This is a genomic window from Pyrodictium delaneyi (assembly GCF_001412615.1).
GTDB lineage: Archaea > Thermoproteota > Thermoprotei_A > Sulfolobales > Pyrodictiaceae > Pyrodictium > Pyrodictium delaneyi.
This window is the reverse complement of the sequence record NZ_CP013011.1, coordinates 1782065-2003405: the sequence shown is the minus strand read 5'-3', so window position 1 is coordinate 2003405 and position 221341 is coordinate 1782065. Positions and strand designations below refer to the sequence as shown.

At 56.3% G+C, this 221341-nt stretch carries 261 protein-coding genes, 5 tRNA genes and 1 pseudogene (1 of these 267 only partly in view); 124 read left to right on the top strand and 143 right to left on the bottom strand.

Translation table 11 applies throughout. The annotated features are described in order from the left end of the window. A protein-coding gene (locus tag Pyrde_RS10190) for a glutamate--tRNA ligase (RefSeq protein ID WP_231656747.1) crosses the window boundary here: on the top strand, window positions 1-149 show its 3' portion. Its footprint begins 1627 nt before the window's first position; 149 of the gene's 1776 nt are visible here — the last part of the coding sequence; its start codon lies beyond the left edge, outside the window; it ends in the stop codon at window positions 147-149. Window positions 150-254: 105 nt separating this feature from the next. Further along, complete coding sequence (rpl7ae, locus tag Pyrde_RS10185) at window positions 255-635, top strand: 50S ribosomal protein L7Ae (protein ID WP_055410485.1); 381 nt, start codon at window positions 255-257, stop codon at window positions 633-635. A 94-nt stretch (window positions 636-729) separates the two neighbouring features. Here rpl7ae and Pyrde_RS10180 read toward each other — a convergent pair whose 3' ends face one another. Then, window positions 730-1473: a hypothetical protein gene (locus Pyrde_RS10180; protein WP_055410483.1), complete on the bottom strand. Its 744-nt coding sequence runs from the start codon at window positions 1471-1473 to the stop codon at window positions 730-732. Between the two features lie 87 nt (window positions 1474-1560). On the opposite strand from Pyrde_RS10180, the gene Pyrde_RS10175 reads away from it, so the two are divergent. Further along, window positions 1561-1806 carry a 30S ribosomal protein S28e gene (locus Pyrde_RS10175; protein WP_055410481.1) on the top strand — a complete coding sequence of 82 codons (246 nt, stop codon included), beginning with the start codon at window positions 1561-1563 and terminating at the stop codon, window positions 1804-1806. A 6-nt stretch (window positions 1807-1812) separates the two neighbouring features. Beyond that, on the top strand, window positions 1813-1998 hold the full coding sequence (locus Pyrde_RS10170; RefSeq protein ID WP_055410479.1) for a 50S ribosomal protein L24e: 186 nt from the start codon (window positions 1813-1815) through the stop codon (window positions 1996-1998). 134 nt (window positions 1999-2132) lie between these two features. Here the strand turns inward: Pyrde_RS10170 and Pyrde_RS10165 are convergent, their stop codons facing one another. The 3 genes from Pyrde_RS10165 to Pyrde_RS10155 are packed head-to-tail and all read right to left on the bottom strand — an operon-like array spanning window position 2133 to window position 4779. After that, on the bottom strand, window positions 2133-3014 hold the full coding sequence (locus tag Pyrde_RS10165) for a DMT family transporter (protein WP_055410477.1): 882 nt from the start codon (window positions 3012-3014) through the stop codon (window positions 2133-2135). 5 nt (window positions 3015-3019) lie between these two features. Beyond that, window positions 3020-3916 (bottom strand): NAD(P)-dependent oxidoreductase, encoded by an 897-nt coding sequence (locus Pyrde_RS10160; protein ID WP_180385449.1) that lies wholly within the window; start codon window positions 3914-3916, stop codon window positions 3020-3022. A 41-nt stretch (window positions 3917-3957) separates the two neighbouring features. Beyond that, window positions 3958-4779 (bottom strand): SagB/ThcOx family dehydrogenase, encoded by an 822-nt coding sequence (locus Pyrde_RS10155; RefSeq protein ID WP_231656746.1) that lies wholly within the window; start codon window positions 4777-4779, stop codon window positions 3958-3960. A 143-nt stretch (window positions 4780-4922) separates the two neighbouring features. Between Pyrde_RS10155 and ndk the strand changes: the two genes are divergently transcribed. From ndk to Pyrde_RS10095, 12 genes are all read left to right on the top strand, one after another. Beyond that, on the top strand, window positions 4923-5351 hold the full coding sequence (gene ndk / locus Pyrde_RS10150; protein WP_055410473.1) for a nucleoside-diphosphate kinase: 429 nt from the start codon (window positions 4923-4925) through the stop codon (window positions 5349-5351). A gap of 215 nt (window positions 5352-5566) precedes the next feature. After that, window positions 5567-6796 (top strand): redox-regulated ATPase YchF, encoded by a 1230-nt coding sequence (locus Pyrde_RS10145; RefSeq protein WP_055410960.1) that lies wholly within the window; start codon window positions 5567-5569, stop codon window positions 6794-6796. Between the two features lie 237 nt (window positions 6797-7033). Continuing rightward, window positions 7034-7714 (top strand): 50S ribosomal protein L15e, encoded by a 681-nt coding sequence (locus tag Pyrde_RS10140; RefSeq protein WP_055410471.1) that lies wholly within the window; start codon window positions 7034-7036, stop codon window positions 7712-7714. 331 nt (window positions 7715-8045) lie between these two features. After that, window positions 8046-8501 carry an RNA-binding domain-containing protein gene (locus tag Pyrde_RS10135; RefSeq protein WP_055410469.1) on the top strand — a complete coding sequence of 152 codons (456 nt, stop codon included), beginning with the start codon at window positions 8046-8048 and terminating at the stop codon, window positions 8499-8501. Between the two features lie 5 nt (window positions 8502-8506). Further along, window positions 8507-9166: an RNase P subunit p30 family protein gene (locus tag Pyrde_RS10130; RefSeq protein WP_231656846.1), complete on the top strand. Its 660-nt coding sequence runs from the start codon at window positions 8507-8509 to the stop codon at window positions 9164-9166. A 2-nt stretch (window positions 9167-9168) separates the two neighbouring features. Then, window positions 9169-9720: an Rpp14/Pop5 family protein gene (locus tag Pyrde_RS10125; RefSeq protein ID WP_055410465.1), complete on the top strand. Its 552-nt coding sequence runs from the start codon at window positions 9169-9171 to the stop codon at window positions 9718-9720. Next, a complete protein-coding gene (locus tag Pyrde_RS10120) occupies window positions 9717-10487 on the top strand; it encodes a dihydrofolate reductase family protein (protein ID WP_082419626.1) in 771 nt (256 codons plus the stop codon). Before Pyrde_RS10125 ends, Pyrde_RS10120 begins: the two co-directional genes overlap by 4 nt. Before the next feature lie 28 nt (window positions 10488-10515). Then, window positions 10516-11232: a GTP cyclohydrolase IIa gene (locus tag Pyrde_RS10115; RefSeq protein WP_055410461.1), complete on the top strand. Its 717-nt coding sequence runs from the start codon at window positions 10516-10518 to the stop codon at window positions 11230-11232. A gap of 133 nt (window positions 11233-11365) precedes the next feature. Beyond that, window positions 11366-12073 (top strand): 3,4-dihydroxy-2-butanone-4-phosphate synthase, encoded by a 708-nt coding sequence (locus Pyrde_RS10110; RefSeq protein ID WP_055410459.1) that lies wholly within the window; start codon window positions 11366-11368, stop codon window positions 12071-12073. Then, window positions 12036-12503: a riboflavin synthase gene (ribC, locus tag Pyrde_RS10105; protein ID WP_055410457.1), complete on the top strand. Its 468-nt coding sequence runs from the start codon at window positions 12036-12038 to the stop codon at window positions 12501-12503. The genes Pyrde_RS10110 and ribC overlap by 38 nt, the downstream gene beginning before the upstream one ends. Window positions 12504-12580: 77 nt before the next feature. Beyond that, on the top strand, window positions 12581-13048 hold the full coding sequence (gene ribH, locus Pyrde_RS10100) for a 6,7-dimethyl-8-ribityllumazine synthase (RefSeq protein ID WP_197272685.1): 468 nt from the start codon (window positions 12581-12583) through the stop codon (window positions 13046-13048). Continuing rightward, window positions 13005-14177, top strand: a complete 1173-nt coding sequence (locus Pyrde_RS10095) for an amidohydrolase family protein (RefSeq protein ID WP_156328060.1) — start codon at window positions 13005-13007, stop codon at window positions 14175-14177. The genes ribH and Pyrde_RS10095 overlap by 44 nt, the downstream gene beginning before the upstream one ends. Here the strand turns inward: Pyrde_RS10095 and Pyrde_RS10510 are convergent. Then, a complete protein-coding gene (locus Pyrde_RS10510; protein WP_197272684.1) occupies window positions 14113-14808 on the bottom strand; it encodes a creatininase family protein in 696 nt (231 codons plus the stop codon). The two genes, Pyrde_RS10095 and Pyrde_RS10510, sit on opposite strands and share 65 nt — an antisense overlap. A gap of 367 nt (window positions 14809-15175) precedes the next feature. Between Pyrde_RS10510 and Pyrde_RS10090 the strand changes: the two genes are divergently transcribed. Both Pyrde_RS10090 and Pyrde_RS10085 read left to right on the top strand, forming a co-directional pair. Next, window positions 15176-15925, top strand: coding sequence for a HesA/MoeB/ThiF family protein (locus Pyrde_RS10090; RefSeq protein WP_055410454.1), 750 nt, complete (start codon window positions 15176-15178; stop codon window positions 15923-15925). 52 nt (window positions 15926-15977) lie between these two features. Continuing rightward, window positions 15978-17144, top strand: a complete 1167-nt coding sequence (locus tag Pyrde_RS10085) for a tRNA sulfurtransferase (RefSeq protein WP_055410451.1) — start codon at window positions 15978-15980, stop codon at window positions 17142-17144. Here Pyrde_RS10085 and Pyrde_RS10080 read toward each other — a convergent pair. Then, window positions 17113-17775 carry a helix-turn-helix domain-containing protein gene (locus Pyrde_RS10080; RefSeq protein ID WP_055410449.1) on the bottom strand — a complete coding sequence of 221 codons (663 nt, stop codon included), beginning with the start codon at window positions 17773-17775 and terminating at the stop codon, window positions 17113-17115. The genes Pyrde_RS10085 and Pyrde_RS10080 overlap by 32 nt on opposite strands. A 489-nt stretch (window positions 17776-18264) precedes the next feature. On the opposite strand from Pyrde_RS10080, the gene psmA reads away from it, so the two are divergent. From psmA to Pyrde_RS10030, 12 genes are all read left to right on the top strand, one after another. After that, window positions 18265-18996: an archaeal proteasome endopeptidase complex subunit alpha gene (gene psmA / locus Pyrde_RS10075; RefSeq protein ID WP_180385451.1), complete on the top strand. Its 732-nt coding sequence runs from the start codon at window positions 18265-18267 to the stop codon at window positions 18994-18996. Window positions 18997-19001: 5 nt separating this feature from the next. After that, entirely contained in the window at window positions 19002-19715 is a 714-nt protein-coding gene (locus Pyrde_RS10070) for a ribosome assembly factor SBDS (protein ID WP_055410445.1), read from the top strand. A gap of 6 nt (window positions 19716-19721) precedes the next feature. Beyond that, window positions 19722-20444, top strand: a complete 723-nt coding sequence (gene rrp4 / locus Pyrde_RS10065; RefSeq protein WP_055410443.1) for an exosome complex RNA-binding protein Rrp4 — start codon at window positions 19722-19724, stop codon at window positions 20442-20444. 3 nt (window positions 20445-20447) lie between these two features. Beyond that, the gene (gene rrp41, locus Pyrde_RS10060) at window positions 20448-21215 is read left to right on the top strand and encodes an exosome complex exonuclease Rrp41 (protein ID WP_055410441.1); all 768 of its coding nucleotides are present in this window, start codon (window positions 20448-20450) and stop codon (window positions 21213-21215) included. Further along, window positions 21215-22195, top strand: a complete 981-nt coding sequence (rrp42, locus tag Pyrde_RS10055; RefSeq protein ID WP_055410440.1) for an exosome complex protein Rrp42 — start codon at window positions 21215-21217, stop codon at window positions 22193-22195. Before rrp41 ends, rrp42 begins: the two co-directional genes overlap by 1 nt. A gap of 74 nt (window positions 22196-22269) precedes the next feature. Continuing rightward, the gene (locus Pyrde_RS10050; RefSeq protein ID WP_055410438.1) at window positions 22270-22536 is read left to right on the top strand and encodes a 50S ribosomal protein L37ae; all 267 of its coding nucleotides are present in this window, start codon (window positions 22270-22272) and stop codon (window positions 22534-22536) included. 245 nt (window positions 22537-22781) lie between these two features. After that, on the top strand, window positions 22782-23435 hold the full coding sequence (locus Pyrde_RS10045) for a Brix domain-containing protein (RefSeq protein ID WP_055410435.1): 654 nt from the start codon (window positions 22782-22784) through the stop codon (window positions 23433-23435). Next, window positions 23344-23598, top strand: a complete 255-nt coding sequence (locus Pyrde_RS10785) for a KEOPS complex subunit Pcc1 (protein ID WP_143522100.1) — start codon at window positions 23344-23346, stop codon at window positions 23596-23598. The genes Pyrde_RS10045 and Pyrde_RS10785 overlap by 92 nt, the downstream gene beginning before the upstream one ends. Before the next feature lie 2 nt (window positions 23599-23600). Then, the gene (locus tag Pyrde_RS10040; RefSeq protein ID WP_055410433.1) at window positions 23601-23978 is read left to right on the top strand and encodes a prefoldin subunit beta; all 378 of its coding nucleotides are present in this window, start codon (window positions 23601-23603) and stop codon (window positions 23976-23978) included. Window positions 23979-24166: 188 nt separating this feature from the next. Further along, window positions 24167-24547 carry a hypothetical protein gene (locus Pyrde_RS10780; protein ID WP_088171828.1) on the top strand — a complete coding sequence of 127 codons (381 nt, stop codon included), beginning with the start codon at window positions 24167-24169 and terminating at the stop codon, window positions 24545-24547. Then, on the top strand, window positions 24444-25490 hold the full coding sequence (locus Pyrde_RS10035) for a DHH family phosphoesterase (protein WP_055410431.1): 1047 nt from the start codon (window positions 24444-24446) through the stop codon (window positions 25488-25490). Before Pyrde_RS10780 ends, Pyrde_RS10035 begins: the two co-directional genes overlap by 104 nt. 97 nt (window positions 25491-25587) lie before the next feature. Then, window positions 25588-26010, top strand: a complete 423-nt coding sequence (locus Pyrde_RS10030; protein WP_055410429.1) for a hypothetical protein — start codon at window positions 25588-25590, stop codon at window positions 26008-26010. Window positions 26011-26012: 2 nt separating this feature from the next. Here Pyrde_RS10030 and Pyrde_RS10025 read toward each other — a convergent pair whose 3' ends face one another. Then, window positions 26013-26186 (bottom strand): 50S ribosomal protein L40e, encoded by a 174-nt coding sequence (locus tag Pyrde_RS10025; protein ID WP_055410427.1) that lies wholly within the window; start codon window positions 26184-26186, stop codon window positions 26013-26015. A gap of 1 nt (window position 26187) precedes the next feature. Continuing rightward, window positions 26188-27330 carry an MFS transporter gene (locus Pyrde_RS10020; protein WP_055410426.1) on the bottom strand — a complete coding sequence of 381 codons (1143 nt, stop codon included), beginning with the start codon at window positions 27328-27330 and terminating at the stop codon, window positions 26188-26190. Between the two features lie 177 nt (window positions 27331-27507). Between Pyrde_RS10020 and Pyrde_RS10015 the strand changes: the two genes are divergently transcribed. Further along, complete coding sequence (locus Pyrde_RS10015) at window positions 27508-28689, top strand: DNA double-strand break repair nuclease NurA (RefSeq protein ID WP_231656745.1); 1182 nt, start codon at window positions 27508-27510, stop codon at window positions 28687-28689. On the opposite strand, the gene Pyrde_RS10010 is transcribed toward Pyrde_RS10015, so the two are convergent. Beyond that, window positions 28686-30236, bottom strand: coding sequence for an ATP-binding protein (locus tag Pyrde_RS10010; RefSeq protein WP_055410421.1), 1551 nt, complete (start codon window positions 30234-30236; stop codon window positions 28686-28688). The two genes, Pyrde_RS10015 and Pyrde_RS10010, sit on opposite strands and share 4 nt — an antisense overlap. Before the next feature lie 117 nt (window positions 30237-30353). Between Pyrde_RS10010 and Pyrde_RS10985 the strand changes: the two genes are divergently transcribed. Then, on the top strand, window positions 30354-30488 hold the full coding sequence (locus Pyrde_RS10985; RefSeq protein ID WP_257640396.1) for a hypothetical protein: 135 nt from the start codon (window positions 30354-30356) through the stop codon (window positions 30486-30488). Between the two features lie 19 nt (window positions 30489-30507). On the opposite strand, the gene Pyrde_RS10005 is transcribed toward Pyrde_RS10985, so the two are convergent. Both Pyrde_RS10005 and Pyrde_RS10000 read right to left on the bottom strand, forming a co-directional pair. Next, window positions 30508-31704 carry a class I SAM-dependent rRNA methyltransferase gene (locus Pyrde_RS10005; protein ID WP_231656845.1) on the bottom strand — a complete coding sequence of 399 codons (1197 nt, stop codon included), beginning with the start codon at window positions 31702-31704 and terminating at the stop codon, window positions 30508-30510. Window positions 31705-31725: 21 nt separating this feature from the next. Then, window positions 31726-32196: a COG2426 family protein gene (locus Pyrde_RS10000; RefSeq protein ID WP_143522101.1), complete on the bottom strand. Its 471-nt coding sequence runs from the start codon at window positions 32194-32196 to the stop codon at window positions 31726-31728. Window positions 32197-32388: 192 nt separating this feature from the next. Between Pyrde_RS10000 and Pyrde_RS09995 the strand changes: the two genes are divergently transcribed. Continuing rightward, a complete protein-coding gene (locus Pyrde_RS09995) occupies window positions 32389-33327 on the top strand; it encodes a DNA glycosylase family protein (RefSeq protein WP_231656744.1) in 939 nt (312 codons plus the stop codon). Here Pyrde_RS09995 and Pyrde_RS09990 read toward each other — a convergent pair. Beyond that, entirely contained in the window at window positions 33324-33992 is a 669-nt protein-coding gene (locus Pyrde_RS09990; protein ID WP_055410417.1) for a TIGR00266 family protein, read from the bottom strand. The genes Pyrde_RS09995 and Pyrde_RS09990 overlap by 4 nt on opposite strands. Window positions 33993-34101: 109 nt before the next feature. Between Pyrde_RS09990 and Pyrde_RS09985 the strand changes: the two genes are divergently transcribed. Next, window positions 34102-34860 carry an RAD55 family ATPase gene (locus Pyrde_RS09985; protein WP_055410415.1) on the top strand — a complete coding sequence of 253 codons (759 nt, stop codon included), beginning with the start codon at window positions 34102-34104 and terminating at the stop codon, window positions 34858-34860. Here the strand turns inward: Pyrde_RS09985 and Pyrde_RS09980 are convergent. Next, window positions 34857-37523 (bottom strand): cation-translocating P-type ATPase, encoded by a 2667-nt coding sequence (locus Pyrde_RS09980; RefSeq protein WP_055410413.1) that lies wholly within the window; start codon window positions 37521-37523, stop codon window positions 34857-34859. The two genes, Pyrde_RS09985 and Pyrde_RS09980, sit on opposite strands and share 4 nt — an antisense overlap. 356 nt (window positions 37524-37879) lie before the next feature. Here Pyrde_RS09980 and Pyrde_RS10925 point away from each other — a divergent pair. Beyond that, window positions 37880-38530, top strand: a pseudogene (locus tag Pyrde_RS10925) (cation efflux transmembrane domain-containing protein); the annotation flags it as partial. A 307-nt stretch (window positions 38531-38837) separates the two neighbouring features. On the opposite strand, the gene Pyrde_RS10920 reads toward Pyrde_RS10925, so the two are convergent. From Pyrde_RS10920 to Pyrde_RS09965, 3 genes are read right to left on the bottom strand one after another with little or no spacing between them, the layout of a single operon-like run. Further along, entirely contained in the window at window positions 38838-39311 is a 474-nt protein-coding gene (locus Pyrde_RS10920; protein ID WP_231656743.1) for a 4Fe-4S ferredoxin, read from the bottom strand. 28 nt (window positions 39312-39339) lie between these two features. Beyond that, on the bottom strand, window positions 39340-40377 hold the full coding sequence (locus Pyrde_RS09970) for a TIGR00269 family protein (RefSeq protein ID WP_055410411.1): 1038 nt from the start codon (window positions 40375-40377) through the stop codon (window positions 39340-39342). After that, window positions 40370-40576 carry a MoaD/ThiS family protein gene (locus Pyrde_RS09965; RefSeq protein ID WP_055410409.1) on the bottom strand — a complete coding sequence of 69 codons (207 nt, stop codon included), beginning with the start codon at window positions 40574-40576 and terminating at the stop codon, window positions 40370-40372. The genes Pyrde_RS09970 and Pyrde_RS09965 overlap by 8 nt, the downstream gene beginning before the upstream one ends. 271 nt (window positions 40577-40847) lie before the next feature. On the opposite strand from Pyrde_RS09965, the gene Pyrde_RS09960 reads away from it, so the two are divergent. Continuing rightward, entirely contained in the window at window positions 40848-41987 is a 1140-nt protein-coding gene (locus Pyrde_RS09960; protein WP_082419622.1) for a DUF1646 family protein, read from the top strand. A gap of 106 nt (window positions 41988-42093) precedes the next feature. Further along, window positions 42094-43101: a hypothetical protein gene (locus tag Pyrde_RS09955; protein WP_055410408.1), complete on the top strand. Its 1008-nt coding sequence runs from the start codon at window positions 42094-42096 to the stop codon at window positions 43099-43101. A gap of 178 nt (window positions 43102-43279) precedes the next feature. Here Pyrde_RS09955 and Pyrde_RS09950 read toward each other — a convergent pair whose 3' ends face one another. Next, complete coding sequence (locus Pyrde_RS09950) at window positions 43280-43669, bottom strand: hypothetical protein (RefSeq protein WP_055410406.1); 390 nt, start codon at window positions 43667-43669, stop codon at window positions 43280-43282. Window positions 43670-43821: 152 nt separating this feature from the next. Next, a complete protein-coding gene (gatA, locus tag Pyrde_RS09945) occupies window positions 43822-45315 on the bottom strand; it encodes an Asp-tRNA(Asn)/Glu-tRNA(Gln) amidotransferase subunit GatA (protein WP_055410405.1) in 1494 nt (497 codons plus the stop codon). Between the two features lie 404 nt (window positions 45316-45719). Here gatA and Pyrde_RS09940 point away from each other — a divergent pair, with 404 nt between their 5' ends. Further along, window positions 45720-46142: a hypothetical protein gene (locus Pyrde_RS09940; protein ID WP_143522102.1), complete on the top strand. Its 423-nt coding sequence runs from the start codon at window positions 45720-45722 to the stop codon at window positions 46140-46142. Window positions 46143-46163: 21 nt separating this feature from the next. After that, window positions 46164-46742 carry an archaemetzincin family Zn-dependent metalloprotease gene (locus tag Pyrde_RS09935; protein ID WP_055410400.1) on the top strand — a complete coding sequence of 193 codons (579 nt, stop codon included), beginning with the start codon at window positions 46164-46166 and terminating at the stop codon, window positions 46740-46742. Here the strand turns inward: Pyrde_RS09935 and Pyrde_RS09930 are convergent. The 4 genes from Pyrde_RS09930 to Pyrde_RS09915 all read right to left on the bottom strand — a co-directional run bounded on the left by Pyrde_RS09930 (window position 46728) and on the right by Pyrde_RS09915 (window position 51822). Next, a complete protein-coding gene (locus Pyrde_RS09930) occupies window positions 46728-47603 on the bottom strand; it encodes a universal stress protein (protein WP_055410398.1) in 876 nt (291 codons plus the stop codon). The genes Pyrde_RS09935 and Pyrde_RS09930 overlap by 15 nt on opposite strands. 251 nt (window positions 47604-47854) lie before the next feature. Next, on the bottom strand, window positions 47855-48709 hold the full coding sequence (locus Pyrde_RS09925) for an ATP-binding protein (RefSeq protein WP_143522103.1): 855 nt from the start codon (window positions 48707-48709) through the stop codon (window positions 47855-47857). A gap of 232 nt (window positions 48710-48941) precedes the next feature. Beyond that, entirely contained in the window at window positions 48942-51089 is a 2148-nt protein-coding gene (locus Pyrde_RS09920) for a GNAT family N-acetyltransferase (RefSeq protein WP_082419621.1), read from the bottom strand. Window positions 51090-51522: 433 nt separating this feature from the next. Next, window positions 51523-51822 (bottom strand): hypothetical protein, encoded by a 300-nt coding sequence (locus tag Pyrde_RS09915; protein ID WP_055410392.1) that lies wholly within the window; start codon window positions 51820-51822, stop codon window positions 51523-51525. A gap of 144 nt (window positions 51823-51966) precedes the next feature. Here Pyrde_RS09915 and Pyrde_RS09910 point away from each other — a divergent pair, with 144 nt between their 5' ends. The 3 genes from Pyrde_RS09910 (at window position 51967) to cysC (ending at window position 54548) form a co-directional block, all read left to right on the top strand. Then, window positions 51967-52362: a hypothetical protein gene (locus Pyrde_RS09910; protein WP_231656742.1), complete on the top strand. Its 396-nt coding sequence runs from the start codon at window positions 51967-51969 to the stop codon at window positions 52360-52362. A 320-nt stretch (window positions 52363-52682) separates the two neighbouring features. Then, on the top strand, window positions 52683-53786 hold the full coding sequence (locus Pyrde_RS09905; RefSeq protein WP_055410953.1) for a DegT/DnrJ/EryC1/StrS family aminotransferase: 1104 nt from the start codon (window positions 52683-52685) through the stop codon (window positions 53784-53786). 201 nt (window positions 53787-53987) lie between these two features. Beyond that, window positions 53988-54548, top strand: coding sequence for an adenylyl-sulfate kinase (cysC, locus tag Pyrde_RS09900; RefSeq protein ID WP_055410390.1), 561 nt, complete (start codon window positions 53988-53990; stop codon window positions 54546-54548). A 35-nt stretch (window positions 54549-54583) separates the two neighbouring features. Here the strand turns inward: cysC and Pyrde_RS09895 are convergent, their stop codons facing one another. The 10 genes from Pyrde_RS09895 to Pyrde_RS09850 form a co-directional block, all read right to left on the bottom strand. After that, on the bottom strand, window positions 54584-54796 hold the full coding sequence (locus tag Pyrde_RS09895; RefSeq protein WP_055410388.1) for a hypothetical protein: 213 nt from the start codon (window positions 54794-54796) through the stop codon (window positions 54584-54586). Window positions 54797-54822: 26 nt separating this feature from the next. After that, the gene (locus tag Pyrde_RS09890) at window positions 54823-56181 is read right to left on the bottom strand and encodes an alkaline phosphatase family protein (RefSeq protein ID WP_082419620.1); all 1359 of its coding nucleotides are present in this window, start codon (window positions 56179-56181) and stop codon (window positions 54823-54825) included. A 20-nt stretch (window positions 56182-56201) separates the two neighbouring features. Beyond that, a complete protein-coding gene (gene sat / locus Pyrde_RS09885; RefSeq protein ID WP_055410381.1) occupies window positions 56202-57359 on the bottom strand; it encodes a sulfate adenylyltransferase in 1158 nt (385 codons plus the stop codon). Window positions 57360-57405: 46 nt separating this feature from the next. After that, window positions 57406-57642, bottom strand: a complete 237-nt coding sequence (locus Pyrde_RS09880; protein ID WP_055410379.1) for a ribbon-helix-helix domain-containing protein — start codon at window positions 57640-57642, stop codon at window positions 57406-57408. Window positions 57643-57943: 301 nt separating this feature from the next. After that, on the bottom strand, window positions 57944-58285 hold the full coding sequence (locus Pyrde_RS09875) for a type II toxin-antitoxin system VapC family toxin (protein WP_088171832.1): 342 nt from the start codon (window positions 58283-58285) through the stop codon (window positions 57944-57946). Further along, window positions 58249-58539, bottom strand: coding sequence for a hypothetical protein (locus tag Pyrde_RS09870; RefSeq protein WP_082419690.1), 291 nt, complete (start codon window positions 58537-58539; stop codon window positions 58249-58251). The genes Pyrde_RS09875 and Pyrde_RS09870 overlap by 37 nt, the downstream gene beginning before the upstream one ends. Before the next feature lie 329 nt (window positions 58540-58868). Beyond that, entirely contained in the window at window positions 58869-59060 is a 192-nt protein-coding gene (locus tag Pyrde_RS09865; RefSeq protein WP_082419619.1) for a hypothetical protein, read from the bottom strand. A gap of 221 nt (window positions 59061-59281) precedes the next feature. Continuing rightward, a complete protein-coding gene (locus Pyrde_RS09860; protein ID WP_055410371.1) occupies window positions 59282-59488 on the bottom strand; it encodes a hypothetical protein in 207 nt (68 codons plus the stop codon). A 502-nt stretch (window positions 59489-59990) separates the two neighbouring features. Further along, window positions 59991-60407, bottom strand: a complete 417-nt coding sequence (locus Pyrde_RS09855; protein ID WP_055410369.1) for a hypothetical protein — start codon at window positions 60405-60407, stop codon at window positions 59991-59993. Continuing rightward, complete coding sequence (locus Pyrde_RS09850; RefSeq protein ID WP_055410366.1) at window positions 60377-60763, bottom strand: aldehyde dehydrogenase family protein; 387 nt, start codon at window positions 60761-60763, stop codon at window positions 60377-60379. The genes Pyrde_RS09855 and Pyrde_RS09850 overlap by 31 nt, the downstream gene beginning before the upstream one ends. Window positions 60764-61353: 590 nt before the next feature. On the opposite strand from Pyrde_RS09850, the gene Pyrde_RS09845 reads away from it, so the two are divergent. The 5 genes from Pyrde_RS09845 (at window position 61354) to Pyrde_RS10505 (ending at window position 66983) form a co-directional block, all read left to right on the top strand. Beyond that, window positions 61354-62145 (top strand): TSUP family transporter, encoded by a 792-nt coding sequence (locus Pyrde_RS09845; protein WP_055410365.1) that lies wholly within the window; start codon window positions 61354-61356, stop codon window positions 62143-62145. Between the two features lie 370 nt (window positions 62146-62515). Further along, complete coding sequence (locus Pyrde_RS09840) at window positions 62516-63298, top strand: class I SAM-dependent methyltransferase (protein WP_143522104.1); 783 nt, start codon at window positions 62516-62518, stop codon at window positions 63296-63298. Window positions 63299-63317: 19 nt separating this feature from the next. Further along, window positions 63318-64334 carry a glycosyltransferase family 4 protein gene (locus tag Pyrde_RS09835; protein ID WP_055410360.1) on the top strand — a complete coding sequence of 339 codons (1017 nt, stop codon included), beginning with the start codon at window positions 63318-63320 and terminating at the stop codon, window positions 64332-64334. An 84-nt stretch (window positions 64335-64418) separates the two neighbouring features. Then, the gene (locus Pyrde_RS09830; protein WP_143522105.1) at window positions 64419-65939 is read left to right on the top strand and encodes an alkaline phosphatase family protein; all 1521 of its coding nucleotides are present in this window, start codon (window positions 64419-64421) and stop codon (window positions 65937-65939) included. A gap of 66 nt (window positions 65940-66005) precedes the next feature. Continuing rightward, window positions 66006-66983 (top strand): GDP-mannose 4,6-dehydratase, encoded by a 978-nt coding sequence (locus Pyrde_RS10505; RefSeq protein WP_082419617.1) that lies wholly within the window; start codon window positions 66006-66008, stop codon window positions 66981-66983. A gap of 44 nt (window positions 66984-67027) precedes the next feature. Here the strand turns inward: Pyrde_RS10505 and Pyrde_RS09820 are convergent, their stop codons facing one another. Next, window positions 67028-67879: a glycosyltransferase family 2 protein gene (locus tag Pyrde_RS09820; RefSeq protein WP_055410354.1), complete on the bottom strand. Its 852-nt coding sequence runs from the start codon at window positions 67877-67879 to the stop codon at window positions 67028-67030. 382 nt (window positions 67880-68261) lie between these two features. On the opposite strand from Pyrde_RS09820, the gene Pyrde_RS09815 reads away from it, so the two are divergent. From Pyrde_RS09815 to Pyrde_RS09785, 7 genes are all read left to right on the top strand, one after another. Continuing rightward, entirely contained in the window at window positions 68262-69755 is a 1494-nt protein-coding gene (locus Pyrde_RS09815; protein ID WP_082419616.1) for an alkaline phosphatase family protein, read from the top strand. 108 nt (window positions 69756-69863) lie between these two features. Next, window positions 69864-70748, top strand: coding sequence for a glycosyltransferase family 28 protein (locus Pyrde_RS09810; RefSeq protein ID WP_055410350.1), 885 nt, complete (start codon window positions 69864-69866; stop codon window positions 70746-70748). Window positions 70749-70817: 69 nt separating this feature from the next. After that, window positions 70818-71882, top strand: a complete 1065-nt coding sequence (locus Pyrde_RS09805; protein ID WP_055410348.1) for a Gfo/Idh/MocA family protein — start codon at window positions 70818-70820, stop codon at window positions 71880-71882. A gap of 31 nt (window positions 71883-71913) precedes the next feature. After that, window positions 71914-73371 (top strand): hypothetical protein, encoded by a 1458-nt coding sequence (locus tag Pyrde_RS09800; protein WP_055410346.1) that lies wholly within the window; start codon window positions 71914-71916, stop codon window positions 73369-73371. Between the two features lie 62 nt (window positions 73372-73433). Beyond that, window positions 73434-74147, top strand: coding sequence for an acyltransferase (locus Pyrde_RS10980; protein ID WP_269465025.1), 714 nt, complete (start codon window positions 73434-73436; stop codon window positions 74145-74147). A gap of 467 nt (window positions 74148-74614) precedes the next feature. Further along, the gene (locus Pyrde_RS09790; protein ID WP_055410344.1) at window positions 74615-74842 is read left to right on the top strand and encodes a hypothetical protein; all 228 of its coding nucleotides are present in this window, start codon (window positions 74615-74617) and stop codon (window positions 74840-74842) included. A 6-nt stretch (window positions 74843-74848) separates the two neighbouring features. Then, complete coding sequence (locus Pyrde_RS09785; RefSeq protein WP_055410339.1) at window positions 74849-75250, top strand: type II toxin-antitoxin system VapC family toxin; 402 nt, start codon at window positions 74849-74851, stop codon at window positions 75248-75250. A 476-nt stretch (window positions 75251-75726) separates the two neighbouring features. On the opposite strand, the gene Pyrde_RS09780 is transcribed toward Pyrde_RS09785, so the two are convergent. Both Pyrde_RS09780 and Pyrde_RS09775 read right to left on the bottom strand, forming a co-directional pair. Then, window positions 75727-76752, bottom strand: coding sequence for an MraY family glycosyltransferase (locus tag Pyrde_RS09780; RefSeq protein WP_055410337.1), 1026 nt, complete (start codon window positions 76750-76752; stop codon window positions 75727-75729). Window positions 76753-77022: 270 nt separating this feature from the next. Beyond that, a complete protein-coding gene (locus Pyrde_RS09775) occupies window positions 77023-77361 on the bottom strand; it encodes a hypothetical protein (protein WP_143522106.1) in 339 nt (112 codons plus the stop codon). 176 nt (window positions 77362-77537) lie between these two features. Between Pyrde_RS09775 and Pyrde_RS09770 the strand changes: the two genes are divergently transcribed. Continuing rightward, complete coding sequence (locus Pyrde_RS09770; protein WP_055410333.1) at window positions 77538-78299, top strand: ATP/GTP-binding protein; 762 nt, start codon at window positions 77538-77540, stop codon at window positions 78297-78299. Here the strand turns inward: Pyrde_RS09770 and Pyrde_RS09765 are convergent. The 3 genes from Pyrde_RS09765 to Pyrde_RS09755 all read right to left on the bottom strand — a co-directional run bounded on the left by Pyrde_RS09765 (window position 78292) and on the right by Pyrde_RS09755 (window position 81922). Further along, the gene (locus Pyrde_RS09765) at window positions 78292-79569 is read right to left on the bottom strand and encodes an aconitase/3-isopropylmalate dehydratase large subunit family protein (RefSeq protein ID WP_082419615.1); all 1278 of its coding nucleotides are present in this window, start codon (window positions 79567-79569) and stop codon (window positions 78292-78294) included. The two genes, Pyrde_RS09770 and Pyrde_RS09765, sit on opposite strands and share 8 nt — an antisense overlap. A gap of 9 nt (window positions 79570-79578) precedes the next feature. Beyond that, the gene (locus Pyrde_RS09760) at window positions 79579-80586 is read right to left on the bottom strand and encodes an isocitrate/isopropylmalate dehydrogenase family protein (RefSeq protein ID WP_055410331.1); all 1008 of its coding nucleotides are present in this window, start codon (window positions 80584-80586) and stop codon (window positions 79579-79581) included. A gap of 196 nt (window positions 80587-80782) precedes the next feature. Continuing rightward, entirely contained in the window at window positions 80783-81922 is a 1140-nt protein-coding gene (locus tag Pyrde_RS09755; protein ID WP_082419614.1) for a LeuA family protein, read from the bottom strand. 272 nt (window positions 81923-82194) lie between these two features. On the opposite strand from Pyrde_RS09755, the gene ilvB reads away from it, so the two are divergent. The 5 genes from ilvB to Pyrde_RS09730 all read left to right on the top strand — a co-directional run bounded on the left by ilvB (window position 82195) and on the right by Pyrde_RS09730 (window position 87640). Further along, on the top strand, window positions 82195-83973 hold the full coding sequence (gene ilvB / locus Pyrde_RS09750; protein ID WP_231656741.1) for a biosynthetic-type acetolactate synthase large subunit: 1779 nt from the start codon (window positions 82195-82197) through the stop codon (window positions 83971-83973). Window positions 83974-83979: 6 nt separating this feature from the next. Next, a complete protein-coding gene (locus tag Pyrde_RS09745) occupies window positions 83980-84231 on the top strand; it encodes an ACT domain-containing protein (RefSeq protein WP_055410328.1) in 252 nt (83 codons plus the stop codon). Window positions 84232-84407: 176 nt separating this feature from the next. Next, entirely contained in the window at window positions 84408-85391 is a 984-nt protein-coding gene (gene ilvC, locus Pyrde_RS09740; RefSeq protein ID WP_055410948.1) for a ketol-acid reductoisomerase, read from the top strand. A gap of 3 nt (window positions 85392-85394) precedes the next feature. Further along, the gene (gene ilvD / locus Pyrde_RS09735) at window positions 85395-87116 is read left to right on the top strand and encodes a dihydroxy-acid dehydratase (protein WP_055410326.1); all 1722 of its coding nucleotides are present in this window, start codon (window positions 85395-85397) and stop codon (window positions 87114-87116) included. Continuing rightward, window positions 87098-87640, top strand: coding sequence for a LeuD/DmdB family oxidoreductase small subunit (locus tag Pyrde_RS09730; protein WP_055410324.1), 543 nt, complete (start codon window positions 87098-87100; stop codon window positions 87638-87640). Before ilvD ends, Pyrde_RS09730 begins: the two co-directional genes overlap by 19 nt. On the opposite strand, the gene Pyrde_RS09725 is transcribed toward Pyrde_RS09730, so the two are convergent. Together Pyrde_RS09725 and Pyrde_RS09720 are read right to left on the bottom strand one after the other, a co-directional pair. After that, window positions 87603-88985: an NAD(P)-dependent malic enzyme gene (locus tag Pyrde_RS09725; RefSeq protein ID WP_055410322.1), complete on the bottom strand. Its 1383-nt coding sequence runs from the start codon at window positions 88983-88985 to the stop codon at window positions 87603-87605. The two genes, Pyrde_RS09730 and Pyrde_RS09725, sit on opposite strands and share 38 nt — an antisense overlap. A 113-nt stretch (window positions 88986-89098) precedes the next feature. Then, complete coding sequence (locus tag Pyrde_RS09720; protein ID WP_055410320.1) at window positions 89099-90136, bottom strand: substrate-binding domain-containing protein; 1038 nt, start codon at window positions 90134-90136, stop codon at window positions 89099-89101. A 175-nt stretch (window positions 90137-90311) separates the two neighbouring features. Here Pyrde_RS09720 and Pyrde_RS09715 point away from each other — a divergent pair, with 175 nt between their 5' ends. Genes Pyrde_RS09715 through Pyrde_RS09705 form a run of 3 tightly spaced genes read left to right on the top strand, consistent with a single transcriptional unit; the run spans window position 90312 to window position 92569 of the window. After that, on the top strand, window positions 90312-91202 hold the full coding sequence (locus Pyrde_RS09715) for an ABC transporter substrate-binding protein (RefSeq protein WP_055410318.1): 891 nt from the start codon (window positions 90312-90314) through the stop codon (window positions 91200-91202). 33 nt (window positions 91203-91235) lie between these two features. After that, window positions 91236-91898, top strand: coding sequence for an ABC transporter permease (locus tag Pyrde_RS09710; protein WP_231656740.1), 663 nt, complete (start codon window positions 91236-91238; stop codon window positions 91896-91898). Continuing rightward, entirely contained in the window at window positions 91895-92569 is a 675-nt protein-coding gene (locus tag Pyrde_RS09705) for an energy-coupling factor ABC transporter ATP-binding protein (RefSeq protein WP_055410316.1), read from the top strand. Before Pyrde_RS09710 ends, Pyrde_RS09705 begins: the two co-directional genes overlap by 4 nt. Window positions 92570-92623: 54 nt before the next feature. On the opposite strand, the gene sdhB is transcribed toward Pyrde_RS09705, so the two are convergent. From sdhB to Pyrde_RS09670, 7 genes are all read right to left on the bottom strand, one after another. After that, on the bottom strand, window positions 92624-93514 hold the full coding sequence (gene sdhB / locus Pyrde_RS09700; protein ID WP_055410314.1) for a succinate dehydrogenase iron-sulfur subunit: 891 nt from the start codon (window positions 93512-93514) through the stop codon (window positions 92624-92626). A 6-nt stretch (window positions 93515-93520) separates the two neighbouring features. After that, on the bottom strand, window positions 93521-93841 hold the full coding sequence (locus Pyrde_RS09695) for a succinate dehydrogenase/fumarate reductase transmembrane subunit (protein ID WP_055410313.1): 321 nt from the start codon (window positions 93839-93841) through the stop codon (window positions 93521-93523). Window positions 93842-93847: 6 nt separating this feature from the next. Next, on the bottom strand, window positions 93848-94243 hold the full coding sequence (locus Pyrde_RS09690) for a succinate dehydrogenase/fumarate reductase transmembrane subunit (RefSeq protein ID WP_055410311.1): 396 nt from the start codon (window positions 94241-94243) through the stop codon (window positions 93848-93850). Window positions 94244-94266: 23 nt separating this feature from the next. Then, a complete protein-coding gene (locus tag Pyrde_RS09685) occupies window positions 94267-96015 on the bottom strand; it encodes a succinate dehydrogenase/fumarate reductase flavoprotein subunit (protein WP_055410309.1) in 1749 nt (582 codons plus the stop codon). After that, a complete protein-coding gene (locus Pyrde_RS09680) occupies window positions 95999-96622 on the bottom strand; it encodes a FumA C-terminus/TtdB family hydratase beta subunit (protein WP_055410946.1) in 624 nt (207 codons plus the stop codon). Before Pyrde_RS09680 ends, Pyrde_RS09685 begins: the two co-directional genes overlap by 17 nt. A 23-nt stretch (window positions 96623-96645) precedes the next feature. Further along, window positions 96646-97530 (bottom strand): fumarate hydratase, encoded by an 885-nt coding sequence (locus Pyrde_RS09675; protein WP_055410307.1) that lies wholly within the window; start codon window positions 97528-97530, stop codon window positions 96646-96648. 187 nt (window positions 97531-97717) lie between these two features. Beyond that, on the bottom strand, window positions 97718-98500 hold the full coding sequence (locus Pyrde_RS09670; RefSeq protein ID WP_055410305.1) for a hypothetical protein: 783 nt from the start codon (window positions 98498-98500) through the stop codon (window positions 97718-97720). Between the two features lie 282 nt (window positions 98501-98782). Here Pyrde_RS09670 and Pyrde_RS09665 point away from each other — a divergent pair, with 282 nt between their 5' ends. Continuing rightward, window positions 98783-99196 (top strand): hypothetical protein, encoded by a 414-nt coding sequence (locus Pyrde_RS09665; protein WP_055410304.1) that lies wholly within the window; start codon window positions 98783-98785, stop codon window positions 99194-99196. A gap of 88 nt (window positions 99197-99284) precedes the next feature. On the opposite strand, the gene Pyrde_RS09660 is transcribed toward Pyrde_RS09665, so the two are convergent. Then, entirely contained in the window at window positions 99285-99812 is a 528-nt protein-coding gene (locus Pyrde_RS09660; protein WP_055410301.1) for a DUF996 domain-containing protein, read from the bottom strand. Window positions 99813-99951: 139 nt separating this feature from the next. On the opposite strand from Pyrde_RS09660, the gene Pyrde_RS09655 reads away from it, so the two are divergent. Continuing rightward, the gene (locus tag Pyrde_RS09655; RefSeq protein WP_156328058.1) at window positions 99952-100971 is read left to right on the top strand and encodes an integrase; all 1020 of its coding nucleotides are present in this window, start codon (window positions 99952-99954) and stop codon (window positions 100969-100971) included. 12 nt (window positions 100972-100983) lie between these two features. Here the strand turns inward: Pyrde_RS09655 and Pyrde_RS09650 are convergent, their stop codons facing one another. The 24 genes from Pyrde_RS09650 to Pyrde_RS09545 form a co-directional block, all read right to left on the bottom strand. After that, window positions 100984-101781 carry a hypothetical protein gene (locus Pyrde_RS09650; protein WP_055410298.1) on the bottom strand — a complete coding sequence of 266 codons (798 nt, stop codon included), beginning with the start codon at window positions 101779-101781 and terminating at the stop codon, window positions 100984-100986. Between the two features lie 12 nt (window positions 101782-101793). Then, window positions 101794-102456, bottom strand: coding sequence for a hypothetical protein (locus tag Pyrde_RS09645; RefSeq protein ID WP_055410296.1), 663 nt, complete (start codon window positions 102454-102456; stop codon window positions 101794-101796). Window positions 102457-102484: 28 nt separating this feature from the next. After that, window positions 102485-103480: a hypothetical protein gene (locus Pyrde_RS09640; protein ID WP_156328057.1), complete on the bottom strand. Its 996-nt coding sequence runs from the start codon at window positions 103478-103480 to the stop codon at window positions 102485-102487. A 27-nt stretch (window positions 103481-103507) separates the two neighbouring features. Beyond that, window positions 103508-103912 (bottom strand): hypothetical protein, encoded by a 405-nt coding sequence (locus tag Pyrde_RS09635; protein ID WP_055410292.1) that lies wholly within the window; start codon window positions 103910-103912, stop codon window positions 103508-103510. A 149-nt stretch (window positions 103913-104061) separates the two neighbouring features. Beyond that, a complete protein-coding gene (locus tag Pyrde_RS09630) occupies window positions 104062-104577 on the bottom strand; it encodes a hypothetical protein (protein ID WP_055410290.1) in 516 nt (171 codons plus the stop codon). Then, window positions 104543-104872, bottom strand: coding sequence for a hypothetical protein (locus Pyrde_RS09625; protein WP_055410288.1), 330 nt, complete (start codon window positions 104870-104872; stop codon window positions 104543-104545). The genes Pyrde_RS09630 and Pyrde_RS09625 overlap by 35 nt, the downstream gene beginning before the upstream one ends. Further along, window positions 104847-105821: a hypothetical protein gene (locus tag Pyrde_RS09620; protein ID WP_055410286.1), complete on the bottom strand. Its 975-nt coding sequence runs from the start codon at window positions 105819-105821 to the stop codon at window positions 104847-104849. Before Pyrde_RS09620 ends, Pyrde_RS09625 begins: the two co-directional genes overlap by 26 nt. 37 nt (window positions 105822-105858) lie before the next feature. After that, on the bottom strand, window positions 105859-106161 hold the full coding sequence (locus tag Pyrde_RS09615) for a hypothetical protein (protein ID WP_055410283.1): 303 nt from the start codon (window positions 106159-106161) through the stop codon (window positions 105859-105861). A gap of 28 nt (window positions 106162-106189) precedes the next feature. Then, window positions 106190-106720, bottom strand: a complete 531-nt coding sequence (locus Pyrde_RS09610) for a hypothetical protein (RefSeq protein ID WP_156328056.1) — start codon at window positions 106718-106720, stop codon at window positions 106190-106192. Further along, window positions 106713-106964 carry a hypothetical protein gene (locus Pyrde_RS09605; RefSeq protein ID WP_055410279.1) on the bottom strand — a complete coding sequence of 84 codons (252 nt, stop codon included), beginning with the start codon at window positions 106962-106964 and terminating at the stop codon, window positions 106713-106715. Before Pyrde_RS09605 ends, Pyrde_RS09610 begins: the two co-directional genes overlap by 8 nt. A gap of 16 nt (window positions 106965-106980) precedes the next feature. After that, window positions 106981-107283, bottom strand: a complete 303-nt coding sequence (locus Pyrde_RS09600; RefSeq protein WP_055410277.1) for a hypothetical protein — start codon at window positions 107281-107283, stop codon at window positions 106981-106983. Then, window positions 107280-108299 (bottom strand): hypothetical protein, encoded by a 1020-nt coding sequence (locus Pyrde_RS09595; RefSeq protein WP_055410275.1) that lies wholly within the window; start codon window positions 108297-108299, stop codon window positions 107280-107282. Before Pyrde_RS09595 ends, Pyrde_RS09600 begins: the two co-directional genes overlap by 4 nt. 35 nt (window positions 108300-108334) lie before the next feature. After that, window positions 108335-108919 carry a hypothetical protein gene (locus Pyrde_RS09590; protein ID WP_156328055.1) on the bottom strand — a complete coding sequence of 195 codons (585 nt, stop codon included), beginning with the start codon at window positions 108917-108919 and terminating at the stop codon, window positions 108335-108337. Between the two features lie 23 nt (window positions 108920-108942). Further along, window positions 108943-109725 (bottom strand): hypothetical protein, encoded by a 783-nt coding sequence (locus Pyrde_RS09585; protein WP_055410271.1) that lies wholly within the window; start codon window positions 109723-109725, stop codon window positions 108943-108945. Window positions 109726-109731: 6 nt separating this feature from the next. Further along, on the bottom strand, window positions 109732-110220 hold the full coding sequence (locus Pyrde_RS09580) for an MG2 domain-containing protein (protein ID WP_055410269.1): 489 nt from the start codon (window positions 110218-110220) through the stop codon (window positions 109732-109734). Window positions 110221-110261: 41 nt separating this feature from the next. After that, complete coding sequence (locus Pyrde_RS09575; protein WP_055410267.1) at window positions 110262-110570, bottom strand: DUF5658 family protein; 309 nt, start codon at window positions 110568-110570, stop codon at window positions 110262-110264. Between the two features lie 15 nt (window positions 110571-110585). Then, a complete protein-coding gene (locus tag Pyrde_RS09570) occupies window positions 110586-111299 on the bottom strand; it encodes a hypothetical protein (protein WP_055410265.1) in 714 nt (237 codons plus the stop codon). 145 nt (window positions 111300-111444) lie between these two features. Then, window positions 111445-112017, bottom strand: coding sequence for a nuclease (locus Pyrde_RS09565; RefSeq protein ID WP_082419610.1), 573 nt, complete (start codon window positions 112015-112017; stop codon window positions 111445-111447). Next, a complete protein-coding gene (locus tag Pyrde_RS10775) occupies window positions 112004-112186 on the bottom strand; it encodes a hypothetical protein (RefSeq protein WP_156328054.1) in 183 nt (60 codons plus the stop codon). Before Pyrde_RS10775 ends, Pyrde_RS09565 begins: the two co-directional genes overlap by 14 nt. 11 nt (window positions 112187-112197) lie before the next feature. Continuing rightward, window positions 112198-112371 carry an aCcr1 family cell cycle regulator gene (locus Pyrde_RS10500; protein ID WP_082419609.1) on the bottom strand — a complete coding sequence of 58 codons (174 nt, stop codon included), beginning with the start codon at window positions 112369-112371 and terminating at the stop codon, window positions 112198-112200. Between the two features lie 7 nt (window positions 112372-112378). Next, entirely contained in the window at window positions 112379-112615 is a 237-nt protein-coding gene (locus tag Pyrde_RS09560) for a hypothetical protein (RefSeq protein ID WP_156328053.1), read from the bottom strand. A gap of 7 nt (window positions 112616-112622) precedes the next feature. Continuing rightward, window positions 112623-113198, bottom strand: coding sequence for a hypothetical protein (locus Pyrde_RS09555; RefSeq protein ID WP_156328052.1), 576 nt, complete (start codon window positions 113196-113198; stop codon window positions 112623-112625). A 19-nt stretch (window positions 113199-113217) separates the two neighbouring features. Next, entirely contained in the window at window positions 113218-113451 is a 234-nt protein-coding gene (locus tag Pyrde_RS09550; protein WP_156328051.1) for a hypothetical protein, read from the bottom strand. A gap of 62 nt (window positions 113452-113513) precedes the next feature. After that, window positions 113514-113999 (bottom strand): hypothetical protein, encoded by a 486-nt coding sequence (locus tag Pyrde_RS09545; protein ID WP_055410255.1) that lies wholly within the window; start codon window positions 113997-113999, stop codon window positions 113514-113516. A 190-nt stretch (window positions 114000-114189) separates the two neighbouring features. Between Pyrde_RS09545 and Pyrde_RS09540 the strand changes: the two genes are divergently transcribed. After that, window positions 114190-114435: an HTH domain-containing protein gene (locus Pyrde_RS09540; protein WP_055410253.1), complete on the top strand. Its 246-nt coding sequence runs from the start codon at window positions 114190-114192 to the stop codon at window positions 114433-114435. Here Pyrde_RS09540 and Pyrde_RS10770 read toward each other — a convergent pair. Both Pyrde_RS10770 and Pyrde_RS09535 read right to left on the bottom strand, forming a co-directional pair. Beyond that, window positions 114427-114594, bottom strand: coding sequence for a hypothetical protein (locus tag Pyrde_RS10770; RefSeq protein WP_156328050.1), 168 nt, complete (start codon window positions 114592-114594; stop codon window positions 114427-114429). The genes Pyrde_RS09540 and Pyrde_RS10770 overlap by 9 nt on opposite strands. Window positions 114595-115021: 427 nt before the next feature. Beyond that, a tRNA-Arg gene (locus Pyrde_RS09535) sits at window positions 115022-115099 on the bottom strand. 120 nt (window positions 115100-115219) lie between these two features. On the opposite strand from Pyrde_RS09535, the gene Pyrde_RS10765 reads away from it, so the two are divergent. Together Pyrde_RS10765 and Pyrde_RS09530 are read left to right on the top strand one after the other, a co-directional pair. Continuing rightward, a complete protein-coding gene (locus Pyrde_RS10765; RefSeq protein ID WP_156328049.1) occupies window positions 115220-115357 on the top strand; it encodes a hypothetical protein in 138 nt (45 codons plus the stop codon). Between the two features lie 5 nt (window positions 115358-115362). Beyond that, on the top strand, window positions 115363-115938 hold the full coding sequence (locus Pyrde_RS09530) for a hypothetical protein (RefSeq protein ID WP_055410252.1): 576 nt from the start codon (window positions 115363-115365) through the stop codon (window positions 115936-115938). Here the strand turns inward: Pyrde_RS09530 and feoB are convergent. The 3 genes from feoB to Pyrde_RS09515 form a co-directional block, all read right to left on the bottom strand. Then, a complete protein-coding gene (gene feoB / locus Pyrde_RS09525) occupies window positions 115913-118117 on the bottom strand; it encodes a ferrous iron transport protein B (protein ID WP_055410250.1) in 2205 nt (734 codons plus the stop codon). The genes Pyrde_RS09530 and feoB overlap by 26 nt on opposite strands. Before the next feature lie 166 nt (window positions 118118-118283). Next, on the bottom strand, window positions 118284-118949 hold the full coding sequence (locus Pyrde_RS09520) for a hypothetical protein (protein WP_055410248.1): 666 nt from the start codon (window positions 118947-118949) through the stop codon (window positions 118284-118286). Next, a complete protein-coding gene (locus tag Pyrde_RS09515; RefSeq protein ID WP_055410246.1) occupies window positions 118927-119184 on the bottom strand; it encodes a hypothetical protein in 258 nt (85 codons plus the stop codon). Before Pyrde_RS09515 ends, Pyrde_RS09520 begins: the two co-directional genes overlap by 23 nt. 390 nt (window positions 119185-119574) lie before the next feature. Between Pyrde_RS09515 and Pyrde_RS09510 the strand changes: the two genes are divergently transcribed. Continuing rightward, window positions 119575-120738, top strand: coding sequence for a PUA domain-containing protein (locus Pyrde_RS09510; RefSeq protein ID WP_055410244.1), 1164 nt, complete (start codon window positions 119575-119577; stop codon window positions 120736-120738). A gap of 11 nt (window positions 120739-120749) precedes the next feature. Here Pyrde_RS09510 and Pyrde_RS09505 read toward each other — a convergent pair whose 3' ends face one another. Continuing rightward, window positions 120750-121055 carry a hypothetical protein gene (locus Pyrde_RS09505; RefSeq protein WP_055410242.1) on the bottom strand — a complete coding sequence of 102 codons (306 nt, stop codon included), beginning with the start codon at window positions 121053-121055 and terminating at the stop codon, window positions 120750-120752. 140 nt (window positions 121056-121195) lie between these two features. Here Pyrde_RS09505 and Pyrde_RS10975 point away from each other — a divergent pair, with 140 nt between their 5' ends. Beyond that, a complete protein-coding gene (locus Pyrde_RS10975) occupies window positions 121196-121327 on the top strand; it encodes a PIN domain-containing protein (protein ID WP_143522107.1) in 132 nt (43 codons plus the stop codon). A 148-nt stretch (window positions 121328-121475) separates the two neighbouring features. Here Pyrde_RS10975 and Pyrde_RS09500 read toward each other — a convergent pair whose 3' ends face one another. The 3 genes from Pyrde_RS09500 to Pyrde_RS10495 all read right to left on the bottom strand — a co-directional run bounded on the left by Pyrde_RS09500 (window position 121476) and on the right by Pyrde_RS10495 (window position 123991). After that, window positions 121476-122438 (bottom strand): zinc-binding dehydrogenase, encoded by a 963-nt coding sequence (locus Pyrde_RS09500; RefSeq protein WP_055410239.1) that lies wholly within the window; start codon window positions 122436-122438, stop codon window positions 121476-121478. Between the two features lie 225 nt (window positions 122439-122663). Beyond that, complete coding sequence (locus Pyrde_RS09495; RefSeq protein ID WP_082419608.1) at window positions 122664-123185, bottom strand: NOB1 family endonuclease; 522 nt, start codon at window positions 123183-123185, stop codon at window positions 122664-122666. After that, window positions 123164-123991 carry an NAD(+)/NADH kinase gene (locus Pyrde_RS10495; RefSeq protein WP_082419607.1) on the bottom strand — a complete coding sequence of 276 codons (828 nt, stop codon included), beginning with the start codon at window positions 123989-123991 and terminating at the stop codon, window positions 123164-123166. The genes Pyrde_RS09495 and Pyrde_RS10495 overlap by 22 nt, the downstream gene beginning before the upstream one ends. Here Pyrde_RS10495 and Pyrde_RS09490 point away from each other — a divergent pair. Continuing rightward, window positions 123972-125015: a class I SAM-dependent methyltransferase gene (locus Pyrde_RS09490; RefSeq protein WP_055410235.1), complete on the top strand. Its 1044-nt coding sequence runs from the start codon at window positions 123972-123974 to the stop codon at window positions 125013-125015. The two genes, Pyrde_RS10495 and Pyrde_RS09490, sit on opposite strands and share 20 nt — an antisense overlap. Here the strand turns inward: Pyrde_RS09490 and Pyrde_RS10490 are convergent. Next, entirely contained in the window at window positions 124902-125405 is a 504-nt protein-coding gene (locus Pyrde_RS10490) for a DUF371 domain-containing protein (protein ID WP_143522108.1), read from the bottom strand. The two genes, Pyrde_RS09490 and Pyrde_RS10490, sit on opposite strands and share 114 nt — an antisense overlap. An 83-nt stretch (window positions 125406-125488) precedes the next feature. Between Pyrde_RS10490 and Pyrde_RS09485 the strand changes: the two genes are divergently transcribed. Beyond that, on the top strand, window positions 125489-126187 hold the full coding sequence (locus tag Pyrde_RS09485; protein ID WP_055410233.1) for a protein-L-isoaspartate O-methyltransferase: 699 nt from the start codon (window positions 125489-125491) through the stop codon (window positions 126185-126187). Window positions 126188-126196: 9 nt separating this feature from the next. Here Pyrde_RS09485 and fen read toward each other — a convergent pair whose 3' ends face one another. The 5 genes from fen to Pyrde_RS09460 all read right to left on the bottom strand — a co-directional run bounded on the left by fen (window position 126197) and on the right by Pyrde_RS09460 (window position 130739). Then, on the bottom strand, window positions 126197-127249 hold the full coding sequence (fen, locus tag Pyrde_RS09480) for a flap endonuclease-1 (protein ID WP_055410231.1): 1053 nt from the start codon (window positions 127247-127249) through the stop codon (window positions 126197-126199). Between the two features lie 44 nt (window positions 127250-127293). Then, a complete protein-coding gene (locus Pyrde_RS09475; RefSeq protein WP_055410229.1) occupies window positions 127294-127530 on the bottom strand; it encodes a hypothetical protein in 237 nt (78 codons plus the stop codon). Between the two features lie 120 nt (window positions 127531-127650). Continuing rightward, window positions 127651-129861 (bottom strand): CDC48 family AAA ATPase, encoded by a 2211-nt coding sequence (locus Pyrde_RS09470; RefSeq protein ID WP_055410227.1) that lies wholly within the window; start codon window positions 129859-129861, stop codon window positions 127651-127653. A gap of 300 nt (window positions 129862-130161) precedes the next feature. After that, window positions 130162-130440, bottom strand: a complete 279-nt coding sequence (locus Pyrde_RS09465; RefSeq protein WP_055410945.1) for an elongation factor 1-beta — start codon at window positions 130438-130440, stop codon at window positions 130162-130164. A gap of 83 nt (window positions 130441-130523) precedes the next feature. After that, on the bottom strand, window positions 130524-130739 hold the full coding sequence (locus tag Pyrde_RS09460) for a zinc finger domain-containing protein (protein ID WP_082419687.1): 216 nt from the start codon (window positions 130737-130739) through the stop codon (window positions 130524-130526). A 103-nt stretch (window positions 130740-130842) separates the two neighbouring features. Here Pyrde_RS09460 and pth2 point away from each other — a divergent pair, with 103 nt between their 5' ends. Together pth2 and truD are read left to right on the top strand one after the other, a co-directional pair. Continuing rightward, window positions 130843-131211 (top strand): peptidyl-tRNA hydrolase Pth2, encoded by a 369-nt coding sequence (gene pth2, locus Pyrde_RS09455; protein WP_055410943.1) that lies wholly within the window; start codon window positions 130843-130845, stop codon window positions 131209-131211. Between the two features lie 56 nt (window positions 131212-131267). Then, window positions 131268-132437, top strand: coding sequence for a tRNA pseudouridine(13) synthase TruD (truD, locus tag Pyrde_RS09450; protein WP_055410225.1), 1170 nt, complete (start codon window positions 131268-131270; stop codon window positions 132435-132437). A gap of 15 nt (window positions 132438-132452) precedes the next feature. On the opposite strand, the gene Pyrde_RS09445 is transcribed toward truD, so the two are convergent. Further along, window positions 132453-132875 (bottom strand): transcription elongation factor, encoded by a 423-nt coding sequence (locus tag Pyrde_RS09445; protein ID WP_231656739.1) that lies wholly within the window; start codon window positions 132873-132875, stop codon window positions 132453-132455. Window positions 132876-133264: 389 nt separating this feature from the next. On the opposite strand from Pyrde_RS09445, the gene Pyrde_RS09440 reads away from it, so the two are divergent. From Pyrde_RS09440 to Pyrde_RS09430, 3 genes are all read left to right on the top strand, one after another. Then, window positions 133265-133341: transfer RNA gene (locus Pyrde_RS09440), tRNA-Ala, on the top strand. Between the two features lie 296 nt (window positions 133342-133637). Next, complete coding sequence (locus tag Pyrde_RS09435) at window positions 133638-134888, top strand: Cdc6/Cdc18 family protein (protein WP_082419686.1); 1251 nt, start codon at window positions 133638-133640, stop codon at window positions 134886-134888. Window positions 134889-134942: 54 nt separating this feature from the next. Beyond that, a tRNA-Lys gene (locus Pyrde_RS09430) sits at window positions 134943-135016 on the top strand. Between the two features lie 63 nt (window positions 135017-135079). Here the strand turns inward: Pyrde_RS09430 and Pyrde_RS09425 are convergent. The 4 genes from Pyrde_RS09425 to Pyrde_RS09410 form a co-directional block, all read right to left on the bottom strand. Then, entirely contained in the window at window positions 135080-135973 is an 894-nt protein-coding gene (locus tag Pyrde_RS09425) for an MBL fold metallo-hydrolase (protein ID WP_055410219.1), read from the bottom strand. A gap of 78 nt (window positions 135974-136051) precedes the next feature. Further along, window positions 136052-136495, bottom strand: a complete 444-nt coding sequence (locus tag Pyrde_RS09420) for a helical membrane plugin domain-containing protein (protein WP_055410217.1) — start codon at window positions 136493-136495, stop codon at window positions 136052-136054. Window positions 136496-136533: 38 nt separating this feature from the next. After that, window positions 136534-137703 carry an NAD(P)/FAD-dependent oxidoreductase gene (locus Pyrde_RS09415; RefSeq protein ID WP_143522109.1) on the bottom strand — a complete coding sequence of 390 codons (1170 nt, stop codon included), beginning with the start codon at window positions 137701-137703 and terminating at the stop codon, window positions 136534-136536. Between the two features lie 137 nt (window positions 137704-137840). After that, entirely contained in the window at window positions 137841-138503 is a 663-nt protein-coding gene (locus tag Pyrde_RS09410) for an endonuclease dU (RefSeq protein WP_082419606.1), read from the bottom strand. Between the two features lie 328 nt (window positions 138504-138831). On the opposite strand from Pyrde_RS09410, the gene Pyrde_RS09405 reads away from it, so the two are divergent. Then, window positions 138832-139551, top strand: coding sequence for a nitroreductase family protein (locus Pyrde_RS09405; RefSeq protein ID WP_055410211.1), 720 nt, complete (start codon window positions 138832-138834; stop codon window positions 139549-139551). Window positions 139552-139625: 74 nt separating this feature from the next. Further along, the gene (gene modA, locus Pyrde_RS09400; RefSeq protein ID WP_082419605.1) at window positions 139626-140519 is read left to right on the top strand and encodes a molybdate ABC transporter substrate-binding protein; all 894 of its coding nucleotides are present in this window, start codon (window positions 139626-139628) and stop codon (window positions 140517-140519) included. Here modA and Pyrde_RS09395 read toward each other — a convergent pair. After that, window positions 140516-140998 carry a hypothetical protein gene (locus Pyrde_RS09395; RefSeq protein WP_055410208.1) on the bottom strand — a complete coding sequence of 161 codons (483 nt, stop codon included), beginning with the start codon at window positions 140996-140998 and terminating at the stop codon, window positions 140516-140518. The two genes, modA and Pyrde_RS09395, sit on opposite strands and share 4 nt — an antisense overlap. Window positions 140999-141108: 110 nt before the next feature. On the opposite strand from Pyrde_RS09395, the gene Pyrde_RS09390 reads away from it, so the two are divergent. The 4 genes from Pyrde_RS09390 (at window position 141109) to Pyrde_RS09375 (ending at window position 144752) form a co-directional block, all read left to right on the top strand. Then, entirely contained in the window at window positions 141109-141879 is a 771-nt protein-coding gene (locus tag Pyrde_RS09390; RefSeq protein ID WP_180385455.1) for an ABC transporter permease, read from the top strand. A gap of 22 nt (window positions 141880-141901) precedes the next feature. Continuing rightward, the gene (locus tag Pyrde_RS09385; RefSeq protein WP_055410204.1) at window positions 141902-143017 is read left to right on the top strand and encodes an ABC transporter ATP-binding protein; all 1116 of its coding nucleotides are present in this window, start codon (window positions 141902-141904) and stop codon (window positions 143015-143017) included. Between the two features lie 77 nt (window positions 143018-143094). Further along, on the top strand, window positions 143095-143703 hold the full coding sequence (locus tag Pyrde_RS09380) for a class I SAM-dependent methyltransferase (protein ID WP_082419604.1): 609 nt from the start codon (window positions 143095-143097) through the stop codon (window positions 143701-143703). Then, a complete protein-coding gene (locus Pyrde_RS09375) occupies window positions 143700-144752 on the top strand; it encodes a radical SAM protein (protein WP_231656738.1) in 1053 nt (350 codons plus the stop codon). The genes Pyrde_RS09380 and Pyrde_RS09375 overlap by 4 nt, the downstream gene beginning before the upstream one ends. On the opposite strand, the gene Pyrde_RS09370 is transcribed toward Pyrde_RS09375, so the two are convergent. Next, complete coding sequence (locus tag Pyrde_RS09370; protein ID WP_180385456.1) at window positions 144733-145371, bottom strand: O-methyltransferase; 639 nt, start codon at window positions 145369-145371, stop codon at window positions 144733-144735. The two genes, Pyrde_RS09375 and Pyrde_RS09370, sit on opposite strands and share 20 nt — an antisense overlap. A 340-nt stretch (window positions 145372-145711) precedes the next feature. On the opposite strand from Pyrde_RS09370, the gene Pyrde_RS09365 reads away from it, so the two are divergent. After that, window positions 145712-146485: a metallophosphoesterase gene (locus Pyrde_RS09365; protein ID WP_231656737.1), complete on the top strand. Its 774-nt coding sequence runs from the start codon at window positions 145712-145714 to the stop codon at window positions 146483-146485. Window positions 146486-146603: 118 nt separating this feature from the next. Here Pyrde_RS09365 and Pyrde_RS09360 read toward each other — a convergent pair whose 3' ends face one another. Continuing rightward, window positions 146604-146798, bottom strand: coding sequence for a hypothetical protein (locus tag Pyrde_RS09360; protein ID WP_055410198.1), 195 nt, complete (start codon window positions 146796-146798; stop codon window positions 146604-146606). A gap of 337 nt (window positions 146799-147135) precedes the next feature. On the opposite strand from Pyrde_RS09360, the gene Pyrde_RS09355 reads away from it, so the two are divergent. Further along, complete coding sequence (locus Pyrde_RS09355) at window positions 147136-148602, top strand: leucyl aminopeptidase family protein (protein ID WP_055410196.1); 1467 nt, start codon at window positions 147136-147138, stop codon at window positions 148600-148602. 25 nt (window positions 148603-148627) lie between these two features. Here the strand turns inward: Pyrde_RS09355 and Pyrde_RS09350 are convergent, their stop codons facing one another. Beyond that, a complete protein-coding gene (locus tag Pyrde_RS09350; protein ID WP_055410194.1) occupies window positions 148628-149056 on the bottom strand; it encodes a type II toxin-antitoxin system VapC family toxin in 429 nt (142 codons plus the stop codon). Continuing rightward, on the bottom strand, window positions 149038-149286 hold the full coding sequence (locus tag Pyrde_RS09345; protein ID WP_088171853.1) for a hypothetical protein: 249 nt from the start codon (window positions 149284-149286) through the stop codon (window positions 149038-149040). The genes Pyrde_RS09350 and Pyrde_RS09345 overlap by 19 nt, the downstream gene beginning before the upstream one ends. A 137-nt stretch (window positions 149287-149423) precedes the next feature. Here Pyrde_RS09345 and Pyrde_RS09340 point away from each other — a divergent pair, with 137 nt between their 5' ends. The 3 genes from Pyrde_RS09340 (at window position 149424) to Pyrde_RS09330 (ending at window position 151530) form a co-directional block, all read left to right on the top strand. After that, window positions 149424-149894, top strand: a complete 471-nt coding sequence (locus Pyrde_RS09340; protein WP_055410192.1) for an NfeD family protein — start codon at window positions 149424-149426, stop codon at window positions 149892-149894. 105 nt (window positions 149895-149999) lie between these two features. After that, window positions 150000-151079: an SPFH domain-containing protein gene (locus tag Pyrde_RS09335; protein WP_231656736.1), complete on the top strand. Its 1080-nt coding sequence runs from the start codon at window positions 150000-150002 to the stop codon at window positions 151077-151079. A 76-nt stretch (window positions 151080-151155) separates the two neighbouring features. Next, the gene (locus Pyrde_RS09330; RefSeq protein ID WP_055410189.1) at window positions 151156-151530 is read left to right on the top strand and encodes a hypothetical protein; all 375 of its coding nucleotides are present in this window, start codon (window positions 151156-151158) and stop codon (window positions 151528-151530) included. On the opposite strand, the gene Pyrde_RS09325 is transcribed toward Pyrde_RS09330, so the two are convergent. From Pyrde_RS09325 to Pyrde_RS09315, 3 genes are all read right to left on the bottom strand, one after another. Then, on the bottom strand, window positions 151527-152243 hold the full coding sequence (locus tag Pyrde_RS09325; protein WP_143522110.1) for a hypothetical protein: 717 nt from the start codon (window positions 152241-152243) through the stop codon (window positions 151527-151529). The genes Pyrde_RS09330 and Pyrde_RS09325 overlap by 4 nt on opposite strands. Before the next feature lie 253 nt (window positions 152244-152496). Beyond that, window positions 152497-153432: an ADP-ribosylglycohydrolase family protein gene (locus tag Pyrde_RS09320; RefSeq protein WP_055410185.1), complete on the bottom strand. Its 936-nt coding sequence runs from the start codon at window positions 153430-153432 to the stop codon at window positions 152497-152499. Window positions 153433-153458: 26 nt separating this feature from the next. Continuing rightward, complete coding sequence (locus Pyrde_RS09315) at window positions 153459-153848, bottom strand: hypothetical protein (RefSeq protein WP_055410183.1); 390 nt, start codon at window positions 153846-153848, stop codon at window positions 153459-153461. 411 nt (window positions 153849-154259) lie between these two features. On the opposite strand from Pyrde_RS09315, the gene Pyrde_RS09310 reads away from it, so the two are divergent. After that, on the top strand, window positions 154260-154529 hold the full coding sequence (locus Pyrde_RS09310; protein WP_055410181.1) for a hypothetical protein: 270 nt from the start codon (window positions 154260-154262) through the stop codon (window positions 154527-154529). Between the two features lie 103 nt (window positions 154530-154632). On the opposite strand, the gene Pyrde_RS09305 is transcribed toward Pyrde_RS09310, so the two are convergent. Further along, entirely contained in the window at window positions 154633-155061 is a 429-nt protein-coding gene (locus Pyrde_RS09305) for a hypothetical protein (protein WP_143522111.1), read from the bottom strand. Window positions 155062-155090: 29 nt separating this feature from the next. Here Pyrde_RS09305 and Pyrde_RS10760 point away from each other — a divergent pair, with 29 nt between their 5' ends. Further along, a complete protein-coding gene (locus Pyrde_RS10760) occupies window positions 155091-155309 on the top strand; it encodes a hypothetical protein (RefSeq protein ID WP_143522112.1) in 219 nt (72 codons plus the stop codon). 256 nt (window positions 155310-155565) lie between these two features. On the opposite strand, the gene Pyrde_RS09300 is transcribed toward Pyrde_RS10760, so the two are convergent. The 4 genes from Pyrde_RS09300 to lysW/argW all read right to left on the bottom strand — a co-directional run bounded on the left by Pyrde_RS09300 (window position 155566) and on the right by lysW/argW (window position 159037). Further along, window positions 155566-156654, bottom strand: a complete 1089-nt coding sequence (locus Pyrde_RS09300; RefSeq protein WP_055410177.1) for a M20/M25/M40 family metallo-hydrolase — start codon at window positions 156652-156654, stop codon at window positions 155566-155568. Further along, a complete protein-coding gene (locus Pyrde_RS09295; RefSeq protein ID WP_055410175.1) occupies window positions 156608-157795 on the bottom strand; it encodes an aspartate aminotransferase family protein in 1188 nt (395 codons plus the stop codon). The genes Pyrde_RS09300 and Pyrde_RS09295 overlap by 47 nt, the downstream gene beginning before the upstream one ends. Window positions 157796-157870: 75 nt before the next feature. Further along, the gene (lysX, locus tag Pyrde_RS09290) at window positions 157871-158725 is read right to left on the bottom strand and encodes a lysine biosynthesis protein LysX (protein WP_231656735.1); all 855 of its coding nucleotides are present in this window, start codon (window positions 158723-158725) and stop codon (window positions 157871-157873) included. 138 nt (window positions 158726-158863) lie between these two features. Beyond that, complete coding sequence (lysW/argW, locus tag Pyrde_RS09285; RefSeq protein ID WP_055410172.1) at window positions 158864-159037, bottom strand: alpha-aminoadipate/glutamate carrier protein LysW; 174 nt, start codon at window positions 159035-159037, stop codon at window positions 158864-158866. A gap of 314 nt (window positions 159038-159351) precedes the next feature. On the opposite strand from lysW/argW, the gene argC reads away from it, so the two are divergent. Next, window positions 159352-160410: an N-acetyl-gamma-glutamyl-phosphate reductase gene (argC, locus tag Pyrde_RS09280; protein WP_055410170.1), complete on the top strand. Its 1059-nt coding sequence runs from the start codon at window positions 159352-159354 to the stop codon at window positions 160408-160410. A 32-nt stretch (window positions 160411-160442) separates the two neighbouring features. Next, the gene (locus tag Pyrde_RS09275; RefSeq protein ID WP_055410940.1) at window positions 160443-161264 is read left to right on the top strand and encodes a [LysW]-aminoadipate/[LysW]-glutamate kinase; all 822 of its coding nucleotides are present in this window, start codon (window positions 160443-160445) and stop codon (window positions 161262-161264) included. 237 nt (window positions 161265-161501) lie between these two features. Here the strand turns inward: Pyrde_RS09275 and Pyrde_RS09270 are convergent, their stop codons facing one another. Genes Pyrde_RS09270 through sufC form a run of 3 tightly spaced genes read right to left on the bottom strand, consistent with a single transcriptional unit; the run spans window position 161502 to window position 164915 of the window. After that, window positions 161502-162683, bottom strand: a complete 1182-nt coding sequence (locus tag Pyrde_RS09270) for a SufB/SufD family protein (RefSeq protein WP_143522113.1) — start codon at window positions 162681-162683, stop codon at window positions 161502-161504. Between the two features lie 30 nt (window positions 162684-162713). Continuing rightward, the gene (gene sufB, locus Pyrde_RS09265) at window positions 162714-164144 is read right to left on the bottom strand and encodes a Fe-S cluster assembly protein SufB (protein WP_055410166.1); all 1431 of its coding nucleotides are present in this window, start codon (window positions 164142-164144) and stop codon (window positions 162714-162716) included. 6 nt (window positions 164145-164150) lie between these two features. Next, complete coding sequence (gene sufC / locus Pyrde_RS09260) at window positions 164151-164915, bottom strand: Fe-S cluster assembly ATPase SufC (RefSeq protein ID WP_055410164.1); 765 nt, start codon at window positions 164913-164915, stop codon at window positions 164151-164153. 181 nt (window positions 164916-165096) lie between these two features. Here sufC and Pyrde_RS09255 point away from each other — a divergent pair, with 181 nt between their 5' ends. After that, window positions 165097-165447: a hypothetical protein gene (locus tag Pyrde_RS09255; protein WP_055410162.1), complete on the top strand. Its 351-nt coding sequence runs from the start codon at window positions 165097-165099 to the stop codon at window positions 165445-165447. An 89-nt stretch (window positions 165448-165536) separates the two neighbouring features. On the opposite strand, the gene Pyrde_RS09250 is transcribed toward Pyrde_RS09255, so the two are convergent. Then, a tRNA-Leu gene (locus tag Pyrde_RS09250) sits at window positions 165537-165624 on the bottom strand. On the opposite strand from Pyrde_RS09250, the gene Pyrde_RS09245 reads away from it, so the two are divergent. Continuing rightward, a complete protein-coding gene (locus Pyrde_RS09245) occupies window positions 165586-166425 on the top strand; it encodes a hypothetical protein (protein ID WP_231656734.1) in 840 nt (279 codons plus the stop codon). The genes Pyrde_RS09250 and Pyrde_RS09245 overlap by 39 nt on opposite strands. Window positions 166426-166719: 294 nt before the next feature. Further along, a complete protein-coding gene (locus Pyrde_RS09240; protein ID WP_055410161.1) occupies window positions 166720-167172 on the top strand; it encodes a hypothetical protein in 453 nt (150 codons plus the stop codon). Window positions 167173-167516: 344 nt separating this feature from the next. Here the strand turns inward: Pyrde_RS09240 and arcC are convergent, their stop codons facing one another. Beyond that, window positions 167517-168473: a carbamate kinase gene (arcC, locus tag Pyrde_RS09235; protein WP_055410159.1), complete on the bottom strand. Its 957-nt coding sequence runs from the start codon at window positions 168471-168473 to the stop codon at window positions 167517-167519. A gap of 321 nt (window positions 168474-168794) precedes the next feature. Between arcC and Pyrde_RS10880 the strand changes: the two genes are divergently transcribed. Together Pyrde_RS10880 and Pyrde_RS09225 are read left to right on the top strand one after the other, a co-directional pair. Next, window positions 168795-168950 (top strand): hypothetical protein, encoded by a 156-nt coding sequence (locus Pyrde_RS10880; protein ID WP_180385457.1) that lies wholly within the window; start codon window positions 168795-168797, stop codon window positions 168948-168950. Window positions 168951-168960: 10 nt separating this feature from the next. Further along, on the top strand, window positions 168961-169776 hold the full coding sequence (locus Pyrde_RS09225) for a DUF2250 domain-containing protein (protein ID WP_197272681.1): 816 nt from the start codon (window positions 168961-168963) through the stop codon (window positions 169774-169776). Window positions 169777-169919: 143 nt separating this feature from the next. On the opposite strand, the gene Pyrde_RS09220 is transcribed toward Pyrde_RS09225, so the two are convergent. The 4 genes from Pyrde_RS09220 to Pyrde_RS09205 all read right to left on the bottom strand — a co-directional run bounded on the left by Pyrde_RS09220 (window position 169920) and on the right by Pyrde_RS09205 (window position 172720). Next, window positions 169920-170726, bottom strand: a complete 807-nt coding sequence (locus Pyrde_RS09220) for a sulfite exporter TauE/SafE family protein (RefSeq protein WP_055410157.1) — start codon at window positions 170724-170726, stop codon at window positions 169920-169922. A gap of 158 nt (window positions 170727-170884) precedes the next feature. Further along, complete coding sequence (locus tag Pyrde_RS09215; protein ID WP_055410155.1) at window positions 170885-171397, bottom strand: YbhB/YbcL family Raf kinase inhibitor-like protein; 513 nt, start codon at window positions 171395-171397, stop codon at window positions 170885-170887. A 223-nt stretch (window positions 171398-171620) separates the two neighbouring features. Beyond that, the gene (locus tag Pyrde_RS09210) at window positions 171621-172100 is read right to left on the bottom strand and encodes a hypothetical protein (protein ID WP_055410152.1); all 480 of its coding nucleotides are present in this window, start codon (window positions 172098-172100) and stop codon (window positions 171621-171623) included. Window positions 172101-172195: 95 nt separating this feature from the next. Beyond that, window positions 172196-172720: a MogA/MoaB family molybdenum cofactor biosynthesis protein gene (locus tag Pyrde_RS09205; RefSeq protein WP_055410150.1), complete on the bottom strand. Its 525-nt coding sequence runs from the start codon at window positions 172718-172720 to the stop codon at window positions 172196-172198. 140 nt (window positions 172721-172860) lie between these two features. On the opposite strand from Pyrde_RS09205, the gene Pyrde_RS09200 reads away from it, so the two are divergent. The 3 genes from Pyrde_RS09200 (at window position 172861) to Pyrde_RS09190 (ending at window position 175592) form a co-directional block, all read left to right on the top strand. Next, complete coding sequence (locus tag Pyrde_RS09200; RefSeq protein WP_055410148.1) at window positions 172861-174207, top strand: amidohydrolase; 1347 nt, start codon at window positions 172861-172863, stop codon at window positions 174205-174207. A 123-nt stretch (window positions 174208-174330) separates the two neighbouring features. Continuing rightward, window positions 174331-175077, top strand: coding sequence for an ABC transporter ATP-binding protein (locus Pyrde_RS09195; RefSeq protein ID WP_055410146.1), 747 nt, complete (start codon window positions 174331-174333; stop codon window positions 175075-175077). Window positions 175078-175103: 26 nt separating this feature from the next. Continuing rightward, a complete protein-coding gene (locus Pyrde_RS09190) occupies window positions 175104-175592 on the top strand; it encodes a hypothetical protein (protein WP_055410144.1) in 489 nt (162 codons plus the stop codon). A 70-nt stretch (window positions 175593-175662) separates the two neighbouring features. Here Pyrde_RS09190 and Pyrde_RS10485 read toward each other — a convergent pair whose 3' ends face one another. The 3 genes from Pyrde_RS10485 to Pyrde_RS09175 form a co-directional block, all read right to left on the bottom strand. Next, window positions 175663-176094, bottom strand: coding sequence for a type II toxin-antitoxin system VapC family toxin (locus Pyrde_RS10485; RefSeq protein WP_156328047.1), 432 nt, complete (start codon window positions 176092-176094; stop codon window positions 175663-175665). After that, entirely contained in the window at window positions 176081-176338 is a 258-nt protein-coding gene (locus tag Pyrde_RS09180; protein WP_055410142.1) for a hypothetical protein, read from the bottom strand. Before Pyrde_RS09180 ends, Pyrde_RS10485 begins: the two co-directional genes overlap by 14 nt. A gap of 180 nt (window positions 176339-176518) precedes the next feature. Next, the gene (locus tag Pyrde_RS09175; protein ID WP_156328046.1) at window positions 176519-177163 is read right to left on the bottom strand and encodes a biotin transporter BioY; all 645 of its coding nucleotides are present in this window, start codon (window positions 177161-177163) and stop codon (window positions 176519-176521) included. Window positions 177164-177258: 95 nt separating this feature from the next. Between Pyrde_RS09175 and Pyrde_RS09170 the strand changes: the two genes are divergently transcribed. Both Pyrde_RS09170 and Pyrde_RS09165 read left to right on the top strand, forming a co-directional pair. Continuing rightward, the gene (locus Pyrde_RS09170; protein ID WP_231656733.1) at window positions 177259-178245 is read left to right on the top strand and encodes an eIF2B alpha/beta/delta subunit family protein; all 987 of its coding nucleotides are present in this window, start codon (window positions 177259-177261) and stop codon (window positions 178243-178245) included. Window positions 178246-178271: 26 nt separating this feature from the next. Further along, a complete protein-coding gene (locus Pyrde_RS09165) occupies window positions 178272-179249 on the top strand; it encodes a ribose 1,5-bisphosphate isomerase (protein ID WP_231656732.1) in 978 nt (325 codons plus the stop codon). 46 nt (window positions 179250-179295) lie between these two features. Here Pyrde_RS09165 and Pyrde_RS09160 read toward each other — a convergent pair whose 3' ends face one another. Then, a complete protein-coding gene (locus Pyrde_RS09160; RefSeq protein WP_055410136.1) occupies window positions 179296-179703 on the bottom strand; it encodes a hypothetical protein in 408 nt (135 codons plus the stop codon). Between the two features lie 234 nt (window positions 179704-179937). On the opposite strand from Pyrde_RS09160, the gene Pyrde_RS09155 reads away from it, so the two are divergent. The 5 genes from Pyrde_RS09155 (at window position 179938) to Pyrde_RS09135 (ending at window position 184109) form a co-directional block, all read left to right on the top strand. Then, window positions 179938-180366: an MFS transporter gene (locus tag Pyrde_RS09155; RefSeq protein WP_088171862.1), complete on the top strand. Its 429-nt coding sequence runs from the start codon at window positions 179938-179940 to the stop codon at window positions 180364-180366. 5 nt (window positions 180367-180371) lie between these two features. After that, window positions 180372-181013 (top strand): hypothetical protein, encoded by a 642-nt coding sequence (locus Pyrde_RS09150; RefSeq protein WP_156328045.1) that lies wholly within the window; start codon window positions 180372-180374, stop codon window positions 181011-181013. Window positions 181014-181040: 27 nt separating this feature from the next. Then, window positions 181041-181541: a GIY-YIG nuclease family protein gene (locus Pyrde_RS09145; protein ID WP_055410130.1), complete on the top strand. Its 501-nt coding sequence runs from the start codon at window positions 181041-181043 to the stop codon at window positions 181539-181541. A 220-nt stretch (window positions 181542-181761) separates the two neighbouring features. After that, window positions 181762-182934: an inositol-3-phosphate synthase gene (locus tag Pyrde_RS09140; RefSeq protein WP_055410128.1), complete on the top strand. Its 1173-nt coding sequence runs from the start codon at window positions 181762-181764 to the stop codon at window positions 182932-182934. 155 nt (window positions 182935-183089) lie between these two features. After that, window positions 183090-184109 carry an FAD-dependent oxidoreductase gene (locus Pyrde_RS09135; protein ID WP_055410126.1) on the top strand — a complete coding sequence of 340 codons (1020 nt, stop codon included), beginning with the start codon at window positions 183090-183092 and terminating at the stop codon, window positions 184107-184109. A gap of 17 nt (window positions 184110-184126) precedes the next feature. On the opposite strand, the gene Pyrde_RS09130 is transcribed toward Pyrde_RS09135, so the two are convergent. After that, the gene (locus Pyrde_RS09130; RefSeq protein WP_055410124.1) at window positions 184127-184627 is read right to left on the bottom strand and encodes a phosphate-starvation-inducible PsiE family protein; all 501 of its coding nucleotides are present in this window, start codon (window positions 184625-184627) and stop codon (window positions 184127-184129) included. Window positions 184628-184757: 130 nt separating this feature from the next. Here Pyrde_RS09130 and cutA point away from each other — a divergent pair, with 130 nt between their 5' ends. Then, window positions 184758-185087: a divalent-cation tolerance protein CutA gene (cutA, locus tag Pyrde_RS09125; RefSeq protein ID WP_055410122.1), complete on the top strand. Its 330-nt coding sequence runs from the start codon at window positions 184758-184760 to the stop codon at window positions 185085-185087. A gap of 47 nt (window positions 185088-185134) precedes the next feature. Then, window positions 185135-185242, top strand: a tRNA-Lys gene (locus tag Pyrde_RS09120). Window positions 185243-185318: 76 nt separating this feature from the next. Here the strand turns inward: Pyrde_RS09120 and Pyrde_RS09115 are convergent. Next, a complete protein-coding gene (locus Pyrde_RS09115; protein WP_055410120.1) occupies window positions 185319-186293 on the bottom strand; it encodes a GNAT family N-acetyltransferase in 975 nt (324 codons plus the stop codon). A gap of 103 nt (window positions 186294-186396) precedes the next feature. Between Pyrde_RS09115 and Pyrde_RS09110 the strand changes: the two genes are divergently transcribed. Continuing rightward, a complete protein-coding gene (locus tag Pyrde_RS09110) occupies window positions 186397-186753 on the top strand; it encodes a hypothetical protein (protein ID WP_055410118.1) in 357 nt (118 codons plus the stop codon). A 30-nt stretch (window positions 186754-186783) separates the two neighbouring features. On the opposite strand, the gene Pyrde_RS09105 is transcribed toward Pyrde_RS09110, so the two are convergent. Then, the gene (locus Pyrde_RS09105) at window positions 186784-187494 is read right to left on the bottom strand and encodes an endonuclease III domain-containing protein (protein WP_231656842.1); all 711 of its coding nucleotides are present in this window, start codon (window positions 187492-187494) and stop codon (window positions 186784-186786) included. 853 nt (window positions 187495-188347) lie between these two features. Continuing rightward, window positions 188348-188710, bottom strand: coding sequence for a hypothetical protein (locus Pyrde_RS10755; protein ID WP_055410114.1), 363 nt, complete (start codon window positions 188708-188710; stop codon window positions 188348-188350). A gap of 163 nt (window positions 188711-188873) precedes the next feature. On the opposite strand from Pyrde_RS10755, the gene Pyrde_RS09095 reads away from it, so the two are divergent. Continuing rightward, on the top strand, window positions 188874-189047 hold the full coding sequence (locus Pyrde_RS09095; protein WP_082419682.1) for an aCcr1 family cell cycle regulator: 174 nt from the start codon (window positions 188874-188876) through the stop codon (window positions 189045-189047). A gap of 112 nt (window positions 189048-189159) precedes the next feature. Here the strand turns inward: Pyrde_RS09095 and Pyrde_RS10910 are convergent, their stop codons facing one another. Both Pyrde_RS10910 and Pyrde_RS09085 read right to left on the bottom strand, forming a co-directional pair. Further along, window positions 189160-189762, bottom strand: a complete 603-nt coding sequence (locus Pyrde_RS10910) for a PH domain-containing protein (protein ID WP_055410110.1) — start codon at window positions 189760-189762, stop codon at window positions 189160-189162. A 143-nt stretch (window positions 189763-189905) separates the two neighbouring features. After that, window positions 189906-190796: a PD-(D/E)XK nuclease family protein gene (locus Pyrde_RS09085; protein WP_055410108.1), complete on the bottom strand. Its 891-nt coding sequence runs from the start codon at window positions 190794-190796 to the stop codon at window positions 189906-189908. 436 nt (window positions 190797-191232) lie between these two features. On the opposite strand from Pyrde_RS09085, the gene Pyrde_RS09080 reads away from it, so the two are divergent. Continuing rightward, entirely contained in the window at window positions 191233-192345 is a 1113-nt protein-coding gene (locus tag Pyrde_RS09080) for a hypothetical protein (RefSeq protein ID WP_143522116.1), read from the top strand. A 7-nt stretch (window positions 192346-192352) separates the two neighbouring features. Here the strand turns inward: Pyrde_RS09080 and Pyrde_RS09075 are convergent, their stop codons facing one another. From Pyrde_RS09075 to Pyrde_RS09055, 5 genes are all read right to left on the bottom strand, one after another. After that, complete coding sequence (locus Pyrde_RS09075) at window positions 192353-192808, bottom strand: universal stress protein (protein ID WP_231656841.1); 456 nt, start codon at window positions 192806-192808, stop codon at window positions 192353-192355. Window positions 192809-192886: 78 nt separating this feature from the next. Next, the gene (locus Pyrde_RS09070) at window positions 192887-193654 is read right to left on the bottom strand and encodes an SdpI family protein (protein WP_143522117.1); all 768 of its coding nucleotides are present in this window, start codon (window positions 193652-193654) and stop codon (window positions 192887-192889) included. Continuing rightward, window positions 193620-193979: a PadR family transcriptional regulator gene (locus Pyrde_RS09065; protein WP_231656731.1), complete on the bottom strand. Its 360-nt coding sequence runs from the start codon at window positions 193977-193979 to the stop codon at window positions 193620-193622. The genes Pyrde_RS09070 and Pyrde_RS09065 overlap by 35 nt, the downstream gene beginning before the upstream one ends. A 41-nt stretch (window positions 193980-194020) precedes the next feature. After that, the gene (locus Pyrde_RS09060; RefSeq protein WP_055410099.1) at window positions 194021-194926 is read right to left on the bottom strand and encodes a CPBP family intramembrane glutamic endopeptidase; all 906 of its coding nucleotides are present in this window, start codon (window positions 194924-194926) and stop codon (window positions 194021-194023) included. Between the two features lies 1 nt (window position 194927). Continuing rightward, window positions 194928-195281, bottom strand: a complete 354-nt coding sequence (locus tag Pyrde_RS09055; protein ID WP_055410097.1) for a YbjQ family protein — start codon at window positions 195279-195281, stop codon at window positions 194928-194930. A gap of 291 nt (window positions 195282-195572) precedes the next feature. On the opposite strand from Pyrde_RS09055, the gene Pyrde_RS09050 reads away from it, so the two are divergent. Continuing rightward, window positions 195573-196535: a DHH family phosphoesterase gene (locus Pyrde_RS09050; protein ID WP_055410095.1), complete on the top strand. Its 963-nt coding sequence runs from the start codon at window positions 195573-195575 to the stop codon at window positions 196533-196535. Between the two features lie 76 nt (window positions 196536-196611). Next, complete coding sequence (locus Pyrde_RS09045; RefSeq protein WP_055410092.1) at window positions 196612-197127, top strand: type 1 glutamine amidotransferase domain-containing protein; 516 nt, start codon at window positions 196612-196614, stop codon at window positions 197125-197127. On the opposite strand, the gene Pyrde_RS09040 is transcribed toward Pyrde_RS09045, so the two are convergent. The 5 genes from Pyrde_RS09040 to Pyrde_RS09020 all read right to left on the bottom strand — a co-directional run bounded on the left by Pyrde_RS09040 (window position 197124) and on the right by Pyrde_RS09020 (window position 202954). Further along, window positions 197124-197789, bottom strand: coding sequence for a hypothetical protein (locus Pyrde_RS09040; protein WP_055410090.1), 666 nt, complete (start codon window positions 197787-197789; stop codon window positions 197124-197126). The two genes, Pyrde_RS09045 and Pyrde_RS09040, sit on opposite strands and share 4 nt — an antisense overlap. 380 nt (window positions 197790-198169) lie before the next feature. Next, window positions 198170-199294, bottom strand: a complete 1125-nt coding sequence (locus tag Pyrde_RS09035; protein WP_055410088.1) for an ABC transporter ATP-binding protein — start codon at window positions 199292-199294, stop codon at window positions 198170-198172. After that, entirely contained in the window at window positions 199294-200253 is a 960-nt protein-coding gene (locus Pyrde_RS09030) for a carbohydrate ABC transporter permease (protein WP_082419600.1), read from the bottom strand. Before Pyrde_RS09030 ends, Pyrde_RS09035 begins: the two co-directional genes overlap by 1 nt. Before the next feature lie 2 nt (window positions 200254-200255). After that, window positions 200256-201194 carry a carbohydrate ABC transporter permease gene (locus tag Pyrde_RS09025; protein ID WP_055410086.1) on the bottom strand — a complete coding sequence of 313 codons (939 nt, stop codon included), beginning with the start codon at window positions 201192-201194 and terminating at the stop codon, window positions 200256-200258. Between the two features lie 35 nt (window positions 201195-201229). After that, window positions 201230-202954, bottom strand: coding sequence for an extracellular solute-binding protein (locus tag Pyrde_RS09020; RefSeq protein ID WP_055410934.1), 1725 nt, complete (start codon window positions 202952-202954; stop codon window positions 201230-201232). A gap of 274 nt (window positions 202955-203228) precedes the next feature. On the opposite strand from Pyrde_RS09020, the gene thrC reads away from it, so the two are divergent. Further along, entirely contained in the window at window positions 203229-204434 is a 1206-nt protein-coding gene (gene thrC, locus Pyrde_RS09015; protein ID WP_055410933.1) for a threonine synthase, read from the top strand. Window positions 204435-204535: 101 nt separating this feature from the next. Here thrC and Pyrde_RS09010 read toward each other — a convergent pair whose 3' ends face one another. After that, the gene (locus Pyrde_RS09010; protein ID WP_055410085.1) at window positions 204536-205375 is read right to left on the bottom strand and encodes a tRNA (adenine-N1)-methyltransferase; all 840 of its coding nucleotides are present in this window, start codon (window positions 205373-205375) and stop codon (window positions 204536-204538) included. 104 nt (window positions 205376-205479) lie between these two features. On the opposite strand from Pyrde_RS09010, the gene Pyrde_RS09005 reads away from it, so the two are divergent. Together Pyrde_RS09005 and Pyrde_RS09000 are read left to right on the top strand one after the other, a co-directional pair. Beyond that, on the top strand, window positions 205480-206097 hold the full coding sequence (locus tag Pyrde_RS09005) for a hypothetical protein (protein WP_055410083.1): 618 nt from the start codon (window positions 205480-205482) through the stop codon (window positions 206095-206097). A 272-nt stretch (window positions 206098-206369) separates the two neighbouring features. After that, window positions 206370-206738 carry a hypothetical protein gene (locus Pyrde_RS09000; protein ID WP_055410081.1) on the top strand — a complete coding sequence of 123 codons (369 nt, stop codon included), beginning with the start codon at window positions 206370-206372 and terminating at the stop codon, window positions 206736-206738. A 13-nt stretch (window positions 206739-206751) separates the two neighbouring features. On the opposite strand, the gene Pyrde_RS08995 is transcribed toward Pyrde_RS09000, so the two are convergent. Then, window positions 206752-207606, bottom strand: coding sequence for a M48 family metalloprotease (locus Pyrde_RS08995; protein WP_055410079.1), 855 nt, complete (start codon window positions 207604-207606; stop codon window positions 206752-206754). 239 nt (window positions 207607-207845) lie between these two features. Here Pyrde_RS08995 and Pyrde_RS08990 point away from each other — a divergent pair, with 239 nt between their 5' ends. After that, a complete protein-coding gene (locus tag Pyrde_RS08990; RefSeq protein WP_055410077.1) occupies window positions 207846-208358 on the top strand; it encodes a hypothetical protein in 513 nt (170 codons plus the stop codon). Here the strand turns inward: Pyrde_RS08990 and Pyrde_RS08985 are convergent. From Pyrde_RS08985 to Pyrde_RS08975, 3 genes are all read right to left on the bottom strand, one after another. Further along, window positions 208355-209209 (bottom strand): deoxyribonuclease IV, encoded by an 855-nt coding sequence (locus tag Pyrde_RS08985; protein ID WP_055410075.1) that lies wholly within the window; start codon window positions 209207-209209, stop codon window positions 208355-208357. The genes Pyrde_RS08990 and Pyrde_RS08985 overlap by 4 nt on opposite strands. A gap of 169 nt (window positions 209210-209378) precedes the next feature. Next, window positions 209379-211010: a magnesium transporter gene (mgtE, locus tag Pyrde_RS08980; protein ID WP_055410073.1), complete on the bottom strand. Its 1632-nt coding sequence runs from the start codon at window positions 211008-211010 to the stop codon at window positions 209379-209381. Continuing rightward, window positions 210979-211314: a DUF5518 domain-containing protein gene (locus tag Pyrde_RS08975; protein ID WP_231656840.1), complete on the bottom strand. Its 336-nt coding sequence runs from the start codon at window positions 211312-211314 to the stop codon at window positions 210979-210981. Before Pyrde_RS08975 ends, mgtE begins: the two co-directional genes overlap by 32 nt. 92 nt (window positions 211315-211406) lie before the next feature. On the opposite strand from Pyrde_RS08975, the gene pyrH reads away from it, so the two are divergent. Next, complete coding sequence (pyrH, locus tag Pyrde_RS08970; RefSeq protein ID WP_231656729.1) at window positions 211407-212102, top strand: UMP kinase; 696 nt, start codon at window positions 211407-211409, stop codon at window positions 212100-212102. A gap of 63 nt (window positions 212103-212165) precedes the next feature. Here the strand turns inward: pyrH and glmU are convergent, their stop codons facing one another. After that, complete coding sequence (gene glmU, locus Pyrde_RS08965; RefSeq protein WP_082419598.1) at window positions 212166-213485, bottom strand: bifunctional sugar-1-phosphate nucleotidylyltransferase/acetyltransferase; 1320 nt, start codon at window positions 213483-213485, stop codon at window positions 212166-212168. Window positions 213486-213671: 186 nt separating this feature from the next. After that, entirely contained in the window at window positions 213672-214283 is a 612-nt protein-coding gene (locus Pyrde_RS08960; RefSeq protein ID WP_143522119.1) for a hypothetical protein, read from the bottom strand. A 228-nt stretch (window positions 214284-214511) separates the two neighbouring features. Here Pyrde_RS08960 and Pyrde_RS08955 point away from each other — a divergent pair, with 228 nt between their 5' ends. The 4 genes from Pyrde_RS08955 (at window position 214512) to Pyrde_RS08940 (ending at window position 217924) form a co-directional block, all read left to right on the top strand. Next, window positions 214512-214733, top strand: a complete 222-nt coding sequence (locus tag Pyrde_RS08955) for a hypothetical protein (protein WP_055410064.1) — start codon at window positions 214512-214514, stop codon at window positions 214731-214733. A 6-nt stretch (window positions 214734-214739) separates the two neighbouring features. Further along, window positions 214740-216539, top strand: coding sequence for a carbon starvation CstA family protein (locus Pyrde_RS08950; protein WP_055410062.1), 1800 nt, complete (start codon window positions 214740-214742; stop codon window positions 216537-216539). 96 nt (window positions 216540-216635) lie between these two features. Beyond that, window positions 216636-216929 carry a DUF7990 family protein gene (locus tag Pyrde_RS08945; RefSeq protein ID WP_055410060.1) on the top strand — a complete coding sequence of 98 codons (294 nt, stop codon included), beginning with the start codon at window positions 216636-216638 and terminating at the stop codon, window positions 216927-216929. 5 nt (window positions 216930-216934) lie between these two features. Next, entirely contained in the window at window positions 216935-217924 is a 990-nt protein-coding gene (locus tag Pyrde_RS08940) for an ArsA family ATPase (RefSeq protein ID WP_143522120.1), read from the top strand. Between the two features lie 116 nt (window positions 217925-218040). Here the strand turns inward: Pyrde_RS08940 and Pyrde_RS08935 are convergent, their stop codons facing one another. Next, window positions 218041-218700 (bottom strand): Snf7 family protein, encoded by a 660-nt coding sequence (locus tag Pyrde_RS08935; protein ID WP_055410932.1) that lies wholly within the window; start codon window positions 218698-218700, stop codon window positions 218041-218043. Window positions 218701-218942: 242 nt separating this feature from the next. Here Pyrde_RS08935 and Pyrde_RS08930 point away from each other — a divergent pair, with 242 nt between their 5' ends. Further along, a complete protein-coding gene (locus Pyrde_RS08930; RefSeq protein WP_055410056.1) occupies window positions 218943-220163 on the top strand; it encodes a M20 family metallopeptidase in 1221 nt (406 codons plus the stop codon). A 29-nt stretch (window positions 220164-220192) separates the two neighbouring features. On the opposite strand, the gene Pyrde_RS08925 is transcribed toward Pyrde_RS08930, so the two are convergent. Further along, window positions 220193-221167 carry a hypothetical protein gene (locus Pyrde_RS08925; protein WP_143522121.1) on the bottom strand — a complete coding sequence of 325 codons (975 nt, stop codon included), beginning with the start codon at window positions 221165-221167 and terminating at the stop codon, window positions 220193-220195. Window positions 221168-221341 lie beyond the last annotated feature (174 nt).

Below are 221341 nucleotides of genomic sequence, written 5' to 3'. Positions count from 1 at the left end.
AGCGACGCGGGATAGTAGAGCAGGCAGCAGCAGAACTAAAGCAAGGAGACATAGTGCAGCTAGTACGCATAGGCTTCGCAAGAGTAGACGCTCTGGAGACGGAAGACGGGTCCGTGAGGAAAGTAGTAATGGTATTTGCGCACGAGTAACCGCCTGAAGACAAGGCCCGCTAGTTTTGTAAACCCTAGCAGTAGTGGCTCCTCTACACGCCCAGATACCTGGGCGACGACCAGGCACCGGGAGGAGGATGAGCCATGAGCAAGCCCTTCTATGTAAGGTTCGAGGTACCCGAGGAGCTAGCTGAGAAGGCATACCAGGCACTCGAGATAGCTAGGAAGACTGGTAAGATAAAGAAGGGCACCAACGAGACAACCAAGTGTGTAGAGCGTGGCCTTGCAAAGCTAGTACTCATAGCTGAGGACGTAGATCCGCCAGAGATAGTGGCGCATCTACCACTACTATGCGAGGAGAAGAAGATACCCTACGTATACGTGCCCAGCAAGAAGAGGCTAGGCGAGGCAGCAGGCATAGAGGTGGCAGCAGCAAGCGCATGCATCATAGACCCCGGCGAGGCCAAGAGCCTAGTCGATGAGATAGTAAAGGCTGTAAATGAGCTAAAGGCTAAGGCTGCCTAACCTTAGATACATCTGCCTATAGAGAACACATCTATGAAATAATTTTTGCTGTCAGAAACACTAGTTCCGTTTTATAGAGACTTGATAGAGAGTTCTACCTTGTCCTAGTGGATTCGGGGATGCATGTAGACACTTCTGCATTGAAATCGCAGCTCCTGCACGTGTAGCGTAAGGTATAGCGCATACACTTCTCCGTAGGCTTCACAGCTATATCCTTGACTACAGTTTCACCGCATGGGCATGAGAGTAGGTCTATATAGGAGACGACGCCACCTACGGTGCTCTCAGTACGCAGCCTAGCCTTTATGCCTAAGTTAGCTAGCTCCTCCACGAGCCAGTTGAAGTAGGCTATAGTATGTGGTTTCATGCGGCTAGCTAGCTTCTTGGCTGATTGAGTGTATATTATGTAATCGGACGCGGCGGCATAGCTTAGTGAGTCGAGTGCAGCCTGAAGCATATCTGTTATGGTTGCATGGTATGCTGTAAACTGGTTAAACAGTGATAGTGCGCCTATACGTGCCAGTACATCGGCGTCAAGTACTATCATCGTGTACTGGGATGAGGGCGAGCGTAGGTGTACATCCTCTGCTTCTTCTAGCACCTTGCGTACATGGTGGGCTATGTGGTGTGGGAGTTTATCAATCATAGTGGTAACGCGAGGATAGCTGTAGGCTAGAGCGGCTACGGCGGCTGTCTCCTCGCTGCAGTTTTCAAGCCCGCATAGCTTTGCTGCATAGAACGCCGTGAGAACAGCATGGTGTGGAACTCCAGAGAGTAGCTCCTCGGGGTTTATGCCGCGTATCCTAGAGAGGGCGTGGACAACAGCTTCGCGTACCATGTAGAACGCCCCCAGAGGCGAGGGTTGTTGGGGGCATTGTGTTTTATAGCCCGCTTTCGCTAGGGGCTCTGCGGGGGCTAGAGAGGCTTGAGCCAGCGCAGGGACAAGGACTTCAACATTATCGAGGAGATAGGCTTCCCCGCCGAGGTCATACAAATAATAGGCCGTACCGGAGTACACGGTGAGGTCATACAAGTGCGCGTGCGTGTGCTTGAGGGCCGTGACAAGGGTCGCGTGCTGACGCGTAACGTCCTCGGCCCTGTAAGGCTAGGCGACATAGTTATACTAAGAGAGACTGAGCGTGAAGCCAGGAGGCTAGGTAGGAGGAGGTAATAGGCCATGCCGGTAGTACACAGTTGTACTTACTGTGGTCGCGAGATAGAGCCTGGTACTGGCCTAATGTACGTGAAAAACGACGGCTCGATACTATGGTTCTGCAGCAGCAAGTGCCTCAAGCTATGGAAGATGGGCCGTGATCCCCGTAAACTAAAGTGGACAAAGCACTACACAAGACTGCGCCACTAACTATTACATTGCCGGCCCTGGCCAGCGACACTGTGTTATAGGCATGTTTTTGTCCTCCCTGGTAGTCGTACGGTCAGTCGGCCTTGCATCTTCCCTAATACGCTATTACACAGAGTTATGATTGTGGTTTCATGCTAAATGCTTGCAAGTATAAGTGCTATTGTTATCAATGCGCCGCCTAGTAGTAGCCGTGGCTCAATATGCTCCTTTGCCACTGGGGCGACGACGAGCTGCGTCGTTATAGGCGAGAGTGCTAATCCTATGGCTACAATGCTCGCAGGCATGAGTGAAAGAGCCACGAGGAATGCTAGTGCACCTACAACATAACCTAGTAGCGAGCTCGCCACAATCTCTACTGCTATATAGCGAGCGTCTTTCCATAGAAGTATCGGGCGGAGGAGTACGAGGACTGTGAATACTGCTCTAGCACTTGCTACGCTTAGATAACCGGCCCGGTCCAATGCGGCCTGGTACGCATACATGCTAGCCCCCCATATAAGGGAAGTTGCTATGGCAGCAGCTATGGCGGATAATCTATCCCGGTGGGGTAGTGCTAGCCTTCCTCCTCTGCTGGTGGACACAGTCCATATTCCTACTAGTGCAAGTGCTGCGGCGAAGAGGACGCTTACGCCAGCCTCGCCCCGGATATAGTCGTATAGGCTAGTCCATATCACGAATAGATATGAAATAGGCATGGCTATACTTGCACCAATACGGCTAACACTATAGACGAAGAGGCCATCGCCTAGAATGGTGCCAAGAACCCCGCCTAGCCATACACCGAGTTCGAACACAGGGTCGAGCCAGGGTGTAGTTAGCGGAAAGCCCTCGTAGGTGTAGGCAAGCGGTATTGTTGCAAGGGCGGCGACGAGCATCCGCCATCCATTAAAAGCCCAGGGGTCTACGCGCCTCACTTTCAGCGATGCCCTACTAACTATGGCGGGAGCTAAGCTCCATGCTATAACCGCCACTAGTATAGCGACGAGCCCCTTGAATTCCATAAAAGCAGGCACCATGTAGGCTAGTCCCTGCCTTTCCTATTCCTACTCCTAGCAAGCTCTGCGAGGAAACCTGCAAGTGATGGGTAATCTTCCTCGCCTTGCCCCATGAGTGTCATCAAGGCGTAGTGGTTAGCCACAGCGGCAGCTACACCGCCTGGCAGCCCCGCGTCGGTTAGAGCCTCGAACGCGTACCTTGCGTCCTTCCCGGCTAGTCTGGCGACAAAGCTCGCCTTTCCACGAGGCCATAGTCTCTCGCCATACCGCTCTACTATTGTCTTAATCCATGTCCTACCCAGAACCTCTCTTGCAAATAGATCAGCACTAAGTCCGTAGGACTCAACTAGCGCGAATGCTTCTCCGAGCCCAGCTATTATGGAGAGGAATGACAAGTTGAAGGCCAGCTTAGCAGCGGCAGCCCTAGGAGGCTCGCCGAGGTAGACGACGTCGCCTAGGTCGCGTAGATGCTTAGTATTGCACACCCTTTCCCCGGCTCTCGAGCTACATAATATGACTAGGCTGCCCTCGAGCGCATTCCGAGGATTTCCCGCAACAGGAGCCTCTACATAGATGCCGCCAGCACGCGACACTATGCTGTCTGCTACAATGCTGTGCCGGGGTGTAACTGTCGCGTGATTAAATACAATCTTGCCAGTTAGCGGTTTTGTAGCTACACCGTTGCTCCCTGATAAAACCTCGAGCGAGGCCTCGTCATCAGATACAACTATGTGTATGAACTCACATGCATCGGCAGCTTCGCGAGGTGAGGCGACAACTTCGGCCCCAAGCTCTTCTGCGAGAACCTTAGCCCTGGACACTGTGCGGTTCCAAAGAACCAGGCTATAGCCTTTCTCGGCAAGCCTCCTCGCCATAGCTGAGCCCATGCGCCCCAAGCCGAGAACAGCTATACAACCAGACATCCCGGATCTCCTCCCGAGGGCTTGGTTAGAGAGGCACTGCTTCATAACCGCTTCCCGATAGGCATGATAGCTATGGGTATCTCAATGTAGCAGTCTACGCTAAGTAGTCTACATAGTTCCTCGTCGTAGAAGGCACCGACAACAACGGTAGCTAGTTTCAGCGCTTCAGCTACTAGGTACACGTTCTGAACTACTGTCCCAGCGTCGAGGTGGATGTAGCGATAGGAGCGGGCTGCATACTTGCTAGCGGTCCTAGCATAGACAGCTGTAATTAGTAGCGCAGCTGGGGCCTCGACAATGTGCTCTTGGCCAAGTGCTATAGTCGAGAGGATGTCCATGTAACTCCCACTTCTAAGCAGGCAGAGAGAGTGAGTAAGAGGAATGTAATGGTAAAGGCCGGGTTCGAGGCCTTCAACGCGCTCTGCAACTAGATAGGCTTCTACCGGTTGTAGGCCTCCGGCACTAGGGTAGACTCTTAGAGGCCAGTCGCCGTCCCACCCCCGTATACCTACAGCATGGTATAGTATTGTAGAAATTTCTAGAAGGCTTAGTGGCTCGGGACTGTAGCTTCTTCGGCTCCTGCGCAGCCTTATAGCGGAAAGAGTGTCTACACCGCTATGCCTGAGGGGTTCCGGCAACTCTACACGGTTAGAACAGTAGTACTGTTTGAAGAAGCCTGGCCAGCTGACAGTCGGGCTATCCATGTAGGCATCTTTTTCTATCATCGTAGCATAATGGTAGAGAGCGGCTACATCTTCATGCTTCTCCATCTCGGCTACGCCACGTAGGAATAGCCTCCGCGCACCCTCGCCTAGCCGTGCCATAAACGATCTAACAGCTCTACATACATCGTCTACAAACACTAAGGCCACCCCAAGACTCTATCACAGGCCCAGTAAAGACGCTAGACGATACCGTATACCATGTACTAAGAGTGTCCTCTTATAGCCCTCCCAGCAGCCCTCCCGCTAGGAGTCTTCCAGCGTAGCGCGAGGGGTGGCTCAGCGTGGCGGTAGAGCGTACATTCGTAATGATAAAGCCCGATGCAGTTAAGCGTGGCCTTGTAGGCGAGATTATAGCCAGGTTTGAGAGGAAAGGCCTCAAGATAAAGGCTCTAAAGATGAAGTGGCTTACACGCGAGGAAGCCGAGAAACTCTATGAGGTGCACCGCGGTAAGCCATTCTTCGAGGAGCTAGTAGAATTCATCACAAGCGGCCCTGTTGTAGCCATGATACTCGAGGGTGACAGCGCAGTAGAAGTAGTGAGGCTGATGATAGGCCCAACTGATGGTAGAAAAGCACCGCCAGGAACCATACGTGGCGACTTCGCGCTAGACATAGGCGCTAACGTGATACATGCAAGCGACAGCAGGGAGTCCTTTGAACGCGAGTACAAGGTATTCTTCAGCGACGAAGAGATTGTAGGAGACTATTAGATCTCTTAGAACGCTCAAGAAACAATATTACTACCATCATTTACGAGTTTTTACCTAGTATGACTTACAATAGTTGTAAGTGTAGGGTACCCTAGCTAGCCCTGTGTCCGAGAATGATGTTCATACTCTCGGGTAACGCCTACCGGCTGGTTTGCAACCGGAACATCCTTAGAACTACATCTATAGACACTCCCTTGGCGGGTGTACTAGGAGCCTTGCCGCCACCCGAAAGACAGGCAGGCATAGTGGGTAAGACCAACGTTGGAAAGTCAACATTCTTCGCAGCTGCAACACTTGCCACCGTGGAGATCGGTAACAGACCCTTCGTTACATTGGAGCCTAGTACTGGCGTAGGGTATGTTAGAAAGCGGTGCGTCCACGTAGAGCTGGGGCTTCCTCGCTGTGACCCTGCATCCGGCTACTGTGCTGACGGTTGGCGTTTCATACCAGTCAAGCTCATAGATATACCAGGTCTAATTCCGGGCGCGCATGAAGGTAAAGGTCTTGGTAACAGGTTCCTTGACGCCATAAGGCAGGCTGACGCGATAATACTGGTGGTAGATGCCTCTGGCTCTACTGATGCTGCAGGGAACCCGGTTCCACCGGGGACATATGACCCGGTAGAGGAGGTCAGGTGGCTCGAAGAGGAGCTAGAAGAATGGATATACGGTATTTTGCTCAATGACTGGGACCGGTTTGCTATGAAGGTTTCCACAACGGGGGCTAACATCGTTGAGGCTCTTGCCCAGAGGCTTAGCGGTCTAAGCATCCGTAGATACCATGTAGAGAAAGCGCTAGAGTATGCCGGTCTTGCAGGTAAGTCGCTCACGTCCTGGACCCGGGAGGATCTTAGGAGATTCGCTAAAGGGATAAGGCTGTCAAAGCCGATGCTCATAGCTGCTAATAAGGCCGATATACCGGAGGCGGAAGACAACATCAAGCGTATGAAGAAGGAACTCAAGGACTACATAGTCGTACCTACTAGTGCGGCGGCAGAGCTCGCGCTGCGGCGGGCAGCGCGCGCTGGAGTAATAAGGTACATACCGGGCGATAGTGACTTCGAAATAGTTGACGAGGAAAAACTGTCAAGGAAACAGCTCCAAGCACTTGAGTACATAAGGGAGCGTGTACTTAAGAAGTGGGGATCTACGGGGGTGCAGGAGGCAATAAACAAGACATTCCTAGAGCTGCTTGGCATGATAACAGTGTATCCTGTTGAAGACGCTAACAAGTTCACGGATGGTCGTGGAAGAATTCTGCCCGATGCCTACCTTGTGCCACGGGGGACGACGGCGCGCGAGCTAGCCTATATGGTGCATACCGATCTTGGGAAGACGTTCCTCTATGCAATAAATGCCCGGACAAAGACGCGCATAGGAGAGGACTACGAGCTAAGAGACGATGATGTAATCAAGATAGTTGCTGCTGCGGCTAAGAAGGGCTAGTCAACTCACGGTCGAGCGGAGACGTGGATGGTGTGAGGTCAGCCGGGGCGCACACTTCGTCATAGCCTTGTAGAGGGATCGCATAGGCTCCGTGATGCGGGCAAGTCTTCATCCCCGCCGAAGGGTTGCCAAAAGGCCTGGAGGCCTAATCTGGTACCTCTGAGCTGTAGTGTTTTTAATAGGGAGAGCAGGGCTAGTCGGTTCCCGGGCTCACGATAGGGTAGGTAGGGGAAGGCAATGGCACGCGGTCTGTACCACTATCTTAGGGAAACATGGAAGCAGCGTCACGAGGTACCCGAGCTAGTGCAGCTGTGGAAGCGCCGGCTAATGGAGTGGCGTCGCCAGCCAAGTGTTGTGCGCATCGAGAAGCCAACCCGTATTGACCGTGCTCGCAGCCTTGGATACAAGGCCAAGCAGGGCATCATAGTGGTTCGGGTGCGTGTGCGCAAGGGCGGTCTAAACAGGCCGAGGCCTAACAAGGGCCGTCGCCCTAAGAGGATGGGTGTCTATGGCTATGCGCCGGCAAAGTCTACGAGGCTGATAGCTGAGGAGCGTGCAGCCAGAAAGTACCCCAACATGGAGGTGCTTAACAGCTACTATGTGGCAGAGGACGGCGAGTACAAGTGGTATGAGGTCATACTAGTAGATCGCAGCCACCCTGCCGTGTGCCGGGACAAGGACCTGGGATGGATATGCGAGAAACAGCACCGCGGCCGCGTATTCCGTGGCCTAACAAGCGCTGGCAAGAAAATGCGCGGTCTAAGAAAGACACGCGGTCTACGTGGTACACACAAGTACAAGTGGAAGAAGAAGCAGAAGGAGCGCAAGCTCAAGAAGCGCCACGAGGCCCACCGTGGCGCCCGCCTCATCGCACCAGACGAGATACGCGAAAAGTACCATCACGGAGACCTCCAATAACATTCATTTCTATGTTATTCCAGCATCGTTATCCTAGCTCTAAGTTTTTGGCATGCTTGTTGGCAATAGGATAGCGCTGTTCTTCCTACTACTTTGCCCTGCATTCAGTGACGCGTGCTCTGCCCTCATACATCCATCTGTATCAGGCTCATGCCGTGTACGGTAACGCGAAGAACGGACCAGGCATGGTCCTTGAAGAATTTTATGGTCAAAGATGCTTCGAGAGTAGTGGGCTTGAAGAAGGCCCGGCGACGTCTGATAGAACCTGGCCGGTGTAACGTAGAGAAAGATAGCAGGCTTGACGACACATACTTACGAGGGGTAAGAGGCAATGTCCGCGCCCAGCAAGGTCATAAGGGTAGAGATAGCTGCCCATGCACACGCAACCGAGGATGTCAACCGGGTTAAGCAAGCCATACTCAACATTGTACCAGAGAGTCTCCACGAAAAAGTGGAATTTACACTATATACGCTCGAGGGGCACTACAATAACCCAATAACGCGAATAGTAGTAAGGCTCGAAGGTAATGCTGCGGAGGAGTTTGTACGTGGACTAGCAGAGAGGCTCGACAAAGAGAGCAAAAAGATCATTGCCATGATGCTGGAGAACAGGTATGATGCCAAGCAGGGTAGGTTCTACCTAAGGTTCAGCAAGCAAGACGCCTTCCTAGGCGAGCTAAGATTCTACGACGGTGACGATGTGATACATGTAATGATAAATCTTAGAGGTACTCCGCGCCTCGACAAAGCCATAAATGTTCTCAAGGAGCTGGGGCTCGTATCTTGAAGTCCATGGATCTAGCCCTCGAGCCGCGCAGCCTCCGCGACGCTATGGAGATGGCTTCACTCGCAAAGATAATGGGGTATAGGCTCGTAGCAATCGAGAACAGTGATCCTCAGCGTGCACGTGAATACGCTAGAGTGTTCACAGAGGAGGGCATCGAGGCTCTAACACGTGTAACAATCGAAGCCGACTCCTGGGGCAAGACAGTCAACATACTGAAGAGAATAGCTCTGAACTTCGACCTAGTAGCCGTGAAGCCTAAGTCAGCTGAAGCTGTTAGACTAGCTGCCAGGGATCCCCGAGTAGGGCTAGTAGTACTCTCACCCGGTATGGCCAGGTATATGGACAAGAGCCAAGCTGCTATGCTACGCGAGGGTGGGGCAGCTGTTGAGCTCAGGTTTCTACCACTACTTCACGGCGGTGATCCACGTGCAGGCCTCCGCGGTACAATGATTATAGCGAGGCGTGCAGCAGCATACGAGGCCCCATTGGTCGTGACTAGTGGTGCCAGGACTAAGTGGGAAATGTGGCATCCCAGAACAGTGCATGCAATGCTAGTAGCATTTGGGCTGCCGGAAAACATCGCGAAACTCGCGATAACGGGCTACCCAGCTGCCATAGTTAATACGAAGGCGCGTCATCCAAGCCCAGGCGGGGAGGCTGTATAGAATTGCAGCTAGACACGGCTATACTGGCGGTTCTAGCCGTCGGCTTTGCTGGTTACGTAGCCTTGAGCGTCCATGGTCAGAGAATGCTTGAGAAGCGCGTAGCACTCCTAGAGAGGCGATTAGATAGCTTAGCCAAGGAAATGGGTAGTATCCTAAAAGCGGCAAGCTATGCTCTCCAGAGCAGTGATGCGGAGAAGTTTCTGGAGAAGCTGCGTAGACGTAGACGACGCCGCTACATAGCATTCATAATAGTCTATGAAGGTGAACAGCCTCCATCGCCCCAGGAAGTAGAGCGGGCAATAATCCGGGCGGCTGAGAGGCTAACTGGCCAGCTAACGGTAGCACTGGCCCGTCTACAGCTAGTATACTATGACCCTGAAAGGGCTGCGGGTATACTACGTGTATCCCACGACACTAAGTACCTCGTACTTGCAGCTTTAGGACTAGTACGGCGTATCGGTGATAGCCGTGCAGTGATAATCCCGGTACGGACGACTGGCACTATAAAGAGGGCTAAGCGTGCACTAGCCATCGCTAGGCGGAGACTACCTTGACTAGGTCGTTGACGCGGCCGTACACGATAATATTCTCTACTGCTACGCTTGACGGGAGGATAGCATCATCTACACGGTATAGCTTGTTAAGCTGTAACTATGACTTTGCCAGGCTTCGGCTGCTGAGAGGCGCAGCCGAGGCAGTAATGGTTGGCGCCTCTACGGTCCTAATAGACAATCCCTCGCTCCGGAAAAGGCTAAACCCTCGCAGCGACAAGTACTACCGTGTAGTAGTCGATGGCAGACTGCGGCTACACGATGAGCTACGCCTAGTAAGTGAACCTGGTCCCCCTGTCATAGTATTCACGGCTGTACGTGATAGCGAGAAGATTAAGCGTCTAGAGGCTAAGGGGGTTCGCGTCCACGTAGTCGGCGAGAATGGCGTAGTAGACCTTGCTAAAGCGATGGAGATACTAGTCATGGAGTATGATGTACGCCGGCTGCTCATTGAGGGTGGTGGTATACTAAACTATAACATGCTCAAAGCCGGGCTCGTAGACGAAATACGGGTAACATACACTCCATACGTCTTTGCGGCTGGGAGGAATGTGTTCGACGACCCTCAGGCGGAGGGGTTCCCTACAACCAGCCTATCTCCGCGGCTAAGGCTCTTATGCCTTGAGAAGTGTCCTTGTGGCAATTGTGTACACGTAGCTTATCGTGTAGAGTCAACGTGTTGTCCTCCTGCTGCTGAGCCTTACATAGAGCCGTGTCTCTCCGGGAAAATAGCAGATCTAGTGAAAGATGCTCCGGGAGGGAATAGCTAGGCGTGTGCTAGCATAGAGGGGAGACGGTGTGGTGCTGCTGGCGGGCGTTATAGTACTCATAGGGTACCGTGAGTGGACAGAGGAGATAGGTTACGATAGAGAGTGGATAATCCAGAAGCGGCAGTCAGCAATATACCTTGCAGCGATGGATGCTGCTGCAGCTAGTGGAGGATACATAGTCCCGTTCAGCCACGACATAATGGTAGCAGTGTTGAACGGTGTACCGAGAGAAAACATCGAAGAGATATACAGGGTTGTGAGTCGTGAATCCCCTGTACCGGTCGCAATGAGAGTAGTTGCGACAAATCGTCCGGGCTGGGACAGAGTACCCATAGAACCAGGTATAACAATAGACGACTACGACGATGGTGGTGTGGCGGCACTCCACATAGATCTAGACATGGTTAGCAACGAGAGGCGACGAAAGGGCTTTCTCCAGCCTTTTGCCGAGGTAATGAGGCTCTATATCAGACTTGTAGAGGATGCTCTCCCAAGAGGCTATATACCAAGCTATCTTGGAGGCGACAACATTATACTATTTGCTCCAGAGGAGAACATAGATGATGCCTTAGGGTTGGTCATGGAGGCAATAGGTGACGGGAGATATAAGGTAGGTATAGGCGTGGACGATAATCCGCGTGCTGCGCTAGCGCGCGCAGCTCACGCGCTATCCGTTATAAGGAGTGCTAGGAGTTGTCGAGTGTATGTGGACAAACGTGGAGAAGAAACTGTAACTTGCCGATAGTTTCTCAAACCATTACAAGATCTATAGATGGACAGCGACTCCCGTTTAACACCCCGCCTTAGAATGAGTGATTAGGGTAGCATAAGGAAATTCCATGGTATAGCTTTCGGAGCTGGTTGAGGGATAGACACCCTTGAGCAACCAACTAGAAAAAGCCATAGAGGCGTTTCGCAGAGGAATACCTGTCCTCATATACGATGAAGCTGGCCGCGAGAACGAGATAGACTATGTTATCCATGCATCCATGGTTACTACTGAACGTATCTACGAAATGCGTACACTCGCGGGAGGACTCATATGCTATGCAATGCCCCAGCCGGCTGGAAGGATCGTAGGGCTAAGGTATGGATACGAGATAATCTCAACAATACCCGAGCTAGCCCCGCTTGCTAGTAAGACACTCGGCTACGGCGACAAACCGGCGTTCTCTCTTTGGGTTAATAGCATACGGGTAAAAACCGGGATAAGAGACTCAGATCGCGCCACTACTATACGCGAACTTGACAAGGTACTAACAATGATAATACACGGCAACACTCGAGAAGCACGTAACTACTTCCAGTCAAACTTTGTAGCACCAGGGCACGTGCCCATATTACTAGGTCGTCGGCTTAACGAGAGGAAAGGGCATACGGAACTCTCCCTCCATCTCGCAATACTAGCTGGAATGACGCCTTCAACAGTCATCGTCGAGATGCTCTCGAAGGGAGATGCACTGAGCATTGAGGATGCGAGAAGAGTATCTAGGGAGAAGGGCTACCCTCTGATTGAGGGAAATGAGATAATCGATAGGGTGGAAAAGCTTGGCGAAGATCTGTATTGTAGATACAACCTTTGCTAGAGTAGACATGGCTAGATATGCTATAGATACCTTGCAGACACTGATGCCTAGCGTACAAATAGTAAGGCGCACTGTGCCGGGGATAAAGGACGTACCAGTAGAGATAAAGAAGATCATGAAAGAAGAGAATTGTGATGCCGGAATGGTGCTAGGCTGGATAGGTTCATCGATAACTGATAAGATAAGCTATGCAGTCTACAGTCTCGCTATACAGCTCGTACAGCTAGAACTTGAGCGCCACATAATAGATGTAACGGTGCATGAAGACGAGGCAGAGAATGAGGAAGACCTCTATCGGATCGCGGTAGACCGCGCTAAGAAGCATGCAGAGAACCTCTACCTACTCCTATACAGGCCGGACGTGCTAACAGCGCGCGCCGGGACAGGAAGAAGGCAGGGATATCCTGACGCAGGCCCTTTGAGAGTCTAGGCTGGCTATCCCTGGGACCGATAACCCTCTAACCCTGCCTAAGCCCGCTCCTATATACCCGGGTAGGTGTATACGCCGTGGCTGCAGGTGAAGGTATTCGGCTTGCAATAGTCGTATCCGAGTTCAACCATGATGTCACTTATCTCATGTTGCAGCGTGCTCTAAGCCATGCAAAATTTCTTGGTGCTACAGTCACGTATGTGGTAAGGGCGCCAGGCGCATACGACATACCGTTACTCGTGGAGAAGCTGTTGCGCAAGGATGACGTGGATGCGGTGGTGGCTCTCGGGGCAATCATAACTGGTGCTACTAAGCACGACGAAGTGATAGCGCACCAGGTCGCAAGGAAACTAGTAGACCTAGCCGAGAAGTACGGTAAACCAGTAACCCTTGGAATATCAGGGCCGGGGATGAACCGTATGCAGGCGCTAGAGCGCGTAGATGACTATGCACGTAGATCAGTTGAGGCAGCTGTTAAGCTAGTGAGGAGGCTCCGGGCTATTGAAGAGGCAAAATTCGAGGGAGAAACAGTATACATTGAATAAGAGTATGCAAATAGAAGTCCTTGTTGCCCTCGTGGGTGATGAGCTGCGACCAATTTACAAGCCATGCATAGACATTGATGATGAGCAACGAGTAAGGGGTATAGGTCAAGGGTGCAGCCCGTCTAGGAGGATATATTCAGGGCTAGTGCTCCTCCCAGCTCTTTGTAACGCTCATTTACATATTCTCGACGCTTCCATAGCGGAAGCGGGGGAGACCCTCCCTCTCCATGAGCTTGTGGCACTGCCTACAGGGCTAAAGTACAAACTACTCTCGAAGCTAGACCAAGTAGAGCTAGATAAAAGGATTAGCCGTGTGCTCGACTCCATGAAGAGAAAGGGTATACTCTATGTCGGGGTATACGCAGAGCTAGCTAGAAGAGGTTTAGAGCTAGTAAACAATAGTACAGCCCGAGCCGGAATAAGCGCAAGGATACTAGGTCAGCCCCTCACGAAGAGTCTTGGCGCATACCTACAACTACTAGGCGAAGCTGGTGGTGTAGGTCTCGATACTGTATTCGACCTGAGCCCAGAGGAGTTCGCCGAACTGTCATCCTATGCTAGGCGGTTCAATGGACATGTACACGTGCATGTATCCGAGACACTAGAGCTGTATCAGTCTAAAGATTATGAGATAGTACTCCAGGCAGCTCCTACGGCAGCTATACACCTAACCTACCTCGATAGAGACGAGATCATGGAGTTAGCGGAGTCGGGTATAGGGCTAGTATTCTGTCCTAGATCCAACATGTATCATCTCGGAAGGCTTCCCCTGCTTAGCGTGCTCCCAGAGCTCCTTGACAAAACCGTGATTGGTATAGGCACTGATAACGCGGCATGGATACCGCCGTACGTCGACGAGGAGATAATGTTTACGTATATGGTTGTACATAAGGATGGCCGAGATAAAGCCGAACTCCTAGCCAGAGCATTACTTCGTGCAGCATCTATTGACTGTATGAAGCTGCTGCGCCTAGACACAGTTATGGTTGATGAAGGCGCGCCGATAGCCAGGTTGTTGGTGGCAGAGATACCGGAAATAGAGTGGAGCAGTTCATCCATAATATCTATCGTGAAGAGGCTTCCAGCTGCTCCAAGATCGACTCTACAAGCTCTCTTAGCTGCGCGCTAGCTGCTTGCAGAAGTTTCTCACCGAGCGTTCTCGAAGCGGGAACGCTATCTCGCGGATAGAGGTCGGGCACGTCTAGGGAGACCCAGGGCTGGTAGTGCGGTGCAATACGTGTGCAGTCTGGATCTACCTGTTCTGTCTCGCGGATACCTTTATCATAGCCGCATGCAAGAAGTATGCTGGCTTCAATGCAGTCTGCATGAACTAAGACATCCTTCAATCCTATAGCCTTTGTAACTGTGTCCCAGAAGTTGAAAAGGACTACATTGTTACCCATTGAGCGTAGAATCCTTGCAGCCAGGTATGTTGCGTGGTAGGCTCCGCCATGGAAGACGGCAAATAACAATGTGTCGGCAATGGATAGGAGAGATGAGCCAACCTCTACTAGGTATTGTATAAACATTTGTGGGTTAACTGAGACCCGCGGCTCCTGGTGCTCGATCGCCGTGGAATATGGTATAGTTGGGGCAACAACTACGCCCCGAGGAAGCCGAATATTCTTCATGACGCAGTCAGCTATCAGTAGGTCAGCCCCTAGAGGAAGAACGCCGTGGTTCTCAATAGAGGCTATCGGCTGAATAACTAGCCTTACACGTGCTGTTTTGTCTAATAGTTCAAGCCTCGTATTCCACACTGAGAGCCCCGAGATGTAGGAAGCTTAGGCACCGAGGGGAGTAAAATAGGGGAGAAGTGGTACTGGCAGAACGGCGGGATGAGGACGCCGTCCCAGACAGAGGTAGTGTCCGACATACAATGAAGATCTCACGACGATCCGACCGCTGCAACAACGGTCAACCTTGTCTTGTAGCTGCTGTGTAAAAGTTCAAAGCAGACGGATAAGAGACGCACTTCTGGGCTCGCAAGCTATACTGGTACACTCTACATAGGAATGGTACCTTTACGCGTATGCGCTAGTCTTGCGTATCCGGGTCATGCTACTACGGATAGAGGTATGTGTCTACGTGGTGTGTCCATGATAAATGTGAAGGAGTTGACAGAGTATGAGCGGCTGCTCGTCCGCGGAGGTCATAGAGCTTACCCCTAGTGAGCTGTTGCGCTACGAGCGTCAGCTCCTCCTCTTCGGGGTTGAGGGGCAGAAGAAGCTGAAGAAAACTAGCGTCATGATTGCAGGAGTAGGTGGGCTCGGCTCATTTGAGGCACTATACCTCACAGCTCTAGGTGTCGGTAAGCTCGTGTTAGTAGATGGCGATACTGTTGAGGACTCCAACCTAAACCGCCAGATTCTCCACTGGACCGACGACATAGGTAAGCCGAAGCCTATCTCTGCTGCTGAAAAACTTCGACGCCTAAACCCCAACGTCGAGATAGTTCCGGTGACTGAAAGGATAACACGAGACAATGTCGATGATCTAGTCAAGCAAGTCGATATAGTGATTGATGGGCTAGACAACTGGGAGGCAAGGTTCATACTGGATGAAGCAGCGTATAGAGCTGGTAAGCCCTACATACATGCAGGAATATACGGGTTTGAGGGCCAGGTAGTGGTGATAGTACCTGGCGAGACACCTTGCCTTCGTTGTCTCCTCCCACCGTCGCTAAAGTCTCCCTCAAAGATACCAGCTGTAGGCCCTATAGTGGCCCTGGTTGGCTCGATCGCTGTCACGGAGCTTATGAAGCTAGTAACGGGTATGGGGGAGGTAAACAAAGGGAAAATGATAGTTGTTGATGCTTATACGATGGATATGATGAAGATCGAGCTTAGGCCACGTAAGGATTGCAAGTGTGGCTGAACAATTTAGGTAAAGAGGGGCGCTGGCTCTGAGGATAGAACCCGGGAGTACTATGGAAAAGGTAGTACTGGCGAGCATTTCGGGAGAAATAGTACTCAAGTCGGATCGTACGAGGCCGCGGTTTGAACGACGGCTTGTAAATAACATTATTGACGCGTTTAGACGTGAGGATGTAGAGTGTAACCGTGTATGGATAGAAGCAGCCAGGTTATACGTATCAAACTGTAAGGACGAGGAGTCGGTAGAGAAGGCTGTTAAGGTGTTATCCCGAGTCTTTGGCATTCATGGAGTTGCTGTAGCTCACCTAGTAGAGTATAGTGACTTAAATGATCTAGCAGAGCGTGTGAAAGAGATTGCGGGGGAGTGGGTTCGCGATAAGAGGTTCGCCGTTAGAGCTAGAAGGAGTGGTGTAGAGCCCTTTACAAGCCTTGACGCGGCGCGTGTTATCGGTGCAGCGCTTTACCCTCTCTCCCAGGGCGTAGACCTGGAGAACCCAGAGGTCGAGGTATTCGTCGAGATAAGGGGTAACAAGGCCTGCATACACCGGGGGATGAGCCGGGGCCCTGATGGTCTACCTATAGGCGTCGAGGGTAGAGCTATAGTACTATTCTCTGGTGGTCTTGACTCGCCAGCAGCAGCCTGGATGGCCGCCAAGAGGGGGATTGAAGTAGACTTAGTACACTATGTGCTTGCGTCGCCGCTCTCGATCATAGATGCTCTCCGTGTAGGTAGGAAGCTAGCTAGATTCTGGCTCTACGGCTATCGTCCAAAGCTCTATGTTTTCGACTTCCGTCCGGTTACAGCTGCGATAGCGGGTATGGTCGAGAACAGCTATGCACAGATAGTCCTGAGACTCGCTATGTATGTTGTAGCCGAGAAGTTCGCCCTAGCCGAGGGCTATGACGCTATATACACGGGCGAAAGTGTAGGCCAGGTATCGAGCCAGACACTAAAGAACCTCTATGCGCTAACTAGAGCACGGCCCCTAAACGTCCCCCTGATAAGACCTCTAGCTGGCTTCGATAAGGAAGAGATAGTATCGCTTACAAGGCGCATAGGAGTATACGAGGAGGCTGCCAAGACTAGAGAGTACTGTCAGCTAGCCCGTGGCTTAGTTGCTACACGTGCTGACCCGGATAAACTACTAAGGGAGTACGAGAAGATAGAAGGTATAGTCGAGCTAGCTTCTACTCGATATATTGAGATTCCTCTCGCCTAGCTTGCTGGTTACACTCGTAGATTCGTGCAAACGGGTCAGATAGTATAGGCTCTGGCCCAATTATCAGAGCTAGGAGGCTTCTCGCGGGCCTAAAGACTATGCCCTCGACAAGCCTCGGTGCACCATAGTCCGACGCGAGTACCGGTACGACCAGTCTGGGTGTGCCGCGGCCAGCGGGGAGATCGTGACAGCCATCCTCAGCCAGACGGCGAGCTAGACGTGCAAGCCTCCTAGCAAGGCCAACTAGCCGCTCAGTAGGTTCTCTACCCGACACCGGTAGAACAACAAACACTATGCCGTCTCGCCTTGCAACCACAAGGAGTCTAAGAGGTCCACGCTCCAGCTCATAGACGGAGGCTACTATACTCCTTCTAGACCGTACCTCGTTTATTACACGACGCAGCTCGGGGCCAATAACATAGCTCTGCTCATCCACGGGTCCACCGGTGTAGCAGACTCTGTCACCCGAGACAATCACAAGCCGTTTCTTCTCGAGTCCTTCTAGTGCTCCACGTACGTCGCTTGGTGTAAGCCTAGCTTCCGCCGCCACTTCGGCTATAGAAACACAGTTTCGCCTCCTCGCTAGCCTCCTAAGTGCCTGGGCAACCCTCCTCTCAATGTTGCTCGGCATTCCACGCCCCTCCCACATGTATGCCTTTCGCTCAGTAATGGGGCCTCCAAGTCATCGCTGCTGCTCTGCACGAAGGACGCGTTCATCACAGCGCTCGTAGACACCCTAGTGCAAGACAAGAGGCCTAATCAAGCGAGGATAAGTACGAGAGGTATAGTTGTTCCGGCGCGCAGAGCCCCTTCATCCACAAGGTGGGCCCCAGGGCTTTCGGGGCTGTCAGGGGCCCGGCGGCACCCGAGAGGTCCAGGTCTAAAACTGTGTAGGTAGAGGGAGGATATCCGGGTTTCGCGGCTTCCTAGGATGGCAGTTATGTTGTTAGAGGCGGGCCTCTGGGGCGAGAAGACTCCGCATAGCCATTCTCTCGCAACCTCGGTTTTCGGACTCGTCTTCACCGGCCCATGTGTATCCTAGTTGTTTGTTGTGCTCGGATAAGGCTTTTTATGCTTGAGTAAGTGTTTATGCTTCACGGCTTGGAGGGTGTGACGCACAGTGTCGTTCCCCGCACCACCAGCGATGATGGGGTATGACCGGTCTACATCGATGTTCTCGCCGGATGGCCGTCTCTTCCAAGTAGAGTATGCCATGGAGGCTGCCAAGCGCGGCTGGACAATGGTTGGTGTCCGTGCTGTAGATGGCGTAGTGATTGTGGCTGAGAAGAGGAAGACAAGCCCTCTGATAGACATAGGTCAGCTAGAGAAGGTTTACATGGTTGACGAACACATAGGTGCAGGCTTCGTCGGCTTCGGCAGTGATGGACGCATACTGATAGATTACGCCAGGCTCTTGGCGGTACAATACCGGTTCGTCTATGGTGAGCAGATACCCGTAGAGTATCTCACTCGCCAGATCTGCGACTTAATGCAGGTGTATACACAGCATGGTGGTGTCCGCCCCTTCGGTGTAACGCTAATGATTGCTGGTGTCGACGATACAGGGCCTAAGCTCTATGTTGCTGAGCCGAGTGGCCAGTACATAAGCTACAAGGCTCATGGCTTGGGTCAGGGCGGTGGCCAAGCCATTGAGGTATTACAGAGAGAGTATCGCGACGACATGACGCTAGATGATGCAATATTGCTTGGCATGAAGGCGGTAGCCTCTGTGATGGAGGGCAGGCCTACTGTTGAAACCTTAGAAGTAGGGGTAGTTGACACAGCAACACAGAGATTCCGGAAACTGTCTAAAGAGGAGCTGCAGAAGTTCCTAGAAAAACTCGGTGTCTAGTAGAGATGCCGCGCAAGAGTAAGGGCGAGCACGAGCCAGTAGTGGCTAGACTCGAGGTCGCTGGTAAGAGATTTGAGGTCCTCGTAAATCCTGATCTTGCTTTTGAATTTAAGCAGGGGAAGGATGTAAACCTGGAAGACCTAGTCATAAGTGACGCTATATACACTGATCTTCGGCGGGGCCTTCGCGCATCCCCTGAGCTTCTCCGTCGTGTATTCGGTACAGATGATGTAGTGAAAATTGCTGCAGAAATAGTTCGTCGTGGCGAGCTGCAACTTACAGCAGAGCAACGCAGGAAGCTTATCGAGGCTAAGCGCCGCCAGCTTATAAACTATATAGCCAAGAACGCTATCGATCCGAAGACTAAGCTTCCCATACCGCCTGCCCGGATAGAAGCGGCTATGGAGCAGGCAGGCGTAGGAGTAGACCCATTTAAGAGCGTTGAAGAGCAAGCCCCACAGATAGTCCGTGCTATAAGCCGCATAATCCCTATAAAGATTGCAAAGGCTCTCCTCCGTATAGTTGTGCCTGCACAGTATTCGGGCCGCGTAGCTGGGGCCCTCTCTAAGCTTGGAGAAGTAAAACATATGGACTGGCGTAGTGATGGCAGCCTCGTGGCCGAGCTAGAGATACCTGCAGGACTCCAACAGGAAGTTATGGATAAGCTCAATAAGCTCACCCGGGGCAATGTTGACGTCAAAGTTGTGAGCGTGGTGTAGACAGGGTTGGCGCGGATATACGTCTCGCCTAGATCCATCGTTTTACCTGGAGATATACTGGCTGAGGGCAACGATATAGTAGTAGATTCGCCTTTCATCGAGCGCAAAGGCAACCAGTACTATGCTACTATAACCGGGCTAGCCAGCATTCAACAACTCGATGACGGCAAGTACAAGATCAGTATAATTCCTCTTGAAGGTGCGTACATACCAAAGCCGGGCGACATAGTAATAGGGCTAGTGAAGGACATTGGTTTAACCCATTGGGAAGTAGACATAGCCTCACCCTACAAGGGGATACTCACCGTACAAGAGGTTCTCGACCGTCCATTTAACCCGGCGGTAGACAGTCTCAAGAAGTACCTAGACGTTGGCGACTACATAGTGGCCAAAGTTGTGGCATTTGACCGGGCACGGGACCCGCTTCTCTCGATAAAGGGTAAGGGACTGGGCAGGATAGTCGAGGGCTCCATTGTGGAGATAAAGCCTAGTCGTGTTCCCCGCGTCATAGGTAAGAAGGGGTCTATGGTAAACATGATTATGCAGGAGACCGGCTGCGAGATAGTTGTTGGTCAGAATGGACGTATACTGGTACGCTGTCCGAATAAGGACCTAGAAGAGGTGGTTATCCTCTCGATAAAGAAGATCGAAGCTGAGGCTCACACGACCGGTCTTACTGAGAGGGTGCGCGAGTTTATACGTAGAGAGAAGACCCGTAGAGGTGTGTAAGCCATGGGTGGTGCGACAGGTGAGAAACCAGCCCTCATACGGTGGGAAGAGCGTGACGGTCAGAAGGTAGCTGTCAGACACGACGGTAGACTAGCAGCGCAGCTGAGGCCTATTAGGATGGAGGTTGGTGTACTCAGCAATGCGGATGGCTCAGCACTAGTAGAGTATGGCGGTACACGTGTTCTCGCTGCAGTTTATGGTCCTCGTGAGGCGCATCCACGCCATATGGCTCTCCCTGACCGTGCTGTTATACGATGCCGATATCATATGGCTCCATTCTCGACGGCTGAGCGTAAAACGCCGGCGCCTACACGTAGAGAGGTGGAGCTATCCAAGGTAATCAGGGAAGCCCTCGAGGCTGTGGTTCTCACAGAGTTATTCCCTCGTACGGCTATTGACGTTTACATGGAAGTCCTACAGTCTGACGGTGGTACAAGAACTGCTGCGATAACAGCTGCAAGTCTGGCCTTGGCTGATGCCGGTATAGCAATGCGGGATCTGGTGGCTGGCGTAGCGGTCGGCAAGGTTGACGGAGTGCTTGTTCTTGACATCGACGAGATAGAGGACAACTATGCAGAGGCGGATATGCCGGTGGCAATGGCGCCTAACTTGGGTAAAGTGCTTCTGCTACAGCTCAATGGTGTATTAACTCATGACGAGTTTGTGCAAGCTATGGAGCTTGCCCGCAAGGGCATCCAGACTATATATAAGCTCCAGAAGGAGGTACTCCGCAAGAAGTATGTAGAGGTAACAGAGGAGGGTGGTGAGTAGTGAGCATAACACCTTCATTCCAGCCTGTTGTGCCGAAACTTAAGCGCTACACTATGGAGACTCTGCTCTCGCGGGGAGTAAGGCTAGACGGGCGTAAGCTAGACGAAGTGAGGAGTATAGAGATAGTGCCGGGCTACATTGAGCGTGCAGAGGGTTCTGCGCTAGTCAAGCTAGGTCAGACAGTCGTACTTGCTGGTATAAAGACTGACATAGTTGCTCCTTTCCCCGATACACCTAATGAGGGGGTCCTTGTCGTACATGCCGAGTTTGTGCCGCTTGCGTCGCCGACGTTTGAGCCAGGCCCACCAGACGAGAATGCTATAGAGTTGGCACGCGTGATAGATAGGAGTCTGCGTGAGATAAAGGCTGTAGCCCTAGACAAGCTTGTCTTAGAACCCGGAAAGCATGTATGGCGCGTATTCGTGGATATATACGTGCTGAACCATGATGGCAACTTGTTCGATGCTTCGATGTTGGCTGCTATGGCTGCTCTCCTCTCTGCTAGACTGCCAACAGCTGTGAAGACTGAGAACGGATACCAGGTAGACCGCAGCAAATACACAATGATACTACCCGTAAATCACCGTGTAGTGACAGTAACTATCGCTAAGGTGGCTGGAAAACTCATAGTTGATCCAACATACGAGGAAGAGCAAGTAGCTGATACGAGGATGGTTGTAGCAGTTAGCGAGGATGGAAGGATTGCAGGCATACAGAAAACTGGTATGGGTGATCTAGATTATCGTGAGGTACTAACGGCTGTAAGCATAGCTCTAAACAAGGCTAGTGTATACCATAGGGTACTTGAGGATATAGTTCTACCCTACCGTGCTAAGTTGGAGGAAGAGATGAAAGCGGAAACACCCGGTGAAGAACAGCAGCCACCGCCACCTCCACCCAAGGAGCATGAAGAGCCGGTCGAGGCAACCGAGGTGGTTGATGAGGCGGTTCAGGAAGCCGACGAATCCGGAAATGAGTAAAGTATTGGATGGTAGTGGACAACACTCCTTATAACCTAGGCCTCTAAGCTCCAAGGGTCGCGGGGGACACAGTAATGGCGAAACGTACGCGCACGGTAGGCATAGCTGGAAGGTTTGGTCCGCGCTACGGCTCTACGCTAAGAAAGCGTTGGAGAGACGTAATGCAGCGTCGGTATGCGGACCATGTATGTCCATTCTGTGGAGTTAAGGGTCATGTCAAGAGAATTAGTGTTGGTCTCTGGACATGCACTAAGTGTGGTGCAGTGTGGGCTGGCGGCGCTTATGTGCCGAGGACCGGGCTAAACAAGAACTTCCCCAAGATAATCATTCGTGAGGATTAATCTCACAAAAACCTCAGGGATTGAGTAATAGTTTTGATAGTACCTAGCAGCAAGGCAACCAAAGTCTTATACTGTTTGAGGAGGTCTGTTTTGTCTACAAAGCATGCCTATTTTCCAGGATTGCTTAGGTGTAGACTATAACTTCCTGTAATCCCAATCAGCATTAATAATAATCTAGACTAGAATAGTCCTTTCCGTGGAGAATGTATTCAGAGCTTAGGAGTGCTTTGTAGCGTGATAGAGCCTTGAAGAAGGTCCGTATAATAGTTACGACGTCGCATCGGCCTACGCAGCGTGTGAGAAGCTTTGTCAAAGACCTGGTCTCGGTTCTCCCGGAGGCTGAAAGACTTACACGCGGCAAAGCAACATTCCGCGACTTATACTATGAAGCAGTTGCACGTGGTGCCCAACGTGTGATAATAGTATCAGTCTGGAAGGGTAATCCGGGTACACTAAGCGTATATGAGCCGCTTGAGCCTCCAGAGATGGAGCTTCGACTAATGACTCGTATGATTCTTGAAGGTGTGAGACTTTCCCGGGAGACGCCTGGAGCGCAGAGAGCATACGGCGCTAGGAGCCTCGGCATATACGTCTCACCGGCTGCCGGCGAGGATTTGCACCGTCTAGCAGACGTACTGGCTAGATCCATGCTGGCAGGCATAGCTGTAGACTACGAGGAGGCCCTTAGCCGGTTTGATGTAGTCGCTGTAGTCAATAGGGGTAGGAGCTCTCTAGCCGAGATAGAGTTCCGCTGCAGCACTGGTAGAGTATGTGGCCCGCTCCTGCGGCTAGCGAGCGTGGTAGACTATGACACGGGTCTCAGGCTGTATAGAGCTAAAGGGCCTCTCCGAGAAGCTAGTCCAAGCCCTAGTAAAGGCTCTGGAGACAGAGGCACGTAACCCTCCAGACCCCCGTAGGGGCCGGGTAGAGGTAAGCAGCAGGGATGGCGTTTTGAGAATATGTATTGAGGCGCGCGACCCTTCCGCAGCTAGGACCTTGATAAACGCTTATCTTAGCCTAGCAGCAGCGACACTCGAAGCGGTTGCGGCTACAGGTGGATAGTTGTGGCGCAGCGTATACCGCCAGAGCTAGAGAACAAACTTGCACGCTTCCAAAGCCTACAGGCGCAGTATGCACGCATCGCTCAAGAGAGAGTTGCTGTTGAGAGCGAAGTAGCGGAGACGCAGAAGGTGCTCAAGCTCCTAGAGGAGGCAGGCGAGGACGCACCTGTCTACCGTATGGAGGCGAATATACTGGTACGCGTCGACCGGAACAAAGTGATTCAAGAGCTGAAGGATAGGCTAGAAATACTCGAGCTAAGACTTCAGAAGCTCAAGAAGCAGGAGGATGAGATAAAGAAGCAGCTCGACAAGCTTGCTCAGGAGATAAAGCAGCTACAGACAAGGCTCACGTTAGGCAAACAGGGAGGCGCAGGAGGCTAGCCAGCTCCGCAGTAGTGTCTCGGGTTTTTAGCTCTCATTTCGCCACGCGTCTACGGTATTCTTGGCCCGCTGCTTCTCCTATGCTGGGGGCTTGTGGTCGAGAAGCTCTCTAAGAGGAGGCTCGGCTAACTAAAACCCAGTGTAGTGGGAGTCAACAGTGTCTGTTTGAAGGAGGGCTGTGACAGGAAATGCCGCGCATAGTAAGCGTGGGACTCGAAGAGAAGCCCTTGACGCCCGAGGAGCTGGAGAAACTACTTGCCGGTGTCGAGAGGATAGTCTCGAAGCATCTAGAACGAGTGCTACGCCGGCGACTAGAAGAACTAGATCTCATAGTAGAGGGTGAACTTAGTCCGGACGGTAAAAGTCTACGCATAAACATAGATGTTAGGGTTACGGGTAGGCTGATAGCCCCCTTATCATACGATGAGGTAGTGGCTGAGGCTATTGACGAGGCAGCAAGGTGGCTTGAAGAACAGCTACGTGCCAGAATGGCTCAGGAAAAAGACGGAGGAGATGCTAAATCTAGCAGAAGAAGCGGGTACGCCGATAGTAGTCATGGGGCATCGTAACGCAGACCCTGACGCACTAGCAGCAGCATATGTTGTAAAGGAGATACTACGTAGCAGCGGCTACGATGCTAGGTTGGTCTTTCCCGAGGGGCTTAGCCAGGCTAGTAAAAGGCTAGTACGAGACATAATGGGAAAGGAGCCAGGCGACGTGGAGGACGAACCCCCCGAAGAATCGGCCATGGCTGTTGTTGTTGATACAGCGTCACCCGAGCAGTTAGGGGAACTAGCCAATTTCGCGCTCAACGTGCTCCTTGTCGTAATAGATCATCACTCCTCTAACAAGCTGGTGGAACGTGCAAAAGTAGCTATATATGATCCGCATGCCCGTGCAGTTTCCGAGCTAGTATACCTCATGGCTACGCATGTACTGGGATTGCGTCTCGAAAAGCCAGTGTTAGAACTACTTCTCGCAGGCATAGTATATGATACTAGACATTTCATACTCTCAAATGCAAGGACGCTCCGGATAGCAGCTGAGCTTCTCGAGCAGGGTGCGAGCCTCGAGCGCGTACTAAAGGCATTACAATCGCCGCCCATGGAGCCCCCTGAGCGGATAGCTCGGATAAAAGGCGCGAAGAGGATGCATAGTATACGGGCAGGCGACTACATCATAGCATTCACCCATGTGGGGGCCTACGAGTCCAGCGTAGCGCGCGCAATACTCGACCTTGGCGCCGACCTCGTGATAGTAGTCTCTGAGCGTGGCTCAGAGACGAGAGTGGTTGGCCGGGCACGGAAGAGTATTGTAGAGAAGCTTGGCTTGCATTTAGGTCGTGACATCATGGAGCAGCTCAGCCGCAGTCTCGGCGGTGGAGGAGGAGGTCACGCACAAGCTGCAGGAGCCTCTGTAAGGGCTAGCTTAGAGAGGGTCTTTAGCGAGGTGGTGCGTATCGTAGAGAACTTTCTCCGGAGCCGTGGGCTGCAACCCCAGCCAATAACGTGAGTAAATCTCTCCGGGCTATGCTCAATACCCCGACCGGGCCTAACCAGGAGGAGGGGGTTCCATTCCAGCACGGCTGGTTACTTCGGGTGTCCATGTAATGGTGTCAGATATATCTGACGTAGAAGTCTATGTTCGAGCTCTCGGCTTGCCATACCGCCGAGTTCATGGCAACATAGTTGTAGAGTATAAGGATAGACGGGGAGAATCGATAGGGCTTGCCATAATCTATGACCGTGATACGGGGATGCTACGCGTGACAGCGCCACTCGACGTAGAGCCGACGCGGGAGGGTCTAAGAATACTACTAGAGGAGAACTTTACCAGCACGACCTACAAGTATGCCCTGGACTACGAGGGCTTCATAACAGTGGTCTACGACCTGCCAGGCGAATACGTGGATAATGCGCGCAAGCTCAAGGAGGCTATACTATACGTGATAGATGGTGTCCGAAGGATCCTTGAGCGTACAAGGATGGAGGAGGGAGCTGAGACAGAAACAAGGGAGGAGGGAAGAGACTGAGTTTAGCCCTTCTTCATGCCTGCTAGTACGCGCTTTGGTCTAAGGTTCTTGCTCTTGCAGCGCCGGCACTTCTTGGCGCCAGGTGGGTTTAGCGCACCGCACTTCCTGCAAACCATCTTGTTAAGTACACGTTGATAGATTATCTTCATGACTTCCGGATCGCGTGGGCCAGCCATGCTAGCGTCCCCCAAGCTTGCGCGTACGCCCCCCGCTAATAAGATAAACTCTTCCGTGAGGTTGCCAGCGGCTAGCAGTCCTAGACAGTATTATGGATAAAACTAGGGCTAGTTGGAACGATGCCACTGCTAGTAGCGTATAGCCGCTCTCCCCTAGCTCTATGCGTGCTGCTGCGAGTAGCACTAGACCTGTTATACTATAGCTTGAAGACACTACAGCTGAGCCCATAGCATCGCCGAGGAGTCTTGCAGCGAGCTTGTAGAGGCTCGTGTCGACAAACGGATATATGGGCACTAGCCAGACAAGCACGAATGCTAGCCCATGGAGTGACGAGAGTAATGCTATGTACACCGTATACGCTGCCAGGCCAGCGGCGAGCACAAAGTTCTCACCGACACGGTCTATTATCGAGCCGGCTGCAGGCCTAACAGCTGCGGCAACGAGCCCAGTGGCAGCGTTGGCGGCGGCGTAGCCGGCGCTGCTGCCCGTCTCAACACTGAGTTTGGCCATGTATAGTGAGCCTATGATCTCGGTTCCTGTGAACACGAGGCTAGATAACAAGGCTATAGCGGCTATGAAGCGTGTACGCTTCCAGTTGGTCCTCTCCTTGCCTGGCTTTAGGTTGTCAGACAATAGTATGAGGGCGAGATACATAGTCATAGTGATAATTCCTGATATAATCATCACGTGGCTGGCTCCAATGATATCGGAGAGTAGAGGTGCTAGTGCACCGCCGATACTCCATCCGAGTGTACTGCCGGCGAGTACAAGGCCTAATACTGTGCCGCTGCCGCCGGCGAGCGTCATAGTGTAACCGAGTATCTGCGGCCCTGATGTCGACCAGAAGAGGCTCGCGAGCAGAGCGCTTAGCCATAACATTAGGGGCTGGTCGATGAACACGCCTACCATGGCTAGGAAGAGGCCTTCAAGGATGCCTAGTGCCAGTGCAGCGTGGTAACCCCTCTTTTCGGCAAGTAATGCGCCAAACATGCCGACAGCAGTGGGTAATGTCTCGGCGGCAGCAAGCATGACTAAGAACTCAGGGTTGTCATTGTAGAGCTTCCTAGTTAGTGCATAGTATGCGCTCCAGCTCGATACGTGTAGCGCTTGTAGCGCTGCCAGTAGTAGGGCACGGCGATCCATAGACCCCACACTCTCAGCGCTACCTCGTAAGACGTGCTGGTCATCAGCGAGGCGCCGCCTTCATGGCCTCGGCGGGTATTCAAGGTACTACCTGGTTCTAGTACCTAGTGTAGGAGCCGTGTGGGAGCAATGGCATGGGCCATGGGAGAGCCGGGACCCAGCTCTGGGCCACCCGGCATGCCTGGCTTCTACGAGGAGGAGGAAGAAATCGAGCTGACACCAGCAGTCCAGAGTCTACTAGAGACTAGCCGGCAACTCGCAGAGCAGATAGCTAACAAGATACTAAGCTTCCGCGAAGAGTACGACGGGAGTAGAGAAATACGAGGAATCCTGGAAAGCCTTCCCCGCGGCAGGCTAGGCAGCGAGAACCCTCTGCCAGGTGTAGCTATAGACTCGACTTTCCCCATAGACGGGGGCATGGATCTAGTCGGTGGCCACCTGGTAGCAGTAGTAGCCGGCTATGTTGGGTTCGGTGGTCTCAGAGCTAGGGGTGTGAGGCCCTACGACGTCTACGCACGTGCACGTTTTGTCGACACCGAGGATGCACATAGAATCCTACCACTCTACGCGAAGCTCGTGGAGAAGGCTGTAGCACACCGCGTACTAGGCTACGTAGAACAGGGACTGATGGACGCTCGTATAATCCTCTTCGACGGTGAGCTGATACCATACCAGCTCCTATTCAAGAGCCAGAAAGCTGTCTCCAAGAGCCGCATACTAGCAAAGCTCGACGACTCAGTAGCACAACTGCTTGAGAGAGCACAGCGCCTGGGGATAACGCTTGTAGGTGTGGTTAAGAGGAGCTACTCTCGCCTCCTAGGTGCTAGGCTCGGTCGTCGACTAAGCCTCAACGACAAGGCTATCATGAGCCTACTGCTAGGCAATGGCGAGTACCTCGTACTCGGCTCCTTCGGAGAACTACTCCCACGCTATGCCGAGATAATAGCTGCGGAGAAAGGTGTCGAGCCTAGGAAGTACCAGGGCATAGTCGAGGAAAGGCTAGCCGCTAGACGAGAATATAGCAGAGTGATCGTGGCTTTCTATAAGCCCTCTGTGAGCCATCCGAACCATCAAGCTGTACGCGTAGAGGTACTAGACTATGGCGGCCTGGGCCTAGAGAAGACGCTCTCAATGCTGAACAAGCTTACCAACCCTGCTACGGGACTCCCCTACCCGATAGACGTCGTAGACGAGTATACCAGGCTCGAGTCCCGCATGCTAGAACTGTTGAGGAGAAAGATAGTAGGCCATCTAGCGTCTATGCTGGAGGCTGTAGGTGGCTCCGGGGCACTAGTACTGCTAGGCCATACTAACCCCGAGAAACGCTACATATACGAGCCTCGGCGCACTCAGCGCTAGCCCTCCTCGACGCTATCAACGTGTATGAGCAGCGGTCTACGCAGCGGATTCATTAGCCCAGCCACGTAGAACTCGCGGCGTCCCAGCATAGCCAGGCTAGCCTCGGTCACCCGGCCTAGGTCGAGGTAGCCAGCCAACTCCTGTAGATCTCCGGTAGCTTGGAGTTTCGAGAAGAACACAGTGCCGAGGTTGCTCCTCACACCAGGTCTTATGTCGCGTGCTACACGCTGGCTAGCTACTATGATGAAGTACTTCCACTTCCTCCCCTCCCGGGCTATGGTCTCAAGAGCTCTGCCGGCCTCGCCGCAGTACTCGCAAGCATAGTTCTGGGCCTCGTCTACTACTAAGCCTAGGCCTATGGGCTCCCTTCTCTCGGCTATGAGCTCCCATGCAGCGGAAGCTATGGATGCTAATATACCCCGCTTAACCTCTATGTCTTGCTCGTCGCTCATATCGATCACAACGAGCCTCTCACGGAGGGCAGTATTCACGACCTCCAATGGCTCTATCTTTCGTGCCTTTAAGCTCTCAAACACGTGTTCGGGTACTGAAAGACGGGTTAGGAGTCTAAGTTTGATTATGCTAGTCGAGCGTAAATTGAGCCGCAGCGCGACAGTCTTGAGGAGTTCGAGGAACTCGTCTCTTGCTCCTGGCTCCTCGCTACTTCTGGCGAAACGGCTGAGACCTTGCTGCTTAGACTTCTGGCCGGTTATCTCGCGACATTCCTCACTATTGTAGCGTTCACCGCCTCCATTACTCTTATATACGTTCATTGTATAACACATTGCTGCTATCTCTATAGCATCGCGTTGCTGGCCCTGGACGCCGGTAAGCCGGGAGAGAATGGAGGCGAATATTTGTGGCTCGATCCGTATCTCGGAAGCCTTGATAACGGTGCCGCCGAGTCTTGTGGCGAATGGTGTATAGTCTACACCGCTATGGTCGAATACTATTAGGTTATAGCCTTTCCTCGTTAGCTCGTTCATCATACGTAGTATGAGTCTGCTCTTGCCTGTCCCGGTGGCGCCGAAGACGCCCACATGGTAGTTGAGCCACTCGGTGTCCAGTGGTAGGCGCCACTTGCTATACTTGTGCACACCTATGCTAATCGGCTTTGAGACAGTTAGATACTTTGTAATGGGCTCGGCGTCTATTAGCTTGAAGACCTTGCTGCCGGGTGTTGGCGCGTAGACGTTGTTAACAAGCCCTTTTCTCCCGTCGCATACTGGGCCTTCATCGCATATGCCTGCGTATATCTCCACGTAGGCGTTAGAGAAGGGCATGACTACCTCGGTATCAAGTGCGTCGGGGTGCTCCACGTATATGTTATGTATACTTCTGCGGAGGAAGGGCTCGTACCTGGTAATCCAGCGCACGACTCCGAGCATGTAATAGTTCTCTAGACGGGGGTCTACTAGTAAGACTAGGTCCTCTTCGAGGACGCGTAGCTCTCGGTCTCTCCGGAGCGCTATTGGTGCCATCGAGGTGCTTGCGCCGCTGAGCACTATGCCGACTTCCTCTGCTATCCTTGGGAGAGCTATGGGCAAGTCTACCCGTACCCGGTGGCTAGTAGCTCCTGGGAATACTAGAAGTAGGCTCTCGTCGAGCTGTATGGCAATATATTTAACCCTCCAACTATGGTGGGAGAAGTGTGGGAGTAGAGTTTGCTCGTAGCACTAGCGGCTACGGGTGCGCTCGTACTCCTAGCGGCAGTGATAATCCTGGATAAGGTAGATGGGGGAGATACTGCTTATACCGTGCCCGACGCGTGTATCCTATGCCTAGAGGAGCTCGTATGAGGCTAAACACCGGGCTGCCCTAGTCTAGGACAATGAATATCGACTTAAGGTACTCGAGGTGGGGTGAGGAAGGCCTAACAGGATGATCTGGGGGCATGCCCCGGACACTGCCTAGGGGCCGGTAGCTCCTACCGCTCCAGGCTAATGCTCTAGCCACAACCCTCATGAAGTCTTCTCGGTTGAGGTGTGTGCTACAGCTACTGAGGGCTAGAAGGGAGTCGTTAGAGCCTATCCTGGCTGAGAGAGCATAGAGCCTCGTGTATGCTTGTACTCCTTTCCGGTACGCGCCTGGATGTGGTATGAACGCAGGTGGGTCAACCGATATAGCGTTGTAGCTCTCCCCCTTGTTAGTGGCGCTGGCTAGGAAGCTCCAGACGTTAGACTGGACTATCTCTGCTCGGTCGGCTACCCGGTTGAGTTCGAGATTGGAGCGTAGCAGTTTGACAGCTTTCTCGTCCTCTTCGACGAACACAGCTCTCTCTGCTCCGTTTAGCAGGGCTTGTATGCCGAAGCCGCCAGTGTAGCTGAAGAGGTCTAGTACGGTGCCCTCTGCGAGTCTCCCAAAGTCTAGCCTGTTGAGCCTCTGGTCGAGGAAGAAACCAGTCTTCTGTCCGATACGTGCATCCACTATGAACCTTGCCTCTCCCTCGCGTATGATTGTCCTAGTCTTGTTGCCGATGCGTAGACCCTCGCGGGGAGGCAAGCCGATATCGCGGCGTGTTCTTTGCAGACTTTTCTCGTATACATGGCGTACTCCAGTTATTTCGGCTAGTGCTCTAGCCACAGTCTCTCCGTGCACATCCCACACGATGCTGCTCGACTGGTATACGGCCAGGTCGGCATACACGTCAACTATGAGGCCCGGCATCATGTCGCCATCGCTGTGCACTAGCCGGTAGCCGGCCTCCGGATCCCCGGCATAGCCTATCCTCTGCCGCACCTTGTACGCGGCCTCAATGAGCGCGTACACAGCCTCCTCAGCGCTGCTAAAGCTGCAGCTCCCGAGTTCCACTAGTCTCAGAGCAACCGGGCCGACGGTGTCGTAGAGACCGCAGCCAAGAAGCTCTCCCCGCCTGTCTTCAATCACTACTAGGCTGCCGGGCGGCAGTCCCCGAGGTGCATCAACCCACTTGCGGTAGACCATCAACGCCCCTTCTTTCTTTACCGCTGCAGCTCCTTCTCCGGCGACCCGAACACTCGGCAGTGGCTCACCCACCAAGACTCGGCACCTTCTCCCCTATCCTTGGGCCAACTGAACTCCAAGTGTTAACAGCGATACTATGGCTAGAGACGCCAGTCCGCCCATGGCCAGCGCTATGGCAGCCTTCCTAGCGTCTATCCCTAGGAGGAGTGAGACAACAGCCCCAGTATAGATGCCAGTAACCGGGAGAGGAACAGCAACGAAGAGTGCTAGGCCTAGAAGCCCATACCTCGACGTAAGCCGGTGGGCCTTCTGACGCGCTGCCTCAATCCGGGTGACGAGCTTTCCCAGCACTGGGAGACGCTCCGAATAAGCTAGCAGTAAGTGCCAGGCTTGCTGCGCTACGATAGGAAGTAGGACTGAAAGTAGGAGGACCTCTAGCGAGGCCAGCAAGAGTGCTGGGAGTATACCCAGCCTCATGGCTAGTACTGGGAGCGCGTATCTCGGCTCAAAGCCCGGCATGAGGCCCATCAGAAGTGCTACAACCACTGTATGGTCTAGAGTCACAATCCTCCCTCAGCATATCCTTACTTAGGCCCGTTGTCCCGCGTTTAGCTTTGCCAGGGCTTCAACGGCTTTATATCTAGACCATACCCGGTATGCTCTGGAACGACTGCCGACTTTTGGCAGTGCATTCATCTCGCTTGGATGGCAGCATAGTTGTTCAACACTTTTACAGATGGAGGGTGCTGGGGAAAGGTGCAGGACGATATTGTGAAGCTCGAGAAGGCTTACGAGACTGAGCTACGTCATCCTCCGGGCTATAGCCTAACAGACACTGGGCGCTTGTACAGTTTCGGCTGGATGTATGATGGCTCGCTAGTGAAGATAGAGCTGTGCAGCGGGTCTGTAGCAGTTCTCCGCGAGACGAACAATACTATAATCGTGGAAGTGTTTGCCGAGAAAGGGCAGCGTTGCTGGGAGGATATGATAGGCAAGATACAGTGGATGATGGGGCTCAACGAGGACATAGACGATTATCGTAAGCGGGCTCGCGATGATCCTCTAGTAGGTGGCGTGGTCGAGACGCTGCCTGGGCTGAGGCTGCGCAGCTGTAGTATCTGGTACGCCGTGCTCGTGGCGGTGTGCCAGCAAAATGCTAGCTTTCGGCAAGGCTGGGGTATGCTATACAAGTTACACCTACTAGCATCACGGCGGCTGAGAACACCCTACGGTCTATACCTCGAGACCCCTCGACCGGATAAGTTGAGCTACCATGTCCTCCGCGAGGCTAGACTAGGCTACCGCGCACGCACTGTGATGGAGCTAGCTAGGCGGAGAGTGGAGGAGCTGGACTGTAGCAGTGTAGACGTCATACGCGAGGTGCATGGTATAGGCGCGTACTCGCATGCGTTGACGAAGCTTCTAGCATGCCGGGACTACTCTAGCCTGCCTCTTGATCGATGGTTGAAGAGGCTTGCAGCCGAGGCGTATCGGGTTCCAGAACCTAGTGCCAGCTCCGAGCTAGCCCGCCGCTTCGGCAAATGGAAGGGCCTAGCAGCACTCCATACAACGGTAGGCTTCGATGCGGAACCGTTACGTAGGGCGCTCGAAAGGCTCAGGCGTGGCGAAAACAAGCCGGGGAAGACGGAGCCGTCGCCGTTATCTCTCTGGAGGTACACGCCGCCGGAGCCCTAGCCTCGCTTAGGTAAGAACTTTGCAAGAAGTCTCGCTAGGGGAGGCAGTGTCCGTGTTTGGAGATAGAGTACTGTAGGACCCTCGACCTCTATAACCAGTCCTTCACCGCCAAACACTAGAGTCTTCAATCCACCTATCTTTCTTACATTATACCTAGTAAAGGCTGGCATAGCTACGAAGTGAAAATTGTCTACTATTACCTTCTCTCCAGGTGGAACTTCGACACGCTCGATGCCTCCATAGCTGTTAATCCATACTATGCCCCGGCCGCTAGCTTTCAGCCAGAATAGCTCGCCCTCCGCTATAAAGCCTCGAATACCACGGAACCCCGCCGAGACCTCCACGTCGCCATAATGGGCTAGGTAACTCGTATCCTGTATAAGCCACTCGTCATCTCTCAGTTCGATAGCCTCTATATCGCCGGGCGTTTCTGGGACGAGCCATATCTCTGCAGGGCTATGCGCGCGAAATATGTTGAAGAAGAAGCTCTCGCCACCAGCTAGTTTACGGAGTATAGCGCGACCTATACCACCGCTCGTAGTCTTAACCTCAACGTCACCCTTCATCAGCATCATTGCGCCGGGCTCGCTCCATAGCTCCTCACCGGGTTCGAGATGTACACGGAGAACCGTGTAAGCGGGGCCCAGAGTCTTATCCCATCTCAAGACAGTCGCACCACCTTGCGTAGAGGATGGGGTTTCGCTGAATAGTTATAGTCGTAATACAAGTATTTAGCTCTGGTCTGGACCATTATATAGCTCTGGGACCAGCCTCTTGCCTACCGAGTGGATTAAACTAGGCATACAGCTTCTCGATAAGCTCCTACCGCGTGGATTGCCACGTAGGAGTTTTATGCTCCTTGCCGGCGAGGGTGGTGCAGGAAAATCTCTCATAGTGCAGCTCATAGCCGGTAACATGTTGAATCGTGGAGAAAAGGTGGTATATGTTTGCTTGGACGACGACCCTGAGAGCATTGTTGAAAGTATGGAGAGCCGAGGCATAGAGGCGCGCCGTTATGTCGCCCAAGGCAGGCTCCTATTCATAGACGGGTATGGGGCCCGCTATGGCCTCGAGAGCGAGGACTATGTAGCGGAAAGGCTTTCGACGCTGGATACGCATGCAGCTGCAGCTACGATCCAGCGCCTTGTTGACCTGAACGGTGTGAAGGGTAACGGGCTTGTAGTCATTGACAGTCTTTACCCATTCTTTCTACGCTACGAGCCCACTGTCGTCTACGACTTTGTGAATGTGCTCCGTGTCTCGCTTGCTAAGCGTCGTAGCGTGTTCACATTGGCTACTCTACATACGCCAAGCCAGCTATATGCGGAGATAGCAGCTATACTAGAACATATGGTAGACGTGTTTGCGGTAGTACGATATCATAGCGAAGCCCTTGAAGCTGGAGTCGCGGTGAGAGAGATATTAGTGAAAAAGGCTAAGGGTACTCCCATATCCCAAGGATGGACAAGCTTCGTGATTACGGATGAGGGACTAGTTGAAGCACGTGTGCGCGTGAAAACAGTGCAAGGCTAGACGTGTAGTCCAAGTCTTTTGCGTACCTCTTCAAAGCTCAGCACTGCTACATGGGAGACGATGAATATTAACGCTATGTCGACTGGGCTTAGGCTGCCTATACGGAATAAGTCTGCTAGTACGGTTACAGATATTGCGGCTAGTATTGCGCCAACTATGTAGCCTGCGAGCCACTGCCGGTTGGACGGGATAATCTTTAGCGATAGCGGTGTGTTGAGCCGGCGTAATGCCATGGACTGTGCAAGCTCGGCATACATCAGCGCCAGGAAGCCAGCTGCCCTGCCGTGTGCTGGGCTTAGCTCTGCTGCGTAGAGGTGGTAGAAGCTAAGGGTCAACACTGTCTCGATGGTGCTAAGCAATAATAGATAGGTGAACTGTGGCTTACCAAGTATTGCCTGGCCTCGCCGTCTTGGCGGCCTCTTCATCACGTCAGGCTCAGCTTCCTCGAATGCCATTCCAGCAGCAGGGAACCCGTCTGTCACTATGTTTATCCAGAGCAGCATAGCAGCGTTGAAGATAGTACCTATACCCTTTATCGTAGCATAGAATACGGTTGCTACCTCGGCTATATTTGCTGAGAGTAGATAGAGTACTGTGCGCTTAACGTTGTCGAAACTCCTCCTACCCTCCTCGACAGCCGCTACTATGGTGGCAAAGTTGTCATCCAGTAGTATCATGTCAGCAGCCTCCTTGGCTACCTCGGTGCCCCGCCGCCCCATAGCCACACCTATATCTGCTAGCTTCAACGCGGGCGCGTCGTTGACGCCGTCACCAGTAACAGCCACTATGTGGCCAAGCTCCTTGTAGACCCGGACTATGCGCGCCTTATGCTCCGGTGTAACTCTGGCAAATACCATGACCTCATCGGCTATCCTCTTGAGCTCGTCGTCACTCATCTTTTCTAGTTCCTGGCCGGTCACTACTCTGCCTCTTGGTAGGCCTATCATCTCTGCTATAGCTCTAGCGGTAGATGGGTGGTCGCCAGTAACCATTACCACCTTAATACCGGCCTCAAGCGCTCTACGGACTGCCTCAGGTACCTCCGGCCTTGGCGGGTCAATGATAGCCACCATGCCTAGAAGCACTAGGCGGCTCTCTACCACGTCGTCGCTGGCTTCTAGGTCTCTCTTATCTCCCCGGCGGTAAGCTAGTGCGAGGACACGGAAGCCCTTACCGGCTATATTCTCTACCTGCTCTAGCAGCTTGGTCTTCTCGGCGTCTGTGAGAGGCTTCTCGCTGCCGTCAATAGTCATATAGGATGTTGACCTCTCTATGATTATCTCTGGCGCGCCCTTGGAGAGTACTAGCAGGCCTTCTGGCCCCTCAACTACTACAGTCATGCGTTTCCTCTCGCTGCTAAAGGCTATCTCACGGAGCCTCCGGTACTCTTTCTTCACCTGGGTTAGGTCCATGCCTAGTTTGTGGGCGAAGACGAGAAGTGCAGCCTCCATAGGGTCGCCGTGTATCTTTCCATTCTCTAGCTCAGCGTTATTGTTGAGTATAGAGACGAGTCCAGCGAGTCTTAGCAGGGGGCTGCTCTCGGCAGTGACTTGTTTATCGCCCTCGAATACCCCGCCTTCGAGTCTGTATCCCTCGCCGGTGGTGATGTAGACTCTACCGTCGGGCGTATGGAACTGCCTAACAGTCATCTCGTTAACAGTAAGGGTACCAGTCTTATCAGTGGCGATGACGCTTGCCGAGCCAAGCGCCTCTACAGCGGCAAGGCGCCGTACTAGCGCGTTCCTGCGAGCCATATTCCATGCCGCGATGGAGAATACTATCACAGTTATGGCTGGTAATCCCTCTGGTACAGCCGCCACTGCAAGCGCTATACTCGTAAGCAGTAGGTCTACTAAGTCTGCCTCCTGGAACACATAGCCTATGATAAACGACAACGTGGCAATGAGAACCACTATTGCGGCGATCCTTTTAGCGAGTCTGTCGAGCTCTACCTGGAATGGGGTCTTCTCAGCGCGCGTCTCTGCAACCATGCGGGCAATACGGCCAATGTAGGTGTTCCTCCCGGTGGCTGTAACCACAGCCTTACCAGTACCGCGTACAACGTAGGTGCTTGAGAACAACATGTTAATCTGGTCCGAGACAATAGTGTCCTCGGGTAGTATTGTGTCAGCCTTTTTATGCACTGGTACGCTCTCTCCCGTCAACGTAGACTCGTCCACATACAGGTCCTTGGCCTCGAGGAGCCTTGCATCGGCAGGGACACGGTCGCCCTCCATAACTATTATCACGTCGCCGGGCACAATTTCTGAGGCATCAACCATTACTATCCGGCCGTCACGGAGCACTCGCGCCTTAGGCGAAGCTAGCTTCTTCAGAGCTTCAAGTATACGCTCAGCTCTGTACTCCTGCACAGCTCCAAGTATAGCCATGAATAGTACTATAGCTAGTATCAGTACAGCGTCAACGGTCTCACCTACATAGAAGCTGAAAACCGTAGCCGCAAGAAGCATTAATACGAAGAGGTTCTTGAACTGCTCTAGGAATACCTCCAGGAAGCCCTTCCTCTTGCCGGTCTCCAGTACGTTGGGACCACAGATTTCGAGCCTCCTTCTAGCCTCCTCATTACTAAGCCCAGTTGCGGGGTTGACGCCGAGCCTCCTAGCTGCCTCCTCTGGCGGTAACGTGTGAGGCTTCTCTAGCATACATGGACTGGAACCCGGCATGCCTTAACCCTCTGCCTTGATCAGCGTTGTGGAGTATTCTTCGCCTTAGAGTGTCCCCAGTTTTACACGACGGCCGAAAGTAGTGCAGAACAATAAATACATGGTGACGGTGCAAGTTCGGTATGATGTGATTAGGCTCCATTTGTTGGCTAAAAGCTAATACTAGAGCCGTGGATTACGCCTATCTGCGGAGCTTGGGAGGCGGCTAGAGATACTCCAAGGCATGGCTCTTGCTTGTTTGCGCCTCCTCATTATTGCTTCATAGTAGTAGCTGTAGACGGTTTATTGTAGAATGGCGTGTACCCGAGAACCATAGCTTGCATGGTATAAACGGCATGATGGTATGGCGGTGGAAGAGTATGGTCAGGAGGCTGGCAGTGAGAAAGATACTTACCGCTACCGGTGTGCTGAGGTCAGCATACATTGTAGCTATTGTATCGCTGGCCCTGTCCCTCGTAGGCTTACTTCTCTATCTCCATGAGCCGTCAGACGTTATCCTCATGGAGTCGTTTGTATGGCTTATAGAGGCTATGAGCTTCGGTGGCCTTGCATTAGCATTCAAAGTAGCGGCTTCCCGAACGGTAGTCTACCGGGCGCGTTACGAGATACTAAGGCTGGAGTCGTTAGCAGTACTAATAGCTGCGATAATAGCTGTATTTGTCTCGCTCCTAGTAGCGCTACGTAACCTAACGTCCAGTCATGCCGAGCCGACTCCGGTGGTGCTGGCGCTTTATCCGCTGCTAAGCGGCGTGACCAGTTACCTTCTGGAGAGGTTCTCTATACGGAGCCTCCGCCGAGTCGGGCTAGACATAGTGGCTGTGAGAATGATAGCTGAGAAGCTCAAGCTTGACATAGTCTTCGAGATAGGTGGCGGCATCGCGATAGTGATGTCAAACTTGCTTGGAACAGTGCTGCCCGAGCGGCTTGCAGCTATAGCTATGGGCGCCTACGTGATCTACGGGCTACTAGGCATCGCGCGGGAGGCAGCGATGCACCTAATAGGCGTGGTTTCGCGGAACGCGTACCGCAGCATGGCGGTGAAAGTCGAGGATACGTTGCGGCGGGCTTCTCGGTACCAGAGGATCCGAAGGCTACGCGTAGAGAGCTATGGCACATTCCGCGAGGTGGAAGTCTGGATAGAGGCTCCGCCAGGCATGACGCTTGGAGCGGCGTACCGGGAGTCCATGAGGATAGCGAGACAACTAGTTCACGAGATACCAGAACTTCTACGTGCCCTGGTAGTCCTGGTACCCGAGAGACAGCCCCAAAGGAGCCAGCGGGAGAAAAGATACGCTAGGAGGAGCCGGTTGCCTGCACAGCGGAGAGTAAACGAGCGACGCGGGAGAGGTAGCGGGCGGTCTTCACGGCCTCAACGGGAACCTCAACCACACGCCCATTCTCGGCGACGAAGTGACGCCGCCGAGCCCGGGGCCGGACAAGCTTGAAAACTTCCTCCACCATAAAGTGGAGCTGTACACAGTGCATACTTCCGTCGGTTGTAAGTACTGCTACCTCCTCGAAGTCTAGGCGAGCAAGTATGCCAGCCAGCTTAAACCCTGCCATGTTGACGTGCTCCTCTTCGAGACAAACACTCAGTCTCGCATACTCCTCCTCAGGAAACCTCTTGAGCGCCCAGGGCTTCTCCGCCTCGATACACCGGCCCAGGATGAGAAGCTTTCTTCGGGAACGTATGAGCCTAGAGGCAACGTTCACATCCATGAGCCGTGACATCTTGTAGAAGCAGTTTCTACAGCTTGCAGCCGTCATGTAGCACCCTCCAAGGATCTCCGTGTCTTCATTTCCTCTTCTCGGCTAGTCTTAGAGCATTCTCGACCATCTGGCGGGCCTCCGGCGGCAAGCTCTCTAGCTTCTCTCGGCTAACCTCCATAATGCCTAGTTCTAGGCGGAGCTGGCAAGCCCTGCATATCGGGTGTGCTGCTGGCTCGCCACATAAGGCGCAAGTATAGAGCCCCTCCTCGTCACTCGGCTCTCCTATACCCTGCCTCCGCAGTATACCGATGGCCGTCTCCAGGCTCCTTAGCAGCGAGTACTTCACTCCGGGGCTGCGCTCCTCGAGTTCGTTTATCATGCGGCGCACAGTCCAGCGCATGCTCATCTGGGCGTAGGGGCACTCCTCGAACCCGGTATAAAGCCCATGGAGCACAGCGTAGAGAGTTGTCTCCTTCTCTAGCACCTCGTAGAATGGTTTCACTTTACGCACGAACCTGGGGTGGTTTGCAGGCCCCGAGACAGGGCCTAGGCGGACTATCTTAGCCCAATCATTGCCCAGAACGTTCATGAGGAATGTCTGCACGATGTCGTCTAGATTGTGGCCGGTAGCTACTACAGTGGCTCCAATCTCCCTGGCAGCGCGGTTCATTATGTAACGGCGGAAGACACCACAGTATGTGCAGGGGAGGTAGGGGAGCCCCTTCTCTCTCCCCATTCTAACTATCTTGTCTAGCGTATACCCTATGTAGTCCTTGAACTTTGCTATGTAGTATTCCACACCGTGTTCTTCGGCGTAGTCGACAAGCCTCTTAACAGTGTACTCCCGGTAGCCCCCGATGCCCTCGTCTACGAGGAGTGCAGAGACCTTCCAGCCGGGGACTCGCTTAGCCAGGTTGTGGAGGTAGTGGAGGAGCGCCATTGAGTCCTTCCCGCCAGAGGCAGCGACCACAATGTGCTCCCGCGGTTTGAACAACTGGTACCTGCGTATAGTTCGGCGCACCTTGCGGTCAAAGTACTCTAGGAAGTGTCGCTGGCAGAGTGCAAGGCCAGCAGCGCGGCTAACGTATACGGCTGGCTTGCCGCATATGCTGCACTTAGCCACCAGACACCACCGGGTACAATACTATCTCGTCGCCGTCCTCTACGGGCTCATCCTCAGCTACAACCCGTCCGTTCCGGGCAACAACATACTCGCTGCTGAGCAGCCCGAGTTCCCGGAGAACGTCCCTCACAGTCATACCGTCCCGGTACTCGACGAGCCTAACACTAGGCGCACCGATAATCCTGACCTTGACTGGCATAGCTTGCTCTCACCCGAGCCTCCAGAGGCACCCTTAAACCCGGTAGCGTATCATCTACACTTTCCACCCTAAGAGGGGCTCGCCAGCCCCGGCGGCGGTGAAGACCGCCTGAGCCTCCTGACGGCTTTCCGGGGCTGATGAGCCCTTGCACTCTCAGAGCCGCCCCGATAGACTGCCAGCGTACTGCTTTTGTGCCTCTGCGGCCCTGTAACTACCCTAGCTCGTATTATGCCTCCCGTGCTAGTAGCAGAGCGCCCCGGGTGCAGCTGGCATGGCTGGGCTCGTCGCGTTAAACATCCCAGAAGAGCCGGTTATGGGTGTCGTGGCAGTACTCGGCGCTATACTCGGCATGGTGTTAGTACTCCCAATGGTGTCTAGGAAGATAGAAGAAAACCTTGAGCCATTCTTCCTCGTGATGGGTATAATCGGTAGTATAGCCATCTACCTGGCAGGCATTCTTCCCTCCGACGAGGTCACCGAGCTAGTTAAACGTGCACTCCTCACCCCGGTGATGCTGCACGGCATACCAATCGGTATAACCCAGGTGGTGCTGATAGCAGGACTCATATTCTACAAGTACCATGGATCTATATACCGTGGTATTGGTAAGCTTCTACAGAAGCTAGGAGTGCGCGGCTTCCTCTTCGTGATAATAACAGTACTCGGACTAGTGAGCAGCATAATATCCGTGATAGTAGCTGCAGTAGTATTTGCGGAGATAATGGTGGCGCTCCCGCTTACAAGGCAGAAGAAGATAGAGGCCACAGTACTAGCCGCGTTCGCCCTCGGCATGGGTGCTGCTCTAACGCCTGTAGGTGAACCCCTCGCTACTATAGCTGTGAGCAAATTATCTGGACCACCTTACCATGCGGGCTTTGACTTCCTTCTAAGACTTCTAGGCCCCTACATAATACCCGGCGTCATAGCGGTCGCAGCCTATACAGCTATACGCGCTGCCGAGGGGGCTGCAGAGTCTGTGCGCAGCAGCATGACCGAGGGCATAGAACATGTTGAGACACTGCGTAGCGTAGTTCTCCGCGCAGTCCGCGTCTACATATTTGTCGCGGCACTAGAGCTACTAGGTACGAGCTTCATGCCCCTCGTGGAGTGGTATTTCACAAAGATACCCTCATATATACTCTACTGGGTCAACATGATCTCTGCCGCGGTTGACAATGCAACACTAACAGCAGCAGAGATAGGCCCATACCTTCACATAGACCAAATAAAGGCTGCGCTTATGAGCCTCATAATATCTGGAGGTATGTTAATACCAGGCAACATACCCAACATAGTTGCTGCGGGAAGACTCGGGATAACTTCTAAGGAGTGGGCACGCATAGGAGTACCCTTCGGAATAGTACTGCTGATAATCTACTTCATAATACTCTTTGGCCCTTCCATGATATAAACGTGGGTCGGTATGTGTCGTCGCGTAGCAGAGAGGCGGCGATGACAGAGGGGTAGGCTTCTATTCTCCAGCCCCTCTAAGCCCTCCCTCTCGGGTGATCACTGGGATGCCCCTTAACATCGAGGCAGAAGTGCTAGGCGGCTACCCAAGGAGTGAGCGTGTCCGTAAGACGCTGCGCCGCTTCGAAGAAAAGGCGGAGGAGGGCTTCATCGATGTGTCTAGAGTCGTCTGGGAGGACACATTACTAGTGGTAGGCGCGCAGCTCGGTGCTGGGCTCTCAACAATAGTGGACCCGGTTATCGACTGGCACGATCCGCTCCGCCCCTTTGCCGAGGCCTGGCGTAACGTAGCTGTAGACGGACTCTTACGCTGGTTCGACAACAACTTCTTCTACCGCATACCAGTCTTCACCGACATGCCTGATCCAAAGAGGCTTGTAACACCGCCCCGCGTTATACAGCTCCGGAAGATACTGCCCAGGTTCGCAAGGCTGAAGATAGTACTACCCGGCCCAGTGACCTTCGCAAGACTCTCAAAGAACATGACTGGGAGGAGCTTAGAGGAGTTAGCAGCCGAGATAGCTTCGATACTGGCCCGCGAGGCCGAGAAGGCCGCCGAAGCTGGTGCAGCTGTAGTACAGGTAGACGAGCCATTCCTAGCAGATATAGATGCAACATCTGAAGATGCGGTCCTGGCAGCCGAGCTTGCTTCACGCATCCTAAGTGCAGCGGCAGCTAAGGGTGCCTCGACAAGGCTAGCAATACCATACAATGTACCCGAGCCCCAGATCTACGAGAAGCTATTAGACGTCAAAGCGGACTACATAGTACTAGACATGGTTGATAACCCAGCCAAGGTTCTACAGCTCCTTGAAGCCAAGGGCCTCGGCAACCACGGGCTTGGAGCCGGGATAATACAGGCTCGCGACATCTATCCAGACAACTACGAGAAGATAAAGGAGGCACTAGACAAAGCATTAGAGACTACGAAGGCCGAGAACTTGTTAATAACGACGAGCGCTTGGCTAGACCTCATACCGCTAAACTACGCCATAGAGAAGACAAGGATAGTCGCGAGGATTGCAGAGCAGTACCGTGCCGAGAAGCAGCACTGATTATACACGCTCGAAGCCCAACTATAGTCTCTTCTAGATTTTTAGGGCAAAATGAACCGCAGAATGTAGTCCATTATGACTCTATCATCTTGTATCCTAGCTGTTATTAGGACTAGTGGATAGAGGATGGAGAAGAGAGTCTAGATCTAGATTGGATCGGTAAAACAATGTGGGAGAGCTAGCAGAGTTTGGGTTTCTCGCCACGATTGACGACGCCGCGCGGCTCAATAGCTATGTAAGCTTTGCCATTCTCTCTGTGTATTATCCTGGCGTGAAAGACGAGCCGTGGACCCGATGCAGTGGGTAGTATGAAGCCTATACCGCGGCGGCAGTCGTACACCTGGGCTCCGAGCTTGTAGAGGTAAGCCTCGAGGTCCCAGTAGACGAGGCTGCTCGGTACACGGATGATTATAAGCTCGTACTCCGAGCGGAGTATGAGCTCACCTCCATTCATGTATGCATATGCCTCTATATCGTCGAAACTAGTTCGTAAAGCCTCGAGTAGGGTTGAGGGGCTCCAACTACGGGGCTTGGAGCCCCCGCCACCCCTTAGCTCCTTAGCCGTCAAGACCTATTCACCAAGGCACAACCGTGTGGACGCGCGGGGCCCCGCGGGGCTGCGGCGCCCCAGAAACGGTTCCGGGAAGTCGCTCCCACTCTGTTCCCCCTATATCAGAGTTCCCCTAGGCCAGCGTGGCCGTGTACTGTGCTAGATAACCTTTAGCCCGGAAGAGGCTCTGCTACGAGGTCTGCGAGGCCGCTAGCTGCCTCGAGGGCCCCTAATGCGCGTAACAGAGTATGCTCGCCTAAAGGTCTAGCTATTAACTGTACACCGATTGGTATGCCCTCGATGATGCCGGTTGGCGCTGTGGCAGCAGGTACCCCAGATAGGTTGGCTATGACTGTTGCCAGGTCCAGGGCATACATTTTCTCCGGATCATCGACAACTTCGCCCAACAATGGTGGTGGTGTGACTACAGCAGGGGCTAGGAGTATGTCGAACTCCTTTAGCAGTGCTAGAACACGGTCGCGGACAATGCGCCTCATTTTGAGGGCGCGTATATAGTACTGGTCCCGGTATCCACTGCTGAGCATCCATGAGCCAAGCATTATCCTCATCTTGACCTCGAGGCCGAAGTATGCGGCGCGTATCCTAGAGTAGTACGTGTTCCAGCCCTCCCAGGGTTTAGGAGGTTCACGTGGTCCGTACCGTACACCGTCGTACCGGGCTAGGTTGCTACTAGCCTCAGCCATAGCTATCACATAGTATGCTGGAAGACTATACTCGAGAACCTCTCTACCGAGACTAACCTCTCCAAGCATGGCACCAGCGTCGCCTAGAAGTTTAGCAGCCCGTTCTACTAGCATCTTCACGGACTCGTGAACTCCAGGATGCTCCATAAACTCCTTTATAACGGCCACCCTTAGGCCATTTACCCCATCTCTTATTCCATCCTCTGCCGCCTTCAGATAATCCTTCAGCTTCTCCGGTAGACTCGTGGAGTCTCTGGGGTCGAACCCAGCTATAGCCTCGAGAATAAGAGCCAGATCTCTCGTGTTCCGGGCCATAGGGCCTATCTGCTCCAGACTGTCGGCGTAGGAGACTAGACCATAACGTGACACGAGGCCATAGGTCGGCTTCAGCCCATACAAGCCAGTCCATGCACTGGGCATACGGATACTGCCGCCAGTATCGGTGCCGAGCCCTAACGTTGCCATCCCTGCTGCAAGCGCTACGGCGGTGCCGCTGCTGCTCCCTCCGGGTACCCGGTCAGGGCTCCAAGGGTTACGCGAGGCACCGTAGGCACTTGTCTCTCCAGTAGATCCCATGGCAAACTCGTCCATGTTGGTTTTTCCGAGTACGACTGCACCGGCTTCCCGAAGCTTTGATACAACAGTGGCATCGTATACGGCGATGTACTTTTCGAGCATCTTGGAGCCACAGGTAACAGGAAGCCCCTTGACATGTATTACATCCTTGACGGCTACAAGGAGCCCTGCGAGAGGCCTTCCTCCGTCTCTGCGTGCCTCTTCCACTTGTTGGCGTACTTCTGCCTCAACCTCCTTGCGTGGTCGTATAGTAATGTAGGCTCTTAGGTATCTGTCTAACTTTTCGATCCTCTCATAAATTGAGGCTACGTACTCCTCTACGTCTAGTTCGCCCTGCACTAGTTTCTCCCGCAGAAGCCAGCCAGGCACCTTATAAGCATCCATAGGCCCTAGCCCTCTCCCGGGATTAGAGCCCTAGACACACTCCACATTAAATCCTCCCGAAGCAGAACTTGAGCAGAATTCTCCATAGTAATTCATTGCCTCAGCTACAACTGTGGCGGTAAGTGATAAGGGATTGCAATACGAATATCAAGGATACTCAGTGAGTGAACTGAACGAGCGAGGGATTAGGCATGACACGGCGACAACTAGTTGCAGCTATTGCAGGTATAATATTCTTCGTGTTGGCTCTCTACCTTCACTATGCTGTTTGGGTTACAGAGATTGGACATAGTTGATGAAGTAGTTGATACGGGGGATGTACTACGGATTTACCCATATCGGGACTATTAGGCATATACGGTACTCTACAGGACACGTTAGGATACATATCTATTATGGGTTTGATGTTTGGTGCCATACTCTCAATTAATGCTGGCCGTAACTTTGCGCGTAGAATTCATGATATAGAGCTAGCGCGGAAATATGGTAAGAGGCTACCTGGTCTGGGGCTTCTAGCCTATATGTCAATCTTCTTTGCACTAGTAACTAATCTTGTTGCATTTGCAGCAGGAAAAACATTAGCTAGCAGTATATCGGTACTGAGCGGAGTAATAAGGGATAATATATCGTTGACAATGTTATCAGCACTACTTACATTATTGACCACAGTAGTTAGCTACTACGTCTTCTATACAAGGTACCGTAACGTAGAAGAACCTCTTACTCGGGAAGGCAAAGTAGCTCTTATCGGTCTTAATAGAATCAAGGAAGCCAAGCATCATTTGGGAAAAGGATTTGGAAAAGGTAATGAAAGGGAAAGAGGCTAGATAACCAAGCCGGGACTCTGCGTGGCGACGATAAAATTATTACTAGCAGTAATGGGGGATGAACCTCAACTCAACATAAGTTGGCTTGCTAAGACACTTTCTATAGCTTACACTAATGTTCTAGTAGAAGTCTATGATAGGAGACTAGACCCGCCAAAGAAGGCATACAATACTGGTCGTAGACAGTACCTTAGCGAGGTTGTGCTAGAAGAAGTTGTCAAACTCAAGAAATTAAGTGGAGTCGATGCTGTCCTACTCGTAGCTGATATTGACGCATATAGTCCGGGCCTTAATTTTGTGTTTGGACAGGCAATCCTGGGTGGCGGTGTAGCAGCAGTCTATACGCGTCGATTAAGGCCAGAATTCTACAATATGAGTCCTGACCCCTTGCTTTATCGCGAGAGACTTCTAAAGGAGGCACTCCATGAGCTGGGTCATGCTTTCGGCCTCGGACATTGCTTAGAACGGGCGTGCGTCATGAGTTTTAGTAACAGTGTGATAGAAGTTGATGAGAAGGCTGCAAAATATTGTAGAATCTGTGGGATAAAATTAGCACAGAGAGGCGTAGTGTTGTCTGAGAAATTCCTACTTGCATATTAGTACATGGGTTCTGGCATGGCGAAGGACGAGTTCTGTCGTTGTGCCTATTATCTCGAGGATACCTTCACTCCTACTATGTGGTCCTATAAGTATGAGTGACGCGTTAAGGTTCTCTGCTTCCTTGACAATGGTGTTACCTGGTTTTCCTGTAGCAACTATATAGCTTGCTTTTATGCCGTCAGTTTCGAGACTAGTTTTGATCTTAGCAAGGCGTCTCTCTATCTCAGCTTTATCCTCGCCTTCTTCTAGCACATGTAGAAGCACTATTTCTACGCCGGTCCTGCGGGCTATTTCACGTGCCCGACAGAGTATAAGTTCAATGTAGGAGTCAAAGTCGATAGCGGCGACTATGGGTCCTCGGAATGGATCGCCTGGAATCTGGAGTTCAGCCTTATCTCCTTCAATCTTCTTGTAGGGCTTTGACACGAATACGGGTCTATCAGCTACGTGTACAAGTTCCTCTGAGGTGCTCCCAAGTAGTATCCGGCGTAGCCATCCTCGCCCTCTTGACGCGGTTACTATGTAGTCGGCGTTGGTTTTCCTAGCTATCTCTGCTATTACTATTGCTGGATCGCCAGCCCTTGGTCTTATGACCTCTACTTCAAACCCTTTGCTCCTCAATTCAGTAGCGTATACGTCCAGCTTACGCAGAGCTTCTTGCCTCAACTCTTCTTCTAGCTTGTCTACTGGATAACCGCTCGCAACGTGCTCGAGAACATCGATGGGTATGACATGTACTAATGTTAGGGTTCGTGTACCGACTCTTTGCAGATAGGGTAGCCATGAAACGAAGAGATCCGAGACTTTCGAGAGATCTAGACCTACGATAGCATGGGTGAAGTCACAGCTTTTCTTAACCATCCTAGGGTCCCTATAGCTACATCACCAGCTACCGGAGGATAAAAGTAAATCCCTACAGTACGAGGCTCTGCTAGTCAAGGTGAGTTATCGACCGTACGTTTTACTCGTCTTTGCAGCTGTAATGGTTGTAACAGATTTGTATGAGGGGACCTCGGCACCTTGCCCTCTCGCCATAGCCCCCTACTTGTCGAGCCTGAGGGGGCTCCGAGCCGGGGTGTGGAGGTGCATCCTCACCGGCAAGAGGAATTAGACTAAATTTGACTAAGTATGAGTTGGCCACCGCTGAGGGATAATTTGTAAGCTATGGTATTGATGCCGTCCCGTTCTGCAGCTCTTCTTAATTGCTGCGCGTGGCTGGGATCCTGGAGAGTGGCTACTACTTGTATGCCTTTCTCTGTTAGGCGCGTAAACCATTCTATTAACGCCGGGTATAGTTCTGGAGGAGCCATAGTGTCGAGACCGTCTATAAGGATTATGTCTGGTTTTCGATGATCTATTGCTAGCCTTGCAGCTGCTAGAGTGGCAGTACATTCACCCATATCGCTAAGCCGCACTCTTACGCCTTTGTCCGAATATAAGTATATCGATTCGGTTCCAGCACCGAAAGGTTCAGCGGTCATGTCTATGTATCGGCCATTACCGATTATCCTGCTTGTCCATTTGGCCACTGTGGCTGTGATCCCGGAGTTTACAAGCGATATCCAGTTATCGTAGGCATATCTCATCATGTACTCGATGAATCTCGGGTGTATATACACGGCATCAATGAATCCGCGGAATCCTTCGCTCTTAACTCTGCCGGTATATCTTTCAACAACAGCGACTATCCTTGTATGATAGGATAATTGTAGTCTCTCCGGAGTAATGTCTAGTACGTCTTCGGGATTAGCATTGTCTATGCCCGGCTCGGCTGCTCTGATCACTAGCTTGTTGCCCTCGCTAGTTACCGTTACGAGGTACGCCAGTTTCTTGCCGCGCCAGAACGCGATACGTGCTTGTACAGCATCAGCGGCTCCATAGCCGTAAATTAGATGGTCGAGACCACGACTACTTAAGCCCTGACGTAGTTTCGAGAGTATATCTTGTACAGTCAGTCCTGGGAGCATTTCCCGGAATCCATGGCTGAGCATAATGGCTTCTAGGATGCTGGTTTTCCCACTCCCACATCTGCCGGAGAGTAGTGTTAAAGGTGCTAGTTCTACTACACCCTTCCTTATCCCCTTGAAGTCGCGCAGCGCTATCCTCGTTATGTGGTTTTTCGTGGCTAGACACCCCTCTTGTCCATGCCGCTAAGTAAGTATTATGATAACCTCATATATCCCCTCTCCCGGTGTAGTGCTAACTACACTTGATACTAGCCATAGTTGCTACGGACTCCGCTAAGTCATGGAGCTCTTCGTCTAGATTCTCGAGCGGTATACCAGCTATTTCGGCGGCCTCGTGAGGCGGTTTTCCCTGCAGAAGCCTGGCCGTGGCGAGCAAAAGCTGACGATCGTTTAGCTTATCTACGTAGTCTCGACGGGAGAGGACTATGATCGTTGCTATGTGGAGTGCGTCGAATGCTTGCTCGGCCTCGATGAAGCCTTGGATGTGCTTGCAGAGTCTCCTCCTCTGGCCAGGTGTGAGACTGACCGGAGGATCTACGCTGGGGAGACTCTGTAGCAACATGACTATTTTCTCGGTTGCTAGGTCTCGGTAGACGCTATGCGCGGAGAAGAGGAGGCGGAGACGCAGCTCCCGTGCAGCCTCCTCCAGGGCTTCCTTCCCGGCCCCGGTGAAGGGCTTCGCGACGCCGATGTTCTTCTCCCCGGTATACTTGTTGAATCGTGGACTCACGTAGAACGGTGTATAACCTGCTCGGAGCCAAAACTCGATTACATCATGTCTCCCAAATACAGCCATAACTAGGTCTACTCCGCGGCCTCTAGCCCACTCCTCCACGTAGCTTAGCAGCTTGGAGCCTAGCCCGCGGCGCTGTAGCTTGGGGTGCACAGCTATCCGGACTATGCGTGCTGCCCGGAGCCTCTTCGCCCCTTCGGTATGGAGTGAGAGGAGTAGAAGTCCTACTCTCCCCTCTTCCGGTTGTTCCCAGTCCTCTAGTCCAACGTCGGCTACTGCTATTACTTTGTTATCGCTGTGTAGCACGTGAAGTGTATGTGTATTTGACTCTAGGAGGACGAGGAGATAGTCAGGCTCGCTGCGGTAATGTGCGAGCGCTAGGAGACTGTAGACCTGCCGGAGGAGCGCATGGTCTGAGGCAAGCTTCTCGGCTGGGATTTGTTCGTAGCCGGGTTCTCCAAAGAGGCTGAGACTCCCCGGGTCAAACTTGAGCATAAATGTCTCGTTTACCCATTCTTCGAGGGGGTCGCCAGGCGGGTAACGTATCGGCTCCTCGAGTTCTAGCCTCTTCAGAGGCCTGGGCAACACCTCCTCGACCATGTGGACGAAGACGCGGCCGCTCCCCTCGTAACCGTGGATCGTGGTGGCTACGAGTATTCGGCCGCTCCTCCAGGATAGCCTTCGGAGCCTCGACACGCCCACTGTGCCAGCCTCATCGACTACGAGCACTGCAGCGGGCTTCGCGGAATCCATGGGCTGGTAAGCTATACGAAACCATGGCCCGGTCACGGCTACGATGTCTCCGCCTCGCTGCTTAACACGGTAACCTATACTGAGGGCGTCCAGTCCTCGAACCAAGCCTTGGAAGAAGCTCGTAAGGCTCGCAGGACTCGGCGCGACCGCTACGGCCTCGCCTATAGAACCCCGCTTAACAGCTAGCGCGGCTGCCAGGCCTAGTAGGAAGCTCTTCCCACGACCACGGTCTCCTGTCAACAGGAAGCTCCGTGACCTGCTCGAGAGGAAGCTGGCAAACTCGTCAAGCGCCTGGGCCTGGCTCCGGGTCGCGGCTAGGCCTAGCAGCACTCGGGGCACAGCATGGCGAGGCTTGTAGTCCTTGGCGCCGAGCCTCCACTCTCTGGCCCTCTCGCGGGGTCTCCGCTCGGCATACACCTTGCCCAAGTCTATGTCTGCCCAGAATATGACCGGGGCACGACGTAGAGCCCCGAGCAAGTAGCGGCGATAGCCACCTGCTCCGCCGGCGGGGCCCGGATTCCACTGATCTAGGGGAGGCGTTACTATGGCAAGTAGCCCGCCAGCGGACACAACGCCAGCGAGACCAGCTACGAGGTTGGGGCGTAAAAGTCCATCAGTAGCAATCACTACTAGCTGAGCTTCCTGTCCTAGCACACGCTGGAAGCCGCCAGGCGAGATACAGCGGCAGCCCGGGGGACAGCTCGGCAGCAGCCGGCGAGGCGCAGCTGCGATGCAGCCTCTATGCCCGTGCCCGCTGAGCAGCTCTATGATCTCCCTGGCGGCCTTACCCGGGCTGGCAGAATGGGCAACGAGGAGCCCCCGGTACCTAGACTCTCCTATGGCCCTGGCGTAGCTTAGTAGCCGTTCCCTCAGCGTCGGCTCCACTGCCCTCACTAGCCTCCTCCAGTATCCTCAGGGCATGTAGGTGCCTAAACAATACCTTCAGCTACTCCTTCGGGGCTCAACAACTATTCGCGGAGCCCTCTCTGGCCACGTGAGATACCTAACCTTAGCAAACCTCTCGTTTTCTCAATCTTCTGGCGACCCTGGCGACCGCCCGACGTCACCCGGAGCATGTTGTAGATCGGAGAACTCTATGCTGAAGCGTTCTGGAGAGGCTATGAATAGAGGATATTAGGATGGGTATACCGGCCTTGCCGGTCCCCGCCTCCTCCAGCGAAGAGCCAGCGGGCCGGCACGCGGCCCAGTCGGCGGGGCGGGGCCGGGGGAGCCCCACGGCCCTCCATCTATTATCGCTAGGATACTGGAGAGGATAAACTATGTGCTCTCCGGGGCGGCTCCAGATTATGCAATAGTTCCTTTCCGGCTATTTACAGCTCGAGCCCTCCCTGTGCGGGGGCGGTATGAGCGATGGGCAGTCCAGGCAGCCTTCTTCAAGATGCCCCTTGTGGATGCAGCAGGTTGCTAGGGGCTTATCCTCGCGATCGAAGAGCTCGACTAGGAGATAGTCGCCCTTGAGCCGGAAATTTAGTCTAGCCGGCTCACGTACTAGCCGGGGCACCTTTAGCTGGTACTGGCGCCCCTCGTACTCTATCTCCAGCCTCGCCGCGTAGAGTCCTTCCTCTGTCTTCTCCGAGCCGAGTAGCTCGACTTTTAGCTCAACCATGGCCTATCCCTCTAGTGAGACTAGCAGTGCAGCCTTATATCACGCTAAACCCGCAAGAGCCCGGCTACAACATGCCAGAGCCCTAGCGCAATACGCACTTTTTATTAACATGTGTTAAGGCTGGCTTGTCCCGGGCGACGCTTCATGGAGCAGGGTATACTGGCCGTTAAACGGGACCCCAACTACGAGCAGCGGCTACGCCGGCTCATGGAGCTAGCGATACGCCGCTACAACCGCTACCGCGGCGCCGAGTCCCGCGCCCGGCTGCTAAAGATACAGGGAGACCGAGCCTACGTAGTCTTTGAGGGAAGCTTCTGCGCTACGTGCGGGATAAACGACTGGGTAGACGACCTACGCTACACACTCGAAGACCTAGGTGCCGAGGCTGAGCTAGTAGCTGTGATAGAGCCTCCGGAGCCCAGCGAGTTCTACGACTACCGGATAGGAGTCTTCAGAATCAAACGGATACCAGAGAACCTCGACCAGCTAGAACGAGAAGAACAGGAACTAGAGGAATACTTCAACAACCCGACAGAGTGACTATACTTTACTAACATCTGAAGCTTAATGGATCCCTGCCCGGTTCACAACCCTCTAAGCGCGCGTCTAGCACAACCCAGCACCATCATGTAATAGTTACAGATACCAAGCATCATACCATATATGATACTCTTCTTCCTGGCGGGTACTGCCAGGGACAAAGACCAGCATACGGTCCTCGGGGTAAGGGTGTAGCACTCCGGAAGCCGGTTAACAATCTACACGATTTCATGCAGGCACGCGTATATACGAGGAAGATGCTAGATAGTTGCCCTAGGGAAGCTCCTTTAGAAACACTGGAAACAAGCGGGGCCTCAGTCTTGATCCCGATAGCCCGTCCCATAGTGGACGACGAGGAGATAGAGGCTGTAGCTCGCGTTCTACGATCCGGCATACTAGCCCACGGCCCCGAAGTGGAGGCATTCGAGCGCGAATTCGCCGAGTACATAGGTGTAGACTACGCAGTAGCAGTCTCCAGTGGCACCGCAGCGCTAGACCTCATACTGAAGGCCTATCGTATCCGCCATGGAGACGAGGTCATAACCACCCCATTCACCTTCATAGCCACTGCTAACGCCATACTCTACCAGGGAGCCCGACCAGTCTTCGCCGACATAGACCCAGAGACCTACAACCTAGACCCAGACAAGGTCCTGGAACTCATAACGCCCCGGACCCGGGCAATAATAGCAGTCCACCTCTACGGCCACCCAGCCGACATGAAGCCCCTACGCGAGATAGCAGAGGATCACAACCTAATACTCATAGAAGACGCTGCACAAGCCCATGGAGCAGAATACATGGGGAAGAAGGTAGGCTCACTAGGAGACGTAGCAGCGTTCAGCTTCTATCCAACCAAGAACATGACCACCGGCGAAGGAGGCATGGTGACAACCAGCGACAAGAAGATAGCCGAGAGGATACGACTCCTCCGGAACCACGGCCAGGCAGAGAAATACCTCCACACCGAGCTAGGCTACAACCTAAGGATGACAAGCATAGCAGCAGCAATAGGCCGCGTACAGCTCCGCAAACTAGAGTGGATGAACCAGCGGAGAAGAGAAAACGCCGAAACAATGACCAAGATACTTCAAGCGGTCAAGGGTATAGAGCCCCCGGTCGAGAAGCCCTGGGTCCGTCACGTCTACCACCAATATGTCATCCGTGTCACAGACTCCTTCCCGCTGACGAGAGACCAGCTAGCAGAGAAACTACGCGGACACGGCATAGCAACAGCAGTACACTACCCAAGGGCCATACCAGACCAGCCACTCTACAAGAGCCTCGGCATAGACTGCCCCCAGGGTTGCCCCGAGGCGAGGAGAGCGGCCCGGCAGGTCCTCAGCCTACCAGTACACCCAGCAGTAACAATAGAACAGGCAAAAACCATAGCAGAGACTGTGAAACAAATAGTAGAGGGATAGCCCCAAGAGACGAGCCAATAGCATCTGCCGGGCAAATGGACTAGAGGACATGAAATAACACTACAGAAGCTAGCTGTAAGACCTGCGGTTCTACTAGACGTGGCCTAGCCTAGTTCCCAGCCTAAGTATACATGGCTGTCCGACTTAGAGCAAAACGCATCTAAAAGTCCGTCTAATTGTACCACGGGATGGGCATGAGGAATGGCCGTACGTGGCGGGCAGCCAACGTGTCTCGATAAAGGCCTAGTAGTCTGGCTTACGGGGCTGCCCGGGAGCGGCAAAACTACAATAGCTACCAAGGCTGCTGCGACGCTGCGTCAGATGGGCTACCGTGTCGAAGTACTTGATGGAGACTGGGTTCGGAAGACTATTAACCCAGATGCAGGGTTTACCCGGGAGGAGCGTCGCCGCCATCTCCTCCGAGTAGCCTGGATAGCTCGGCTCTTAGCCCGGAACGGGGTCATAGTCTTATGCAGCTTTGTATCTCCGTACCGGGAGGTGCGTAGCGAAGTACGGAGAATAGTAGAGGAAGAGGTACCATTCATAGAAGTCTACGTCAATGCTCCGCTCGAGGAGTGTATTAGAAGGGATCCCAAGGGGCTCTACAAGAAGGCCCTAAGGGGTGAGATTAAGCACTTTACCGGGATAACGGATCCCTATGAGCCGCCTGAGAACCCTGATCTAGTGCTGGATACGGTAAACGATACAGTGGAAAGGAATGTAGAGAAGCTCCTAGCCAAAATAAGGGAGTATTTGGCCTAGCTCCCGGCGTGGACGTAGAAGATGTTGTGAAACCGCTATATGTAGCCTAGGGCTCGTAGCCTCTCCTTGACCTTCTCCTCGTCCTCCCGGCTCATCTCTGCAGAGCCAGTCTCTTCCGTTAACAGGGCCTCCTGGAGGAGGAACTCTACTAGCTCCTCGACGCTCTGGAAGCCGCCCTGCTCCTCTATGAACTTCTTAGCCTTCTCGTACAGCTCCCTACTTATCTGTATAGACACCTTCTCAGACATACCCTCACACCGCCCTCCGCTCTACCTCATCTTCTCGAGAATATTATCTCTTCCAGGTTGCGTCTCACCTCGTGTATATCTATCGTGCCCACGTCGCCCTTACTTACCGTGCCTTCGGGGTCATAGACGGCGTATACACCAATCCAGTCGTGTACAGCGTCGTCAGGGCCCCGGTCGTTCTCCGGGAGGTAGAGGCTCGGCCAGCCTAGCGTCCCAGCAGGCCTCCAGCCGAGATCGTCGAGGTACACCATGAGGTCAGGGGCGTCACCGTTGACTTCTGGGTACAACTCCTCCGGCCGAAAAACCATGTTCCTCCATTGCTCACCCTGGGGCCCCCTTATCCGCTCTATGTCGCGGCGCAGCTGCTTCAGTGTCTCCTCGTAGTATCTGGGCTCTACTGCTCCCCGCTTCTCCCGGCCCCTGAGGTTTATGAAGACGCGGCTATAGTAGCCTCCCCAAGCCCAGGCTATTGTATGCTCCCAGTCAATCATGTCCTCCTTTAGGTCAGTGCCCGGCTTGAGCTCCTTGGGGTTTACCTTTAGCTTTAGGTAGCCTTGCTCGGCTAGCCACTGGTTTATGGTGAAGGCACCCTTCATCGCCTTTATGCCGTGGTCGCTAGCAATCACTATCACCGTGTCTCGTGGGAGCTGCCTGTGTAGTTTTTCGAACCATTCATCTATCCTCCTGTACATCTCTGGTATGACACGGCTATACTCTGGGTGCTCCTCGTACCGGGGGTGCGCCCGGTCGAAGTACTTCCAGAAGGCGTGATGTGCACGGTCTACTGCTATCTCCACGTATACGAAGAGGTCCCACTGCTTCTGGGTGGCCAGGTACTCCACCTGGCGCTGGTGGTTCTCAAGCATCCTGAAGAGCTCCCTGGCTACCTTGCTCTTCTCGTGGCTACGGTACACTATGTCGAATATCGTGGGCCCTGTGGCCTGCTCTAGCTCGCGGCGGAGCCAGGGCGGGAAAGTATAGGGCTTCTCTGGCCCCGGCGTGGTAAAGTCTGTGACCATGAAGCCGTGGACGGGGCGGGGCGGGTAGGTGGGCGGCACGCCGTATACTCCTACCCGTAGGCCCCTCCTCCCGGCGTCGTCCCATATCGTGGGGTGTTTGATATAGCTGCTATTGACTATGTAGTAGCCGAACTCGCCGGGCCGGCGGTGCCGGAACCCATAGACCCCCAGCTCGCCAGGGGTCTTGCCGGTGAACATCACCATCCAGGCGGGGACGGTTATCGGCGGGTGGCAGGTCCTCATCCGGTAGCGCCTGGACTCCTCGACTATGCCGCGTAAGTAGCTGAACCCTCCGCCATCCATGTCATCGTAGAGGACGCTGGGCGGCATAGAGTCGAGGCCTAGGACGAAGACGCGGCGCGGCAAGGCCGGGCTCAACTCCCTCTCTACTGCTGCTCCTCTATGAAGGGGCTCGGGTGCCTTAGTATGATCTCGGCCACCTCGGGCCGCATCATGTACTCTGGCGGCTTCTCCCCGGACTTTATCATCCGGCGTAGCTTTGTGCCGCTGATGCGTACCCGGTACTCCTCTGGGTGTGGGCATATCTTCTCGTTGACCATCTGGCCGCACTTCCGGCAGTAGAACGCCTCCCTTACGAAGAGCGGTGTTATACCCAGGTCGGGGAACTCTCGGAAGAGCTCCCAGGCCTCGTAGGGACCGTAGTAGCTGCCGACGCCGGCGTGGTCCCGGCCGACGATGAAGTGGGTGGCACCGAAGTTCTTCCGGACTATGGCGTGGTGTATCGCCTCCCGGGGCCCTGCGTACCTCATCTCCATCCTTAGGACGCTGAAGACCACGCTCTCCCTGGGGTAGTAGTGTCTTATGAGTGCCTGGTAGGCCTCGACTATGACCTCGTCCCGGTAGTCGCCGGGCTTCTTCCAGCCCACAAGCGGGTTGATGAACAACCCGTCGGTGAAGGTGAGCGCAGCCTTCTGCACGTACTCGTGGCCCAGGTGCGGCACGTTACGGGTCTGGAATGCTGCTATAGTCCTCCAGCCCCGCGCCTCGAACAGCACCCTGGTCTCCTTCGGCCAGAGCCGGACCTTCTCGAACGGCTCCGGGGGCTCCTCGACTAGCAGTATCGGGCCGCCCACAAACAGCTCCTTCCTCCGGGCGAGCCTGGCCACACCCGGGTGCCCGGGGTCCGTCGTCTTGTAGACGCTGAGAGCGTACTCCCTACGGTCCCAGCCGTATATCTCCTCGACTCGTAGCACTGCTAGCGGCCCGCCCCGGTAGTAGAGGGCTATCTCATCCCCCTCCCTTACCCCGGCCAGCTCCTCGGGAGAGGCGTCGAGGACTATCGGGATAGTCCAGGGGAGGTCGCTGCTAAGCCTCATGTCGTGGAGCACACTCTGGTAATCCTCCTGCACCATGAAGCCCTCGAGAGGACTATAGACCCCGTGAGCTATGTTGGCAGCGTCAGCCGCCAGGCTATCGCTGAGCTCTAGCCGGGGCATCTCCCGGGCCTCGGCCAGTAGCCTCTCCCGGCTACGGCCACGCGCAACCCTGTCCACAAGCCGGCCTCCATGCGGCCTAGAGACCACGGCTCTAGACACCCTCCACCCTTCATGGCATGGACGGGACGTCTTGCTATATGTAGCCTAGGCGCTTAAGCCTCTCAATGATCTCCCGCTTCTCCTCCTCAGTGACCCCACTACTCCTCAGCTTCTCCTCCTCCATCTCCGCCACCACTTCTCGGAGCACGTAGGTGACAAACTGGGAGACACTAGTGAACCCCGTCCCCTCTATCAGCCTCTTTATCCTCTCGTAGAGCGTCACAGGTATAGAGACAGTGGTGTAGCGCGTCCTCCTCCCCGTCTCAGTCACAGCGTCTCAAACCCCCATAGAAGCGGAGGCCCTACAGGGCATTAATTAAATGTTATTAAGAAACGGGGCTAGCCTAAGGCCTACAAGGCTCTCTTTCGAAAGTTCTTAGCCCTACTCCTAGCCCTGGCTGAGCAAGATGGCTGTATTTGACGATAATGGGTCAGGAAGTTAGCCCGAGAACGTAGGCCTAGAACAGGTAGTCATAACCAGGCCCTCTCTCTGGATCCCGGGGGCCAGTGTTCTGGCTTCGGTAGACCTCCTCTGGGAGGCTGATTGTAGTATTGGCAGCCAGGGTTGATGCTTAGAGTTTATCAGTCAACTTGATGTCTGGTGCTATCTTCTCCTTTAGTAGCTTGAAGTGTTTGTCGAGTGCTACTAGCTCCATGCCGTTGTTGTAGGCCTGGGCTGCTATGACGAGGTCTACTGCTGGCATCGGTGTGCCGAGTTTGCGGAGCCGAGCCTGCCACGCTATAGCGAGCCGGTAGTCCTGCTTCGTAGGGTATAGTATCCCTAACACACGGGGCACGGCTGGCGGGTACTCTACCGCCGTCAGCACGGATATATAGCCCGGTACTAGCGGTGCACCCCTCCGCGCTACCAGCTCTATTACCGCGCTTGTGTCGTAGATCTTACCCTCCTCCACTCCTCGGCCACCATCTCCCTATAGTACTTCTCCTCCGTGTCAGGAGGCAGTGGTTCAAGATCCTCCACGCCGACACCTAGACTGTGTAGCTCTTCGAGAAGCTCTGCAGGCGTCTCTAGACGCTTGACCTCCTCTAGGCGTCTGAGGTACTCCTCGATGCTACGCCTAACGACCTCGCTCCAATTGATCTCCCTGTGCTTCTTCATCTTTTCTGCGAGCCTGCGTGGTATACGAACAGTGATGTTCACCGACATACATACACCAACATGTATACACACTGTTTACCCCCTATAAGCCTTGTCCAGGCGTCTAGAGACGTAAGGGCAGCTAGCTACGCTCCTTATGTTTCGCAACACTAGCTCAAAGGGTACCACCCCTTGGATGAGCAAGGATCCAGGAACTCTGCGAGGCAGCCACTAACCCGGCTCGGGTGTATCCTGCAAGGAAACCTTAGCCCATACATGTAAACGGCAAGAACAGTAAGGCGGAGTAGGCTATACACGGGGAGTGTCTGTGCGGAAATTACCAGCACTACTCTACTGATGGATGTCCCTGTGGCTCCTCTAAAATTCCTAGACTTGGGCTACTCTTCGTCGAGGTACTCGTACACCTCCACATTATTCCGAGCTGCGACTTCATAAGTCCTCCTCCCTATGTAGCCGGTCACCATGATGAGCCGGTGGTTCGTCCTGGTCGCTTTCTCGTAGAGCTGGGCTATTCTGGCAAGATCGAGTACATCGCTGGGATTGGCCCGGCTCTCCACCTCTACGAGTATGTGGACTCATCCCTCACTACTACTACGTTCACCTCGACTATGGGAGGGTAGCTGTAAATTAAGCCCTCGCTGTCATTCTACCTCTTAGCATTTGCCCCCAAAGTACCTCCGGGGCAACCCTGCCAGCGCTTCCTGGGACGTGCCTTTACTCAGCACGCCGAGCTTGTGTGCCGTAGTAGCTAGACGCTATCCGGCTTTTTAAGCCCTAGTCTGTTTTTATGTTATCTCTCCCCTAGCCTCGCAAATCGTTCTTCTAGCTTTTGTTGTCTCTCCTCCAGCTTTACAAACTTCTCTTCTAGTTGGGCGAAACGCTCCTCTAGGTTGCTGCTGGTCTTTCGGAGTTTTAGGAACTCCTTTCCTTGCCTCTGGACCCCTTCCTCTAGCCTTGTGATGCGCTCTAGTACCCCGATAGCTGAGCGCTCCATCAAAGCGTAGTGGAACCCACGATCCTCCTCCAGCGCTGCAGGATCCTCTCCTTCTCGGCAAAGCTAAGAGGAGCGAAAAACCCTTCACTATGACACAGGGCTGCACACTATATGAAGCTTACAAGTCCCCAAGGTATGCTTTGGAAGCATCAGTGCCCAGTTCTAATAGCCCCTAGTAGCAGAGTGCGGAAAGCTCTGAACAATGGCAGAGGGCATGCCCGGCAAGGACAGAAGTATTTGACTAAGGAGTTGTGTGCGCATCATTATCTTTCTCCTTGAGAATCGCTTTCGCTGCTTATGTTCTTCGGTACAGATTATGTGGATTCTTGTCTTTTCTTCTAGCAGCTTTAGGCTCCAGGAGACTCTGCACGTGTAGCCAGCCGCCGATGTGATTATGCCGGGCTTCTGTCGGGCACGATGAGGACAGTGTCGCTGCTTACCAGAAATAGTGTACGGTGCATCGAGTAGGGTAAAGAGTTGACGGCGTCTCAGCCACTCTAGGTTGCTAGGCGAGGATGCAGGCCTTGGAGGAGGGGCCATCGAGGAGTAGGCGTAGCTTGTTCAGTACCCCTCTCCCTACGAGGCGCTTGCCTCCGCCGTAGAGGGGCGACTCGACGTAGACCTCGAGCTGCTGTCCAGCCACCTCCACGACGGCGCGGGCCACCCTCATCGTGACTGTGTCTGTTAGTGTGCGGTAGGTCCTCCAGAGGCTCCGGGGCAGCTCGCCTATCATGAAGAACTCGTACTCGCCACGGGGAAGCATTATCGGGCCCTCGTACCCGGTGTCTACTTGAAGGGCTATCTCGCCGTACTCCTCCAGGGCCGCGTTGTAGAGACGGAGCCGGACCACAGGATATGGGAGCCTCACCCCTGGCGCGTAGCTCCAGCACTCTATGCCGGCTCCAGCGCCCCGCCCAGCCACTCGCCCTCTCCCCCGGCCTCGTCGTCTACACCAGGCCGCACCAGAACAGCCCTCCTTAGCCCGCGGTGGCGTAGCTCGCGCAGCACCCTAGCGGCTTCCTCGAGGCTAGCGTAGACGCCGACTAGCCGGCCCTCGGCTATCACAACGTACATGCCGCGGGCTTCCCGGAGGAGCCGGGGCCGCAGCCTTTCCCACGCCTCGTCGTCCGCGGTCGAGTCCTCCACTACGCTGCTCCGGCGTAGCCAGAGTTCGATGGCCTCCTCCACGGCCTCGGAAGGTGAGAGGCCCCGGCGAGCAGCCTCGGCTTTAAGAAGCCTAACTTTCTCCGGAGATATCTTCTTCAGCACTAGAGGCAACCCAGTCGCCCCGGGTGTACCAGTATACCTGGACAAGGCCTTTTCAGCTTACCCCTTTGGAAGGACTCTACCCGGGAAACATAAGCAACCACACATGACCGATCGTCCTCTGTAGCCACGGTCAGCATTTCCTCGTTCAACGGAGCCGCGATCCCATTAATTGCAGCTAGCTATCAATTATATAGCCGAGCGGGTATATTCCCACTAGCACTGTCGACCAATGCCGCTACTGGGGCTCGACGGTAACCCGTATCATACCATCCACAGCTAGCCCGGCTCTTCAAGGCATACGCGATGCCCCAGAGGGCTCTTGCCCGTTTTTCCGAAAAGAGTAATTGACGCCGCCACAGGGCTTCACCCAGCCAGGCGACCACGGGGGAGTAGTACAGAACATCTCCGGACGAATGATAGCTGCATGAACCTGGACTCCGAGGCTGCTACGCCTGCGAGTCTAGGCAAACAACGTAGAGTGTAGTAGAGAATTGCGCCAACGTGGCAGCACAGCCAGCTACGCCAGGCATTAATTAAATGTTATTAAGGAGTGGAGCCGTCCGGCCATAATTAGATGTAATTAATGGGATTGAGGCGTCGTGGAGGCAGCCGCCTGGCTACTAGCAGGCCTACTAGCGGGCCTAGCAGACTACGGCCTCGGCCTCGGCTTCGGGCTAGCCGCCAGCCTAGTCCTAGTCGTCCTCCTCGGCCAAGACCCCCGTGCCGTAGCAGCAGCCGCCGCAGCAGCCCAGCTACTAACCACACTCCCCGCAATAGCGGCACACAGGAGAGCCGGAAACATAGCCCCAGAAGCCCTCGACGACGCAAAGAAAGTAGTAACCGTGCTATCAGCCTCCTCCACCCTCACAGCCCTAACAGCAGCCACGCTAGCAGCTCGGCTCACCAGCAGCCAAGCCCACCTAGCATACGCCCTAGCCCTAGCAACACTCATCCCACCCCTCTACATCCTAGCCCACCACAACAACAGAGACAACACCAAACCCCCACCACCCCGGAAGACAACAGCCACAGCCGCAGCCCTAGGCGCCCTGGCAGGCCTAGACAAAGCAGTCCTCGGAGGAGGCTACAGCATACTAATAGTAACAGCCCAGCTAGCAGCAGGCATAGACCTACGAAGCGCAATAGCACTAACACCCGCAGCCAAACTACTACCATTCATAGCCATAGCCGCCTCCTACACCCACACAGGATACATGAACCCCACCAACACCCTAGCCCTAGCAGCCGGCGCACTAGCCTCCCTACCCACCGCAGCCAAACTCCTACACCGAGCCCAACCCGAGAAACTAGCCCCACTCCTCGCAGCCACACTAACAGCCTCTATGATAACTCAACTACTACGAACATGCACCACGGTCTTAACACCATAGCCACTGAAAGACACTCACGGCCTCTAAGGATGGCTACAAAAGTAAGCTCTAGTGTCTCAAGAAGGGATTGATGGGTTGGCCTGCTAGACTATCAGCTGGCAAGGTAATTAGCAGACATCAATGAAGGTTTTTAGACGTAGTTCGAATGTCTATTGTAGAGAATCGTCAAGAGACAAAATCCTTTGCTTAGCCGGAATAACGAGATTATGCCAGCTGTTGGAAAACTGGATTCTCATCTTCAATAACTTAGTAATATTATAAAGTATTATCGAAATGATAACGCAAGAGAAACTAAAAGCGTTTGTACAACTATTAAGATCTTATCGGAGATAATACGGGTTATAACTTTCAATTCTGGTGACTAGATTTGATGCATAACGAGTACTCTCCAAAGAAGTATTGGGAGGAAAGAGCAAAGCTTGCGGTAAAGGATATTTACCAAGCTGTCTGTGCTTACGGTCGTTCGCACATAGAAAACAAGGCCATGGATATTATACAGAAGAAAGTATTTGCATCGATGCTGAAGGGTGTAGACTTAAGGGGAAAGAAGGTTCTTGAACTTGGATGTGGTGTGGGACGTTGGGTGCCATTTATAACAAGTTATGGAGCAAAGTATGTGGGTGTTGATATCTCGGAAAACATGATAGAAGTTGCCAGGAAACGGTTTCCTAATGCAAGCTTCTATAAAATTGATTCAACAGATTTACCATTTCCAGATAATTCTTTTTATCTTTCTTTTTCTATAACTGTTATACATCACAATAATTATGATGCTCAAAGTAAGCTAATAGATGAACTTGTACGAGTTACGCAACCTAATGGTTACATTTTTTTACTTGAAGGTATTGCTCATGGTGGACGCAAAAAGACGTGGTTCAATACTTTTGCTAGACCTGTTCACGACTGGGTATCGGAAGTTGAAAAAGGAGGGCGTGCAAAACTAGTAAAGATCAAATATGTACGTTACTGGATTCTAAGAGATATATTCCGGAAAACACTTGGGATAATTGGGATAGATAATTACCCAAAGGCTGTTAACGACATGCTTGTAAAGATAGATTATTATGTAGACTACTACTTATTGGCTATTCTGCCTAGGAAAAAAGCTGTAGCTGCAGCAATGCTCTTCAAGAAAACAGGTAAGATAACTTAACTAAGGGGTTATGCTAGTTATGAGAGTAGCAATATACTCCAACAAACCGGTGTCAATTCTGAGTTTTAAGAACTATATTGAGAATGTGACGCGAGAGATGGAAAAATTAGGTGTTGAATTCATATATATAAACAAGAAAAATGACATATCAACGAAAGCTGATGTAGACTTATATTGGTATCCTTTTTCAACTCCTCCGTGGTCCTTGGTAAAAGTACGTAAACCACTTGTAATCTCGCTGCTTGGAGATTATGGTTTAGATATACCCGCATGGGACTTTTATGGAGCAGGACCTTTACAAAGTCTTGTACGTAGGTATGTACTAAAAACGAGGCTCCTTATTAAATGGAGTATATTTAAGAGACGTTCTAGTGCAATAATAACTGTCTCGAAATATGCTAAAAATACATTAGTAAAACACTTAAAATTTAATGAGAAGAGAGTGTTTGTAGTTTATCATGGGGTAGATTTAAATATATTTAATCCAAAGGGTGAGCGTGTAACACTAAATAGACCGTACTTCTTACATGTATCACAGTATGTATACCCATTCCATAATATGAAGAACCTAAGGCGAATAATAGCTGCTTATACTCGTTTAGATCTTGACCCTAAACCATACTTAGTGCTCGTAATACCCGGATATCCAAAGAACATTGAAATTGATGGAGTTATATTAATACGTAAACGGTTAGATAAAGAAGCACTCGCAAAACTCTATCGTGGTGCGTTGGCACTTGTGTTTCCGTCGCTTCATGAAACCTTCGGAATGCCAGCCCTAGAAGCTATAGCCTCAGGATGTCCCGTCATAGCTTCTAATGTAACAGCTTTACCTGAAGTAGTCGGTGATGCTGCTATTTACGTAGATCCTTATTCGACAAAAGAAATAGCAGCTGCAATGAAAATGATAGCTGAAAACGAGGATTTGCGTAGGATGCTCATAAGTAAAGGTCTGGAACGTGCACGAAAATTTACGTGGAGAAAAAGCGCTATTATGCATAAAACTATATTTGAAAAAATATTGAAAGAAAGTTAAATATTAAATAATTAATATTAGTAGAGACAATCTATAATTTAAAATAATTAAAATAAAAATAATGATTGTGTGGTGGAACTTAATATGGTGGAAACAAAAAAGGTATGCATAATCGGGTTAGATGGCGTCGGTCTGCATAATATACGTTTATTTCTTAATAAGCTACCATTAAATAATATATCGAAGATAATTAATAAAGGATTTAGTTCAACTTTTAGCTCTATTCCACCTTATACTCCGTCGGCTTGGACGAGTATCTTTACTGGAGTAAATCCTGGCAAACATGGTATATATGGCTTTTATAAAGTAATAAAAAATAAAAACAAAAATTTTACTGTAACATTAGCTAGTTCATACGACATTAAGTATCCTAGAATTTTTGAAATGCTTACAATGTTTAATATGAAAAGTGTTATTATAAACGTGCCACTGGTATATCCAGTTCACGGTCTAATTGGACTGAAAAACGTTATTGTAGTAAGTGACTGGGCGTCGCCAAGTCAGTTTATCCATCCTAAGAGTTACGATAGTAAATACAAAGAATACTTAGTAAACCCACCGCATAATTGGTCACTAGCAACTGATAACAAGAAATATGCATATAAGGTTGAGGAATTCCTTAAAACTAGAATTAACATGTACTATGATCTCCTCGAACAAGAGAACTATAACCTCTTCATTGTGGTATTTAGTGAACTTGATTGGCTCATGCATCGCATACCAGAGATTATTAACGGTAAAGAAATAAGTTATGTTAGCAAAATATTAAGTATTATAGATACTTTCATACATAGGGCAATTAATACTTGTAATATGGTTATTCTCGTAAGTGACCATGGATTTACGACTGCACAGACTATTGTAAGCATAAACAGGATACTATATGAAAATAAATTAATAGCCTTTAAATATAAGCTTAATTTTGGCAAATTATTAAACAAAAGTACGTTCCTAGCACAAGCATCTAGTGACAATGAGAATAGTACCATTAGTCATAAATTTAGTAAGATTATAAATATGGCTATTAATAATACAGTAAATATGTTAAAAAAAGTTGTACCGTCAGGTATATTGATGAAAATAGCTCCAATAATACCTATCTCCATGGAGATAGATTACTCTCGGAGTTCTGCGTTTATGTTAGAGACCGGAAACTGGGGCGTTTATGTGAAGGATGAATACATTACTATGGTTAAATCACTACTCAAGCATGTTAAGTATATTAAGAAAATAACATATGGTAGAAACATATTCTGGGGACGGTATGCTAATCTGGCGCCCGATCTAATACTAATACCTCAAAGTGACGTTATATTTGATACAAGGATCTATGCAGAACCAGTATATAGTAAATTCGTTGGAGAACATGATACACATGCGTTGATAGCATTTTATGGGGATAATGTAGTGCCTGGTAATGAAGTAAATGTTACCATGTATGATATAGTCCCGACTGTGCTTAGTTATCTTGGTTTGCCACTTCCACACGATAGTGACGGTAGACCTCTAATTGAGCTTATTAATATAGATGATTTTATACTTAAAGATAAATTTAATTATAGTAGTCGTTTCAAAATTATGCGTAAGATCAAAGATGTGATTTAGACATACCTATATGAGAGAGCAAGAGTATTGAATAAGTTCCTATGATGCTAATGAGGGGTAAGTAAATTGAAGGATGAACTGGAAACTATTGTTGTGACAGGTGGAGCTGGATTCATAGGAAGTAATACAGTGAAGAGACTATGTAGCATGCAGCATATAGTTGAAGATGGACTACGAATATTGGTAGTTGATCTTCATACTCGACAAAGTATTAATGAATTATATAAGCATTGTGGTCGAGAGGTATTGATGATACTAAATGTTGACGTGTCACGGTTTGAAATGCTTTGGGATAGGATTAGTAGACTAGTTGTTCCAGGTGCTACTGGGATTATTCATTTAGCGGCCGTTGTTGGTGTGACCGAGGTTCGTGGCAATCCGGTTCAGGGATATACCAGTAATGTGGAAGGGACATTTAGTGTACTTGAGTTGGCACGGAGGATCGATGCTGCCCGGTTTGTTTATGCCTCGAGTGCAGCAGTGTATGGCGAACCTAGATATGTACCTATAGATGAGGATCATCCTAAGGATCCTGTGAACCTGTATGGGGCGACAAAGCTTGCGGGTGAAGCACTTGTTCAGGGATATGCTAGAGATTATGGTCTTAGTACAGTCGTGCTTAGGTACTTTAATGTATACGGGCCAGGTATGAAACCGGGGCCCTATGCAGGTGTAGTTTACAAATTTATAGAGGCTCTGCTTGAGAGGCGCCAGCCCATCATATATGGTGATGGTAAGCAGACCCGAGATTTTGTATATGTAGAGGATGTTGCAGAAGCAAACATCAAGGCGTTACAACAGCATGTCAACGGCGTTTATAATATTGGCTCAGGACGGGAGACCAGCATACTTGAACTGTATCGTATAATATGTAATATTATTGGCTATTGTCCCAAGCCTAGGCATTATCCACCAAGACCTAGTGATGTAAGAAGAAGCGTAGCAAGTATAGAGAAAGCTGAAAGAGAACTAGGATGGCGTCCTTCCGTGACATTAGAGAAGGGGCTTATGGAGACGATAAACTATTACGCGCGGAGACTATAAGTGTTGTAGTTCCCCAAGCAATATGTATAGGGTCATAGTTAACTTTATATGTTCACATGTGCAATGTACCTGTGTAGCATTTCTTTTATCCTCAGCTTTTCTATAATTCTCCGATACCTTGTAATTCTGTCTCTACATTCTATATTTATCCTGCGAGCAGAAATGTAGCCTGCGAAGTAGTCTTTTATGCAGCTGAAACTTCTATTGGATATTGATAACCTTGTTGACTTGATTATTGAGTATGGGAAACTGACTCCGGTGATTTTATCAGCTAATCCTACCTTGTAGGGGTTGAGTCTTACAGGGCGTAAGAAATACATCTTGGCTTGCTTTACAATGGCTACCTTCCAGCCCTTGCTTAGGACACATAGCTGTATTATTGTGTCAGGAGACGGCAAAGGCTTGTAACCTCTACATGCTGTCCAGGCTTCTTTCCTTATTATCATCCCAGTGTTATGGATATGTAGATTTGATTGATGTGCATTTATAGATACACCGCCTGCTATGCCTATGTGATCGTATGCTGTCATTACACTTAGTAATTTGTCTATATAATTTGATAGGAGTACTGTATCAGCATCTACTTGCATAAAGTAATTCCAATTAATGTTCAACACTTTCTCTGCATATATGAGACCCGCTCTTATTGCGCGTACGAGGCCAATGCTTGAATCATACTCTCTAGTTACATTGATCCTTACGTGTTTTATAAACTTATATTTATGAGAGAATTGTCTAATTATTTCTGGAGTCCTATCTGTGCTTGCATCATCAACTACTATTACAGTTACATTGATATCGTATTTCAGCTTATTAACATTCCTTACTATACTTTTTAGTGCGTATGGCAGAAATTTTTCTTCATTCTTTGCAGGTACAATGATAAGTAAATTCATTATTTCACCGTAGAGTCGTCTTTGTCAATTCTTGTTGGTTCACCAGGTTGGGATTCAACTTGTTTACCCTTATAATGAATAATGTTAAGTATACATGAATAATCTAGTACTAGGACTATAATATTGCATAAATCAGGTTATTAGTGAAGAGTAAGCTGGCTATCTTTCTGGTTATATTTATCATTAAGTTTATGTTAATAATGCTATAGGTTACGTTTTTAAGTCTGAACTATAGATAGTATATGTTAAAAATATATAATAATAAATAATTATTGTTATTTTAGATTATGGCTACAGTTAACTGTATGTTATAGTAAGGCAAGACTCAACCTTATGTCTGGTTTATAACGTGTGATTTGCATGGTTAACTACGGCGGCGGACATGAATGGCCAGACGCTGAGAAATACCATAGTTATCGGGCTTGATGGTATGCCTTTGTCCATATTCGATTTAGTTTTCGAGAATGGTGTAATGCCGTTTACGAGGTCTGTATGGTCTAGGCTGGTAGTCTCGGAGAGTAATGTGTTTGTGCCGCTTACGGCGCCTAGCTGGGTTAGTATCAGTACTGGTGTTAACCCTGGAAAGCATGGCGTCTTTGACTTCTTCTATGTGGACGTGGATCATTCCGAGCTTAGGCCGGTTACTAAGGCTATGGTTGAGCGTCCCCTTGTTAACGAGATTACTGCAACATCTGGCCTAGAGTCCATTGTGCTTGGTGTTCCTTTTGCCTATCCCCCGTTTGTCCGGAGTAACAATGTTGTTGTCTCTGGGTGGCTTACACCGAGGCTCCGGGCGTGGCCTCCAGGTGAGGAGGAGATTGCTAGGAGGTTTGGTGTGGCTGAGGGTCCGCCTAGCCCGGGTGACCTGGAGGGTTATGTGGACTCTATTGTGGAGGGCTTGGAGAGGAAGGCTGAGCTTATAGAGTACTATTATACGCGGCGTCGGTGGCGTCTGTTCTACTTTATGCTGCCGGAGCCTGACTGGGTTTTCCACTACCTCTACGGCGACATACTGGAGGGGAGTAGACGTGGACGGCGTGCGTTGAGGGTGTTTGAGCGTATTGATCGGGTACTTAGGCTTGTCTTCGAGAATTTGCCGGATAACAGTTTCGTGGTCTTGTGTTCCGACCACGGGTTTGCTGTTGCCAGGAGGGCCGTTAACGGGAACGTGTTGCTTGAGAGGCTTGGGCTGCTAAAGCGCCGGGAGTCGGGGCTCTCGTTGCGTTCTCGGTTGTTGCTTAGTGTTGCTCGTCTGCTTCCGTCGTGGCTTAAGTCTAGGCTCAAGTATAGCTCGTTGGCCTTCCTGGTGAGGAAGGTGGGTGCTGCTGAGCCGTTTATGATGAGTAGTCTGCCGGTTGACTACTCGTCTAGCATGGCGTTCATGACGACATCGTATAACGTGTATGTTAACCCTCGGCTTGGCCGGGAGGTGAGGCAGCGGGTTCGCTCTACTGTTCTCGAGGCGTTTAGGAGGTATAGTGATATGCTCTCTGTGGTGGAGTATGGTGACCGGTTCTTCTGGGGCCCCTATGTGGGCCGTGCTCCGGATGTCGTGGTTATTCCCCGGGACGGGTTCAACGTGACTACGAAGCTTATGTATCGCCGTGTTGTAGAGGATGGCCGGTGGTATGTGCACTCTAGCCGTGGCATGTTAGCGCTCTATACCAATGATGGCGACGTGGGGGTGAGGCTTCCAGGGGATAGGCTTCCTTCAACGGCAGATATCGTGCCCACTGTGTTGGCTTTCCTCGGGCTTCCCTTGGACCCGGAGTTCGATGGCGAGCCGTTGCTGGAGGGTGTGGATCCTGGGAGGCTTGGCCGGAGGAGCTACCGTGTGATAGCCCGTATTGGTAAGCGTCTCGCGCGGGGGCTGTAGAAAGGGTTGCAGACGGAAGCAGGGGTCTGCATCTCGGCGGCCCCCGGAGGGCACATGGGGTTTGCCTACTCTATTGGGTTCTTTCTGGCCCGTATGGGGTATAGACCCTTGTTCGTTGTCGCCCGGGGCGACCGGCTTGCCGTGGAGCGGCTCCGGAGGCTAGGTGATGTAGTGGAGGCTGCTATGCCGCGGCGTGCTGGCGAGCCTCTTGGCAGGACGCTTCCCCGTTGGCCTCTGGCGCTGGTTGACTCGCTGCGGCTCCCCCGCTGCCGGGTCTTCGTGAGCACTGGTAGTAATCATAGTGTCTTACCTGCTCTTGTCTCGCGGCTGCGTGGCGCTCTGTTGCTCAACCTTGAGAGTATTGACAGGTTTACAGTGCCCGCTAAGGCGGCCCGTATTCTGCGCCCGTTTTCCGCTGCTACGCTGGTGCATTGGCCGGAGCAGCGCAGGCTCTACCCGGATGCGGTCGTGACGGGGCCTGTCTACGAGCCGCCCCGGTATAAGCCGCGCGACGAGGGCTACGTGCTCGTAACAGCCGGCACCATAGGGTTCCGGGGGCTCTTCGACGCGGTGGAGAGGCTTGGCTTACGCCGCGTAGTCCTCCAGACGGGGCGTGTAGACCCAGAGCCCTACCAGAAGCGCAACCCTGGATGGATAGTGTTCGACTTCGACCCGGACTTTCACCGCTGGCTCGCCGGTGCTAGTATCGTTGTAACACAGTTCCCGGGATCCACCGCGGCTACGGCGGCTCTCGCGTACCGGAAGCCCGTGGTCATGGTGGTTAACCCCGGCCTACCACTCGCGGCGAGTATAGCCGATGCAGTTTACTACGCTCGGCGGCTCCGCGCAATACTCCTCCCCCGTGCCTCGCCAAGCCTCCTCCGTAGGGGATTAGAGCTCGCCGAGAAACTGGAGCCGCCGAGCTATCCTAACGGCGGCGAGACCATAGCCCGGATAGCCGTCAGCTTCGCTGAGGGGAGGCATAGGCTCTAAGAAGGAGCCGGCTAGGGAGGAGTGTCCTGGCCCTCCAAGTCTCTCCGGCTTCCGTCTCTGGTGGCGCTGATGACCGTGAGGGTTGCTGTAGTCGGCGCTGGTTACATGGGCTCTGCCCATGCTAGGGTTGTGAGGCGTATTGCTGGCGAGTACCCGGGGCTCGTCGAGCTAGCATACATAGTTGATGTGGATCTTGAGAGGGCTAGGCTTGCTGCGGCCCGTTATGGCGGCGAGCCGCTGCGCTCTGTAAGGGATATCCCCCGGGGTGGCGCTGATTTCGCGATAGTCGCGGTGCCGACGCGGCACCATCTCCGTGTGGTGCTCGAGCTGCTCGACCGTGGTGTTGGGGGCCTCTTGGTGGAGAAGCCTCTTACTGCGGACATCGAGGAGGCTATCCGGCTTGTCGAGCGGGTCGAGGAGGCTGGTGTCTGGGCCTCTGTGGGGCACGTGGAGAGGTTTAACCCGGCGGTGTGGAGCCTCCACCGGCTCGCGGCTAGGGGCAGGCTTGGGGACATATTGACTATCGCGGCTCGCCGTGTGGGGCCCTTCGCGCCACGTGCGGGCGACACGGACGTGGTCTACGACCTAGGCGTGCACGAGGTGGACAATGCGCTTGCGTTGACTGGCTCTCTCCCCGAGACGGTGCGCGCTTATACTCTCCGGAGTATCGTCACTGATCTCAACGACTACGCGTTGATGGTTCTCGGGTTCCGCGGGGGCTTCGCTAGCCTTGAGGTGAACCGGATAACGCCGTTCAAGCAGAGGGTGCTCTACCTTACGGGATCGCGTGGAGTAGCCTACCTGGACTATATGGGGCAGGAGCTGCGGGTCTACACGCCGGAGGAGGAGTCGCTGATACGTGTTGCCCGTGAGGAGCCTCTGTACCTGGAGGACCTAGTCCTTCTAGCCTCGTTTGCACATGGTAGAGAGCCGCTGGTGGACATATACCAGGGTTTCGCGGCTATGCTTGTCTGTGCGGCTGTCCTCGCCTCGGCGCGGCTGGGCGGTGAGCTGGCTCTGGACGAGTATGATGTCTACCAGGGCTACAGGGGGTATGTCGAGAAGTCCCTCAGGGGCTATATGCGGTACCGGGAGGCGGTCGGGGATGAGCCTAAGGCTCTGCTAGGGCTCTAGGGGCTGCCGGCCTCGGGGGCGCAGCGGCGGCATGGGGGTCCTGGCTTCGACGCTTATTCGCGGCTTGCTGTACGCGGTTGCGCTGCTTGTTAATGCTGTGGCCTCGGTGGTTCTCGTCCGCCGGCTCGGTGTCCAGGACTACGCGCTCTACCAGACTGTGATGAAGCGTGTAACACGGTATGCGGCGGGGCTCCCGGGGCTCTATGGGCTCTGGCTCTACCGGTACACGGTGCAGGGGGTCCGGGGTGCTGCGGCTACCGGGCTTCTTCTCTCGCTGGCCTCGGGGCTCGTAGCGGCAGTAGTAGGGTATTCTGCGGCGGCCCAGCTGGGGGCGCAGCCTGGCACGGCGCTGCTTGCGGCGTTCGCCTCGGCGGCTATGGTCGTGTGGACTGGTGTACGTGTGGCGGTGGATGCTGCCCGGCCTCTACGCGTAGCCATGGCGGTGCTCATGCAACGGCTACTGTACAGCATACTGGTGCTAGTACTGGTATACTTCATGCGGCTAGGTGTTGGGGGTGCTTTCGCGGCCCCAGCGGCATCGTACACGGCTGTGACGATTCTGGGGCTCTTGTGGCTCCGGAGCCGCGGCGTACTCGTATGGCCGGGGCTGCGCCGTGTACTCGGGATAGCTTGGGAGTGGATGCGTAGAGCCTATGTAACGGCGATAGGCAATGCGGCTGTTGTCTTGCATGCGCTGGACGTTGTAGTGGCCTATGCGCTCTCGAGCAGCGGTGTAGTGGCGGCGTTCTTCGCGATAACTAACATCTTTATGCTGGTCACCGAGGCGGCTAGGAATAGCTTTGTCTACCTACAGGGCTTTGTGCTCTCTACCCGCGACTACGTGTCCGCTGCCAACGCGGTGAGGATAGCAGCCCTCCTAGCGTCCCCTCTCCTAGTCTACGCGGCGGTGTACCCCCTGCATCTAGTGTACCTGCTCAATCCTGTCTACTCCTGGGCGGCTCCCGCGGCCCCCATTGCGGCGGCTGCGTCGCTGACGCTCATGATAGCTATGGGTGTGTTTAACCTGCTAGCAGGGCTCGTGGAGGAGGATGGGAGGTCCGGTAGACGGCTTGCGGGCCTATACTCTGTCCTGCTAGTGGCATCGGCGGGCTACCTAGTACTACTAGGGGCTGGGCTCCTGCTAGCGGGGACTAGACGCGGCGAAGCGATTGCCTGGGCGCTTGCATTCCTAGCACGTAGCCTGATAATCCTCATACTGCTAGCCGTGTATGCGCCGCAGAGCATCCGCTCAGTACTCTATAGACCCCTCCTCTGGGGCCTCATAGTCTACCCGCTGCTAGCAGTTCTTGCCGCACTAGTTTTCCCTCCTCGTAGTGCTCCTTCGCCCCGGTTCTGGGAGACATTCTGGGCTGTAGCGCCCTCGGCGGCTGGTGCGTTGCTGCTCTACGTGGCCCTGGTCCTGTTTGTTGATGTGTGGGCTCGGGGCTTGGCCCGGGCGGCGCTGGCTAAGCTCCGTGACAGGATTTAGGGCATTGATGTCTCTCCTCTGGTCGGATTGGCCTCCTAGAGGCTGTGGAGGGCTGGCTTGGCTTGGCCGGGTTTGTGTCGCGGCGTGCCCGTGTAGAGGGCCTGATGGCTCCTTCTGCTGTCGTGCTTGGTAGCAGTGTGGTGGGGGAGGGCAGCTTTATCGATGATAATGTTGTACTAGGGTATCCTGTCCGCTCGAAGCTCCGGAAGCTGGCCGGCAGTGGTAGTTCCGGCAGTAGTCTCTGGGAAGAGATGGATGCTCTTAGCGAGGGCTCTGTGATCGGGCGTGGCTGTATACTTCGCCGTGGAGCTGTGGTGTATGAACGTGTGCAGCTTGGTGACCGCGTGGAGACGGGGCACCATGTAGTGATCCGGGAGGAGACGGTGATAGGTGACGGCACGATAGTGGGTACGGCTACTGTGGTCGATGGTCGTGTCCGTGTGGGCCGTGGTGTCCGCATAGAGACTGGCGTGTACATACCACCTGGCACTGTGATAGGCGACGAGGTGTTCATTGGCCCCCGGGCGGTGTTCACGAACGACAAGTACCCGCCCTCGCGGAGGCTCGTGGGTGTTGTGGTCGAGGACGGGGCGGTTATCGGGGCGAACGCGGTCATACTGCCCGGGGTGCGGATTGGCCGGAGGGCTGTGGTAGCTGCCGGGAGCGTGGTGACCAGAGACGTGCCTCCTGGGACTGTAGTAGCTGGTGTCCCGGCCCGTCCGATCATGTCCCGGGACGAGTACGAGGAGCGGAAGAGACTGTGGGAGCAGGGGTAACAGCTGTGCTGCTGCGCGAGCTCTTTGTACCCGGTCTTTCCAGCAGCTAGTAGCCTAGTAGCTTGTATATCTCGTTTTATCCGTTTATGGCTCTGTGTAGATTATGTTACATGTAGAGCTAGGAGTACGTCTTCGGTAAAGAGCTTCCTACCGCCTTTTCTCTAGTATCTCCCACGGATCCCTTTCGATGCTTGGTTAGAGGTGCTGGAAGTCGTAGCCTAGTTCAGGAGAGATGGCGACTCAATTGTGCATCTATATGTAGTGAATTAAGTGTAGCGGCAAATTCCTGTAGCTCTAGCTCCTGTCCCCGCTACGCCTCAGGCTCTGAGCGAGCTACGAGTGTTGTCTCCGGGTCATGATGGCTAGGCGGGCGCGTGACCTGTAGCTGGGGCGGCCGCTCGGTAGACTGGTAGTGGGTAGACCTTATACGTGGTTCACCTGTAGGTGGTACCCCGGGGTGGGGGTTTGTGGGCTATGTCACTGTTTCTGCTAAGATCCCCCGTAGGTTGAAGGAGCTGCTCGATAGGTACGGGGTTAAACCCGGCCCAGTAATTAGGAGGGCTCTAGAGGAGGAGGTTAGGAAGCGCATGCTTGAGGAGATCGAGGCGAAGGCTAGAGCGCTGAGCAGCAAGGTCTCTCATATACCTGACGAGGAGATTGCTAGGCTGATACGCGAGGACCGGGGAAAGAGGTAGCCGGGGATGTACTTGTTCGACGCGAGTGCCCTAGTGAACATGGTTAAGAAGGGTAGGGTTAGACCACTCGCCAGAGGAGCTACGATCGAGCTAGCGCTCTACGAGTCCCTGAACGCTGTATGGAAGGAGTACAAACTGCTGGGAAGGATCGACGAGGAAACGGCACTAGAACTCGTAGATGTTATTAGTAGCGTATTCAATGTTATAGAGGTATTGTCGGTGAAGGGCCTGGAGAAAGGTATCTTCGAGTTAGCGGCTAGGGATGGCCTCACGGTGTACGATGCCTCCTATCTATACGTGGCGATGAAGAACGGTTACATTCTCGTAACCGATGACAGAGAGCTTAGAAATAGAGCATCAAGATATGTAGAGACGGTCTCTAGCAGCGAGCTGGCCAACAAATACTAGTGCAGACTCAGTGCTGCGGCTACTCCGCATACTACGGCGGCAATATAATGTGGATGCAGGCGTTTTCTAAGTTTATTACCCCAAGTTAGCACGATAATCGGGCTGTCAGTAGCCCGTTACCGTTGATACTGTTTCGGCGGAATATATTTTGCATGAATTATCGCCTCTAGTGAATGCTCTCAGTCTTCGCTAATGCTCTATGTCCTGAACTGCAGGTATGGAATGAAGCTGTTGGAGAACCCTTTGGTCATGGTTCTTAGGGTGGCGGCCTTAGGCTCCAGGTGGTGGTGAAGGATCTAGCGGAGGAGATGAAGAAGCTAGAGAAGAGGAGAACGTGATGCTGGCTGGCAAGGTTTTAAGAGTTTTATAAGTTAGTTAGAAACTCAGAAGATTGTAACCCTAGATGCTAGAGCGCTATACTTTCACGGATTTAAGGCGAACACCGGTCCAGCCGTAACCCCCATTGCGGCAAGGCCTTAGAGGAGGCCTTCTAGAGCCAGTACGAGGGCTACGAGTCCTATCACAGCTTGTGCTAGGAGGATGACTAGTACTACTCCTTTCTCGGTTGCACGGCCTCTCGTCCTCTTCAGCAGTCTTATCGCGAGGTGCTGGAGACTATAGGCGCCTTGGAGCGGGGGCTCTAGGCTGCCGTCGGGCCTGGGTACTCCGAAGTCTTCTATGCCGGGCCTCCATACGCCGTGAAGTACGCCGCGAAAGTATAGTAGCGCCTTCACGAAGTACAGGGTGAAGAGGACTAGGCCGAACTTCTCCATGTTGCCTAGTATCACCAGGGCGGCGTAGTATGCGCCGACGCCGTAGGTGAAGGCGTTGCCGGGGAACACGCGGGCGGGGTACCAGTTGTACCGTAGGAACCCCAGCAGCGCTGCTGCCATGACGAGGGCTGCCTGGAGTACTAGGTCTAGTCCCTTTAGGGCTGCATAGGCGGCGGTGAAGAGCATTAGCAGCAGGCCCATGCCGGCCTCGAGCCCATTGTAGCCTGCCAGCATGTTGAACGCGTTAGCGGCGCCTAGCACGCCCACCGGCACGGCTACCAGGGGGTACGCGGCTCCGAGGTCCACGGTGCCTATTAGGGGCAGTGATAGTGTGGACTTGCCCGCCTTTATCACGACGAGCGGCAGCGATACGGGGGCCATGAAGGCCACCCGCTGCCAGCGTGGCAGGCCCCGCTTCCACCCCAGAATATCATCGATGAAGCCTAGGAGGCTAGCCAGGAGTAGGAGGGCTACAAGCGCGTAGAGCTCGGCGGGCCGGTAGGGCGCCCCCTCCAAGTAGGTGTAGAGAGCCTCGAGGGCTAAGAGCCCGAAGGCGGCAGCAACGACCGCCCAGATGCCGCCCGCCTCAGCGACCATGACCTTGCCTGGCTTGTTCATGTCCTGGCCGACTAGGCCCCGGGCCCTGGCTACCCGGATCCATGCAGGCTCGATAACCAGGACTAGCGCGAAGGCGACGAGGCCCGAGGCTAGTGCGTAGACTAGAGCCAAGGAGGTATCCCCGTCACGCTCTCTCGTCTGCCCCTTGTTGGCGCCACGGAAGCTATGCGGGGCCGAGCATATATTAGCGTGGCGTGTATGGGTGTGTCTAGCGTCCGCGGCAGCCCAGCGGCTAAAGGTATATGCCTATTCTTTCCGGAGGGGTCTGGGAGCTAAGCATAGGGTTCTCACGGTTGTATAAGGAGTAGAGGAGAGGCCCTAGAGGAAGCGATGAGATGGGAAGGAAGCAAACAAATGGGTAAGGGTTTAGGCTGCACCCCTCTACTGGCCAGTCTCGTCTTTCTCTTCTTTCTCCCTGTCTCTTAGCCAGCTCCACCAGTATAGCCAGCGACACCATCCCCTGCCTAGGAGCCAGCCCGGCCTCTCCCAGGGCGGTAGGTGGCTCCAGGGCCCGCGGCCCGGCCAGGGCCCTATAGTGGCCGGTGGTGCTGGCGGCGTTTGCTGGCTAGCCTGTGCTGGCGGGGTTGTTGGCGGCAGGGGTGGTTGTTTTGACTCGCTAGTCTGCTGTGCCTGGAGCCACCAGGCCCGGCCGCGTCCCCATCCTTGGCCACGCCGCCAGCCTCCTCTGCCCCATCCTCCGCGTCCCCATCTCCATGGCATCCTGGTGTACACCTCCTACCGAGCGCTCCAAACATTGCATGTAGCAAACACGCCTGCATAAGCGTTTCCCCCGGCACGACGGGGCCCGGGATCAAGCCCTGGGAGGGGCCTACAGCTAGCGGCAAGACTTACAGCACAGAAGCTGCCCGAAGAAACCCGGGAGAGGGGAACACAGCATGGGCAAGGTGATAGTTGTCTTCGTGGGGCCTGCAGGTAGCGGCAAGTCGACCCTAGTAGCAGCCTACGCCAAGTGGCTACGAGAGGGCGATGCCAGCGTCTACACTGTGAACCTCGACCCAGCGGCGGAGACGCTACCGTACGAGCCAAGCCTGGACGTGAGGAGCATCGTGGACGCCAGGGAGGTTGCACGGAAGTATGGGCTCGGCCCTAACGGGGCGCTAGTCAAGAGCATGGAGCTGGTAACGGAGAGGCTGGAGGAGATAACGTCGAAGATAGCTGCGGCCGAAGCCGACTACGTGCTCGTGGACACGCCGGGTCAGATGGAGGTATTCCTCTTCCGTGACCTCTCCTGGAGGCTCGCCGAGGCCCTCCGGGGCATCAGCCCCGAGAGCTACGCGGTATTCGTCCTAGACGCCTCGGTGATTAGGGATCCCGCCGACTACGCGTTCCTAGTAACCATGGCTACAGCAGTACAGCTAAGACTAGGGCTCGAGACAGCCCCGGTGCTAAACAAGATAGACCTAGTACCCGACGTAGAGATCACCGGCGACCTGCTACGCGACTTCGGCCGCGTCTCCCGCGCGCTACGCGAGGCCGGCAGCGTCTACGCCGAGATGCTCCGCGAGATGCTACGAGTACTGCTCAAGTACAACCGCCGTGTCGAGGTCCCAAGGGTCTCCGCCCTAAAGGGTGAAGGAATCGAGGAGCTACACCGGCTAGTACTCGAGATGAGCTGTAGCTGCGGCGACCTCAGCTAAGCAGCCCACGTGGATCCACGATCCTGCCCTCCACTGCGGCAGCGGCGGCTGTGTAGGGCGAGGCGAGGTAGACCCTGGCACTCGGGCTCCCCATGCGCCCCGGGAAGTTCCTATTGCTAGTAGAGACCACGACCTCGCCGTCGCCCGCCACACCCATGTGTGCTCCGAAGCAGGCTGCACACCCCGGCGGCGCTATGACGGCGCCAGCCTCGTGGAGTATCTCGAGCACCCCTGTCTCGAGCGCCCGACGGTATATCCTACGACTTGCCGGCGCCACTATGAGCCGGGCCCGTGCTCGGCGGCCCTTGAGTATCCGGGCAGCTGCTTCAAGGTCCTCGTAGCGGCCATTAGTACAGCTCCCTATGAACACCTGGTCCACTTCCTCGCCCTCCACCTCCGCGACGGGGGCGACATTATAGGGTGCAAGAGGCTTAGCCACCATTGGCTCTAGCTTCGCGAGACTGATGCTCAGAGAGTCGGTCCCTGGTTCAGGCTCGACACGCAGTTCCCGGGCTTCTTCCGGGGGCTCGCGGCCCCGCGTAGCGCGGTACCATTCCCTCGCGGTGTCGTCGAAGGGGAAGAGCGCGGTCTTCGCTCCAGCCTCTACCATCATGTTGGCTACTGTGAGCCGGTCGTGCATCGGTAGCGTTGCTACACCTGGCCCGTGGAACTCTACGCTGCGATAGATGGCGCCGTCGCCGCCCAGGATCCCCAGCAGCGTTAGCACCAGGTCCTTGCCCGTAATCCCCTCGGGTAGCTTGCCCTCGAGCTTAATGTAGAGCGGCTCGGGGACCCGTAGCCAAAGCCTACCAGTCGCCATGGCGTAGGCTGCCTCGGTGCTCCCAACCCCCGTTGAGAAGACCGAGAGAGCCCCGTAGGTTATCGTGTGGCTGTCTGCGCCGAAGACAAGCCAGCCGGGCTCCACGAGCTCCTCCACGGCAGCCTGGTGCATGACGCCGTAGCCGACGTCCCAAACCCGGCAGCCCTTCTCTCGGGCGAATAGCCTAAGGCGGCGGTGACCAGTAGCTGTGGCGGCGGTGGGCGCGGGGCTATAGTGATCGAAGGCGAATACTATCCGGGGCCGCTGCCTCCGGCAATCTATGAGTCTGTCAGCGCCCGTCTCTTCTAGTACCCGGAGCGCCAGGAGCCCGGTCACATCGTTCACGAGCACAGCGTCGGGTTCGACTACGACTATGTCCCCGGGCTCGACGCTCCCACGGGGCTTCTCAACAGCGTGCTTCTCTATGATGCGGGCTGCGAGGCTGGCCATGCTCCAGGGTCACCTCCTCTTCCCTGCTGCTAGGAACCGTGCCACGGCCTGGGCGTACTCCATTGTGGAGAGGTTTCCGCCTAGATCCGGCGTCGCGAGCCCAGCTGCAAGAGCCTGCTCCACAGCTGTCTCGACGCTGTGTGCTGCCTCATGGTATCCGAGGTAGTCGAGCATCATGGCAGCTGACAGTATCATTGCTGTGGGGTTTGCCACACCCTTTCCAGCTATGTCCCAAGCAGCGCCGTGGACTGGCTCGAAGAGAGCTTTCTCGTCGCCTATGTTGGCCGAGGGGGCTAGGCCGAGGCTTCCCGCGACCTGTGCAGCTAGGTCGCTGAGAATGTCGCCGTACTGGTTCATTGTGAGCACCACGTCAAACCGTGCAGGATTACGCACCATCTCCATCGCGGCGGCATCGACATACATCTCGTCTACGCTAATACCCTCCTCCTCTAGCACCCGGCGTGCTACATCCCGGAAGAGTCCGTCGGCGACACGGAGCACGTTAGCCTTATGGACTATAGTGACGCGCCCCGTCCGGGAGGAAGCGTAACGCGCAGCAACCCGTGCTATCCGCCGGGTCCCCGCCTCAGTGACGACCTTCACCGCGAACGCTGCGCCCGGCACGCTGAACTCTATACCCGCGTAGACGTCCTCAAGGTTCTCCCTGACTATGACCAGGTCTATTGGTTTAACGCTCTCGACACCGGGAAGGCTACGAGCCGGCCGGATATTAGCGTAGACTCCCAGCTCCCTCCTCAAGACGACTACGACGTCGCGTGCAGTCTCGCCCACAGGCCCCTTGAGCACAGCATCAGCCCAGTTCCGGGCTAGCTCCAGAGTCTCGTGTGGCAGAGGCTCTCCATACTCGCGAGCGGCAATGTCCCCAGCTTCTGCATAGCGTATCTCGAGGTCGAACCCATATAGATCCATGGCCTTCTCGAGAATAAACATAGTAGCCTCTACGATTTCGGGACCTATACCATCGCCTGGTATAACCAGCACCCTTGGAGCAGCCAACACAACTCACCCACACCGCTCCCTAGCGGAGCAGCTCCTAGGCTCATGGTCTAGTAGCATAGATCAAGCTCCTAGAGAGGTTAGGAGCTTCAGTTAATCATGTACTGCGAGTAGTTAAGGCCCGGCACCTCAGCCTAGAACCCGTAAAAGGACTAGTAGAGCTAGACCAGGGCTTCTACTCGTCAGCTGTGCTGGCTTAGGGGTAAGGCGTCTTTACACGCTCCTGTCGCGTGTACTCGTTTATCCATTTAACGATTATGTCCTCGCTGACCTTCTTCATCCTTGGTGCATATTCCTTCAGCTTATCCAGTATATACTTCACTAGATCGGGCTCCGGGTCTACCCCGATGTTCTTTAGGGCCCACTCTACAGCTGCACGGCCGCTGTGACGGCCTAACACGATGCGTCTACGGTTGCCGACAGATTCAGGTGGCAAGGGCTCGTAAGTGGCAGGGTTCTTCAGTATGCCGTGCACGTGTATACCAGCTTCATGGGCGAATGCGTTGCGGCCAACGATAGCCTTGTTTGGTGGAGTCTCAACGCCGAACTTGCTGGCTACAAGCCGCGAGATAGGCGTCAGCAGCTCCATGCGGATACTTGTGGTCCTGCCCATTAGGTAGTGTAGAGCAGCTACAACCTCCTCGAGGGCAGCATTGCCTGCTCTCTCTCCGAACCCGTTGACGGTTACCTGGACGCCATCGGCTCCAGCCCTCACGCCTGCAAGTGTATTAGCGGTGGCCATGCCGAAGTCGTCGTGGCAGTGTACGTCTATCCAGACCCAGCTGGGTAGACTCCTCCTTATGAGGCTCACAAGCCACTCCATGTACCAGGGTGTGGCTGTGCCCACTGTATCCGGTATGTTGATGTAGCCGGCTCCAGCCTCTACGACGCGCCGGTAAATCTTCACAAGGAACCCAGGGTCGCTACGGGTGGCGTCCTCAGCGGAGAATAGGACTGTAGCCCCGTAGCTTCGCGCCCTCTCTACGGCCTCGACGGCACGTTCTATTACCTGGCTCCGGGTCATCCTCAGCTTGTACTTCATGTGTACATCGCTCGTGGCTATGAACACGTGGATTATGTGAGCCTCGGCGGCAGCAGCCTCGTCAACGTCGCGTGGATGCGCCCTGGCTAGGGCTGCTATCTTTGCCCTAGAGGTTTCCTTGACGGCAGCTCTTACGGCTTTGCGGTCTATGTCGGAGGAGGCCGGGAATCCGGCCTCTATAATGTCGACGCCTAGTTCGTCGAGGGCGCGTAGGATCTCTATCTTGTCGTAGAAGTCGAGCTCTACTCCAGGCATCTGGTCGCCATCACGGAGGGTGGTATCGAAGACCCTTATGCGAGTTCCACTTTCGACTGCACCTCCGGTTCATGCTCGATGAAGCTGGTCTTTCTTGCTGGGCCAGGGACACTGGGCGCCCACAACCGTCTATTTAAGCGTTGTTTCCCGTATGTTAGAATGGGACAGAAAGAGTTTTAACTAGGGAGGAATGTGGGTCAGGATACCCGACGCCTCCTAGAGCGGCTGAGCTGTAGCGCGGCCTGGCTGGAGGTGGTCTCGATGTCAAACGTCCCTATGTAACCGGAGGTGGTCCAGATGTCAAACATTATGTGAGGGGTGCAGTCGAAAATGGAACTCGCGTGGTAGACCACATAGCTCGTATTCTCAAAGACCTGAGTGCAACGCAAGTCTTCGGAGTAACCGGCGGCAGCATAATGGGGCTCTTCGACGCCCTGGCGCTCGAAGACTTCGAGATATACATGTTCCGCCACGAGCAAGGAGCAGCACATGCAGCCGACGCCTACGGCCGAATAGCGCGCAGGCCGGGAATAGCCCTGGCCACGAGCGGCCCTGGTGCGACAAACCTGGTAACCGGTATAGCTAACGCGTACTTCGACTCCGCCCCGATGGTGGCCATAACGGGGCAAGTACCTACAAGCGTCTTTGGGCGAGACGCCTTCCAGGAGACCGACATCGTCGGAGTAACAGCACCGATAACCAAGTTCGCCTACCAGGTAAAGAAGCCGGAGGAGGCAGGTCCCGCAATACGTACAGCATATAGGTTAGCCGTGGAGGGTAGGCCGGGTCCAACACTCGTAGACCTTCCCAGAGACGTGCAGCTAACCAAATACGAGCCAAGAGACGAGCCCGAGTACCTCCCAATAGACTTCGCCAAGTACCAGCCGCCGAGCCCCGACCCCGAGGCCGTGAGGAGAGCAGCACGCCTACTCCTTGCCGCTTCGAGGCCGGTAATCCTCGTCGGGACTGGCGTATACTGGTCGGGGGCCACAGCCGAGGTCATCGAGCTCGCCGAGCGGCTGCAAGCGCCGATAGTCACGACGCTCCCTGGAAAGAATGCTGTTCCAGCCGACCACCCCCTGGTAATGGGCCCAGCTGGCATGCATGGCCGCGCCGAGGCCGATGCAGCACTCGCTAATGCCGACGTGATACTTGCCGTGGGTACACGGTTCTCCGACCGGACTGTAGGCAGATTCGAGCCAGAGCTGCGTGAGAAGAAAATAATCCACATAGACATAGACCCCAGTGAGCATGGCAAGAACGTCCCACCAGCTGTAAGCATCATAGCTGATGCACGGGAAGCACTACAGGCTATACTCCGCGAAATGCCGGCAGTTCCTCAGCGCGACAAGAGGTTCATCGAGTGGCTCCTATGGATACGCCGCCGCTACGAAGACGCCATGGAGAAGCTGGCGGCCCGGATGAGGAAGTTCGCGCCGTGGAAGGTGCTGAAGACGCTCAGACAAGCCGTCCCCCGTAACACGATAACTGTTACTGGTGTGGGCAGTCACCAGATGTGGTCGGAGATACACTGGGACGTCTACGTACCTGGCACCTGGGTAACAAGCGCCGGCCTAGGCACCATGGGGTTCTGCATCCCGGCAGCACTCGGCGCCAAGATAGCCGCGAGGGACCGCCCAGTACTCTGTATCGATGGCGACGGAAGCTTCCAGATGACTATGAATAACCTGGCGCTCGTAAGAGACTACGACCTACCCATAATAGTGACTGTGTTCGACAACCGTGCATTGATGCTCGTCAAGCAGTGGCAGATATTCCTCTACGACCGCAGAATAGTAGCGACCGAGTATAGCCAGTGGCCAGACTTCACGAAGATAGCTGAGGCCTACGGGATAGAGGCGATCCGCCCAGCAAGCCTAGAGGAGATAGACACAGCAGTACGCCGCGCAATCCGGAACAACGAACCCCTCATAGTCGTGGTAGACATAGACAACAACGAGGACATAGTGCTGCCATGGGTGAAGCCTGGCGAGTGGTTGACAGACGCAATACTGCCTCCAGGAATGGAGGATGTCAGTCTCGTTTTCCGCGAGGAGAAGCTAGCAGCTGCTCCAGCAGCTGGGAGGTGATACCACGTGGCGGCACAAGGCATCGGGATATACGTGATAGAGGTATCAGCGTTTAATGGTATGGACGCCATAATGAGGCTAAGCAACATGGCGCGCCGGGCCAAGCTGGAATACCGCAACATAAGTGCTAGCTTCGACGGCAGAGTCGTCAGAATGCGTATAGAGGCTGTGGGCGAGGAGAAGGAAGTGCGCTGGCTAGCAGCCAAGATGGAGAGGATGCCTGAAGTCTACGCGGTGGCGGCCAAGAGACTATCGTAGAGAAACACTAAGCAGTAGACGTGGCTGGCGGCTAACGCGTCATATTCTCTCCGTAATTCTTTCTTAGGGTTGTGTGGCTAGCTCTCTCCCCACAACAAGAGCTAGATATATGAATATATATCTTATATGTCTATAAGGATCATGGGTAGCTCTTGAAGGCAGGAGGTGACTACACCATGGCGAAGATATACACGGATCGAGATGCTAGCCTAGACCCGCTCCGGGACAAGACCATAGCAGTCATAGGCTATGGTAGCCAGGGCCGAGCCCAGGCTCTTAACCTCCGCGATAGTGGGCTGGACGTCATAGTAGGGCTCAGACCGGGGAAGAGCTGGGAACTAGCCGAGAAAGAAGGGTTCAAGGTATACCGGGTGGACGAGGCAGTTAAGAGAGCAGACGTCATAATGATGCTCATACCGGACATGGTCCAGCCGGAAGTCTGGAAGAACCAGGTGGAGCCGCACCTACGCGAGGGGATGACAGTAGACTTCGCGCACGGTTTCACGGTACATTACGGGCTGATCAAGCCGCCAGAATTCGTAGACGTAGTCATGGTCGCGCCTAAGAGTCCCGGCGCTAAGGTCAGGGAGGAGTTCCTCGCAGGCCGCGGTGTCCCGGCGCTCGTTGCTGTATACCAGGACTACAGTGGCAGGGCCTTGGATACTGCGCTCGCCATAGCGAAGGGTATAGGGGCGACACGAGCAGGCGTCATAGAGACTACGTTCAAGGAGGAGACAGAGACCGACCTCATAGGCGAACAGACAGTACTCGTAGGCGGGCTCATGGAGCTGATAAAGAAGGGCTTTGAGACCCTCGTTGAGCTGGGCTACCAGCCCGAGGTCGCGTACTTCGAGGTACTCAACGAGGCCAAGCTGATAATGGACCTCATATGGAGGTATGGTATCACCGGCATGCTGGAACGTGTCTCAGTCACGGCACGCTACGGTGGCCTGACAGTAGGGCCAAAGGTGATAGACGACCGGGTCAAGGAGAACATGAAGAAGGCTGCCGAGCGGGTACGCAGCGGAGAGTTCGCCAGGGAGTGGGTAGAGGAGTACAGGAAGGGGATGCCGAGGCTCCAGAAGCTCCTCGAAGACACCCGGAGCCACGAGATAGAGCGTGTAGGCAAGGAGATGCGCCGCCTCCTCTTCGGTGACTAGGCCTTGGCTCTCCGCAGCGCGGCGGTACGGGAGGGGCTGCACCGGGCGCCCCACCGCAGCCTCCTCTTAGCAGCAGGCCTCGACGAGAGCGACGTCTACGACACAAGCAAGCCGCTGATAGGCATCGTACACACCTTTTCCACGATTGTCCCCGGCCACCTCCTCCTAGACAAGCTGGCTGCGGCCGTCGCAGAGGGGGTACGGGAGGCTGGCGGCGTCCCGGTATATGCTGGCGCAGTCTCGGTGGACGACGGTATAGCGATGGGCCACGAGGGTATGAGATTTAGCCTCGTAGCCAGGGAGAACGTAGCGGACGCCATCGAGATATTTGCCGAGGCCCACCGGCTGGATGGAATCGTCGTGGTGACGGCCTGTGACAAGATGATGCCAGGCGCCCTCCTCGCAGCCGCGAGGCTCCGAGACGAAATCCCCGTCTACATAGTCAATGGCGGTCCTATGCTTGCTGGTCGGAGGCCGGGAGGCGGCTGCTGCCTAGCAGTAGGCCACGTCTTCGAGGCCGTAGGCGCCTACCGTGCGGGCAAGATGAGTATGGAGGAGCTCCGCGAGGTCGAGAAGCGTGCTCTCCCGACGCCGGGAAGCTGTGCCGCCATGTACACGGCTAACACTATGGCTGTAGCGGCTGAGGCACTCGGCTTCATACTCCCGGGGGCGGCGGCGGTCCCGGCCGTCTACTCTCAGAGGATACACGTGGCAAGAGAGACTGGGAGGCTTGTCGTGAGAGCGGCCAAGAGGGGCTGGACTGCGTCAATGTTCCTGACGAGGGGATCCTTGTTTAACGCGTTGGCTGTCGACGCGGCCGCGGGCGGCTCGACCAACACGCTGCTCCACCTCGCAGCCCTGGCGGCCGAGGCCGGGATAGACCTCGACCTAGATGCTGCTGAGGAGCTGTTTGCCCGGACGCCCTGGCTAGCGGACCTGGAGCCTGGTGGTCGCTACTTCATGGAGCACTTCTACGAGGCTGGAGGAGTGCCGGCCTTGGCACGCGAGCTAGCAAAAGCGGGTGTGTTCGATGCGAGCCTCCCGGCTGCAACTGGTGAGCCGTGGAGCCGGGTGTTCGAGAAGCTCCCGCCAGCCCCCCTAGGCCCGGCTATCCGGAGGCACGACAAGCCTCTGCAGCAGCGTAGCCCGCTCCGGGTTCTCCGGGGCAGCCTAGCACCCCGCGGCGCAGTGCTCAAGGCGGTGCGTATTGCTAGGAGCAGGATAGAGGGTCCCGCCAAGGTCTATAACAGCGAGGAAGAGGCGATAGAGGCGCTCGAGGCGGGCGAGATAAGGGCCGGCGACGTGGTCATAGTCCGCTACGAGGGGCCAGCCGGCGGCCCCGGTATGAGGGAGATGCTTCAGCTGACATCGATGCTCTACGGTATGGGTCTCGGCGACCGGGTAGCCCTGGTCACCGACGGCAGGTTTAGCGGCGCCACCCGGGGGCTCATGATTGGTCATGTCTCGCCAGAGGCTATGGCGGGAGGACCTATAGCGCTCGTCGAGCCCGGCGACACGGTGGTGGTTGACGCTGAGAAGGGACGGCTCGACCTCCTAGTAGACCCTGGAGAGCTAGAGGAGCGCCGGAAGCGCTGGAAGATACCAGAAAGCGTGGCAGAGAGGCATCGCCGAATAGCCGAGAGGGGCGGAGTCCTCTACGCATACAGCCTCCTAGCCTGTAGCGCCGACCTTGGGGGTGCACGGCGGTGCCCGAGGACAGGGTAGAGGGCCGGGCCCTCATAGTGGGCGACAACATAGACACGGACACGATCATACCAGCGAGGTACCTACACAGCACAGACCCTAGGGAGCTCGCGAGCCACGTCTTCGAGGATGCCCCGGAGATACGTAGGAGACTAGACGCGCTAGAGAAGCCTGTGGTGATCGTGGCGGGTCGTGGCTTCGGCTATGGGAGTAGCCGAGAGCACGCAGTGCTAGCCCTCAAGGCGGCTGGCGTAGTAGCGGTGGTCGCCGAGAGCTTCCATAGGATATTCTACAGGAATGCCCTCAACAATGGCTTGGTAGTCCTTGAGGCCCCCGGGCTACGTGGAAGGGTTAGGGATGGAGACTATGTGGAGATAGACTTGTCGACCGGCGAGATACGAGTAGGGGGCGAGACAGTTGCCAGAGCTCGGCCAATGCCGGGGATGCTGCTAGAACTGCTGAGAGCGGGTGGGCTAAAGGAAAAGCTCCGGGAGCTAGCCCGCGCGGCTACCCCTGGGCACGGCTCCGCCGGAGCCCCTGGATAGCTTTCTCGACATCCTCGGGTAGCGGCGCCACTAGGCCAGCCTCACGCAGCATCCTTATCTTCTCTAGTGTTGAGTGTATTATCCGGGTTGCTCTTTCCAGCTCTTCCTCGTAGCTGAGCTTGAGCCTCGCTACCCCCTGCTCTACGGCCTTAGCTGCTGTAGCGGCCGCGACCCTGGGGAAGACCTCCCACTCCTCCATCGTGGGGATAATGTAGTCCTCATGTAGCCCCTTCTCCTCTGCGTACCTGGCTAGCTCCTCTGCCGCGGCTATAGCCATCTCGTCGGTGATAGTCCGGGCTCTTACGTCCAGTACGCCCCGGAATATAGGCGGGAACGCGAGGCTGTTATTCACCTGATTGGGGAAATCGCTTCTCCCAGTCGCCACAATTCTGGCTCCGGCCTCGCGGGCCTCCCACGGCCATATCTCGGGCACAGGATTGGCCTCAGCGAAGACTATCGGGTCCCGATTCATCCTCCTTATCCACTCCTTCTTTATCACACCCGGCCCCGGCCGCGACGCTGCCACTACAGCGTCGGCGCCCTCGAGAGCCTCGGCTATGCCGCCGCCTCTTAGCCCGTTCCAGCCACCGTCGGTCTCCATAGCTATTCGGTACTTCCACGGGTTGCTCTCCCGTAGCCTCTCTATGTCTGGTCTCTCGCTGTGGAGGACGCCCCGCGAATCCACGGCCACAATATTCTCGGCGGGAACCCCGTAGGCGCGCAAGAGCCTGTAGAGAGCTACGTTGGCGGCACCAACGCCTATTATAGCGATCTTCATCTCTTGGAGTCTTCTCCCCGTCAACTTGGCAGCATTTATCAGCCCGGCGAGCGTTACCGTGGCTGTGCCCTGCTGGTCGTCGTGCCAGACTGGTATCTCGAGCCTCCGCCGGGCCTCGTCCAGGATATAGAAGCACTTAGGGCTCTCAATATCCTCGAGGTTTATCCCGCCGAAGCTGGGCTCGATGAGCTCTAGCAGCTCTAGGAACTTCTCGGGATCCCGGGCGCGGTGTACTAGGGGGACGGCATCCACGCCGCCAAGCGCCTTGAAGAGTAGCGCCTTACCCTCCATGACTGGGAGGGCGCCCTCTGGCCCGATGTCGCCTAGGCCGAGGACGCGTGTGCCATCGCTGACCACGGCTATCGCGTTCCAGCGCCATGTATTGTGGAAGCTCTGCTCGGGATCCTCAGCGTTCTCCCGCGCTGGGCCCGCGACGCCAGGTGTGTACCATATAGCGTAGTCCTCCTGTCTACCAGCTGGGACCTTCGGGATGACCTCTATCTTTCCCTCGTAGAGCTTGTGTAGCCTACGGGAGATAGAATACCAGTCTATCTTTTCGCCGCTCAAACCTCCTCATGCCAGCTAGTGTAGCTAGGCCTCTTAGGAGCAATAAACACTCGCTACCCTATCAACTAGTGGGATTCCCAAGGGCCTACAAGTCCACGATCCAAGCCATATAGTTATCCCTGTAGTGACTTGTAGCCGGGGCTATTCTCTACAAGTGTATTGAGCCACTCCGAGTCCAGGAGCTCTGCAAGTCTCTGGACAGCATTCCGCTCCGCCCTCTCCTTGGGGGCGTAGCACTCGTAGCGCTCCCAGGCCACGTGCAGGTGGGGGAGCCCGTGGCTCTCAGCAACATAGCGGAGTACTAGGGCTGCGTCGGCACGGCCTAGCGCTACCTCGCGAGCCGCCTCCGTGTGAGTATAGGCTATGTTATCGTAGCCCTTGACCATCGGTTTTTCGAGGCCTAGCTTCCTCGCAGTCTCTTGAAGCAAATGATCGAGGAGCACCCTGGTGCCGGAGCCCCGGTTCCGGTTGACTATCCGGAGCTCACCCCGAACTATCATCTCGAGGGCTTCGTCTAGGCTCGCAACCTCCAGGCCAGGGCGCAGAGCTAGGACTAGCTGGCGCTGGAACCCGCCAAGTAGCACGGCGTCGCCGAGCCAGTATCTTTCGAGGTAAGGCCGGTTATACTCCCTGGTAACGGGGTCGTAGAGGTGTATGCACGCGGCATCGGCCTCGCCTAGCGAGAGCATTGCGAGCGCGTGCCCAGAGCCCGCACAGATGCTCTCGACCCGGAGACCCTCTTCGCGGAGCCGGTCCATTACGAGGCTCAAGAGCGGGTCATGACTATGGGCGACTACTAGGTCGGGCTGCCCAGCCGCTACTACCCGGGGCGCTTGTGGACCTATACAGCGCTCTAGCCGGGCCTCGGCCTCCTCGTAGAGGGCTAGCAGCTTCTCAGCGAGCGGTGTTAGCCGGGCTCCGCCGCGGCGGGCCCCTCCCCTCCACGTCTCGACGAGTTTTGCTCCTAGCAGCCTCTCAGCCCTGCTTAACTGGTCCCAGGCCCGCGAATAGGGTATGCCGAGAGCCCTTGCTGCGGCTAGCAGGGAGCCGTGTTCCCGTACTCCGCGGAGTAAGGCAGCCAGCGTAGCGTCTAGCACCGGCTCGCCATTCTTCTCAATGACTACTGTGTACCTGGCGGTGAGCTCGTCCACATTACCCTCCTCCAGCGGACTCGAAGTACACTGTAGGGGTGCCTTGGTTTTCCAGGCTACTGGTTAGTGTCTCTGCAGCTCTTAGAGCTGTACGCGTCCGGTTATCCCGTTACCGGGTATCGGGTAACGGATAAATTTCGCCCACATGAGGTTAACCCCAAGCGGTTGAGGCAAGATGGATCGGAAGCTACTCATAGCGGCTATAATCCTCGTAGCGGCCGCTGCAGTAGCACTATACATAGCGATGGGGAGTAGCTCGGAGCCGGTTCGTGTACGAGTGACTACGACTACTAGCCTCTACGCGACAGGGCTCCTAGACTATCTAGCTGACAAGTTCAAAGAAAAGTACCCAAATGTGGAGATAGACTTCATAGCTGTGGGGAGCGGTGAGGCGCTGCGCCGGGCTGAACGCGGAGACGCGTGTATGGTCTTCGTGCACGCTCCTAGCCTCGAGAAGCAGTACATGGAGAAGGGCGTGATAACCGGGCACAAGATATTCGCCTACAACTACTTCATAATAGTTGGGCCTCCAGACGACCCCGCTAACGTGAAGATGGCAGAGAATGCTGTTGACGCCTTCCGGAGGATATACGAGGCAGGCGAGGCAGGTAAGGCAAAGTTCGTGAGTCGCGGCGACAACTCGGGTACCCATGTGAAGGAGATGAGTATATGGAAGCTCGCTGGCCTAGACCCGCGGGGGCGGAGCTGGTACCTCGAGAGCGGCCAGGGCATGTCACAGACACTAGTCATGGCTAGCGAGCTTGGCGCCTACACGCTCAGCGACATCGGTACCTACCTAAAGCTGAAGAAGGACGGTAAGCTGCCAGGGATAGAACTCCTATACAGCAACAGCACCGAGCTAATCAACATCTACAGCATATACCTGGTGACAAGCTGTACCGGGAAGGAACGCGAGTACGCTGAGAAGTTCGCAGAATTCGTCTACAACAACCAGAATCTCATAGGCCGCTACGGTGTCGACAAGTACGGGCAGCCACTATTCTACCCCGCTGAGGGCCACGAGAAGGAGCTACAGGCGGCCTGGGAAATGCTAGCCAAGGGCTAAAAATCGCCCACCGGGCCACAGCGCTCTCCGCTGTTGGACGAGGCTAGACACGCTATGATGGGCAACGAACTCGCGGACATTACGCTACGCTCGTTATACGTCTCGGGTACAGCTACCCTACTAGCAGCCCTATGGAGCCTCCCCTTAGCGTACATGATGGCTGCAAAGAGGAGGTTACAGGCAGTAACGGCGGTTACAGAGGCGCTAGTCGGCGTCCCCACAGTGCTGGTCGGTCTCCTACTCTATTTTCTCCTAAGCCGCCAGGGGCCTCTTGGCTTCCTGAACCTGCTCTACACCCCTACAGCCATAATAGTAGGCGAGGCTGTACTGATAACACCGCTCCTAGTGAGCGTCGCCTACCGGGTTCTCCGCGGCGCAGTCGAGACCTACGGGGAGCTAGCTCTCAGCCTCGGCGCCAGTGAGGCCCAGGCAATGGCCCTAGCAGTCCGCGAGGCAGCGCCCGGCCTAGTAGCGGCCCTCGTAATGGGCTTCTCCCGGGCAGTAGGAGAACTAGGCGTAGCATTGATGATTGGCGGGAATATACGAGGCTACACCCGCACCCTCACTACAGCTATAGCCCTGGAGGTGTCTAAGGGCGAGTTCGAGGACGCAGTAAGCCTTGGCGCGATCCTCGTAGTAATCATGGTCGCTGTCTCGCTCGGCCTAAGGCTCGTCCGGAGGCTAGGACAGCCATGATAAGGCTCAAGGATGTCTGGTACCGCTACAGCGACAACAACTGGGTCCTACGCGGCATAGACGTCGAGATACGTGAGGGCGAAGTGCTAGCCATAGTCGGGCCCAACGGCGCCGGCAAGACGACACTCATGAAGATAGCCGCCGGGATCTACCGGCCGATGCGCGGCCGCGTAGAGGCCTGGGGCCGTGACCTCTGGGAGGCCCCTGGGGCCGAGAGGCTCGCACTCCGCCGGAGAATAGTCTACGTACACGAGAGACCCATACTCATCCGTGGCACAGTCCTCGACAACATAGTCTACGGGCTCCGCATAAGAGGCCTAGACCGCGAGAAGGCTCAGCGCCGCGCCCTGGAGGCAGCAAGACTCCTAGGTATAGACGGGCTCCTAGACAGACCAGCCACGGGGCTCTCCAGGGGCCAGCAGCAGCTAGTCGCGATAGCCCGAGCGCTAGCCGTCGAGCCTAAGATACTCCTTCTAGACGAGCCCTTCGCCCACCTTGACCGGGAGAAGCGCCGTCTACTCCTCAACGTCCTCGAGAAGCTAGCTAGCAGTGGTACTGGAGCAGCTATAGCGACGCATGACACTTACCTCGCAGCCCGGATAGCTAGCCGCGCAGTACTAGTCGAGAACGGCAAAGTAGAGACAGGCAGTATAGACGAGCTACTCCTATGACCTCGATTCCACGGGATAAACAGAACCCCAGGGGACAAATTCAGCACCTCGCGGTCATAGTTCTTCGGGGTCTATGTCGAGCTGTACTGGCCGCGCGGCCTCCTCCTCGGGGTCGGCTCCCTCTACCAGGTTCCCGGTAGGATAGCTGGCTTCTACCCTTCGTAGCGGCTTCTCTAGTGGCGGCGCCACTTTGCTGGCTCTCTTCCTCCATAGGCCTAGGGATGCACGTATCGCTATGCTGCGTAGCCTCTGTATCGCGCCAGCAGGATCTACTGCCTTGGGGCAGACTGCGCTACAGCTGGCGGCGAAGTGGCAGCCAAAGCAGCCGTCGGGGTTCGCGACTAACGCTATACGCTCCTCCGCGGCCTCGTCGCGTACATCCACGATGAAACGATACGCCTGCGTCAGGGCCTGGGGGCCCAGATAACGAGGGTTCGCGTGGTATACGGGGCAGGCGGCGTTACAGAGCCCGCACATTATACATAGGCTGAACTGGTATATCTCTAGGTGCTGCTCCGGGGTCATCAGGAACTCGCGGGGTGCTTCCTCTACCTCGCGGGGGTCGCGGCGGACTATGTAGGGTTTCACACGGCGGTGATTCTCGAAGACACGGGTCATGTCGATGACGAGGTCCCGCACTACAGGGTAGCCGGGCAGCGGCCCAACCTCGACCACATTGTCCTTTGCTATACTGGCTACCTGGGTCTGGCAGGCCAACTGAGGCTCCCCATTTACGAGTACACCGCAGCTACCACAGGTGCCCATCCGGCAGCTATAGCGGAATACGAGGGTCGGATCCAGACGCTGCTTGATGTAGAGTAGCGCGTCGAGCACCGTCATGCCGCGGTAGAGGGGCACCCTGTACTCCTGGATCCAGCTCCGGCGCTCCTCGGGGCTGTAGCGATGCACCCTGAGCACTAGCTCCCTACGCTCTTCCCCGGTCACGGTCCTTCACCACCCTATTGTCCTGGCTAGTCCTGTGGCGCCAACAGCCACAACGAGGGCTAGGAGGATCCAGAACAACGCCTCAACAACTGCCCGGCCCCGTCTACCGTGGACACGTTCGAGCAGTATACTGCGGAGCCCGTTGAGCCCATGAAACCCCGCGGCCAGGAGGACTGTCCAGAGGACCCAGGGCCTCGGGGGCTGTCGGAGCCAGTCAACAGGAACGTGTTCTAGGAGGTGGAGGGGTAGAGCTACTGCCAGCAAGGCTGCAGCAACATAGCTGAGCAGCTGCCGCAGCGCCTCAAGCCTCCAACCCCACGACGCCACGGCCCATCACCATGCTATGAGTAGGTAGGCTGCTAGGGCGACGGCTAGGCCTGCGAGGACGACAACAAAGTGGAGTAGCAGTCGTTGTGCCGAGCGTAGACTTGTGGATATGTAGGGTGGCCGGGGTATCCCCGGCTTGCCTAGGCCGAGTCCTAGAGCCTCTACCAGTATGAGCCTCAGGCCGTTGAGCCCGTGGAACGCTGCTGCAGCGGCTACGGCGAAGCGGAGGGTCTTTGACGAGACTATGGCGGCCGCGGGCTCTGCTAGCCAGGTGTAGCCAGCCAGCATCCCGCCCATAGACACAGCGTGGGCCATGAAGTAGGCTAGCAGTATGAGCCCGGTGACCCGGTGCAGCCGGTATGCGAGCCTCTCCGGGTTGTTCGGGACACGTAGTCTAGCCACTCCTGCATCCCCTCTAGGCTGATCTAGTACCTCCTCTCTACGGGCTTCCAGGTGGTTATCCGGACCGGGGTGTAGCCCAGCTCGATCTCACCGTTCGCGTTCATCACGGCCAGCGTGTGTTTCAGCCAGTTCTCGTCGTCGCGGCGGGGGTAGTCAACCCGGTAGTGGGCGCCCCTGCTCTCGGTCCGGGCGAGCGCCGAGACAGCCACGGCCAGCGCCACGTCAAGCATGTTAGCGGTCTCGAGCACGGCCACTAGGTCGGTGTTGTACACCCTGCTCTTGTCATGGGGATAGACGTTCTTCATAGCCCCGCGTAGCCTCTTTATCCGGCGCACTGCCTCCTCGAGGCCACTCCTGTCGCGGAAGACGTATACGTAGCGGTCCATCGTCTCCTGTAGCCGCTCGCGGACCTCGTAGACGCTCTCCCCGCTCTCCCGCTTCAGCAACTCGTCGTAGACACACTTCTCCTCCCTCTCCACCCTCTCCCTGCTAGGCCCCCTGAGGGCCTCGGGGTGCTTCTCCAGGAAGCGGAGCACTTGGCGGCCCACAAGCCTCCCGCTGACAAGGCACTCTATGGTGCTGTTCGAGCCTAGCCGGTTAGCACCGTGGATGCTCGCAGAGGCAGCCTCACCCGCGGCCCACAGGCCGCGTACCCAGCGGCCCTCGGCTGTGAGGACGCGGTAGTAGCTGTCCGTGTGTATCCCGCCCATAGTGTAGTGGGCTACAGGGCGCACCGGGATAGGCTCCTCAACGGGGTCTACCCCGGCGTGCTTGATTGCTATCTCCCTGACCGCGGGGAGCCGCTCGCTTATCCGCTCCTCGCCTAGGTGGCGGAGGTCGAGGAGCACGTAGTCTAGCCCGGTGAACTCGTCGCGTAGCCCCCGGCCCTCCATTATCTCGGTCATGATGGCCCTCGAGACCACGTCGCGGGGAGCTAGCTCCATCCGCTCCGGCGCGTAGCGCTTCATGAACCGTTCTCCCTTGGCGTTGACGAGGTAGCCGCCCTCGCCACGGGCGCCCTCAGTGATCAGTATCCCGCTCGGCACCAGCCCCGTGGGGTGGAACTGTATGAACTCCATGTCCTTGAGGGGGATCCCCTCCCGGAGAGCCATCGCGAGCCCATCGCCGGTGCTGGAGTGGCTGTAGGTCGTGAACTTGTAGATCCGGCCCGCGCCCCCGGTCGCGATTACGCCCGCCCTCGCCCTGAACACGAGTAGCTCGCCGCTCCGGAGGTCCAGGGCCGTGGCCCCGCGGAACCAGCCGTCCTCGACGATGATGCTGGTCACGTAGACCTCGTCGTACCGTGTCCAGCCGTCGAAGGCCTGGAGCCTGCCGTAGAGGGTCTGCATCTCGAAGAACCCGGTCTTGTCGGCCGCGTAGCAGGCTCTCGGGAAGCTGTGGCCGCCGAAGGGCCGCTGGGCTATCCTCCCGTCGGGCCGGCGGCTCCAGGGCATACCCCAGCGCTCTAGCAGCCGTATCTCCTCCGGCGCCAGCTTCACCATAGTCCAGACAGCGTCCTGGTCGGCGAGGAAGTCGCTGCCCTTAACAGTGTCCCAGGCGTGGAGCGCGACGCTGTCGCCCTCCTCGGGGTAGAGTACGGCGGCGGTGCCGCCCTCCGCGGCCACGCTATGACTCCTCATCAGCTGGACCTTGCTGACGATAGCCACGTCTACCCTGTCGCCGCCAGGGCTCCGCTTGATCTCCAGGGCAGTCCGTAGCCCCGCGAGCCCCGAGCCTATCACGAGCACATCGTGCTCAACTACCTCGACCACCGCCCCCGGCGCCTCCCAGTAGCTCCTCTAGCCTCTCCCGGACCCGGGTCATGACCTCGTCGTAGAGGTTACGCCCCGTCGAGTCGATCACCACCGTTAGGGGGCCGAAGTCGCGGACACGGAGCAGCCAGACAGCCTCAGCCATGCCCAGCTCCTCGAGCCAGTAGACAGCCTCAACCCTCTCCACAGCCCTCGCCGCCAGCACAGCGGCGCCCCCAGTGAAGACGGCGTAGACAGCGCCGTAGCGGCGGCAAGCCTCCGCAGTCCCCCGGCCCATACCACCCTTGCCTATCACCATCCGGACGCCGGTAAGCCTGATGAAATCCGGCTCAACCGGCTCCATACGCGCGCTCGTAGTGGGCCCGGCCGCGAGTATCTCCCATCCACCGTCGTCGCGCCTCCGGGCCACCGGGCCCGCGTGGTAGACTGCGAGGCCCCGGGTCGGGAAGGGCAGCTCCCCACCAGACTCCAGGACCTCGATTATCCTGCGGTGCGCCGCATCACGCGCCGTGAACACGAGCCCCGAGAGGTAGACCACGTCACCAGCCCGTAGACGGCGGACCTCGTCCTCCCCAAGCGGGGTCGAGAGACGATAGACACGGGACACGGCCACCAGGCCCCCTACAAGGGCTAGATGTGCTCCGAGGTTATCCTCCATGAGCCGTCCGGCTCGAACACGCCACTAGCGCGGCGGAGCGCCCAGCAGCTGAACACTACCCCCACAGCGTAGGTCGCGGGGTGGCGGAACCCGTACTCGATGTGGAGGTCCAGGGCGGTCACCCGGCCCCCGAAGCCATGGGGCCCTAACCCCAGCCGGTTAACCTCCTCCAGGAGCTCCTCCTCCAGCCGCGCAGCCTCTGGGTCAGGGTGCCGCGACCCAAGAGGCCTCAACAACGCGGCACGCTTAGCCAGGGAGAGAGCCTGGTCACCCCCAGCAGCAATGCCGACGCCCACCACGAATGGCGGGCACGGCTTAGGCCCAGCCTCCGCCACCGCCCGGAGCACAGCCTCCCTGACCGCCTCCCAGCCCCGCAGCGGCAGCGCCATGACTAGCCGCGTAGGCGCCTCACTCCCACCACCCTTAGCCACGAACACAGCCTCCAGCCCGTCGCCGGGGACAAGCTCGACCTCCACCCAGGGCACATAGCGGCCAGTATTATCGCCGCTATTCCTGCCCCTCAACGGGTCCACAGCGTTAGGCCGCAGCGGCACAACCCGGGTAGCCTCCCGTACAGCCTCCGCGACGACCTCGTAGAGCCTGCTACGGAGCGGAAACCCGTCACCCACCCGGAGGTAGAAGACCGGAGTACCCGTATCCTGGCACAACGGCCTCCCAAGCCGGACAGCGAGCCTCACATTCTCCAGCATAGCCTCCAGCTGCCGCCGGGCCACAGGGTTCTCCTCAGCCTCCAGCGCCCTCTCCAACGCCTCATACACGTCACGGGGAAGCCGCGTAACAGCAGTACGGATCAACTCCACCAGGAAGCCCCGTAGACTGTCCTCGAGCCCAGCCACAGCCCAGCACCAGAGACACAGAGTAGAGCGGAGGAGGCCTCCCCTCTACACTACGCCCCAGGCCCCCAAAATACAGTCCCACAGCCGAGCCGGCGCACGACAACACGTCGTCCGAGGCAGTAAGGAAAGAAAGACGCAAAAACAAGCCCATGTACAGGATAGGACAGCGCCTAAGCCAGCTAAGAGACTAGCCTCTGCGCGCCAGCTTCTCCCCGAGCCTCACCCTGATATAGCGGGCGAGCCCCAGCACCGGGGCCAGGTCAAACGGGAGAAGAAGCCCCGGGAGACCCTCAGCCTCAACCTCCACGGCCACAGCCACGTAGCCACCGTCCCTGTCCAGGGGCTCCTCGCCCTCTACGTTGATGTCCACGCTGTAGTAGTACATGTCGCCGTCACTCGCTAGGTAGTCTTCGAGCTCCCGGTAGAGCCGGGTCCTCCGGGCATAGCCTACAACCCTTCTAGCAATTTTCACAGCCTCCTCCAGGCCAACGCCCTCCGGCACCTCTACGATGACGTCGCCCTGGACCTCCACTTGGGCGTGCGAGTGGCCGTCAGCCGGGAACACCACGCCGAGGCTAAGGCTGCTAAAGGGGGCCTCGTCTCCCGAGGCCACGAGCTCTATGGACGCGCCGTTGGTAGCACTGCAGCCCTTTTCCTGTAGCTCCTTGCTTGGGACGTAGCACACCACATTCTCCACGCTCATAGTCTCCAGGAGGCCCAGGAACCCCCTAAACACAGCGTAGTCTATGAACTCGGCCAGCAGCGCCGAGGAGGAAACTAGCCGTACAAGCATGCTGAGGCTCAGCTGCCCAGGGGCAAGACTGCTAGGCGGCACCGGCTCCACGATACCACTCGCCGCGTAGATCAGCCTCTCGACAACCTCTCTGGCCGGCCTTCCTGTCGCCCTTGCTAGGCTCTCGAGAGCCCTAGCAGCCTCGCCGTCCAGCTCCAGCCGGAGTGAGCCAGCCACACACAGCACCAGAACAAGTATACCCAGGACCCAGCTCTATATATACAAGCCTAGAATACACTAAGTGGAGCCCATGTAGTAATATGGCAACATCACAACAAGGATGTATTACCATTATTTAGGTGTTCATCGAGCTAGCGTTGTAGCTTCTTATCTCTAGCTAAGGAGGCAGACATGATCATTTTAATGTGGTATTACTGTAGCACATCGAGTATATCTAGTATAGATGCGTATATGTATATAGAATAGAGTGGAGGAGTTCTAGTGTAAACAGGTGAGCACATGGGCATTGCTGAGGAACTCGCCTCGCTTCTTGGAGGAGAGTTTCCTCGCCTAGTCCCCATCGAGCCCGAGAACGAAAACTGCCTGCATGGTCTCCTCTACCTCTACCTAGCCTCTAAGAGGTACTATGTCAACTATACTGGTGGCCGTGCCAGGCCGGATCTGGTGGTGAGGAAACCGCGAGGCAGGGTGGAGGTCCCCATAGAGGTTAAGCTAACATCGTCTGCATCTGTAGTAGATCGTGGTGTAGAACAGCTCATGAGCTACATGAAGGGTACCGACTGGCGTACTGGCATACTCTTTGTATGGGATAACGGGAAGAGAGCGGCAGCATACTCCAGGGCGAGGGAGCTTAAGACTGTTAAGAAGTGGGGGCGTACAATACTCCTAGTAGCCGTGAAGCCCAAATCCTAGGACCAGCGTACGGACCGCGGCTGTCTCAATTACTGCTTCGCTTCTAGAATAGTGCCGGTTAGCCGCTAGAGCAGGTACAGGACAGCTACTAGAGCGTGCCCGAGCTTCCGGCTGGTGTCCTGGTGGGCCTAAGTGTCGCTAGTACTATTGCTTCGAGTACCTGGGCTATGAGTAGTAGTGCTAGGCCTACCAGGAGTATGGCGAGTATTGCCCCGTACCAGTAGAGGCGGGCGGCCCATTCAGCTATGCTGCTGCTGTGGGGCGCGAGTGTCCTCATTAGGTCGCGCTTGTACTTGCCCATGAGCAGTATGGCTATGTAGGCTAGGGCTAGGCCGGCTGCTATGCTCGCGCCGACCCCCATGGGCCCGGCTGCGAGGGTTCCGAGGAGGGCTCCTAGGCCGACGAGCAGTGCTATGGCTATGAGGGCTGCGGTGAAGCCTACGGTGGAGACTAGGGCGTAGCGGAACACTTCTCGCTTGTTGTAGTGTTGGCCTATATGATACATCCCGGCAAGGTATAGGACTAGTCCTACGAGGCCCAGCGTGGCGTGTATGAACGAGAGCATGGAGAGGATGAGGCCGGCGACTGCCAGGATCTTTGCAGTGTCTAGTTTCAAGGCTAGAGGCCACCGTAGTAACCTATAAGGGTATGGTGTCCAGATATATGCTGCTGTCCTCGGCGAGATACTCGTGTATAATTCTAGGTTAGACTGTGCCAGTGGCTTCATAGCGTACGTGAAGAATGGTGGTGATAGAGTGGCGGGCCCGGGGGGATTTGAACCCCCGACCACCGGCTTAGGAGTCCCGAGCCAAGACAGGAATCGAAACGAGATTTTCTCCAGGGAAGGCTCGGAGCCTTCAGCCCAGGCCTGGAAAATCCTTCTACCGGATGCTAACAGGTTTAGGGACTGGCTCAGCGGTAAAGTCGAGGCTAGAACCCTCGAGGACTATATGCGCTATTACTCGAAGCTCCCCCAGGTCTTAACCCCCGACTCTATAACCGAGCTGGCTAAGAGGAGCAAGTGGTACGCCAACCTCATACGCAAGATAGCCAGCTTCCTCTGGGAGACCGGCAGCATAACGCTAGAGGAGCGCGAGCGCATCTACGCCCTAGTGCGGGGCCAGAGGAGCCTGCGCAAGGCCAAGGCCCCCGCGGTAGAGGCCGAAAAGATACGGTTCACCATAGACTACCTCGAGGCCGCAGGCCAGCACGGCTACGCGCTACTCTACAAGATAATGTACTATTCTGGCGCCAGGGCGGAAGAGGCAGAATATCTTGTGAGAGCGGCGGCCAGCCTGAAGCCCGTAAGCCACCAGCGGAGCCTAGAGCAAACAGGATACGTGGAGCTGGGAGACGCCGTGAGAGTGGCGCTGCACTTCAACCGCGGCAAGAAGCGCTGCGAGTTCCTCTGGCTCCCCCGCGAGGTCTTCGAAGAGGCCAGGGCGTGGCATGGCGAGCCGCCCTCGGCGCGCCGCCTATCTTACTACGTCAGGAATATACGCAGGCGCAGTGGCCTAGACCTGGCACCGCCCAAGATGCTCCGCAAACACCACTACCAGCTCATGGAAGACCTGGAGATAGACCTGGAGCTCCGCGAGCTAATACAGAACCGCTACGCCAAGATAGAGAACGTGGTCGGCCTCACCAACTACAGCAAGATAGTCCTACGCGCAGACCAGGCCTACGTCGAGAAGATACTCCCCGAGCTAAGGCGGCGGCTCCAGGTCTATCTCGCTGAGGATAATGGGAGAGATAGCTCGTCGCCTAGGTTTTGACCAGGGCAAAAACTAGGGGATATTCACTACCAGCTCTAGGGGTTCGATGTAGCTCTCCCACTCCTCTACCTGGCCCGGGAACCCGTTCCAGACGTAGGCCCTTATGAGATATGTGCCGGGATCCTTGGGCCACCAGAGTAGTGTCACCTCTATTCCGTCGCCTACGAGGGCCCAGCTCACGCCTATCGCCATGTTCTCATCGATTATCACCGTGCCGTAGCTGGGATCATACCTGTGAACCTCTACCAGCACCAGCGCCTTACCATACCTGCCCTGGGGGCTGGCGTGTATCGGGAAGTGGATCAGCACCTGCTTCCCCGCGGCGGGGCTAGCCGGGTTGCCCATCGCGTCGGTGTAGTAGACCCGGCCCCAGCCAAGCTCGAGGCCGCACTCCCTGGGAGATGCACATACCTGCTGCCCGCCACCGCCGCCTAGAGCGCTCATAGTCCCGTTAGCGTAGACGACGAAGAGCTGCCGGGGCTCCGCCCCGTAGACGGAGACGGTTGGAGTGGACGCGGCGACTTCAACCACTGTGTCCGGGCTGGCAGCAGTCGTGTTCACGTCAACACTCAGATTATAGGCCAAGCTGAAGCCGTCCGCAGCTACTGCCTTGCCCCCGCTGCTTCCCATTAGAGCGTAGTCCCAGGCCACAATTGGCGCAGGCTGGGCTTTGAATCCCAGCCTGACAGTCACGTTGTAGAACCAGTCAAACACGCTGGACACGCTCAGCCCCAGCTCTGCGGCAGCAGCTAGAACTGCGAGTGTCGAGAGGAATGCCAGGGAAAAACTGAGTAGGGCCACCCGCCTCAACACTTCTCACCCTTAGCCCGTGCTAGGCCACTTAATGTGGATCTCATAGACTATGGTCAAGCTATCTGTGCTGCTAACATCTATAGGCTCTGGCAACTTGTCCGCAAACACAAGTACGGTTCTCTGGTAGGTGTCTACCACAGGCCTTATCGCAAGACCCACAACGTTTATGGTAGTGTTGGAGTCAAATGTCACTGTGCCCTTGATCTTTATCACGTACTCTCCCATGTTCTCTTGCCAGCCGGTGCCTAGTGTTGTTATCGGCGCTGTGTAGGCCTCGTCGAACCAGTAAGTATTGTATGTCAGTTCACTACTAAGCTGGCCCGCGACAACCACCGGCGGCGCCGTTAGGGCGCCGTTATCGGATCTACCAACGAGCGCGTCTAGGCCATCCCCGTGGTTTAGTGTAACGCCACCGCCGTCGCTCGTTATCAGCGTCTGCCCCTGATTCGTCAGTATTGCGGCGAGCACCTTCGCCCAGTTCTCGAGCGGCGGGTCACCAACCTTCATGTAGACCAGCTCGCCGTTCTTGTATACCTTGAGCACCGGCAGTATCTCCAGCGCGGCCATGGCTGTTTCAGCGGCAGGCTGGAATAGTAGTAGTGCTACTAGCACGGCGGCAGCAGCGCCTGCTCCGGCCCCGCCCAGGCCTAGTAGTAGGGTTCTCCTCTGCAACCCGCCTCTCCGCTACTACTGGGCGAATCTAGAAGGGGAGCAGCCCGCCCAGCAGCCCCCGCCTCTTCTGCTGAACCCGGGGCCGGAGTAGAAACCCCGCCGAGCCGTCCTCAAGAACGACACGCTCAAGCGTGAACTGCCAGGCCCCATTCTCCCGGGGCAGCTCCTCGAGCCATTCAGCCGGGATAGTCACCCTGCAGTTCCGCGTCACGCACCTACGCTCTACAGAGTCGAGAATCTTTCTCTTTCCTAAGCGCTTCATGCTCTGCTTGGCCTTCTCTTCTCTCTCCTCTGGCGGTGCCTCGTAGCTTGGGTCTATGATGCGGCTGGGTGGATCGAACCGGATCAGCCCGGCCTTATCGTTTGCAACTCCTATGCCCCGGCTCTTATCTCCGTATATGAACGCCAAATCGTACAGCTTCATGAGCTCCTCTATAACAGCCCTATCGGTTATGTTCAACGCCTCGATTATCAGGTTCGCTTCCCAGCGAGGCAATGCTTTGACTACTACTAGGTCGGCAAGATCCCTTATATCTCCCATGAGACGCTTTGTCTTCTGTGAAGCGAACATTAGGTATACTATCCGGGCGTTGGAGAAGTGTCTTGCCCTGAAGAAGTGCCTGGCGAAGAGCACGTTCGCCTTGTACTCCTCACCCGATATGACCATGTTGGATAGATCTGCTGCTGCCTCTCCGACAATCCCTATGAAGACATCCGCGGCAGTGTTTTTCATAGCCTCAACGAGCTCCTCTATACATGAAACCCTGTATTTGGGCCTCAGGTGCCTATCCACGTCCAGCATTTTCACGTCAACGCTCAGCCCCCTCGCTTCCAGTTCGTCCCAGAGCCACTCTGCGGTAGAAGCCATGGACCAACTTTTTCCGCCGCCCTGGCTCGCAACAAAGTATAGCTTCCTCATAGCCCGAGAGCCCTTCTCAACCTCGCGCAGCGGCCCCTCGATGAGGAGCTTGTAGACATAGTCGCTGAAAGCCTCGGGCATGAACTTTATCGGTAGCCTAGGCATAGCCACCCCTACGTCAGGGGGCGAACTCTAGAACTCCTCGATCACTTCTTCCTCTTTGTCCTCATGTCTTCTCCTAGGCCCTATCCTCAATGTCTTCCTCTTCTCGCTCTCTTCGCCCACAGGCACGCTCAGCAAGAGCTGATCCAGTGTCGACAGCCGAGGCACGGTCTCGGCGCGGCCCATGAGGAGAAGGTAGTTGAGATGCTCCTCGGCCAGGCGGCAGCCCTCATCGTTTTCTAGGCATTTGAAGCGCTGCCTCTTAGCATTCCACTCCAGCTGGAAGCCCATAAGCTGGTACTGCTTATACCACCACACGATCTCCCGGGCATAGGCATTAAGGGCCAATGAGCCTAGCTGCGGATCCAGCCTGCGGAGCCGGGAGACAAGCAGCTTCTCGATCTCGTGCAGTAGCTCCCTAGACGTGAGGCTCACACATAGCCCCCAACAGTAGGGGCGGAGTAGGATTCTACACAGGTTAGTTTCGGCCAAGCGTCCTATAAAGGGGGTGGAATCATCCGCCCCCGCGGCTTACCGCGGCTCCCGCGTACATCGCACGCGGGGGCTCTCCAGCTTATTGGAAACTATTTGCGTCCTTTATTAGACTTGTCCTTTCCGCCGGCTCTTTTCCAGCGCTGGGTACGCTTGATTTTGCGCCTAGCGGGCTTTACTGCTACTTCGCCTATCTCCTCGTATTCTAGGTCTTCGCCGCGCTTGTTCTTGAACTGGACTTCCTCGGGGCTCTCCGGGTTCCAGCCCTTTACCCCGTGTATGCCGTAATGCTTGACCCGGCCCCTGCTGTTCACCACTAGGTGGTCTGTAAACACTGTTCGGCCTCTCCGGCCCCTTCTCTTGCCGAGCATCGAGGCCTGGCCGCGCCTAAGGATGCGGCGTATAAGCTTCTGCGCTTTCTTCCTGGCTCCCCGCCTCAGAGCATCCAGCGCCTCGTCAAGCCACTTGACCACGTACTCTCCCAGCTCAGCACTAGCCCTCGAGACTTGCTCCGCCTCTTCTTCGAGCCGCCTGTGCTTCACGTACCTCTTCTTGTACCGGAGCCGTGGGTTGCTACGCTTCCTCTTCCTTCCTCTCCGCTTCGCCATCCCTCGCCCCGGGCCGTAGGGGCGATCCCGGCGGCTGCCGGGGTGGGGCGAGAATGTTCCGGGCCAGCCACGTTATGCGTCTACGTGCAATCTCATGAGCCCTCTTGTAGGCTAGTAGCTTCCCCGCCGTCAGGGCCCACTTCAACCGTATATTCTCCGCGAGAACCTCGGCAAACTTCTCGTAGGGAGCTGCCAGATATTCGAAGACATTCTCTTCAGCGCTAACCAACGGCTCTACCTCTAGCACGTACTCGTACTCTACTCGAGGTCTACTCTTCCTTCTCCCCCAGAGCATCTCCTCTCACCCTTCTACGCTTCAAGCGTATCCTGCGGACAAGGAGCATCTCGTAGCTGCTGCTCCTGCCCTTCTCGTCTATGATATCTAGGCTCCACCCTGAGAGGGGCAGTCCTTCTCCCGTCACAGTATTCTCCACATAGACGTGGCTGCCCCGGAGTCTCCCGAGAGTCGCTTTGAAGTCCTGCAGCGCCGCCGCGAGCCTTCCATCGCTCGTGTAGTAAACCGGGAGCAGCAACACCTTGAGACGCCTATTGCTGAAGTCGGGTTTCACCAGCGCTACCGTGGGCGGGCTGGGGGCCAACCAGTAGCCGGCAAAGAGGCCTAGGAGCATTGGGATGCTGAGCCACCAGTACCTCGGCATAGCGGCCAAGGCTATGAGCCCAGCCGCGAGGCTAACAGGGTTCAGAGCGTCAAGAAGCACCAGCCTCGTCTTGACTAGCCAAGCCAAACCGGCACCAGCCAGTATCCCGGCGAGCGCCGCCGCGAGCGTCTCGGCCCGTACACGTGTTACCAGAGCTGCGAGCTCCTTCACCGTCATCTGCACGTACTCCTCTACCGCCCGCTCCCTGGCGAGGCCGTAGAAGCAGAACCTCTTCGCAGAGCCTTCCAGGACCACTTGTATGCACACATGCTGGTTGGGCGGCACCTCGAGCACGTGACGGGCCGGCTCTCCGAACCCCGCCAGGAGCGAGAACTTCCGCTCTCCCACTACGAAGCTAACAGGCCTACCAGTCTTGCTGAACACCTCTATAGTGACCGGGCTGAAGACCTTGCTGTTGTTCTGCGCCATTGCGATACGGTTACCGAACCGGTAGTAAGCCACTACAAGGTACTCCTGGTCATGGTAGAGGTAGGGGCCACTCGAGGCTGCGTACGCGGGCACAGTATATAGTATAAAATGTAGTGTGAGAATAGCGAGGGCTAGAGTTAGAGGCTTCCCTGTCAAGTCCCGCCCCGAGGGTATGAGGGGCGAAAAAGAGGGGCTAGAGCCTGCGGAGCTTCCCCCAGTACTTCTTCACTATCGCTATGGCTCTCCGGGCCTTCGCGCCGCGGAAATCCCTATCCTTGCCGGAGACTAGGCGATAGAGCAGCAGGAACCGGCCATGCGCCGTCTTCTTGCTTATCCTGCCCCGCCGTGCGTCCTGCAGTATCCTCTTCGCTATCTTCTCTACCTCGTGTAAATTATCGAGGCCGGGTCTGCCGGTGTCGGGAACGCATGGCGGGCTCTGGCAGCCCTTGCCTAGGTACTTGTTCCTATTACGCCTCTTCCCCCGCTTCCGCGGCATCCCGGGCTCTCCGCCGGAGAGGGCGAGCCTAGACGTCGCTCCACGCCCTCTTCATGCAGCGGCTCCAGCACTGCCGGTTCCGCCGGGGGTGCCCACATTCCCGCCAGCATTCCCGGAACTCGTATGCCGCTACTATCTTGGGCCTAGTGTTCTTCCTCTCCCGGCCACGGCGTCTCTCCCGCCTTGCTGGGCGAATCCTAGCAGCCTTCCGGCGGAGCCGCCTCTTCGCCAGCTCCACGACCTCTTCCTCGCTCAATATGCCAGCCTCTATGGCTTTTCGGAGAACCCTGGAGCCCTTCCTGCCATAGAGAGCTCTTAATACGTCCTCGTAGGCCTTCCTGCGCGCCCTCTCGCTCCTCGCCTTCTCGAACCTCTCTATCGCGAGTCTTAGAGCGCGGACTCCTCTGGCCCCGAGCCCTTCTATTCTCCTCGCTATGCTTCTCCCTATGTCCCTGCGGAGCAGGGTCTCCGTGGCCCGGTCTATGCGGCGGAAGGGCCGCTGGAAGAGCCGCATCATAGAGTTGCTCAGCTTCTCGAGCTCATCGGGCAGGCTACTCATCTCCCTCACCCATCTTCTCGGAGACGAAGACTATACGGGTGAGCTCAAGCGCGACCTGCTTATCCCCCACATTCGACTCGAAGAACTGGTAGACCTGCAGGACTCTCTGCGCGTATGCCAGCGTGTCCCCCCTTCTGCGGATAGCTTTCTCGACAGCCTTCTCCGCCGCGCTAGCCACTATCTCCTCTAGCTCTTCCAGATCAAACCCGTCCACAACCCCGCTTTGCTTCAGCCTGAGAACCATCCCTACTCTCCGCCCCCTAGGGCGACCTGCTCCGTAGCGCAGCCTTCACCAGCTCCAACAGTATCCTAGGGCCGACAAAGATCGCGGCGACAGTCGCTATAGCCGCTGTCACCGGGTCGCCGCTGAGCCGCAACGTGTAGGCGTGCACCTGGCGGAGTAGGGGCCAGAAAAACGCGGCCAAGAAGAGCGCCGCGCCCCACTGCGATATCCTCGGGTGGCTCTTCAGGCCATAGGCTATCATTGCTGCTCCTAGCCAGAACAGCGCCCACTGCATAGTTGTCCATTGTTTCAGCTCTTCTATCCATGCTTCCCAGCTCATTCTCTCATCCTCAGCGCCGCGTAGACTAGCAGGAATGCACCAGCAGCTATGACCAGGTACGGCGACTTCACTATCCCCTCTATGAACTGGCGGTCCGTGAACATTATGTATGCGACTATTAGCGCGCCTGCCAGAGAGATTATCTTCGCTCTCCCACCCGCGAAAGCGCCACCCACAATCAATGCGACGCCGAGCATGAACAAGTATTGTCTCCACGTCATCCCCCCGGCACTTTTCACCCCTGCCCCGCCGCTGCCCCCGCCCAACCTGTCCATTATAGCGCGGAACGGCGCGGTTATCAAGTCGAACCATCCCTTGAAGAAACTGTATACAGCGTCTGCCAAGCTGCCAAAGAAGCTGCTCAAAGCATCGACAAAGCCTGTTACCCTGCTCGCCACGCTCGAGAAGAAGCCTATCACAGCGTCCCCGATGCCGGCAAAGAAGCTTCCGACAGCGCTTATACCATCTATTATCCTCTGTCCGACGCTGTGGATCGCTCCGAGGAGCCCATCGAAGAAGTTCGCGATTGCTTCTATTGCTGCTTTCATGCCGTTGATTATCCTGCATAGGCTGCAGACTAGATCGCATATCCATGTGAGTCCTGGGGGTAGCTGGCAGTTGTTGCACCAGCCGCTGCAGTCGATGCCTATGCTTCCGCCCCAACCGCCCCCGCCGCTTCCACCACCGCCCCCGCTTCCGCTGCACGCACCACTACACGAGCATGTTGCGCCGTCATAGCTTATTGCAGCCCATTTCCCCGTATTGCTACCCGTTGGATATGCCTCGACCTCGTATGTACCAGGCATAGTCACCGTTATTGCGTATGTGCTACTGGATTGCCCCGAGTCAATGACATTACCATCGTGCATCACAGTGTACGTAAACGGTACATCACTGCTTATGCTTATGTACAAGCCGCTACTGTCACAGCTGTACCAGATGTTGATGTCTGCAGCCGCGGCTGCAGCCGCGAGTAGTGGGATGAGAAGTGCCAGCAGTATAAGCTGGCGAGCCACCGTTGCCCCCGCAGCGTGGGGGCGAAAAAAGTGGGCTAGACGCCCTTCCTGAGGATGCGCAAGATTAGGCCGCCTACTGCTAGGAGTGCCACCACGGCCACTATCACGCCTACGTAGTTTAGCCCTGCAATCCTTTCAAAGGGTACTACTAATGCTTCCATAAAGCCCTTGAACCAGTCGCCTAGGCTTAGCACGGTGCCGCCTATCGCTCCTATCGCGCCGGCCATTGCGAAGATGACTCGTTGGAAGCCGCTTGTCCTATACGCTAGGTACAGCATTGCGAAGCTGAACGCTAGCGTGCCGACGCTCGACAGCACCGTTGTTAGGAATGTCTGTATGTTGGCGAGCCACCCCATCGCTGCGGCGAACATTATGCCGCCGGCTGTCAGGAGCAGAGGAGATTCACGTTCTGCGCCGAGCCACACCGTTAGGCCGGCTGCGCCGAAGAGAGCAAGGATCGGCAGGAACTCCCCCATCCCGCCGAAGAGACTGTTTATCGCGTTAACCGTTTGAGAGAACCAGCTTGCACCGCCTATGAAGCTGAACGCTAGCAGTATAATGACTATCGCTACGAAGAGCAGTAGTACTCCGCCGAAGCTTATTGCACCTCTCAGCCTCACCGGCCTCACCCCCTTCAACGCTCCTAGCGTCGGCGTGGCTGCTCCTTCGCTATCATGTAGAACACGAAGAGTACCACAGCCATGCCCATTATCGCGGCTATCGGGTTCTCTGCAATGGCTCCCACGAAAGCGCCTATGGCACCGCTCATTGCACCCATCACGTATCCTAGCTGTCTCCTTATGCCAGCCGCTATCGCTGTGATGTAGCCCATTATCATGCCACCGACGGCCCAAAACGGCTGTGTCAGCACGGCCAGCAAGGGCTGCTTGCCTACGCCCATGACCTCTAGCCTTGCTATGTCCACTGCGCTAGCATTGTGTACTTCAAGCTTAACCGTGCCCGGATGCGTGTTCGCCCAGACGCTGAACTCAACTGGATTAGTGGTCTTGCTTATCGTTCCGTTTCCGGTGAACGGCCCGAACTCTATCTCCGCTGCAGGCTCCACGGTTATGTTCACACTGTTTATGCCGCGGTCGGCCAGAGCTGACCATGAGAGCCACTGCAGCTCGAGCACTATCTTCGTGGTGTTCTCCGCGGGAGAGGCTATGCTTAGCGTGCCGTTGGCATAGCTCGCGATGTCCTCTAGCCTGTAAACATCCTCTACCTCGCTCCCGTTCACCAAATGGTATACGTGCACCTTAGCATAGTCCCTATGATCCCAGACGTCGGCCAGGGTGAGTATCGGGGTCCTCACCGTGACGCTGATAGCCATGCCAAGGGACGCTATCAGCGCCAGTATTGCTAGTATTATGCCGAAGTCGCTTAGCAGCTCGAGCATCTTACGCTCGCGGCTCTTCCTTGGCACCGGTTCTCACCTCTTCCGCCCAGTCTGGGGCGATTTGCTCTTGTTCAGCGAGATGGCTAGAGCAATGAAAGCCATAGCAATAAAAGCAGCACCAACAACAACGTTGCCGCCCCCAAACCCGCCGGAGCCCCCATTTCCAGACCCGCCTACGAGGAACACATCCTCGGCGCTGACACTGCCGTACTGTGCTTTGACCACCCAGTTCCCTTCCTTGGCATCGCCGGGGAGAACGAAGCTTGTGCTGGTGCTCCCTGTGCCGTTCACAAGCTGCACAGTTAGCTGGTCGCTGTAGACCAGCGTACCCTCGGGATCGTGGACCGTCACCGCCACTGTTGCACTGGTAGCGTTGTCTTCCACGACTACCGTGATTACCACGGTTTCGCCGGGGCTGTACGTGTCCTTGTCGGCGCTGACGGTTAGAGAGGCCGCGGCAGCGGGAACCGCTACTGCTGCTACCAGGAGCAGAGCCAGGGCCAGCAAGGCTTGGCGCTGCATACCTCTTCTCCGCCCAGCCAGGGCGAACAATAAACCCGGGTTTACGGCGTCCCGGAGAACAGGTACCCCCCTCTCAGCAACCACGCCACATTATTCACGACAGCAGCAGAGACCACGGCGAGAGGAACATACACGAGAACCCGGCGCCCCAGGGGGGCTAGCCTAGCAAACTGGGTCATGAAAAGCAGTATGGGATACTCCACGAGCACCCAGTATAGTGGACCCATGATGGGTAGGAGCCTAGAGGTGAGAGGAGCCGCCTCAACGAAATGGCCGGTAGAGAGTGCATACCAGGTTGTGGCCGCGTCCAGGAATACGAGGAGCGCCAGAATAGCCGCTAACCGCTTCACCGGAGCCCCACAGCCTTAGGGCGGAATCATGTACTTGACGAAGTGCGGCATAATCTGCTTCAGTTCTTCCTGCAGCTTCTCCCTCGCCTTCTTCGCATTCCCTCGGAGCTCTTTCGTCTGGCTCAGGTATTGAACTAGGTGGTAGAAGAGCTCGCCCAGCACCTGGTGGCCGCGGGCGAGGTTGTAGACGCTCACAAAGAAGCTTGCGTAAACCACTGCGGCGACGCGCGGCGTGAGTTTGACGTAGCCGCGCTTGATATGCACTTTTTCGCCTTCCAGCAGCCCGCGGCTCCTGCGGAGCACTTCCTCGGCGTAGGCCAGGATGCTCTTATCGAAATCATAGCGTGTAAAGACAAGGTCGTAGAAGTATCGTAGTATCCCCGCGGCTTCCTCGATGTATCTTTCTTCCCCCTTCTTACCCCATTTCCCTGGTAGAGTGCCTATCGTAGACCCCGTGAGAACGGGGCTAGCCCGCTGCTGCCAACCGCGCTCTGGGCGCAGCTCGGTATAGCTCCCGCCCGGTATAGCACTGGTGTTGCCGGGAGTATAGTGCTCCTTCTTCTTTGCAGTTGCGTAGAGTGCGTAGGCCTTCAGTTTCGCTCGTTCATTCCTGCTCCCATATACTATCTCTGCTATCGCGCCCCAGCTCAGCCCCATAGAGTCCCTCAGCATGACGACTAGGCGCTGCCGAGTATAGCCCGCCGAGGGTATAGCCAGCCTAGAGGTCAAAGTATAGCCCCCAGTCCTACGAGCGACTCTCTAGCTCTAGTAGGAGCTTGATCCGGGCAAGCGTCATGGCAACCCTGGACTGCAGCCCATCCAGCTCCCGCAGTTCATCAGCCAGCTCCTCGAGGAGCCGCTCCAGCTGTACGGCTCATAGCTGGCCACTGTTGTTCACCTCTTTCATCATTGCCAGCCACTTCATGAAGTTGCGTGGTTCTAGCCAGCGGCGCTGCTCTATGCATATGTACCAGTTCTCGTCGCGGTATAGTTTCCGCTTCTCTGCCAGACCCTGCGCCAGCATCTCCTCTACCAGGTGGGCGTTGATCAGCCTCATTGAGACCCTGGTGTCTACGAAGTGTAGGAACCACACCCGCTCCAGGGGTATGCCAAGCCTCTTCGCCTTCTCCACCTTCCTGTAGAGTATGCAGGGCTTAGTGTCGCCCCTGCCGTCGCTGTAGTCCCGGTAGCCGGTAACGTCGACAAAGGCTACCAGCTCGTCGCCCTTACCCTTGCTGCAGAAAACCGCGAAGTCGAAGGCGTTCAATGGGCTATCATAGTTGTCTGGTACGTAGCCGGTGTAGCCGCTCCCGACACCCGTGAACAACACATAGCAGCCATACCGGGCCAGCAGTATATTCAGTATATTATATGAAAGCAGCTCCCGCCTAGCTGCCAGCCGCCACTTCGAGGAATACCTGGCCTTCAACGCCCTAGCGTCCAGCACGGCACGTCACTCCTCTTTCTCGCAGTTTTAGGCACTCTCTTACGATGTGGCAGTCGAAGCGCCAGAATGCACATGCATCGTCATCGTCCTCTTCAATGCATCTGCGCCTAGCCTCTTTGCACAGTTCAACTATAGCACCATCAATAACTTGGCACTCCTCGTCAGCCACGGCCCGTCACCTCAGCTTGTCAGCCTCACAATCTTTGGTTCTGGCTGCACCTTGTAGTCCTCTAGTTTGAGGTAGAGCTCGATGGCGCGTCGTATGACCTCACTCCGTGTCACGCCCTTGAGGCGTGCAAACATGTCTAGCCTCTCCAAGAGCTCTTCGTCTGCTTTGAATGTTATGACCCTCATCGCGCGGTCACCTCGGGTTCGGCCATGCCGCTTCTACTGCAACTCCTTGGGTCTCCTGCAGGGCTGCCCTGGCTTCTTCGTAGACCCTGGCGCAGTCGGGCGCCACGGGAGCACCCTCGTAGAGCAGCTTCTCCGCGTCGAGGGCCTCTAGGATGCGCTCAGCCCTCTCCAGCTCCTCGCAGCTAGACGCCTTGATGGCAAGCCAGCATCCATGCACATGCACCAGCCGCGGCAGACAATCCACCCTCTGGTCACCCCTCGGCCTCTGCCTTGGCTTCCTTCTTCATGTACTTGTCTAGGCCGTCTGCCTCGCGCTTCTCTAGTCCTACCGTGATCTTCTTCCCCCTCACAAGGTCAGGATTCATTGTTATGACCTGCAGCCACCCAAGCAGAACCCTTGCAGTCTTTAGCCACTCCTTTACCGCGTTGATGAGGTCTAGTGCTTCGCGGAGCTCCCTCTCCACTGACGTGTACTTGCCCGAGTCGAGGTCAGCCATGTATATCTCATGTAGACGTTTGTTACTCTCGTCAATCTCTCTTAGCATTTCATCTATCCATTGAAATACTGCGTTCAGTAGCAGTATTTGTGGCATGTACACGTAGATGTTTCTTCCTTTGTCAATCATGTGCACCATGTAGAGGCTTGGCTTAATATCTGATGCGATTGTGTAGACCAGCTTCGTAAAGTCAATACTTCCCTCTAGAGCCCTATTATTCCCTTTGACTATCACTAACTCTTCATCTGATAGTAGCACACCATCACCAACCTCGTAGTAGACATTCCTGTCCTTACCTAGGCCATCAACAAACTTCCTAAGCACAGCCACCACACCCTCACCCCCACGCTCATGCTGTAGCCGCAGCGAGCTCAGCACGGGCTACCTTGTTGTGCATGCTTGCTATCTTGTTGCGGAGTTGCTCGCTTAGCTTCCCAGTCGTTAGCAGCTCTACTATCACTCTCGCTCCTATCTCGTAGATCTCGTACTTCTTCATGTTCAAGTCTATTGAGAGGTGCTCTATTGTGCGGTCGATCTCGGGGTCTACGAATATTGAGACTCGGATTCGGGGTTTGGAGCCCATCTCTCTCACCTGCGCACACGCACAGCCGTGTAACTGTACAGTTGCGCAGAAGTATAAAAGTGTTACGAACCCTTTAGCACCTCTATAAGCTTCTTGAGATCGTTCACTGCCCTTCGTATCTCCTTTGCATAGTTGAGTATTGCATAACGGTAGACCACTTGCTGCTTCTCGAGAGCCTCGACGACCGTGAGAAGCTGGTCTAGGGCATTCTCTGCACGCCGAAGTAGCATGTCATCAATTTCCGATCTTTGCTCGATCTTCTGCTCGATATGATGCACGTTGAGGTTGACGACTATTTGGCTGGCCTCGCTTATCTTCTGGATCTCTGCGCCAGAGAGCTTGGCGGTAGCCGCGATAGCTGCGCCTATGCTCTTCTTTAGGAGTTCCATGCGCTGCTTGTCTTCCCTGACAAACTTCTTGTAGATAATCTTGTAGGCTAATGGCAGTCTTATACATAGTACATCTGTTGTAGAGAATAAGTCTTGGGTGCTTAGGAGCCCCTCTATCTCTTTTCTTATGTTTTCTTCGGTGCTGTATACTGTATACATACTGTATACAGGCGCCCCCCTAGAATGAGGGGGAGAGGGGTCTTCGGGGCCTTGCTCACCTGAACGGTTGCGCATGTCTCTTTCATGCACGGTTACACACCAGTACTATTGTACAGTTGCGCACTAGTATTTAAGCGCATAGGAGCATCTAAATAGAATCACAACAGCATAGTAGAAGTGGTGTGCAACTGTGAGCATTGAGAAGCGCAGTCTCAAGGGCCAGATAAGGCTAATACTGAAGATGATGCAGATACTAGCGGAGAAGGAGCTCAACTTCAAACAGCTAGCCGAGGAACTCGCCGTACAGGAGAGAACCGTGAGCAAGTACGCAGAGCTACTCTACGATCTAGGCTTTGCAGACATAGAGATACAGGGCCCCAACAAGATAGTAAAGCTTACAGAAAAAGGACGATGCATAGTAAAGTGTTTAGACTAAGCCTAGCTCGCTACGCAGCTCGTCGAGGCTCATCTGCCTAATATGCTCCTTAACCAGAGTGTACCTTTTCCACGCATCCTCGAGGCTCCTAGCCTTAGCGAACACTTCATCCTCTATCAGCTCTAATAGTCTTAGGATTTCTGCCTGTGTGCATCCCATGGCTTGTCTCCAGTAGTAGGTAGTAGTATTATTTTGGGGAAACGGTGTGGGGGTTGAGGGATAGTATCGGAGAAAAAGAGGGGTTATTTTCTTTTGAATAGCTTTGTTAGCTCGGCTACTGTTTTGCCTAGCTTCTTTGCTATTTATCTCTGCGCGGGCTGGCGGAAAATTCTTTTCATCTCCGTTGGGCTCCTCTATTCTCTCGGGATGCCCGTAATGGGTGTGGTTTCCCCATACGCGTCTGGGGAACAGGAATTGGTTAGCTGGCGGCTGAAAAAGATAGGCAACCGAGTCTACCTAGTCAAGGAGTGGTACGACCCAGAAGCCAAGAAGAAGCGAACAAAGAGCATCGGAAGAGTCGAGTGGCTCGAACAACTAGCAGACCAGTACAAGGCAGAACTAGACAAACGACCCTACACGAGGAGTGTGGCGGGCCCGGGGGGATTTGAACCCCCGACCACCGGCTTAGGAGGCCGGCGCTCTATCCTAGCTGAGCTACGGGCCCTCCCATGTGGGGGATGGGAGGCCGTCTCTGGTGGGCCCTGGCCCGCCTCTCCATGAATCCCCCTTTAGCTCTGGGGGCTGATTATATGCCTTCTCCCCTGGAGTGCTCGGGCGGAGAGTATTGGTGCACAATGCTGCTCTAGTCGCCTTGACTGTGGCTTTCGGGGCAGTGCTAACGTTTGATGTAGCTGCATGGCTTGTAGGGCTTCGGGGTGATCCTCGCTGGAATGGTAGCGTTGCCGGCGTGGTTTGGGATTAGCGAGGATGTATACGCCTATGCTTGGCGTCGTTGCAGCTGTGGTGCTAGGTGGCAGAGATGCTGTGGGTTATATCCGCAGGCTTCTCCGCGCGGATAACGTGGTTCTTGTCTGGTATTTGCTGGGCCCGTTGCTAGTCTATGCTGCTCTGGGTATCTACATGGCGCTACTGAGACTCTTAGGTATGGGCGGTATTGGCTTTGACCGCCGGCTTAGGAGGCCGGTGAATAGTCTGCTGGACGGTGCTCCTGGTACGTCTCTGGCTCTGCTCGTTTTGGTGTACGCTGCTGGTGCTACTGTTAGCGCGCTGGCTGCACTTGGTGAGGAGTTTTTATGGCGCGGCTTATTGCTCAGGGAATTGTCGGGCTGGGGCTTGCTGGCTACCTTGTGGTGGTGTTGTCTGGGGCCTGTGGCATGTCCCGGCAATACTCCCTGTGGGCTATGGTGGCTGGATCCGGGTAGGGTCTACTCCTGCCTATCCCTGGCCTTTGTCTACACGGTGTTCACCATGGTGCTCTTGACACCGTTCTCGGCGGCATACCCTGGCTCTACACCGGTTACAAGACTACTGCTAGACCCCTGATGGCGAGCGCGACTATGGTCGCTAGGGCGAAGTCGTAGACTAGCGCGGATAGTGCTAGCCGAGGGCTCCGCGTTTCAGAGTATATAGTGGCGAGTGTCGCCATGCAGGGAATGTAGAGGGTCACGGCGGCCATTAGTGCTAGCGCCTGCCAGGGCTCTAGGGCGTAGGCGGCGAGTGTTGCGTACTTGGCCCTCTCGGCGGCGCTGTCTATGGGTGAGACTACGGCTATGGAGTCTAGGAACACCTCCTTGGCTATGAAGCCGCCTAGTAGGCCGAAGCCTATGCGCCAGGCCCGGTCGTAGTCCACGCCTAGTACTAGCTCCACGTAGGGCGCTAGTAGCCGGCCCACACTAGCCGCGTAGCTCTGGGCAGCACCCCCGTCCACGTCCCCGAGGTAGCCGCCTGGCCCGTAGTTGGCTAGTAGCCACAGCGCGATACTAGCTACAACGATTAGCGTGCCAGCGCGGACGAGGAAGTGTCGCAACTTATCCCAGACAAACCACCAGACTACACGGAGGCTAGGCCTCTTCAGTGGCGGAAGCTCTAGCACTATATCGCTAGCCTCGCTGCCCTCGACGTGTGTCGCAAGCTTCAGTGTAGCCAGGAACGATGCTATCGAGAGCAGGTAGACCGCGAACACTGCTAGAGCGCTCTCCAGGGGGCTCCGGAAGAATACGTGAGCTAGTGCTAGGAGTACTGCTAGCCGTGCGCTACACGGTATAAGTGGTATAGCGAAGGCTACAGCCTTCTTTTCCTGCTCCGAGTCCATAACCCGAGTGGATATCACCCCCGGCACGTTGCAGCCGAGGCTAACCATCGCCGGGAACACGGCCTTACCGCTGACCCCGAAGCGGCGGAAGAACCTGTCAACCCCAGCCGCTATCCGCGGCAATAGTCCAGAGTCTTCTAGCGCCGCTATCAGCGCCATAAGCACGGCCAGCAACGGGACGAAGGTGAGTACTAGGCCAAGCCCATACTCGGAGGAGAGTACACCCTCGCCTACAAGCCGGGCTAGCACTGGATGCGGTATAGCCGCCTCCACCCAGCCAGCAAGCGTGTCCATAACCATGGCTACTAGCCCGGATAAGCTATACTCTGCCACGGCTTCAGCTGCCCTCTCGAAGCCGAGTCGTTCGAGCAACACGTCGAGAGGCCAGCCGGTGGCAATAACATAGGTGGCTAGGAACACGAGGAGCATGAACCCGAGGCTAACAAGAGGCCCCGTCAGGGGGTTGAGGAAGAGCAAATCTAGCCGCGAAATGCCCTCGCTAGCCTCCTCGGCCTCGCGCTCTACGTACCTCTCGTAGAGCCGGGAGGCGTACTCGTACCTCCTCCTTATGAACTCAAGCGACGGGTCAACACCCTTCTCCACTAGCTCGTTCCGTAGTCTCTCAGCCTCCTCGACAATCCCCCGGGCCTCAGCGGGGCCCAGCAGCTTCTCGAGATACCCGGGGACCCAGTCGTAGCCCTCGAGGAGCTTTACGGCAAGCCACCGGGCCTTATCAGGCTCTATCCCCTTATCTGCTAGGAGCCCGGCTAGGCGTTCAACGTATGGTTTGAGATCGTCTAACACTTTTTCTATAATTTTCCTACTGTTTACTGGTTTTGGCCTCTTCAGAGCCTCTATGAGCTTGTCGAGACCTTGCCCCTCCAGAGCGCTGACGAGTATAATTGGTGCTCCTAGCTCCTTCTCAAGACCCTTAGTGTCTATGCGTAGCCCCTTCTCCTCGAGCGCATCAGCCTTAGTCAATACTACTACAACGTTCTCGAATGCTTCTAGCAGCTCTAGTGGTAGGAAAAGGCTCCTCTCCAGAATAGTAGCATCAGCTATCGCTACTATCACGTCGGGGCGGTTCTCTAAGAGGAAGCCACGTGTCACAGCCTCTTCGGGGCCACTACCGCTGATACTATAGGTGCCGGGTAGGTCTACTATGCAGAGAGTAGAGCCGTCGGTCTTCATGTAGGCGGTCTTGACGTCTACTGTGGCGCCGGGCCAGTTGGCGACGAACTCGCTAGACCCTGTAAGCGCGTTGAAGAGTGTAGTCTTACCGCTGTTAGGCGCGCCTACAAGTGCTGCTACTATGTCGCACTTCTGCTGGCTGTGCTCCGAGGAATCTCTCTGTCCGCCATTGTTGTTATGGCTGCAGGAGCACTGCCCTAGGACAGGTCGCCGTGCCAAGAGATCCTTCTGACCCCCAAGTGGTAGGGGACTACTAGAGTTCTTTAAGGCATGTTAAAAATGTAAGCGAAACAGTATCTGTATAGATATAGTTTCTATTTCGTTTCGTATACGAGGTGGCACAACCTCTCCATAGCGTACCCTACCGCCACAGAGCCGGGCGGTGCTACCCGGCAGCTTCGAGCCTACGGGCAACAGCGTAGATGAGCAGCGTTAAGAGCATCAATACCAGGCATGCAACATAAGGCGCTACGGGGCTCAGCGATGCCAGAAGGCCAGTAGCCAGCCCTGAGACTATCCCTATACCTCTACGGATGGAGGAGACGAGAGAAGTCACTAAGGAGGCCTCCTCCCTCGATATGGAGTTGAAAAGCCACTCTCTGCGGCCTATGAAGACTAGGGTGTCACCAAGACGGATCACGAAAGCTAGTACCAGTAGATAGGCTATTACAGGCGGCGAGAACACTATACCAGCCAGAGCTAGCGCCTCGGTTGCAGTTCCCAGGGAGAGTAGTGTATAGCCGCTAAACCTTCTAATTCTCTCCTCGATGTAGGTGCCTACTATAGTTGCAAGGCTTATAGAAGCCTCCACTAGAGCCACATAGAACAATGAGCCGTGATACTTCTCTACGACGAGGTATACCAGGGCCAGGCTCGGAGCGAGATTCCACCCCGCGATGAAGAGTACATCCGAGACCACGTAGAGGAGGAGGTAGATGAAGTAGAGGTATCCTGCAGCCTTCTCTACAGCACCACCAGCAACAATCATGATGGGGGCAAGCTTCCCCCGGGCAAGGCCATAGAGAAGGCTAGCAAGCCCTTTCCATAGCATCTACAGCGGCCAGGCCTAGGCGGAGATCGCGTACCGTGAAGACCTTGCCTAGGAGGAGCTGCAGAGGGATACCCAGTACAGTCATTAGGGTGAACAACGCGCCTACCTGGAGCACTTCGTAGCCGGTGGCAAGCAGGTAGTAGGGAAGCACAACCCAAGCTATGAGAGTAGGCGATATCAGCATATGGTACAGTATGTACCTCTGAGCAGGTCTTGGTAGGTCGCGGAAGCCCATTGCTCTCAGGGCACTGTACTAGACCCATGGCATGTAAATGTTTACACCACTTACACGAGAGAAGCAATCTGCCCAAAAGTAAGGGTCCAGAGCTCCAGGTTATGCGTAAGCTTTGCCAGCCATGAGTTATGACTTGAGGAAGGCTGAGAGCCCAAATAGTCTATGAAGAATCGCTCGTGGGGCATAGACACCAGCAAGGAGATTACATGGTCTCAGAGTTAGCCGGCGCGCCGCCTATGCCCGGCCCTGGACGGCGCGGTGCGCGGCTAGAAGACAAAGTGCCATGTCAGGCGGCTGCGGAGACCGAAGTAGCGGTCTCCCCTTTTACCGTAAAATGTCCACCTATAAGGAGCCCCTCTCCATGCACAGAGCCAGTATTGGGGCTCTGTTATGGAGCCTTGGAGATGGTACGATAGGGACCTGCTAGAGGAGCTAGGTCGCGTCTACGGTCCCCAGGGGCTGCACGTCCTCCTAGAGTCGCTCATGATGCCCCCGGCTCGCTACTATTTCCGTGTCAACAAGCTCCGCGTAGACCCGGGTGAACTTCTGGAGGAGATACGGGAGGAGGGCTTCACGGTTTACATGGATGAGCTGCTCGAGGAGGCTCTCTGGATCCCTGTGAAGGGACCCAGAAGGCTCCGCGATCCCGGCTGCAGAGTTGTCGTGGACAAACGGACTGCTGAGAGCGTGATGATGGGAGCCCACGTCTACGCCCCGGGCGTGGTCCGTGTTGAGGACTGTGTCCGCTCGGGCCGAGAGGTGCTAGTGGTCTCGGAGAACGGTATCCCAGTAGCAGTGGGTGTGGCTGCACCGCTGTTCCGGGAAGCGCTACGCGCCCGCAGGGGCCTCGTAGTGGAGGTCGTTGAGCCTCTCTACAGGGTGCCCAGCCTACGCGAGACCAAGTGGGGCCGCGAGGGAATGATCTACGAGCAGAGCATATCCTCCATGCATGTAGCCCACGTGCTGGCCCCTAAGCCCGGCTCCGTTATCGTCGATATGTGTGCGGCACCGGGCGGGAAGACCGGGCACGTCTACGAGCTAGTTCGGGGAAAGGCACGGGTGATAGCGGTCGACCACTCCCGGAGAAAGACAGAGCGGCTCCGCCAAGAGCTAAGGAGGCTCGGACACCGTGGCGTGGAAGTGATTAGAGCAGACTCAAGGTACCTAGACAAGAGGCTCGGCGAGGGAATAGCAGACTACGTGATCCTTGACCCGCCGTGTAGCAGTCTCGGAGTGATACCGAAAATATGGGACCGTAAGACGATGAGAGATATAGAGATCAGCGCTCGGTACCAGCGCCAGTTCCTTCGCGCAGCTTACCGGCTCCTCCGCCCAGGCGGGGTCCTGGTCTACTCCACTTGCACTATGACGGTCAGGGAGAACGAGGAGAACATACGCTACGCGGTAGAGGAGCTAGGTTTCCGCCTAGAGGAGGCATGGCCTCGCCGCTTCAGCCGCGGAATAGGCAGCTACGGCCAGCCCGCTATAAGAATCCACCCCAACGTCCACAGAGCGACAGGCTACTTCATAGCACGGCTGCGAAAACCACCCTAGCACAGCATCACTCACACTTCCCCGCCAGCGAGTAGCCGGGCAAGCCTCTCAGCCAAGCCCTCAGCGTGGGCAAGCGTCTTCGATAGACAGCGCATCCACTTGGCCTCCTCCTGGAGCCCCCTACACGGCTTCACTTCAACACAAGCCTGCCGATGTCCAACCCCTTCCACCTCGGCCTCAACGCATAGCACACCCTTCTCCGGGTCAAAGCTGTAGCTCTTCACCTCGACGCCACGTCCTAGCACGTCGCCTAGCAGATAGGATAACTCGAACCCAGGATCCACGACCAAGACGCGTACCCTCTCGGCGGTATACATAGTGGCGCCTATCCGGCTCCCGTGAAACATAGCGCTGGATGTGGTTAGTTAGGCTTGGCGTGGCGGCCACGGTGCATAGCTGCTATAAGGCAGTGTATAGCCTCAAGGATACTGTTCGACGTCGTAAGTGACCCTTAGACTTGTCTGTCAAAGAGGTGGCTAACGCGCTCTGGAAGAAGACCCTACGAGGCGAGATGAACTCAGACGACGCAGCCAAGATAGTCGCGGACCTCGCCTCTGGCACGGTGCCACTCTATAGTCAGGAGCCCTGAGCAGAAGCAGAACTTCTGCGCCATGAGTTTCGGTGACCCCCTACAGTGATCTAGTGCCAGCTTAGCGTGATGGTCGGGGGTAGACTATGTTTAATGGTCTGTGGATGTGGGATGTAATAGGCTGTACATAGCTCTTGCAGCTAAACGATTAGATTGTGAGAACGGCGCGACCTACTAGGTTTCCTGATAGCATGTCTTTGTAGGCTTGGTTTACCTCGTCGAGCTTATACGTCTTGTAGAACGGCTTGATTAGGCCCCGGGCTATGAGATTGATCGCTGTCTCGTATTCTCTCCTGGTATAGGCGGCTGAGCCGATGATTCGCAGCTCGCGCATAACTATCATCGCGGGTCTCGCGAGCTCCAGTGGCTTGCCCTCGACGTTGCCTATGAGCACGAGCGTGCCCTGGGGCTTTAGGGCGCGGAGACTCTCGTTGATGGTCGACGCGCCTACTACCTCGAAGACTGCGTCGACCTTGGCTCCTAGCTCTCGGCTGAACTCCCTAGAGGTCAACGGGTGTACTCCTAGCTCCTCGAGTACACGGGCCTTCTCTCGGCTACGCGTAGTGCCGTAGACCTCTACCCCTAGGCTTACAAGATACTGGACGCCATGGATGCCTACGCCGCCAGCTGCACCGGTAACTAGTACGCGGTCACCACCTCCGATGCCAGCCACCTTGGCTGCGTGGATGAATGTTGCTACGCCACAGGCTGCTGCAGCGTAGCTGGTATAGCGGGTATCCGGCAGCTCTATGAGGTTCCATCTAGGCACATAGACGTACTCCGCATAGCCTCCGGGCACGGTTTCTCCGAGAATAGCGTAATCTCTGCAAAGGTTCTCACGCCCCTCCATACGTTCCAGGCAATTCTCGCCAACGATAGCCGGGAATACTGCCACGGGCTTGCCCTCGTATTCGCCGAAGACCTCGTGGCCCAGGACCAGCGGTGGGCGGAGGTTGCGGAACCCACCGCGCCACACAACAACATCACGGCCACAAACGCCCACCGCACGGACCCTTACACCAACCCAGCCACTAGGAGGCTCATACCGGAACTCCTCGAGGCTGAAGGGCTTGCCGAACTCGCGTAGAACAGCAGCACGATATGAGACCACGTGGACGACACCAGGCGGCAGAGAACAGAGGACAGGCAGGGGTAATAAAGCAGGGTAGAGAGGGGCCTATGGCCCGGCGTAGCGCAGACAAGGGTCCAGCTCTATACAGATCTCACGGCATCCACAAGCTGAGCATGCCAGCCAGGCTACTCTCGTCACCTCAATGTGCTCTCACGTGCCTTGCGACGATCCCTCATACGCCCAGGCTACTGTGTCGTAGGGTTGCTAACGCTGCCTGTGGTTGTAGTGTTTCCTTGTTCTCTTGAGTGGCGTGCCGCATACTGGGCAGACTCGCTCGCCGGGCCTACGGGATACGTAGCCGCAGGCGGGGCACTGGACACGGTAACTCTCTACCCGGGTTATTCCCCGGGTGCGTAGCGGCTTGTACTCTAGGCCAAGCTTGGCTACGAGGTTCTGTAACGCGTAGTCGTCTGTTACTACTATCACGCGGTAGCCTTGCTGTCTGAGTTCGAGGGCAAGCGCTGCTACACTGAGATCGGTTCTGCTAAGGGATGCGTGAAGCCCGGCCTTGGCTGCCTCGCGGACAGCACGCTTCAGGGCTTCGGGGCTTGGATCGCGTACCTCTAGCCTGCCGAGGCCTAGGGCTAGCTCTAGGCCCTCGCGGCTAGCCTGGTCACGCACCTCCTCGATGACCAGGCTCGTGGTGTAGGCCTGGCCCGCACCCGGAGCGTAGAGGAGCCACCGGGCTATGAACGCAGTCGTGTCTAGGACGTAGACGGGCTCCATGGCAGCCTCAGCAGCCCCCGCTCTCGGTACCGTGCTATACGGACCGGCGGCCCGCGGAGTACAGTCTCGACGACAGCTCCGCGGGCGAGAAGGTATTCTCGGACACCGTCTATGATGAGTTTTACCGGTCGGGTTGTGCGCTCTACACGTATCCTAACTCTAGTGCTGCCGGGGACTACTATGCTGCCCATTCTCCGGTCAACCGGGTTCACGGGGGTTATTACTGCTGCGTCGAGCCCAGGGTGTATGACCGAGCCCCCAGCGCTGTAGCTATAGGCTGTACTTCCTGTAGGCGTCGCTACTATCAGTCCATCACCCTCTAGGCCCTCGTAGAGCAAGGAGCCGTCTTCCAGTTCGACCCGTAGCCCAGCCACCTTGGAGCCGAGGGCTAGTACTGCTGCCTCGTTGAGCGCATATGCTTCTACTCCACGTGCATACACAAGGAGTCGCCGGTGCTCCTCCACAAGGTACCGGTCCTCGACAAAGTCCCGTAGCCTCTCCATGGCCTCGCTCGGGGGCTCGTCGAAAAGGAAGGCTCTGCGCCCCAGCCGTACGAGATGGAGTACCGGGCTGTGGGCGCCGAGGAGTTGTAGCAAGCGGAGTAGGGTACCATCTCCGCCTATCACCACAACGCCCTCCACGTGCTCGAAGCGCAGGTCGACAGCCGGGCCCTTGAGGAGCCCAGCTATAGAGGCATCGTAGGCTGGCTCGGCGCCAGCCTCGCGGAGGCGACGGTAAGCCTCTCTAGCCAGCTCTAGCGCCTCTCTGCGATCGGGCCTGGCGTATATGGCGACGAACCGCGGCATGGACGGGTCACCGGTTCCCTGCTTATGTCTTGTCACTGGGCGGCGCTGCGGTGAGGCAGCGCGTAGGCTGCTCCGCGACAGCCAGCTTGCAGCAGGGCAGAGGCGGCCGGTTAAACAATACTGTACACGCTTAGGGCTTCCAGTGTTTGCAGCCGAGGCTGGGACCGAGGAACTGAAGCTGCTTCGCGACCGACTGTTATCTGTCTGCGGCGGCCTGGTAGAAGTGGTTGAATGTCTCTGTACGGCCCGGGAGCAGCGGCGTCCACCCGTCTCCTACGTGATAGTGGGCCGTGTGGCGATAGTATCGCTAGACGAGCGATTGGCTGGGCGTGAGAGGGAAGTGGCTGAGGAGCTGCTCCGTACAGTGCCCGGGATAACTGCGGTCTACGGCAAGGAGGCTACAGTGGGTGAGTACCGGGCCCAGAAGCTAGTACACCTGGCTGGCGAGCGACTCGAGGAGACAATACACGTGGAGCACGGGCTGCGCATACCGGTGCCGCTCGGCCGCGTCTACATAAACCCAAGGCTAGCGACAGAGCATCGACGTGTAGCGGAGATGATAACAGGAGACGACATAGTCCTCGACATGTTCAGCGGGGTGGGCGGCTTCAGCCTAGTAGCCTCGGCGCTGGGTCGCGGCCGGCTGATAGTAGCTAATGACGCCAACCCTTGGGCAGTAACGAGCCTCCTACGGGCCATGGAGATGAACCGGTCAAAGCTAAAGACGCCGATAATAGCGATGTGCTCTGATGCGCGTCGGTTGCCAGAGCTACTCCGGCCAGTATTCACCCGGATAATCATGAACCTGCCTCATAGCGCTGTGGACTTCATCCCGGTAGCCCGGCGGCTCTGCAGCCCACGGGGCTGCGTACTGCACGTCTACACTGTAGCGTCTTCCCCCGAGGAGGCCCTAGCCAGAGTCCCCGGAGGCTCCTCTGTCACTCATGTCCTCGACTATGCACCCCACAGATTCATATACCGTGTCGACGTTGTCGTCCGGGGCGAGGACGAGGTAGAGGGCTAGGCACCGAGTATAGCTGCTCATTAGCAGCCGGCGTAGATTCTCTGGCACGTCGGCGGCAGCCCTGTTTGCCGCGATTACTATGCTGTCTACTCGGTGACAGCTCCGCCGGGCTATCAACCGCCTGGGCCTCGCGGCGGGCGAGAGTCCGGAAACAATGGTGCTAGCAACGCCCGGCGGGAAGAATGAGAGTGCTGCTATATAGAGGGCTGCAAGCCCCTTCTCTTCTACGCATTCTCCAAGATCCCCCTTACATGATACGCATGCTATGCAGTCGCCGCGTGGCGTCAGGGAAGCTTCCTTCTCCAGCTCGAGGGTGGAGGGATGGGATAATTGCACGTTAGGGTGTCCGCGGCACTGTAGAAGCTTGATGCATATTCTTCTCGTTGTCACAGCTCTTCTGCCCCGCGACGCGTCCTTGGCGCCGGATACACCCTTAGAAGAGGCCCCTCAAGTACTACTCTAGGGGAGGCTCTGTGACGTATACCGGGTCTTTCGAGGAGAAACGTAGGAGGCTCGTAGAAAAGCTAGTGAGGGAGGGCTATATACGCTCCGAGCGCGTTAAGAGAGCTATGCTCCGTGTTCCTAGGGAGCTCTTTGTGCCCGAGGAGCTACGGCACATGGCATACGAGGATACTCCACTCCCAATAGGCCACGGTCAAACTATCAGCGCACCACACATGGTGGCAATGATGACGGAATTTGCAGATCTAGAGCCTGGCATGCGTGTCCTAGAGATAGGAGCAGGCTCCGGTTATCACGCTGCAGTAATAGCCGAGGTCGTAGCTCCTAGTGACCTGCCACGGGATCGATGGGGCCACGTATACACGATAGAGCGCATACCAGAACTAGCAGAGTATGCACGCCGCAACCTGGATAGAGCTGGCTACGCCGACCGCGTCACGGTAATACTAGGCGACGGCACCAAGGGTTACCCCCCAGCAGCTCCCTACGACAGGATAATAGTAACTGCCGCGGCGCCCGAGGTGCCAAAGCCGCTCCTAGAGCAGCTAAAGCCTGGAGGTAAGATTGTCATACCCATAGGGGACAGGTACATGCAGTACCTCTACATAGTGGAGAAACTATCCGATGGTAGAATAAAAATACGGAATGTGACTCCGTGTCTGTTCGTTCCTCTCATAGGTGAGTATGGTTGGAGAGAATACGAGTACTAGGACCCCAGGCTAACGACGTAGCCATGCATCGAGACCCATCTGGCGACCCCGGAAGTGCTCTCTGTATGCTTTCTTCAGCCTCTCTAGAGCGTTCTTCACGCGATCCGGGCTAAAGTCGTGCTCTTCCACGAGTATCTCGTAGACCATTTTCTCGTCGGGTTCTCTCCACTCGAGCTTATAGTCGTTCGTGACTGGGGGGTTGAGGAAGTACTCGTAGATCTTTACCGGGTCGGTGGGGAACTCGTGCCTGGAAAGTCCCTGGAGCAGCTTCACTGGGTCGCGATGCGCCTTAACCATCTTGAGCGCGGTCTTTGGGCCTATACCCTTTACGCCCTCGGGATTATAGTCAGTACCTATTAGTATACCCAGGGCTATTAGCTGCTCCCGGGTTATCCCTAAAAGTTTTAATAGTTTATCGAGCTCTATTAGCTCGGGCTTAACCTCTATGTAGACGTCCTTTCGGGGCAGTTTACGCCGCCCCGTGATGGCTAGGTTTCTCACTAGCCGAGGGGAGCCGAATAGGAGCGAGTCGTAGTCCTGGCTTGCGGCCGCCCATGCATCGCCCCGGCGCGCCATGAAGGCTGCCTGTGCTTCGCCCTCTGCTGGAGCCTGGACGTAGGGGATGCCCATAGCGTCGAGTAGCCGCTTAGCATCCTTCACCATTTCGTCGGTTAGCCTTGCAGCCATCTGGGCGTAGCGCCGAGCAGCTTCCCGGTCGCCCTTCTTGACTGCCTCCTCGTACTTCCGGACAGCCTCCGCTTTGACCCGCTTCCTCCGCTCTATCTCGAGATACTTCATCTCTGGAGGCTTTCCGTCAAAGACGTATACTACCTTTATCCCTTGCTCAGCGAGGTTTATGGTGCGGTAGAAGAGTCCGCTAAGATGGCTAGTAACTCGGCCACGCGAGTCCATCAGCGGGGTGCCGTCGGGCTGCCGGATGGCAGTCAGGAACTGGTAAAGTGCGTTATAAGCGTCTATTGCGACTACCTTGTAGCGTAGTGCGGCGAGCTCTATCTCCGTTACTGCCTCGGGGGGTATAATCTCGCGGAGGTTAACACCCACAGCTCTCCTGCCCCAGAAGCTAGGAAAACCATAAGGAGCCAGCGTTAAGGTTTCCTAAGCAGTTCGACGTTCCGGAGGTTCTCGCGGAGAACTGAGACGTATACTAGGCCCTGCATTTCCAGCTTCATGAGGGCATGGAGGAACTCTGAGAAAGTTACATCTACACGGCTTCTTAGGGCCCGGTAGAGTTCGATATCTTTGGCACTACCACCTCTTCTCTCAAGTTCCTCTATTATCGCGTAATGTAGGGGTATACTTCTCCAGGTATCTTGACCAGCCATATGTTAACACCTCCATAGGGCTATTGCTATAGACAATGGATAACATGATGGAGATTTTTGAAAATACTTGGGAAGTACGCCCAAGTTGTACCAGGTAAGGGGCTGGATAGGAGTAGATAGTTATGTGAACATAGTTGGTTTTGCTTGGAGCAGCTTACTGCCCGGCAATTGTTGACGTGCTTGCTGATACCATTCCTCATAGAACTTTACCATATCTTGTGTTATCGATGGTCTTATTACTTCTAGTGCCTTCATGAAGTGTCTCATATGCACTTTTGTGGCGTTTATGTCCTCGCGTAGTGCTAGCAGCGCGGCTTCACGCACCAATGCTGCTAGATCAGCACCACTGTAGCCTTCAGTGCGCATAGCAAGCAGTTCAAGGTCTACATCCTCTGCTAGAGGCATTTTACGAGTGTGTATTCGGAGTATCTCTAGCCTTGCACGAGTATCGGGCGGTGGCACGTAGATTATTTTGTCAAAGCGGCCCGGCCGGAGTAGCGCTGGGTCGAGTATGTCTGGCCTATTCGTAGCAGCTATCACGACCACATTGCTCAACGGTACTATGCCGTCTAGTTCTGCTAGAAGCTGGTTGACTATACGGTACGTCACACCACTAGTATCGTAGAAGCCCCTCGTCTGCGCTATTGCGTCTATCTCGTCGAAGAATATTATTGCTGGACTGTGCTGCCTTGCTTTCCTGAATATCTCGCGTATCATTTTCTCGCTTTCGCCTACCCATTTGCTTAGCACCTCGGGGCCGCGTACCGCGATGAAGTTGGCTCCGCTCTCCGTGGCAGCAGCCTTGGCTAGCAGCGTCTTACCGGTGCCAGGCGGGCCAAAGAGCAGGATACCCTTAGGCGGTGTTATTCCCATGCGGCGGAACACGTCGGGGTTCTTTAGTGGCCACTCGACGGCCTCGCGGAGCTGCTGCTTAGCCTCCTCAAGACCGCCTATGTCGTCCCAGTGGACCTCCGGGACCTCGATGTAGATCTCTCGTAGGCCGCTTGGCACTATCTCGCGTAGCGCCGCCATGAAGTCCTCCATCCGTATCTCCATTTCCTCGAGGATCTCTGGGGGTATCCGGTCCTGGCTAAGGTCTATCCGCGGCAGGTAGCGGCGCAGCGCGTGCATAGCTGCTTCGCGTACTAGTGCTGCTAGGTCTGCACCAGTGTAACCACGGGTTAACTCAGCCAGCCTTTCGAGGTCAACGTCCTCGGCTAGTGGCATGTTCCTGGTATGTATCTGTAGTATCTCGAGCCTGCCCTGCTTGTCGGGTAGTGGTATCTCTATCTCGCGGTCGAAGCGGCCTGGGCGGCGCAGGGCAGGGTCGATAGCATTAGGCCTGTTCGTAGCAGCTATCACTATGACGTCTCCACGGCTCTCAAGACCGTCCATAAGGGCTAGGAGCTGTGCTACTACACGGCGCTCGACCTCACCTACTACCTCGTCGCGCTTGGGCGCTATCGCGTCTATCTCGTCTATGAATATGATGCTTGGCGCGTGCTTCTTGGCCTCCTCGAATATCTCTCTTAGCCTCTGCTCGCTCTCGCCATAATACTTGCTCATAATCTCCGGGCCATTAATAGCTATGAAGTAGGCGTTTGTCTCGTTAGCAATAGCCTTTGCGAGGAGAGTCTTACCTACGCCGGGCGGGCCGTAGAGGAGCACACCCTTCGGCGGCTCGATGCCCAGCCTCTTGAATATCTCTGGGTGTTTGAGGGGTAGCTCTATGAGCTCGCGGACCTTTTGTATAATATCCTTCATCCCGCCTATGTCTTCGTATGTTACCCTCGGTATCTTGCCCTGCTCTACGGGCTTCTCTAACAGTATGATGTTGGTATCATGGCTAATTACAACTACTCCTTGTGGCTTGGTCTGAACAACTACGAAGGGTATAGACTGGTTAAGCACGGGTATGAGGACAGTATCTCCCTCAACCACAGGGTACTCTATAAGCTTCTTCTTCACATAGTTCACGAAACCACTATCAATGGTTATAGAGAAGTTAGCTGGTGCAAGCTTGACTACGGAAGCCGGCTGCACATCAGCCTTACGCACAATAACCTTATCACCGATACTCACGCCTGCATTCTTACGGAGCAGACCATCCATCCGTATAATATCCTGGCCTCTGTCCTCCGGGTAACTAGGCCATGCGACTGCTGCCGTCTTCTTGCGCCCTTCAATCTCTACTACGTCGCCGGGTTCTGCACCTATCATCTTCAATATGTCTACGTCTATCCTTACCTTGCCCTTACCGACGTCGCGCTGTTTAGCCTCTACGACCCTCAGGACTACCTCCTTTCTTCGCCGAGAACTAGTCACCACCATACTCCTTTACACCTACTCCTCAGTCAAGAGCTCCTCTGCTACGCACCTTCCATATACGAAATCTCCATCAGCGTAGAGGGTACAATGTCCGGGACCCTATATCGAGTTGCTCCCCAGGAAACCTCCCGGGGGCTCCAGGAATGTGGGAGAGAAGCCAAGTACCCGTTTATTTGGCTAGCTGTATAAGCCTGGCAGAAGGAGCTGAGCCTCCATAGTATTAAGTATTCACAGAGCCTCCGGGGCGTGGGGTGGTGGAAACAAAGGCGGTAGAGCCGAAGAACGCATGAACGTGCTAGACGGCTAGTAGCTGGACACTCTGTGGACGGCCTCTATCTCTATCTCCTCGACGCCCTCGACACCCTGTAGCAGCTCCTCTAGCTTCGAGGTACCTCCCTCGCTCTCCTCGGGTATCAGTATATAGAGCTTTAGCGCGTTGAGGCCGAAGGCTATCGGCACCTTGTCGTACCGTGTTATCTCGTAGTTCTCGGGGAGCTTCTCCTTTATCTTCTCTACTAGCTCGTCTAGGTTGATGTCGGTGCTAGAGGGATATACGGAGGCTACTACGAGTACCTTCGCCACGGGGTTACACCTCGCCAAGGGTTATGGCAGGGACTATACACTAGCGCCCTGGAGGGCGAGTGTAAAAACTCTGCTAGATTGTTTTAGGGGCCCTCGAAGCCGCACTTAGGGCAGCGATACTGCACGCCCATCTTACGGCAGCTAGAGCACCGCCAAATCACTACCTCGCCACAGTTCGGGCAGAGGAACGCTACACCTTTCTCCCAGGGCGTTATCGGCCTGTTGCAGCTCGTACACATAGGGACCTTAGTGGCCTCTACTATGCTGGGCTTCCGCGAGACCTCAAGGCTTAGCGCCACGGCTACCGGCACCCCGGGAAGCCCCGGCAGCTAGGCCAGCTAATTATTATCTTGCGGCCCGGTAGAGTGCCCTGGGTATACCTGGGAGGGTATGACCAGGGCCATGCAGGAGTATAAGCAAGTTATAGCAGTACGCACTGACATAAAGATGAGCAAGGGCAAGCTCGCAGCTCAGGTAGCCCATGCCGCGGTAGAGGCTGTGTTCATCATACTAGACTCTGGACACCCTGAGTGGAAACACTGGCTCCGCGAGTGGAGGAGCCAGGGCCAGAAGAAGATAGTAGTGAAGGTCCAGAACGAGCAAGAACTCCTCCAAGTCTACCAGGAGGCCCGCCGCCTAGGCCTACCAGCCTCACTGATAGCCGATGCTGGTCATACCGAGCTACCGCCGGGCACGCGCACCACTGTCGGCGTAGGCCCGGCGCCGAGCCAGCTAGTAGACCGCGTCACGGGCAGGCTGAAGCTGCTCTAGGGCAACGCTCGCTGTATCCCTCTCCGGGGTAGCGATATCTGCGGGGCCCGCAGTCAATGAGTCTATGCAGGAGCAATAATCTCCTAGACCTCCTCATCGCCATGGTGTACCGGCTGCTCTGCACCGGCCCGGTAGCATGCATTGCGAGGCCCCGTGAGAGAAGTTTCGTAGTAGCCGAGCTACCCGAGCTAACCATAGAAGAAGATGGTCGATACTGCGTCTACGTGCTTGCTAAGCGGGGACTCCCAAGCCTCGACGCAGCCCGGCTACTAGCCCGCATGCTCGGGGCCAATCCTCGTAGTGTGAACATAGCGGGGCTCAAGGACACCGGGGCTACCACGGTACAGTATGCGTGCCTCCCCTGCCCTAGGGAGCCGAGAGAGCTAGTCACGGTGCCCGGCAGGCTATGGGCTCGTCTAGTAGGCAGAACCAACCGTTGCCCCCGCCGCGGAGTCCTAAAGGGGAACCAGTTCACCATAGTCCTCGAGCCAGTTTCCGCTACGCCACAGGAGGTGATGGAGGCGGCCCGGGGGCTCGCGAGGGCGAAGTTGCCAGCCTACTATGGCTATCAGCGCTTCGGCACCCGGAGACCCAACACCCACCTCCAAGGCCTCGCTCTGCTCCGGGGCGACCTAGCGCTTTATGCTCGGGAGCTCTTGGGCAACCCATACCCCGATGAGGGTCCCGAAACGGCAAGGTGTAGAGCAACGCTATGGCGTGGTAGGGGTTGTAGCGAGTCGAGGCTCTACGAGGCCAGAGTAGCCCGGGATGCAGCCAGCCCAGGGGACCTTGCCAGACTACTGCCCCGCGGCGTGCTAGAGTTGCAGCTCGCAGCGCTACAGGCTTATGTCTTCAACAGGTACCTAAGTCTACGCATAGCTCACGGTTACAGCCTCGAGGAGCGCCTCCCCGGCGAGAGGCAGGTAGAGGGCCGCCCATACGCTCCAGTCCCGGGGATAGGGTACCGGCTAGGCACCGGGGGCAAGGCGGCAGAGCTGCTAGAAGAGGCTCTAGAGCCGCTGGGTATAAGCCTAGAGACCCTAGCTGAGCCGCCTCCAGGCCTGCCCCGGCTAAGGCCCTACTGGCGCCCAGTCTACACGGTCCCCGAGGGCCTTAGGGCGAGGATACTCCCTGACGGCCGGGTGGCTCTGTCCTTTACACTGGAAAAGGGGATGTACGCAACTCTAGTCCTTCGGGAGCTCGCTGAGCCGCCGGAATGCGTCTAAATAACAGTCAGCGGGCTAGTAGCCGGACTTTATGCGGGTCCTCTTGCCCAGCAGCTCGCTGAGAATACGCTCATATACCTCCTTGGACTTTCCGAGCCGGCGCTCGTCACGCCGCGGTATACGTACAACATACTCTATGCTCCCGTCTGGAAGCCATAGAGTGTTCACGCCGAGAATGCGGATCGGATAGAGCAGATGAGTTGCTAGGCCGCGAACATCGTTGGCCCTAGGTATGATCTTGACACGCTTACCAAGCTTATCGCGTAGCTTCTGCTCGATATCCCTTGCATACCTTGTGAACACAGGAACACTAGCGCCAACACCCAGGTCCATAACCACTATTACCATCTCGTCGTCGATAAAGTAGGCCTTGTAGTACGTAGCCTTCTTCAGTGCCTGTAGTCCCTCACCCTCCTCGAGCTCTATCAGCGCCTTCATTACCTCTACTTCGCGCTCGTCAACCGATCCACTCTCAATTAGTCCCTCACAACGAGGGCAGAGAACACCGCTTTTAACGCAGACATAGTCGAGCGGTATCTGTACCGAGACCCATCACCTCCTCGAGAGATTCCTCCTTAACCATCCCACTGCCGGTCAGCGCACTCCACGCCTTCACGGCTATAGCGAGCACGCTAGGCGAGACCTAGCCCGGGGCGAAGAAGGCTCCCGGGCCCAGAGCCACGTCCCAATAGCCTATGGCACCCAGGGTACACCTCTCCCTATATAATCCTATCCAGGAGGCGCTTCTCCAGCCCCGTCCGTAAACCTTATAAAACAACCAGGCAACAGCTCAACCGCATGGCTGAGACCCTCCAGCCTCGGAGGATGGGCCGGTAGCTCAGCCTGGAAGAGCGCTCGGTTGGCATCCGAGAGGTCCCGGGTTCAAATCCCGGCCGGTCCACCACCCCCACATCCTTCCCCGAAGCCACCTATACGTCAATCCCTGCTATCCGAAGAGATCAATGAATAGATCAATGAACCATACCTATCTTACTCGTACTCTCCAGGTTCTACGGGTGTTTCTTGGAGATCCTTAGTTACAGCCTCCGGGCGCTAGGGCTTGGTGCCATAAAGTCCCTTTAGTGAAGGAGAGTGTGCAGTATGAGTTGATTATCTTGCTAGGTGTCTGCGGCTCTTGTCCCTCGGGGCTTTAATCCGGGGGTCGTGGCTCCAGTTGAAGCATAAGTTATGGGGGTCATGGTGGAGGATATCCTAGACGAGATATTTGAGCGGGTCGTGGAGTCCCGGATATTCCGTAATCGTGACATATTGAGCCCGGACTATATCCCGGAGAAGTTGCCGCACAGGGAGAACGAGATAAGGAAGGTCGGCAGTGTCCTAGCGCAAGCGCTGAAGAATAGTAGGCCCAATAACTTGTTCATCTACGGGCTGACTGGGACCGGTAAGACTGCTGTCACCCTCTACGTGCTCCGCAGGCTAGAGGCGAAGGCTCGGCAGCTTGGCGTAGACGTGCGCTACGCCTACGTCAATACGCGTCAGAGGGATACGCCCTACAAGGTGCTTGCCGACATAGCTTCTAGCATTGGGCTCAGGGTGCCCTTCACGGGGCTCTCGACGGCCGAGGTCTACACGCGGCTAGTCCGTGCTCTATCCCGGCGTAGCGGCGTGCTCATAGTAGTACTAGACGAGGTGGACTGGCTCGTCCGGAGAAAGGGAGACGATATCCTGTACAAGCTGACCCGTATAGGCTACGAGCTGCCGGCGGGCTCGACAAAGGTGTCTATAGTCGGGATAACGAACGACGTGAAGTTCGTTGAGATGCTTGATGCACGGGTTCGGAGCAGTCTAGGCGAGGAAGAGGTTGTGTTCCCGCCCTACAACGCTGAGCAGCTCCGCGACATACTCTGGGAGAGAGCACGGGAGGCCTTCCAGCCCGGTGCAGTAGACGAGGCCGTGATATCGTACTGCGCAGCCCTCGCTGCCCGCGAGCACGGCGATGCCCGCCGCGCGCTGGACCTGCTCCGTGTGGCCGGGGAGATGGCTGAGCGCGAGAACGCGCCCCGCGTCACAGTCGAGCACGTCAAGAAGGCCTGGATGCAGCTAGAGAGGGACCGCGTCTACGAGGTAGTCTCCACACTGCCGCTTCACGCCCGGCTAGTGTTGCTGGCTGTGATAAAGGCGGCCGGCACGGGGTATACGACGACAGGCGAACTCTACACTGTCTACCGGGAGCTCGCCTCGAGGATAGGCGTGGAAAGCGTAACCCAGCGCAGGATAAGCGATATCATAAACGAGCTAGACATGCTTGGCATACTCTCAGCACGAGTCGTGAGCCGTGGCCGCTACGGGAAGACGAGGATGATAAGTCTCGCAGCAGACCCCGGGACGATAATAGAGGCCCTGGCACGGGATACGAGGCTCCGCCAGCTGCTAGAGGACGCTCCATTACCGCCGAAAAGGGAGCAACTCATAGGCTCAGCGGGGGCCTAGCCCCCTTAATCCTAATAAAGCCCCGGCAGTTGCTCTAGCTAGAGTCATCATGGAGGGCCGGTAGCTCAGCCGGGCAGAGCGGCGGGCTTTTAACCCGTTGGTCCCGGGTTCGAATCCCGGCCGGCCCGCTACATGCCTGGCCGGCGCAGGTGTCCACTATCGGGCCCCGGCCGGCCCTCCACTCTCCTCCTCTACGCGTTCGTCCTCGCCCGCCAGACCACACCCTCCTCGCCGACCACCGGCTCTACGAGGCCTTCACGCTCCAGCCATGCAAGTACCGAGGCCAGTGCAGTCCGGTTTAGGAGGAGCTGCCTCGGCGTGGGCTCGGCAGAGCCTAGCGAGACGGTAGCCAGGTATGCTAGCCTGTCCAGTGTCATGGGTTTCTCGCGTAGCTTCTTGAGCACAAAGCTCCGGACACGCTCAACTGTGGCGATGTTAGCATCCACTATGGCGACTGCGCGGCGTCCACGCGCTACCGGCCCGTGGCCCGGGACTATGGTGTAGCCCTCCTCGGCTAGCTCCCTTAACTTCTCAAGGCTCCTCGTCCACCCCTCAAGGTCGGCGGCGAAGGGTACACCGAACCTGGCTAGTACGCGCTCCCCGAGCACTGCATCGCCGGCCGCAACTACCCGTGACTCCTCGTCGACCACGCCCATGTGGCCGGGCGTATGGCCGGGTAGAGATATGCTTACGAGGCCTCCGGGCAGCTTGCTGCCCAGCTCAACCTGCTTGTCCACTCTCACCTCGGCTAGCGGCATTGCTGCCAGCTCCTCGGAGACTAGGCCACCGTACACGGCTAGGCGGCGGAGTACGCTGGACTCTACTAGGCCGCTGCAGAGCCGTGAAGCGTAGACCGGGGCGTCTAGCCCGGCTGCGGCTGCTACGTGGTCACTGTGGCCATGGGTGAGCACCACGGCTTCTAGCCTGAGGTCTAACTCCCTTAGAGCCTCGAGGACCTGGGTACCACGGTTCTCTCCGGTACCGGGGTCCACTACGACGGCTTGACCGTCATCAGCTACTATAAGTGTATTGGGGCTTCCCTGGAGGATGTAAACTCGCCCGGATACTCTACGGAGGACGTGCATTTCGGAGGCTACACCAAGTGTGGATGAAGAGAAGCTCGGGCTACCGGGGATTATAAAATACGGGTTAGGCCCGTTAGACTACTTCGTCCTAGCCGTACAGGCGCCAAGATTCTTAGCTATGGCTAGTAGTAGGCCAAGACCGCGTTGTACATCACGGTCACGCAGTGCCCCCAGCATGCCGAAGAGGCCCACAGGCTTAACGTCCGCAGGGTTAACTGCTGCCATAGATCTTAGTGTACATTCAGTTAGCTTTTCGATATTCTGCTTGACGGAGATTACCTCCTCCGGCTTGAGTCTGGTTATTCCACGAGTAGCACCGTCGGCTAGCGCGCTGACACGGTGTAAAGCGGGGTCATTAGCTATTATTGTTAGTAGTTCGCCGCTACGCTCAGCTACTACTCTTAGCAAATCGAGTATGCCGCTTTCTTTGAGGTATACCGCGACTTCTACTAGTGTTTCAAGAGCCTTCATGCCCTCTTCATCGAACTGTATAGTTTCTTCACGTGTTTCTGCCTGGGACACGGACTTCACCCCATATGTGCCTGCGTTGTGTCTTAAACCTACTTGAGTGCGGCTATCCAGGATTTGTAGAATGCTTCTTTCATAAGCCTTATGATAGGCGATGTCGATACTGTGTAGCAGACAAACTTTCTGCGGCCAGTAGACTCATCGTAGCCTATTTCGCAAGTGCCGGCGAACCCTGAAGTTCCAAAGTACCCTACACACGTCATGGTCTTCACGTAGCCTGCTACCGGGTAGCCGCCAGTAACCTCGCTGATTATCTGCTCTGCAGCGTACTCTGCAGCAAAGTGTACCGGTATACCTGCTGTCGGTAGACCCACTGCTGGCATTGAATGTTCACCAACCATGAACACATCGTCATAACTCGGATGTCGGAAGTCTTTACCCCGGGCAGGAGCCCAGCGCGGGTCACCCTTGAGCTGGAAGCCTTCGCTGTCTGCAAGCACATCTGGGAGCCGGCTAGGCGGTATCTTAATCAACAGGTCGTACTTCTCTTCAACATTGCCAGCTCTCACTAGCTGCCTCTGTCCATCTACCTCCTGCAAACCATTATGCTGTATCATCTCTATGCCGAGTTCGTCCATTTTCTCCTTCCAGACCCTCGAGATATCGGGACCTAGAGGGGCTAGGGGTTTTGCATCCTTAGTCATAAGTACTATCTCGGCATTTATTCCACGGTTCTTCATTGTCTCGGCGAGCTGTGTAGCAGCCTCATAGGGATACATACCGCAACGGTGGGGAGTCTCCGGAACTAGTATCACTATACGTCCACCACGGAAACGGGCTAGCTCCTTTGCCATCTCTACTGCGCCTTCTAGCGTATAGTTATGTACGCCATTCTCTGCTAGACCAGGATAAGCTTTCCACCCGTATTTTACTCCAAGGCTTACGACAAGGTAGTCATAGCTATACTTGTTGCCTTTCTCTGTTTCGACTACACGGTTTGCGGCATCTATCCTCACGGCCTTCTCTACTACGACGCGGGGGCCGAACTTTCGGCCTATGTTCTCTACGGGGGCGCGTGTCTCTTCAGGAGTAGCTGTGTTGAAAGCTACATCGGCAAAGAGTGGTTGAAACTCATGCCATGGGCTATCAGTGAGCATTGTAACTTCTATGTCTAGTTTTTGCTTCCTCGCAGTCTCGGCGAGCTTACGGGCGGCCATATAGCCGCCTGTTCCACCACCAAGCACAAGTATCTTTTTAGTCAAAATATTCACCACAAAACACACGCTATTCAGATTGATCTAGCTTTCATAACTATAGAAGATACAGAGTTTTGATAATATTACTTATTGCGTCTACAACATAGCAATGTATGAAGTGCTAGGGGAAAATTTACGGTACACTAATTATCCTTAAAAGGGCCGAGAACGCGTGACAACATAGAAGCTGTACGGTGAGCTGTAAACAGAGGCTCTGGATGCCTTGTAAAAAGCTGGAGACTACATACAAGACTCCATGCGTAAGCGTAATCAGCACCATAGACTGCTACGAGTAAGCTTCCCCGCCGACACCTAACATGTTTAAGCCTATTCCATACCTCTTCGATTACACCCAGCCTCTTCTTCCAGTCAGAAAAATGTAGTTGCAATGCCTTCTCCACGGCTTTGCGGCGTGGCGGATACCAGTAGACAACGATAACCGGCAGCCCTAGACGACGATGTAGCTCAATCGGGTCTAGGATGTTAAATCCTGCAAATACAACCGTATCGGTTAGTAGAGCCTCAATTTCAAGCTTCTCGGATAAGGCCCGGCGGACAAGCCTTTCAGCTACATCAGTAGCATCAAGCCCATCCACAGTCACAGTGTCGAGTAACAGCCTGCAAGGGCATAACCTGCCTCCGTGCCAACAATGTATCGCAAGAGCCATCAGTGTACGACTCCAGTCTCTCTCAAAATATCCATCATCTATTCCCGCTACACAGTGAGGTATAACAGATCCAGTACCACTAACACGGTTATGCATAACCTCGAGGTTCTCTGTTCCCGGCTTGGTGTATCTCGGCACCTATGTTACCCCGTACCATTGTTCTCGGTAGTTCCCGGGTATGATATCATAGCCGTAAAATGAGTAAAAACCGCGTCTTCAAGGCTTCGGACTGTAACATCCATCAAATTAGGGCCCGGAGGCTCCTTGCTTTATTATGTAAACGACGGAATACTGGATCTGTGTTAGTTATTCTATGTCCTCTGCTAGATTTGCTAGATTGTTGTCTGGCTAGAAACCATCCGGGGCCATGATGCCGTGTTGACGTAGCTTGCTATACTAGCGGCCCGTGCTCTTCATAAGCTAGCCCATCTACCATACCTAGCAAAGGATTGGAGAGCTGAGAGCCATGACGTGCAAGTCGTGTCTAGATATAGTTGAGAGGCATGCTAGTGTCCGCAGCTTCCGCCCCGACCCTGTAGACCCCAAGGACCTGGAGAAGATACTGGAGGCTGCGCGCCGTGCACCAACCTCGTGGAACCTCCAGCCGCTAACTGTGACTGTTGTCACTGATCCCATGCTCCGTGAACGGCTCGCGGAGGCTGTCGGCGGGCAGAAGCACGTAGCCGAGGCACCGGTATTCCTCGTGTTCAGCATCGACTACCACAAGGTGCTAGAAGCAGCCCGTGCTGCTGGCGTGGAGCCAGCGGAGCCGGGGCTAGGCCATCTCGTGATAGGCGCACTCGATGCAGGGATAGCCTCTGGCTGGGCCGCCCTAGCTGCGGAGGAGCTAGGCTATGGAATAGTCTTCATAGCGCTCTACTCCAACCCGTGCCGCATCGCCGACATCCTGGAGCTTCCCCGGCACGTACTACCGATAGTCGGGCTATGCGTCGGCAAGCCGGCGGAGACTCCGGAGCCACGGCCCCGGCACCCCATGGAGGTGTTTGCGGCCGAGAACAGGTATCCGTCCTCCGAGGGCCTCACCGGGAAGGTAGCGAGCGTCTATGGACAGAAAGCGGGCAAGCTCTACAGCTACGTGCTAGCCCGCGGCGGCTACTATGAACGCGTGGGCGAGGCCCTACTCCAGTGCATGAAGGAGCGGGGCTACAAACCACCAGTCAAGTAAACATGAGCCTTTTTACATAAACTAATAACGCTTATTAACAGACTCCATGCGGGGGACAACCTGGTGGAGTTTACGTGAGTCGGTTGTTTCTCCTTGCCGGCCTAGTAATCCTCGCAGCTCTAGCCGGGCTCGCAGTCCTACACCTCCACAAGACGAGCAAAGCTCAGACAAGCAGCGTAGAGCTGACAGTCTACCTATGCGCTGCGGCGAAGAAGCCCTGGCAAGAGCTTGTCACGGAGTTCGAGCGCGAGACCGGGATAAAGGTGAATGCAATCTATGGATCCTCTGGCAAGCTCTACTCGACGATAGAGATGACGCACCGCGGCGACGTGTTTGCCCCGGCGTCGCCGCAGTACATGGCTAAGGCGCTGGTAGAGGGTCTCGTCTACCCAGATACTGTGCGGCAGGTGGCCTACCTTCTACCGGAGATAATAGTCCCCAAGGGCAACCCGGCGGGCATAGAGAAGCTAGAGGACCTTCTAAAACCGGGTGTACGCCTAGCCATAGGCGACCCCGAGCACGTAGTCATAGGCCAGTACGCAGTAGAGCTGTTTAAGCACAATGGTATGTGGCCCGAAGTACAAGAGAACATTGTGACCTACGCCGAGAATTTCGCCAAGCTTGCAACCCTTGTAGCTACGGGAGCTGTGGATGCTATTATAGGCTGGCATGTCACCTATTACTGGTACCCTGACCGCACAGAGATAGTCTGGCTCAAGCCTGGCCAGATCCCTGAGGCGAGCTACATACCGATAGCAGTGTTGAAGACCAGCAAGAACCCCGAGGCAGCGAAGAAGTTCATAGAGTTCGTCACGGAGTCCGAGTATGCCCGGCAAGTGTGGAGCCGCTACCATTACTTGACGAGCCCGGAGGAGGTACAGGAAAAGGCGCCGGGCGCCAAGATACCCAGCATCCAGGAGATAGCCGAGAGGCTAGCCGGGGAATCCGCTAGCACCTCCAAGAGTTAGCTCCTACTGTCATCCGTGGTAGGCTGTAGGCTGCTTAGCGCCTCGAGAACGTGCTCTATTTTCTTCCGTGGATATGCCTCGATGCTACCATCCCGCCGGAGAACTATGACTACTGGCTCTACTAGCCTGGAGTCCTTCATGCAGTCTCGGAGCAACCCTCTTAGGAGTATATATAGCTCGGGCCGGCCCCAGCGCAGCCTCACATCATGGGTATCAGCCTTCTCTATAACCCTGGCTATTAGCTCGTCGAGGCTGGTTCCCTCTCCCGCCTCAAGTATCATGCCCGTAGCTAGCGTGTAGGCTACCAGTGTCTCCCATGCAGCTTCTACGTTGGCTACTGCGCGGCGGTATGTCGCGGCGGCGTCCTGCCTGGTAGTACCTAGTCGCCGCGCGATCTCGGAGAAGCCGAGCCCCTGGCCCTCGTGGAGCGCTACTACGGTGAGCTGCTTGTCTGTTAGGAGCCCGAAGCGCCTAGCCACGCCTCTAACCCCCAGGTCATGTAAAGTACTTCTTGTTTACGCATACTTTAAATCTCATGCAGTACTGGTAAGTATGCCAGCTTTACATGGACGGCCCGGGGACAAGCGTTATGGACAAGGATGGCCTGGTACTACACATTCCCGCGGTAGCCTTAATTCTAGTGTTTGCCGCAGTCTTGGCCTCTATATTCGCCTGGAGCAGCCTTAAGGGCGTTGCACGCGCTCTAACATCGTATGAGACGCTCTTCGCTATAGGCCTAAGCCTCGCCACAGCTCTCGCAGCAGCAGGGCTTGCCTTAGCCCTAGGGATACCAGTCGCCTACGCCATGGCCCGGGGCCTGCTCCCCGGCGGCCGGGCCGCAGAGACTTTGCTCCTCATACCCTTCGGAATGCCGCCTGTGGCTGTGGGTGCTGCGCTTCTCATATTCTTCACTAACACGCCGCCCGGCAGCCTCCTCGACGAGTTACTACGCGTAGTCTTCACGCCTAGAGGCCTAGTTGTGGCACAGTTCTTCGTAGTTTACCCTATGGCGCTGCGTGTCCTCAAGACAAGCTTTGCCTCGGTAGACCCCCGGTACGAGGCAGTGGCCAGGACTCTCGGCTACACTAGGCTCCAGACGCTGCTCCGCGTAACCCTGCCCATGGCGCGTCGCGGTCTACTCTCGGCCTTCCTACTCGCCTTCATACGCGCGCTAGGAGAGTTCGGCGCCTCGGTAACCCTGGCGGGTGCCATCCGATTCAAGACCGAGACCCTGCCCATAGCAATCTACCTCTCCATAAGCGGCGGCGACCTAAACCTAGCAGTGGCGCTCATGACTGTCTCGATCCTGGTTGCAGGGGTCTCGGTGGCCGCGCTACTAGCACTCGAGAAGAGGGAGTAGCAAGGGAAGAGGGGCACGCGTCTTGGGGTCAGCACTCCGCGTTGAAGACCTCTGGGTGGAGCGCGGCGGTAGGACGGTGCTCCAGGGCATAAGTTTGAGCGCCGAGAAGGCTTCAGTCCTAGTAGTCCTAGGGCCGAACGGTGCGGGCAAGACAACACTACTAAACACAATAGCAGGCCTCGTAGAGCCGCGCCGCGGCCTAATAGAGATCATGGGCGAGACCGTCTACGCTAGTGGCCCGCCACGCGTGAATGTACCGCCAGAGCGGCGTGGCGTAGCACTTGTGCCACAAGAATACGCGCTCTTCCCCCACATGACGGTCTACGAGAACATAGCCTTCGGGCTCCGCGCCAGGAAGCTCCCCGAGGAGGAGATAAGGGCACGCGTCCGCGAGATAGCAGAGCTCCTCGGCCTCGCAGGGCTGCTGGATAGAAGGCCGGGCCAGCTCAGCGGCGGCCAGCGGCAGCGCGTAGCCCTAGCCCGGGCCCTAGTAGTGGAGCCCAGGCTCCTCCTTATGGACGAGCCGTTCAGCGCCATGGATGCTCCTAGCCGGGAGCGGCTCCGCAGCGAGCTACGAGGCATACTCCGGCAGCTCCGCGTCGCAACAGTGATGGTGACCCACAGCTTCGCGGACGCTTGGAGCCTCGGGGACCGGATAACAATACTTAGGGATGGCCGACTAGTAGCGGACGCACCGCCCTACGAGCTGGCAGGTAAGCCTCTACGCTATGGTGCGGCAGAGTTCCTAGGCTATACAGTCCTAGAAGCAAGAATACTTAGCGTCAACAACAGCCAGGTAGTCCTGGAGGCAGAGGGTCTAGGCAGACTAGAAGCCAGGATCGATACTGCTGGTAGGCGATTGAAGCCTGGAGCCCGTGTACGAATAGCCATTAGGCCTGACGACATAGTAGTGTTGAAGAAACCCGTGGTAGGCATAAACGTTTACCCTGCTCGGATAGATGAGGTACTAGTTACCCGCTACGGTGTCCGACTATACCTAGAAATAGGTACCATAAGACTCCTAGCAGAACAAGCCAGAGGCCCCCTTATAGCAGTGCTTGGAGCGTTTCCCAAGCCAGGAGACGAGGTCTACATACACCTGCCGCCCAAGCTAATAGACCTAGCGCCAGCTGACTAGACTTGGGAACACGGCTAGCCCGCTCTTCGCGTATATAGGGCTAGCTGAGGGTCCTTGCAGCCTGGTGTGAAAGGATCTTGGGCAAGGTTGCGCCATGGATACCGACTCCTATTAGCGTAGTGTATACAGCGCTTGAAGCAGCGTGGGCCGGGCCTTGCGACACAGTCTACGACTTAGGCTCTGGCGACGGCAGAGCAGTGGTTATAGCTGCCAGGGATTTTTGCGTAAAGAAAGCTATAGGCGTTGAGCTTGACCCCGTACTCGTAGAGGTTTCTAAGGCTAAGGCGCGGATGGATGGCGTCGCTGACCGGGTCGAGATAATAGAGGGTGACTTCTTCAAGGTTAGTCTCCGCGATGCTACGCTCGTCTACATCTATCTCTATAGGAGCATAAATGAAGCGTTGCGGCCGAAGCTAGAGGAGGAGTTGCAGCCAGGTGCCCGCGTGGTCACGATAGATTTCCCGGTGCCGGGCTGGACACCGCTTTACACCCGGAGGCTCCGCGACGAGAGCGATATACTCCGCACAGTACATGTCTATGTGATCGGTGTCAGCGACCAGCGATGGACACGTTGCGGCGAGAAGCTCCCCGGGGATGCCCGGCACCTGCTAGAAGCGCTGGCTAGATGCAGCCGGGAGCCACCACCAGGCTGTAGGCCCCGGCGCGGAGGGAGTGTAGAAGGTTGAGGCTTGAACAGAGGCTCGGGCTCCGCCGGCTAGCCGAGTGGGGCAGCCGCCAAGTCTACATGGTGGAGAAACCGCTTCCGCTCATGGGGGTTATACAATTCGGCGTCATCGACCGTGGAACCAACGTACTACAGGTGAGGCCCACCACTATCTGTCCTCTGAGCTGCGTCTTCTGCAGCGTCGACGCGGGGCCCGGAAGTCGGGCCCGCCGAGCAGAGTACATTGTTGACCCTAGGTGGCTTGCTGAGTGGGTCGAGGAAGTTGCTCGAGAGAAGGGCGTTGCTGTAGAGGCCCTCATTGATGGTGTCGGAGATCCGTTCGCTTACCCGTGGCTCCCCACGCTAGTCCGACTCCTCAAGGAGACTGGAGTCGTAGCAAGTGTTGCAGCTGAGACTCACGGCGAGACCCTCACTAGAGAACTTGTAGACAGGCTGGAGGAGGCGGGGCTCGACCGGGTAAACCTCAGCATAGAGACCCTAAACCCCGAGAAGGCACGGCGGCTCGCCGGGACACTGTGGTACGACGTGGAGCGGGTAAGGAGGCTCGCAGAGTACATCGCTCGGGAGACAAGCATAGACCTTCATGTCACTCCGGTCTGGCTCCCTGGTGTCAACGATGAAGACATCGTGGAGATAATTGAGTGGGCCTACCGGATAGGTGCGGGGAAGCGTTGGCCCCCGGTCACTGTACAGAAGTACATAGCGCACCGCCACGGCCGCCGGCCGCCAGGCGTGAGGGAGCCCAGCTGGGACGAGTACTGGGAGTGGATACGCGAGCTAGAGAAGAGGACTGGCAAGAGGCTCACCTGGAGCATGGAGGAATGGGGTATGCGCTACGCGCCCCGCGTCAGGCATCCGCTCCGCCGGGGCCAGGTAGCTAAACTCCAGGTAGTTGGCCCGGGCTGGCTCCGTGGCGAACTGCTGGCCGCCACCCTGGATATGCGCCGCCTAGTGACGCTTGTCGGGGCTCGTGGCCTCAAGCCCGGCGAGCTCGTGCTTGCTCGTATCATCCGTGACCGAGACGGGATATTCATAGCCCGGCCTCTCTAGCCCCACCGCCCATCTTCACTGCCACTAACAACCCGAGCCGTGTAGGTACTATCGTTGTCTTCCATGGCCAGCGTCGGGCCGTCTTTAGGAACATCTCGGAGGGTTTTGGGTAGAATGCATTGTGGAACACAGCTACTCCACCGTAGCGGAGCTTATCCTCGAGTGTGCGGAGCACCAGAGGGTAAAGCCCCTTCTCCACATCGACGAAGGCCATGTCTATGCTTTCGTCTGGCAAGTCCATAAGGTATTTCAATGCATCTGCGTGCACTGCTTCCAGCTCGATACTGCGGAGCCCGGCCTCACTTAGTACCATGCGTAGCCGATGATATCTAGACTCTTCCCGCTCTACAGCAACGACCCGGCAACGACCAATGCAGGCCTCCTCTATGCCCCGGGCTATCCAAAGCGTGGAGTAGCCTATACCAGCACCCAGGTCTAGTGCTACTATTTCCCGTTCACGGCTACTATGCAGTGCTGTGTAGAGGTAACTGAGCGCGTAGAGAGCCGACCCATCTTCCCTCATAACTGGCTTCAATCCGATACGTGTTGATTCATCCTCGACTCTGTCTAGCAGATGGAGGAACTTCTCGTCTGAGCCGCCGCTAGGGGGGATAATCACAGCAGCCTCTACCCTCCTATAAGAGTTCAAAGCTGGGGGAATAGGGGCTGAGCCGGAAGTGATATATTGGCCCTGTAGGCCATCTGTGCCCAGACTCAGACACAATATGGTTGGGTTTAAGAACGTTATAGCACCTAAGCCCGCTAGTGAGAAGGCCGGCCCCATCCACGGTTATGTACTAACCGGGGCCGCGGGTCTCGCCCCCGCTCCGCCATGAGGAGCCACGCGGGCCGTAGAGGCCCCTGGCTATGAGTGGCGGGTTCCCCCGCGGCCCACACCACTGCGCAGCCTTATAGAGGGCCCTGGCGCTCCTCTGCTTGAACCCGGGTTCAACAGGGCCTTGATCGAGCTAGCGCCGGGTATCGAGACGGTAGCAGATCTGCCAGCGGTCTACATCCGGAGGCTACGCGCCCTAGTGCTTGCCGACACGCACCTAGGCTTCGAGGAGGAGGCGGCTCAGCAGGGCTACTATGTGCCCCGGATACAGCTGCTACGCACCCTGGAGGTGCTGCGCCAGGGCCTAGAGCTAACCGGCGCTGAGTGGGTGATATTCGCCGGTGACGTGAAGCACAGCTTCTCTAGGCTCCTACGGAGTGAACGCGAAGAACTCTCTCGGGTCTTCCAGTACCTCGTAAAGGAGAAGGGTGTACGTGTGACCATAGTACGGGGGAATCACGACAACTACCTTCCAATAGTAGCCAAGGACTACGGCGTAGAGATAGTCCAGGAGCTCTACGCGGAGGGCATACTCGTGATACATGGGCACAAGAAGCCACAAGGAGACTACCCCGGCAAGGTGGAAGTAGTAGTCATGGGCCACGAGCACCCAAGTCTAAGGCTACGAGACAAGCTAGGCTACGTGGCCAAGCTCCCCGCCTTCCTAGTCGCGCCCTATCCAGTCCTAGACGCTCGCCTCGTGGTGCTCCCGGCGGTAGGCCAGTACCAGACAGGGACCACGGTCTCTCTGAGCCCCGATACCTACCTCTCCCCGATACTACGCGAAGAGATCCCCCTAGGCGAGATCAAGCCCTACGTACTAGCAGAGGAGCTGGGTGTGCTTGAGTTCCCCGAACTAGCCCTACTGGAGGATCTCTTAGACCAGGTAGAGATGTAAATAGTCGGGTAGACCAGCGTCATCGAACAAGTAGTTACTATAAGCTATGCAAAACTTAGAGACTCTCTAGCTTGCCGTACCCTATTCCCTTCGGCTCTTTGGAGCCTCGGCGGGGAGCCTACTTTGCAGTTGCAGCCGCATGTAACGCGACTACAAGCATAACGCTAAGCAGTAGCAGGATAACACCAGCAAACGTCTCGAAACCGCGTAGTAGGTCATCAGCTTCCCTACTGCACCTCTTAAGGAGCTTCAAGCTACCATAGAGCACGAGGGCTAAGGCTGCAAGCAGTCCGGATATGAGGGGTATTGACACTCTGCCACCCCATTGGGATGGCGGGAGGCTGGCGCGTTGCCCAGGCCTCTGCCGGGTGGCTGTATTGCAGGCTCTGTAACGTATTGTAAGGCTTATCCTTCATTTGTTGATTTCTAAATACTTGTGAAGATGCGTCTCCCGGAAATTTGGATGCTGTGCCGACTTGGACTGGGTAGCACTGTGTACTCGTTTCCTGTGGAGCCTGCACAGCACATCGAGGAATTATGTCGTGGTGGTTTTTGGGCTCCCTACTATGCTGTAGTGGCTCTGCAGGAGGTGGCGCGCCAATATTATCCCCAGGAGCCCGAGGGCCGAGGCTTCCGGAGGCTTCCGTGTTATGCGCGGCTCTATAGTTGTGGGTAATGCCCGGGAAAGCGTGGATGCAGTTGCCTACATTGCTGGCCGCGAGAAGCTGGACTGGCTCCGCAGTATTGACCCGCTTGTGGATCACGTGGTAGGGCTCGGCGACTTCCGGGCCGAGCTCGAGGAGACGGTGCTCCTCTACCGGAGAGACGGTGTGCCCCGCGTCATACTCTCGGGAGCTGGCGGCGAGGACGAGTGGATTGGGCATGTTGAGAGGCTTCGCGTAGCGGTAGCGGCGGCAGTCCGGCGGGCACGCCGCCTTAAGAGCGTCAAGAGGCTGGGCATAGTTGTCGAGGAGAGTCTTGTGGAGAAAGCTGCGGGCGAGGGCGCTGGGAAGGCCTGGGCGATCGAGCAGGCCCTAGTCGCGGCGGACATGGCTAACTATGCCTACAGCCTCCATGGTCGGGGCGAGAAGCCTCACGTCCTGGCTGAGGTACGGCTAGAGCCCGGTGACGACGAAGTATTAGAGGCAGCGAGGGCAGTTGCGGAGGGCGTAAGGCTGGCCAGGGATGTGGCGAACGCGCCGGCTAACATCATGAACCCTGAGGGCTTAGAGCAGGCAGCTAGGGAGCTAGCCTCTAGACTCGGCCTCGGGATAAGGGTTCTCCACTGCGAGGAGCTAGAGAGCCTAGGCATGGGTGGGATACTAGCTGTTGGCGGCGGCAGCGACGTGGAGCCCCGGCTCATAATCTTGGAGTACCATGGTGGCGGCAAGAGGGTGGCAGTAGTCGGCAAGGCAGTTGCCTTTGACGCGGGAGGCCTTGACCTAAAGCCCCCGCAGGCGATGCTCGAGATGAAGTACGATAAGAGCGGCGGCGCAGCAGCCCTGGGCATAGTAGCGGCTGCTGCTAGGCTCCGGCTCCCAGTAGACCTAGTAGCGCTGATCCCGGCAGTCGAGAACATGCCAAGCGGCCGCAGCTACAAGCCCCTAGACGTGATAAAGATGTACAACGGCGTCACAGTAGAGATAGGCAACACTGACGCCGAGGGCAGGCTAATAATGGCCGACGCCCTGGCCTACGCCGCAGAGCGCTACAAGCCAGACATAATGCTAGACCTCGCCACCCTCACTGGCGCAGCAGTAGTAGCCCTAGGCAACCACGCGGCCGCGCTCATGTCAAACAATGAGGAACTGGCGAGCAAGCTCGAGAAGGCAGCGTGGCGCGCCGGCGAACCAGCCTGGAGGCTGCCCACGTGGCCTGTCTACGAGAAGCAACTCGAGAGCAAGACCGCGGACACCAACAACGTGGGAGGCCGCTGGGCCGGCGTTATCACGGCCGCGAAGTTCCTCGAGAAGTTCGTAGACGGACGGCCCTGGGCACACCTAGACATAGCCGGCGTGGCATGGGTGCAGGAGAAGGGCCCCTGGAAGCCATACTACCCAAGCGGTGCAACTGGCTGGGGCGTACGCACTGTGATAGAACTACTACGCAGCCTCTAGGCCTTCTCACCCTCTTGCCTCTGCGTTAGACCTGGAACTCTGAAACGTGTTTTACAACCCCGAGATCCCTCGTCTTCCGGATAAGCTTCTCGTCAGCCGTATAGAGGGTGGCGCCGAGCAGCTCAGCGAGAGCTACGTAGGAGGCATCATATATGGTGACGCCTTTCCTCATAGCCACCTCGACAGCTCGAAGGGCTAGCTCGCCTTCTAGCCGAAATAGTGCCAGCTGGAAGTCGTCCAGAACCCTGGCAACCTCTTTGAGCTCATCTTCACCGAAGGCGCCCGAGTATCGGAGCGCGTTAAGAACCTCAAAGGGAAGCAGCTCCGGGGCAGCAAGGTCAATGAGCCCCTCTACGTAGGCGTCTCGTAGCAGCCTAGCCTCACTGCTATACTCCTCGACAATGAACCACTTGACGACTACGGAGGCGTCTACTACTACCTGGCCTCCCTCCATCTACGGATCGCCTCTACGCTGCTCCACCCCTCTACCCGGCGCGAAAGCTCCTCAGACTTCAATGCGGCACGCCGTATCCTCTCCGGGTCTCTTCTGCGGAGCCTAGCCTCCTCGCGCACTATAGTCTCGTAAATAGCTCTACGCACTACTTCGCTCCAGTTGATGTGCTTTAGCTTATCCATCTTCTCCTTGAGCTTCTTGTCTATACGGAAGCTGACAACTACGCTCAAGGCGGCGCCCCAGCACTACGTGGTAGTACAGTTCCGTAATATCTGTACTACGTCGGCTCTAGCAGGGACCCCAGTGACCCGCCCTGATATAGCACCCTGGCGTGAGGCTAGAAGGGCTACACGGGTGCAGCCCGGTAGTGGACGCGTACACTCTAGCTGTCATCCTCATACTCGTAGGCGTGGCTCTAGACCTCGCAGAGATACTGATCCCCGGGTTCTTCCTAGCAGTCCCAGGCACAGCCGCCATAATCTACGGTGTGCTCCTCGCGGTGTTCCCCGGGGTGGTCGAGGAGCCCTGGGGCCCCTGGGTGCTAGCAGGGCTCGCAGCACCGCTGACACTTGCTACGGTTGCCGTGTATAAGCGGCTCTCGCCGCCCCAGAAGCCGGTAACAGCGAGCTATGAGGGCCTAGTAGGGCTCACTGGCGTTGTCGTGGAGACCGTTACGGGGGATGAGCCGCGGGGCCGGGTGCGTGTCGCAGGCGACGAGTGGCCCGCAGTAAGCGCGTCGGGCGAGGAGATCCCGCCTGGCACGCGTGTGAGAGTCGTCGGCGTCGAGGGTGTGCACCTCATAGTGGAGCCGCTACATGACATGGAGGATAAGCAATAAGGTCTGCAGCAAGCTAGCCTCTACCCGGTACTAGCGTGGGGTGGATTCTCCCTGGCGCAGCCTCTGCTAGCCCTGGCAGCCCTAGTCCTCGGCACAGCCCTCTCAGTGCTGGTCGCGGCAGGAGTCCGTGTCATACGGCCCTGGGAGGTAGGCATCTACATCAGGCTCGGCAGGTTCATGGGTGTTCTCCGGCCGGGGCTGCACTGGGTCCCGCCCTTCATCAGCAGCGTCTACCGGATAGACCTGCGCACACAAGTCGTGGACATCCCGAAGCAGGAGGTTATAACCCGGGACAACTCCCCGGTAGTCGTCGACGCTATCGTCTACTTCCGGGTGGTCGATCCCAAGAAGGCGTTCTTCGAGGTTGAGGACTACCGTATGGCCGTGGTGGCGCTAGCCCAGACGACGCTCCGAAGCGTCATAGGCGACATGGAGCTCGACGAGATACTCTACAACCGCGCAGCGATAAACGCCCGGCTTCGTCGAATACTAGACGAGGCCACAGACAAGTGGGGCGTCCGCGTAGAGAGCGTCGAGATACGAGAGGTAGAGCCCAGCCCTACCGTCAAGAAGGCCATGGAGGAGCAGACAGCCGCCGAGAGGGAGCGGCGCGCAGCGATACTACGCGCCGACGGAGAGAGGAGAGCAGCAATACTCCAAGCCGAGGGCGAGAAACAGGCAATGATACTGCGCGCGGAGGGCGAAAGAGCCAGCAGAGTGCTACGCGCCGAGGGCGAGCGTATGGCCCTCATCCTACGGGCTCTCGGCGAGGCCCAGAGACTAAGGATACTCGCAGCAGCCTCCGCCGCAATGACCCCACAAGCGCTCAGCATACTCGCAATGGAGACGCTCCAGGAGCTAGGCAGGGGGCAGGCCGCCAAGATAGTCGTACCATACGAGGTCACAAGGCTCCTAGAGACGCTCAGCAGCCACCTAGCCGGTGCAGCCGAGAAGCCACAGCCAGGCCGAGCAGACGTCGAGGTCCTGCAGGAGGCACTCCAGCGGCTAGAACAGCTACTAGGCCCACTACCCAAGAGCGAGGACCTAATGAGCGAGGTAAAACGCCTACAAGAGGAGGCAGAGCAGCTACGTCGCCAAAACCCCGAAAAGCTAGAAGAATTACTCAAGCCGCCCAAAGAGCTAGCAGAAGAACCAGCCAAGAACCAGGCAAAACAGAAGGGATAGCCCTTCACGCAGCCAGGCTCTTCTCTCGCTCTTTTCTCTCTCCCAGAACTCTCCGGCGCTGTGTGGTGTCATAGCCGTGTGGAGGACAGCACTTCTCTACGCTGCAACAACCATAACCATGATCCTCGTAGCCCTCGACGCGCTCTCGGTCTTCTTCCTGCTGCTAAACCCCGAGGGCTATTGGGACGGCGCGAAGCTCGACGGAAAGGAAGCCCTCCACAAGCTGCTCCCAGTTTTCGCAGCACCCCTCGCAGCAGAGACGGCCGCGCTCCACTTGCTCCGCCGAAGCGGAACAGCTCTCGCCGCACCACTACTGACCCTAGCGGCAGCTCTACACTACTACGCAGGGCTCCACATCTGCGCTGACTGCCAGATGTCGCCAGGCGAGACGGTAGAAGCAGTCCTAGCAGCTCTCCTAGTCTCTGCTCATATGGTATCTAGGGGAGTCTAGGGCTCTAGGAGCCCTGAACCGGTCCTTGCCAGCTCCATTACTGTGCGACGGCTCTCGGCTGTGAGCCTCGCGGCTGAGAGTAGCCGGCGGCTGAGCCTGCCGGCCAGCTTTATCGCCTCGCGTAGCATCTCGACTTCGGGGCCGTCGTAGCCTAGCTCTTCTGCGCGGCGTAGCAGCCTCGCTGCTAGCTCTAGTTCGTTGAAGGCCAGGCTGCGGAGTCTCGCTAGCTCTGTGCGGGCTAGCCGGGGCTTTGCTGCTAGGCGGCGTAGCTCCTCAAGCATGCCCGCGGGGTCTAGGCTCGCTATCTGGACCCGTAGCAGCTCGGTCTCGGGGTCTAGGAGTTCCTCCTCGTCGCCCTCAATCGGGGGCTCTGTTGCGTCTATGCCCTGGTCGTAGGCGTCGAGGGCCTCCACTACGGCGTCTAGGTCGAGGAAGCGCCACCAGTGCTGGTTGCTACTCCGGTAGCTAGTCTCGATGACCCCGTAGTCGCGCTCCAGGACTCTGAGGAGCATCGAGGGGTTGTAGTCTATACCCCAAGCCTTTAGCCGCGTCACGACCTCCCGGTGGCTAAAGTCCCCCAAGCGGACCCCGCGGCGCCCCCGGGCAGAGGTAGCGGCGTCGACCGCGGCGCGTAGAACAGCATAACCCCTCTCCCCGTACTCGGCGAGGAACTCTAGCACCCTCTCCCGGACGCCGGGCGCCGCGGAGCCCATAGCAGCCGGCACCTATGCTAGTCCTTGGCAGCAGGGCGAGAGGAGGGGAGAACCTCCCCTACACTGAGTAGTATAGCAGGCAGGGCTAGAAGCCAGATACACCAATGAAGGGGCCTGGGTGCCAAGACTCCCGGGTACTACCAGGGTACTGGCCAGAGGGTTACACAATATTCCTAGGTGTTGAGGCTAGAATGTACTGTTAGCTCCTAGCGCGTCTAGAAAGTAGTATTACCTCGCCGGGGGCATCCCCCGGCTAAGGCTCTTCGCCGTGGCATATCCTGCTCGCGTTGTAGAGCTGGTGTGAGGCCATCTCGACCCACTCTGCGGCCTCGAGCCTCTCTAGGAGTATGTCGTCTATCTGTCGGAGCCCCTGGTAGGCGGCGGCCAGAGCAGCGGCCATAGCCGCGGCTGTATCCGCTGAACCTACTGCAATCCCTGCAGCCGTCCGGGCGGCTTCTAGCGGGTTTTCTGGGCTCCTCATGTAGGCGTATAGCGCAGCAGCAAGCGGGTGTGGCTCGCCGCCGGGCAGAGGTGCTAGCAGCTTGGCAGCCCGGTCTATGGGCTCCCCGGCCAGGTCTGGCAGCCTGGCCATGAGCTCCCGGAGCAACGTGTCCTGGGCCTCGTCCTCGAGGACTAAGGGGAGCTGGCCTGGATCCAGCCGGTAGAGGGTGTGGTGTAGAGCTATCACGTAGAGTCTCGCGGCCTCTACGTCGTGGCTACTATTGTGTGTCACGAGTGCCTGGGCTTCGGCCATGGAGGCTGCTACGCGTTGTGAACGGTAGAACAGAGCTATCGGGGCAGCCCGGGCGGCTGCGTCGAGCCGGGGACCGTTCTGGAAGGGCTGCTCGCGGGCCTTCCACCAGGGTTCACCGCGGCGTATACCGGCTATCGCAGCCGCAGTGGCGGGGTGGTAGAAGCGGAGAGGGTTCTCCAAGTCAGCCCTCTTGGCTAGAGCCTCTGCGTAGCTCTTGGGGTTGAACCCGCAGTTCTCTGCGAGGTTCTCCGCTAGGAGTAGCATCATCTCGGTCACGCTGCCGTAGGCGTAGAGCCCGTTCACGAGTATAGCCTCGGAGCCTATGCTGCCTCCCGCCATTGCCACTGGTAGGCCGAGCGCTTCGCCCAGCGCAGTCCCTAGCAGCACATTCCGGATCAGTTCTACAGCATTGTCTTCGACCTCTAGAAGCGGCATAGAGCTGGAACCCCTAACACATCTGCCTAGGCCTCCCGGGGCTTATCTACCCAGCCCCGCCCAAGCAGCTCCCTGAGTTCGACGCTACAGAGGCTTTCTGGAAGCTCCTCCGAGCCTAGCTCCTCTAGGTGCTGGCGCAGCTTCCATAGCCTCCGGAGCAGCAGGGTCTTCGAGACGATAGCGGCGCTTGAGCCCGCGGCGCCGAGCACGAAGAGCAGTGTGAGCAGCCGGGCGCCGAGCGGGCTCAGACTGGCATAGGGCATCAGTAGTGTAGGCACAGCGATGAACAGTACAGCGAAGAGCCCGGCGCTGGCCCGCTCTGCCCGGAGACTCCTTTCCAGCCTCTTGACGAGGTCTAGCGCTGCCCTCCTTCGGCAGGGAAGCGTATAGCCCAGCAGGACACCGCTACCAGCCAACTTTGACACATCCCGGTAAGGGAACGTAGGCCCTCGGGGGTAAACACGCCTTCCCTGGGATGTCAGCAGACCAGTAGGCCCTCTCGGCGGGACGGCACTAGGGCCCGGAGGCTAGTGGTGCTTGCCTGGTACGCCTTGAGTGCTGCCCTTGGGTGCTGCTATACCTTAAGGTGACGAGCCAGGTGAGGACTCGGTGCAGCCAGATCTACACCCAGGAGTAGCGCGGTAGCTGGCATGAGGAGCAGGAGGGCTAGCAATAACAAGTACATGGTGCAACGGACTAGGTTGCTACGGATAGGCAGTAGTCTTGGGTCGGCTAGCAGCAAGCATAGCAGTGGTGGGAGGCATGCTACGGGCCAGAGGCCCTACGGGCACGTACGCTCGGCTCTATAGCCGTGGTGGTTTACCCCGTTGTGCTGGCAGCCGCGCTCGCGCATATACACACGCGAACCGTGGGTCATGCTGCTCGCCGCGCTGCTGGCCAACAGGCTCAGCAATAGCCTCCTCTTCATAGCCTTGACTACGCTCCTACAGAGGCTCTCTGGCAGCGCCACAGCCAGGATAATAGCGCTGGCCACGGTATCGTGGGGCACACTAGCCGCGGCGGTAACCATTACAGCCGGAGTCCTCAGCTCCTACCAGTCCTTCTACTCGCCTCAGCAGCCACATTCGCGGCCATAGTACCGTCCGCGGCTAGAGGGCTAGGCCGCGCTAGAGGCCGCCGGGCTACCGAAACGCGCCTAGCGAATACCTTCTAGACGCGCCTTAGGACGAAGTACAAGTGCTACGTCAATACACCCCCGCAGTAGCGGCTAATGAGCTGGCTCACAGCGTCTTCCATGCCGGAAGGTAGGTGGGGGTCGTCAAAGTAGCTTGCTAGATCCCTACACCTCCTCGCGATCCAGTCTAGCCTGCCTAGCCTCTCGGCTTCGGCGAGCTCTATACCCAGGGCTATGAGGTGTGCTCGGTAGGTGTCGGGGTACGCCTCCACAACGGTGCCCCGGGTTATCCGGTAGCCCATGTTCTTCAGAATGCATATCTCTGCGGCCTCGTGTAGCAGGAGAAGCTCCTCGCCCAGTATCTCTTCCTGCGTCACCCTGTCATCCTCGTAGCTCGGGCCCTGGATGTATGCTAGCAGCTCCTCGGGGGAGACGCTACAGCGGAGCCCATATTCCCGGAGTCTCTCAAGGACCTCTCTAAGATCCACTGGCAATACCCGACACCATTGGTTCCGGAGGGTTCATGAGAGCGCCTATGCGGTGTCCTGCTGCCGCGTGGTGGTGCGGGGCCTCGGAGCTGCCGGGGGTCTCAGGGACGCCGAACTCGTGGCTCAGCTTACTAGCTGTGGAGGGGATAAGGCTACTGCTGGACAAGGTCGGCAGGGAGAGGCTAAAACGCCTAGTCGAGGACCTTGACTCTGACCCGAGGCGGCAAGTATACTCAAGGAACATCATCTGGTGACCCGGCTGTTGCGAGCAGCGAGTCTCGGTGAGGCTCTAGAGCCGGACATTGAGCTAGGGATAGGCAGGGACTGGGCTTTGGCAACTACCCGGCCCTCCGTCTAGCCACCGGGAGGCTGCTCATGCATACAAAGAGCCGAGAAGACCTTTAAGGCGGCAGCTGGGCCACGAGAGGCAGATACATCTCCGGAGCATCAGACTTCTCTGGCTGCGGCTTACACAACCTCCAGCCGAGGCTCAAGAGACGGTCTCCCGGGCTATGCTGGCGCCCGTGTCCTGGCCAGGGTCTTCTCGAGCTCACGTAGCGCGTTTATGTAGACGCGTACAGCTAGGTCTAGCTCCGCGATGGTTATCTCCTCGTAGCGGGTGTGGCTTAGCTCACTCCTCCCGGGGCCGTAGGCTGCTATGCTGCCCGCTACCTGGTAGAGTATGTTCATGTCGCTTGTCCCAGCCTTCACGACGGGCTGGGCCCGGTAGCCCTCAGCTAGCAGGGCGCGTATCAGGGCGCGCGGAGCCGGGCTACTGGGCTTCACAGAGACCGGTGGGAGCCAGCTGCTGGGCCTCTCCGCGATGCAGCCCTCGGGTAGCCGGGCTTCCAGCCTCTTGAGCGCCTCTTCCAGGCTGCCGCCTGGGGGTATGCGTAGATCAACCTCTAGCTGGGCCTCGTCTGCGACTATGTTGCCGCCGCTGCCGCAGCTCATCCAGGTTACTGTGAACGTGTAGCCCTTTGCCGTGGGCTCGCTCAGCTCCTCTATGGCCTGGTAGGCCTCTACTGCTAGGCTGCAGGCGCTACGGTACAGCCAGCTACTGCTAGCATGTCCCGGCTCGCCCTGGCAGCGTACCCGGAACCGGGCGCCGCCACGGTAGCCTATAGCCACCTTGGTCGTGTTGGTAGGCTCGCCTATGATGACAACGTCTGCTTTCCACCCCGAGTCTACGAGGTACCATGCGCCGTGGCTCGGGCCCTCCTCGCCGACAGCTGCTACAACTTCTACGAGAATCCTCCGGGGCCGGTAGAGAGAGGCGGCAACCACCATCGCTGCTAGCGGTGCCTTAGCGTCCACCGCGCCCCGGCCACGGACCACGCCGGGGGGAGACGAGGGCTCGACCCAGCCCGGGACCGTGTCTATGTGGCTGACTAGGGCCACGCGCGGCGGGTCCTCAACGGGCTCGCTGGGCTCCACTAGTAGCCGGGCGTTCCCCACCGCGTCGCGCCAGGCGGCGCTGAAGCCCAGGCTCCAGGCCTCGTCGACGAGCAGCTTCGCGGCATCGTCCTCCATGAAGGTGGGGCTGTAGACGCTAACCAGCTCTCTGAGTAGCCTGGCTGCTCTGGAGCCGTAGTACACAGTCCCGCACCCCGCTAGCCATCGCCTCTATGTCCTCGCGGGTCACCAGGTAGGGCGGCAGGAGCCTGACGACAGTAGAGCCCGCCTTGAGGGCTAGGATCCTCTTCTCCTCCTGGAGGCAGCGGAGAACCGGGTCGGGGCGGAGCCGGAGTTCCACGCCCAGCATGAGACCCATGCCCTTGACCCGGCGCACTACCCGGACACCGTCGAGCATATCCTCTAGCAGTTGCTTCAACAGCGCGCCTTTCTCTGCCGCTTGGTCGGGCACTCTCTCCTCTACGAGGACGCGGCTAGCAGCCGCGACGGCCTTCATGGCCATGGGGTTGCCGCCGTATGTGCTGCCGTGGAAGCCCGGGGGCAGCTTCTCAGCTATCCAGCCCGGCACAGCCACCATGCTGACGGGGAAGCCGCCGCCGATAGCCTTGCCAGCCGTGATTATGTCTGCGCGGATCCCGTAATGCTCGTGGGCCCAGATGCAGCCGGTGCGGCCGAACCCCGTCTGCACCTCGTCCACGACGAGTAGACAGCCGACCTCGTCGCAGCGGCGGCGCAGTGCCTGCATGAACTCTGGCGATGCGGGGTTGACGCCGCCCTCCCCCTGTATGGGCTCGACTATGACGGCCGCAGTCTGCTCGGTCACAACCCTCTCCACGTCCTCCACGTTGTTGAAACGTGCGCGCCTAGTGTCTGGTACGAGGGGCTCGTAGCCCTGCCGGTAGAGAGGGCTGCTAGAGGTCACCGATAGCGCGCCCATAGTCCTGCCGTGGAAGCTGCCGGTGAAGTAAACTATCTCGCTGCGCCCCGTCACGCGCCGGGCTATCTTCAGCGCGAGCTCTACTGCTTCGGCGCCACTATTGAGCAGTGTCACGTACTCCATGCCGTTGGGGAGTACGGGTTCTAGGGCTTCGAGCATCTCCTCTAGCCAGGGCCCTGCTAGGCCAGGCGGCGCCACCATGACCGTGTCGAGGGCCTCCCGTATCGCCTCGACGATCCGAGGATGTCTGTGGCCGAGAAACGCGACACCGTGCCCCGTGTGGGCGTCGAGGTAGCGACGGCCCTCAGTGTCCCAGACGTACTGGCCCTCGGCCCTAGCTACGCGTATGCCGCGGGGCGCGTAGAAGTGGAGATAATGAACTGCCATCTCTGCACCGCCACCCAGGCTCCAGAGTGAGACCTAAGGAGGCGGACCAGTGGGGACTTTATCGTGTCCCTCGGGCTAGCGGCGAGCTAGCTCGACCAGATAGTCCAGTATCTCTGCCGCTACGTCTACCCCGGTCACCGCTACTGTGTTCTTGAACTCTGGTACCGGGTTAACCTCGTTCACTATGTAGCCGCGTTCTGGGTCCTCGAAGACGTCGACCCCAGCGACTTCTAGTCCTACGGCCTCAGCTGCACGTACAGCTAGCTCGCCTAGCTCGCCCTCGGTGGGAGCTGGCTCGGCCTTGCCACCCCGCGCGGTGTTGGTAATCCAGTGGCTAGAGTAGCGGTATATGGCTGCCACCGGCCTGCCGCCGACAACTGTGACGCGTATATCGCGGTCGGGCTTCTTGACGTACTCCTGGATGAGGTGTACCTTCATCTCGGGCTGCGGCATATACTCGCGGTGCTCTAGTATCACGCGAAGGTCCTCCCAGTCGTCAGCCAGGGCGAGCATCCGGCCCCAGCTGCCGTTTGTCGGCTTGACTACCACCGGGTAGCCTATCTCTTCGGCTAGCTTGCTGGCTGCCTCGGAGCCGAAGGCTACGCCCGTAACTGGTGTTGGTATGCCGGCAGCTGCTAGTAGCGAGAGACTCCACACCTTATCGTTGGCGGCCGCTGTGGCCTGGCCCCGGTTGACGACTCGTACCCCGATGCTCTCGAGGAGGAGCGTCGAAGATAGAGCTACGTAGTGACTTATACTCCTCTGGAGCACCACGCTAGGCAGCTTTGCTCCGAGGCGGCGGTCGCCTATAAGCGCGTAGAAGCTTGGCATATGCAACAACTCTAGTTCTACGCCGCGGCGCCGCGCTGCAGCGGCTATCGCCTTCTCCTCCCAGCGAGCCACCATGTAAGCCATTCCTACTCTAGGCAAGGCCAGTGTCTACCCCCGATAGCGTTGTGTCATACACGCTCACTGTCATGGTGAAGTGGTGCCCGGAGAACCCGGGCCAATACCCGAGAAAAACACGGTGTAGTGCCCGCTCCTTCGAGTGCTTTCTACTGGCGGGCTTTACTCGCCCCAGTCCTCGCCGACGCCCTCAAAGGGCTTTAGCTCGAAACTCCCGTCATCCTTCTTGACTACTTCTAGGGTTACGCCGCAGTCGTGGTCTATGAGTTCACCTGGCATGGCGTCGTCTGGTACCTCTACAGGGCCTCCGCAGACGGGACACTTGAGTGTAGGCATCCCGGGCAACCCCGGGTGGGCCGGGGCGGGCCTTAGCCCTAATAATGCTGCCCCTTTTCGTGCAGTGCGGATTCATGTATTCAGAGTCTCGGTATCCGCACCGAGTGATTGTGTGTTGCTCCTCTCTCTGGGCCTTCGTGGGGCTGGACTAAACCAGGTGCGTGGTTGGAACCCGTCAAGGAGCCCCGTTTGGTGCAGTATGTACTATCCGGTACTATGGTTGTGGCTTGTCTTCGCAGTGGTGCGGTGGGCGTACCAGACCCCTAAAACCCCCTAGTCCTCTCTGGGCTGCACCGCGGGGTGCTGGGAGAGAGTTGGCCTACCGGGTTGCGGTCCTCGGCGCCTCAGGTTACACGGGCGGCGAGCTGCTAAGGATACTCGCTCTCCACCCAGAGGCCGAGGTAGTGGTGGCCACTTCTAGGGAGTATGCTGGTAAGCCGATACACTTCGTCCACTTCAATCTCCGCGGCTGGTACCGGGGGCTAAGGTTCTCGCCCTTCAGCGTGGACGCTATCCTCAAGAAGGAGGTAGACGTAGTGTTCTCGGCGCTGCCTCACGGTGTAGGGCTAGAGTACACTAAGACCTTCTACGAGTCAGGCCTAACAGTAGTAGACCTCAGTGCGGACTACCGTCTCAAAGACCCAGAGGCCTACAAGAGGTGGTACGGGTTCGAGCACCCCTACCCAGACCTGCTAGAGAAGGCAGTCTACGGGCTCCCCGAGCTACATAGAGACGAACTCAAAGGAGCCAAGCTCATAGCGTCCCCCGGCTGCAACGCCACCGCGGCGATACTAGCGCTAGCACCGCTCGTCAAGGAAGGACTCATAGACACGAACAGGGTGCTCGTAGACGTAAAGGTCGGCAGCAGCGAGGGAGGCTCAAAGCCTACTCGGGGCAGCCACCACCCCGAAAGAGAGAACGCTATAAGGCCCTATGAGCCCCGCGGCCATCGTCACGCTGCTGAGGCGGAGCAGGAGCTCTCCCGGCTAGCCGGGGCCCCGGTGAGGGTCTCCCTAGTCCCCCACGCGGTCTCCGCGATAAGAGGCGCGCTTGCCAGTGGCCACGCCTGGCTAACTAGGGAGGCTGACGAGAAGATGCTGCTCCGTGTCTACGCCAGCTTCTACAGGGAGAGCCCCTTCGTACGCATAGTCTATGGCACCCCGCCCGGCTATCCTGACCCCAAGTACGTGGCTGGCAGCAACTATGCCGACGTGGGCTTCGCGGTGGAGGAGAGGCTAGGCCGGGTCACAGGGTTCGCGGCTATAGACAATCTAGTCAAGGGCGCAGCGGGCCAGGCGGTGCAAGCCTGGAACCTGGCTGCTGGTCTCCCGGAGGATACGGGGCTGCGCATCCTCCCGCTCAAGCCAGCCTAGAGAACATAGGATTTCGAGAGGTGGCTAGGGGCATGGTAACAGTCGTGGTTAAGGCGGGCGGCCGCGCGCTGATGAACAACCTCGAGAACATAGTCTCCTCGGTAGCAGCAGCCGCCCAGCAGGGCCACCGGGTGGTCTTCGTCCACGGCGGCGGCGACCTGGTCACAGAGTACGAGAAGCGACTAGGAGTAGAGCCCCGGTTCGTAGTCAGCCCCCAGGGGATCCGAAGCCGCTACACCACCGAGGAGGAGCTAGAGGTATTCGTGATGGTTCTCGGCGGGCTCCTCAACAAGCGTATCTGTAGCCGCCTAGCCAAGCTGGGCGCGAGGCCCATAGGGCTCACAGGTGTAGACGGGCTCGTGCTACAGGCAGAGAGGAAGAAGAGGATAGTGATACTCGACCCCGAGACTGGGAGGAAGCGCGTAGTACCAGGCGGCTACACAGGCAGGATAACCAGCGTAGACAAGGACTTCCTCTGGAGGCTCCTAAGCGACGGCTACACCCCAGTACTAGCACCGATAGCCTACGACCCCGGGGAGGGTGTACTCCTAAACGTGGACGGCGACCAGGCAGCAGCCCGCGTAGCCGGGGCCCTCCCGGCGGACGCCCTCATAGTCCTCACGGACGTGGACGGCCTCATACTGGACGGCCAGGTAGTGAAGAAGCTCACTACTAGCGAGGCCGAAAAGCTGCTAGAGGAGGGCAAGATAGGCCCAGGGATGAACAGGAAGATACACGAGATAATCCGTGCAATAGACCAGGGTGTTAAGTACGCCGTGATAACGAACGCCGCCCACCCCGACCCCGTGCAGAGAGGCCTAGAGGGCCACGGCACCGTGATAGAACAGGGCTAACCGAGTTTCGCCTTCTTTGCGGCGAGTGGCTCAGGGTTCGGCTGTCCCTCGCCCACCTCACAGCCCCGCCAAGGGGGCTCAGCGGCCCATCAGAGGTGGCTGCAGCCATCCACATCCACGCTAGGAGGGTCTCTACCCTAGCATACCCCGGGGCTTATGTATAGTCCCCCGGAGCTCTAAATCCTCGTTGAAAAAGCTCTGATCCTGACACCTGAGTCTATCCAACTATGGCAGGAGCTAGGATAGACGGGCCAGTATCTCCTCCACAATTCTCTCAGATTTCTCGGCGAGCTTCTCGAGGTGCTGGGCTGTTGTACGGAGCCTCTCTGCGAGCAGCAGCTCCAGGGCCTCGGCCTCGCTTAGCCCGCGGCTCTGCATGTAGAAGAGCTGCTCGCGGGAGACCCGATACTGGGCAGCATGATGGCTCGCGTGCTCTACGTCCCCGGTATCTATCTCCATGAGGGGCATTGTGTAGCCCCGGGCGCGCTGGCCTAGTATCAGCACCTCGACGTCGAAGCTAGCACTACTGCCCTGCGCCGTCTCGCGGATGCTTGCCACTCCCCGTGCCGCGACCATGCTCTCGTCGAGCGCGAACCCGTATACCCTCACGCTGCTCCTGCTCCGAGTGCCCTGGTGTATCGTGTCCGCTATGTAGTCCAGCCTCTGGCTTCCAACTGCTACTCCGGCGCCACGGTGCACTAGGCTAGCGCCCTTCGCTAGTAGGGTCTTCTCCTCGACACGGTGCATGGCCGAGCCCAGGGCTATGGTGGCCGAGCGGAGCCAGGCGCCCTCCAGGACTAGGCGGCGCTCGAGAAGTGCGTGCGCCGTGCCTTCCGGGGGCCTGGCCACGGTTAGCAACTCTAGGCCCGAGTTCTCGCCCACGACCAGCTCTACCGCTGTTGAGCCGCCTCCGGCCGGCAGCACGTCGAGCAGCAGCGCGGCCTCTACACCGGGCTCGACTGCTACTACGAGGTGGCTGCTACCCCAGGCGCTCTGGGGCCTACAGACTGCTACACGGTAGACCCCGGGCTCCCGTATCTCGAGCACATAGGCCTCTTCTAGGAACGCGTAGTGGGCAGCAGTAAGCCGGGTCTCGTCCACCTGTAGCATCGAGGCGAAGATCTTGGCTAGCTCGCTGGGCGCCTCCTCCAGCCTATACACCTGGAGACCATTACCCACCGTGCCCCCGGTGCACGGGCCTATCGTGGCATCGTAGCCCTCTAGCTGGCGCTCCTGTACAGGCGCTCTGCCCTCGTCCTGGCGGGCTTCTGCTAGCTGCTTCTCGAACAGCTTCCAGTCGGTATAGTACTTGGTAGTAGGCGAGTCTGCTATGTGCTGCCAGGGTAGCTTGTCGAGCAGCTCTCGGGCCCGGCGCTTCAGCTCGTCTAGGCCTCCTTTTACCTGCTCTAACCTAGCCATGGCTGTTCCCTCCAACCCGGTGTTTGCATGCTAGCCTAGGGCGCCGTACTCGCTGAACTCTAGCTCGATCACCTTGGAGAGTATACCGAGCAGCTCCATGGGCAGCGCCTTTAGCGCGTCCTGGATGAAGCCGAGCACTATCATGGCCTTGGCTTCGCCCTCGCTTAGGCCACGGCTAGCCATGTAGAATAGCTGGTCCTCACCTAGCCTGCCTACGCTAGCCTCGTGCGTCACCTCAGCAGTAGGCTCGTCGACCTCGTTCCGGGGATAGGTGTAGGCCTTGCTCCGCTCATCCAGGATCAGGCTGTCGCACTGTACGTGGCTCACACTGCGGTAGGCGCCACGGTTTACTCTGACTAGGCCCCGGTAGACGGAGAGGCCGCCGTTGCTGGATATGCTCTTCGAGATTATGACGCTCCTCGTGTCGGGCGCAGCGTGTATCACCTTACCCCCAGTATCCTTTATGTAGGGTCCATTGGCTATGGCTACGGAGACGTTGCGCGTCGAGGCGCCGCGGCCACGGAGTATGGTCGTCGGATAGGTGTATGTTATCTTGCTCCCAATGCTACCCTCTAGCCACTCCACGTGCGCACCCTCTTCGGCTATGGCGCGCTTATTGTTGAAGTTTATGATGTTCCTGCTCCAGTTCTGCACTGTGTAGAAGTGCACCCGGGCGCCACGGTGCGCGTAGATCTCCACCATGCCGTCGTGGAAGCTGAACCCCTTGAGCATGGGGGCGGCGCAGCCCTCTATGAACTCTATGTAGCTGTTCTCGCCCGCTATGAGGAGCGTGTGCTCGAACTGGCCCTCTAGCTCGCTGCCTATGAAGAAGAAGGCCTCTAGGGGCTGGGTGAGCCTAACACCGGGCGGCACGTAGACGAAGGCGCCGCCACTCCATAGCGCGTGGTGTAGCGCGGCGAACTTGTGGTCAGATGCGGGGAAGACCCGGCCAAAGTACTGCTTAACCAGGTCGGGGTAGCGTTGCACAGCCTCCTCCATCGGGAGCAGTATCACGCCCTTCTCCTGGAGCTCCTTCTTCACCAGGTTGAGCACAGCCTCACTGTCGAAGACAGCCGTGAGCCCTGATAGCAGCCTCGCCTCTGCTTCTGGGAGCCCGAGCTTCGCGTAGTACTCCTTCATCCAGCCTGGGAGGTCCTCCCAGCTCTCCGCCTTCTCCGCCTTAGGCTTCACGTAGGCTGCTATCTCCTCCAGGTCTATCTCCTCGATCCCGATAACCCAGCGGGGCATAGGCAGCTTGTAGAATAGCTCCAGGGCGCGGAGCCTTAGGCGGCGCATCCAGTCGGGCTCCTTCTTGACCCGGGATATTTCCTCCACGAGGCTCCTCTCGATGCGGCCCCGTATCTCTATCTCCTTGGGGTAGGGCTTCTGGAAGCCCAGCAGCTCCTCAACACTACGAGCTTCGAGCACCTCCCTTAGAGGCGCGGGACGTACACCAGCCATACTGCGTCACCTCTCCTGCCCCCCGTCCCCCATGTAGGCCTGGTAGCCTTCCCGCTCGATCCGCCTAGCCAGCTCTGGACCGCCCTCGTCCACCACACGGCCGTCGACGAGCACCACTACGTGGCTGGGCTCGACGAACTGGAGAATCCTCGCGTAATGCGTTATCACGAGTACACCTGCTCCCTGTTCCACTAGCTCACGGATAGCATCGGCTATGATGCGGACACCGTCCACGTCGAGGCCGCTGTCCGGCTCGTCAAGGATAACGTAGCGGGGACGGAGTAGGAGGAGCTGAAGCATCTCGGCCCTCTTCCGCTCGCCGCCACTGAAGCCCACATTCACCTCTCTCTGCAGCATTTCGGGGCGAAGCCCTAGCTTCCCAGCCAGCTCCCTGGCCTGCTTAAGCAGCTCAGGCCGCGGCATACCTATTAGCCGCTCCTCGATACCGAAACGCCGGTTATACGCAGCTGCTATGAAGTTGATGAACCGGACACCTGGTATCTCGACAGGGTTCTGGAAGCCGAGCATTAGGCCGCGCCGAGCCCTCTCATGCGGGGGAAGGTTGGTGACAAGTTCACCGTCCAGCAACACCTCGCCGCGCTCAACACGGTAACGCGGATGACCCATCAGCGTATAGGCTAGCGTGGTCTTGCCGCTACCATTCGGCCCCATGAGCGCTACTACGCTGCCCGGGGGAACCTTGATATTTACCCCACGGAGTATAGTCTTGCCCTCGGGGCCTGCCACCAGGTCTCTAGCTTCCAGCGCCAAAACCACAACCCCACCTTTATCAACTGTTAAAGTACCGGGCTATAAATATACCGGCACCAATAAAATCAACAAGACAGATAGTAATCGCCAACATAGCCAAACCAAACAAGAGAAAACCCAGACATCTAGCCCGACAACATATAATCAATCTAAGCAAATAATATGAGGTTCGGGCCGTCCATTGCACATTCTAGAACTCCTATGGCTAAGCTTCCGGATAACCAATATACCTAGCATCAATCAAAGCATTATACACACTGCTAAAACGGCTACCTATGCCAAGACCCTTCTTCTCTCCTCAACATTTTTCGGCCTAGGGTCTGGTCTACTAAGTACACATCTATGGCCCGAGGAGTCAATAATCTATCTAGACCTACCAGGCATACTGCTCGGAGACATTATACGCGTACATCTATACCACATAATGCCGTTTATCAGTACATCCTTGGTCTTCGTGGCATCCTCAACACTAGTCTGGCTCCTAATAGGGCTTGCAGCAGAGAAGCTCGCCAACATTGTCAAACGAAGTTAGAGCAATGCAACAAGACATGTAACACAAGACAGGTCCAAGGTCGTGCTAGCGTAATTGCAAGGTATGTAGGAACTCGGAGAGGAGGAATGTGGTGCGGGGGGTGGGATTTGAACCCACGCCGGCCTACGCCAGCGGGTCTTGAGCCCGCCCCCTTCGACCTGGCTCGGGCACCCCCGCGTCCACTTGGGCGGCGGCCGAAGGGGGCTGGAGCCGGAAAACCCTCGGGTGCCCCGTGGCTTCTGGACTAGCTGTCTCCGGGGCTATAAGGCTTCAACCATAGTGGTTCTGCTTAACGGGGTGGCTCTGGCCCTGCCTCGTCCAGAGGATCTTGTCAGGATGGCTGGTTTGGGGCGTTTCCAGGTCATGGCGTTGCTGCAGGCTGCCCGCTACTACAAGTTGAAGGGTGACCTGGAGAGGGCGAAGAGCTGGGGCCTCAACCGCGCCATATTCTATGCATGGGCCAAGTACTACGGGCCTCGTGGCTGGAGGAGGGCTGCCAGGCTCGACGAGCTCCTACGCCGCGGCGCCCATGTGGCGCGGGAGGGGAGACGCTGCCCTGAGGGCATGGTTGAGGAGCTGGGCGAGTGCGTCGTGGTTGGGAGGAGGGGCTGGTACGCCCTGGGCGGGGAGGAGCAGACCCCTAGGGATTTCGACCGCGAAGTGACGCTGAGGGTCTCCAAGCTCATACCGTGGGAGCAGGCTTGGAAGGCTGCGCTGGAGTATGTCTCGTTGTTCCCGGAGTGGGTGCTCCGGGATCCTCAGAGGTTCTATAAGCTGGTCTACGAGCCGGTGAGGGACACGTTCTTCCTGTCACTGCTCCGGGGCGAAAAGCCGCGGCCCCCGAGAAGTATACTCGAGCGGCTCGAGAGCCTCGAGAGGATGGCCGGGAAAGCAGGGAAACAGACCGGGCTCGATGCATTCATGAAGACCGAGGCTATGAATAAGAAGCGAGACGATAGGGGTGTAGAGAACAGCTAAGGCGGGTATATGGCCTAGCGGAGCCAGGGGCACAGCAGCCCAGTGGGCACTGCTGGGCTAAGCCCAAGGAAGCCCAGCAGCTAATCCCGTGGCAACGAGGGTAACACCCATAACGCCGCCCCGGGAGAGGTGGCCGGTCCCAATCACTCCCTGGCTCACCGAGTCCCGGGGACGCGTGTTACCGGGGTGTTAGCAGCCCAGAGGCCTTCTCGCCCCAGGCATGGCTGTAATAGTTTACTCGGAGTAGGCTCGAGGAGCCAAATTTAGTAGAATACCAGGGAGGTGATCACCAGGATGGCGGCTGAGGCTCTCGCCCTAGGCGTAGGAAGAAGCGGCAGCGTCCAGGCGCTTATAGAGCCGGAGCCAGGCGTCGTCGAGAAGCCCGACCGGGAGCTGGAAGAGCTACGCGGGAAGGTAGAACATGTGGAGGAGGAGCTGGCCGAGCTGGGGGCTGCTGTGAAGAGCGTACAGAGCCAGGTCGAAGGCTATGCTGCAGTGCTAAGTCTCTACGAGCAACGCGTCTCCAAGCTGGAGGCCTTCCACCAGGCAGCCTCTATGATAGGCGGCTGGAAGGCACAGACATGCCTCCACAGTCGTAATGGTGTCTGTGGGCTGTGGAGACTCAGCAGAGAAGCAACAGAGCAGCTCCACGGCATAGCAGTCGAGGACGAGGCAGGCGTTTACAGGGTGCGGGTCGCCGAGGCACCCTGGTTCTGTGGTCTCTGTCCGCTATACCAGCGGGCCTAGCCCCCGTAGGAGTTATGTGCACGGCTGCCTAGCGGCAGGATTACGGCCTCCGGTGTACCACCTCTAAAGCATGTAACTTAATGCCTACTCGTCGATATCGTCGTGCTCAGGGGCTAGAAGCCTAGACATATGCTGCTGAAGCGTTCACGGGCTACGAGTAAGACGATATGATGTGCATATAGGCGCAGTCACGCGGAATCTACCCGCCCTCGTGGCGGTCTCAGGCTTTCTACTAAGAGGTTCATGGAGTTCGCGACTATATTCATCGTAGTGTTCCTCGCGCAGGTGGCGATGAGGCTGCTCTTCCATAAGCGTGCGGGGAAGACCCCGGAGCAGTAGATGGCCTAGCCGGGCACTATTACTGTGCCTTTCTTCCCCTCGGCTATGAGGGCCGCGTCCTCTAGCCGGCCTATAGCGGCATAGCAATCCGTGCAGCCAGCCCTTGCACGCGCTTCTACAAACTCTACAGCCGCCTCCACTTTAGGACCCATGCTGCCCGGTGGAAACTGTCCCTCGGCTATGAGGCGCCGGGCTTCGCTAGCTGTCAGCTTCTCTAGGGGTTTTTGGCCTGGCTTGCCATAGTCAATGTAGACGTATGGTACGTCGGTGAGTATGAGGAGCGCATATGCCTCAAGGGTCCGGGCTAGCAGGCTTGAGGCATAGTCCTTATCCACGACCGCCTCTAGGCCGTGGAGCCAGTTGTTGCTCTGTACTACGGGCACACCGCCGCCTCCAGCAGCTATCACCACGTAGCCGGCTCCGAGCAACGCCTTGACAGCCTCCAGCTCTACCACCATGGCGGGCCGCGGGCTGGGGACTACGCGACGGTAACCACCCCGGGGATCTTGCTTGAACACCCAGCCCGTCTCCACGGCGAGGCGCTCGGCCTCGTCACGGGTGTAGTAGGGGCCTATGGGCTTGCTCGGCTCCCGGAACGCTGGGTCATCGCGGCGCACAAGCACCTGGGTAACGATGGCAGCTACACGGCGGGGTAGGCCGCGCTCCTTCAGCGCATTACCTATGGCCTGTTGAAGCATGTAGCCTAACCAGCCCTGCGTCATAGCCACAGCCACATCCATAGAAAGCGGCTCTGAGGAGCCACGAGAAGCCTTGTACATCCACTCTAGAAGCATACCCACTTGCGGGCCATTACCGTGAGTCACTACCACTCTATACCCTCTCTCGACGAGCTCTGCCACAGCCTCAGCAGCTATCCTCACGTTGCGCCATTGACTGCTAAGCCTTTCTCCCTTTCTCGCAAATGCATTACCCCCAAGGGCTACTACGACTAGCCTGTCCATAAACTCGACACACCTGACATACTAAGCTACGTTCAACAGCACACTATTATTGATACACTAGATTTATGGCAGTAACCTCTGCCATTGGTAAGAAACAACCACTACGGAAAGAGGAGGGTTTAAAGGAAGGCGGTCAAGACGTACTAGGCAAATAGAGCATGCAATACGATAACTAGCGACAATGAGAACTCATGAACCCGCAGTAGCGTAGAGGTATAATATAAGTGAAAAACAGACAGAAGGTATTGCAACAACTATGCATCAAGCGTTTCCAGCGCAGATACATAACTGTAGTAAATGGTGAAGCTGGGTGTTAACAATATGAAGTGGCAGCTTGACGAGCTCAGTATAAAGATACTCCTACATCTATATACATACGGTCCTGACACGCCTAGTCTATTAAGCAGGAGACTTCTCGGCGAGAGGACAAACATTGATGTATCTGTGGTGGAACAGACATTAGCAGAATCTTGTTAGTAAAGGACTTGTGAGAAGAATACAAGGAAAAACAGTACCAAAGAATACTGCGACGTCGAGCGTAAAGCCTTGGATCAAAGTTAGGGCGAAGTCAAACGAAGTCCGAAGACACGGGCAATACTATGAACTAACTAAGGAGGGAAAAAGAGTAACCAAAGAAATCAAGAACCTACTAGAAGAAATAGCAGGCAAGTGTAGCGATAAAGGACATAAGATAGCCATGTTGTCGGCACTAAAACCCCTACACGTTTACATCCTCTTCCATCTAAGGAAGGCGTGTTCTGACTACGCGAAGTCAATTGCAAGGGTGTTGAGGATGCCCATTGAAGATATCGTACTAGCGCTTGACCACTTAGAACAGCTAGGACTAGTAGAGAGGGTACACGGTTCAGCTATCAAACGTACAGAGGCTAAACTCAAGCTGAGTTACGGGGTAAGAAAACACCATACATACTACAAGTTGTCAAGAGAAGGAGAAATGATCCTAAGAAGTATGAAACAACGTAACTTATTTGAGAAATATTTAACATTATTAACCGGGTGTAGTAAGGCTGGCAAGCTGCTGTTACTGCTCAGGGAGGCAGGACACGAACATGTGGTAACTATTGCACGTATACTGTCGATGAAAGTTGATGAGACGCAGTGTCTAATAGATAAGCTTATAGAGTTGGGACTTATAGCTGAGACCAAGCCTAAGGTATTGAAGATGAAGCATAGAAAGGCTAAGCCTAAGAAAGAGACTAGATGCTTACATAAGTATTATAGGCTTACTAGGTTAGGTGAATTAATTACACGTTATATGCGTGAAAATAAGTTAATAAACTAGATCTGGAAAGAGTAGTCATAGTTTAACATTATGTAAGGTCAAACTTAGGCACATCCTTTTAAGTGTCTTGGTGAAATCTTAGAAACAATTATTTTAGAAATCGTTTAATAATATACTTTATACTGAACATGATTTTTCAAACTCTACTGGTATAGTACTGCGTGAATATTTGTAACAATCATGTATACAGCTACGAATATTAGCAGTATAGAGAACGCCATTCTTAACGTTTTGCCTGGAACCTTTGCGGCTAAACTAGAGCCGAAGATTCCGCCAATAGATCCGCCTAGAGTAAAGAGAGCTGTCACAAATGGATCCATTGGCCTTCCCTGTGCATAATAGCTTACTAGCCCGGCGACACCGTTGACGAATATTATGAACAGAGATGTTCCTATGGCCTCACGCATCTCTAGACCTGCACCGCACACGAGAGCCGGGACTATCAAGAACCCGCCGCCGGCGCCAAAGAATCCTGAGGCTACACCCGTGATAAATCCTAGCAGGAGTATACGTCCATAGTCTATACGGCTTGCCCGGCTAGGCGCTGTCGTGTATGCTTCGTTGTTTATCTCTGCGTTGCTTCTCAGCAGCATCCTGGCCGCTATAGCTATCATGAGGAGGGCAAAGAGCACTAGGAGCAGTGGGCCCTCAACGTAGCTATTGAGGTAACTGCCCAGGTAGACGCCAGCAAGCGAGGCGGCAGCCATGACAAGCCCTATTCTGTAGACCACGTAGCCTTGACGCATGTATCGTACCGAGCTTATGAGAGAGATGACGCCAACCGCTACAAGAGATGCCCCTACAGCGTGGTGTGGACTCAACCCGACAATGTAGACCAATAGTGGAACGCCAAGCGCTGAGCCACCGCCGCCTGTTAGCCCGAGCGAGAAACCAGCTACGAGCCCACCAAGAGAGCCAGAATGGTGTCCAAGCTGGCTGGCCGCCTCCACGCTGCTCTGCCTGCTGCCTTGCCGGTAAACACTTCTCGGCTACCTATGGCTGCGCCGCGTCATGCCCTCTAGGTGTCGGTGGCACAGGGTCGGCTGTGACTATGCTGAAATGCTGTAGTTCATTGTCCATGTGTGGCGGAGAGGCTCTTTACAGGCAGCTATCTAGAGTAGGTGCCGGTTAGCACAGCGTAGCCTATGACATGGCCCTTGATGTGTTCGAGTACATCGTCTGCCCGGGCTCCGGGCTCTAGACCGAGAGTCTCTATATCGAGCGCGTGGAGGGCGAACACGTAGCGGTGCGGACGGTCTCCATGGGGCGGACATGGCCCGCCGTAGCCGAGCTTGCCGAAGTCGTTGCGGCCCTGGAGCCCGAGGCCCTCGACGACCGGGTCCCTGGGAACACCCTCCGGGAGCGCGGCTAGTTCGCGGGGAATGTCGTAGATGACCCAGTGTATGAAGGTGCCCCGGGGCGCATCGGGATCATAGACTATGAGGGCGTAGCTAGCTGTAGAGGCAGGGGCTCCGCTCCACTCAAGAGGCGGCGAGACGTCCTCCCCGTCGCAAGTATAACGTTGAGGTATTCTCTCGCCGTCGTTGAAGGCGGGCGAGATGAGGGTGAACTGAGGGCCATTTCTCACCAGGTAGTCCCGGTGACGGCGGAATAGGATCATGGAGCAGCTCCTCCCTCTCCTAGCAGGGCATGTGGCCTAGATAAAGCTCTATCGTGTAGAATTCCCTAGAAGGGAGTAGTAGCCGGCAACAAAAGTGTCCCTAGGAGCCCCGAGGCCGGAGTAAGAGTCATGGGCGTAGACCGCAGTATGGGTAACGGCTACTAGGAGCCGAGAGGAATAATGTGAAGCCTATGAAGTAATGCTTTTGGACTGGTAATTGTTGTTACATGATGTACCCTGTCTCGGCTAGAGTGGTGTCCTTCTCCTCCGATGCTTCTAGGATGAAGGCTACGCGGCCACCAATGTAGAACCGGGCGTAGACCCGGGGTGGCTCGCTACCCGCGAGCTCCTCTAGGACTCCGCAGCGGTTGAGCCCGCGGAGCCCCAGTTCGACTATGAAGCCCTCGCCCTGGTACCAGCCGAGCACGAGGTCGACCCTGCCGCGGGCTGCTGGTGCTGGGAGCTTCTCGAAGCCCCGGTACTGCATCTCCCGGTCTGCTGCCTCCTCTAGTTTGTCCACGAAGTCTAGGAACTCGTGGCTGCACGTGTTGAGCCTGGCGAGCTTCGCGTACTCGTGGCCCACCATCAACTGTAGTCTCCGGAGTACGTGCTGTATGGCCGCTACAGGGCCTGAAGCTACAGCACTATTTCCCGGGCCGAGGCCTTGTTGCGTCTGTGTTGTCTGTGACTGTACTACTGGCATAGCTATCCTAGCCCCAGGTGTCTCAGCTATAGAGTGGGGCTGGCCTCCAATAAACCATTCCCCGGCGAGACTCCATGGGACCCGGGAGGCCGGAGCTAATGTCTACATGTCTTCCCGTGGTTGTGGGTGTGGTGCTTGTGGTGCTCGTGGCGGTGTCCGCGGAGCTGGTGAAGCGCATGATCCACGACCTCTAGCAGCAGTTCTGCCATTAGCCGCGCAGCCCCTGGGTTACCGGGGCTCACCGCTAGCAGGCGGTCGCGGAAGCTACAGGCGAGCGCGCGGCTAAGCACGGCGTTCGCCACACCCTCCTCTAGGCTGCGGCGGCGGAACTCCTCCCCCACGCCGGGTAGCACCCGGTCACAGATCCTCGAGACCAGGTCGGCCGAGATGTCGCGGGGATTAGGCCCCGTGCCGCCAGTGACGAGCACTACCTCTGCGCCCTCATGCAGCGCCGCCGCGATGTGGTAGAGTATCTCGACAGGGTCGTTCCCCGCGATAGCGGTGTAGACTAGCTCGTGGCCGTGCTCCCCGAGGAGTCTCCTCAGCATGGGGGTCGTTTCGTCCTGCTCCGGGTGCTCCTTGACCCGGTCGCTCGTGACGACTAGGCCCCAGCGAGCCATACCCGGGGATACACCTCCAGTAGAGGAGCAGGCTAGGGAAGGAAAAGGGTGCCCCGCCGCACGGGACAGGATTATCCCAGCGTCAAGGCTGGTTAATAACCCGGGGCGCCCCTGGAGACCCTGGACATAAGTGCATAGCCTTGGGCGGGGAGCCGCTCCTACTACGATGCCGCCTACTACTCCCCTGCGCGGGGTGCAGCCCCCTCCGCGACACTATCGTCTACGCCGAGGACGGCAGGATACTGTACATCGGCGACCGGCCCCCGAGCGGCGCCAAGTCCGGGATAGTCATTGATTGTCCACGCTACGGTGTCGCGCTGCCCTGCTTCTACAATGCGCACACCCACGTGGCTATGACGCTGCTCCGCGGCTTTCACGACGACAGCGAGCTACACGAGTGGCTCGCAAGGATGTGGTTCGTGGAGAAGCGGCTCACGCCGGAGACCATCTACCACGCGTCGAGGCTAGCAGTCATCGAGATGATCTCGACGGGTACCTGTGGCTTCATAGACATGTACTTCGAGCCCGAGGCCACGGCCAAGGCTGCCCGGGAGCACGGTGTACGCGCACGGCTAGGCCCCGTGATAATGGGCGACGTGGACCCCTACCGGGCGGTGGAGGAGGCCAGGCGGTTCGCCCGGAGCCTAGAAGGCGACCCCCTCCTCGGGGGCGTGATCAACGTCCACAGCGTCTACGCGGCGCCCCTCGAGGCCGTCGCGGAGGGCTACCGGGCCGCAGAGGAGCTGGGGGTGCCCTTCCACATACACGTCTCCGAGACCAGGAGAGAGGTCTACGAGGCCCGGAAGAAGCACGGAAAGTTCCCCGTCGAGCTCCTAGAGAGCCTGGGCGCCCTCGGGCCCCGCTCGGTACTAGTCCACGCCGGGTGGATAGCGAGCTGGGAGCTAGACGCCGTCCGCCGGGCCAGGGCCACCCTAGTACACTGCCCTACAAGCAACATGAAGCTGGCCACAGCTGGCCATTTCCCCCTATACGAGGCAATGGAAAAGGGGATAAACGTCGCCCTCGGCACCGACGGGCCAGCCTCAAACAACAGCCTGGACATGCTGAGGGAGGCCAAGACGGGGCTGCTACTGCAGAGGCACAGCTACTGGGACACACGGGTCAAGGCCAGCCATCTCCTAGAAGCAGCGACCCGGGGAGGAGCCCGCGCCATGGGCCTAGACCGCGGAGGAGCCATCGAGCCCGGAGCCCCCGCGGACATCACCGTGCTGGACCTCTCCAGGCCCTGGAGCCTCCCCCTCCGCCCAGACAACCTCGCCTCAGCCATACTATACGCCGCAACCGGGGGCGACACGCTATACACCATAGTAGCCGGCAACCCGGTCTACACACCCGAGAACCGGGCCAGGCTCTGGAGCCTCGCAGAACAGAGCGCCCAAGAGCTAAACAGGTTCCTAGAAGACATAGGCCCAGGGAGAGACCCCACACCACCATGCAGCCCACGAAACGCGTGCAAACCAGGCTAGACAGGGTATGGAGCTCCGCGTCAGCAGTAGCCCAACCCCTACGGTATAATTCACTATGCACAGTGTATATCAAACGGTGCTCGGTAGCGTTCTCCCTGCTCTAGCCCCCGGGGGCCGAGGCTAGTGGAGGGGATAACAGTCCAAGGCCTCACAAAGAGGTACGGGGAGGTCGTAGCACTCGACTCGGTAAGCTTCTCCATAGGCAGAGGCAGCATCCTAGGGACAATCGGCCCCAATGGGGCCGGTAAGACAACACTCATCAGGATACTCAGCTGCCTACTCCGGCCCGACAGCGGCTACGCTACGATCCATGGCCACCGGATCCCGCCGTGCCGCGATAGCGTGAAGAGGCTCTTCGCGCTCCTACCCCAGGAGGCAAGGGCACACTTCTATACACTAACGCCCCTCGAGTACATATACCACTATCTCCGCATGAGGGGCTACCCGAGAGAGGAGGCAAGAGCCCGGGCCAGGGAGGCGGTCGAGGAGTTCGGGATACACTACCATGATAGGATGGTGTTGACGCTCTCCGGCGGGATGGTCAGGAAGATGCTCCTCGCCATGGTTCTCTCGGCTGACGTCCCTGTCTACTACCTAGACGAGCCGACCGTAGGCCTGGATGTCGAGAACAGGCTGAAGCTCTGGGACATACTAAGGAGGAGGGCCAAAGCAGGCTCCACCATACTGGTGACGAGCCACTATCTGAACGAGATATCCAGTATCTGCGACAAGGTACTCCTAATCAAGGATGGCCGGGTCGCCGCGTTTGGGGAGCCTGAGGAGCTTGGGCGGCGCTATCTCTCCGGCTTCTACTCGAAGATAGTAGTGCTGGGCGAGTACTCGAGCAGCGAGCACATGGTGAGGAGGTAGCTGACCTCCCAATAGAGCTTGTCGGGATGAAGACACGGTCCCGGTTCTACGACATATTCATGTCGCTGCCCGGGAGCACGGCCAAGAAGATGCTCGGAGTAACCCTGGGCATGAGCCTGCCCGCAGCACCCTACCTAGTCCTCCTCGCAGCACTACTGGTGCTACAGAACGGTGCCAGCCGCCTCCCCTACATAGTGCTGGGCACGGTGAGCCTATGGGCCTGGGCATCCACGCTCGGGATGTATATCGGCGTCAAGAGCAAGGAGCCCCTAACAGTCATGAGGCTCGGCAACATACTGCTAGTAGCAACGACAGTGTTCCCTCCCGTCTACTACCCCGTAACGCTACTACCCGAGGGCACTAGGATACTGGCATTCCTTCTCCCAACAGTAGCTGCGTCACACCTCATAGCTTACGGGCCAGCCATGTACGCATCCGTAGCTACTGCATCACTGCTCGCATGGCTAGCAGTATGCGTCCTCATACTCACGTCTATAGAGTTTGTGGAGGAATAGGGTGCAACACTAATGGTACTGGAGTTTACATCGCGCTGAGCGTCTACGAGGCTTAATCCGCGCGGCGGGTCTAGGGCACTACTTTCAGCCAGGGTACCCTCTTGAAATCCTCGTCGAATGTCGCGATTACGTCTATCCTATGATGCCTGCATGTTAGGGCTATCATCGCGTCTGCTGGCAGGAGTCGATAACTTCTAGCCGTTTCCAGGACTAGCTTTGGATCCGTTACATCTGGTAGCACTGCTATTTCTAGCTGTTCGAAGGCAGTGATGATCTTATCCATTATCTCGTCTGGATATCCTCTCGCCTTTACGTACCTCCTCAGCGCGTGCCCTCTCTTGCCTGTTACCTTCGCAAGGGCGATATATATGAACTCGTTGAGGACTGTAGTTGTGATCGCGAAATCCTCATGAGCGTAGCTTTTAAGGATGTTCCTGGCTTTCTCTGTGAGCTCGGTCTTGAACATGTAGTTGTAGAGAATGTTCGTATCAAGGCATATCACTAGTCCATACCTCCTCTTCGAGTTCTCTTAGTTCTGCTACAGAGGCTTCGCCGAGTATTCCGGCTAGCCTCTCTATTCTCCTCCTTCTTTCCTCGGCCTCTCTGGGGCCCCTCCTGGCCCTTTCTAGCACAACCCGGCGGCCCTCCCTCCTCACTACTAGCCTCTCGCCGGGTTCTAGCCCCAGCTCCTGGGCTGCCTCCTCGCTCAGGATAATGGTGCGCCTATCCTTTACGATAGCCTCCACAGCCCGGCACCACATAATGGGTCTTTGTCTCGCCGGGGGTTTAACCCTGCCCTGACTGCTTCCCGTGAGCTCTTGTGGTGCAGCCCGATCCTGGTAGCGTTAGGGCGTTCCTTGGGCCCGCTTGCTACCGGGCATAATGTATGCTATCCTCGGCGGTAGTATAGCGGTCCCAGCCTCTCTTTATTGCTGTGTCTTGTATATGTGTTTTAGGAGCTTGTGCGAAGCCTGGGCCGCCACAGCCGCCTTGAGGACGTCCCAGGGTATGAAGACTAGTACGCCGCTCCATAGCGCGGCCCGTAGCGCCTCCGCGGCTGCCAGCCCCTTGACGGCTGCTAGCCATGCTGCTAGCCATAGGGCTCCGGGGAGGTAGACTAGTGGCAGTACTAGGAGGGCGCCTCGTAGGAGGCCCCGGCGGGTGGAGGGGCGCGATAGCCTGCCGGCTACGGCTGCTGCTAGGAGGAAGCCTAGGAGGTAGCCGAAGCTGGGCGAGGCGATGTAGCCGGGGCCGCTGCCCATGGCGAATACCGGCGCCCCTAGGAGGCCCGCGGCGATGTAGGCTGCTACGGTCCTCCATGCCCGTGGGCCGAGGAGCGTTATGACTAGCGTCAGTGCCAGGGTCTGGAGGGTGAACGGCACGGGGATGCCGGGCAGTGTGAAGGACGTGCGAGCTGAGACGGCCAGAAGCCCAACTCCTGCCACGGTCTCTGCGAGGGATAGTAGGAGGGCCCGGCCGGGCCGCAGCATGAGGCCCTCTACGCGTACTAGGTCGTCCTCGAGGCGGCCTCCCGACACCGCCGCTGCTGCCCTGGCTAGCAGGCTCGCCACTGCCCCTGGCACCCCCTGCGCCGGGCTCTCCTGCTGCCTGGGCGTTAGGTTAAGTAGCCCTCCCGTGCCCCATGTCTAATAGGGATGTGCTCGCCTTGGCTGAGGAGTCTAGAGAGGACCGGGGCGAGGTTCTCGGCCTTTACAGGCTAGGAGCGACTGAGGCTGCCGAGGAGACTCTCCAGAGGTTCAGCCGCCTGGTCTCCGAGGCGCGGGACGTCTGGGGGCTCTTGGAGGCGCTAGACTTCCTGGAGGCGCGTATCGCGGCACGGCCCTTCTCGGCGCCGCTGGTGAACACGGCGCGGGAGCTATTGGGGATGATCGCGGCCGAGGACTATAGCGGGCTAAGCGAGGTCCAGGAGAGGATCCAGAGCTATGTGGGCGAAGTGTTGGCCCGGGTCGTGGAGGAGACCGAGGCGGCTGCAGAGATTGCTGCCCGGAGGCTAGAGGACGGCGACGTGGTGCTCACGCAGAGCTATAGCCGGAGCGTGGTCCGGGCCCTGGAGAAGGCGGCCGCTATGGGGAAGAGGATCCAGGTGATAGTAGCCGAGTCCAGGCCCCTCCTCGACGGAATCGAGACGGCGAAGGCGCTGGCCCGGATGGGGCTAGATGTGACGCTGATAGTAGACTCGGCTATGAGGTTTATGGCCCGGGACGCGACCAAGGCCCTGATAGGTGCTGACGCCGTCACAGCAGACGGCACTGTTATCGCGCGGACGGGAGCCGGGCTGCTAGCGCTAGCCGCTGGCGAGGCGCGTGTACGCCTCATCGTTGTCGCGGGGACCTACAAGCTGTACCCGGAGACAGTCTACGGCATGACCATTGAGACGCCGGCGCTCGGCGACGAGATAGTCCCGGATGAGCACAGAGAGCTAGGCGTCGGGGGCTACGCACCCCTCTTCGAGCCAGTGCCACCACACCTTATCGACGCGCTCGCCACGGAGAGAGGCCTCATGGCGCCGGAGGCTGTGCCCCTCCTCATAAGGGAGAAGTATGGAGAATGGCCGCCAAGGCTCGAGCCCATAAGCGAGCTCTTCGCCCGAGCGCGGGAGAAGCTGAAGCAGACCCTCCGTAAACAGGCCTAAGGCACCGCTGCGGGAGGTGCATTGGCGTGACCCTGGTTGTACCCGAGGAGGTTCGGAGAATAGCCGAGGACATCCAGACTATGAAGATACGTGGCGCGGGCCGGATAGCCAGGGCCGCCGCCCGCGCACTAATGATAGCCGCCCAGGAGTACAAGAGTGGAGGCCTCGACGAGTTCCTGGACTACATGGAGCAAGTTGCCCGGCTACTAGTATCGACCCGGCCTACTGCCGTGAGCCTACCCAATGCCGTCAACTACGTGATGAAGGTTCTCCGCGAGAACAGGTTCCAAGACATAGAGGAGGCCCGGAAGGCAGTAATAGAAGCAGCCCAGGGCTTCATAGAGTACTCTGAGCAAGCCGTGAAGAGGATAGGGGAGATAGGCGCCCGGCTCATAAAGACCGGCGACCGCATACTAACACACTGCAATAGCAGCGCAGTAGAATCCATACTGGTGACCGCGTGGCGTAGCGGCAAGCGCTTCCACGTATACGCCACCGAAACACGGCCACGCTTCCAAGGCTACATCACAGCCCGCAACCTAGCCAAAGCCGGTATACCCGTGACCCTTGTACCCGACTCAGCAGTGCTACAGGTTATCGAGGCCAAGAGGATAACCCGGGTCATAGTGGGCGCCGACACGGTAACCGCGAACGGCGCAGTGATAAACAAGATCGGTACCAGCCAGATAGCCCTCGCAGCAAGGCTACACCGTATACCCTTCATAGTAGCCACTGAGACCTACAAGTTCAGCCCCTACACGGTCGTCGGCCAGCCTGTAGAGATAGAAGAGAGACCGCCCGAGGAGGTCCTCGAGAACCCGCCGCCAGGCATAAGGATACGCAACCCGGCCTTCGACGCTACGCCGCCAGAGTACATCGACATGATAGTAACGGAGAGGGGCATCATACCGCCGAAATCAGCCGCGCTAGTCCTCTGGGAGATGTTCCGCCGCAGCCCAGTAGAGATGAGCCAGCTACGGGTAGAGGAGGACACTACCGGGTAGCCGGTGGGAAGAAACAAGATTCACTACTATTGCTAGTAATAAACTGCTAGCCTTCCAGGTATTTCTTGAGCGCCTCTACCAGCTTCTCAGCCAGAGTATTGGGGTCGCTGTATTCCACTATTATCCGGAGACTGGGGTAGCCGGGTAGGCTCGTGTCCAGCTCGTATCCTAGCTCTTCTGCGCCCAGCAGCCCCGCCAGCTTCATGGCGCTGGCTAGTGTACGGCCAGTAGCCTCGTCTAGGGCTTCGCTACTGGAGCCGGGTAGGGGCACGGTTATCACTATGGCGTAGCCTTCGCCGCTCTCGGCCTCGGCTACCTCTACTACTATGTCGTCTAGATGGATGCGGGTGGCCTCGCCCTCGGCTTCGAAGCTCACGCCGCGCTCCTTAAGGAAGCCCTGGATCTTCTTGGCCCACTCGGTTTTGCCCGCGTGGCCGGGTATACCCTCCTCCATGGGCCTCTCCCCGTAGTCTTGTTGCTGTTTTGCTCTCCGGGGTTGTTATGAGCGCTTCGCGGACTAGCTACTGTGCTACACTTTTCTAACCTATTCCTCGTTAGTGATTATTTCAGAGTGTTTTGAGTAGTTCCCTCATGTAGAGGGTTTGTGTGGCCGGCCATTGTATGAAACTAACTAAGGAGGTGAAACATTGAGGGATATGTAGCAGCCCCATGACGGGTGAACGCTGTCTTGCCGCGGCTAGTTAGAAACTTCGTGGCCATTGTAATTGCTAACCTCGTATGGGGTATCGGCTGGGGCTTCACTCCGCTTGTACCACTCTACGCGCTAGAGATAGGTGTGCCTGAAGCCCTTTACGGGCTCGTCTATGGCCTCGGCTTCCTCGTGGCCATGATTTCTGGGCTTCTTGGTGGATTGTTGGCGTCTCGGGGGCCTCGGGCTGCGTGGGTTACGGCTGTGGCGAGCTACGCTGTAGCAGGGGCTGGCCTGCTCGTGATGCTCGTCTGGCGTGGTCTGCCGGGCTTCGTGCTCGGGTACGCTCTATACTCGCTCAACTCTATCGGTTGGCCCCGCTGGCGGCGCTTCTCTCTAGCTCCCGGGCCTCGGCTAGGGCTACTGTGTTTGCCCTGTCTACGAGTGTACGAGTGGGCGCGGCTCTAGGGGGTGTGGTCGCGTACCGTGTCGCGGAGACTGCTGCAGCGGGGCTTTGGGCTGCGTCGTTATTCTTCCTAGCCTCCTCTGTTCCGGCGCTAATGCTGGATACCGGGGGCTTCCGGCCCCAGAGGAGGGGAAGGATAGTCCTCCGGGCCTACAGGGAGGCCCTATTGTATGGGGCGGCCTCGGCCCTGCCCCTTGTGTTTGCGCCGTTCGCGCCGTACTATCTTAGGGCGGCTGGCCTCGACGTCCGGGAGGTCCCGCTCTACTACGTCTCGCTCCATGCTGCAGGGGTGGTGCTGCCGCCATTGCTCGCGCCCTATCCGGTGCTTGTGGCCTTGCTGCTGGCTGCTGCACCTTTGCTAGTCTACACCGGGGTTCACGCCGCCATGCTGCTGGGGCTCGCCTCCCTAAGCCTAGCGGGCGCGCTCGACGAGATACTATACGCCTACGTGAGTAAGGCGAGGCCCAGTGATCCGCTCCTAGCTGGGGCCCTGCAGACTGCGAGAAACCTTGCCAGGGCTCCGGCCTCGTGGCTGGGAGGCGCGTTGTACAGCATAGACCCGGTACTACACGTATCCACGGCAGCCTTGGCTACCGCGTCGATGGCAATACTGCTTAGGCCTAAAGGCCTCCGGCGGCGCGGCTCGTAGCGGTGCAGCATAAAGGGCGCCTAAGCCTTGGACCCGTGTAGCAGCTTACCACGAGGGAAGGGAGTCTACCTGCTTGTCTTCGAGCTCCGAGAGGGCTACCGGGGGCCCGTGGGCCGGAGGCTCTTGGCGAGGCTCGAGCCGGGAGTATACATCTACGTGGGGAGCGCGTGGGGCCCTGGTGGGCTTCGGGCTAGGCTCTGCCGCCACCTCTACGGCCGGCGGGGGAGGATGCACTGGCACATAGACTATCTCGCCGCAGCCCCTGGCTACCGGCCCATAGGCGCTATAGTCGTTCTGAATACTCGTAGGGTTGAGCCGTTCCTCGCCGCCGCTGGACACTCTTCCCGCGTCTTCGAGCCGGTGGAGCCCCGGCTCGGCGGCACCGACGACCCCTATGGGTTTGGCCATCTCTTCCTCTGCCTCGCAGGGGACTGTCTCGCTGCTGCTCTGGGTCTTGCCTCCTCGGTGCCGGGGGCTCTACGGTTCATACGGCCAACCAGGTTGTACACTATTGATAGCACTGGATAGGGGAAGGGTTTAAATTGAAGCGCCTTGATGTAGTCTGAGGCTGGGGCCGTTGATACCTAGTGGTCTCCTAGTGGCCTGCGGAAACAGGCCACCGGAGCCAGACACTTTCGGCGTGCTGTGGTGGACTAGCTGGACCGGCCTCTAGTGCTGGCTCCCCGTCGCGCACCATCTCGGCCCCACCGGGTTTGAACCACAGGAGATTCACGGAGGGGTGAGAGTCATGGCGATACGCGTGGTACTGATCGGGCAAGGCCTTGTAGCCACACACTTTGCTGTAGGCGTAGAGAGGATTAAGAAAGGCGAGCTAGAGCCCTATGGCGTTCCCTTCGCAAAGTATCAAATGGTTTACGATATAAAGGATATAGAGATCGTTGGCAGCTACGACGTGGACAATGAGAAGGTTGGCAAGACAGTCTACGAGGTAGCCGTCAAGGCTGTAGGCGACATCCTACCAGTACCGGAGACCCTCAAGAGCATCACAGTGAGGCGCGGTATACACCTAGGCTCGATGGAGGGTCTACCCTTCCAGGTCAAGGGTCTCGAGGACGAGCTCGGCTCGACAAAGGCTGCTATCGAGCGGCTGGTAGAGGAGTGGAAGCAGCTACAGCCGGATGTGATAATAGAGGTCGCTACGACGGAGCCCGCTAAGGCCTTCCACGATGTCAAGGCCCTAGAGGAGGCCATCGAGAAGGATGACCGTAAGAGGCTAAGCGCTAGCCACGCCTACGCCTACGCCGCCTACCTCTATGCCAAGGAGACCGGGAAGCCAGTAGCTTTCATCAACGTGATACCGAGCCCACTAGCCCGCGACGACGCCATAGTAAAGCTCTTCGAGGAGGCCGGTAGCCTAGTGCTAGGTGACGACGGCGCTACCGGCGCTACTCCGCTGACCGCTGACCTGCTAGAGCACCTCGCGGAGAGGAACCGCTACGTAATGAGCATAGCACAGTTCAACATCGGCGGCAATACTGACTTCCTCGCGCTAACGGTGCCAGAGCGCAACAAGATGAAGGAGGAGACGAAGAGCAGCATAGTCAAGGACATCCTAGGCTACGATGCACCACACTTCATCAAGCCCACCGGCTACCTGGAGCCACTAGGCGACAAGAAGTTCGTCTCAATGCACATCTGGTGGAAGACCTTCAACGCGCTAGAGGACGAACTAGTAGTAAACCTGAGGATCAACGACAGCCCGGCGCTCGCAGGCCTACTAGTAGACCTAACGAGGATAGGCAAGGCGCTAGTAGAGAGGGGCGAGAAGGGCACAGCATACCCCGTAAACGCCTTCTTCATGAAGGATCCAGGGCCGCGCGGAGCCCGGAACATGTCGAGGATACGCGCCTACTACCAGCTACTAGACTACCTACGCGAGAAGGGCGTAATCAAGGCCTAAGAGGACCCCAGAGACTTATTTTTGCCCCTCATTTCACACTAACTCTCTTGTCTTCCCACTCTTGGTCCTCTCCTACACCGTCTCGGCCACCTTGCCATGTTTACGCAGAATTCTTTACCGGATAAGACGCCCCAGTTGCCATGGTAGATGCCGCCTTGCGCTTCATTGTTCGCTGCAAGCCAGGCGAGTACGCGGAGCGGCGAGAGCGAGTAGCGATAGTGGGCGCTGGGCCTGCTGGCCTCTATGCTGCCGGCTATCTCCGGTGCCGGGGCTTCAACGTCACCGTGTACGACAGGAACCCCGAGCCAGGTGGCTTCCTGATATTCGGCGTACTCGAGATCCATATCAACAAGGAGCGTGTCCGTAAGGGCATAGAGGAGTTACGGAGCATCGGTGTAGAGTTCCGCCAGAACACGGTAGTGGGGAGAGACATACTGCTCGGCGACCTCATAGAGGACTACGATGCTGTACTGTTAGCCACCGGTACCTGGAAGAGCCGGCGGCTAAACGTGCCAGGCTCCGATCTCAAAGGGGTACTTCCAGCTATGGAATGGATCGTCGACTACCACATGTGGCGCTACGGCTACCGGAGCGAGAAACCGCCGGTCGGCCGCCGCGTAGTAGTCGTGGGCGGTGGCCTCACCGCAGTAGACGCTGTCCACGTCGCCAAGTGGCTAGGCGCGGAGGAGGTGCATCTGGTCTACCGGCGTACCCGCAGCTATGCTCCTGCGGGGGAGCGGGGATTCCGCGAAGCCGAGGAAGCTGGAGCCATTATACACGAGCTAGTGACACCAGTAGAATACATCGGCAGCGGGGGCAAGGTCACAGCAGTAAAGCTGCAGAAGATGCAGCTCGTCGAGCAACCCGGCGCAAAGAGGCCCCGGCCTGTACCCATACCAGGCGAGTACGTCACACTAGAAGCAGATATGGTTCTTGAAGCTATAGGGCTGATACCTACACCACCCTTTAACGGTGGGGACTATGGCATAAGGCTCCGCGAGGACGGTACGATAGACGTCGACGAGTACAAGAGGACTACAAGGGAGCCAGTCTTTGCCGCCGGTGACGTAGTGCATGGCGCCAGCCTAATAGGCCCGGCTATGAAGAGCGGCCTAGAGGCCGCCGAGGCTATAGAAAAGTACCTCAATGGAGAGATTAGGTGGAGAAACAGCTAGCTCTCCTTTTGTCTTCGCTAGTCTCCTTCTGTCTTGCTTTCCTTTCTCTCTTGCTTAACGGGATTATAGAATCCTATTCTGGGCCCAGGTTCCCGTATCTCGACCCTTCTAGCGAATATCCATAGCACTACAGATGTTGCCAGCATACCCGTCAGCACTACAGCCTTGATGGGGTTGAATTGCTGGGCTATAAGGGCCAGGAATCCTATGAGATCCCTTGCTATTGCTATAGTTATTGCCTCAAAGAGTATATCCATTCTGAAGCGGCCCTCGACTATGCTTCCTACAATTGTCCGGGTAAGGTCTATGAACACGAATATTAGTAGAACCTTCTCCACGACTTCAGTATATACAAAGCCGTGCTCCATCAGAGCCTTAAAGAAGTCTATTATAGCCATGGCTGTTGCCACTGAGAGAGCTAGTAGCGCTATTATCTCGAATGTTTCATAGATGGCGGCTGCTACTCGTGCCAGTAATCGATCATGAAGCAGCGGCTCCTTAGGCTCACTAGAGGCCATTGTTTAGTGTCCCCTGTATATATGTAGGCTGGTGTTTAGGGATTTTATCCGGCACGTCGCTTGTATAGGCTAGGAGGCTCAGTTTAGCACAACGTCTCCCTAGCTTGGAATGAGGGGTGTATTTAGCTTGATGGAGTCGGGCCTTGTAGTCGTATACGTGACTGCACCGAGGGGTAAAGGCGCAGAAATTGCGCGCAGGCTGCTAGAGGAGAGGCTAGCAGCTTGTATAAACATTGCAGAGGTCAATAGTATGTACTGGTGGCAAGGCCGTATAGAGGAAGATAAGGAGGACCTACTGGTGATAAAGACTACAGTATCGAGACTAGAGGAGCTAATACGCAGAGTCAAGGAGATACATCCATACACAGTACCAGAGGTGGTAGCACTCCCCGTGATAGCTTGCCTAGGCGACTACTGCCGCTGGGCTCGCGAGGAAACAAACCCCCAGAGAAATGCTTAAATAGCCCCACTAGCAGAGTGGGCTTCCGAACATGGAGGCGCGTGGCTGGGCCCGTAGCTCAGCCTGGTAGAGCGGCGGGCTCTTAACCCGTAGACCAGCGGGCCTTCGGCCTGGCTGGGCGGAAGTCCCGGGTTCGAATCCCGGCGGGCCCGCCACATCCGCCCACCGGGATCCACATCCCCTCCTCCGATCTCCTATCTGCCGTCAATTCCTCGCTATGACCCCTGCTTGTCACATGACGACTACGTTGCGCTGCGGGAGTACATGTACGTCAGCCTCATAGTACGCTTTTCTCTCTGCTACTGTGAAGCCGAGCATCTGGTAAAAACCCTCGAGACCCCGAACCGAGTTCAGATAGACGTAGCGTGTCTCATGGTGTAGTCTTCTAGTCGCCTCGGCAACAAGGCTGCTTCCCAGGCCCCGCCGTTGATGATATGGGTGTACTGCTAGCTCCTCTATGTATCCCGAGATTCCTCCCGCCAAGTTGGGGTGTATGTAGGCGAGAAGGTATCCTGCCAGCTCACCACTCGGGCTCCAGACGAGAAGATATAGTGGGCGGTAATGTTCTTCTACATAGTTTATGTAGTTTGTATAATCTCTCAAGGTTGAGGGTGTATACCAGGAATACCTAGCAAACGCTGCGTTAACTAGCTGGACTATCCTTGCTAATAACCCTCTATCCCCTGCTATGCTGCTACGGCTTTCAATCCGGTAGCCAGGAGGGAGAACCGGCTGTACACCCGAGCCTTTGTAGGCCATGAGTGCTCCTCCTTCTCGGGCTACAGCACCCGGTATGACTCTATACAGTGCGTCCCGGACGAGACCTAGTGGCTCTACGTGGACGCGTACTGGAACACCTCGTGCAGCTCCTCGTGTATCGAAGAGCAGCCGTGCATAGGATAATAGCTCTTCAAGCACTTTGGTGGCAGTCGTCAGTGCTATCAAAGGGTCTATCCGTACCCAGACTACTCCGCATCCCTGTATAGGGTAGATCCAGGCTATTGCTACTGGGACTGAGGTGTCAGTGATCACTGTTACGAGGTTTTCGGGGCTGTAGCCACTATAGCTCAACCATTGCCTCCTAATTCTCTCTCTTGTCCAGGGCTCTCGGTATACAGGGTAACGCAGACTCTCTACACGGTTTAGCAGCCTAGCGATAGCATCCTCTAGGCCTGCTTCTTCTACACCGGCAACTAGCCTGAACATAGCTTGCCTACCAGCTTCCCTTGCTTAATAAATAGCAGGCTGTTACTTATATCTCCAGGAAGCTCTGTTACCCTCTAGCCGTCTTGGCTAGAGGAGATCATGGATGACGGAGCAGAATCCTAGAGTATACCCCAACGAATGTATACGTAAGATCATAGCGTTTATCCCCGATGGGCATCTTCATGCTAGGTTTATGCTTGATCTAGGTGACCAAGTTATAGTGCTGCACGAGGCAGCTGTGGCGGCTCTAGTCAGGGCCTACGCGATGGTGACTACCCATCCTACTCGGCGGGCAGTAGAGCTAGAGAGCCACCAGCTCCCCAAGAAGAGGCGAAAGCTCGGCTACGCGGAGTGGCAGCTACTCGAAACAGGGAGGGACGAGGAAGATGTACTAGAGGAAGCTATGAAGCTATGGAAGCGAGGCCAGCTAGTAGAGTGTAGGAGGGATGAGAGAGGATAATGCCAGAATCCGGGGCATGGTAGCCTCTGTTTACCTCTCGGCTTCAGGGCCCTGCTGGGCGGGGTAGGGGCAGATACCGTGCAAGGGGCATTCGCTACACCTGGGGTTCCGGGCTCTACAGTACTGGCGTCCAAGGGCTATGATGAGGCGGTGAGCTTCCTCGCTCCGCTCGGGGCCGAAGAACTCTAGGAGCGCTCTCGACGCCTCGTCGTAGCCCGCCTGGGAGCCTACTAGCCTCCAGCGCTTGGCCACACGGAGCGCGTGGGTATCGACCGCGAAGACTGGGGCTCGGCGCTTAAAGGAGAGGAACACGTCTGCAGTCTTCTTTCCGACTCCAGGTATCGAGAGGAGGAACGATCGTAGCTCCTCGGGCGGCTTCTCGAGTAGTACCTTCTCGCCTCCGGCCTCGATTATCCTCTTGGCCGCCTCGCGTAGTGTCCTCGCCTTTTGCCGGGCTAGGCCTGCCGGCCTTATAGCCTCTATTAGCTTCTCCTCATGAACTGCCAGTACCGCCTCCGGGGTAACGCGGCCGCCTAGGAGCCGGCGGAGCTCGTGGTAGGCGCGTATCGAGTTCCGGTCGCTCGTGTTCTGGCTAAGGATTATCGCGGCTAGCACAGCGTAGGGGTTGCCGTCGAGACGATCCGCTACCAGCACAACGTAGTCGCGCCAGTCTACCGTGAGGCTCTGGGAAAGGATCCGGTATACTGTCTCGCCGTTAGCCCGTCCGGCTATGCTGTCCACGCCTACCAAGCTCAGCCTCCTCCAGGGGTAGCCTCTACGCTGTGTTGCCAGCTATGAGCCTCCGGTATAGCTGAGGTAACGCCGAGCCATTCTTATCCAGTAAATAGGACTGTGTAGCTGTAGAACACGCTCATCTAGGAACGTGATCGTAGTTCTCTATGAGCCGTTCAAGGAGCCAGCTAACGATGTGAAATCTTCCGGCAGCGTTATAAGCCATGTAGAGTCGGCCAGCTGCCCCTGGATATACAGCTCAAACTTCTGAGAGATAACATAGACTGCTACAGTGTCTACATCTCGAGGGCCGTGTTAGAACTCTAGCCTATCCGGCTTCTCACCCACTATACGGTGGTAGACTGTATGGAGGCGTGACTGGGAATAACGCGACAACGCTATACGCAATGTGTTCAGTACACCAGGCATCAAGGTGACCGCTCTTGGGCTTCTAGAAGGCTTCCAGCCCTTCCCCCGAGGAGCCAGCGTATCCCCAGATTCGGTATCACACGCACTCCAGGCACACTACACTCACATTACTTTATAATATTGTAAAGTAATGCTGCCTCGTCTCCTCCAGGCTCGTGTACAGAGCGTCCATAACATTTTACTTAAAGGTAAATTGAACTTCGGAGCAGCGTGGACACCGGCTCTACGCAACCTACACGAGAGGATCCTTGAAGAACTAACCAGGTCAAGGCAAGAAGTGTAGCTGTGACTAGGACAAGGAACCTTCAGCTAGGAGGAGAGGGGGTAGGGGCGGGGTTGGGGGCGGTCCCAGGCAGGGACTGGGGGTAAGAGCGTACGTTACACGGTGGGGGTTGGGGGCGGTGTGGGTGAGCGTGACACGGGTTATCCGGGGCTAGGGGACTATCTCCGCCTCTACGGGTATGAGACGCTCCTCAACCATGTCTTCGAGCTTGGATACACGGCGCTTGAGGCCGTGGATGCTGCTGTTTAGTCTGTACAGCTCGCCCTCGACATAGGCCCTGTACTCCTGGAACTCGCGGCGCAGCTCCTCCAGCTCGTGTAGCACCTGTAGCAGCGCCTGTGTTACCTCCTCCTGCTGACGACGCTTCCTCTCAGCCCGCTCCTTACGGTACTTATCTAGGCCCTCCTTGATCATCATTTTAATCAAGTCTGTTATCTGTATCCCCATCTCGCTGGCATATTCCTTGAGCTCGCTGTAAACCGCCTCTGGCAGTGACAGGTGTACTGTAGGCACTGTCTCGGCCCCGTGTACACTCAGTCAAAGAGTCCTCTATTTAAGCGGAACGCGCCCTGTCTGGCTCTTGTAAGAGTTCTCCAGTAATACTCGCCACGGTAATCTTCTACTGTAGGCTGGCTACTAGAGAGAAGCCTGGTGGGGGTTGGGGGCGGTCCCAGGTATGCGAGTCGTAACCTTCAAGGTGGATGAAGACCTGCTCGAAAAGCTAGACAGCTTTGCACGCCTAAAGGGCGTGACAAGGAGCGAGATAATAAGGAAGGCCATAGAGCTGTACCTAAGGCTGGAAGACTACAAGGTACAGCCCCAGCCGAAGATAGTGAGGCTGCTAAGCTAAGGCCAGGTAGTAGAGGAGCAGGACACACTCATACCCAGTTTTTAGGCCAAAGCCCGAGGGGAACCAAAGCATAGAAGTAGATCTCCACCTTCTCGGGCCCCTTTGCGGGGCACTACTTCTTCCCGCCGAGGATTTCCTCCAGTATCTTCTTGCGCAGAGCCTCGTACTCCTCCTGGGTTATAGCGCCCTCGTCGAGCAGTTTCTTCAGCTTCTCAAGCTTATCGAGTGGGTCCTCTCTGGCCGCTTGCTGGGCTACGGGCTGGGCTGGCGATTGGCGTGCTACAATGCTCCGCGTTATCTGCTCCTTGGGCTTATTGAGGATCCATTCCTCAGAGGCTAGGTGTTTCCGCCTCACAATAGTCGGTGGCTCGACGCTTATCCGCTGCAGCGCCTCCTTTATCGCGAGCATAGCCTCCCTAGCCGCCTCCTTGTCCATCCAGGGGAGTTCTATCGTCTCCCCCTCCTCGGTCTCGATCTTGAACTCGGAGCGCCATACACCGCTACGGAGGTATACCTGCTTCAGCTTCTCGTATGGTATAGCTGTCATCTCGTAGCGGCCGAGGATCTTCTCATCGAATATGATTATCCTACGGTCCGTCACGACAAGCCACTTAGGCTTTTCCAGTGCAGGCCGCTTCCGAACCGCCTTTACGACCTCTTCGCCGGGGTCGAGGTTTTCGAGAAGCTTCTTGGGCAGCTTAACTCCTTCAGTCAACGCAGAGCCCAATATAATAGGGTAGAAAGCCCCTCTAGCTTAAAACATGGCTGCACACTACAAAGCCTATCTCAGCTACTAGCACGCATGGCAGGATATTGAACTCTTTATACACTGGCCGCTTCGCCGTTAGACTATGAAGACTAGATATTGTTCCGGACTGGGTGGCGGTCACCGTACTCACAGCTCCGGCAGGGAGGTCTTGGCGGCTTGCTTGGGGGCTGTGGTGCCGCTAATTGATCACCTATCTCGGGAAGCACATCGTCCTCAAACCAAGCTGCCAGCTCCTCTGGGTCGAAACGCTCCCGCAACACAGTAGCTCCGGAGGCGTCGCGAACGAGGAGTACTGCTTCCTCGACGGGCCAGCGCTCAGAGAGAATCCAAGTATAGGCCGCTAGCTGGGTCCGGGCTGCCCGGTACCCGCGCTGACGGCGACGCATCAGCCAAGGCCGGGATGTAGTCTTCACCTCCACCACTCTTAGGCCGGCAGGGCTCCACTCTAGCTGGTCTGGTACACCTATCACCGTGTAGCCCCGACCACGGGGCTGGCGAGCTATGAGCGGCCACTCCTCCCGCCGGTAGTACTCAACCGGGTCCTCTGCCTCCATATAGCGGCGGAACTGTTCACCATAAGCGGCGGGATCTATGAGCCCGAGAACCGGGACTACTCCCTCCCGGTGGAGCCTCTCTAGCTCCCCGGCCCCTCCCTGGGCTAGCCTCCGGGCCAGCTCTGCACCCTGGAGCGCGTCACCTATCGCTTCCCGGGGATCCTCGCCGTGGAGGAGCCGGCCCCTTATCACCCGGATGAAGCTGTTCTTAGAGAACTCCGCAGCCCAGAGGAGAGCAAGCCCCCTCCAGGCATCGTGGGTGAGCACCTCGGGGGTGAGCCACCCGGCGTTGAAGAGGCTCGTACTGTGCCACGCCTTGATGCTGCACCAGTGCCATGAGCCGAGGCTACTAGCAGCTACCACTGGCGGCCCGGCCTCCCGGGCAAGCCTACCCACCAGCACTAGAGCCTCGTCTGTGCATATCATTGCCTAGAGCCCCACACGCTCGCGGAGATGCTTGTGAAGCCTACCCGTCGGCATCTAAGCCAGGATGCTCCTAAGCTAATCTAGGAGGAACCCTCTGAGGGCTCAGGGCCGACCGCTTCACGCCACCGGCCCCTAGAGGGGCCTCGGCACTAAGCCATTTCTTCACTGCCACGTTTGCCCCGTAACCGCCCACTCTCCTGGCTTAACTCCAGCCAGGGGTTTGTAAAAACATGCTTTTCACTTCATCAGCCCCCAAAACCAAACAATCACCACAGTATATTTATATTCAATTTAAACAATTAATTTGCTTATATGATGTTTTACGTAAGTTAGCATCTCGCTTTTCGTAATATTAGTTATGCCTCTTGTTCTCTCTCCGAAACAGTATTACGAGAAGACTCTGCTCTAGTCTACTTATAGGAGAGGTGTCTCTCCATTGTCCACCAGTTTAATCATAAGAATGTTGTTGGCAGTATTGCTAGTCACAGCAATATATATTGCTGTAACGAGTAGCAGCAACTATTATGCCTTAGAGATTCCTGTCACTCGGCATACCAATACCACTGTCCCACCGGCTGTGGAACCTAGCACTGCTGTATTCAAGCTCCTCAATGGCGACATACTAGTAGCTGATAGCGAGGATATGAAGTCACTAAGAGAGAACCCGATATTTCGCAACATTGTGCCACTAGATGTTGTAATTCTTGACTACTACGTCTATGCTATGTCTCTGGCCTACCCGGAGGAGAAGAACGGACTACTAGTCTATGCTACGACAATAGAGAACTTTGATGAACGAAGACTCTATGCAGAGACTCTCAAGGAACTTGTCAAAGCCAGATCGATGCCTAGATGTATTGAGGCACGTAAATGGATAGAGAAGCTAGAGATAGGAAAAAATGTTGATGAGAGAAGTCTACCGTTAAATGTCGAAAAGATTTGCTTGGAAGCAATTGCTGTAATAGACACTGGGCCTAAGTATCTACCTATGGCGCGTGTCACTATTAGATACTATGTCTATAGCGTGCATGCCAATAGCGAAGACATCTACTACTACATTATCACAGTAGCACGTATCGAGCCCGGTGCAGCCTATGGGTACCACTGGGAGATCGACAGGATTAGGTTATCCCTGCAGCTCCCAGAACAGTATATTGATACAGCAAAATTGATGCACATAGCGCCCTGGAAATACATAGAAGTAGGGGTAAGAGGAGCTACTATAGTCTACGAATCCCCAGTAGGTCTCAACTTCTCAGCTACATTAAAGGCAGCCAAAGCTAGGTCCTTCATAAATAATCATTCTGCGAGCATTACGGTAGACCTAGATAGAGAGCTGTATAGCCTCATCTGGGGTGTTGGCAGAAAGCCCATAGAGTTCTACATGGCTGTACTCGAAGTCATAGAAAGCGATGCATGCTACGTTGATGTGCCGGAGGAAACAAGTATCCATGTAGCGCTCGTGGAAAATAAACCCTTAATGCCGGATAGCCATGCTGTAATAACTGTACCTGTAATACTGTCTCTTCACCCACCCTGTCAGAGCTGACAAGACTTTAGTTCTTCTTGGCCGAGCTAGACTCGACTACTAGCACGTCCACGCAGTGGCTAATCGAGACTATCTTGCTGGACACGCTGCCTAGTATCAGTCTCTCTAGGCCGCCGCGGCCCCGACGCCCCACTACTATCAAGTCGCAGCCGCTAGCCTCGGCGAAGTTTACTAGCTCCTCAGCAGGGTCGCCGACGAGGAGGGCTGACTCAACGTTCTCTAGACCGGCTGCCTCACGTATCTCTTTGACGAGTTTCCCGAGGCGCTCTCTGGCTGGTTTCTCGATCTCGCTAAGCTCTGTGACTTCGGGGATGAGTAGTTCGCCGAGGAACACAGTAGGCGGCGGCACTACAGTGGCTATGACTAGTTTGGCGCCTAGGCGCCTGGCTAGGCCTACAGCCTTCTCGATCGCGAGACGACTGGCCTCGCTTCCGTCGTAGCCTACAAGGATGCAGGAGTACACCAAGGAGCCGGTACACCATATGTATCTAGGCCCCGGAGGGGCTAAAGCATATTCCCCTAAGAATAGGCGGGCCCAAGATTAATTGCGTCTACACAAATATACCATTACTGTGAAGCTTGTTGCACAGGCTGCTAGAGTTATCCCGGCTATTTTTAAGATCTCAGCAATTCTAGTAAAGCAGCTTATGGTTGACAATGCCACATAAGCAGAAACAAGTAGCAACGATATTATTATCGCAGAAGCTACCCTCCGATTTTCAGAGAGGGTGAGCCATGGTACATGAAATGCTTCAGGCCTTCGGATACCTAGGTACGATGAATATAGGGTTAGTGTGTGGATACCCAGAAATGCGGCTTGATTTACGAGCTGCTGCAGTGCATATATACGATCTAGTCTTAGAACTACGATCATATATACGATAGCTATTATTATTGCTACCGGTAATGTTATCCTCGCGAGACCCAGGGGTTTTAGGGGCTCGCCGCTTCCTTCACCTGGAGTTAGGGGCTCGGCTATAAGCTGTTTCTCAGCGAGTCTTTCCGCATATTCTACCAGAGCTACTAACAACATTGGCAGACTAATATTGAGCACTAGTATGCCCCATGGGGGGTCAATCATAGAGGCCCCCGTGGCTAGAAGCCCTAGTGCTGCCATAGCTAGTCCTGCTACTCGATTGGCCTGAGTCCATGTTCTCCGCGAGACGAACGTGTAGCCTATGCGAAAGCCTAGTAATGGATTTGGAGGTAGTTTCTCAGCAGCAAGAGCCACAAGTAGCCCTACAAGAGTCAGCATGGTAGAAACAACTAGTGGTTCATCCATTTTCATTATCTCGGCCCCCAACGTCACATATTATGTTCCCCAATAATTGTCTAAGCTGCATGACTAGCTTGTAGAGCACTTCTTCGACACCAGGCCTAGTACGGTAGTACTTCCTCATAGTGCCTGCAGGGCCTCGTGCCCAATAACTCTCGAGAAGTCCAAGCTTCTCAAGCCTCTTTAGCACATCATATATCGTGCTCTCGCTGGGCGCTATCCCCGGCGCTGCTTCTTCCAGGTACCGGCGGATAGCATAACCATACAGGGAGCCACGACGGACTAGGAGGTCGAGCACTACAATGCTGTAGAGCCCCACCCTCAAGTCGCGAAGCAGCTTATCAACAGCCTTCTCCACGCTCAGCACCAGCCCACGCCCGCATCCCGCGGAATCCCTTCTCAATATACTTCTGGAGGCTCATCCACAGGATTCTCGTCTAGGGCTAGCTTGTAACCGCGTTGCCTCGCGTATAGGGTGACTGCCGCGGCCACTGCTAGGAAGCCTAGTGACGCCGCTAGCCCCGCTGGCGGCGCGATCAATGGACTCCCCTCAACCGCGGCGTAGGCGAAGCCCGCTACAGCGTTCACCACACCGTGCGCCACAGCCGGGGCTATCACCGTGCCGGAGAGTGCCCGGAGCATAGCGAGCACGAGGCTGCCGGATACCGTAAATGCTAGGAATGCTAGGAGAGGAGTCAGCCCGGTTATGCCACTATAGTTGTACCCTATGAGGACTACCAGTGGGGCGTGCCAGAGCCCCCAGACAAGGCCAGCCAGCACCGAGGCCCAGGTGAACCCTAGCCAAGGGCTGAGCCGGGCCAGGAGGTATCCCCGCCACCCAGCCTCCTCGCCCAGCGCGAGCAGAGCATTCACCGTGGTGCCAACCACAATAGCCTGGAGGAGTAATAGCACTAGTAGGAGGGGAGCTGGTAGAGGAAGCTCTGCACCAACACCGAGGAGCAGCTCCATAGTCTCCCCGAGGCTTCTAAGCCGGAGCCCTAGAAGCAAGCTAGCCAACACCGCCACTCCATAGGCGGCGAGGGGTACAAGCACGGACGCCGCTACTACGCCAGCGCGGCCTCTCCGTAGGCCTATACTGCGGAGACCCTCCCGGACCCTATAGCCCTCGTAGAGTAGAGCCACCACGGCGCCAGCGAGGGGTGTATACATACGGGAAGCCGCTGCAAGAGCAAACACAACCCTATCCCCTGCATGGGGTAGAATGACGAGGAAGTCGATAGCGTAGGCGAAGCCGAACGAGACTGCTATAAACACAAGGATTCCCGCCAGGTTTCTCGCTGGCACCCTAAGGCACCTCCTTGCTAGGCTTTATCACGACTGCAGTACCATAGACCATGACCTCAGCCGCATACTGCGAGATAGCCGAAGTCGATATCCTCAAGCCTAGGACGGCGTTCGCACCCACTTCTCGGGCTTTCTCGGCAAGCCTCCGGAGAGCTAGGTCCCGAGCCTCAGCCAGCATCTCTGTGTACTCTTTCACCTCACCCCCCATCATGTTCCTGAAGAACGCCACGATATCCTTGCCTATATGTTTCGCGAGGACAGCACTAGCACTAACAACGCCTATCACACGTACAATTCTGTAGCCTGGGAGTTGCTCGAGCGTAGAGAGTAGTATCCTCTGTTCTTGGTCAGACATGGCACCACCATGTATACTCCGGGCTCCGAGGTACTTATAAGCAGAACTGCTTGACTCAACGAGGACTTATACATCGCGATTACATTAGACAGCTACTACCCAGTTCTCGCCTAGCATGGACAATAAGCTGGCTTCACAGCATTCTCGGTTATCGGGAATGGCCAACATTAGCACCGTAGCCACAGATAAAGTCTAAATGCTTCCGCGCTACATGTGTAACGCATCTAAACCTTAGAGGCTAAAGCACATTCCCCGGGCCCAGAGCAGGCCCGAGAGCGGGTGCACCCTGTATTGGCCTACGAGAAGGCTATCGAGCTGCTTGAGGCTGCTCGGAGGCTACATACTGTAAGCCATGTGGATCTCGACGGGCTTGTCTCCGCCGCGTTGCTGCTGCGGTGGGCCCGGCGCCGCGGCATTGAGGCGAAACACGACGTTGCAGGCGCTCGTGGGCTCTACCGGATGCTCCGCCGCGCACTGCAGGAGGCTGCTGGCCGGCCCGGGACAGTGGTTGTTGTCGCAGACCTCTCGCCGAGGAGTAGGGCCGATGCCGAGGCTGTGGCGGGGCTGCTGCGGTGGGGCCAGCGGCTGGTATGGATAGATCACCACGAGTGGCCGGAGGGAGCCCGTGAAGCACTGGAGAAGGCCGGTGCAATCGTGGTTCACGATCGGTCAAGGGTCACGGCGGAGATAGCATGCGCTGTGGCTCGCTGTACCGGCGAGGACAGGACGCTAGTAGAGATAGCCCGGGCAGACGACAGCTGTAGCGAGGACCATCTAGGGCTTGCGGACAAGTGGCGGCTAGTGCTACGCCACCTCGACTGGGAGGGGCTACGCCGGGCTGCTGGGGCGCTCGCTGAGGGCAGCCTGTGGCCGGACTGGGCTAGGGAGATCTATGAGCGGGAGGCACCCAGCTACTACCAGGAGATCAGAGAAAAGACAAGCGTTAACGGCTACGAGTTCAACGGCATACGGGTAGTAGTAGTTACTCCCCCGCCCCGGGCTAGTGGCTGCGACGTACAGCGGCTCGGCCTAGTACCCGGCCCCAGCGAGGCTGACGTAGCTGTGATACTCTACCCGCGTGGCATCAGCATAAGGACGTGGGGCCAGCTACGGGCCGACTGTATAGCATCCAGGCTCGGCGGGGGCGGGCACAGCCACGTAGCTGGTGCTCCTCGGCCGAGCACTACGATGGGCCCTGCACAAATAGCCCGAATGGTGGCAAATGCTGCGGAAGGGTGCCGGGCAGGACAGTAGTGTGTCCTTGGCTGGTTTCTGCCAGGCTGCATAGAAATAGTCCCCTACACTCTTCTTCGTACTTGGGTAGGCGGCTTTGAAGAAGCGGATACTCTTCCTAGTCGGCCCAGAGTTCGAAGACATAGAGCTCTACTACCCCCTATACCGGCTCCAGGAGGAGGGCTACGAGACCATCGTGGCTGGTCCCAGCCGCGACGTCATACCGGGGAAAAAGGGGTACAGTGTCCGGCCAGACCTCGCCTTTGAGGAGGTAGACCCTAGTGGGTACATCGGTCTCGTGCTGCCGGGTGGCCGAGGGCCCGAGAGGATACGCAACAACGAGCACGTGAAGAGGATTGTGCGCCACTTCTTCGATGAAGAGAAACCGGTAGCAGCCATCTGCCACGGGCCCCAGGTGCTGATAAGCGCGGGAGTTCTCCGGGGCCGCCGGGCCACCAGCTACCCGGGGATAAAGGATGACGTAGTCAACGCTGGGGCTGAATGGCTAGACCAGCCAGTGGTCGTAGACGGTAACCTAGTCACAGCTAGGATACCGCCGGATATGCCCCAGTGGATGCGGGAGTATATCAAGCTGCTACGCGCCCGGGGCTAGAGGCAGCGGCTGCGCCTGGCCGCCTCGAGGCCAGCTAGTAGTAGTGCTGCCCCGGTCCCCGCTGCCGTTAGGGCCACCACCTCTAGCCGGCTTGGCGGGAGAGACTCCACCTTGCCCATCATCCTCTCTGCCTGGGCTAGGGCTTTCTCCGCCTCGGCTATCCTCGAGGCCAACTTCTCTGGGGGCAACACCTGAACCATCTTCTCCACCGCGTCCAGGTATGATACGAGCCTTGCTGGGTCGAGCTTCTCGGAGGCCTCTAGGATCATTGCCGCTTTGAGGGAGAGCTCCTGAGCCTGTCTTAGGGCTTCTACTAGCTTCTCTAGCGGCTCTGACAAGCCGAGGATGGTTACTAAGCCGGGGCGGCGTACCAGCTTTTCGAGCTCTATGAGTGTCTCGTTGAAGCCCCTGCTATGAGTTAAGTTATAGAGCTTCGCTACTAGGCTACCGGTATTGTTTATCTCGTTGTAGAGCTTGGCATACGTCTCCAGGGCGTCTCGGAGCTCTGGCAACTCGACAGCTAGCCTAGTGTAAGCATCAACTAGACTGCTCTCATTGACTAGCTGTAGTAGTTCCCGATATTTCTGGAGCATTTCATCATAGGTTGTGATGTTCTCGTAGAATGGCTTGTACCATTCGTTTACTACGTAGTAGGTTGTCACGGCTAGAGCAAACAGGACTAGGCCTAGCCCAGCTATAAGCCCGGTGAGAAAGCATCTGTGAGGTGTTGCCAGTACTGCGCCACCCCTGGATTAGGTGGATTCTCGAACCGATATATCGGAAACTGATACCTTATGGAGTGTTATCCAGCGTTTCAGTGTGCAAGAGTGAATCTTCCAACACAACACCGTCTATAGCCGGATTCACTCCTGTATACTATCTATATACTATATATAGTTATAGTCTCTATCCGGCTGTAGACTGCTACTTGAAGTATCGGAATCCGAGTAATTATAAGTAGAGTGTCCACTGTGGAGCCTATAGCTGCCACTACCTCTCTACCGCGCTTAGGTAATCGTTGGTAATAGGTCGAGAGAAGTAGTTAGTCGGGGCCTAGGCCTCGGGGTTCGGCTAACTGCTCTAGGTTCAGCTCCGTCTCAGGGTCGAAGAGCATGACCCGGGATACTGGCACTGTTATGTAGAGCTTCTCCCCTGCCTGTGGCCTCACGTCGGGGGGCGTGACAACTTTCACCGGCACGCCAGCCACTATCATGGTCACGATGTTCTCCTTGCCTAGAGGCTCTACCACGTATACCTCTCCTACTATGCTCAGAGCATTAGGGGATGGCTCTAGGCTTAGCTGAGCATGTTCTGGCCGGAATACGACTATCACTTCTTCTAGTCCTGCCTCGGCTAGCACTTTAGCGTATTCTTCGCGGGGCTGGAACCGGGCTCCCGCCACCTCGACCTCTACTGCTGTGCTGTGATGTACGTGGCCGTGCAGCATATTCGCGGGAGGCGAGCCTATGAAGCCGGCTACGAAGAGGTTTCTTGGTCGGTTGTAGACGTCGTCGGGGCTGCCTACCTGCTGGACCCGGCCATGGTCTATCACTACTATCACGTCGGCCATGCTCATAGCCTCGGCCTGGTCGTGAGTCACATGTATAGCTGTTATGCCTAGCTTCTTCTGCAGCTTCTTTAGCTCGGCTCTTATCGTCAGCCGAAGTAGCGCGTCAAGATTGCTGAGAGGCTCGTCCAGCAAGAGTACATCTGGCTCCTTGACCAGTGCCCGTGCCAGTGCCACGCGTTGTTGTTGCCCTCCGCTAAGCTGGCTAGGGTAGCGGTCAAGTAGTTCCTCTATACGGAGGAGCTTAGCCACCTCCTGGACTTTCGCGTCTACCGTGGACTCGGGTATCTTGCGGAGCCGGAGCGGGAACGCGATATTATCGTAAACCTTCATGTGTGGATAGAGAGCATAGTTCTGGAAGACTAGGCCAACGTTACGCTCCTTAGGTGGCAGGTGTGTGACCTCTCGGTCGCCAAAGAATATCCTACCGCTAGTCGGCTTATAGATACCCGCTATGAGGTACAATAGCGTGCTCTTCCCGGAGCCACTAGGCCCGAGGAGGGCCGAGAACCGGCCATCAGGAAACTCAAGCGTCACGTTATTGACTGCCACTACGCGGCCAAACCGCTTAGTCACGTTCTCTAGCCTTACCTCCACCATTAGCCCTTCACCCCACCGCTCATGGCTTGAAGGAGGAGCCTCTGAGTTGCGACAAAGAAGATAATTGTAGGGAGGAGGTAGAGTGTACCCGCCGCAGCAGCTATGGGCAGATATGCTGTCTCTATGTTGCCGACAACCTCCTCTATGAAGGTCGCTAGTGTCTTGATGCCTCCCGTGTAGAGGAAGACGTGTACGTATATCAGGTCCTCCCAGCCGGCGAGGAATGCGAATATCGCGAGTGCCGCTATACCTGGCTTGACCTGTGGTAGGACTATCTGCCACCAGACACGGAGCCGGGAAGCTCCGTCTATCATCGCGCTCCACTCAACCTCCCATGGTATACGGTCGAAGAAGCCCTTCATCAGCCAGATGCTCATAGGTATCTCTAGCGCAGCACGGGCTAGTATCGTGTAGAGGAACCGGTACCCCGTTATAGCCTCTCGAGGCACTAGCCCGAGGCTCCACACATAGATAGCGTAGACAGCTATGATAAGGGCCACGCCCGGAAAGGCATGGAGCAGGATAATGAACTCCATGAGGCGGCGCCGGCCCCAGAACCGCATCCGGGAGAACGCGTAGCCAGCCATAACACTAGTAACTATGACCACGACCGTTACTCCAGCAGCTACAAGCAATGTGTTAGCCACTATCATAGCGAGGTCACGTGTGGTATAGAGGCGGCCTGCAGCAGGCTCGAGGCGGCCCTCGAAGAGTAGTCTCCAGTTTTCAAGGCTGTACCGTGCAGTGAATATGTCGGGGCCAGAGAGCATCTGGTCTGCGAAGCTGGAGAGAACCAGAAGCACATAAAGCATTACAAGCGGCACAGTAGCCAAGCCCACTGCCAAGCCCAGTACTAGGGTTAGCCGTCGGCGAGGCAGAGTCTCCACATCTTGTACCGCGAGATATTCCTCGTCACCGTCACGCTTTCTACGCCGTAGCCCGAGTAGGCTAAGAACCATGGCTAGATTTCACCTCTAGGCTCTTGCATCATCCGTTGGAACCCGAGTAAGCGGAGAGCTACAAGGCCTAGGAGAGCACCTACTATGACTAGTATTGTTGCAGCAGCGGCAGCTAGGCCCTGATCACTTGTTGTAAACGCAGTATTGAATACGTATAGAGCCCAGGTGCTGCCCCACCACTTATCCACGGCACCCCATTCAACAAGCAGGAATATGTGAGCATAGGTCGTTATGAGGCTGAGGAGCTGCCAGACAGTGACGTAGACTATGTGCCAGCGGAGCTGGGGTACTAGTACGTAGCGTACAAGTTGCCAGGTGGAAGCACCATCTACCCGTGCCGCTATTACATGCTCCCTGGGGATGCTCCGAAGTGCACTATAGAACACTACCATGCCAAAGCTTACACCTACAAACCCGTTCACAATGACCAGTATTGCCCATGCGCTTTCCGGGAGGAGCCTCGGATCAGTACCCCATGCTAGCGGCTCATCAATCATGCCGAGGCTTAGGAGTAGGCTGTTAAGAGTCCCTGACCGGTCTCCGAGAAAGAAGTAGTACCACATGAGCGAGTAGACAGCTATGGGGGTCATACGGGGGAGCATCCAGAGAACGCGATATGGGAGCGAGATACGTTCCTCCATCAGGAACGTTGATAGGGCTAAGGCGAGCCCGCCTAGCACGTTGACAGCAAGCGTAGCTGCTACAAAGACCAGCGTGGTCTGGACTACCTTGCCTACATCGGGGTCGAACCTCACCATGTACAAGAGTCGTTCATAGTTGCTAGTTGTGACCTCGTCTAGATAGCGATGGAGATTCCAGTTTTCTAGAGGAGTAAAGCTGATATAAATTGAGAGGAAGAGGGGAACAATGTAGAACACTATCACAAGTATCAATGCAGGTAGTAGGAAAAACAGTGCTGGGTTGAGCCTCGGCCTAGTCAAGCCGAGCCCCCAGTACTATGCCTTGTTAGACCTCTTTATGGAAACTGCCAGTCCTTCGGTACCTCTCCCTGTATCTCCACGGCCTTCGCTAGCTCCGGGTCAGCCTTGATCTTGCTTATTATGTAGTTCACAGCCTCTTCTGGCGTCATCTCGCCACGTAGCACCTTATCCACAGCGTCAGCGAATATGCTAGCAAGCTGTGGGTACTGTGGGTGCATTGGTGTTAAGTGAGTGTAGGCTAGCATCTTGCTAGCGCTAGCTAGGAACTCGATATTTATCTCGTTCACTGTAGCCTTCACTATATCTGCTATAGCATTCTTGACCTCAGGGCTTAGCTCGATCTCTAGATTGGCTAGCTTCTCGACCCAAGCCTTATCGGATATCAACTGCTCGGCGGCCTTCCTCACCGGCAAGTGTGCGCTTATGATGCTGTGTATAGCGTTGAGGTCTGGGTCACTAGCCTTCACTACTAGTAGGAAGGCTAGCATCTGATAGACATCGCGTAGCTCATCGTACTTGGGGTTATCTTTGCCAGCATTGCTCGCTATCATCCAGACGAAGGGCTGGCTGAGCGTCACGGGCTCGTTGCCGGGGTCGCCGGCGGCGAAGAGCGTGTAGTAGAAGTACTTCTTCACCTCCTCGGCTGTCAGCGGTCTCTGCTCGCCGGTCTGCGGGTCGGTGTAGTATGGCTTTGTCTGCCACTCTGTCCAGTGCCAGGTACCACCAATCCATATCAGGGTCTTGCCGCTGACTGTTGAGGGGTGTATCTGCTTACCCCAGTCCCAGCTCATCATGTCCTCCGGTATTAGCTTGTCACGGGCCATCTTCCACTCTACGTAGAGCCACTTGTAGACAGCAGGTACGTCTAGGACAAGTTTGCCTGTCTTGGGGTCACTCAGCTTGCCGCCGAAGGCGTAGATGAACTGTATTAGATCCGGATGGGCGCTACCTTTACGGTGTAGTACGCCCCATTCGCTACAGCCAGTCTCCACGGCTAGCTTGGCGTAGCGGTAGATATCATGCCAGGTTACTTCGCCCTTCTGTATCTTCTCAGCTAGGCCTGCCAGTATGTCTTCACCAGTCTTCTCCTTGATGCATGCTGCTACGTCGGTACGCCAGTATAGCGGACGGGCCTCAGTGTCTTGCGGCACGCCATAGTACTTGCCCTTGTAGCGGACCGCGCCTAGTAGGCTCTGGTAGAAGTCGTTGAGGAAGTCCTGGTAGGTCTCGAGGTATTGTGTTATGTCGAGTAGGTAGCCCTCGTCCGCGAACCTTGCTATGTGCTTGTAGCTGTTAGCCATTATGTCGGGGTTTGCTTGACTCTGGAATGCTGCAGCAAAGTCCTCTGCTAGCTGGTCGCCACCGCCACGCTTGAACTTCTGCTCTACTGTTATCTTGAAGTCTACACCGTGTTGTTCTAGAATCTTGTTGAGCCTATAGGCTGCCTCTACTATTGCTAGTGTTCTAAGTACGCTGTTCGGGTCGCCAGCAGCCCATACAGTGTATTTAGCCTCATGTATACCCATAGAGGCTAGATAATTGCCTATAGAGACTACGTCTTGCTCGATGTTTCCGGTGAGCCTAGGTTTCTCGGAAACGGCTTGAGTGGTTGTTGGCGAGGTCTCTGCCGGCGAGGTTGTCTGTGGTGTTATAGTCTCCGCGGGGGCAGACGGCTTTTCGCCTCCGCGGAGGAGGAAGGCTACGCCGACTATAGCGAGAAGTACGACAAGACCCGCTATGATCATGCTTGTTCGAGTCATGCTCTTCACCTTTCTCTAAAACTGCCGTTATATATAAGTCATAGTTGAAATAATTAAAATTTTACTGTATTCCCGAGAAGACGAGTGCTACCCCCATAAGCTGCTGGCTAGTTGTCCTAAACATCATCGTGCTACCTGCCGTGCATAACCTGGCACATAGAGTAGGCTCGCTAGGCTTTTATTGCAGCAGCCACTAAAGGTGGGCTCGGCGTGGGAGTTTGGATACGAGGCAGGCGATGCCCTTGGATTCGTACATGAAGTAGAGCTATGCTGCATATCTTGTGGTAGAAAATATCCGCCGCACCCTAGATTGACTCGCTGCCCCAGCTGCGGTGGACTCCTTGATGTGAAAGTACATCCCAGAGAGCCTCCTTCCTGGAGGATATGGGAGCAGCGTAAGTCTGGGGTGTGGCGCTACTGGGAGCTATTACCAGCCATAAGTGGAGTCAAACCAGTGACTCTAGGTGAAGGTGCGACACCCTTAGTGGAGCTAGAGCGTATAGGCCGTATGCTGGGCCTTAAGAGGCTATACGCTAAGAACGAGGGCCAGAACCCAACCGGGAGCTTCAAGGACCGTGGAATGACCGTCGCTGTCACCCTGGCTAAGGCTATCAAGGCGCGGGCGCTGATAGTGGCTAGTACCGGCAATACAGCTGCCAGTGTCTCAGCATACGCGGCCCGAGCAGGGCTACGGAGGATAGTGGTTGTGCCCCGGAGGAAGACGGCTCTTGGCAAGCTTGCCCAAAGCGTGCTTTACGGCGCAGATATAGTGGAGATAGAGGGAAGCTTCGATGCAGCCCTCAAGGCGGTAATGACTGCTGTGGAGGAGGATCCAAGGCTCTATCCGTTAAACAGCTTCAACCCGTGGAGGCTTGAAGGCCAGAAGACCCTAGCCTACGAGGTCGCCGAGGCGCTGGGAGGCGAGCCGCCAGACTGGGTAGTAGTGCCGGTGGGCAACGCAGGTAATATCTCGGCAATATGGAAGGGGTTCAAGGAGCTGTACCGCTATGGGCTGATAACCCGTCTCCCCCGGATGGCTGGTGTACAGGCAGAGAGAGCTGCTCCCCTGGCAAGGGCTTGGCAGAAAGGCCTGGATGAGCCGCTATTCGTAGACAAGCCCGAAACGCGGGCTACAGCGATAAGGATAGGCCATCCAGTGAACTGGCCAAAGGCCATGAAGGCCGTCAAGGAGAGCAACGGTGTTTTCACAATGGTCAGCGACGAGGAGATAATGAAGGCTCAAGCGATGCTAGCCCGGCTCGAGGGGATAGCAGTAGAGCCAGCTAGCGCGGCTAGCCTAGCGGGGCTAGCCCGGCTTGTCGAGGACGGCGTCATAGCCCCGGACGAGACCGTGGTAATAGTGCTGACGGGCCATGGACTGAAGGACCCACAGGCAATGCTCGAGGCGGGTGCAAGGAGATACATAGCAGGGAGCCCCGAAGAGGCTGTGAAAATAGTGCTAGGGCTGGCTGAGAGCTAAACAAAAGGCAGCAATCGTAGGGCCGTTACACTGTTATCTCGACTTTTTAGCCTTGCGTAACCGGGGTATGGTGGACGTTTTCTTGTGCTTTGATGTCTGCCTTACCCGCCTTTGTCTGTATCCTGGTGCTGCCCCATGTCCCGCTCTATACGCCTCGTGTAGACTAGGTACCCTGTGTGGGCTATCATCGTGGTGCGGGGTCGGAGTGCGTCACTTCTAGGCTCGTACTCGCGCAGGAGCACCTCGTAGACCCGTGTCTCAGCCCAGCCTCCGTGCAGCTCCAGGGCTGCTAGTAGTCGAGCAACCTGGTTGACTGCGGGGAGGAAGAATACTACACCCGCTCCTGGCCGGAGAGCTCGGTGAAGGACAGGGAGCACTGCCCAGGGATCTGGCATATCAACCACAGCTGCGTCAAGGTTCTCCTCGTCTACGCCGAGCCTAGCGTCCCGGTGTTTTAGCTCTACCCGGTCTAGCAGCCCCACCGTCTCAAGGTTACGCCGAGCAGTCTCGAACATGTCGCGCCGGATCTCGTAGCTGTACACCTTGCCCTCGGGGCCCACAGCGCGGGCAAGGACTATTGTGGTGTAGCCGCTGCCCACGCCTATCTCTAGCACACGGTTTCCAGGCTCTATGTCCAGGAGCATCAGTATGAGACCGTGGTCCTTCGGGTAGATGACCTGGCTGCGGCGGCGTAGTCCCCGCTCCATGTAATCTACCAGCCGTGGCTGGAGCACAAGCGCGTAGATACCGCTGCTTAGGCGTACTCGGGAGCCATATCGGAGCCCTATAAGGTCGTCATGCCTCACTGTGCCCCGGTCGCTACCCTGCACTCGGCCCCGCTCTACGCGGAATATGAAGCGCCTCTTCTCGTCGATTACGAGCAGGACTGGGCAGCCCTCACATACTATGTGTCGGCAACACTCGGTAGCTCCGCCAGCCATTACCTGTCGGCCCCTATGGCTCAGGAGGGTACAGAGCAGGATAGTATAATATTCTAACACTTAGGCTTTCAAGGCATTCCGGACTCCTGAGTAGGGTGCGAAGCTTGGAGCCTACAGGCAACGAAGCCACGCCTGGTAATAGGAGAGAAATGGGATCCCAAAGCAGTCGTCCCCGGCGCCATAAGCTGCTCCTACTAGCTGTTGCCACGGCTGTAGTAGTTGCAGCTGCAGCTATATTCATACTCCATACTAGCGAGGGGCTTGGTGGACAAGCCAGCGCTGAGGGCATATACTATCCAGAGATGCTGCCTGGGGACTATACCGTCGAAAGGATAGTGTCCGGCGAAGAGGCTCTGGCAGCTGTTAAGGGTATACACTGGGAGCCCGGCATGGTTAAGGCCGAAAAGGCCCTCATAGTAGTCTATAGTGACGGGACAAGGCTCTGGATCGTCGACACGGGAGATAATGCTTGCGAGCTTGTAGACCGTATGGCGGAGAAGATGAAGACTTACGCGGATCAGTTGCCCTACACAGCGCCCTTCAGTCACGAGGTAGCCGGGGTAACTGTCTATATATCGCAGGACAAGAGGGATGGTAGGCTCCATGTCTTCTGGTGCCGTGGCAGCCTAGCTGTGTGGGCTGAGCTAGGTGCAGCAGCATATGCCAGGCAAGGAGCAGCAATAGATGTCATAAAGACACTTATAGAGAGTGTTCACAGATAGCCTGGGTTAGGGGGAAAGCCTAGAGTATCCCCGAGACTCCTGAAAGACAAGGGGCGTGATGAACGCGCCGGAAGCGAACCCCGGACCGAGGCGCCCGACATACGCGAGAGGCGCTGATGGCGTAAGCCGGGTTGGCTGAACCCGCTTCTAGTCAATCACTTTGCCCGGTTTCTCCCAAGTGGAAACATGCACCAGGTGATACCCGGGAGGTACTAGCCCTCAGACCGTAACCCAGAGTCTCTCCTCCTAAGGGGCTAGACCGGGGTTGAGCTGTGAGCGTGAGCATACAAGCCTGGATGAGCCGCCGGCTCTCCCACGGGCTACCGCTCGACAAGATTGCAGAAAAAGCATGCATTGCAGCCGCCGCTGTTGAGTACGAGTTCGAGGGCGACGTCTGGCTAAGGCTGGAAGAGTTGCTCGTAGGGGAGAGGTTCACTGGCTTCGCCTGCGTAGAGTACGAGAACGGCCATACCCTAGGTCTCGCTGTGGTCGACGGAGTAGTCTTCGGCGCGTACCTCGAGGATCCGGGAGGCGCGCCCAGCTGGGGTGAGGCTGCGTTAGGCGAGGCCGAGGCCCTCTGGGGCCCAGCTCTCGTAAGTCTCGCCCCGAGAAGCATAGCCGAGCTCGAGGAATACGCGTAGCCCTACTACGGGTCTAGAGAGCTGAGCCCCGGCCCTCTCCTTGCCAGGCTATCTTCTCTAAGAGGTATAGCCGATAGCCCGGCCTCGGGTGTGGGTTCACCAGTACTGTTACACCCCGACCCCCACGTGGTCGAAGACACTTGACTGCATCGAGATAGACACTGAGTAGCCGGGGCTCCTCGGGTCGAGCCCCAGTTATACGGTAGAGAGCTGATATGCTCCAGGCACCAGCTGCATCTAGGGCGTATAGGTCTGCTAAGTGTTCCCATGCCCAGTTGAACACAACCCAGGCAATCCCTGCCATGAGGAGGACTACAGCTACAAGCACGAGGCTTGCGAGCCCTTGCCCTAGAAGGTCTATGATGCCAGCTGCAAGTATAGAGGCCATTATAGCAATAACTGTTACGAACAGCGGAGGAGGAATCGGATGGAGTGCTTCGAGGTGACCTATCTCGTGAGCTACTATGGCTGCTGCCTCCTCGGGCTCGAGCCGCCTATACAGCTCTGTTGTAGCGTAGACACGGCCAGTCATCGCTACCGTGAAGGCTGCCGGCACGGGAGAAGATAGCAGAGTCACACTGTGGACCCTCCCTTTCAGTCCGTAGAGTAGCTTGTTCACGCTTCTGCGCTCGAAGTGATAGTTGAGAACCAGGTATACTCCTGCGAGTGCTGGTGCAGCTAGCGCCAATGACATCTTGTCTACCACACCTATGCTAGCTGTAATCAGAAGCAAAGCTGAAACAGACATAACCATTACAAGCCTTAATCTCAGCCATACGTGGCGGGGGCCACCTTTCACAGCATGAACATAGGCTGCTGGTAGTAGCGCCGAAGCTGCGAGACCTACAGTCAGCAGTACGGGGTGCAATACGTAACACCCTCAACATGTAGTGTAGTAACAGTAACACATAGTCCTTCTAGGCTATGAATACTCCAGGTTCTCATGAGTCTACCCCTTGTATCTCGCTGCAGGTGCACGCCACTCTCCTTATAGTTGTGCAGTAGCGAGACACTAGCCTGGAGCTAAACCCTGCATCAAGGGGGCTATAGTCTCTTTTCACGCTACAGCACTAGTGGAGAAGAGAGGACAAGAGACGGTGACTATGCATGGATAGGGAGCATAGTCTCGAGTCACGCCTCGAAAAGCTGCTAGCATCGCTCGAGAAGATAAAAGAGCAGCTCGAGGACATTGCACTCGACGAGATGAGCGAAGCACGCGCCTATAGCAACATGGCGCGTGCATGCTACGAGGAGGATGCGCGTTGGAACCTCTTCCTCATAGCCATGGATAGTATCGTGCACCAGGAGATAGCGTGGGCGCTCATACGCGCTATCAACGAGATACAGGTTGTCGCGAAGGAGCTGCTTAGCTACCGGCCACGGCGCGAGGATATGGGCCAGGTAGTGGATCTAGTGGAGATCCATAAGAGTATTGAGGACCTGGCCAAGTCTAGCTACGAAGGCCTACTACACCTGGCCGAGCCGGGGACTACGTTAAGGAAGCTCTTAGAACTCCTGGTAGAGGAGGAGAAGAAACATGAGAGGCTAGCAATAGCCACCGCTGAGAGACTGCGCAACCTCCTCCAGCAAAGCAACAGAAGGGAAGAAGAGCAGGACTAGATGTACCCCTCTTCCTCGCAGATCTTCTTCATGACTAGCGCGTCCTTGTCTAGTATAGGGCTCTCCGATATCACAACTCCCTCTATCCCGGTCTCCTTGTAGGCACGGCAAACTATTCTCCACTCGGGCCCATACTCCTCCTCCGCGAGGGTGTGGTGCTCGCGCTCGCCACCCCGCCCATACTCTATCCTGCTGAAGTGCGTATGGAGCGGCTTCACCGCCCAGGTGCCTAACTCCCGCTCAATCCTCTCTATCACGTCTATCACGTGGTCGAGGCTGGTTATGTAGTTGCCCTCGCTCCTCGCGTGGAGGTGCGCCCAGTCTACTGTGGGCCGGCACATCTCTAGCTCACGACATATCTCTATCACGTCGTCTAAGCTGCCCACCTGGCTGCTCTTACCCGTAGTCTCGGGCGATAGCCATACGCCTCGAATGCCCTCCTGCTTCATCCATTCGACTACTGGGCGGAGGCTCTCTATCACCTTCCTGACTGCGTCGCGAGGGCTCGGATTATCCCGATAGTAGCCCGGATGAAAGACCACTACGTAGGCGCCCATCCAGCTCGCAGCCCGTAGAGCGGCCTTGAGTCTCTCAATACTCTTCTTTATCGTCTCCTCGCTCCCCGCTAGGTTGATGTAGTAGGGTGCATGCATAGATACTATTACGTTGTAGCGCTCCGCCGCCTCGCGTATCGCGCGAGCCTTCGCCTCGCTGACCCGTACACCGCGGACAGCCTCGTACTCGATAGCGTCCAGCCCTAGACCGCTTATGTACTCAATTGCCTTCACGTAGTCGCCCTGCTTCATACCCACCGGTTTACCGGCAGGGCCGAAGTGCATACGACGGCCCATCAGATCCCCCACACAATCGTATACCGTGGAGAACCCTTGAAGAGGCTCACGGCCAGGAGCGGGGAGAGGGGCTCAGCGGATCCACTCTCTGCATCCCCCGGGAAGGCCCGGGGCTTGAGCCCGCCACACTCGTCACAGCCCGTTATCCGGGAAACAGGCTCGTCGTTGCCTATCCTGCTTTCAGTACTAGGTGGGTAGCAAGCCCCATATACACTAGCGCGACGCTTATGTCTACTATAGTCGTCACGAAGGGGCCCGATACTGCTGCAGGGTCTGCGCCGAGCCTCCGAGCTATTATTGGGAGCGTTGCACCTATTATGTCAGCGAGTATCGTCACTATTAGCAGTGTGAGCGCCACGGATAGAGATAGCATGAAGTTGCCCCCGCTTAGCACCATCGCGAACCCGAAGCCTATCAGTGCTAGCGTCGAGCCTATGAGAGTAGCTGTGGCTAACTCTTTGAGGAAAACGTAGACTATGTCGTGTCGGCTTCTTTCCGAGATCTCTCCGAGCGCTAGAGCACGGACAATCATGGAGCTAGCCTGACTACCCACGTTGCCCCCAGTATCCATGACTAGAGGTATGAAGGCTGCAAGTATTGCTATGCGCTGGATGACGTCCTCGTAGCCCTTGATTATGTTGGCCGTGACGCTCTCTATAGCGTATATGAGGAGGAGCCAAGGGAGCCGGGACTTGAAGAGGTCAAATATGCTAGCTTTGAGGTACCTCTCCCTGGGCGTCTCGAGGCCACCCAGCAGGGCTATATCCTCAGCCGCCTCCTCTGCCAGCACATCGGCCACATCCTCTACAGTCACTATGCCCAGGAACCGGCCCTCACGATCAACTACCGGCAGCCGGTTGATGTCATAGCGTAGCATTAGCCTCGCGACTTCCTCCCGGTCTACCTCCGGCTCGACTGTAGCCCTCGGCCTCACTGCTAGCTTCTCTAGTTTCTCGCTGGGGCTTGCGCGGAGAAGCTGATCTACAGTGACGAGGCCCACTAGGTGACCCTCCTCGTCCACCACAATTATCGTGTCGCGCACGTCATGGTCTCCGCGGCGGAGGAGCTGTAGAGCTTGCTGCACCGTATCGCCCGCCCTCAGCACTGGGATGCTAGTCGTCATTATTCCGCCTGCTGTGTCGGGCGGGTAGCGGAGCAGCCGCAGCGCCTCCCGACGGAGCTCCTCTGGAAGCCGGCCTAGCAGCTGGCGACGCAGCTTCTCTGGAAGCTTCTGCAGCACGTCCACGGCCTCGTCGGGGTCAAGAGTAGCTATAGCCTTGGCCAGGTGGTCGAGGTCCACGGACTCAGCTATTTCGCGGAGCGTAGCCTCGTCAGCGAGCAGCATTATCCCTCCGAGGCTCTGGGCTGAGAGGACACGGTAGAGCCGCCGCCTCACATCACGGGGAAGGCGGAGCAGTGCATCGAGAAGGTCTGGGGGCTCTAGGTAGACCTCGAGCAAGTTCACAAGGCCAGGTTTATCGTGAAGGAACTCTGCAAGTAGCTCCGCGCCCTCCGGGCCCAATGGAGCAGCCTTGACTTCCGCGTCCTCGCCTAGCTGCTCTTCTATCCGCTCCTTTAGCTCGTCAGGCTCCAGGGGCGAGTCAACTATGAGCAGGAGCCTTGCATAATCCTCCACGGCATAACCAAGACTCGTAACCAGGTTCGCGCCGAGCCGGTGTAGCAGCCCAGTTATCTCTGATAGCAGCCCTGGCCTGTCTGGGGTATCGATCAGCACTACTAGCTTAGCCACGCGTCCCGACCCCTTGAACCTAGCTGCGCATACCACGTAGTAGAGCGCCAAAGACTCCACCGAGCCCTGAGAGCACGGCACCGAGGACGCCCATGAGAACCAGCATTGTACCTACTGCACCGCCAGCGAGGAGCCCTACTATGCCAGCAAAGAGCGTACCGAGGACAGTCACGACTATGGCTATGAAGAGGGCGCCGAGTATTCCGGCAAGGAAGCCGGCCAGGAAACCACGATGCATGGGGCCGCCTGCTAGGAAGCCGGCTAGAGCGCCGCCAAGGAAGTCAGCAGCAAGGGGCGGGAATACTACGCTCAATACTAGTCTAGCCAGGAACCCCGCGAAGACAGCGAGAACCATTCCAGCCAAGACTATGCGCCCCTGTCTGAGCCCTGTAGGCGGGGCAACGCTGAGCCACATTAATCTCCGCCGGCCCAGGGGCCGCGTGGGGCGTGCCAGGATTGCCCGGCACGGTGGTCGTGAAGATTAGCGGGAAGCACATCAACCCGGAGAAGCCGAACATGGTCAAGGGCTACGCGGAGGTCTTCCGGAGTCTCCATAGGGAGGGCTACCGGCTCGCAGTAGTCGTAGGCGGCGGCCCGGTAGCACGCGCCTACATAGCCGCCGCGCGTGAGGCAGGCGTGAACCGTGCACTTCAGGACGTGCTCGGAATCGAGGCCGCCCGGCTCAACGCCCGGCTGTTAGCTGCTGCACTACATCCCGAGGCTTACCCGGAGCCTCCTCGGAGTATCTGGGAGGCCCTAGAGGCAGCCGCTACCGGGAAAATAGTCATAGCGGGCGGGTTCCAGCCAGGCCAGAGTACCGCTGGTGTTGCTGCACTGCTAGCAGAGGCTCTTAACGCCGATCTCCTGGTACTAGCAACTACGGTCGACGGCGTTTATACTGCCGACCCCCGTAGGAGCCCCGAGGCGAAGCTCATACCTAGGCTAGACTATGAAACGCTCCGAAAGGTGCTCCAGCAAAGCGTAGAGCCAGGCCGCTACGAGCTACTAGACCCCCTAGCACTCTCCATAGTTGAGAGAAGCAAGATCCCGGTAAGAGTAGTCAACGGCAGCGACCCCGATAACGTTGCTAGGGTGGTCCGTGGAAGTGACGTAGGCAGCCTCATAGCTACTACGAAACAGTAAAACAATACCCCGATCAAAGCTAGTTGCATTATGTGTTACTCTCGAGATGAAACCAACGTGTCATTACCTTTCGTCCAAAAGGTGACCTGGACAATCTATTCTGTCTCGCAGGCTTTGTACCTCTACTCCTTCTGGGCCGGGGCGGGCGAAGCTACAGTCGGGCACGTCACGGGCCACCACTAAGCCTGGGTATACCCAGCTATAGGCGCCAATACGCACACCTGGCAACAGGGAGACGTTTACACCAGTCTGGGCGTAACCGCCCAGGAACGCGCCCAGCTTCTTCCGGCCAGTGTCCACACGGCGGCCCTTCAGCGTCATCTTCACCGTGGCGTGGTCGAAGCGGAGGTTGGCAGTCACCGTCCCCGCTCCGAGGTTAACCTGCTCGCCTAGCACACTGTCGCCCACATAATTGAGGTGTGGCGCCTTAGCCCCCTCCATGAGTATGCTAGCCTTCACCTCCGTGTGCGCGCCAGCCCTGCTGCCCTCTAGGAGGAAGCTCCAGGGTCGCAACCGCGCTAGGGGTCCCGCCTCGCCCTCTATCCATGCAGGACCCTCCACCACCGTATGGCCCCGGACAACAGCATCGGGGGCAACGTAGACGGGGCCACGGAGCACCGCGCCCGGCTCCACTTCGCCCTCGACGAGGGGCTCGCTGCGACCCTCCATCTTCTCCATGAATACTGCCTTGTAGGCGTCTATCAGCTCCCAGGGCCGGCCCACATCCATCCAGAGCCATCGGCCTTCTACTACTCGGAAGCATGTCTCGGCTGCAAGAGCCGCGATCGCGTCTGTTACCTCTAGCTCGCCGCGGGGACTGGGCTTCAAGTCTTCGAGGAGTTCCTCAAAGCGCTGACGGGGCACCAGGTATACTCCGGTGTTCACGAGGCTCCCTGGCTTAGCGTCTACTGGTTTCTCGCGGAGCCCCTGGAGGCAGCCCTGTTGATTTGCCTCGACTACGCCGTACTCCCAGGGCCTCTCGCTCGGTACCGCTGCGAGCGCTGGAGCCTCAGCTGACGCTACCGCTTCTAGGAGCCCGCGGGAGACGAGTAGGTCCCCGTTGACCAGGAGCACCTCGTCTACCGAGCGGGGGAGTGCCCGGAGCCCTACACGGGCTGCATCCCCGGTGCCACGGGGCTCCTCCTGTACAGCGTAGGAGACCGTGAAGCCCCGCTGATCAAGGAGCTTCTTCACAGCCTCTCCGGCCCAGCCCTTCGCAACCACGACTACTACGCCATCGACAATGCCTCCGAGCTGGCCTAGGAGCCGGGTTAGGAGCGTCCCGCCGCCGGGGAGGGGGAGCAAAGGCTTAGGCCGGGTACTAGTGAGCGGCCAGAGTCTCTCGCCACGCCCAGCCGCGAGAACCACCGCGTAACGGGACAAGCCGCTCTACACCCCAGGGATTCGTTACCTTCCCAGACTCTAGAGGCGTCCTCCTAGAGCCTAAAGTGTTCCCAGAAACGCTGCACGTTGAGGAGAAAGCAAGGCCTCCGATCCAGTGGTTCGCTAGACTGAGAAAGACGACAAATCCATAGTTAAGTCTTGGGGTTATAGAAGTACATAGAGGGTTTAGGAGGCGAGTCTCCGAGCGTGACGGTATACCGTCTCTAATGCCTCTCGTAGGTTCTCCAGGCTGGGGACTAGGGATACATGTAACGCGCGGCGACGATCGTCTATAGTTACGCGGCGAAGGTCTACACCACGGGCTAGGAGGTCCTGGGCTAGCTTCTCGGCTTTCGCCAGGGCTTCCTCGCCGCTATAGAGGGCTATGTAGCGGCGGCTTTTCATCATTAGCTCCCTCTGCCGTAGCCTCTCCCGGCTCTCCGCCGTGTCCTTCGCTACTAGCCGGCGGACTGCACGATCCCTTGGATCGTATATGTGGGCCTCGCCGGGTAGCGGAGCTGTGAGCCTTAGGGTTATCTCGAGCCGGTCTCGGCGCCGCTGGAGTAGGATAATGGGTAGATAGAAGAGTATGTGGCCTGGAGGCATGGTGTATAGGATCCAGGCACGGGTTGCCCAAGGCTTGTCTAGCCGGTAGACAGCGCGGAAGCCTACGAGATAGCCAAGGAGGGTGTACTCCTTGTCTCGGGGCTTTAGTGTGTCCTCCAGTATGCCTACCACAGCCCTCATACGCATTATCATTGTACGGCGTATCTGGAAGAACCAGACCACAGAAGCCATAGAGGCTACCAATAATGCATAGAACGCTAGACCTAGTACTGACGATTCTAGCAGGGCTCCTCCCTCACAGCATTGCTCTGCCGCCCTTTGCCTCCATATTTCCAGTCTTTTACCTTCTACTGACATTTACGATTAGGCAGAAATAACTTTATTTACAAGGTGGGTGAGCCGTGTCACCTTCCGCGGCGGAGTAGGGACTATCTAACGACATAAGAAGGGTGGTACATTATGGCCAGCAGGCCCCTAGGGCTCGCCATGACGGCGCTTGGTATTCTACTCTTCATCTACGCTATGATAGCCGCGCTGAGTAAAGGACAGATAGGTTCTAAAGATGCTTGGACACCAGATGCGATAGCAATACTCATAGGCTGGTTTATGCTTCTTATAGGCCCTGCCATAGCGTTTGGCGAAGCCCCTGCATCCGTAAAGCCTACAGCCGGGAGGAGGTGAAGAGCCATGGCAGTCCCCGCAGGAATTGTAGCGCTAGCCATCCTAGTCGTATACGCTGCCGCCTACGTGTTCTACGGCCGCCACATACTAGAGAAGAGAGTTGTAAGGGCCTCTGCCGAGCGTAAGACTCCGGCCTATACGAAGTTTGACGGTATAGACTACGTGCCCGCTAACAAGTATGTGCTCTACGGCCACCACTTCGCTAGCATAGCTGGTGCCGGACCTATAGTTGGCCCAGCCATCGCCGTCGCCTATGGCTGGGCACTGCCCATACTCTGGGTGATCTTCGGCAACGTGTTCATGGGTGCTGTCCACGACTACCTTGCACTAATGGCCAGCGTGAGGCACGGCGGAGTATCGATAATGACCGTCTCCGAGAACGTGATGGGCCGCAAGGCTAAGTACATATTCCTGCTATACGTCTACTCAGCACTGATACTGGTACTAGCAGCCTTCTTCAGCGTAAACGCCAAACTGTTCGCAGTACAGCCATCAGCAGCCTCCAAGGCAATGATCTACATGCCCATAGCGGTGCTGCTAGGCATCCTGCTCTACCGTACCCGTCTAAGCCCCGCCGCTAGCACGCTCACAGCCATAGTGCTGCTACTAGCCGGCATAGCGTTCGCTGTAAAGTACCCATTCCTCATACCTGGCGACGCCTACCACACATGGATGCTCCTACTAGCACTCTACAGCTTCATAGCCAGCATACTTCCGGTCTGGTACCTGCTACAGCCACGCGACTACCTCAACGCATACCTACTATGGGGCTTCGTAGCACTCGCGATCATAGGCTCGCTGGGCATAGCAGGCGAGGGACTAACAGGGCCAGCGTACACCAGCTTCGCGCCAAAGATACTAGGCGGAGTACCTACACCCTTCTGGCCAGCAATACCTCTAATCATAGCTTGTGGCTCCCTCAGCGGCTTCCACAGCGTAGTAGCAAGCGGTACGACTAGCAAGCAGCTAGCCAACGAGCTAGACGCGTTGCTAATAGGTTACGGCGGCATGTTGACAGAGGGTGCTGTGGCAAGCCTGGCTGTCATCATACCGATAGCCTATGCATGGCAGCACCCAGAGTTCGCAGGCTTCCTCCAGGCAATGGGAATGAGCCCTGAAGTCATAGCAGCATACCAGGAGAAGGGCATACTTGCACTCAACAAGATACAGCGCTTCACACTGGGCTATGGATTCACGGTGGGCCAGGCGCTCGGCGGCAGTGAGACAATAGCAGTATTCATGGCCAAGTTCGCCGGCATAGCACTAGCCACCTTCGTGCTAACCACACTTGACTCCGCAACGAGGCTAGCAAGGTTCGCATGGCAGGAGATGTTCGACTGGCTAGCAGAGAGGAACCAGAGCGCCTACAAGATAATCGCTAACAGGTTCGTTGCCGGCGGTATAGCTGTGCTACTAGGCCTGGCCCTGGGCTACCCCAACGTGACGATAAACGGTAAACAGGTAGCAGCCTTCAACATAGTATGGCCGGCGTTCGCTGGCACAAACCAGCTGCTAGCAGCACTAGCACTACTAACAGCCGCTCTATGGGTCTACGCTGTCCTGAGAGTACGCGGCGCAGCCAGCATGTTCATACAGATACCTGCATGGTTCCTATGGATAACAGTAACTGCTGGTCTAATCTGGTGGATCGTAAAGGTGCTGCCAACATACCCGCCAATACAGAAGATAGGCGCCGGCTCGATAGTAATAATATCGCTCATAGTGGACTTCCTGCTAATCTACCTCTACGTCACAGGACTCATGAAGGCCAAGAAGGCCGAGGCTGCAAAGGCTGTAGAGCGCTAACGACAAGCTCCGGAAAAGAACCTCTCCACGTGTTTTTACCCCTCCCCTCTAGGGGCTTCTCTACGCGACACCCGGTTCTCGGAGGCTGCTAAGCCTATGCTACAGATACTCCGGCGACTCCTAGACGAGGTCAAAGCATTCCTGGCCGGCATGCACGAAGCACTAGTACAGCAGAGCATTGAGACTCTGGAACTAGAGCTGCTCGAGCTAGAACACGCGTTTCTAAGCCTAGTCCTCGGTGGGCTAGTGGGCCTGCCACTAGCCCCTCTAGGTGTGGCTGCCGAGCTAGCACCGCTCCTCGAAGAGGAGGCCCGGATACTCTTTGACCGTACTTGGCGCGGCTCAGACGTGATAGCCGACTTGTTTAGCAGAATGGGGGGAGAGTGGTAAGGACATTGCCGCAGCTCATCGACGGGCTAGACCAGAGGGTATGGAGGCTACCACACGTAATAATGATCATGGGCAAGGGTGGTGTAGGTAAGACCACAGTAGGGCTCCGGCTTGCAATAGAGCTAGCTAGGTTGGGACGCCGTGTCCTGCTTGCGAGCCTGGATCCTGCTGGCCATTTGCTAGAGTATCTTGGGCTTCCGGGCCCTCTCCGCGAGGTCGAGGCGGCTCCAGGAATAAGGGCTATACAGTATGAGGTCGATGGCCTCGCGCGGAAGGTAGCCGAAGAATACTCGTTGCTGCTCCGCCGCCTTATGCCCGGCCTCCAGGCACTCGGTGTAGAGGACGTAGTTGAGACCGTGAGAGAGGCGCCAGGATTCGAGGAGGAGGTGTTTCTAAGGATACTATCTAGTCTCTATGAGCGACGCGACGTAGACGTGGTTATAGTTGACATGCCTCCCACGGGTATAGCGTTACGTGTTGTCGCGCTTCCACGGCTCCACCTTTTCTGGGTAGAGAGACTAAGAGAGTTAAGGGAGAAGATCGTGTCGATAAAGTATGCTATAGCTAACGCGCTAGGGCGCCACGCTGAAGCCGATGACCCGGTTCTACGGAGGCTCGAAGAGCTGAGGAGCCGTTATCAAGGCCTTCTAGGCGAGATAGAAGATCCCCTCCGAACGAGCGTTGTAGCAGTAGCTACTCCAGAGCCTCTGCCTGTCTACGAGGTCAGCGTCATAGCCAAGAAGCTGCAGGAGCACAGAGTAGCGCTGAAGATGATCGTGGCTAACCGTGTACTCGGCGAGCGTGCACAGCAGCTAGGCCTAGAGGAGATGGAGAGACAAGCCCTTACGAGACTTGAGGAGATTAGGTGTAGCCTCAGACCGTCGCCGAGCCTAGCTGTGATAGCCCATATGAGCCGGCCGCCGAGCAGTCTTAGGGACGCAGAAGCTCTAGGAGACTACATACTCAAGATCAAACATGGGTGCAAAAGGGAGTAACGCTGAAGGCCTCTAGGGGAAGATGTGATAGTAGAATGGTTCTTTTGGTAAAAATGGGACTCCCATTGACAATATGGGCCCCGGATAGGGGCTGGTAATAATAGCTGGTATGAGGGTTACTTGTTCTCCTGCTGGCTGCCTGTGGGGCTGGGGAACGCACTGGGTAGTTCTGGGAACTCGGCCTTCATGCGCTGTTCTGCTACCGCAGCAGCCTCTTCCATGATCTTCCTGGCTTCCTCGTTGTAGACTGTCGGCACACTCATGAAGCTTGTGAACTCGCCAGCCTCGGTTACTACGCTCTCTAGCATCTCGCCTATCTCGGCCATCTCCAGGCCTATCTCGGGCACTAGGCCGGTTAGGTAGCGGCGTAGATCCTTGATCACGCCTACTACCGGGGCTAGGCCGACTAGTACGTCGCCCATCGTCATTACGGTCTCTAGCCTTAGTGCTACCCTCTCTATCGCGTACTTGGCTGTCAGTAGGCTCTTTATCATCTTGCGGAGTTCTGCCACCTCAGCAGCATACATAGCAGCGCGGGTGGTGTCCTTCTCTATCTGGGCTTGTACGACCTTCTCGAATAGTGCCTGGTCGCGCTCCTTCATCTTAGCTATTATGTATTCTAGCCTGTTGTTCTGGACACGTAGCTTGTAAAGCGCCATAGCAAGCTTGTGACGTAGTGGTGGCGGAGGGTTGATCGTGTTACGTATCTTGTCTATGACGCCGGGGCCCTTGGGCTGAGGGTTCCAGGCCTTTGCGAAGTCCTCTACTCTAGCCATGGCTCTCAGCGCCAGTGTCTCACTTACACTCCGGAGAAGCGGGTAAGCCCGGCGCCCCCGTGGCACCACGCCTCATAGCTTAAAACCGGGTAGGGAGTTAGGCCTCATGCCCCCTGTGACTGGGTGTACATATAGCTCTATGAGGTGCTGTCAATTAACGTATATCGACGGCGTGTTCTTGAACTTTCCTAGTACTATAATAACCGCCCGGGCTGTAAGCTTGACACCTTGAGGATGAGCTGATGAGCGCCGACAGCTACGTCGTGCGCCTCCTTCAGCAGCTTATTAGGATCCCTACTGTAAATCCCCCTGGCGAACACTACGCTGAGATGGCTGACGTTCTGAGAGACGAACTCGAAGCTATCGGCCTAGACGTGCAGGTCATACGGGTCCCTGATGAGCTGGTAGAGAAGATTCATCCATGGGCCCGGGGGTATCCCCGCTACATAGTCCTGGCTAGGCTCGGCGAGGACAGGCCAGTACTCCACTTCAACGGGCATTACGATGTTGTGCCGCCGGGACAGGGGTGGACCCGGGATCCATTCGACCCGGTTATCGAGGACGGGAAGCTTTACGGCCGTGGAGCCTCGGACATGAAGGGCGGCATAGCGGCGATAATAGCTGCTGTGAGGAGCCTTATAGAGGAGGGGTGGAGACCTAGACAGGGAAGCCTCGAGCTAAGCTTCACTCCTGACGAGGAGACGGGCGGCGAAACAGGCGTGGGCTATATGCTTGAAGAAGGCCTCGTACTTCCAGATTATGCTGTAGTTGCTGAGCCTAGCACTACCTACAAGATATGGATCGGTAGCCGAGGCGCCGTCTGGATGAACGTACATGTTTACGGCCGGCAGGCCCACGGCTCGGCGCCCTGGCTAGGGCTCAACGCGTTCGAGGCCATGGTAGAGATAGCTCACCGGATTATCCACGAGTATAAGCCTAGACTAGCCGAGAGGAAAACAGACCTGCCGATGGATGACCCCCGGGCTGCTAGCCCGACAATAACCATTGGCGGCGAGGTCGAGGGAGGCGCTAAGACCAACGTTGTGCCGGGCTATTACAGGTTTAGCATAGATCGCAGGCTGATACCTGGCGAGGATCCCGACAAAGTAGAGGAGGAGCTGCGAAGCTTCATCATGGAGGCCGCCCAGGGCCTCATAGAGAAGGGCTACCGCGTCGAGGTAGAGACTACCGGGAAGGCTGCTGCGACCTCGATACCTCCCGACCACCCCTTCGTAGATACTGTGGCTGAGGCTGTCCGGGAGGCAACAGGGATCGAGCCTGCCAGGACTATATGTATCGGCGGCCTTGATACACGCTACTTCCAGGAGAGGGGCATACCGGCAGTCACATACGGGCCTGGCGCGCTAGATGCAGCCCACATGCCCGACGAATATATCCCTCTAGACGAGCTAGAAAGAGCTGTAAAGGCGTATCGTCTGCTCATACGCCGAATCCTAGACTAACACGTCTAGTGCCAACATTCTACCCGTCTCTACTCTATCTTTATTACAACATAGGTGGCACGTGCACCACCCTTGCATAGCACTTCCTCCGCGCGAGCTAGCGCCTCGCTTCCAGTTAAGGCCTCGCCGGTAGAGTCGTTCCGATAGTATATGCCAGCACGACCATCAACTCGGACAGATTCTATGAAGTGGTCGCCTGTAACGAACCGTACCACATAGCCATCGCGGTAAGCCGTCAGGTCGGTGGTGAAGGGGTCTGTCCGGCCGTCCTCAACAAGCCTGCCGAAGCGGGCCCGGTAGTGGTAGTCTATAGGTATCATCCTTGAGAGTTCCTCGTCTAGAGGGAGCCCAGCTGTGAGCAGTTTCTCGACACAACCAGCGTCCTCTATACTAGTGCCACTGGTCTCTTGCATAGGTGATAAGTCGGTTAATCCCGGGGTCTGCTGCACTATAGCCGAGGTTTGGCCTACTTCGTGGCCTGAGGCTACGTTAGCTTGCTGGGGTATCGCTGTTGGCTCTACATCTGCCGACACGGGTAGCGCTGTTTCATAGCCTAGGGCTTCGGAGATGGGCGTATAGCCGGTCTCTCGGGGAAGAAGCCCCAGTGTATTAGCTTTGGCAAATATATAGTCTAGTATTTTGTTGAATATCTCACGTGCTTTCTCCTCGGGAACCAGGTCTATGAGTTTGCCGGTTACAACGAAGTATATCGTGAGGGCATCATTGAAACAATTAAGTCTAATCTCGAAGGAGATAGGACCTTTCCCATTTAGGCGGAAGCTATTCCTGCCACGATCAAGAGTGACCTCGACCTTAGCCTTGCCACCAAATCTTGCATTGGGATTATGTATGTAGACTATTCTTATTTTATCTTTCTTAGATGAGATGCTGTCTACTGGTAGCAACTTCAAGTGCTCAGCTATCTCTAGTGGTTCTAGGCTCTCCAGCAACCGTCCACAATCCGCTAAGGGCTCCCTAGCAACAAATGAATGCATTACCGGCACTATCTACTGCACCCCCGGACTCCAGAGACTACCCAGTTGCCGGCGGGGAGAACGTGGTATACATACACAGGTTGTACATTATTGTACCGCCCACCGAGGTTACGTAGCTCTAAGATCTAGTGCAGGCCTGTGTAAACATGTTATAAGTGTTTCACCTGTGGGCCTAGCCGAGAG

What these genes read in the sequence shown, in the direction of transcription:
- Pyrde_RS09545 (WP_055410255.1), bottom strand. Translation starts at nt 113,999, where the DNA reads ATGTATACAGTATACAGCACCGAAGAAAACATAAGAAAAGAGATAGAG.
- Pyrde_RS09270 (WP_143522113.1), bottom strand. Translation starts at nt 162,683, where the DNA reads ATGGCTAGGTTAGAGCAGGTAAAAGGAGGCCTAGACGAGCTGAAGCGC.
- Pyrde_RS10500 (WP_082419609.1), bottom strand. Translation starts at nt 112,371, where the DNA reads ATGAGGGTCATAACATTCAAAGCAGACGAAGAGCTCTTGGAGAGGCTA.
- Pyrde_RS09715 (WP_055410318.1), top strand. Translation starts at nt 90,312, where the DNA reads ATGGATCGGAAGCTACTCATAGCGGCTATAATCCTCGTAGCGGCCGCT.
- Pyrde_RS10030 (WP_055410429.1), top strand. Translation starts at nt 25,588, where the DNA reads ATGGTGTCAGATATATCTGACGTAGAAGTCTATGTTCGAGCTCTCGGC.
- Pyrde_RS08935 (WP_055410932.1), bottom strand. Translation starts at nt 218,700, where the DNA reads ATGGCTAGAGTAGAGGACTTCGCAAAGGCCTGGAACCCTCAGCCCAAG.
- cutA (WP_055410122.1), top strand. Translation starts at nt 184,758, where the DNA reads ATGGAGTCGGGCCTTGTAGTCGTATACGTGACTGCACCGAGGGGTAAA.
- Pyrde_RS09190 (WP_055410144.1), top strand. Translation starts at nt 175,104, where the DNA reads ATGAAGACACGGTCCCGGTTCTACGACATATTCATGTCGCTGCCCGGG.
- Pyrde_RS09625 (WP_055410288.1), bottom strand. Translation starts at nt 104,872, where the DNA reads ATGCTCTGGGGGAGAAGGAAGAGTAGACCTCGAGTAGAGTACGAGTAC.
- Pyrde_RS09055 (WP_055410097.1), bottom strand. Translation starts at nt 195,281, where the DNA reads ATGTCTGACCAAGAACAGAGGATACTACTCTCTACGCTCGAGCAACTC.
- Pyrde_RS09490 (WP_055410235.1), top strand. Translation starts at nt 123,972, where the DNA reads ATGGCGACGAACCGCGGCATGGACGGGTCACCGGTTCCCTGCTTATGT.
- Pyrde_RS09775 (WP_143522106.1), bottom strand. Translation starts at nt 77,361, where the DNA reads ATGCCATGGAGATGGGGACGCGGAGGATGGGGCAGAGGAGGCTGGCGG.
- Pyrde_RS09960 (WP_082419622.1), top strand. Translation starts at nt 40,848, where the DNA reads ATGGCTGGGCTCGTCGCGTTAAACATCCCAGAAGAGCCGGTTATGGGT.
- Pyrde_RS10920 (WP_231656743.1), bottom strand. Translation starts at nt 39,311, where the DNA reads ATGACGGCTGCAAGCTGTAGAAACTGCTTCTACAAGATGTCACGGCTC.
- Pyrde_RS09445 (WP_231656739.1), bottom strand. Translation starts at nt 132,875, where the DNA reads ATGAAGGCGCTGATAGAGCTCGAGGAGGGTGAGGGACTACAGGCACTG.
- Pyrde_RS10165 (WP_055410477.1), bottom strand. Translation starts at nt 3,014, where the DNA reads ATGGTGCCTGCTTTTATGGAATTCAAGGGGCTCGTCGCTATACTAGTG.
- Pyrde_RS09605 (WP_055410279.1), bottom strand. Translation starts at nt 106,964, where the DNA reads ATGGTTCTCAGGCTGAAGCAAAGCGGGGTTGTGGACGGGTTTGATCTG.
- Pyrde_RS09610 (WP_156328056.1), bottom strand. Translation starts at nt 106,720, where the DNA reads ATGAGTAGCCTGCCCGATGAGCTCGAGAAGCTGAGCAACTCTATGATG.
- Pyrde_RS10140 (WP_055410471.1), top strand. Translation starts at nt 7,034, where the DNA reads ATGGCACGCGGTCTGTACCACTATCTTAGGGAAACATGGAAGCAGCGT.
- Pyrde_RS09295 (WP_055410175.1), bottom strand. Translation starts at nt 157,795, where the DNA reads ATGGCAGTTCATTATCTCCACTTCTACGCGCCCCGCGGCATACGCGTA.
- Pyrde_RS09965 (WP_055410409.1), bottom strand. Translation starts at nt 40,576, where the DNA reads ATGCCAGTCAAGGTCAGGATTATCGGTGCGCCTAGTGTTAGGCTCGTC.
- Pyrde_RS09665 (WP_055410304.1), top strand. Translation starts at nt 98,783, where the DNA reads ATGGGCATTGCTGAGGAACTCGCCTCGCTTCTTGGAGGAGAGTTTCCT.
- Pyrde_RS10015 (WP_231656745.1), top strand. Translation starts at nt 27,508, where the DNA reads ATGCCTGGCTTCTACGAGGAGGAGGAAGAAATCGAGCTGACACCAGCA.
- Pyrde_RS08945 (WP_055410060.1), top strand. Translation starts at nt 216,636, where the DNA reads ATGCTACAGATACTCCGGCGACTCCTAGACGAGGTCAAAGCATTCCTG.
- Pyrde_RS09630 (WP_055410290.1), bottom strand. Translation starts at nt 104,577, where the DNA reads ATGGCGAAGCGGAGAGGAAGGAAGAGGAAGCGTAGCAACCCACGGCTC.
- Pyrde_RS09530 (WP_055410252.1), top strand. Translation starts at nt 115,363, where the DNA reads ATGTATACGCCTATGCTTGGCGTCGTTGCAGCTGTGGTGCTAGGTGGC.
- Pyrde_RS09550 (WP_156328051.1), bottom strand. Translation starts at nt 113,451, where the DNA reads ATGGGCTCCAAACCCCGAATCCGAGTCTCAATATTCGTAGACCCCGAG.
- Pyrde_RS09940 (WP_143522102.1), top strand. Translation starts at nt 45,720, where the DNA reads ATGTTTGGTGCCATACTCTCAATTAATGCTGGCCGTAACTTTGCGCGT.
- Pyrde_RS09910 (WP_231656742.1), top strand. Translation starts at nt 51,967, where the DNA reads ATGGAGCAGGGTATACTGGCCGTTAAACGGGACCCCAACTACGAGCAG.
- cysC (WP_055410390.1), top strand. Translation starts at nt 53,988, where the DNA reads ATGGCCGTACGTGGCGGGCAGCCAACGTGTCTCGATAAAGGCCTAGTA.
- Pyrde_RS08990 (WP_055410077.1), top strand. Translation starts at nt 207,846, where the DNA reads ATGGATAGGGAGCATAGTCTCGAGTCACGCCTCGAAAAGCTGCTAGCA.
- Pyrde_RS09425 (WP_055410219.1), bottom strand. Translation starts at nt 135,973, where the DNA reads ATGCACGTCCTCCGTAGAGTATCCGGGCGAGTTTACATCCTCCAGGGA.
- Pyrde_RS09520 (WP_055410248.1), bottom strand. Translation starts at nt 118,949, where the DNA reads ATGCTATGGAAAGGGCTTGCTAGCCTTCTCTATGGCCTTGCCCGGGGG.
- Pyrde_RS09095 (WP_082419682.1), top strand. Translation starts at nt 188,874, where the DNA reads ATGCGAGTCGTAACCTTCAAGGTGGATGAAGACCTGCTCGAAAAGCTA.
- Pyrde_RS09320 (WP_055410185.1), bottom strand. Translation starts at nt 153,432, where the DNA reads ATGCCGCTTCTAGAGGTCGAAGACAATGCTGTAGAACTGATCCGGAAT.
- Pyrde_RS09930 (WP_055410398.1), bottom strand. Translation starts at nt 47,603, where the DNA reads ATGGTTAAGAAAAGCTGTGACTTCACCCATGCTATCGTAGGTCTAGAT.
- Pyrde_RS09020 (WP_055410934.1), bottom strand. Translation starts at nt 202,954, where the DNA reads ATGACTCGAACAAGCATGATCATAGCGGGTCTTGTCGTACTTCTCGCT.
- Pyrde_RS10785 (WP_143522100.1), top strand. Translation starts at nt 23,344, where the DNA reads ATGACACGGGTCTCAGGCTGTATAGAGCTAAAGGGCCTCTCCGAGAAG.
- Pyrde_RS08985 (WP_055410075.1), bottom strand. Translation starts at nt 209,209, where the DNA reads ATGGGCCGTCGTATGCACTTCGGCCCTGCCGGTAAACCGGTGGGTATG.
- Pyrde_RS09275 (WP_055410940.1), top strand. Translation starts at nt 160,443, where the DNA reads ATGGTAACAGTCGTGGTTAAGGCGGGCGGCCGCGCGCTGATGAACAAC.
- Pyrde_RS09785 (WP_055410339.1), top strand. Translation starts at nt 74,849, where the DNA reads ATGTACTTGTTCGACGCGAGTGCCCTAGTGAACATGGTTAAGAAGGGT.
- Pyrde_RS09355 (WP_055410196.1), top strand. Translation starts at nt 147,136, where the DNA reads ATGCGCGGCTCTATAGTTGTGGGTAATGCCCGGGAAAGCGTGGATGCA.
- Pyrde_RS09140 (WP_055410128.1), top strand. Translation starts at nt 181,762, where the DNA reads ATGGCGATACGCGTGGTACTGATCGGGCAAGGCCTTGTAGCCACACAC.
- Pyrde_RS09215 (WP_055410155.1), bottom strand. Translation starts at nt 171,397, where the DNA reads ATGATCCTATTCCGCCGTCACCGGGACTACCTGGTGAGAAATGGCCCT.
- Pyrde_RS09705 (WP_055410316.1), top strand. Translation starts at nt 91,895, where the DNA reads ATGATAAGGCTCAAGGATGTCTGGTACCGCTACAGCGACAACAACTGG.
- Pyrde_RS08955 (WP_055410064.1), top strand. Translation starts at nt 214,512, where the DNA reads ATGGCCAGCAGGCCCCTAGGGCTCGCCATGACGGCGCTTGGTATTCTA.
- Pyrde_RS09925 (WP_143522103.1), bottom strand. Translation starts at nt 48,709, where the DNA reads ATGCTCCCAGGACTGACTGTACAAGATATACTCTCGAAACTACGTCAG.
- Pyrde_RS09470 (WP_055410227.1), bottom strand. Translation starts at nt 129,861, where the DNA reads ATGGTGGTGACTAGTTCTCGGCGAAGAAAGGAGGTAGTCCTGAGGGTC.
- Pyrde_RS09035 (WP_055410088.1), bottom strand. Translation starts at nt 199,294, where the DNA reads ATGGTGGAGGTAAGGCTAGAGAACGTGACTAAGCGGTTTGGCCGCGTA.
- ilvC (WP_055410948.1), top strand. Translation starts at nt 84,408, where the DNA reads ATGGCGAAGATATACACGGATCGAGATGCTAGCCTAGACCCGCTCCGG.
- Pyrde_RS08975 (WP_231656840.1), bottom strand. Translation starts at nt 211,314, where the DNA reads ATGGTTCTCGCTGTCTTCGCGGGGTTCCTGGCTAGACTAGTATTGAGC.
- Pyrde_RS10780 (WP_088171828.1), top strand. Translation starts at nt 24,167, where the DNA reads ATGCCGCGCATAGTAAGCGTGGGACTCGAAGAGAAGCCCTTGACGCCC.
- Pyrde_RS09130 (WP_055410124.1), bottom strand. Translation starts at nt 184,627, where the DNA reads ATGGCCTCTAGTGAGCCTAAGGAGCCGCTGCTTCATGATCGATTACTG.
- Pyrde_RS10070 (WP_055410445.1), top strand. Translation starts at nt 19,002, where the DNA reads ATGCCGCGCAAGAGTAAGGGCGAGCACGAGCCAGTAGTGGCTAGACTC.
- Pyrde_RS09640 (WP_156328057.1), bottom strand. Translation starts at nt 103,480, where the DNA reads ATGCCTAGGCTACCGATAAAGTTCATGCCCGAGGCTTTCAGCGACTAT.
- rpl7ae (WP_055410485.1), top strand. Translation starts at nt 255, where the DNA reads ATGAGCAAGCCCTTCTATGTAAGGTTCGAGGTACCCGAGGAGCTAGCT.
- Pyrde_RS10090 (WP_055410454.1), top strand. Translation starts at nt 15,176, where the DNA reads ATGAGCGGCTGCTCGTCCGCGGAGGTCATAGAGCTTACCCCTAGTGAG.
- Pyrde_RS09895 (WP_055410388.1), bottom strand. Translation starts at nt 54,796, where the DNA reads ATGTCTGAGAAGGTGTCTATACAGATAAGTAGGGAGCTGTACGAGAAG.
- Pyrde_RS09390 (WP_180385455.1), top strand. Translation starts at nt 141,109, where the DNA reads ATGGACAAGGATGGCCTGGTACTACACATTCCCGCGGTAGCCTTAATT.
- Pyrde_RS09505 (WP_055410242.1), bottom strand. Translation starts at nt 121,055, where the DNA reads ATGTATACCGCCGAGAGGGTACGCGTCTTGGTCGTGGATCCTGGGTTC.
- Pyrde_RS10760 (WP_143522112.1), top strand. Translation starts at nt 155,091, where the DNA reads ATGAGAGCGCCTATGCGGTGTCCTGCTGCCGCGTGGTGGTGCGGGGCC.
- Pyrde_RS09115 (WP_055410120.1), bottom strand. Translation starts at nt 186,293, where the DNA reads ATGTTCAGGCTAGTTGCCGGTGTAGAAGAAGCAGGCCTAGAGGATGCT.
- Pyrde_RS09615 (WP_055410283.1), bottom strand. Translation starts at nt 106,161, where the DNA reads ATGCCGCGGAAGCGGGGGAAGAGGCGTAATAGGAACAAGTACCTAGGC.
- Pyrde_RS09580 (WP_055410269.1), bottom strand. Translation starts at nt 110,220, where the DNA reads ATGCAGCGCCAAGCCTTGCTGGCCCTGGCTCTGCTCCTGGTAGCAGCA.
- Pyrde_RS09085 (WP_055410108.1), bottom strand. Translation starts at nt 190,796, where the DNA reads ATGATATGCACAGACGAGGCTCTAGTGCTGGTGGGTAGGCTTGCCCGG.
- Pyrde_RS10880 (WP_180385457.1), top strand. Translation starts at nt 168,795, where the DNA reads ATGAAGTGGCAGCTTGACGAGCTCAGTATAAAGATACTCCTACATCTA.
- Pyrde_RS10050 (WP_055410438.1), top strand. Translation starts at nt 22,270, where the DNA reads ATGGCGAAACGTACGCGCACGGTAGGCATAGCTGGAAGGTTTGGTCCG.
- Pyrde_RS09815 (WP_082419616.1), top strand. Translation starts at nt 68,262, where the DNA reads ATGAATGGCCAGACGCTGAGAAATACCATAGTTATCGGGCTTGATGGT.
- Pyrde_RS09600 (WP_055410277.1), bottom strand. Translation starts at nt 107,283, where the DNA reads ATGAGCTGGGAAGCATGGATAGAAGAGCTGAAACAATGGACAACTATG.
- Pyrde_RS10160 (WP_180385449.1), bottom strand. Translation starts at nt 3,916, where the DNA reads ATGTCTGGTTGTATAGCTGTTCTCGGCTTGGGGCGCATGGGCTCAGCT.
- Pyrde_RS10135 (WP_055410469.1), top strand. Translation starts at nt 8,046, where the DNA reads ATGTCCGCGCCCAGCAAGGTCATAAGGGTAGAGATAGCTGCCCATGCA.
- Pyrde_RS08930 (WP_055410056.1), top strand. Translation starts at nt 218,943, where the DNA reads ATGAGCGCCGACAGCTACGTCGTGCGCCTCCTTCAGCAGCTTATTAGG.
- Pyrde_RS09765 (WP_082419615.1), bottom strand. Translation starts at nt 79,569, where the DNA reads ATGGCCAGCCTCGCAGCCCGCATCATAGAGAAGCACGCTGTTGAGAAG.
- Pyrde_RS09820 (WP_055410354.1), bottom strand. Translation starts at nt 67,879, where the DNA reads ATGAATTTACTTATCATTGTACCTGCAAAGAATGAAGAAAAATTTCTG.
- Pyrde_RS09840 (WP_143522104.1), top strand. Translation starts at nt 62,516, where the DNA reads ATGCATAACGAGTACTCTCCAAAGAAGTATTGGGAGGAAAGAGCAAAG.
- Pyrde_RS08960 (WP_143522119.1), bottom strand. Translation starts at nt 214,283, where the DNA reads ATGGCTTCTGTGGTCTGGTTCTTCCAGATACGCCGTACAATGATAATG.
- lysW/argW (WP_055410172.1), bottom strand. Translation starts at nt 159,037, where the DNA reads ATGCCTACACTCAAGTGTCCCGTCTGCGGAGGCCCTGTAGAGGTACCA.
- pth2 (WP_055410943.1), top strand. Translation starts at nt 130,843, where the DNA reads ATGCAGGAGTATAAGCAAGTTATAGCAGTACGCACTGACATAAAGATG.
- Pyrde_RS08950 (WP_055410062.1), top strand. Translation starts at nt 214,740, where the DNA reads ATGGCAGTCCCCGCAGGAATTGTAGCGCTAGCCATCCTAGTCGTATAC.
- sufB (WP_055410166.1), bottom strand. Translation starts at nt 164,144, where the DNA reads ATGGCTGGTGTACGTCCCGCGCCTCTAAGGGAGGTGCTCGAAGCTCGT.
- Pyrde_RS10080 (WP_055410449.1), bottom strand. Translation starts at nt 17,775, where the DNA reads ATGCCGAGCAACATTGAGAGGAGGGTTGCCCAGGCACTTAGGAGGCTA.
- Pyrde_RS09870 (WP_082419690.1), bottom strand. Translation starts at nt 58,539, where the DNA reads ATGTCGGTGAACATCACTGTTCGTATACCACGCAGGCTCGCAGAAAAG.
- Pyrde_RS10170 (WP_055410479.1), top strand. Translation starts at nt 1,813, where the DNA reads ATGCCGGTAGTACACAGTTGTACTTACTGTGGTCGCGAGATAGAGCCT.
- Pyrde_RS09160 (WP_055410136.1), bottom strand. Translation starts at nt 179,703, where the DNA reads ATGGAGGAGGGTATACCCGGCCACGCGGGCAAAACCGAGTGGGCCAAG.
- Pyrde_RS09205 (WP_055410150.1), bottom strand. Translation starts at nt 172,720, where the DNA reads ATGGCTCGCTGGGGCCTAGTCGTCACGAGCGACCGGGTCAAGGAGCAC.
- Pyrde_RS09800 (WP_055410346.1), top strand. Translation starts at nt 71,914, where the DNA reads ATGGGGGTCCTGGCTTCGACGCTTATTCGCGGCTTGCTGTACGCGGTT.
- Pyrde_RS10130 (WP_231656846.1), top strand. Translation starts at nt 8,507, where the DNA reads ATGGATCTAGCCCTCGAGCCGCGCAGCCTCCGCGACGCTATGGAGATG.
- Pyrde_RS10495 (WP_082419607.1), bottom strand. Translation starts at nt 123,991, where the DNA reads ATGCCGCGGTTCGTCGCCATATACGCCAGGCCCGATCGCAGAGAGGCG.
- Pyrde_RS09515 (WP_055410246.1), bottom strand. Translation starts at nt 119,184, where the DNA reads ATGGGCTTCCGCGACCTACCAAGACCTGCTCAGAGGTACATACTGTAC.
- Pyrde_RS10020 (WP_055410426.1), bottom strand. Translation starts at nt 27,330, where the DNA reads ATGGATCGCCGTGCCCTACTACTGGCAGCGCTACAAGCGCTACACGTA.
- Pyrde_RS09030 (WP_082419600.1), bottom strand. Translation starts at nt 200,253, where the DNA reads ATGGTTCTTAGCCTACTCGGGCTACGGCGTAGAAAGCGTGACGGTGAC.
- Pyrde_RS10770 (WP_156328050.1), bottom strand. Translation starts at nt 114,594, where the DNA reads ATGGGATGCACACAGGCAGAAATCCTAAGACTATTAGAGCTGATAGAG.
- Pyrde_RS09830 (WP_143522105.1), top strand. Translation starts at nt 64,419, where the DNA reads ATGGTGGAAACAAAAAAGGTATGCATAATCGGGTTAGATGGCGTCGGT.
- Pyrde_RS09325 (WP_143522110.1), bottom strand. Translation starts at nt 152,243, where the DNA reads ATGGGCTCCGCGGCGCCCGGCGTCCGGGAGAGGGTGCTAGAGTTCCTC.
- Pyrde_RS10025 (WP_055410427.1), bottom strand. Translation starts at nt 26,186, where the DNA reads ATGGCTGGCCCACGCGATCCGGAAGTCATGAAGATAATCTATCAACGT.
- Pyrde_RS09475 (WP_055410229.1), bottom strand. Translation starts at nt 127,530, where the DNA reads ATGGCTGGTCAAGATACCTGGAGAAGTATACCCCTACATTACGCGATA.
- Pyrde_RS09770 (WP_055410333.1), top strand. Translation starts at nt 77,538, where the DNA reads ATGGGCAAGGTGATAGTTGTCTTCGTGGGGCCTGCAGGTAGCGGCAAG.
- Pyrde_RS09010 (WP_055410085.1), bottom strand. Translation starts at nt 205,375, where the DNA reads ATGGCTGGCGGAGCTACCGAGTGTTGCCGACACATAGTATGTGAGGGC.
- Pyrde_RS10085 (WP_055410451.1), top strand. Translation starts at nt 15,978, where the DNA reads ATGGAAAAGGTAGTACTGGCGAGCATTTCGGGAGAAATAGTACTCAAG.
- Pyrde_RS09350 (WP_055410194.1), bottom strand. Translation starts at nt 149,056, where the DNA reads ATGGAGGGAGGCCAGGTAGTAGTAGACGCCTCCGTAGTCGTCAAGTGG.
- truD (WP_055410225.1), top strand. Translation starts at nt 131,268, where the DNA reads ATGAGTCTATGCAGGAGCAATAATCTCCTAGACCTCCTCATCGCCATG.
- Pyrde_RS09210 (WP_055410152.1), bottom strand. Translation starts at nt 172,100, where the DNA reads ATGCCAGTAGTACAGTCACAGACAACACAGACGCAACAAGGCCTCGGC.
- Pyrde_RS09835 (WP_055410360.1), top strand. Translation starts at nt 63,318, where the DNA reads ATGAGAGTAGCAATATACTCCAACAAACCGGTGTCAATTCTGAGTTTT.
- Pyrde_RS09240 (WP_055410161.1), top strand. Translation starts at nt 166,720, where the DNA reads ATGGCGGCTGAGGCTCTCGCCCTAGGCGTAGGAAGAAGCGGCAGCGTC.
- rrp41 (WP_055410441.1), top strand. Translation starts at nt 20,448, where the DNA reads ATGGGTGGTGCGACAGGTGAGAAACCAGCCCTCATACGGTGGGAAGAG.
- Pyrde_RS09980 (WP_055410413.1), bottom strand. Translation starts at nt 37,523, where the DNA reads ATGCTAGAGAAGCCTCACACGTTACCGCCAGAGGAGGCAGCTAGGAGG.
- gatA (WP_055410405.1), bottom strand. Translation starts at nt 45,315, where the DNA reads ATGGATGCTTATAAGGTGCCTGGCTGGCTTCTGCGGGAGAAACTAGTG.
- Pyrde_RS10180 (WP_055410483.1), bottom strand. Translation starts at nt 1,473, where the DNA reads ATGGTACGCGAAGCTGTTGTCCACGCCCTCTCTAGGATACGCGGCATA.
- Pyrde_RS09955 (WP_055410408.1), top strand. Translation starts at nt 42,094, where the DNA reads ATGCCCCTTAACATCGAGGCAGAAGTGCTAGGCGGCTACCCAAGGAGT.
- Pyrde_RS09805 (WP_055410348.1), top strand. Translation starts at nt 70,818, where the DNA reads ATGACCGTGAGGGTTGCTGTAGTCGGCGCTGGTTACATGGGCTCTGCC.
- Pyrde_RS09495 (WP_082419608.1), bottom strand. Translation starts at nt 123,185, where the DNA reads ATGGAGCCCGTCTACGTCCTAGACACGACTGCGTTCATAGCCCGGTGG.
- Pyrde_RS09510 (WP_055410244.1), top strand. Translation starts at nt 119,575, where the DNA reads ATGGAGCCTTGGAGATGGTACGATAGGGACCTGCTAGAGGAGCTAGGT.
- arcC (WP_055410159.1), bottom strand. Translation starts at nt 168,473, where the DNA reads ATGGACAGGCTAGTCGTAGTAGCCCTTGGGGGTAATGCATTTGCGAGA.
- Pyrde_RS09110 (WP_055410118.1), top strand. Translation starts at nt 186,397, where the DNA reads ATGACGGAGCAGAATCCTAGAGTATACCCCAACGAATGTATACGTAAG.
- Pyrde_RS09915 (WP_055410392.1), bottom strand. Translation starts at nt 51,822, where the DNA reads ATGGTTGAGCTAAAAGTCGAGCTACTCGGCTCGGAGAAGACAGAGGAA.
- Pyrde_RS09405 (WP_055410211.1), top strand. Translation starts at nt 138,832, where the DNA reads ATGACGTGCAAGTCGTGTCTAGATATAGTTGAGAGGCATGCTAGTGTC.